Origin of the sequence: Aeromonas sp. FDAARGOS 1418 (assembly GCF_019048585.1) — a bacterium.
Lineage (GTDB): Bacteria > Pseudomonadota > Gammaproteobacteria > Enterobacterales > Aeromonadaceae > Aeromonas > Aeromonas caviae.
On record NZ_CP077387.1, the window covers coordinates 3,509,116 to 3,735,022 of the forward strand.

At 61.0% G+C, this 225,907-nt stretch carries 226 protein-coding genes, 1 tRNA gene, 2 other RNA genes, 2 pseudogenes and 1 riboswitch (2 of these 232 running past the window's edge); of the genes and pseudogenes, 83 read left to right on the forward strand and 148 right to left on the reverse strand.

Annotated features, from left to right (window positions below):
- Window positions 1-186 carry the end of a Bcr/CflA family multidrug efflux MFS transporter gene (locus I6L48_RS16245; RefSeq protein ID WP_182976525.1) on the forward strand. It extends 1,011 nt beyond the left edge of the window, so only the last 186 of its 1,197 coding nucleotides appear in the window; its start codon lies off the left edge, out of view; it ends in the stop codon at window positions 184-186.
- Window positions 187-245: 59 nt separating this feature from the next.
- Here the strand turns inward: I6L48_RS16245 and I6L48_RS16250 are convergent, their stop codons facing one another.
- From I6L48_RS16250 to I6L48_RS16260, 3 genes are all read right to left on the reverse strand, one after another.
- Complete coding sequence (locus tag I6L48_RS16250; RefSeq protein ID WP_128345226.1) at window positions 246-812, reverse strand: pyridoxamine 5'-phosphate oxidase family protein; 567 nt, start codon at window positions 810-812, stop codon at window positions 246-248.
- Between the two features lie 33 nt (window positions 813-845).
- The gene (gene nhaD, locus I6L48_RS16255) at window positions 846-2,270 is read right to left on the reverse strand and encodes a sodium:proton antiporter NhaD (protein WP_216987450.1); all 1,425 of its coding nucleotides are present in this window, start codon (window positions 2,268-2,270) and stop codon (window positions 846-848) included.
- Between the two features lie 134 nt (window positions 2,271-2,404).
- Entirely contained in the window at window positions 2,405-2,878 is a 474-nt protein-coding gene (locus I6L48_RS16260) for a DUF4357 domain-containing protein (protein ID WP_010674381.1), read from the reverse strand.
- 152 nt (window positions 2,879-3,030) lie between these two features.
- Here I6L48_RS16260 and I6L48_RS16265 point away from each other — a divergent pair, with 152 nt between their 5' ends.
- From I6L48_RS16265 to I6L48_RS16280, 4 genes are all read left to right on the forward strand, one after another.
- Window positions 3,031-3,711: an ABC transporter ATP-binding protein gene (locus I6L48_RS16265; RefSeq protein ID WP_171865742.1), complete on the forward strand. Its 681-nt coding sequence runs from the start codon at window positions 3,031-3,033 to the stop codon at window positions 3,709-3,711.
- Window positions 3,712-3,732: 21 nt separating this feature from the next.
- Window positions 3,733-6,159, forward strand: a complete 2,427-nt coding sequence (locus tag I6L48_RS16270; protein ID WP_216987451.1) for an FtsX-like permease family protein — start codon at window positions 3,733-3,735, stop codon at window positions 6,157-6,159.
- Between the two features lie 185 nt (window positions 6,160-6,344).
- The gene (locus I6L48_RS16275) at window positions 6,345-7,385 is read left to right on the forward strand and encodes a lipocalin-like domain-containing protein (RefSeq protein ID WP_042883081.1); all 1,041 of its coding nucleotides are present in this window, start codon (window positions 6,345-6,347) and stop codon (window positions 7,383-7,385) included.
- Between the two features lie 442 nt (window positions 7,386-7,827).
- Window positions 7,828-8,925 carry a hypothetical protein gene (locus I6L48_RS16280; protein ID WP_139739313.1) on the forward strand — a complete coding sequence of 366 codons (1,098 nt, stop codon included), beginning with the start codon at window positions 7,828-7,830 and terminating at the stop codon, window positions 8,923-8,925.
- A gap of 544 nt (window positions 8,926-9,469) precedes the next feature.
- Here the strand turns inward: I6L48_RS16280 and I6L48_RS16285 are convergent.
- From I6L48_RS16285 to I6L48_RS16310, 6 genes are all read right to left on the reverse strand, one after another.
- Entirely contained in the window at window positions 9,470-10,030 is a 561-nt protein-coding gene (locus I6L48_RS16285; protein ID WP_042883083.1) for a hypothetical protein, read from the reverse strand.
- A 133-nt stretch (window positions 10,031-10,163) separates the two neighbouring features.
- Window positions 10,164-12,971: an FAD-binding and (Fe-S)-binding domain-containing protein gene (locus tag I6L48_RS16290; RefSeq protein WP_216987452.1), complete on the reverse strand. Its 2,808-nt coding sequence runs from the start codon at window positions 12,969-12,971 to the stop codon at window positions 10,164-10,166.
- Window positions 12,971-13,615 carry an LUD domain-containing protein gene (locus I6L48_RS16295; RefSeq protein ID WP_216987453.1) on the reverse strand — a complete coding sequence of 215 codons (645 nt, stop codon included), beginning with the start codon at window positions 13,613-13,615 and terminating at the stop codon, window positions 12,971-12,973. The genes I6L48_RS16290 and I6L48_RS16295 overlap by 1 nt, the downstream gene beginning before the upstream one ends.
- 1 nt (window position 13,616) lies before the next feature.
- Window positions 13,617-15,053, reverse strand: a complete 1,437-nt coding sequence (locus I6L48_RS16300; RefSeq protein ID WP_216987454.1) for a LutB/LldF family L-lactate oxidation iron-sulfur protein — start codon at window positions 15,051-15,053, stop codon at window positions 13,617-13,619.
- Window positions 15,046-15,867 carry a (Fe-S)-binding protein gene (locus tag I6L48_RS16305; protein WP_216988085.1) on the reverse strand — a complete coding sequence of 274 codons (822 nt, stop codon included), beginning with the start codon at window positions 15,865-15,867 and terminating at the stop codon, window positions 15,046-15,048. The genes I6L48_RS16300 and I6L48_RS16305 overlap by 8 nt, the downstream gene beginning before the upstream one ends.
- Window positions 15,868-15,879: 12 nt before the next feature.
- The gene (locus I6L48_RS16310; protein WP_041215398.1) at window positions 15,880-17,577 is read right to left on the reverse strand and encodes an L-lactate permease; all 1,698 of its coding nucleotides are present in this window, start codon (window positions 17,575-17,577) and stop codon (window positions 15,880-15,882) included.
- Window positions 17,578-17,638: 61 nt separating this feature from the next.
- Between I6L48_RS16310 and I6L48_RS16315 the strand changes: the two genes are divergently transcribed.
- Window positions 17,639-18,616: a LysR family transcriptional regulator gene (locus I6L48_RS16315; protein ID WP_081000955.1), complete on the forward strand. Its 978-nt coding sequence runs from the start codon at window positions 17,639-17,641 to the stop codon at window positions 18,614-18,616.
- 15 nt (window positions 18,617-18,631) lie between these two features.
- On the opposite strand, the gene I6L48_RS16320 is transcribed toward I6L48_RS16315, so the two are convergent.
- Window positions 18,632-19,426, reverse strand: a complete 795-nt coding sequence (locus I6L48_RS16320; protein ID WP_010674369.1) for an alpha/beta fold hydrolase — start codon at window positions 19,424-19,426, stop codon at window positions 18,632-18,634.
- Window positions 19,427-19,532: 106 nt separating this feature from the next.
- On the opposite strand from I6L48_RS16320, the gene I6L48_RS16325 reads away from it, so the two are divergent.
- From I6L48_RS16325 to I6L48_RS16335, 3 genes are read left to right on the forward strand one after another with little or no spacing between them, the layout of a single operon-like run.
- Window positions 19,533-19,904, forward strand: a complete 372-nt coding sequence (locus tag I6L48_RS16325; protein ID WP_039038958.1) for an MmcQ/YjbR family DNA-binding protein — start codon at window positions 19,533-19,535, stop codon at window positions 19,902-19,904.
- Window positions 19,905-19,907: 3 nt separating this feature from the next.
- Window positions 19,908-20,387: a GNAT family N-acetyltransferase gene (locus I6L48_RS16330; protein WP_029314371.1), complete on the forward strand. Its 480-nt coding sequence runs from the start codon at window positions 19,908-19,910 to the stop codon at window positions 20,385-20,387.
- A 60-nt stretch (window positions 20,388-20,447) separates the two neighbouring features.
- On the forward strand, window positions 20,448-20,783 hold the full coding sequence (locus I6L48_RS16335; protein WP_010674366.1) for a DUF3802 family protein: 336 nt from the start codon (window positions 20,448-20,450) through the stop codon (window positions 20,781-20,783).
- 302 nt (window positions 20,784-21,085) lie between these two features.
- Here I6L48_RS16335 and msrA read toward each other — a convergent pair whose 3' ends face one another.
- On the reverse strand, window positions 21,086-21,718 hold the full coding sequence (gene msrA, locus I6L48_RS16340; protein WP_010674365.1) for a peptide-methionine (S)-S-oxide reductase MsrA: 633 nt from the start codon (window positions 21,716-21,718) through the stop codon (window positions 21,086-21,088).
- A gap of 252 nt (window positions 21,719-21,970) precedes the next feature.
- On the opposite strand from msrA, the gene argA reads away from it, so the two are divergent.
- Entirely contained in the window at window positions 21,971-23,299 is a 1,329-nt protein-coding gene (argA, locus tag I6L48_RS16345; protein ID WP_010674364.1) for an amino-acid N-acetyltransferase, read from the forward strand.
- 109 nt (window positions 23,300-23,408) lie between these two features.
- A riboswitch (Lysine riboswitch) is annotated at window positions 23,409-23,633 on the forward strand.
- Between the two features lie 87 nt (window positions 23,634-23,720).
- Window positions 23,721-25,073: a lysine-sensitive aspartokinase 3 gene (gene lysC / locus I6L48_RS16350; protein ID WP_010674363.1), complete on the forward strand. Its 1,353-nt coding sequence runs from the start codon at window positions 23,721-23,723 to the stop codon at window positions 25,071-25,073.
- Between the two features lie 116 nt (window positions 25,074-25,189).
- Here lysC and I6L48_RS16355 read toward each other — a convergent pair whose 3' ends face one another.
- Complete coding sequence (locus I6L48_RS16355) at window positions 25,190-26,284, reverse strand: hypothetical protein (RefSeq protein WP_041212861.1); 1,095 nt, start codon at window positions 26,282-26,284, stop codon at window positions 25,190-25,192.
- A 251-nt stretch (window positions 26,285-26,535) separates the two neighbouring features.
- Between I6L48_RS16355 and I6L48_RS16360 the strand changes: the two genes are divergently transcribed.
- Entirely contained in the window at window positions 26,536-28,806 is a 2,271-nt protein-coding gene (locus I6L48_RS16360) for an LTA synthase family protein (RefSeq protein WP_216987455.1), read from the forward strand.
- A gap of 481 nt (window positions 28,807-29,287) precedes the next feature.
- Here I6L48_RS16360 and I6L48_RS16365 read toward each other — a convergent pair whose 3' ends face one another.
- Window positions 29,288-29,605, reverse strand: a complete 318-nt coding sequence (locus tag I6L48_RS16365; protein WP_010674360.1) for a heavy metal-binding domain-containing protein — start codon at window positions 29,603-29,605, stop codon at window positions 29,288-29,290.
- Between the two features lie 230 nt (window positions 29,606-29,835).
- Here I6L48_RS16365 and I6L48_RS16370 point away from each other — a divergent pair, with 230 nt between their 5' ends.
- On the forward strand, window positions 29,836-31,026 hold the full coding sequence (locus tag I6L48_RS16370) for an OmpP1/FadL family transporter (RefSeq protein ID WP_216987456.1): 1,191 nt from the start codon (window positions 29,836-29,838) through the stop codon (window positions 31,024-31,026).
- 78 nt (window positions 31,027-31,104) lie between these two features.
- Here the strand turns inward: I6L48_RS16370 and I6L48_RS16375 are convergent, their stop codons facing one another.
- The 5 genes from I6L48_RS16375 to I6L48_RS16395 all read right to left on the reverse strand — a co-directional run bounded on the left by I6L48_RS16375 (window position 31,105) and on the right by I6L48_RS16395 (window position 37,954).
- Window positions 31,105-32,397, reverse strand: coding sequence for an NAD(P)/FAD-dependent oxidoreductase (locus I6L48_RS16375; protein WP_039038963.1), 1,293 nt, complete (start codon window positions 32,395-32,397; stop codon window positions 31,105-31,107).
- Between the two features lie 74 nt (window positions 32,398-32,471).
- On the reverse strand, window positions 32,472-33,011 hold the full coding sequence (gene ycfP, locus I6L48_RS16380; RefSeq protein WP_005331594.1) for an alpha/beta hydrolase YcfP: 540 nt from the start codon (window positions 33,009-33,011) through the stop codon (window positions 32,472-32,474).
- 184 nt (window positions 33,012-33,195) lie between these two features.
- Window positions 33,196-35,004, reverse strand: a complete 1,809-nt coding sequence (locus tag I6L48_RS16385; protein ID WP_216987457.1) for a M3 family oligoendopeptidase — start codon at window positions 35,002-35,004, stop codon at window positions 33,196-33,198.
- Window positions 35,005-35,082: 78 nt separating this feature from the next.
- Window positions 35,083-36,873: a M3 family oligoendopeptidase gene (locus tag I6L48_RS16390; RefSeq protein WP_216987458.1), complete on the reverse strand. Its 1,791-nt coding sequence runs from the start codon at window positions 36,871-36,873 to the stop codon at window positions 35,083-35,085.
- Between the two features lie 169 nt (window positions 36,874-37,042).
- On the reverse strand, window positions 37,043-37,954 hold the full coding sequence (locus I6L48_RS16395) for a DUF808 domain-containing protein (protein WP_039038966.1): 912 nt from the start codon (window positions 37,952-37,954) through the stop codon (window positions 37,043-37,045).
- A gap of 206 nt (window positions 37,955-38,160) precedes the next feature.
- Between I6L48_RS16395 and I6L48_RS16400 the strand changes: the two genes are divergently transcribed.
- Complete coding sequence (locus I6L48_RS16400; RefSeq protein WP_053288514.1) at window positions 38,161-38,763, forward strand: DUF924 family protein; 603 nt, start codon at window positions 38,161-38,163, stop codon at window positions 38,761-38,763.
- 54 nt (window positions 38,764-38,817) lie between these two features.
- Here the strand turns inward: I6L48_RS16400 and I6L48_RS16405 are convergent, their stop codons facing one another.
- From I6L48_RS16405 to hinT, 10 genes are all read right to left on the reverse strand, one after another.
- A complete protein-coding gene (locus I6L48_RS16405; RefSeq protein WP_041215411.1) occupies window positions 38,818-40,437 on the reverse strand; it encodes a methyl-accepting chemotaxis protein in 1,620 nt (539 codons plus the stop codon).
- A gap of 249 nt (window positions 40,438-40,686) precedes the next feature.
- Entirely contained in the window at window positions 40,687-41,601 is a 915-nt protein-coding gene (gene secF, locus I6L48_RS16410; protein ID WP_174213908.1) for a protein translocase subunit SecF, read from the reverse strand.
- Between the two features lie 103 nt (window positions 41,602-41,704).
- Window positions 41,705-43,507, reverse strand: coding sequence for a protein translocase subunit SecD (gene secD / locus I6L48_RS16415; RefSeq protein ID WP_216987459.1), 1,803 nt, complete (start codon window positions 43,505-43,507; stop codon window positions 41,705-41,707).
- A gap of 148 nt (window positions 43,508-43,655) precedes the next feature.
- Complete coding sequence (locus I6L48_RS16420; protein ID WP_103259905.1) at window positions 43,656-44,123, reverse strand: hypothetical protein; 468 nt, start codon at window positions 44,121-44,123, stop codon at window positions 43,656-43,658.
- 106 nt (window positions 44,124-44,229) lie between these two features.
- A complete protein-coding gene (locus tag I6L48_RS16425) occupies window positions 44,230-45,090 on the reverse strand; it encodes a DUF6279 family lipoprotein (RefSeq protein ID WP_041215412.1) in 861 nt (286 codons plus the stop codon).
- A gap of 51 nt (window positions 45,091-45,141) precedes the next feature.
- Window positions 45,142-46,005: a phosphotransferase gene (locus I6L48_RS16430; RefSeq protein WP_103261853.1), complete on the reverse strand. Its 864-nt coding sequence runs from the start codon at window positions 46,003-46,005 to the stop codon at window positions 45,142-45,144.
- The gene (lpoB, locus tag I6L48_RS16435) at window positions 45,995-46,591 is read right to left on the reverse strand and encodes a penicillin-binding protein activator LpoB (protein WP_010674346.1); all 597 of its coding nucleotides are present in this window, start codon (window positions 46,589-46,591) and stop codon (window positions 45,995-45,997) included. The genes I6L48_RS16430 and lpoB overlap by 11 nt, the downstream gene beginning before the upstream one ends.
- Complete coding sequence (locus I6L48_RS16440) at window positions 46,591-46,989, reverse strand: YcfL family protein (protein WP_010674345.1); 399 nt, start codon at window positions 46,987-46,989, stop codon at window positions 46,591-46,593. The genes lpoB and I6L48_RS16440 overlap by 1 nt, the downstream gene beginning before the upstream one ends.
- A gap of 68 nt (window positions 46,990-47,057) precedes the next feature.
- On the reverse strand, window positions 47,058-48,479 hold the full coding sequence (locus I6L48_RS16445; protein WP_216987460.1) for a COG3014 family protein: 1,422 nt from the start codon (window positions 48,477-48,479) through the stop codon (window positions 47,058-47,060).
- Complete coding sequence (hinT, locus tag I6L48_RS16450) at window positions 48,479-48,829, reverse strand: purine nucleoside phosphoramidase (protein WP_042883127.1); 351 nt, start codon at window positions 48,827-48,829, stop codon at window positions 48,479-48,481. Before hinT ends, I6L48_RS16445 begins: the two co-directional genes overlap by 1 nt.
- A gap of 256 nt (window positions 48,830-49,085) precedes the next feature.
- On the opposite strand from hinT, the gene I6L48_RS16455 reads away from it, so the two are divergent.
- Entirely contained in the window at window positions 49,086-51,098 is a 2,013-nt protein-coding gene (locus tag I6L48_RS16455) for a methyl-accepting chemotaxis protein (protein ID WP_042883130.1), read from the forward strand.
- 67 nt (window positions 51,099-51,165) lie between these two features.
- Here the strand turns inward: I6L48_RS16455 and I6L48_RS16460 are convergent, their stop codons facing one another.
- The 6 genes and pseudogenes from I6L48_RS16460 to I6L48_RS16475 all read right to left on the reverse strand — a co-directional run bounded on the left by I6L48_RS16460 (window position 51,166) and on the right by I6L48_RS16475 (window position 54,079).
- The gene (locus I6L48_RS16460; RefSeq protein ID WP_161469925.1) at window positions 51,166-52,050 is read right to left on the reverse strand and encodes a 6-carboxytetrahydropterin synthase; all 885 of its coding nucleotides are present in this window, start codon (window positions 52,048-52,050) and stop codon (window positions 51,166-51,168) included.
- Between the two features lie 281 nt (window positions 52,051-52,331).
- Complete coding sequence (locus I6L48_RS20905; protein WP_302055165.1) at window positions 52,332-52,454, reverse strand: hypothetical protein; 123 nt, start codon at window positions 52,452-52,454, stop codon at window positions 52,332-52,334.
- Between the two features lie 127 nt (window positions 52,455-52,581).
- A complete protein-coding gene (locus tag I6L48_RS20910; protein WP_302055166.1) occupies window positions 52,582-52,713 on the reverse strand; it encodes a hypothetical protein in 132 nt (43 codons plus the stop codon).
- Complete coding sequence (locus tag I6L48_RS16465) at window positions 52,710-52,985, reverse strand: hypothetical protein (RefSeq protein WP_216987461.1); 276 nt, start codon at window positions 52,983-52,985, stop codon at window positions 52,710-52,712. The genes I6L48_RS20910 and I6L48_RS16465 overlap by 4 nt, the downstream gene beginning before the upstream one ends.
- A gap of 482 nt (window positions 52,986-53,467) precedes the next feature.
- A pseudogene (locus I6L48_RS20985) lies at window positions 53,468-53,782 on the reverse strand (Bro-N domain-containing protein); the annotation flags it as partial.
- A gap of 147 nt (window positions 53,783-53,929) precedes the next feature.
- On the reverse strand, window positions 53,930-54,079 hold the full coding sequence (locus tag I6L48_RS16475) for an Arc family DNA-binding protein (RefSeq protein WP_200871070.1): 150 nt from the start codon (window positions 54,077-54,079) through the stop codon (window positions 53,930-53,932).
- A gap of 155 nt (window positions 54,080-54,234) precedes the next feature.
- On the opposite strand from I6L48_RS16475, the gene I6L48_RS16480 reads away from it, so the two are divergent.
- The 3 genes from I6L48_RS16480 (at window position 54,235) to I6L48_RS16490 (ending at window position 55,389) form a co-directional block, all read left to right on the forward strand.
- On the forward strand, window positions 54,235-54,618 hold the full coding sequence (locus tag I6L48_RS16480; RefSeq protein WP_216987463.1) for an Arc family DNA-binding protein: 384 nt from the start codon (window positions 54,235-54,237) through the stop codon (window positions 54,616-54,618).
- 75 nt (window positions 54,619-54,693) lie between these two features.
- Window positions 54,694-55,041 carry a hypothetical protein gene (locus tag I6L48_RS16485; RefSeq protein ID WP_216987464.1) on the forward strand — a complete coding sequence of 116 codons (348 nt, stop codon included), beginning with the start codon at window positions 54,694-54,696 and terminating at the stop codon, window positions 55,039-55,041.
- A complete protein-coding gene (locus tag I6L48_RS16490) occupies window positions 55,042-55,389 on the forward strand; it encodes a Rap1a/Tai family immunity protein (protein ID WP_216986992.1) in 348 nt (115 codons plus the stop codon).
- Here the strand turns inward: I6L48_RS16490 and I6L48_RS16495 are convergent, their stop codons facing one another.
- The 44 genes from I6L48_RS16495 to I6L48_RS16715 all read right to left on the reverse strand — a co-directional run bounded on the left by I6L48_RS16495 (window position 55,390) and on the right by I6L48_RS16715 (window position 97,503).
- Window positions 55,390-55,593: a hypothetical protein gene (locus I6L48_RS16495; protein WP_043133156.1), complete on the reverse strand. Its 204-nt coding sequence runs from the start codon at window positions 55,591-55,593 to the stop codon at window positions 55,390-55,392.
- 73 nt (window positions 55,594-55,666) lie between these two features.
- Entirely contained in the window at window positions 55,667-63,112 is a 7,446-nt protein-coding gene (locus I6L48_RS20820) for an LPD38 domain-containing protein (protein WP_254203218.1), read from the reverse strand.
- Window positions 63,113-64,615: a hypothetical protein gene (locus I6L48_RS16510; protein WP_216987465.1), complete on the reverse strand. Its 1,503-nt coding sequence runs from the start codon at window positions 64,613-64,615 to the stop codon at window positions 63,113-63,115.
- A gap of 9 nt (window positions 64,616-64,624) precedes the next feature.
- A complete protein-coding gene (locus tag I6L48_RS16515; protein WP_053288653.1) occupies window positions 64,625-64,882 on the reverse strand; it encodes a hypothetical protein in 258 nt (85 codons plus the stop codon).
- The gene (locus tag I6L48_RS16520) at window positions 64,882-65,262 is read right to left on the reverse strand and encodes a hypothetical protein (RefSeq protein WP_103858409.1); all 381 of its coding nucleotides are present in this window, start codon (window positions 65,260-65,262) and stop codon (window positions 64,882-64,884) included. The genes I6L48_RS16515 and I6L48_RS16520 overlap by 1 nt, the downstream gene beginning before the upstream one ends.
- 9 nt (window positions 65,263-65,271) lie before the next feature.
- Window positions 65,272-65,904: a hypothetical protein gene (locus tag I6L48_RS16525; protein WP_210600029.1), complete on the reverse strand. Its 633-nt coding sequence runs from the start codon at window positions 65,902-65,904 to the stop codon at window positions 65,272-65,274.
- A 10-nt stretch (window positions 65,905-65,914) separates the two neighbouring features.
- Window positions 65,915-66,190: a hypothetical protein gene (locus I6L48_RS16530; RefSeq protein ID WP_246875556.1), complete on the reverse strand. Its 276-nt coding sequence runs from the start codon at window positions 66,188-66,190 to the stop codon at window positions 65,915-65,917.
- Window positions 66,191-66,270: 80 nt separating this feature from the next.
- Complete coding sequence (locus I6L48_RS16535) at window positions 66,271-70,653, reverse strand: DUF1983 domain-containing protein (protein ID WP_216987466.1); 4,383 nt, start codon at window positions 70,651-70,653, stop codon at window positions 66,271-66,273.
- Window positions 70,653-72,314, reverse strand: coding sequence for a hypothetical protein (locus I6L48_RS16540; protein WP_216987467.1), 1,662 nt, complete (start codon window positions 72,312-72,314; stop codon window positions 70,653-70,655). Before I6L48_RS16540 ends, I6L48_RS16535 begins: the two co-directional genes overlap by 1 nt.
- 41 nt (window positions 72,315-72,355) lie before the next feature.
- Complete coding sequence (locus I6L48_RS16545; RefSeq protein ID WP_216987468.1) at window positions 72,356-72,688, reverse strand: hypothetical protein; 333 nt, start codon at window positions 72,686-72,688, stop codon at window positions 72,356-72,358.
- On the reverse strand, window positions 72,685-74,319 hold the full coding sequence (locus tag I6L48_RS16550) for a LamG domain-containing protein (protein ID WP_216987469.1): 1,635 nt from the start codon (window positions 74,317-74,319) through the stop codon (window positions 72,685-72,687). Before I6L48_RS16550 ends, I6L48_RS16545 begins: the two co-directional genes overlap by 4 nt.
- A gap of 9 nt (window positions 74,320-74,328) precedes the next feature.
- Entirely contained in the window at window positions 74,329-75,006 is a 678-nt protein-coding gene (locus I6L48_RS16555; protein ID WP_216987470.1) for a DUF6682 family protein, read from the reverse strand.
- 12 nt (window positions 75,007-75,018) lie between these two features.
- Window positions 75,019-75,600 carry a hypothetical protein gene (locus tag I6L48_RS16560; RefSeq protein WP_216987471.1) on the reverse strand — a complete coding sequence of 194 codons (582 nt, stop codon included), beginning with the start codon at window positions 75,598-75,600 and terminating at the stop codon, window positions 75,019-75,021.
- A gap of 1 nt (window position 75,601) precedes the next feature.
- Window positions 75,602-76,039, reverse strand: a complete 438-nt coding sequence (locus I6L48_RS16565; protein ID WP_216987472.1) for a hypothetical protein — start codon at window positions 76,037-76,039, stop codon at window positions 75,602-75,604.
- Between the two features lie 66 nt (window positions 76,040-76,105).
- Window positions 76,106-76,495 (reverse strand): hypothetical protein, encoded by a 390-nt coding sequence (locus tag I6L48_RS16570; RefSeq protein ID WP_043129234.1) that lies wholly within the window; start codon window positions 76,493-76,495, stop codon window positions 76,106-76,108.
- Window positions 76,496-76,560: 65 nt separating this feature from the next.
- Complete coding sequence (locus I6L48_RS16575) at window positions 76,561-77,778, reverse strand: DUF4043 family protein (RefSeq protein ID WP_216987473.1); 1,218 nt, start codon at window positions 77,776-77,778, stop codon at window positions 76,561-76,563.
- Window positions 77,779-77,849: 71 nt separating this feature from the next.
- Window positions 77,850-78,776 carry a hypothetical protein gene (locus I6L48_RS16580; protein ID WP_216987474.1) on the reverse strand — a complete coding sequence of 309 codons (927 nt, stop codon included), beginning with the start codon at window positions 78,774-78,776 and terminating at the stop codon, window positions 77,850-77,852.
- A gap of 300 nt (window positions 78,777-79,076) precedes the next feature.
- Entirely contained in the window at window positions 79,077-81,203 is a 2,127-nt protein-coding gene (locus I6L48_RS16585) for an OmpH family outer membrane protein (protein WP_216987475.1), read from the reverse strand.
- The gene (locus tag I6L48_RS16590; RefSeq protein ID WP_216987476.1) at window positions 81,203-82,900 is read right to left on the reverse strand and encodes a terminase; all 1,698 of its coding nucleotides are present in this window, start codon (window positions 82,898-82,900) and stop codon (window positions 81,203-81,205) included. The genes I6L48_RS16585 and I6L48_RS16590 overlap by 1 nt, the downstream gene beginning before the upstream one ends.
- Window positions 82,901-82,944: 44 nt before the next feature.
- A complete protein-coding gene (locus tag I6L48_RS16595; RefSeq protein ID WP_216987477.1) occupies window positions 82,945-83,589 on the reverse strand; it encodes a hypothetical protein in 645 nt (214 codons plus the stop codon).
- Between the two features lie 36 nt (window positions 83,590-83,625).
- A complete protein-coding gene (locus I6L48_RS16600; RefSeq protein WP_216987478.1) occupies window positions 83,626-84,495 on the reverse strand; it encodes a terminase in 870 nt (289 codons plus the stop codon).
- A gap of 233 nt (window positions 84,496-84,728) precedes the next feature.
- A complete protein-coding gene (locus I6L48_RS16605) occupies window positions 84,729-84,959 on the reverse strand; it encodes a hypothetical protein (protein ID WP_113736141.1) in 231 nt (76 codons plus the stop codon).
- A 1-nt stretch (window position 84,960) separates the two neighbouring features.
- Entirely contained in the window at window positions 84,961-85,185 is a 225-nt protein-coding gene (locus tag I6L48_RS16610; RefSeq protein ID WP_042880547.1) for a hypothetical protein, read from the reverse strand.
- A 53-nt stretch (window positions 85,186-85,238) separates the two neighbouring features.
- Window positions 85,239-85,721, reverse strand: a complete 483-nt coding sequence (locus tag I6L48_RS16615; RefSeq protein ID WP_042880549.1) for a TIGR02594 family protein — start codon at window positions 85,719-85,721, stop codon at window positions 85,239-85,241.
- Complete coding sequence (locus tag I6L48_RS16620; RefSeq protein ID WP_045789814.1) at window positions 85,721-86,035, reverse strand: phage holin family protein; 315 nt, start codon at window positions 86,033-86,035, stop codon at window positions 85,721-85,723. Before I6L48_RS16620 ends, I6L48_RS16615 begins: the two co-directional genes overlap by 1 nt.
- Window positions 86,036-86,155: 120 nt before the next feature.
- Window positions 86,156-86,563, reverse strand: coding sequence for a hypothetical protein (locus I6L48_RS16625; RefSeq protein WP_216987479.1), 408 nt, complete (start codon window positions 86,561-86,563; stop codon window positions 86,156-86,158).
- Window positions 86,560-86,754 (reverse strand): DUF3283 family protein, encoded by a 195-nt coding sequence (locus tag I6L48_RS16630; RefSeq protein ID WP_216987480.1) that lies wholly within the window; start codon window positions 86,752-86,754, stop codon window positions 86,560-86,562. Before I6L48_RS16630 ends, I6L48_RS16625 begins: the two co-directional genes overlap by 4 nt.
- Window positions 86,755-86,791: 37 nt before the next feature.
- Window positions 86,792-87,094: a hypothetical protein gene (locus tag I6L48_RS16635; protein ID WP_216987481.1), complete on the reverse strand. Its 303-nt coding sequence runs from the start codon at window positions 87,092-87,094 to the stop codon at window positions 86,792-86,794.
- A 943-nt stretch (window positions 87,095-88,037) separates the two neighbouring features.
- Window positions 88,038-88,736 carry a TIGR02642 family protein gene (locus I6L48_RS16640; RefSeq protein WP_216987482.1) on the reverse strand — a complete coding sequence of 233 codons (699 nt, stop codon included), beginning with the start codon at window positions 88,734-88,736 and terminating at the stop codon, window positions 88,038-88,040.
- Window positions 88,733-89,155, reverse strand: a complete 423-nt coding sequence (locus tag I6L48_RS16645; RefSeq protein WP_216987483.1) for a hypothetical protein — start codon at window positions 89,153-89,155, stop codon at window positions 88,733-88,735. Before I6L48_RS16645 ends, I6L48_RS16640 begins: the two co-directional genes overlap by 4 nt.
- Entirely contained in the window at window positions 89,152-89,469 is a 318-nt protein-coding gene (locus tag I6L48_RS16650) for a Ref family recombination enhancement nuclease (protein ID WP_216987484.1), read from the reverse strand. Before I6L48_RS16650 ends, I6L48_RS16645 begins: the two co-directional genes overlap by 4 nt.
- The gene (locus I6L48_RS16655; RefSeq protein WP_216987485.1) at window positions 89,466-89,906 is read right to left on the reverse strand and encodes a recombination protein NinB; all 441 of its coding nucleotides are present in this window, start codon (window positions 89,904-89,906) and stop codon (window positions 89,466-89,468) included. The genes I6L48_RS16650 and I6L48_RS16655 overlap by 4 nt, the downstream gene beginning before the upstream one ends.
- Before the next feature lie 2 nt (window positions 89,907-89,908).
- Window positions 89,909-90,088, reverse strand: a complete 180-nt coding sequence (locus tag I6L48_RS16660; RefSeq protein ID WP_143237284.1) for a hypothetical protein — start codon at window positions 90,086-90,088, stop codon at window positions 89,909-89,911.
- Window positions 90,085-90,378, reverse strand: a complete 294-nt coding sequence (locus tag I6L48_RS16665) for a hypothetical protein (protein WP_216987486.1) — start codon at window positions 90,376-90,378, stop codon at window positions 90,085-90,087. The genes I6L48_RS16660 and I6L48_RS16665 overlap by 4 nt, the downstream gene beginning before the upstream one ends.
- A 76-nt stretch (window positions 90,379-90,454) precedes the next feature.
- Window positions 90,455-90,757: a hypothetical protein gene (locus I6L48_RS16670; protein WP_216987487.1), complete on the reverse strand. Its 303-nt coding sequence runs from the start codon at window positions 90,755-90,757 to the stop codon at window positions 90,455-90,457.
- A gap of 2 nt (window positions 90,758-90,759) precedes the next feature.
- Window positions 90,760-91,248 carry a hypothetical protein gene (locus I6L48_RS16675; RefSeq protein ID WP_254203219.1) on the reverse strand — a complete coding sequence of 163 codons (489 nt, stop codon included), beginning with the start codon at window positions 91,246-91,248 and terminating at the stop codon, window positions 90,760-90,762.
- Window positions 91,226-92,260, reverse strand: a complete 1,035-nt coding sequence (locus I6L48_RS16680; protein ID WP_216987488.1) for a conserved phage C-terminal domain-containing protein — start codon at window positions 92,258-92,260, stop codon at window positions 91,226-91,228. The genes I6L48_RS16675 and I6L48_RS16680 overlap by 23 nt, the downstream gene beginning before the upstream one ends.
- Window positions 92,257-93,996, reverse strand: a complete 1,740-nt coding sequence (locus I6L48_RS16685; protein WP_216987489.1) for a phosphoadenosine phosphosulfate reductase family protein — start codon at window positions 93,994-93,996, stop codon at window positions 92,257-92,259. The genes I6L48_RS16680 and I6L48_RS16685 overlap by 4 nt, the downstream gene beginning before the upstream one ends.
- Window positions 93,993-95,690 (reverse strand): DNA cytosine methyltransferase, encoded by a 1,698-nt coding sequence (locus tag I6L48_RS16690; protein ID WP_216987490.1) that lies wholly within the window; start codon window positions 95,688-95,690, stop codon window positions 93,993-93,995. Before I6L48_RS16690 ends, I6L48_RS16685 begins: the two co-directional genes overlap by 4 nt.
- Window positions 95,683-95,850, reverse strand: coding sequence for a hypothetical protein (locus I6L48_RS16695; protein WP_216987491.1), 168 nt, complete (start codon window positions 95,848-95,850; stop codon window positions 95,683-95,685). Before I6L48_RS16695 ends, I6L48_RS16690 begins: the two co-directional genes overlap by 8 nt.
- A gap of 49 nt (window positions 95,851-95,899) precedes the next feature.
- Window positions 95,900-96,118 (reverse strand): hypothetical protein, encoded by a 219-nt coding sequence (locus I6L48_RS16700; protein WP_042027538.1) that lies wholly within the window; start codon window positions 96,116-96,118, stop codon window positions 95,900-95,902.
- A gap of 3 nt (window positions 96,119-96,121) precedes the next feature.
- Window positions 96,122-96,511 carry a hypothetical protein gene (locus I6L48_RS16705; protein WP_216987492.1) on the reverse strand — a complete coding sequence of 130 codons (390 nt, stop codon included), beginning with the start codon at window positions 96,509-96,511 and terminating at the stop codon, window positions 96,122-96,124.
- 41 nt (window positions 96,512-96,552) lie between these two features.
- Window positions 96,553-97,254: a Rha family transcriptional regulator gene (locus I6L48_RS16710; RefSeq protein ID WP_106887159.1), complete on the reverse strand. Its 702-nt coding sequence runs from the start codon at window positions 97,252-97,254 to the stop codon at window positions 96,553-96,555.
- A 33-nt stretch (window positions 97,255-97,287) separates the two neighbouring features.
- Window positions 97,288-97,503, reverse strand: coding sequence for a Cro/CI family transcriptional regulator (locus I6L48_RS16715; protein ID WP_005310214.1), 216 nt, complete (start codon window positions 97,501-97,503; stop codon window positions 97,288-97,290).
- 53 nt (window positions 97,504-97,556) lie between these two features.
- On the opposite strand from I6L48_RS16715, the gene I6L48_RS16720 reads away from it, so the two are divergent.
- From I6L48_RS16720 to I6L48_RS16820, 21 genes are all read left to right on the forward strand, one after another.
- Window positions 97,557-98,255: a helix-turn-helix domain-containing protein gene (locus I6L48_RS16720; protein WP_254203221.1), complete on the forward strand. Its 699-nt coding sequence runs from the start codon at window positions 97,557-97,559 to the stop codon at window positions 98,253-98,255.
- 508 nt (window positions 98,256-98,763) lie between these two features.
- Window positions 98,764-99,018, forward strand: coding sequence for a hypothetical protein (locus I6L48_RS16725; RefSeq protein ID WP_202040098.1), 255 nt, complete (start codon window positions 98,764-98,766; stop codon window positions 99,016-99,018).
- Between the two features lie 312 nt (window positions 99,019-99,330).
- Window positions 99,331-99,822, forward strand: coding sequence for a hypothetical protein (locus tag I6L48_RS16730; protein WP_113070520.1), 492 nt, complete (start codon window positions 99,331-99,333; stop codon window positions 99,820-99,822).
- A gap of 76 nt (window positions 99,823-99,898) precedes the next feature.
- Complete coding sequence (locus I6L48_RS16735) at window positions 99,899-100,090, forward strand: PA3496 family putative envelope integrity protein (RefSeq protein WP_216987493.1); 192 nt, start codon at window positions 99,899-99,901, stop codon at window positions 100,088-100,090.
- Window positions 100,091-100,092: 2 nt separating this feature from the next.
- Window positions 100,093-100,458: a hypothetical protein gene (locus tag I6L48_RS16740; RefSeq protein WP_216987494.1), complete on the forward strand. Its 366-nt coding sequence runs from the start codon at window positions 100,093-100,095 to the stop codon at window positions 100,456-100,458.
- On the forward strand, window positions 100,455-101,300 hold the full coding sequence (locus I6L48_RS16745; RefSeq protein WP_043163235.1) for a PD-(D/E)XK nuclease-like domain-containing protein: 846 nt from the start codon (window positions 100,455-100,457) through the stop codon (window positions 101,298-101,300). Before I6L48_RS16740 ends, I6L48_RS16745 begins: the two co-directional genes overlap by 4 nt.
- Window positions 101,297-102,319, forward strand: coding sequence for a recombinase RecT (locus tag I6L48_RS16750; RefSeq protein WP_216987495.1), 1,023 nt, complete (start codon window positions 101,297-101,299; stop codon window positions 102,317-102,319). The genes I6L48_RS16745 and I6L48_RS16750 overlap by 4 nt, the downstream gene beginning before the upstream one ends.
- 48 nt (window positions 102,320-102,367) lie before the next feature.
- Complete coding sequence (locus I6L48_RS16755) at window positions 102,368-103,471, forward strand: hypothetical protein (RefSeq protein ID WP_216987496.1); 1,104 nt, start codon at window positions 102,368-102,370, stop codon at window positions 103,469-103,471.
- 49 nt (window positions 103,472-103,520) lie between these two features.
- Window positions 103,521-104,738: a hypothetical protein gene (locus tag I6L48_RS16760; protein WP_216988093.1), complete on the forward strand. Its 1,218-nt coding sequence runs from the start codon at window positions 103,521-103,523 to the stop codon at window positions 104,736-104,738.
- Window positions 104,735-105,436, forward strand: coding sequence for a hypothetical protein (locus I6L48_RS16765; RefSeq protein WP_216987497.1), 702 nt, complete (start codon window positions 104,735-104,737; stop codon window positions 105,434-105,436). The genes I6L48_RS16760 and I6L48_RS16765 overlap by 4 nt, the downstream gene beginning before the upstream one ends.
- On the forward strand, window positions 105,433-106,017 hold the full coding sequence (locus I6L48_RS16770) for an MT-A70 family methyltransferase (protein WP_216987498.1): 585 nt from the start codon (window positions 105,433-105,435) through the stop codon (window positions 106,015-106,017). Before I6L48_RS16765 ends, I6L48_RS16770 begins: the two co-directional genes overlap by 4 nt.
- A gap of 58 nt (window positions 106,018-106,075) precedes the next feature.
- Window positions 106,076-106,255: a hypothetical protein gene (locus tag I6L48_RS16775; protein ID WP_043163230.1), complete on the forward strand. Its 180-nt coding sequence runs from the start codon at window positions 106,076-106,078 to the stop codon at window positions 106,253-106,255.
- A gap of 20 nt (window positions 106,256-106,275) precedes the next feature.
- Window positions 106,276-107,187 (forward strand): recombination-associated protein RdgC, encoded by a 912-nt coding sequence (gene rdgC, locus I6L48_RS16780; protein WP_216987499.1) that lies wholly within the window; start codon window positions 106,276-106,278, stop codon window positions 107,185-107,187.
- On the forward strand, window positions 107,184-107,528 hold the full coding sequence (locus I6L48_RS16785) for a hypothetical protein (protein ID WP_216987500.1): 345 nt from the start codon (window positions 107,184-107,186) through the stop codon (window positions 107,526-107,528). The genes rdgC and I6L48_RS16785 overlap by 4 nt, the downstream gene beginning before the upstream one ends.
- Window positions 107,525-108,157, forward strand: a complete 633-nt coding sequence (locus I6L48_RS16790) for a hypothetical protein (protein ID WP_216987501.1) — start codon at window positions 107,525-107,527, stop codon at window positions 108,155-108,157. The genes I6L48_RS16785 and I6L48_RS16790 overlap by 4 nt, the downstream gene beginning before the upstream one ends.
- Window positions 108,158-108,383: 226 nt before the next feature.
- Complete coding sequence (locus I6L48_RS16795; protein ID WP_216987502.1) at window positions 108,384-108,698, forward strand: DUF4406 domain-containing protein; 315 nt, start codon at window positions 108,384-108,386, stop codon at window positions 108,696-108,698.
- Window positions 108,695-109,294, forward strand: coding sequence for a hypothetical protein (locus I6L48_RS16800; protein ID WP_216987503.1), 600 nt, complete (start codon window positions 108,695-108,697; stop codon window positions 109,292-109,294). Before I6L48_RS16795 ends, I6L48_RS16800 begins: the two co-directional genes overlap by 4 nt.
- Window positions 109,295-109,303: 9 nt before the next feature.
- Window positions 109,304-109,495 (forward strand): hypothetical protein, encoded by a 192-nt coding sequence (locus I6L48_RS16805; RefSeq protein WP_216987504.1) that lies wholly within the window; start codon window positions 109,304-109,306, stop codon window positions 109,493-109,495.
- 74 nt (window positions 109,496-109,569) lie between these two features.
- Window positions 109,570-109,974: a hypothetical protein gene (locus tag I6L48_RS16810; protein ID WP_216987505.1), complete on the forward strand. Its 405-nt coding sequence runs from the start codon at window positions 109,570-109,572 to the stop codon at window positions 109,972-109,974.
- Window positions 109,975-110,143: 169 nt separating this feature from the next.
- A complete protein-coding gene (locus I6L48_RS16815; protein WP_216987506.1) occupies window positions 110,144-111,397 on the forward strand; it encodes a site-specific integrase in 1,254 nt (417 codons plus the stop codon).
- A gap of 64 nt (window positions 111,398-111,461) precedes the next feature.
- On the forward strand, window positions 111,462-112,805 hold the full coding sequence (locus tag I6L48_RS16820) for a dihydroorotase (RefSeq protein WP_039038976.1): 1,344 nt from the start codon (window positions 111,462-111,464) through the stop codon (window positions 112,803-112,805).
- Here I6L48_RS16820 and I6L48_RS16825 read toward each other — a convergent pair.
- Window positions 112,795-113,076 (reverse strand): hypothetical protein, encoded by a 282-nt coding sequence (locus I6L48_RS16825; RefSeq protein ID WP_216987507.1) that lies wholly within the window; start codon window positions 113,074-113,076, stop codon window positions 112,795-112,797. The two genes, I6L48_RS16820 and I6L48_RS16825, sit on opposite strands and share 11 nt — an antisense overlap.
- 33 nt (window positions 113,077-113,109) lie before the next feature.
- On the opposite strand from I6L48_RS16825, the gene I6L48_RS16830 reads away from it, so the two are divergent.
- From I6L48_RS16830 to I6L48_RS16840, 3 genes are all read left to right on the forward strand, one after another.
- A tRNA-Pro gene (locus I6L48_RS16830) sits at window positions 113,110-113,186 on the forward strand.
- Between the two features lie 120 nt (window positions 113,187-113,306).
- Window positions 113,307-113,783 (forward strand): hypothetical protein, encoded by a 477-nt coding sequence (locus I6L48_RS16835; RefSeq protein ID WP_223955526.1) that lies wholly within the window; start codon window positions 113,307-113,309, stop codon window positions 113,781-113,783.
- Window positions 113,784-113,986: 203 nt separating this feature from the next.
- Window positions 113,987-115,246: a dicarboxylate/amino acid:cation symporter gene (locus I6L48_RS16840; RefSeq protein ID WP_041215419.1), complete on the forward strand. Its 1,260-nt coding sequence runs from the start codon at window positions 113,987-113,989 to the stop codon at window positions 115,244-115,246.
- A gap of 71 nt (window positions 115,247-115,317) precedes the next feature.
- On the opposite strand, the gene I6L48_RS16845 is transcribed toward I6L48_RS16840, so the two are convergent.
- Window positions 115,318-115,764, reverse strand: a complete 447-nt coding sequence (locus I6L48_RS16845) for an isoprenylcysteine carboxylmethyltransferase family protein (RefSeq protein WP_234921155.1) — start codon at window positions 115,762-115,764, stop codon at window positions 115,318-115,320.
- 179 nt (window positions 115,765-115,943) lie between these two features.
- Between I6L48_RS16845 and alr the strand changes: the two genes are divergently transcribed.
- Entirely contained in the window at window positions 115,944-117,170 is a 1,227-nt protein-coding gene (gene alr, locus I6L48_RS16850; RefSeq protein WP_039038980.1) for an alanine racemase, read from the forward strand.
- A 54-nt stretch (window positions 117,171-117,224) separates the two neighbouring features.
- Here alr and I6L48_RS16855 read toward each other — a convergent pair whose 3' ends face one another.
- The 7 genes from I6L48_RS16855 to I6L48_RS16885 all read right to left on the reverse strand — a co-directional run bounded on the left by I6L48_RS16855 (window position 117,225) and on the right by I6L48_RS16885 (window position 125,169).
- Complete coding sequence (locus I6L48_RS16855) at window positions 117,225-118,169, reverse strand: TerC family protein (protein WP_029314355.1); 945 nt, start codon at window positions 118,167-118,169, stop codon at window positions 117,225-117,227.
- A gap of 435 nt (window positions 118,170-118,604) precedes the next feature.
- The gene (oppF, locus tag I6L48_RS16860) at window positions 118,605-119,600 is read right to left on the reverse strand and encodes a murein tripeptide/oligopeptide ABC transporter ATP binding protein OppF (RefSeq protein ID WP_010674333.1); all 996 of its coding nucleotides are present in this window, start codon (window positions 119,598-119,600) and stop codon (window positions 118,605-118,607) included.
- Window positions 119,601-120,581, reverse strand: coding sequence for an ABC transporter ATP-binding protein (locus I6L48_RS16865; RefSeq protein ID WP_042883149.1), 981 nt, complete (start codon window positions 120,579-120,581; stop codon window positions 119,601-119,603).
- Window positions 120,582-120,689: 108 nt separating this feature from the next.
- Window positions 120,690-121,601: an oligopeptide ABC transporter permease OppC gene (gene oppC / locus I6L48_RS16870; RefSeq protein WP_010674331.1), complete on the reverse strand. Its 912-nt coding sequence runs from the start codon at window positions 121,599-121,601 to the stop codon at window positions 120,690-120,692.
- A 14-nt stretch (window positions 121,602-121,615) separates the two neighbouring features.
- Window positions 121,616-122,536: an oligopeptide ABC transporter permease OppB gene (gene oppB, locus I6L48_RS16875; protein ID WP_010674330.1), complete on the reverse strand. Its 921-nt coding sequence runs from the start codon at window positions 122,534-122,536 to the stop codon at window positions 121,616-121,618.
- A 97-nt stretch (window positions 122,537-122,633) separates the two neighbouring features.
- Complete coding sequence (locus I6L48_RS16880; RefSeq protein ID WP_042883151.1) at window positions 122,634-124,253, reverse strand: ABC transporter substrate-binding protein; 1,620 nt, start codon at window positions 124,251-124,253, stop codon at window positions 122,634-122,636.
- A gap of 280 nt (window positions 124,254-124,533) precedes the next feature.
- Complete coding sequence (locus I6L48_RS16885) at window positions 124,534-125,169, reverse strand: YchE family NAAT transporter (RefSeq protein WP_010674328.1); 636 nt, start codon at window positions 125,167-125,169, stop codon at window positions 124,534-124,536.
- A gap of 842 nt (window positions 125,170-126,011) precedes the next feature.
- Between I6L48_RS16885 and adhE the strand changes: the two genes are divergently transcribed.
- From adhE to I6L48_RS16910, 5 genes are all read left to right on the forward strand, one after another.
- Window positions 126,012-128,687 carry a bifunctional acetaldehyde-CoA/alcohol dehydrogenase gene (adhE, locus tag I6L48_RS16890; protein WP_042017218.1) on the forward strand — a complete coding sequence of 892 codons (2,676 nt, stop codon included), beginning with the start codon at window positions 126,012-126,014 and terminating at the stop codon, window positions 128,685-128,687.
- Window positions 128,688-128,797: 110 nt separating this feature from the next.
- The gene (locus I6L48_RS16895; RefSeq protein ID WP_216987508.1) at window positions 128,798-130,033 is read left to right on the forward strand and encodes an HD-GYP domain-containing protein; all 1,236 of its coding nucleotides are present in this window, start codon (window positions 128,798-128,800) and stop codon (window positions 130,031-130,033) included.
- 352 nt (window positions 130,034-130,385) lie between these two features.
- Window positions 130,386-132,077 carry a sensor histidine kinase gene (locus I6L48_RS16900; protein WP_216987509.1) on the forward strand — a complete coding sequence of 564 codons (1,692 nt, stop codon included), beginning with the start codon at window positions 130,386-130,388 and terminating at the stop codon, window positions 132,075-132,077.
- A complete protein-coding gene (gene btsR, locus I6L48_RS16905) occupies window positions 132,074-132,778 on the forward strand; it encodes a two-component system response regulator BtsR (RefSeq protein WP_134996566.1) in 705 nt (234 codons plus the stop codon). Before I6L48_RS16900 ends, btsR begins: the two co-directional genes overlap by 4 nt.
- A gap of 144 nt (window positions 132,779-132,922) precedes the next feature.
- The gene (locus tag I6L48_RS16910; protein ID WP_010674323.1) at window positions 132,923-134,344 is read left to right on the forward strand and encodes a carbon starvation protein A; all 1,422 of its coding nucleotides are present in this window, start codon (window positions 132,923-132,925) and stop codon (window positions 134,342-134,344) included.
- Window positions 134,345-134,406: 62 nt separating this feature from the next.
- Here the strand turns inward: I6L48_RS16910 and I6L48_RS16915 are convergent, their stop codons facing one another.
- Window positions 134,407-136,050 (reverse strand): mechanosensitive ion channel family protein, encoded by a 1,644-nt coding sequence (locus I6L48_RS16915; RefSeq protein WP_042883166.1) that lies wholly within the window; start codon window positions 136,048-136,050, stop codon window positions 134,407-134,409.
- A 221-nt stretch (window positions 136,051-136,271) separates the two neighbouring features.
- Between I6L48_RS16915 and I6L48_RS16920 the strand changes: the two genes are divergently transcribed.
- From I6L48_RS16920 to I6L48_RS16940, 5 genes are all read left to right on the forward strand, one after another.
- Entirely contained in the window at window positions 136,272-136,604 is a 333-nt protein-coding gene (locus I6L48_RS16920; protein ID WP_042017210.1) for a DUF3302 domain-containing protein, read from the forward strand.
- A gap of 10 nt (window positions 136,605-136,614) precedes the next feature.
- Window positions 136,615-137,652 (forward strand): HlyD family secretion protein, encoded by a 1,038-nt coding sequence (locus I6L48_RS16925; RefSeq protein ID WP_039038992.1) that lies wholly within the window; start codon window positions 136,615-136,617, stop codon window positions 137,650-137,652.
- A 120-nt stretch (window positions 137,653-137,772) separates the two neighbouring features.
- Entirely contained in the window at window positions 137,773-139,533 is a 1,761-nt protein-coding gene (locus I6L48_RS16930) for a DEAD/DEAH box helicase (RefSeq protein ID WP_113070435.1), read from the forward strand.
- A gap of 87 nt (window positions 139,534-139,620) precedes the next feature.
- Window positions 139,621-141,054, forward strand: coding sequence for a D-alanyl-D-alanine carboxypeptidase/D-alanyl-D-alanine-endopeptidase (gene dacB, locus I6L48_RS16935; protein ID WP_216987510.1), 1,434 nt, complete (start codon window positions 139,621-139,623; stop codon window positions 141,052-141,054).
- A 202-nt stretch (window positions 141,055-141,256) separates the two neighbouring features.
- Window positions 141,257-141,514, forward strand: coding sequence for a GrxA family glutaredoxin (locus I6L48_RS16940; protein WP_010674029.1), 258 nt, complete (start codon window positions 141,257-141,259; stop codon window positions 141,512-141,514).
- A 59-nt stretch (window positions 141,515-141,573) separates the two neighbouring features.
- Here I6L48_RS16940 and I6L48_RS16945 read toward each other — a convergent pair whose 3' ends face one another.
- Window positions 141,574-141,783 carry a DUF1653 domain-containing protein gene (locus I6L48_RS16945; protein ID WP_010674028.1) on the reverse strand — a complete coding sequence of 70 codons (210 nt, stop codon included), beginning with the start codon at window positions 141,781-141,783 and terminating at the stop codon, window positions 141,574-141,576.
- 356 nt (window positions 141,784-142,139) lie between these two features.
- Between I6L48_RS16945 and I6L48_RS16950 the strand changes: the two genes are divergently transcribed.
- Window positions 142,140-143,354 (forward strand): pyridoxal phosphate-dependent aminotransferase, encoded by a 1,215-nt coding sequence (locus I6L48_RS16950; RefSeq protein ID WP_005302243.1) that lies wholly within the window; start codon window positions 142,140-142,142, stop codon window positions 143,352-143,354.
- Between the two features lie 65 nt (window positions 143,355-143,419).
- Here I6L48_RS16950 and I6L48_RS16955 read toward each other — a convergent pair whose 3' ends face one another.
- From I6L48_RS16955 to I6L48_RS17175, 45 genes are all read right to left on the reverse strand, one after another.
- Entirely contained in the window at window positions 143,420-144,895 is a 1,476-nt protein-coding gene (locus tag I6L48_RS16955) for a YfcC family protein (RefSeq protein ID WP_042883174.1), read from the reverse strand.
- Between the two features lie 162 nt (window positions 144,896-145,057).
- Window positions 145,058-146,251 carry an enoyl-ACP reductase FabV gene (fabV, locus tag I6L48_RS16960; RefSeq protein WP_041212832.1) on the reverse strand — a complete coding sequence of 398 codons (1,194 nt, stop codon included), beginning with the start codon at window positions 146,249-146,251 and terminating at the stop codon, window positions 145,058-145,060.
- Window positions 146,252-146,478: 227 nt separating this feature from the next.
- The gene (locus I6L48_RS16965; RefSeq protein ID WP_216987511.1) at window positions 146,479-146,703 is read right to left on the reverse strand and encodes a hypothetical protein; all 225 of its coding nucleotides are present in this window, start codon (window positions 146,701-146,703) and stop codon (window positions 146,479-146,481) included.
- A complete protein-coding gene (locus tag I6L48_RS16970) occupies window positions 146,700-148,649 on the reverse strand; it encodes a hypothetical protein (RefSeq protein WP_216987512.1) in 1,950 nt (649 codons plus the stop codon). The genes I6L48_RS16965 and I6L48_RS16970 overlap by 4 nt, the downstream gene beginning before the upstream one ends.
- A gap of 23 nt (window positions 148,650-148,672) precedes the next feature.
- A complete protein-coding gene (locus I6L48_RS16975) occupies window positions 148,673-149,077 on the reverse strand; it encodes a hypothetical protein (protein WP_216987513.1) in 405 nt (134 codons plus the stop codon).
- A gap of 9 nt (window positions 149,078-149,086) precedes the next feature.
- Window positions 149,087-149,497, reverse strand: a complete 411-nt coding sequence (locus I6L48_RS16980) for a hypothetical protein (protein ID WP_216987514.1) — start codon at window positions 149,495-149,497, stop codon at window positions 149,087-149,089.
- On the reverse strand, window positions 149,494-150,174 hold the full coding sequence (locus tag I6L48_RS16985; RefSeq protein ID WP_216987515.1) for a hypothetical protein: 681 nt from the start codon (window positions 150,172-150,174) through the stop codon (window positions 149,494-149,496). Before I6L48_RS16985 ends, I6L48_RS16980 begins: the two co-directional genes overlap by 4 nt.
- Entirely contained in the window at window positions 150,126-150,776 is a 651-nt protein-coding gene (locus I6L48_RS16990; protein ID WP_216987516.1) for a hypothetical protein, read from the reverse strand. Before I6L48_RS16990 ends, I6L48_RS16985 begins: the two co-directional genes overlap by 49 nt.
- Window positions 150,777-150,891: 115 nt before the next feature.
- Window positions 150,892-154,506, reverse strand: a complete 3,615-nt coding sequence (locus I6L48_RS16995; RefSeq protein ID WP_216987517.1) for a curculin (mannose-binding) lectin protein — start codon at window positions 154,504-154,506, stop codon at window positions 150,892-150,894.
- Complete coding sequence (locus I6L48_RS17000; protein WP_216987518.1) at window positions 154,503-154,871, reverse strand: hypothetical protein; 369 nt, start codon at window positions 154,869-154,871, stop codon at window positions 154,503-154,505. The genes I6L48_RS16995 and I6L48_RS17000 overlap by 4 nt, the downstream gene beginning before the upstream one ends.
- A complete protein-coding gene (locus I6L48_RS17005; RefSeq protein WP_216987519.1) occupies window positions 154,868-157,705 on the reverse strand; it encodes a tape measure protein in 2,838 nt (945 codons plus the stop codon). Before I6L48_RS17005 ends, I6L48_RS17000 begins: the two co-directional genes overlap by 4 nt.
- Window positions 157,706-157,814: 109 nt before the next feature.
- Window positions 157,815-159,296 carry a hypothetical protein gene (locus I6L48_RS17010; RefSeq protein WP_216987520.1) on the reverse strand — a complete coding sequence of 494 codons (1,482 nt, stop codon included), beginning with the start codon at window positions 159,294-159,296 and terminating at the stop codon, window positions 157,815-157,817.
- Between the two features lie 190 nt (window positions 159,297-159,486).
- A complete protein-coding gene (locus I6L48_RS17015; RefSeq protein ID WP_216987521.1) occupies window positions 159,487-160,236 on the reverse strand; it encodes a hypothetical protein in 750 nt (249 codons plus the stop codon).
- Entirely contained in the window at window positions 160,233-160,670 is a 438-nt protein-coding gene (locus tag I6L48_RS17020) for a hypothetical protein (RefSeq protein WP_216987522.1), read from the reverse strand. The genes I6L48_RS17015 and I6L48_RS17020 overlap by 4 nt, the downstream gene beginning before the upstream one ends.
- Complete coding sequence (locus I6L48_RS17025; protein ID WP_216987523.1) at window positions 160,667-161,080, reverse strand: gp436 family protein; 414 nt, start codon at window positions 161,078-161,080, stop codon at window positions 160,667-160,669. Before I6L48_RS17025 ends, I6L48_RS17020 begins: the two co-directional genes overlap by 4 nt.
- A gap of 1 nt (window position 161,081) precedes the next feature.
- Complete coding sequence (locus I6L48_RS17030) at window positions 161,082-161,456, reverse strand: Rho termination factor N-terminal domain-containing protein (RefSeq protein ID WP_254203222.1); 375 nt, start codon at window positions 161,454-161,456, stop codon at window positions 161,082-161,084.
- 203 nt (window positions 161,457-161,659) lie between these two features.
- The gene (locus tag I6L48_RS17035) at window positions 161,660-162,568 is read right to left on the reverse strand and encodes a Mu-like prophage major head subunit gpT family protein (protein ID WP_216987525.1); all 909 of its coding nucleotides are present in this window, start codon (window positions 162,566-162,568) and stop codon (window positions 161,660-161,662) included.
- A gap of 54 nt (window positions 162,569-162,622) precedes the next feature.
- Window positions 162,623-163,768, reverse strand: coding sequence for a phage protease (locus tag I6L48_RS17040; RefSeq protein ID WP_216987526.1), 1,146 nt, complete (start codon window positions 163,766-163,768; stop codon window positions 162,623-162,625).
- A 202-nt stretch (window positions 163,769-163,970) separates the two neighbouring features.
- Window positions 163,971-164,417, reverse strand: coding sequence for a phage virion morphogenesis protein (locus I6L48_RS17045; protein ID WP_216987527.1), 447 nt, complete (start codon window positions 164,415-164,417; stop codon window positions 163,971-163,973).
- Window positions 164,417-164,617, reverse strand: coding sequence for a hypothetical protein (locus I6L48_RS17050; protein ID WP_180898568.1), 201 nt, complete (start codon window positions 164,615-164,617; stop codon window positions 164,417-164,419). The genes I6L48_RS17045 and I6L48_RS17050 overlap by 1 nt, the downstream gene beginning before the upstream one ends.
- Window positions 164,614-166,089 carry a phage minor head protein gene (locus I6L48_RS17055; protein ID WP_216987528.1) on the reverse strand — a complete coding sequence of 492 codons (1,476 nt, stop codon included), beginning with the start codon at window positions 166,087-166,089 and terminating at the stop codon, window positions 164,614-164,616. Before I6L48_RS17055 ends, I6L48_RS17050 begins: the two co-directional genes overlap by 4 nt.
- The gene (locus I6L48_RS17060) at window positions 166,089-167,660 is read right to left on the reverse strand and encodes a DUF935 domain-containing protein (protein ID WP_216987529.1); all 1,572 of its coding nucleotides are present in this window, start codon (window positions 167,658-167,660) and stop codon (window positions 166,089-166,091) included. The genes I6L48_RS17055 and I6L48_RS17060 overlap by 1 nt, the downstream gene beginning before the upstream one ends.
- Window positions 167,660-169,231, reverse strand: coding sequence for a terminase family protein (locus I6L48_RS17065; protein WP_216987530.1), 1,572 nt, complete (start codon window positions 169,229-169,231; stop codon window positions 167,660-167,662). The genes I6L48_RS17060 and I6L48_RS17065 overlap by 1 nt, the downstream gene beginning before the upstream one ends.
- Window positions 169,231-169,806: a DUF3486 family protein gene (locus tag I6L48_RS17070; protein WP_216987531.1), complete on the reverse strand. Its 576-nt coding sequence runs from the start codon at window positions 169,804-169,806 to the stop codon at window positions 169,231-169,233. Before I6L48_RS17070 ends, I6L48_RS17065 begins: the two co-directional genes overlap by 1 nt.
- 12 nt (window positions 169,807-169,818) lie before the next feature.
- Window positions 169,819-170,115, reverse strand: a complete 297-nt coding sequence (locus tag I6L48_RS17075; RefSeq protein ID WP_010674005.1) for a hypothetical protein — start codon at window positions 170,113-170,115, stop codon at window positions 169,819-169,821.
- Complete coding sequence (locus I6L48_RS17080) at window positions 170,112-170,414, reverse strand: DUF2730 family protein (RefSeq protein ID WP_010674004.1); 303 nt, start codon at window positions 170,412-170,414, stop codon at window positions 170,112-170,114. The genes I6L48_RS17075 and I6L48_RS17080 overlap by 4 nt, the downstream gene beginning before the upstream one ends.
- 59 nt (window positions 170,415-170,473) lie before the next feature.
- Window positions 170,474-170,701 carry a TraR/DksA C4-type zinc finger protein gene (locus tag I6L48_RS17085; protein WP_010674003.1) on the reverse strand — a complete coding sequence of 76 codons (228 nt, stop codon included), beginning with the start codon at window positions 170,699-170,701 and terminating at the stop codon, window positions 170,474-170,476.
- A gap of 26 nt (window positions 170,702-170,727) precedes the next feature.
- On the reverse strand, window positions 170,728-170,949 hold the full coding sequence (locus tag I6L48_RS17090; protein WP_043133770.1) for a hypothetical protein: 222 nt from the start codon (window positions 170,947-170,949) through the stop codon (window positions 170,728-170,730).
- Entirely contained in the window at window positions 170,942-171,253 is a 312-nt protein-coding gene (locus I6L48_RS17095) for a hypothetical protein (protein ID WP_216987532.1), read from the reverse strand. Before I6L48_RS17095 ends, I6L48_RS17090 begins: the two co-directional genes overlap by 8 nt.
- Entirely contained in the window at window positions 171,250-171,837 is a 588-nt protein-coding gene (locus tag I6L48_RS17100; protein ID WP_216987533.1) for a glycoside hydrolase family 108 protein, read from the reverse strand. The genes I6L48_RS17095 and I6L48_RS17100 overlap by 4 nt, the downstream gene beginning before the upstream one ends.
- A 137-nt stretch (window positions 171,838-171,974) precedes the next feature.
- Window positions 171,975-172,916 carry an HNH endonuclease gene (locus tag I6L48_RS17105; RefSeq protein WP_216987534.1) on the reverse strand — a complete coding sequence of 314 codons (942 nt, stop codon included), beginning with the start codon at window positions 172,914-172,916 and terminating at the stop codon, window positions 171,975-171,977.
- Between the two features lie 25 nt (window positions 172,917-172,941).
- The gene (locus I6L48_RS17110) at window positions 172,942-174,024 is read right to left on the reverse strand and encodes a DNA cytosine methyltransferase (protein ID WP_216987535.1); all 1,083 of its coding nucleotides are present in this window, start codon (window positions 174,022-174,024) and stop codon (window positions 172,942-172,944) included.
- Window positions 174,025-174,101: 77 nt separating this feature from the next.
- On the reverse strand, window positions 174,102-174,539 hold the full coding sequence (locus I6L48_RS17115; protein WP_216987536.1) for a Mor transcription activator family protein: 438 nt from the start codon (window positions 174,537-174,539) through the stop codon (window positions 174,102-174,104).
- Window positions 174,532-175,125, reverse strand: a complete 594-nt coding sequence (locus I6L48_RS17120; protein ID WP_216987537.1) for a gp16 family protein — start codon at window positions 175,123-175,125, stop codon at window positions 174,532-174,534. Before I6L48_RS17120 ends, I6L48_RS17115 begins: the two co-directional genes overlap by 8 nt.
- Before the next feature lie 149 nt (window positions 175,126-175,274).
- On the reverse strand, window positions 175,275-175,505 hold the full coding sequence (locus tag I6L48_RS17125) for a hypothetical protein (protein ID WP_216987538.1): 231 nt from the start codon (window positions 175,503-175,505) through the stop codon (window positions 175,275-175,277).
- Window positions 175,506-175,545: 40 nt separating this feature from the next.
- An RNA gene (locus tag I6L48_RS17130) (hammerhead ribozyme type II) lies at window positions 175,546-175,611 on the reverse strand.
- The gene (locus I6L48_RS17135) at window positions 175,610-175,822 is read right to left on the reverse strand and encodes a hypothetical protein (protein ID WP_216987539.1); all 213 of its coding nucleotides are present in this window, start codon (window positions 175,820-175,822) and stop codon (window positions 175,610-175,612) included. The genes I6L48_RS17130 and I6L48_RS17135 overlap by 2 nt, the downstream gene beginning before the upstream one ends.
- A gap of 5 nt (window positions 175,823-175,827) precedes the next feature.
- Window positions 175,828-175,897: hammerhead ribozyme type II (locus I6L48_RS17140), an RNA gene on the reverse strand.
- A gap of 2 nt (window positions 175,898-175,899) precedes the next feature.
- Window positions 175,900-176,097, reverse strand: a complete 198-nt coding sequence (locus tag I6L48_RS17145; protein ID WP_043133138.1) for a hypothetical protein — start codon at window positions 176,095-176,097, stop codon at window positions 175,900-175,902.
- Between the two features lie 14 nt (window positions 176,098-176,111).
- Entirely contained in the window at window positions 176,112-176,732 is a 621-nt protein-coding gene (locus I6L48_RS17150) for a DUF3164 family protein (RefSeq protein WP_109421875.1), read from the reverse strand.
- A 41-nt stretch (window positions 176,733-176,773) separates the two neighbouring features.
- The gene (locus I6L48_RS17155; RefSeq protein ID WP_042074593.1) at window positions 176,774-177,004 is read right to left on the reverse strand and encodes a hypothetical protein; all 231 of its coding nucleotides are present in this window, start codon (window positions 177,002-177,004) and stop codon (window positions 176,774-176,776) included.
- Between the two features lie 55 nt (window positions 177,005-177,059).
- On the reverse strand, window positions 177,060-177,620 hold the full coding sequence (locus tag I6L48_RS17160; RefSeq protein WP_069652692.1) for a hypothetical protein: 561 nt from the start codon (window positions 177,618-177,620) through the stop codon (window positions 177,060-177,062).
- Window positions 177,604-178,221 (reverse strand): hypothetical protein, encoded by a 618-nt coding sequence (locus I6L48_RS17165; protein WP_128296939.1) that lies wholly within the window; start codon window positions 178,219-178,221, stop codon window positions 177,604-177,606. The genes I6L48_RS17160 and I6L48_RS17165 overlap by 17 nt, the downstream gene beginning before the upstream one ends.
- 45 nt (window positions 178,222-178,266) lie before the next feature.
- A complete protein-coding gene (locus tag I6L48_RS17170) occupies window positions 178,267-178,989 on the reverse strand; it encodes an AAA family ATPase (RefSeq protein ID WP_042008341.1) in 723 nt (240 codons plus the stop codon).
- A gap of 41 nt (window positions 178,990-179,030) precedes the next feature.
- Entirely contained in the window at window positions 179,031-181,244 is a 2,214-nt protein-coding gene (locus I6L48_RS17175) for a DNA-binding protein (protein ID WP_216987540.1), read from the reverse strand.
- Window positions 181,245-181,652: 408 nt separating this feature from the next.
- On the opposite strand from I6L48_RS17175, the gene I6L48_RS17180 reads away from it, so the two are divergent.
- From I6L48_RS17180 to I6L48_RS20915, 3 genes are all read left to right on the forward strand, one after another.
- Window positions 181,653-182,399, forward strand: coding sequence for a helix-turn-helix transcriptional regulator (locus I6L48_RS17180; RefSeq protein WP_180898599.1), 747 nt, complete (start codon window positions 181,653-181,655; stop codon window positions 182,397-182,399).
- 415 nt (window positions 182,400-182,814) lie between these two features.
- Window positions 182,815-183,240 carry a DUF4124 domain-containing protein gene (locus I6L48_RS17185; RefSeq protein WP_042883177.1) on the forward strand — a complete coding sequence of 142 codons (426 nt, stop codon included), beginning with the start codon at window positions 182,815-182,817 and terminating at the stop codon, window positions 183,238-183,240.
- Between the two features lie 479 nt (window positions 183,241-183,719).
- A complete protein-coding gene (locus tag I6L48_RS20915; protein ID WP_042883180.1) occupies window positions 183,720-185,018 on the forward strand; it encodes a PAS domain-containing methyl-accepting chemotaxis protein in 1,299 nt (432 codons plus the stop codon).
- 72 nt (window positions 185,019-185,090) lie between these two features.
- Here the strand turns inward: I6L48_RS20915 and I6L48_RS17195 are convergent, their stop codons facing one another.
- Window positions 185,091-185,288, reverse strand: a complete 198-nt coding sequence (locus tag I6L48_RS17195) for a hypothetical protein (RefSeq protein ID WP_039038678.1) — start codon at window positions 185,286-185,288, stop codon at window positions 185,091-185,093.
- Between the two features lie 61 nt (window positions 185,289-185,349).
- A complete protein-coding gene (locus I6L48_RS17200) occupies window positions 185,350-186,246 on the reverse strand; it encodes a DMT family transporter (protein ID WP_041212829.1) in 897 nt (298 codons plus the stop codon).
- Between the two features lie 111 nt (window positions 186,247-186,357).
- Here I6L48_RS17200 and rsxA point away from each other — a divergent pair, with 111 nt between their 5' ends.
- The 8 genes from rsxA (at window position 186,358) to gloA (ending at window position 193,806) form a co-directional block, all read left to right on the forward strand.
- The gene (rsxA, locus tag I6L48_RS17205) at window positions 186,358-186,939 is read left to right on the forward strand and encodes an electron transport complex subunit RsxA (protein WP_039038677.1); all 582 of its coding nucleotides are present in this window, start codon (window positions 186,358-186,360) and stop codon (window positions 186,937-186,939) included.
- A 4-nt stretch (window positions 186,940-186,943) separates the two neighbouring features.
- Window positions 186,944-187,510 (forward strand): electron transport complex subunit RsxB, encoded by a 567-nt coding sequence (rsxB, locus tag I6L48_RS17210; protein WP_042017194.1) that lies wholly within the window; start codon window positions 186,944-186,946, stop codon window positions 187,508-187,510.
- Between the two features lie 14 nt (window positions 187,511-187,524).
- Complete coding sequence (gene rsxC / locus I6L48_RS17215; protein WP_113070436.1) at window positions 187,525-190,158, forward strand: electron transport complex subunit RsxC; 2,634 nt, start codon at window positions 187,525-187,527, stop codon at window positions 190,156-190,158.
- A 3-nt stretch (window positions 190,159-190,161) separates the two neighbouring features.
- Window positions 190,162-191,214, forward strand: coding sequence for an electron transport complex subunit RsxD (gene rsxD / locus I6L48_RS17220; RefSeq protein ID WP_010674314.1), 1,053 nt, complete (start codon window positions 190,162-190,164; stop codon window positions 191,212-191,214).
- 43 nt (window positions 191,215-191,257) lie between these two features.
- On the forward strand, window positions 191,258-191,890 hold the full coding sequence (gene rsxG, locus I6L48_RS17225; RefSeq protein ID WP_041212825.1) for an electron transport complex subunit RsxG: 633 nt from the start codon (window positions 191,258-191,260) through the stop codon (window positions 191,888-191,890).
- A gap of 16 nt (window positions 191,891-191,906) precedes the next feature.
- Window positions 191,907-192,665 (forward strand): electron transport complex subunit E, encoded by a 759-nt coding sequence (locus I6L48_RS17230; protein WP_010674312.1) that lies wholly within the window; start codon window positions 191,907-191,909, stop codon window positions 192,663-192,665.
- Window positions 192,666-192,679: 14 nt separating this feature from the next.
- A complete protein-coding gene (gene nth, locus I6L48_RS17235; RefSeq protein ID WP_005302279.1) occupies window positions 192,680-193,321 on the forward strand; it encodes an endonuclease III in 642 nt (213 codons plus the stop codon).
- Window positions 193,322-193,398: 77 nt separating this feature from the next.
- Complete coding sequence (gene gloA / locus I6L48_RS17240; RefSeq protein WP_010674310.1) at window positions 193,399-193,806, forward strand: lactoylglutathione lyase; 408 nt, start codon at window positions 193,399-193,401, stop codon at window positions 193,804-193,806.
- Window positions 193,807-193,875: 69 nt separating this feature from the next.
- Here the strand turns inward: gloA and I6L48_RS17245 are convergent, their stop codons facing one another.
- Window positions 193,876-195,507, reverse strand: coding sequence for a methyl-accepting chemotaxis protein (locus I6L48_RS17245; RefSeq protein ID WP_042879119.1), 1,632 nt, complete (start codon window positions 195,505-195,507; stop codon window positions 193,876-193,878).
- 295 nt (window positions 195,508-195,802) lie between these two features.
- On the opposite strand from I6L48_RS17245, the gene I6L48_RS17250 reads away from it, so the two are divergent.
- The 15 genes and pseudogenes from I6L48_RS17250 (at window position 195,803) to I6L48_RS17320 (ending at window position 208,927) form a co-directional block, all read left to right on the forward strand.
- Complete coding sequence (locus I6L48_RS17250; RefSeq protein WP_113070437.1) at window positions 195,803-196,732, forward strand: ZIP family metal transporter; 930 nt, start codon at window positions 195,803-195,805, stop codon at window positions 196,730-196,732.
- Between the two features lie 23 nt (window positions 196,733-196,755).
- Window positions 196,756-196,872: pseudogene (locus I6L48_RS17255) on the forward strand (ZIP family metal transporter); the annotation flags it as partial.
- A gap of 142 nt (window positions 196,873-197,014) precedes the next feature.
- Window positions 197,015-197,773, forward strand: a complete 759-nt coding sequence (locus tag I6L48_RS17260) for an ABC transporter substrate-binding protein (protein WP_041215436.1) — start codon at window positions 197,015-197,017, stop codon at window positions 197,771-197,773.
- Between the two features lie 100 nt (window positions 197,774-197,873).
- On the forward strand, window positions 197,874-198,566 hold the full coding sequence (gene mtnN / locus I6L48_RS17265) for a 5'-methylthioadenosine/S-adenosylhomocysteine nucleosidase (RefSeq protein ID WP_010674306.1): 693 nt from the start codon (window positions 197,874-197,876) through the stop codon (window positions 198,564-198,566).
- Window positions 198,567-198,592: 26 nt separating this feature from the next.
- Window positions 198,593-199,525, forward strand: a complete 933-nt coding sequence (locus I6L48_RS17270) for a cobalamin biosynthesis protein (protein ID WP_113070665.1) — start codon at window positions 198,593-198,595, stop codon at window positions 199,523-199,525.
- Window positions 199,526-199,586: 61 nt separating this feature from the next.
- Window positions 199,587-200,357, forward strand: coding sequence for a cobalamin-binding protein (locus I6L48_RS17275; protein WP_162513477.1), 771 nt, complete (start codon window positions 199,587-199,589; stop codon window positions 200,355-200,357).
- Between the two features lie 101 nt (window positions 200,358-200,458).
- A complete protein-coding gene (pseB, locus tag I6L48_RS17280) occupies window positions 200,459-201,463 on the forward strand; it encodes a UDP-N-acetylglucosamine 4,6-dehydratase (inverting) (RefSeq protein WP_041215437.1) in 1,005 nt (334 codons plus the stop codon).
- Window positions 201,460-202,602, forward strand: coding sequence for a UDP-4-amino-4,6-dideoxy-N-acetyl-beta-L-altrosamine transaminase (pseC, locus tag I6L48_RS17285; RefSeq protein ID WP_041215438.1), 1,143 nt, complete (start codon window positions 201,460-201,462; stop codon window positions 202,600-202,602). Before pseB ends, pseC begins: the two co-directional genes overlap by 4 nt.
- A complete protein-coding gene (locus I6L48_RS17290; RefSeq protein WP_042879761.1) occupies window positions 202,593-203,438 on the forward strand; it encodes an aldo/keto reductase in 846 nt (281 codons plus the stop codon). Before pseC ends, I6L48_RS17290 begins: the two co-directional genes overlap by 10 nt.
- Window positions 203,435-204,190, forward strand: coding sequence for an NTP transferase domain-containing protein (locus I6L48_RS17295; RefSeq protein ID WP_042879759.1), 756 nt, complete (start codon window positions 203,435-203,437; stop codon window positions 204,188-204,190). Before I6L48_RS17290 ends, I6L48_RS17295 begins: the two co-directional genes overlap by 4 nt.
- Window positions 204,187-205,476: an aminotransferase class III-fold pyridoxal phosphate-dependent enzyme gene (locus I6L48_RS17300; protein ID WP_113070438.1), complete on the forward strand. Its 1,290-nt coding sequence runs from the start codon at window positions 204,187-204,189 to the stop codon at window positions 205,474-205,476. Before I6L48_RS17295 ends, I6L48_RS17300 begins: the two co-directional genes overlap by 4 nt.
- Entirely contained in the window at window positions 205,477-206,631 is a 1,155-nt protein-coding gene (pseG, locus tag I6L48_RS17305) for a UDP-2,4-diacetamido-2,4,6-trideoxy-beta-L-altropyranose hydrolase (protein WP_197055463.1), read from the forward strand.
- A 14-nt stretch (window positions 206,632-206,645) separates the two neighbouring features.
- Window positions 206,646-207,197 (forward strand): UDP-4-amino-4,6-dideoxy-N-acetyl-beta-L-altrosamine N-acetyltransferase, encoded by a 552-nt coding sequence (pseH, locus tag I6L48_RS17310; protein WP_113070439.1) that lies wholly within the window; start codon window positions 206,646-206,648, stop codon window positions 207,195-207,197.
- A gap of 3 nt (window positions 207,198-207,200) precedes the next feature.
- Window positions 207,201-208,250 (forward strand): pseudaminic acid synthase, encoded by a 1,050-nt coding sequence (gene pseI, locus I6L48_RS17315; RefSeq protein WP_081999268.1) that lies wholly within the window; start codon window positions 207,201-207,203, stop codon window positions 208,248-208,250.
- An 11-nt stretch (window positions 208,251-208,261) separates the two neighbouring features.
- Window positions 208,262-208,927: a trans-aconitate 2-methyltransferase gene (locus tag I6L48_RS17320; RefSeq protein ID WP_042877900.1), complete on the forward strand. Its 666-nt coding sequence runs from the start codon at window positions 208,262-208,264 to the stop codon at window positions 208,925-208,927.
- Between the two features lie 51 nt (window positions 208,928-208,978).
- Here the strand turns inward: I6L48_RS17320 and I6L48_RS17325 are convergent, their stop codons facing one another.
- The 8 genes from I6L48_RS17325 to I6L48_RS17360 all read right to left on the reverse strand — a co-directional run bounded on the left by I6L48_RS17325 (window position 208,979) and on the right by I6L48_RS17360 (window position 217,528).
- Window positions 208,979-211,066: a 6-hydroxymethylpterin diphosphokinase MptE-like protein gene (locus I6L48_RS17325; protein ID WP_042877902.1), complete on the reverse strand. Its 2,088-nt coding sequence runs from the start codon at window positions 211,064-211,066 to the stop codon at window positions 208,979-208,981.
- A complete protein-coding gene (locus I6L48_RS17330; RefSeq protein WP_042877909.1) occupies window positions 211,066-211,338 on the reverse strand; it encodes a hypothetical protein in 273 nt (90 codons plus the stop codon). Before I6L48_RS17330 ends, I6L48_RS17325 begins: the two co-directional genes overlap by 1 nt.
- A gap of 50 nt (window positions 211,339-211,388) precedes the next feature.
- Entirely contained in the window at window positions 211,389-211,811 is a 423-nt protein-coding gene (gene fliS, locus I6L48_RS17335; protein WP_042015966.1) for a flagellar export chaperone FliS, read from the reverse strand.
- 20 nt (window positions 211,812-211,831) lie between these two features.
- Entirely contained in the window at window positions 211,832-213,229 is a 1,398-nt protein-coding gene (gene fliD / locus I6L48_RS17340; protein ID WP_162513476.1) for a flagellar filament capping protein FliD, read from the reverse strand.
- A gap of 31 nt (window positions 213,230-213,260) precedes the next feature.
- Window positions 213,261-213,719: a flagellar protein FlaG gene (locus I6L48_RS17345; RefSeq protein WP_225159482.1), complete on the reverse strand. Its 459-nt coding sequence runs from the start codon at window positions 213,717-213,719 to the stop codon at window positions 213,261-213,263.
- A gap of 41 nt (window positions 213,720-213,760) precedes the next feature.
- A complete protein-coding gene (locus I6L48_RS17350; RefSeq protein WP_113070440.1) occupies window positions 213,761-214,624 on the reverse strand; it encodes a flagellin in 864 nt (287 codons plus the stop codon).
- Window positions 214,625-215,184: 560 nt separating this feature from the next.
- The gene (locus I6L48_RS17355; protein WP_113070441.1) at window positions 215,185-216,060 is read right to left on the reverse strand and encodes a flagellin; all 876 of its coding nucleotides are present in this window, start codon (window positions 216,058-216,060) and stop codon (window positions 215,185-215,187) included.
- A 598-nt stretch (window positions 216,061-216,658) separates the two neighbouring features.
- Entirely contained in the window at window positions 216,659-217,528 is an 870-nt protein-coding gene (locus I6L48_RS17360) for a flagellin (protein ID WP_042879706.1), read from the reverse strand.
- A 382-nt stretch (window positions 217,529-217,910) separates the two neighbouring features.
- Between I6L48_RS17360 and I6L48_RS17365 the strand changes: the two genes are divergently transcribed.
- Together I6L48_RS17365 and I6L48_RS17370 are read left to right on the forward strand one after the other, a co-directional pair.
- The gene (locus I6L48_RS17365; protein WP_010674287.1) at window positions 217,911-218,543 is read left to right on the forward strand and encodes a trimeric intracellular cation channel family protein; all 633 of its coding nucleotides are present in this window, start codon (window positions 217,911-217,913) and stop codon (window positions 218,541-218,543) included.
- 101 nt (window positions 218,544-218,644) lie between these two features.
- Window positions 218,645-219,037: a hypothetical protein gene (locus I6L48_RS17370; RefSeq protein WP_039038657.1), complete on the forward strand. Its 393-nt coding sequence runs from the start codon at window positions 218,645-218,647 to the stop codon at window positions 219,035-219,037.
- 75 nt (window positions 219,038-219,112) lie between these two features.
- Here I6L48_RS17370 and thiI read toward each other — a convergent pair whose 3' ends face one another.
- The gene (thiI, locus tag I6L48_RS17375; RefSeq protein ID WP_039038656.1) at window positions 219,113-220,561 is read right to left on the reverse strand and encodes a tRNA uracil 4-sulfurtransferase ThiI; all 1,449 of its coding nucleotides are present in this window, start codon (window positions 220,559-220,561) and stop codon (window positions 219,113-219,115) included.
- A gap of 164 nt (window positions 220,562-220,725) precedes the next feature.
- Here thiI and I6L48_RS17380 point away from each other — a divergent pair, with 164 nt between their 5' ends.
- Window positions 220,726-221,685 (forward strand): hypothetical protein, encoded by a 960-nt coding sequence (locus tag I6L48_RS17380; RefSeq protein ID WP_041212808.1) that lies wholly within the window; start codon window positions 220,726-220,728, stop codon window positions 221,683-221,685.
- Window positions 221,686-221,773: 88 nt separating this feature from the next.
- Here the strand turns inward: I6L48_RS17380 and pbpC are convergent, their stop codons facing one another.
- Both pbpC and I6L48_RS17390 read right to left on the reverse strand, forming a co-directional pair.
- Window positions 221,774-224,095: a penicillin-binding protein 1C gene (pbpC, locus tag I6L48_RS17385; RefSeq protein ID WP_225160047.1), complete on the reverse strand. Its 2,322-nt coding sequence runs from the start codon at window positions 224,093-224,095 to the stop codon at window positions 221,774-221,776.
- 52 nt (window positions 224,096-224,147) lie between these two features.
- Window positions 224,148-225,907, reverse strand: partial view of an alpha-2-macroglobulin gene (locus I6L48_RS17390; RefSeq protein ID WP_225159484.1) — the 3' end only. Its footprint extends 3,085 nt past the window's final position; 1,760 of the gene's 4,845 nt are visible here — the last part of the coding sequence; its start codon lies beyond the right edge, outside the window — the gene reads right to left on this strand; it ends in the stop codon at window positions 224,148-224,150.

Sequence of the window (225,907 nt, forward strand, 5' to 3'; positions counted from 1 at the left end):
CCCCAGTCCGCAGGCACCGCCTCGGCGCTGGCGGGCACCCTGCGCTTTGGTCTTGGGGCCCTGGTGGGGGTGCTGGTCAACCTCAATCCCCCCGAATCGCCGCTCCCCATGGCCATCGCCATCGCCGGTTGCGGCCTGGGGTCGGCCCTCAGTTACTGGCTGCTGAGCGGCAAGCACGTCCCCTGATGCCCTGCAATGAAAAAGCCCTGTCCATGGACAGGGCTTTTTGCATCGGGGCGCAGGCCTCAGTCATCGGCCTGCAACCCGCTGCGCGCCAGGATCTCGCTCTCCAGCCCGTCCAGGCTTAGCTGGTTCTTCTTGCGCCAGTAGGCCTCAATCCCCTCCTGCCCCTGGCGTGCCGACCAGTTGGCAAGATCCTCCCTGTCCCCCTGATAGTCAAACAGGGGCACCGACATGCCGCACGACGTCTGGACCCGTTCAATGTCCAGCAGGAAGATCTGGCGAGCCGCGACGCTTGGGGGGAACAGCGCCAGCAACGACGGCCACTGCGGATCAGTGCGGTGCAGCACCCGTGCCTGGCCATAGGCTCGCAGAATAAGCGGCGCCCCCTCGAAGGCGCAGAACATCACCGTCATGCGCGGCTGTTGCAGCACCTGGGCTGCGGACTCGTTGCCGCTGCCGGTCAGGTTGAGCCAGGCCAGGGTGTGGGCATCGAGGACGCGCAGCGAATCCCCGCCCTTGGGGGAGAGATTGACCGATCCCTTCGCGGCCGCCGTACCGACGAAGAAGATCTTCTGCCCCTCGATAAAGGTGACATGGCGCGGCAAAAGCGCCTCGAACAGTTGTCCCATCCTGCCTCTCCCTGGTGCCTGGAACCGGGTTGCCTAAAACAGGGCGCTGTTGAGCCACAGGTGCGCCCCTATGCCGACCATATAACCAAGCAAAATGGCAGGCAACCACTTGAGGTGCCCGACGAAGGTATACATGCCCCTGGCCTGCCCCATCAGAGCCACTCCGGCGGCGGAGCCGACCGAGAGCAGACTGCCCCCCACCCCGGTGGTCAATGTCACCAGCAGCCACTGCCCCGTGCTCATCTGCGGCTCCATGGAGAGCACGGCGAACATCACCGGAATGTTGTCGATCAGGGCGGAGAGCAGGCCGATGGCGACGTTGGCCAGGGTCGGATCGCCACCGTCATAGAGGAAATGGGAGGCAAGCGCCAGATACCCCATAAACCCGAGGCCACCGACGCACATCACCACCCCGTAGAAGAAGAGCAGGGTGTCCCACTCCGCCTTGGCAATCTTGTTGAACACATCGAACGGCACCACCGAGCCCAGACGCAGCAGCCTGGCCTCGTCCCCGGTGCGCTCATACAGCGCCCGTGCCCGGGCCAGGGTAACGGGCTGGGTCTTTCGCAGATAGAAACTGAAAAATTGCAGGTAGCCCAGCCCCATCATCATGCCGAGCACGGGGGGCAACCCCAGGAAGTGATGGCAGGCGACGGCGGTCACTATGGTGAGCACAAAGAGCAGCACGATGACAATGGCGCCGCGCCTTGGCACCACCATCTCGCCCGGCATGGCGGGCACCAGACGGGGCACCATCAGGCTCATCAGGGTGGCTGGCACCAGGAAGTTGAGCAGGGCGGGGATGAAGAGCAGCAAGAACTGCTGGAACGGCACCTTGCCCGCCTGCCACACCATCAGGGTGGTGATGTCGCCAAAGGGGCTGAAGGCGCCGCCCGCATTGGCCGCCACGACAATGTTGATGCAGGCCAGGTTGATGAAACGGCGCTCTCCATTGGCCACGTTGAGCACCACTGAACACATCAGCAGCGCCGTGGTGAGGTTGTCCACCACGGGGGAGATGAAAAAGGCGAGAAAACCGGTGAGCCAGAAGAGCGTGCGCAGGCTGAAGCCCGCCTGCACCAGGCGTACCCGCAGCACGGCGAACAGCAGCCTGTCCTCCATGGCGTTTACATAGGTCATGGCCACCAGCAAGAAGAGCATCAGCTCGGCATACTCCAGCAGGTTGTGGCGAAAACCGGCCTGAACCAGCTCGCTTTGCCCCTGCCCCGTATAGACCAGGCCGATGGCTATCCAGATGATGCTGGCGGCCACCAGCACCGGCTTGGATTTTCGCAGCTTCAGGTACTCCTCGGCCATCACCAGGGCATAAGCCAGGGCGAAGATGGCGAGGGCGAAGAGCCCGACCCCGCTGTGGGTCAGATCGAGGGGGCCGTTGCCCGCAGCGGCGGGGGCACTGAGCAGGGCCGCCCCGGGCACGAGGCGAAGGAGTCCAGACATGGCGGCATCTCCTGGCAGGCGCCTGGCATTGAGGCTAGCAGCGCAAAGGGAAGCCGCCTCTTTGTCATCCTGATGAGCGGCCCGCCGCGGGCTCTCAGGCAAACATGAGCGAGGCCCGTTGCCGGGCCCCGTCATCAGGAGGTCTTCTTGCCAAAACCCGATTGCTTGAGGGTGTAGCCTGCGCTGTTTTGCCAGGCATCCAGCCCGCTTCGGTTGTTGCCCGCCACCAGGCTCGCGGCCAGGCTCGGGCTGTTGAAGAGCTGATCGGCGGTAAAGATGAAGCCCCCTTCGGGGTGGGGAACGAGCACCCCCTTGCCCAGCAGCTCCTGGCGCAGCTCGATCACCGCCTCGCGCAGGGAGGCCGCATCCTCGCCGTTGGCGGTGGAGCCCGCCTGGACCATGAAACCGGGGTTTTGCCGCTTGCCCACCGGATAACCATGGGCCTCTGCCCCCTTGCCGTTGAAGTGATAGAGCTCGCGCTCCCCCGGCTTGTTGTCGGAGAGGGCCTTTTGCAGGGTCATCAGCTCGTTGTAGATATCGATGGGGACCACGGCAGCCTGCTTGACGCCCTTGCTGTCGACGATAAAACTGACTTGCTTGTGTAACATCCTTGCTCATCCTGTGACCCATGGAAGGCCCTATTCTAACCACCTCAGGCGAGCGGGATCCAGCGAGGATCCCCATCCCTTTTGCAGGCGCGATCACTAACTGGCATAGTGACGGACATTGTGAAAGCCATTGACCATCAAACGGTTATCCCATGCTTAGCCTGCGCAACCTCAGTAAACGCTTCGCCAACGGCGGCGAGACGCTCCCCCTGTTTGAGGGGCTGGATCTCGCCCTCACCCCGGGGGAAACCTGCCTGCTGCTGGGGCAAAGCGGCTGTGGCAAGTCCACCCTGCTCAACCTCATCGCCGGTCTCATCGCCCCGGACGAGGGGGAGATCTGGCTGGAAGAGACCCGTCTCGACACCCTGCCGGCAGACGAGCGGGCCCGCCTGCGTGGCCGCCATTTCGGCATCGTCTATCAGGATTTCAACCTGCTGCCGACCCTGACCGTGGCCGAGAACCTCGCCCTGCCCCTTCAGATAAACAACCTGCCCCAGGACGATGGGCGCCTCGATGCCCTGCTCGCGCGCCTTGGCATGAGCCACAAACGCCACGCCTGGCCGGAACAGCTCTCCGGCGGCCAGCGCCAGCGGGTGGCGCTGGCCCGTGCCCTCATTCATCAGCCCCGTTGGCTGCTCGCCGACGAACCCACCGGGAGTCTCGACGAGCACAACGCCGAGCAGGTGATGGCCCTGATGATGAGCGCGGTGCGCGATACCGGCGCCGGTCTCTTGCTGGTGAGCCACAACCCGGGCTATGGCGACCTGGCGGATCGGGTGCTGCGCCTTGAAGGGGGGCAGCTGGTCGAGCTCAAGGGGCGCCGCCATGGCTGACGTCTGCCGGGGGGCCTGCTGATGTTGCCGCTCAAGGCGCTGCTGCGCCTCTATCGCGCTCACCCCTGGCTGCTCTTGATGAGCCTGGCCGGGCTCACCCTCGGGGTCACCCTGGTGGTGGCCATCGAGCTCTTGAACCACAGCGCCCGCACCAACTTCGTCGCCGCCCGCAGCCAGCTCGCCGGGGAGGCCAACTACCGCCTGGCCCCCCAGGGTGGCCTGGATGAGCAAGTTTACGTGAGGCTGGTGCGAAGCCAGCCGAACCTTGACGCCATGCCAGAGCTTCACGCCTGGCTCAAAGACGCCCAGGGGCGCAGCTTCCAGTTGCTGGGGATGGATCTCTTCAACCCCGGCCCCCTGCGCCGCCTCTTTGGCGATGCGCCAGACAGCCAACCCGATGTCTCGTTGAATCGCGCCGACAGCGTCTGGCTGGCCGCCCCCGAGGCGAGGCGCCTTGACTGGCAACCGGGCCAGTCGCGAACCTTTGTGCTGGGGGATGAGGGGCAACGCCCCCTGACCCTGACCCTGGCGGGCACCTTCGAGCCCGGCGCCGTCCCCATGGAGCGGCTGCTGGTGACCGACATCGGCCTCGCCCAGCCCCTGCTTGGCAAGGAAGGCAGACTGGATCGCATCGTCTTCAAGCTGAGCGATGCGCAGGCCAATACCTTGCAAAGAGCCTTGCAGGCAGCCCTGCAATCCTATGCCCCCCATCAGCCCCTCTGGCTTGAGCCCATCAGCCCGGCGCTCGATGCCAGCCAGCTCGGGGATGCGCTGGCCCTGAACCTCACCGCCCTCTCCCTGCTCGCCATGGCGGTGGGATTGTTTTTGGTGTTCAACGCCCAGCGCTTCGTGCAGAGCGTGCGCCGCCCCCTGCTCGCCCAGCTCATCATCCTCGGGATGCCGCCGCGCCGGGTGCTGCGCTGGCTGACCCTGGAGATCCTGATCCTCGCCACCTTCGGCACTCTGCTCGGGCTGCTGCTGGGGAGCCTGCTGGCCCTCGCCCTGATGGGGCAGCTCACCCAGGCGCTGGCCGATCTCTATGGCCCCAACCCCATCGACCTGCTGCGCCTCTCCCCCGCCAGCCTTGGCAAGGCGATGGTGATCGGCCTTCTGGGGATGCTTGCCGCCAACCTGCCCGGCTGGTGGCAACTGCTGCGCCAATCCCCCCTTGCGCTGCGAGAGGGCAACAGTCGCCCACCGGCTCACCCCTGGCAACGCCGGGGGCTTGCCATCGCCATCCTGCTGCTGTGCGCCCTGTGTCTATGGCGGCCAGAAACCGGCCTTGGCGGCGCCCTCTTCGTGGCCGGAGGCTGGCTGCTCGCCATGGCCCTCCTGCTGCCCGATGCCCTTCGCTCCTTGCTGGGGCGGCTGCGTGCACGCGGCCCCCTCACCGCCCGGCTCGGGGTGGCCGAAACCCTCTATCACCTGGATCGCACCGCCATTGCGGTGATGGCGCTGCAACTGGCCATCGCCGCAGCCATCGGCATCGGGGTCATGGTGTCGAGCTTTCGCTCGAGCGTGGAGATCTGGCTCGGCCAGCGTCTGGCCGCCGATCTCTACGTCACCGCCCCCAAGGGGGTGGCCGGCAGCAGGGGCGCCCTGGGCGAGCAGACCCTCAACACCATCCTCGCCTCGCCGGATGTGCGCGCCGCCTCCCGCCGCGCCGTGCTCCCCGCCCGCTGGCAGGGGCAGCCCATCGAGTGGGCGCAGATGGACTTTATCCCCGAGCTCAAAGCCGCCTACCCCTTGCTCGCCGGGCGCTGGCCCGCCGCTCCCGACGAGGTGCTGGCGAGCGAACCGCTGACGGTACGCCTCGGGGTCAGGGTGGGTCAGCGCCTCGAGGTAACCAGCGAAGGGGGGCCGAGGGCTTTCACCGTCACCGGCGTCTATCAGGATTACGGCAGCGACAAGGGGCAGATACTGCACGCCTTCGAAGGGGGCAAGGTGCAATCCCTGGCCCTCTTCAGCCCGGATCCCGAGCACCTTGGCGACAGGCTCAGGAGCCAGTTTGGCGAGCGGGTGAACCTGTTGCCCGCCCCCGCCATCCACGCCGCCGCCCTCAGGGTGTTCGATCAGACCTTTGTGGTGACCGAGCTATTGAAGTTGCTGATCCTGGGGATCGCCTTTGTCGGCATCGGCTCGGCCTTTATGGTGCTGGGGCTCGCCCGGCGCGGCGAGTTGCAAACCCTGCAAAGCCTTGGCCTGAGCCCGCGCCACTGCCGCCAGCTGCTGGTGTGGCAAGGGGCGGGCCTCGGGCTGCTCACCGCGCTCCTGGCACTGCCGGTGGGCTATGGCCTCGCCTGGGTGCTGATTGAGGTGGTCAACCCCCGCGCCTTCGGCTGGCGGCTGGCCTTCGAGGCCGCCCCCCTGCACGCCGTCACGGCGCTTCTGCTGGCGCCGGTGTGCGGGGCGCTGGCCTCCTGGTACGCCGCAAGGAGAGTGGTATGACATATTGGTTGGCGCTCTGGCTCGGCCATGGCTTGACGTTCCCATTGACCAGATCTCTGTCACCGCACTTGATTCAGCGCAGAGAAGCGCACAGAGCTGCCGCGAACCATCCCCTCTCCCTTCGGGAGAGGGCCAGGGTGAGGGGAATCTTGTCCTCTTTACGGTCCCTGTGGCTTGCAGCCCGCTTGATCCCGCTTGTTGCCATAAGCGGCCACGCGCAGGCCAGCGATCTGGGGACCATCCTGGGTGGCGGTAGCGATCACTTCAAAAAGGCTCTGCCGGGTCAATCCATCCTCCTGCCCGCAGATCACGGTGCCCACCCCGACTACCGCTCCGAATGGTGGTATCTCACCGGCAACCTCAAAGACGAGCAAGGGCGCGGCTACGGCATGCAGTGGACCCTGTTTCGCCAAGGCATCGAGCAGGAGATAACATCCGACAACCCCTGGCTCACCCCCCAGCTCTGGTTGGCCCAGTTCGCCATCACGGATGTGAGCAAAGGCCGCCACCAGCAGGACGAGCGCACCAGCCGCCAGGGGCCAGGGCTCGCCGGTGCCAGCGGCGGTGAGTATTGGCTGAAAGAGTGGGTCTTGGCCTCTCAAGGAGAAGCGCTCTTTCCCGCCACCCTCAAGGTGCAGAGCAAGGCGGGGGATCTTGATGTGAAGGTGAGCGCCGCCAAGCCCGCGGTGCTGCAAGGCAAAGCGGGTTACAGCGAGAAGAGCCCGGGCAATGCCTCCTTCTACTACTCCTACCCGCGCCTGACCATCAGCGGCACCCTGACCCTGGATGGGGAGATCCGCAACATCAGCGGTGAGGGCTGGTTCGATCACGAGTGGAGCAGCTCGGTATTGGCCGAGTGGCAATCGGGCTGGGACTGGTTTTCGCTGCAATTTGACGATGGGCGCGAGTTGATGCTGTTTCGCCTGCGCACCAAAGCGGGCCACACTGAGCCTGAAAACCGCTACGGCATCCTGATTGAACGGGATGGCAGCAGCCGGGTGCTGAGCCCAGATCACATCCACCTCACCCCCGGCAAGACCTGGCGTGGCCCCAAGGGGCAGCCCTACCCCGTCGAGTGGCAGCTTAAGGCCGCTGATTTGAATCTCGTTATTAAAGCGCGTCAACCCAATCAGGCCATGACGGGACGTTTTGACTACTGGGAGGGGGCGGTATCCGTCTCGGGGGATGCCAAGGGCGTCGGCTATCTGGAAATGACGGGGTATTGACCGCCTTGAAAATCTGATCGGCTTCAAAAAATCATTTAAATGCTATGCCTTATATAATATTTACCTCCACAACGCTGTCGCCATTTGATACCTTACGTCTGCCCCTTACAGCCCCAAAAGTGCCCATGGAACACTCGTATCAGTGCTGGCTAACCGTTGCATTCAGGGAACTGTGGCTCCTGATTGTAGCCACTTTAATTATTCCTAATACAAACTTATGGCCGTGGCAAGTTGCTACAATAGTGCTACTTGAAAAACCCTTTTTTATATTAAAGGGGCAATTCAACCTCCTATTTTATGGCTTTTCAATGAAATTGAAATAAATAATGTTCAAGTCACGCAGTACATTTATATTGGAATGACATAAAAATACTTTATTTAATATAGAGATATTCAATAGGATTAATTATTAGATAATTTAGCCAACAAGGAACTACTGCTAATGTCAGCAACAGACATTCGACGTGAGATAGATGAATACTACATATACCTAAATTTTGTACATGATTTGATGGGAATAAAAGGGAAAGACAACAGGGTAGATTACGGACTAAAAATAGTATCTGAATTTATAAAAACTGCGACATCTCGAGAACTAAGAATTCAGGGAAAACAAATAGCATCTCAATTAAAGGACGCAGTAAAAAACCATGCCACGCTTTTACCTAGACGCAAACCATCACGACAGATCGCTCGTGACTTTAAAGTACTTTCAGAGGAAATAGATGTAAAAAGATTTGGTATCCCTTACGGATGGTTAGCTGAAAGATTTGAGTCTGCTGGATTAAAACAACCAACAGATTTACCTCCTCATGCAAGAATAGGCATCGGGGTACATGCTGGTTTTGCGAGCGTTGAAGAGGCTTTCCTTCTTGAAGATACATATTTATTACTCGCACATGCTGAAGCTGCAAATGAACGAATGAAACAATCTGCAAAGAAACTCAATGAAATGCAAATTAGGGCATTAAGCAAAGATGAATATAAAAATATATCAGCGATAAATGGGAATGTCTGCACCTTCTCTAGATTATGTGTTGTGAGCGCTGCCGCATTCATCGAGTCTTTCGTTAATAGTGTCGGATATGCAGAATCAGTAAGACGCAATGATCTTGATGATAATATCAAAGAAGAACTTAGAGGCATGAAAAAAAACAGATACCTGAGTCTAGATGTAAAGTTAGAAAAATATCCAAGGATACTTCGCCCTGATGGAAGATCTCCTATCGTATTATCAGACATTCATCAAAGAGAAGAGCCATTCACATCCTTTATATTAGACACCAAAGCACTCAGAGATTCCAGTATGCACTACGCACCAAACAAAGTTGATATTTGGCGCACCCCCCAAGAATGGCTTGCATCAGCTAATCGAGCAACAGAAAATGCCATTCAAGTCGCTGAGAAATTTTGGACCGCTTGTTTCCCAGATAGAGCTTCCCCAGAGTATCTTGATCACCTTTGCCATGAACGATTTCTAATGCGGGCAATTGACAAAGTTCGGTATTCTGATGGCAATGAATCAGCCAATACAGGTTAATCTCGCCTGATCGTTCATGCAAGGCCGTAGGTTCGCTTAGCGAAGCGTAATAGGACGTTCGCGAAACGCCCCTTGATATTTAAGTTAAGGGGCAAGAGCTATATTAAAATATCTAAAACTGGATAATCTCATTTCCACCTAAAATTATTTTACCTTCCCGTTCACTTGATTACGCTGCGCTAATCTAACCTACGTTAAATGCTCCAAACCGACGTTCAATGGGATAAAAATAATATTACCGTGTTGGGTTTCGCTTCGCTCAACCCAACCTACGTCAAACCTTATCTATTGAATGGTTTATATCTCAGCCGTCTGGTTGGAGATAAACGCCAACGACTGCCGGTTAAAGTGATCCGGCTGCTCCACGTTGCGGCTTGGCCACATTTTTCGATGTTTTCTTGCGGGCTACAGGGGTCACTGGCTACCGACTCGAGCACTAAAGAAATATTCAGAAGAACGCTTGAACCATCACCTTGTTGAGCCACTACTCCTTATCTCCTGCTTGCGCCAAAAATTGAAGGTCAAAGTGGGTGCTCCGGCACAGCTATAACAACCCCCCTTCACTCTCGGCCTTGATGGCGCCCAGTATCCGGCGCCGGATCAGGCCGCTGACGGGGCGGATCAGATACCAGTAAGGTGCGAACTTGAGGCGGCAGGCCAGATCCGGGCAGAACACCCTTGTCTGGGTGGTCAACCGGGTGGTGCCGTTTGGCTGGCGGCTGGCCGAAAACCCCAGGGTGAGCTTGGCGACGCCTGGCGCCGCAAAGTCCAGATACGCCTGACTGTCCACCATGGTCACCAGACCAAAGTCCGGCCGCCAGAACCGGCCGACAAGGCCGTAGAGCAGCGTGTTGTCGTCCTGGCTGTCGAGCGGCACGAATCTGTCCAAGCCAAAGGGAGGCGGGCTGGCGCTCTGTTGGCGGCCAAGAAGATGCCCAAGGCGCATCGGCACTTCCCGCAAGCCGATCAGGTGGCGAAAGGCCGGATCCGCTTCCGGTCGATAGTTGGCCGCCGCCTGGATGACGGTGTGCGGGTCGGCGGCAATGTCGCGAGCGTGCTCTTCACAGAAGTGATAGGCAGGCAGATAGTGGTTCAGCGGCGTCATCAATCCTTCCTTGCCATCGTTCGTATCAGCATCGGCCCCTTTCATAGCACGTAGCACCAGACAAGTCCCGCTTTAAAGCCACCTTGTTCACCCCATTGAAAACGGCAGGATAGTTATCCTGCCGTTTTTTTCCCTATCTCGCCGCCTGATCCACCAGATAGAGGATGCTGTGATAGGGAATGCCGGCGTGCTGGCTAAGCCCCATTTCACAGGTGCGGCTGTTGCTGAATCCCTGACGGCAATCGCTGGGGACCTGGGCGGGCAGGCTTGCCAAGGCGGCTGCGTTGAGCTCCGGGGTCATCAGCCCCTTGTCACCGGCAAAGCCGCAGCACTGGATATGCTCAGGGACTATCACCTCGCGGGCACAGGCGCGGGCCACCGCCAGCATCTTATCCCCCAGCCCCATGCGCCGGCTGCTGCAGGTGATATGGAGCATCACGGTCTCATCGATGGGGGTCAGCTCAAGGTGGGGCAGCAGGTGTTCCAGCACAAAAGCGGAGGGCTCGAACACCCGAAGGCTCTTGCCGAGTGCCCCCGAGAGCAGTCGCTGCACGCAGGGGCTGGTATCGAGCAGCACGGGCCAGCGCCCCTGCTCGCTTGCCTGCCACAGCGCCGCCGCCAGCTCACTGCGCTTGGCCGCAGCCACCTCGCTCATACCCTTGCTGTCATAGGGCATGCCGCAGCAGAGCCCCTCAACTCTCTCCGGCACGATGACCCGGCAGCCCGCTTTATTGAGCAGAGATAACACCACGTCCGGCAGTGACGGGGCCTCCTCCTGCTGGCCGAATACCCGGCTGGCGCACGACGGCAGATAGACCACGGCGCGATCCTCTCCAATGTCCTCGCTGGATCCGCCATGGCTCCCCTCCCCTTGCGGCCACCGGTAGCGGCTCGGCCCCGGCAGGGTGGGCAGCCAGGCGGGTGTGCGCTGGCCGCTCAGATGGCGAACCCCGTTCACCAATCGCGCCAGCGCTTTGTCTCCCAGAAGCTTGCCGGCAATGGATTTGAGGCCCAACGCACTGCGGGCGGTGCGGGTCACGCCAGCGAAGTGATCGGCGCTCCATCGGGCGATGGGCACGAAGCGCTGGTACTTTTCGCTGCGCAGCTTCTTGATCAGGCTGCCGGTGTTGATGCCCACCGGGCAGCGATCGGCGCACAGCCCGGTGGCGGCACAGGTCTCAATCCCCTGATAGTCAAACAGCCGGGCAAGATCCCCTGCCACTTCACCGCTGCGACCACGGCGTGACAACTCCCGATAGAGCACGATGCGCTGGCGCGGCGACAGTGACAGGGTGCGCGAGGGGCAGACCGCCTCGCAAAAGCCGCACTCGATGCACGGATCCACGATGGCATCGCTCGCCGGCATGGGCTTGAGATGGGCCAGGTGGGCCTTGGGGTCGTCGTTGATGATGACGCCGGGATTGAGCAAGCCATCGGGGTCCAGCAACGCCTTGATGCGCCGCATCAGCGCCATCCCCTCCGGCCCCCATTCCAGCTCCACATAGGGGGCCATGTTGCGGCCGGTGCCGTGCTCGGCCTTGAGCGACCCGCCAAAGCGCACGGCGACCAGCTCCGCCACCGCATCCATAAAGGCGCCGTAGCGGGCCACCTGGGCCGGCTCGTCGAACCCCTGGGTAAAGACGAAGTGCAGGTTCCCCTCCAGCGCGTGGCCGAAGATGATGGCTTCACCGTATTCGAAGCGATCGAACAGGGCTTGCAGCCCCGCCACCCCTTCCGCCAGACGTTCGATGGGAAAGGCGACATCCTCGATGATGACGGTGGTGCCGGTGGTGCGCACCGCCCCCACCGCCGGGAAGAGCCCCTTGCGAATGGCCCAGAGGCCGGCGCTGTCGACGGTAAAAGGCACCGAGGCGACCTGAGCGAACTCGGCCGCCATGGCCGTCACCTGCTCGCAGCGATCCACCAACTCCTCTTTCGATTCCCCATGCACCTCCACAAGCAGGGCGCAGGCGGCCAGATCCAGCGTCTTGATAAAGTCCGGCAGGCCGGGTTTGCCCGCCACCGAGCGCAGGGATCGCCCATCCATCAGCTCCACCGCCGCCACCGGCGCACTTTTCAGGCGCGAGGTGGCCAGACACGCCTGCTCGGCGTCTCGAAACACCAGCAGGGCCGAGGCCTTGTGGGGGTATTCGGGCACGGTATCGAGCACCACCTCGGCGATAAAGCCGAGGGTCCCCTCCGAGCCAATCATCAGGTGGGTGAGGATATCGACAGGGTCCTCATGGTCGAGCAGGGCGTTGATGGCGTAGCCGGTGGTGTTCTTGAGCCGGTACTTGTGGCGGATCTTGGCGGCAAGCTCGGCATTCGACAGCACCTCGGCGCGCAGGGCGGCGAGCCCCGAGAGCAGCTCCGGGCGCCTGGCCGCCAAGGCAGCGCGGCTCTGGGGATCGCCGCTCTCCAGCACGGTGCCATCGGCCAGCAGCAGGGTCATGGCGTGCAGGGTGTGATAGCTGTTGTGGGCTGTGCCACAGCACATGCCGCTCGCGTTGTTGGCGGCGATGCCGCCGAGCTTGCAGGCGTTGATGGAGGCGGGATCCGGCCCAATCTTGCGCCCCAGGGGCGCCAGATAACGGTTGGCATCGGCGCCGATCACCCCGGGTTGCAGTGCGATGCGCGCCCCCTCATCCAGAATGCGGTGGCCGCGCCAGCTGTCGGTCAGGGTGATGAGCACCGAATCGCTCAGGGCCTGGCCCGAGAGGCTGGTGCCGGCGGCGCGAAAGGTGCACGGCAGGCCCAATTCGCGGCACACCCCGAGCACGAAGCGCACTTCATCCAAAGAATCGAGGCGCACGATGCGCTCGGGCACCAGGCGGTAGAAGCTCGCGTCCGTGCCGTGGGCCAATCGCAAGTCCGGGTCGCTCACCAGCCGCTCCTGCGGGATGCGCGAGAGCACGGCGGCGTCAAATTCATTCCAGCGCATCAGCAATCCTCCACCAGCACCACCAAGAGGCGGCTCGGGCCGTGGGCGCCGTAGGCCAGAGTCTGCTGGATGTCGGCGGTCTTGGAGGGGCCGGAGACCAGCAACAGGTTGGTGGGCATGGCCTGTTGCCAGCGCCCGGCCGCCACCAGCCCCGCTAGGTTGTCGGCGATGGTGGAGGCCGCCAGCAGGGCGATATGGCAGGGTGGCACAAGCGAGAGGGTGCGCGGCTCGCCGCCATCCGGCAGCAACACGAGCGTGCCGGTATCGGCGATGGCCCCCGCGCAGTGGGTGATGCCCGCCTGACAGACGTCGAACAGATCGTCCTTCCAGCTCGCGAACTCGCCAGAGGGGGTCAACACAGATCGCCCGGCGCAAGCCGCCGCGATTTCGACTTGCCAGCGACCGCTCTGGCCACAGGCCAGATGCGTCATGCCTTCTTCATTCAGCCAGGCGGCCAGATCCCGGACAAGGTTTGCCTGTTGGACGGTGAGGATCTCGGCGTGGCTGGCGCTGATCCCGGCAACAAAGCGCTCACGCCGCGCGCCGTCATCTGCCCCGCGCCAAGGCTGCCAGCCATGGGGGGCGTGGGCCATGGGGGTGGCGGCGCCGCGCAGGCGGCTTAATATGGCCTCTTTGCTCGACATCTCAGGACTCCTTCTTCTTCTGGCGCAGCAGGGCGTGCAGGCTCTGGGGGGCGGGTTTGGGGGCTTCGCGGCACAGGGTCCAGGGGCCCAGGTGTTTGGGCATCAGCCCCCGCAGGCGACCGGCCACCCCGGTTGCGGCGTGATAGAGGCGCGGGTGGGTGGCGGCAAAGGCAAAGCCCTGCATGGCGAGGGTCTCGAGCCGGCTCCTGGCTGCCCCCTGCCCCGCCAGCGGTTCGTGGCCGGGCTGTGCGTCGTGCTTGGCCTCCCGGCGCAGGCGCTGCAACATGTCGGGAATGGGGATGCGCACCGGGCACACCTCGCCGCAGGCACCGCACAGGCTGGAGGCCGTCACCAGATCGCTCGTGCTTTCCAGCCCCAGCAGGTGGGGGGAGATGATTTTGCCGATGGGGCCCGGGTAGATGGTGCCGTAGGCGTGGCCGCCGATGCGGGTGTAGACCGGGCAGTGGTTCATGCAGGCGCCGCAGCGGATGCACTGCAGGGTCTTGCGCAGCTCCTCGTCCCGGTAAGCCTGGCTGCGGCCGTTGTCCAGCAGCACCAGGTGCACCTCGTCCGGGCCGTCCAGCTCCCCTGCCCGGCGCGGGCCGCTGATGACGTTGAAGTAGGTGGTGATGGCCTGTCCGGTGGCCGAGCGGGTCAGGGCGCTGTAGAGGGGCGGCACGTCGGATAGGCACTCCACCACCTTCTCGATGCCGGTGATGGCCACGTGCACTTTCGGCACCGTGGTGCACATGCGCCCGTTGCCCTCGTTCTCCACCAGACACAGGCTGCCGGTCTCGGCCACCGCGAAGTTGACGCCGGAGAGCCCCATGCCGGCGCGGCGAAACTCTTCGCGCAGGGCCCGCCGTCCGGTCTGGATCAGTTCGTCCACGTCCGTGGTGGGGGTGAAGCCTTCCAGGTTGCCGGCGAAGGTGTCGCTCACCTCCTGCTTGTTCTTGTGGATGGCGGGCATGATGATGTGGGACGGGGTGTCGCCGTCGAGCTGGACGATAAACTCCCCCATGTCGCTCTCAAGGCAGCGGATGCCGTGGCGCGCCATCTCGTGGTTGAACCCCACCTCCTCGCTCACCATGGACTTGCCCTTGACGATGCTGCTCACCCCGTGTTGCTGGGCGATGCGAAGGATGATGGCGTTGGCCTCGGCCGGCGTCTGGGCCCAGTGCACCCGGATGCCGTTGCGCTCGCAGTTGGCTTCGAGCTGCACCAGCAGGTCCGGCAGGCGCGAGAGACAGCGCTGGCGAATTTGCTCCGCCGCATCGCGCACCGCCGCTTCTTCGGCGGGGTCGGCGAAGGCATCCCGGCGCTTGGCGCGCAGGTAATCCATGGCGCCGCGAAAATTCTGGCGCAGCACAGGGTCGGCCAGGGCCGCCTCGGCTTGGGGATGGAAGCGGCGCGGCGAATACTTGGCGTGATCAGACATGGGGCTGGGCCTCTTTGGTATGAGCCAAATCGCTAACAGCGGCACCGTTATGAGCTATTTCGTCACTGTCGGGGCGGCTGTGGGCGAGCAGGAAGCTGGCCAGGTGCATGGCGGGCAGTGTCTTGCCCTGATAGGCCAGGGATCCCTTGATGTTCAAGAGGCACCCCCAGTCGGCGCTCACCAGGGTGTCGGCGCCGGTGGCCAGCAGGTGGCGGGTCTTGTCTTCGACCATGGCCTGGCTGATGTGGGGGTGGCGCACCGAGAAGGTGCCGCCAAAGCCGCAGCACTCGCTCTCGTAGGCCTGTTCATGCAAGGTGACGCCATCAAGCTGCCCCAGCAGGCTGCGGGCCGTGGTGTGTACCTGCATCTCGCGCCGGGCCGAGCAGGAGGTGTGCATGACGATGCTCGCCTCCCCCACCCCGTGCCAGCGCACCCGGCAGATCCGGGCCAGAAACTCGGTGAGCTCGAACACCCGATCGCAAAAATCCGCCACCTCGGGGCTCTCGGGGAAGAGGCGGCGGTAGTGGTGGTGCATCATGCCGCCGCAGGAGCCCGACAGCACCACCACCGGCCAGGGCTCGGGGAAGAGCGCCATCTGGCTTTGCGCCACCTTGCGCGCCTCCTCCTCGTGACCCGAGGTGTAGGCCGGCTGCCCGCAGCAGGTCTGTTTCTCGACAAAGTGCACCCTTATCCCTTCCCGCTCGATCAGGGCGATGGCATCGAGCCCCGCCACCGGGTCGAACAGGTCCACCAGACAGGTGGCGTAGAGATAGACATCGGCCGGCTTGGCCGGGTAGACCCGCATTACCTTCATCACTTGCTCTCCTTACTTGAGCTGCAGCAGTGCGTCCGAGATGTGGAAGCTGTACATGAGCGCCAGCCCGATAAGGCCGGTGACCAGCAGGTAGTAGAGGGTCGGCAGCGCCGTCTTGCGCAGCGTCGCCCCCTCACGACCGAGCAGCCCCACGGTGGCCGAGGCCGCCACCACGTTGTGAATGGCAATCATGTTGCCGGCCGCCGCACCGACTGCCTGCAGGGCCAGCATGGCGGCGGTGGAGACCCCAAGGGTCTGGGCCACCTCGAACTGGAACTGGCTGAACATCATGTTCGATACCGTGTTGGAGCCGGCGATAAAGGCCCCCAGCGCGCCGATGGTGGCGCTGAGGGCTGGGAAGAACTCCCCCACCAGCCCGGCGGCAAAGTTGGCGGTGGTCACCGGCATGCTGGCGAGATCCGCCCCGTTGACGCCGGAGTTGATGAAGATACGCACCATGGGCACGGTGAAAATCAGCACGAAGCCGGCGCCGATCAGGGTGCGGCTGGACTCCCCCAGCGCCCGCCCGAAGGGGGCGAGGGAGCGCGATTGCAGCCAGGTGGCGAGCAGGGCGCAGAGCACCAGCAGGCCCCCCGGCAGATAGAGCGGCTCAATGGAGGCGCTGACCCCCTTCTCCCCCAAAAGGTCCGTGAAGGCGAGGCTCACCGACAACAGGCTTGCCTTGAACTCCGGGCTCACCCGGCTCGCCACCAGCAGGAGCGCCAGTGCCACATAGGGGAGCCAGGCCAGCATGAGCGACATGGGGCGACCAGCGGCCTCTTTGAGATCGAGCTTCAAGGAGCCCAGCCACTCGGCGGGCCACTCGTTCTCGGGGGCGAAATCCCAGGAGTTCTTGGGCACCAGAAAACCGGCTCGCGCCGCCGTCACCACCAGGGCCAGCCCCACCAGACCGCCGATGAGGGACGGGAACTCGGGGCCGAGCAGCATGCCGGTGAGGGCATAGGGGACGGTGAAGGCGAGCCCGGCGAAAATCGCAAACGGCAGGATGGAGAGCCCCTCGGTCCAGCTGCGGTTGCGGCCGAAGAAGCGGGTCAGCATCATCACCATCAGCACCGGCATCAGGGTGCCGACGGTGGCGTGAATGAGGGCCACGTTGGTGGTCACCTGTTGCAGGTAGATGTCCCAGCTGCTGCCACCGGCGCTCAGGGTCTGGCCGATGGCCTGGTTATCCAGCCCCTTGTTGATGCCCACCAGGATGGGGGTGCCCACCGCGCCGAACGACACCGGGGTGGACTGGATCATCATGCCGAGCAGCACGGCGGCGAGCGCCGGAAAGCCGATGGCCACCAGCAGCGGCGCGGCGATGGCGGCCGGGGTGCCAAAACCCGAGGCCCCTTCGATAAAGGCGCCGAAGCACCAGGCGATGATGATGGCCTGGATGCGCCTGTCCGGCGAGATGTTGGTGAAACCGCCGCGAATGGCGGTGATGGCACCGGTGTGTTTGAGGGTGTTGAGCATCAGGATGGCGCCGAACACGATCCAGAGCACGGTCACCGTGATCACCAGCCCCTGCAGGGTGGAGGCGAAGACCCGGGTCGGGCTCATCTGCCAGCCCCAGAGGGCGATGAACACGGTCAACAGGAAGGCGACGGGCATGGCGCGCTTGGCGGGCCAGTTGAGGCCGACCAGCAGCACGGCGGCCACCAGGATCGGCGAGAAGGCCACCAGGGCCAGCAGGGTGTCTGTCATCATTGCGTCCTTGTCCAGAGGGGTGCAGAGGCGCACCTTGTTGTTGTTTTGTTAAGCGGACGTGACCTTACCCTGTTCCTTTTTCGCGATATATGGAAATAATGAACAACATTCGTTCCAAAAGTTGATCAATATGGCCAGTACCGACGACCTCATCCTCTTCGCCCAGGTGGTGGAGGCCGGATCCTTCAGCAAGGTAGCTGAACAAAATTCCCTGACAAATTCAGTGGTTAGCAAGCGGATCGGGCGTCTTGAGGAGGAGCTCGGGGTGCAGCTGCTCTATCGCACCACCCGCCGGCTCACCCTGAGCGAGGCGGGCAAGGCGCTCTATCAGGGTGCCAAAAATGTGAAGGCCGCCGCACTGGATGCCTTCGACGCGGTGGCGGGATTTGGTGAAAAGGTGAGCGGTCATGTGCGGATGTCGGTGCCCACCATCTCCGGCGAGCTCTTGCTCGCCGATGCGGTGGCCGATTTTTGCCAGCAGCACCCCGGGCTCACGGTGGAGATGTCGCTGGACAACCGCTTCGTCAACCTGGTGGAAGAGGGGTTCGATCTGGTCATTCGCACCGGCTATCTGGATGACTCGAGCCTGATTGCCCGCCACATTCTCGACTCCCAGTGGGTCATCTGCGCCGCCCCCGCCTATGTGCGCCGCTTCGGGGCGCCGCGGGTGCCGTCAGACTTGCTCACCCACAACTGCCTGCGCTACGCCTACCAGAGCACAGGGGCCTCGGAGTGGGCCTTCAAGGGGGAAGAGGGCAACTATCTGGTGTCGGTGTCGGGGAGCTTTTCAACCGACAACGCTGGTGCCCTGCGCAAGGCGGCGCTGGGGGGGCGCGGCATTGTCTATGTGCCACGCTGTCTGGTCTATCACGATCTGATGAACGGCGAGCTGGTGGACTTGTTTCCCGACCGGGTGGGCAAGAAGCTCGGCATCTACGCCGTCTACCCCTTCACCCGCCAGCCGCCGCGCAAGATAAGGCTGCTCATCGAACACATCCGCCAGCGCTATCTGGAGATTGGCCACTACTTCATCTGAGGCCCTTGTCGGGCTTCAAAGGGCGGACGACGCCGCCTGACGGGAGAGAAACGCCAGGGACTGGCGGTTGAAGTGATCCGGCTGCTCCACGTTGCAGACGTGGCCGCACTTTTCGATGATTTCGAGGCGGCTGTAAGGGTCGCGGGCCACCTGCTCGCGCACCGGGGCGAGGAACATGTGATCCTCCTCCCCCATCACGTAGAGGGTGGGAATGGGCAGGGCCCGCTCGCGAAAGTAGCGCATCAGGGGGTTCACCTCGGTGGCGAGACGGAACCAGCGCTTGAACTCCTTCTGGCACAGCTTTCTGGCCTCGCGCACGAAGAGGTTGCGGGACTCCTGATGGTGCTGGCGCGGCATGATGATGAAGGCGAACAGGCGGTAGAGCCACATGTAGGGCAGGAAGTGCTGGCCGAGGCGACCAAGCTGCACCAGCACCCGGGAGCGGATGTCGAGACGCAGGATGGCGCCGCCGAGCACCATGCTCTTGACCCGCTCGGGGCGAAGCTCCGCCAGGTGGCGGATGAGGATGGTGCCAAGAGAGATGCCGACAAAATGGGCGTGGGGGATGCGCAGGTGATCCAGCAGGCGCAGGATATCCTCGGTCACGGCCCGAAAGCTGTAGTGCCCCTTTACCACCTGCTGCAGCTGGTTGGACTGGCCGTGACCGCGAAGGTCCAGCAGCAGCACGTTGAAGTGCTCCCGGTAGGCCCGCAACTGCTTGAACCAGATGGAGGAGCTGCCGCCCGCACCGTGCACGAACACCACCCAATCCCGATCGGGACCCAGTTCAAAGGTCTTGTGGTACAACATCTCATGGGCTCCCGGGGTGATGGGGGGTATACTCGGCGCGCATATTAACAGAAGGCTCACCCCGGTGAACATGCTTCCACCATGATCGGACCAGCCTGGAGTCCCCATGACCCTCGTTCAATTGCGTGAATTTTTGCTCAGCCAGCCCGGCGCCACCGAGGACACCCCCTTCGGCCCGGAGATCCTGGTCTACCGCATCGCCGGCAAGATGTTTGCCCTGGTGGACTGGCAGGCGGAGCCCCTCTCCATCAACCTGAAGTGCGAACCCGAGCTCGCCCTGCTGCTGCGGGAGATCCACCCCGAGGTGAAACCGGGCTGGCACATGAACAAGCAGCACTGGAACACGGTGACCCTGAGTGAAGGCCTGTCTGACGATCTCTGGCAGGGCTGGATAGTCCACTCCTATGAGCGGGTGGTGGCGGGTCTGCCCAGGGCGAAGCGGCCCCAGGCCCCCCGCGCGACCATCAGGGAGGGTTGATCCATGCCGTCTCTTTCTTCTCCTCGCATCGTCCCCCTCGAGGAGGCGCACATACCAAGGCTTTTGGATCTGTTCGAGCAGTCGGTACGCCGCCTGGGGCCTGCACACTATAGCCCGGAGCAGGTGGAGCAGTGGGCCAGGGGCGCCCATCACCCGGGGCTTGCCAGCCAGTTGCGCGAGCACCATGGCTGGGTCATCGAGCAAGACGATGTGCCCCTTGGCTTTGCCACCCTGAGCGATGACGGTCATCTCAGCCTGCTCTACGTGAGCGCGGATCATCCGCGCCAGGGGCTCGGCACCCTGCTGCTGGAGCGGGTGCTGGCAGCCGCCAGCCAGATGGGACTTGGCAGCCTCACCACGGAGGCGAGCGCCTTCAGCCTCGCTCTCTTCCTGCGTCACGGCTTCCTGCTGACCGGATTGGAGACGGTGGAGCGCGGCGGTGTCCAATTTATCCGCCATCGGCTCCACTGCCGCTTGCCATGACGGGTTCAGCCACTAAAATACGCACCATTTCCCCAAGGCAATGAAGAAAGGGCAGCCATCATGGTGGTAGAGAGCGACGGTTACATTGCGCTGATCGAGTATCTGGTAGAGAGTCTGGGTCTGTTCGAGAGCCAGCAACAAGGCGGCGGCGCCCAGACCATCGAGGATCTGGTGAGCAGCCGGGTGGCCGACAACCTGATGGCCATCTGCGAGCAGAACCCCCAGCTCGACCCCAAGGTGCGCTTCCTGATCATGCAGGAGGCCGATGCCGTGGTCGCCGACCTGGAAGAGGTGCTCTCCGCCGTCTGGTTGTCCGCCCCCAGCGAAGCCCAGCAAGCCTTCCTCATCGAGTTCATCGACCTCATCAAGAACCTGTTCGACAGCACCATCAGCTGACCCCCCCCTGCCGTGACGGCAAGGGGACGAGATGCAATGAGGCGAGGAGTGAGGCGGGACGCCCAATGAAAAGGGCCGCCTCATCGGGCAGCCCTGCTTGCTAGCATTGTCAATTCATCGCGCTTGTCAGAGTAATGAATTTCGGGGCAAAAAAATGTGTCTGGTCTTGGCAACCATCCGTGGTCGCTACCCTGTTGGTCAGCCAGGGTTCAGTTTAGTTCCCCACCTGACGCATTTTTTTCAATTATTTTTCATCACAATGACACGGGGGCCTGATGGCCCCCGTGGTATGCAATGACGCCTCAGCGATTCAGGCTGGGAGGCAGGCAGACGCCGATGCCCCCCAGGCCGCAATACCCCTCGGGATTCTTCTCCAGATATTGCTGGTGATAATCCTCGGCGTAATAGAAGGGGGCCAGCGGCAGGATGCGGGTGGTGATGGTGCGCCCGTCACCGCTCGCCGTCATGGCCTGCTGGTAGGCGGCCAGGCTCTGCTGGGCAATCGCCTCCTGGGTGTCGTCCCCGACGAAGATGACGGAGCGATACTGGGTGCCGATGTCGCCACCCTGGCGCATCCCCTGGGCCGGATCATGGTGTTCCCAGAACAGCTTCACGAGATCCCCATAGCTGATGACCTTGGGATCGAACACCACCTGCACCGTCTCGGCGTGGCCGGTCAGGCCGCTGCACACCTCCTTGTAGGTGGGATTGGGGGTCAGCCCCCCCTGATACCCGGCGGCGGTGGAATAGACCCCGGGCTGCTGCCAGAACAGACGCTCCACACCCCAGAAACAGCCCATGCCGAACCAGGCAAGCTCCATCCCCTCGGGCCAGGGCCCCTGGGTCGGGTGGCCGTTTACTGCGTGCACCTGGCCAATCTCCAGCGCTTCCCGCCGTCCCGGCAGCGCCTCTGCCGGTGAAATAATCTGCTCCATATGCCCTGTCCTTGTATAAAACCCCGCGCAATGCGGCTGACGAAAAGGAACACCGAAGATATCAGGTTATTAGCCCGGATCAACCAGGGAGCGGCCCCCGGGGCGACCCTCCCGCCCTCGCCTGCGTCTTCCCCTCCCCGCCCGCACTGGTCAAAATGGCGACAAAAAAACACCAAGTCGATATTTAGTCTTGATTTGTGAATTTATTTTCATATATTGGGCAAATTGCTGCTTTTTTATGGAATGAAACACGTGCGTGAACGCGAACCCAGCTTGGTCCATGCCTTTCGGCAATCCACCCCTTATGTCAATGTGCACCGGGGTGCCACCTTCGTCCTGATGATCGGCGGGGAAGCCATTTGTCACCCCAATTTCGCCAACATCGTCAGCGACATCGCCCTGCTGCAGACCTTGGGGATCCGCCTGGTACTGGTGTTTGGTTCGCGTCCGCAAAATGACGAGGCCCTGGCCCGCGCCGGCATCCAGGCCCAGTATCACAAGCGGATCCGGGTCACCGACGATGCCAGTTTCGCCATCATCAAGCAGGTGTGCGGCGGTCTGCAATACGACATCACCGCCCAGCTCTCCATGGGGCTCGCCAACACACCCATGCAGGGGGCCCGCATCAGCGTGGTGAGCGGCAACTTCGTCACCGCCCAGCCGCTGGGTGTGGATGACGGCATCGACTTCTGCCACAGCGGCCGGGTGCGTCGCATCGATGTGGAGGGGATCACCCGCCAGCTGGATCAGCACGGCCTGGTGCTCATCTCCCCCATTGGCTGCTCGGTCACCGGCGAGAGCTTCAACCTGAGCTCGGAAGAGGTAGCCCGCCGGGTGGCGGTGGATCTCAAAGCCGACAAGCTCATCTGCTTCAGCAGCACCCAGGGGGTAATGGACAGGCACGGGGAGGCCATCTCCGAGCTCTTCCCCGAGCAGGCCGAAGAGCTGCTGGTGGCGCTGGAGCAGGCGGGGGAAGAGATGTCAGGCACCGCCCGCTACCTGCGCGCGGCCATCGCCTCCTGCCGGGGTGGCGTACCCCGCTCCCACCTGGTGAGCTATCAGGACGACGGCGCCATGCTGCAGGAGCTGTTCAGCCGCGAGGGGCTGGGTACCCAGATCGTGCGCGAAAGCGCCGAGCGGGCCCGGGCCGCCACCATTGAGGACATCGGCGGCATCCTGGATCTCATCCGTCCGCTGGAAGAGGAAGGGATCCTGGTGCGCCGCTCCCGGGAGCAGCTGGAGATGGAGATAGACAAGTTCACCATCATCGAGCGGGACGGCCTCATCATCGGCTGCGCCGCGCTCTATTGCTTCATGGAAGAAGCCATGGCCGAGATGGCCTGCGTCGCCATCCACCCGGAGTATCGCAACTCCAACCGGGGAGACACCCTGATCGCCAAGGTGGCCGAACGGGCCAGGCGGCTCGGCATCCGTCGCCTGTTCGTGCTCACCACCCGCTCCATCCACTGGTTCCGGGAGCGGGGCTTCGATCCCCTGGAAGTCGAAGATCTGCCGGTGGAGCGCCAGCGCTTCTACAACTGGCAGCGTCGCTCCAAGGTTTTGTCCAAGACCATTTCGTAACTGATTGATCTTGTGCCTGGTTACCGTCAATTTTGTTCTTTTTTACGAACTCGATTGACAGTGCAATCCAGACCAAGGTATTTGTACATGCACGCCACCTGTCACAGGTGGCACCAGAAGAGGAGCGCTGCCCAGGCAGCCCAGGGGAGGACACCAGTGTCCGGTGAACTTGGGTCAGGGGGAGCAGCGCCGAGACGAGGCGAGTGACTGGACACCGCCACGTCGGCTGCGGGGGCTGAATCCCCCGGGTTGTCATCGGTAGTGGTCATCCCACACCGCGCCCCACTTAGGGCGGGTACGGGATGGGCTCTGCAGGTGGAGTGCTTCTGGCCGGGATCCTCGCGTTTTCCTGCCATTTTTTGCCTCCTCCTCTCTATTTGCCCGATGAAACCGGATTTTCACCTTGAGACAGGAGTATGCAATGAACCCGATCAATGTCGCCAAGTTTGGCGGAACCAGCGTCGCCAATGCCGCGGCCATGAACCACTGCGCCGACGTGGTGCTGGCCAATCCGGCGACCCGGGTGGTGGTGCTGAGCGCCAGCGCCGGCGTCACCAACCTGCTGGTGAGCCTGGCTCAGGGTGAACTGGACGAAGCCGGACAGGATGCCCAGCTTGCCAGGCTTGCCGACATCCAGCTGGCCATTCTGGCCGCCCTTGGCAACCCGAGCGACGTGAGCGCCCTCATCCATGCCCAGCTCGGCGACATTCGCACCATGGCCCGTCAGGCCAGTCAGCACACCGACGCCGAACTCGCCGATCGCCTCATCGCCTGCGGCGAGCTGATGTCCACCCGTCTCTTCACCGAACTCCTGCACCAGCGCGGGGTCAAGGCCCAGTGGCAGGATGCGCGCCAACTGCTGCGCACCGACAGCCGCTTTGGCAAGGCCACCGTGGATCTCGCGGCGACCCGCGCCCTCTGCCAGCAGGCGGTGGGCCCGTTGCTGGGTGACAGCCTGGTCATCACCCAGGGCTTCATCGGTGCCGACGGCGATGGTCGCACCACCACCCTCGGCCGTGGCGGCTCCGACTACAGCGCGGCCCTCCTGGCCGAGGCACTGGACGCAGGCAGTATCGAGATCTGGACCGACGTGCCCGGCATCTACACCACGGATCCCCGCCTGGTTACCCGCGCCCGCCCCATCCCCGAAATCAGCTTCGTGGAGGCGGCGGAGATGGCCACCTTCGGCGCCAAGGTGCTGCACCCGGCCACCCTGCAACCCGCGCTGCGCCAGGACATCCCGGTGTTCGTGGGCTCCGCCAAGGACCCCGCCGCCGGTGGCACCTGGATCCGCGCCACCACCCGCAGCAACCCGCTGTTCCGGGCCGTGGCCCTGCGCCGCCAGCAGGTGCTGGTGACCCTGCACAGCCTCAACATGTTCCACGCCTACGGCTTCCTGGCCGAGGTGTTCGGCATCCTGGCCCGTCACCGCATCTCGGTGGATCTCATCACCACCTCCGAGGTGAGCGTCTCCCTGACCCTGGATCACACCGGCAGCCAGAGCAACGGCGAACCCATCCTGAACGACAAGGTGCTGGCGGAGCTCGGCCAGCTGTGCAAGGTGGAAGTGGAGACCGGCTTCGCCCTGGTGGCGCTCATCGGCAACCGCATGAGCGAGGCGGCCGGGGTGGGCAGCCAGGTGTTCGACGCCATCCGCGAGCACAACATCCGGATGATCTGCTACGGCGCCAGCGCCCACAACCTCTGCTTCCTGGTCAAAGAGGACGAGGCGGGCCACATCGTCAACTGCCTGCACCGGGAACTGCTCGACTGAGTCGCCCCAGCGCTGGCACACAACGAGCCTCCTCCGCCCCATCACACCCGGGGCGGCCTTCCCCACTCAGCAAAGAGGGGCGCCGCGGCGCCCCTCTTGTCACTCTTCTTCCACCATCAGCTGGTGACCAGGGTAGCCCGGGTGGGCAGCAGATTGGCCCGGATCTGCTCGCGCAGCCCTCCCAGCCGTTGCAGCAACCCGGCCTGACCGAGCCCCGCTTCGTCAGGGGCCAGATTGTCCACCAGGGCCGGGAAGTGCTCCTGTACCGCCTGCTCCAGCCAGTCGAGGCGGCGCAGGGTGAGCGGGCCGCAGCTCTTGCCGCTGAGGTCGTCCAGGATGTCGAGCCGATGGCTGCGGTACATGTCGCGCCACCAGTTGGCCGCCAGCGCCTCGTCGCTTGCCAGCGCCGCACTCCACTCCCCCACCAGTCCCTGCATCCGCGCCAGCACGGGGGCGCTCGCCCCCTCCCGCGACAGGTATTGCAGCTCTCCCCTGGCCCAGGCGAGGCAGAGCTCGCGCCAGCGGCGAAACAGCGGCAAGGGATCCGCCTCGTCCAGCCAGAGCCCGGAGAGGGTGCGGGTTTCCAGCCGCTCAGGCACGTGGAAGTCGGGATCGGTGAGGCCGTTGGAATTGAACTCGTGCAGGGGATCGAAGGGCCACATGTAGCCAAAATCGAACACCGAGATATGCTGGCCGTCATCCAGCAGGTTGCCCGGGCTCGGATCCCAGTCAAACCAGCCCCAGCGGGCCAGCTCCGCCTCCACCGCCAGCATCTGCGCCAGGTTGCGCTCGCAGAGCGTGCGCACCGGCTCCCCCCGCAGCCAGGGGGAGACCAGCACCCCGGCCCGGGCGGAGCCGAAACTGGTGCAGACCACGTTGGAGAGGATGGTGGGGTGCAGCTCCCGCAGGCTCTCTATCTCCCGACGCCGCTCCAGCTCGGTGAGAAAGGCGGTCTTGCCGTCCACATTGGCCACCAGAGAGTCCTGGCGGCAGCGTTTCAGGCACCAGTGGTGCCCCTCCACCTTGAGATGGAACACCTCGGCGGTGAGCCCGTGACCGTAGACCTTGACGACGTCCGGGTGATCCTCGGTCAGCCGGACGAGCTGGGGCAGCGGCAGGGGGCAGTCCCGCTCCCGCCCGATCCGGATCTCTTCTTTGCTCTCCAGCATCTGGAGCAATCTGGCCTGACGCGCCGCAACTTTGGGATTCATACATGTACCTCCAACCGTTACTGAGAGACTAAACAGCGCCCCCCTCCCAGACCAGCAGCAAAGGCTCATGATGACGCTTTCATCACAGAATGAGTGCCCCTGGCGGATCGGGATCACAAATTGCTTCACTGTGCTCATCACGGAATATTCATCTTGTTGTCATTAAATTGACATCAAGGAACAAGCCACGCACCATCGGGTCAAAATAGAGGCAGTCGTCGCTGCCATGACCGCTCCAAGGATGAGCCCTTATGAATGCCCCCGTCACCGGCCACCGCCCCGCCTCCCAGCCCCTGGCCGGGCTGTTGCTGGGTCTGCTGACCGCCCTGCTGCTGCTGACCCTCGCCCTGCCGCTGCTCAACCCCGTCAGCTGGCTCGGGCGTGCCGCCCCCCTCATTCTGGGCCCGGCGGATCAGCCCATCGCGACCCTCAATCGCTACAGCCTGCTCTACAAAAGTGACAACCGGGGCTTCTATCTGGTGGTGCGCAGCCAGTGGCAACTGCTCAAACCCCTGCAGGAGGGGGACAAGGTACGGGTGGAGCTGCTCAACGACAAAGGGGTACGCATCGATCAGCTGAGCCAGGCGGTGGACAAGCGCCAGAAGTGCCGCAAGGAGCGCTGCACCCTGAGCCTCAACAGCGCCCTGCGCGCCCCCGACGACGCCCTGGACAGCCGCTACCAGCTGCGCATCGGGCTGCTGCTGGCAGACAGGCCGGAGAGCGTCGAATACAGCCAGATCCTCCAGACCCTGCCGGAGCGCGGTTTCAACCTCCTCTACCTGATGACCAGCCTGCTGCTGGTGCTGCTGGTGAGCGCCGCCGTGCTCAAGGCCCTGCTGCCGCGGCTGCGCCGAAGCTACCGCGCCCGGGTGGCAGGCAGCCTGCTGCTTGGCAACCTCACCTTCGTGCTGCTCCACGGCTTCGTGGTGTTCAAGCTGGGGGAATTCCTGTTCTGGTCGGGCTTTCGGCCAGAGCACTACTACCTCGCCTGGGGCAGCATGGTGCTGGGCTGGAGCCTCTGCGCCCTCGCGGGCTTCAGCCTCTATATGGGGCTGCTCTTCACCGCCCTCTCGGGCATCGGGCTACTCGCCAACTTCATGAAGATCGCCATCTACGGGGTGCCGCTGGGGGGGGACGATCTGGGCAACCTGCTGGCCCTGCTGCACATCCTGCTCGATCAGCACCCTGTGGTGCCGGTGCTCGTCGTGCTGGGGCTCCTCTTTCTGGTGTGGCGCTTCGCCCTCTCTCGCTGGATCCTGCGGGGCTTGCTGCGCACCGCCGCCGCCACCGCCGCCTTCTTCGCCCTCTGCGTGTTCGCCACCCAGACCGGCAACAAGCTGCTCGGGGCCAACATCCGCTACGTGGACAGGGCGGTGAACTACCACAGGGACATCATCCGCGCCGGCCCCGGCCTCTACCTGTTCAACCTGGTGGACGAGATGCTGCAAAGCGGCAACGTGTTTCGCTACCCCTTGCAGATCAACGAGCGCACCCCGGAGCTGAGCCTGCCCGCCCAGCCCAGGGCTCCCCGCTTCGATCTGGTGATCGTGCTGCAATACGAGTCACTCTGGCTTGACTGGCAGGGCCGTCTCTGCGCCCCCGCCCCCACCTTGAGCCTGCCCGCCAGCGTGGCCCAATGGCGCAAGACCATCCACTCCCCCACCACGGGGGGCATGACGGTACTGGCGGAGTTCGAGATGAACACCGGCCTGCCGGTGGGCCTGCTCAAACAGGGGGTGGTGCCCTACTACTACCTCTCGGACAAGGTGCCCGGCCTTGCGCGCAGCGCAGCCCAGAGCGGCTACCAGACCCTGTTCGCCCACCCCTATGTGGAGAAGTTCTGGGGCCGCGCCAAGGCGATCCCGGCCCTCGGCTACCAGGAGCGCTGGTTCGATACCCGCTTCACCGCCCTCGAGCACAAGGGGCTCTACATCTCCGACGATGCCCTCATCGATCACCTGCTCAAACGCAGCAACCAGGACGATCAGCCCCTGTTCGCCTACGCGGTCACCATGCAGGGGCACGGCCCCTTCGACGGGGATCGCTACCGGGCCCAGCAGCGCAGCGGCGCCTGCCCGGATCAGAGCCCGGCGGATACCCAGTTGCTCAACACCTACTACACCGGGGTGGTGGATGCCATGGCCTCCCTGGAGCGGCTGCTCAAGACCCTGGACAACTCCGGCAAGCGCTACCTGGTGGTGGCCTTCGGGGACCACCAGCCCTTCCTGATGTCGGCCGGCAAGGGCATCCACGGCGCCAAACCGCCACGGGATGCCAGCTACCAGATCCCCATGATGGCCTTCACCCGGGCCGGGGACGGGCTGGATCTCGCCCGCCAGTTCGACCCGGTGCGCCAGCTCTACCAGATGGGCCAGGCCACAAGGCAACTGCTGGCGGGGGACCTCACCCCCATCCGTGACCAACCCCTGCTCCACCCGGTTCTCGGGGAGGAGAAAGGCTTCGACCCCTCTCCCCTGGTGCCGCAGATCCGCGCCAGCTTCCGGCCCGATGCATTGCCCTGATCGATTGAGACACGAGGGACACAGATCCTTGCAACACCTTCCGGCCCGATGCCCTGCCCTGATCCGCAGCGAACTAGCAGACGACAAAGAGGTCGCCCGGGCGGCCTCTTTTTATGGGCGGGATGCGAGAACAGTGCCGCCTGCACCTCGCCATGTTCGTCCCAACCTGGGCTCTACGACCCATGACAGGTCATTTTTTGTTTAGACATATCAAACGATAACTCATTATCGAATAGTAAAATTGAACAACTTTGCCGACCTTCAGGCCCTGTGCCCCCCCCCATGTTCCCGCACCTTCTCCGGGCCGGGCCGCTTTTTCTCTCATTCCCGACCAGCCCAGAACCATCGGGGCATTCGATACGTTCAGGCCTTGAGCCCCACTCACTTGCACCCACCTTTGCGCGCCACACCCAACAAAAAGCCGACCTAGGGGTCGGCTTGTGACGGGGCGTTTGGCCATGCAGGGCCGGACGCTGGCGGGCTAGATCACCACGGCGGTGCCGCTGATGCTGACCATCAGCATGCTGCCGTTCTGGCCCACCACCTCGTAGTCGATGTCGATGCCCACCACGGCGTTGGCCCCCAGCGCCTGGGCACGCTCCTTGAGCTCCTCGAAGGCGATCTCCCGGGCCCGGGCCAGCTCTTTTTCGTAGGCGCCGGAGCGACCGCCGATGATGTCGCGGATGCCGGCGAACAGATCCTTGAAGATGTTGGCGCCGAGGATGGCTTCGCCCACGACAATGCCGCGGTACTCGCGAATGGTCTTGCCTTCCAGGGTGGGGGTGGTTGAGAGGATCATGAGGTCTCCTGTGAGTTGAGCTGGGTGCGCGAAGCACCGTTGCCGTCATGGTAGCAAGGTGTTGGCCAAAGCATAAGCCCGGCGTGGCGGGGCGCCCCGTGCATCGTGCCCGCCACGCTCATCAAGGTGCCATCTATACTGCCTGTGTCGTGCCACTTTCCCCGGGAATGCAAGGATGGGCACCGACGCTGGGGAGAGGGCTTCTCAGCCACGATGAAAGAGGGACCTTGATGAAACGGACACTGCTGCTGTTGCCCCTGACCGCCATGTTGAACGCCCCCGCCGAGGGGGCCGGTCTCTACCTGTACGAAACCGGCACCAATGATCTCGGCCTGGCCGCCGCCGGCATGGCCGCCAGGGCCCAGGATGCCACCGTGCAACTGGTGAACCCCGCCGGCCTGACCCGGCTGGAGGGGCGCCACCTCACCCTCGGCGGGCAACTGCTCTACGGGGACCTGCCCTACGATCTGGACGATCCCGCGAAGGGGGATGTCGATACCGTCGTCGGCTGGTTCCCCGCGGCCTCCGCCTACTACAGCCAGCAGCTCGATGATCGCTGGTCGGCGGGCCTGGCGCTCTATGGCAACTTCGGGCTGGGGCTCGATTTTGGCGACTGGGCTGGCAAGCAGCTCATCAAGAAGGCCACCCTGATCGGCCTCACCCTGCAACCATCCATCGCCTATCGCCTCGACGAGCACTGGTCGCTCGGGGCCGGGGTCGGCATCAACTACGGCCTGTTCTCCCTCACCCGGGAGGGCAGTGGCGGGGAGCAGAAGCAGGACGACGGAGACTGGGCCCTCAATGCCAAGCTGGGGCTCCTCTATGAGCGCAATCCAGAGACCCGATTCGGGCTCGGCTATGCCAGCGAGGTGACCTACCACTTCGCCATCGACCGCACCATCACCTTCTCGCGCCCCAACCTGCCCGGCATCAGCGCCACCCTGCCCCTGTCCGGCATGGTCAACAGCCCCCAGCAGCTGATGGTGAGCGCCTTTCATACTCTGGCCCACGACTGGGCCATCATGGGCAATCTGGGCTGGCAGGACTGGAGCCGCTACAACGACAACGAAGTCACCATCTTTGACCGCACCGCCCCGCAGAAGGGGCTCTATCAGGGCAGTTACCACCTGGCGCTCGGGCTCCAGCACGCGCTGACGCCCCAATGGACCCTCAATGGCGGCGTAGCGTACGACACCAGTGCCTACCGGGATCAAGATCACACCTCCCTCACGGCGCCAAGCGGCAGCGCGTTGCGGCTCGGCACCGGTGTCACCTATGCGCTCACCCCTCAGGAGACCCTGGGAGCCGGGTTTGAGTACATCCACATGGAGAGCGCCAGCGTCGATGAGCGGGATCTCTCGGGCCGCTACCCCACCCCGGCCCTCTACTTCTTCGCCCTCAACTACGGCAGACGTTTCTAGCGTCGGCCCGCGTCGGCCATAAAAAAAGGAGAGGCAAGCCTCTCCTTTTTGATGTTCGCAGCGGCAGCCGCCATGCACTCAGTGCAGCTTCATGCTCGGGCGCAGCACCCGGTTGATGCGGCCCACCAGCATGATGAGGCCGGTCTTGATGTAGCCGTGCAGGGCGACCTGGTGCATCCGGTAGAGGGAGATGTAGACGATGCGCGCGATGTAGCCTTCTACCATCATGGAGCCGCGCATCAGGTTACCCATCAGGCTGCCCACGGTGGAGAAGCGGCTCAAGGAGACCAGGGAGCCATGATCGTGATAGCGGTAGGGCTTCATCTCGCCGCCGTTCATCTTGGCCAGGATGTTCTTGAACGCCTGGGTCGCCATCTGGTGGGCGGACTGGGCGCGGGGCGGCACGAACTTGCCGTCCGGCTGCGGGCAAGCGGCGCAGTCGCCGATGACGAAGATGTTCTCGTCCCGGGTAGTCTGCAGGGTCTCGTGGACCACCAGCTGGTTGATGCGGTTGGTTTCCAGGCCCGCGATCTCCTTCATGAAGTCCGGCGCCTTGATGCCCGCGGCCCACACCATGAGGTCTGCTTCAATCAGCTCCCCATCCTTGGTGTGCAGACCATCGCTGGTCGCTTCGGTGATCATGGTGGCGGTGCGCACGTCCACGCCCAGCTTCACCAGCTCCTGATGGGCGGAGCCGCTGATGCGCTCCGGCAGGGCCGGCAGGATGCGGGGGCCCGCTTCCACCAGGGTCACCTTGAGACTGTCGGTGGTGAGGTTCTTGAAGCCGTAGGCGTAGAGCTGCTCCACCGCGTTGTAGAGCTCGGCAGAGAGTTCGACGCCGGTGGCGCCGCCGCCGACGATGGCGATCTTCACCTTGTCACCGGGCTGGTATTCGGTGGCGAACTGCAGGAAGCGGTTCATCATGCTGTTGTAGAAGCGGTGCGCCTGGGAGGGGCTGTCCAGGAAGATGCAGTGATCCTTGATGCCCTTGGTGTTGAAGTCGTTGGAGACGGAGCCGATGGCCATCACCAGGATGTCGTAAGCCACTTCCCGCTCGTTGACCACCAGGGCGCCGCTCTCGTCGTGGATCGGCGCCAGCACGATGCGTTTCTCGTCGCGCTTGATGTCGGTCAGGCTGCCGAGCTGGAATTCAAAGCCGTGGTTCTTGGCGTGGGACTGGTAGCTCAGGGCGTCGATGCCCGCATCCATGGAGCCGGTGGCCACTTCGTGCAGCAGGGGTTTCCACAGGTGGGTGCGATTGCGATCCACCAGGGTGATCCTGGCCTTGTTCTTCTTGCCCAGCTTGCGGCCCAGGCTGGTCGCAAGCTCGAGACCACCGGCGCCACCGCCTACAACGACAATATTCATCATGATGATTTTCCTTGGTTCCTCAAAACGAAAGGGAGCCATTGGCTCCCTAAAACGAAATCGGTTGACGTGATGGCTCAGGCTTCTTTGAAGGCCTTCATCCGTTGCAGATGGTGCGAGATGTTCTTGAACTTATGGGTCTCGCGCTCATCCCATACGATGTCGTAATAGTTCTTCAATTCACGTTCAGTGTCCCGATTATCGCGGATTTCATCCTGAACGGAAAGGATGCACAGGCAGTTTCCTGAATTTTTATTACGAAATTCGGTTACACACTTGGTGCCGATGTCCTCGTACTCCTCCGGCCTGTCGATCTTGCCCTGCATGTTCTCTTCCGGGTGCAGATTGGGGTTGAAGACCACCTGCTTGATGCCGCACAGAAACCCGATCCGCTCGCTCCAGTAGCCACCCAGGCCCACGCCGCAGATGAGGGGTTTGGGATCGGTGCTCATGTCGAGCTGCTTCTTCACTTCCTTGAGCAGATGGCTCATGTCGTGGCGGGGGTGAACCGTGCTGTAGTGCACGAAACGCACATCATCATCGATAAACTGCAACTGCAGCACTTTTTCATGATTGCCGGGGCTGGTGGCATCAAAGCCATGCAGATAGATGATCATGGACAAGACCTCAAAAACTGTGTCGGTTCTATCGAAACTACCCCAGCGACAGGGCCTTGCGCCACCAAAACATCCCACTTTCTTGCTTTGGATCACGCCCCTTCGGGCCACCAAACAGCGCGCCGGGGCCGCTGTGGCAGCGCCATGCCCCGGCGGGACATGGCGCAAACCGGGTCTGGCGAGGTTAACTGCCGCACTGGGCGAAGCGCGCCACCGCCGCTTCCACCAGGGCCAGGCTCCCCTGCCAGAAGGCGGGTTTTCGAATGTCCTGCCCCAAATGCCGTTCGACCAGTTCTTCGGCGCTCATGCGACCTGTGTCTCGCAGCAGGGCGCGGTAGGCCTTCGCCACCCCCGCCTCCCCTGCGGCCTGGCGGCTCATCAGCTGCTGATAGACCCCGAGGCTGAACAGATAGCCAAAGAGGTAGGGGTAGTTGTAAAAACCGAAGCCCGCGATGGAGAAGTGCGCCTTGGCGGCCCAGAACAGGGGGTGATAACGGTCGAGGCTCTGCTCGTACCAGCGCCCCCAGGCCTCGTCGGTGAGCCCCTTGAGCCGGGCCGACAACACATAGCCCTGCTCGCGCTCGGCCACCAGGGCCCGCTCGAAGTCGAAACGGGCCGGGATGTTGACCAGGAAGGTGGCGGCGCCATCGGCATCCGCCCAGGCGATGGCCAGACGCTCCTCGGCGCTTCGGGCCTGCTCGTAGAGGGCGCTGCGCACCAGGGTCTCGGCGAAGATGGAGGCGGTCTCCGCGAGCGTCATGGGGTAGCTGCGCTGGCTCATGGGCAAGTCGCGGATGAGCCAGTTGTGCCAGGCGTGACCGAGCTCGTGGGCCAGCGTGATGACGTTGTCCATGGTGCCCGCATAGGTGATGAAGACCCGCGGCTCCACCGGCTCGGCAAACTTGGTGCAATAGGCCCCGGTGCGCCGGTTGGGGGTGGGGGCGGCATCAATCCAGCCGCGCTCGGCCATCATGCGGGCAAAGTCCCCCATCTCGGGGTCAAAGCGCGCGAAGGCCTGGGCGATGATGTCGACCGCCTCCTCGAAGGGGATCTCCCGGCGGCTGGCGGCAGGGGGCGGCGCAAAGAGATCCTCCGGCCCCAGCACCTCGAGGCCGAGGTGACCGGCCATCAGCCCCAGGGCTCGCTGGCCCAGATGGCGGGCCTGCCAGGTCTCCGCCATCAGGGTATCCAGGGTCGCCCGCTCGATGTGGCTCTGGTGGCAGGAGAGATCCAGGGCATCGAGGCGCCGGTGTTTGCCGCGCTGGCGCGAGAGCTCCAGGCGCCAGCCGTTGAGGGCGTTGAGGATGGCCGCCACCGTCTCCTGCTCCCCTTCCCAGCCGGCGCTGATGGCATCGAAGGCCTCTTTGCGCAGGGCCCGATCCGGGCTGGAGAGCAGGTTGCTCGCCTCCGCCAGCCCCATCTCGCTACCCGCGATCACCAGCCTTATCTTGCCCACCAGATCGTTGTAGAGGTTGCCCCAGGCGTGCAGGCCGTCGGTGCCAAGGCCGATGACCAGCTGCTCCGCCTCCACCGGCAGCCGCTGATCCTGCAGGCGGCGCTCGTGGCGCAGCCGGTACTCCTCCTCCCCGAGCAGGGGGTCGGCCATCAGTTGCTCAAACTCGGGCGCAGGCAGCCCCAGCATCAGATCTTCGATGGGGGCAAGCGTCTTGAACAGATCCGCATTGAGGGCACGGGCCCGGGAGGCAACCTGCTTGGCGAGGGGATCCCGGGCGTCCTGGCTCCCCTTGCAGGCGGCCAGCACGGCGATGTTCCAGCCGATGTCGCGAATGCGCCGGGCCCGCAGGCGTACCTCCCTGAGGAAGTCCTGCAAGGCGCCTGGGGTGCGCGGAACCTGGGCCAGTCCCTCGATAAAACCGCTCAGCTCGGCCAGGCTGGCGCGGGCCAGGCTCATGTCCGCCTCGAGGACACAGCTGTCGAGGGAGGGGTAGATGTGATCATTTTGCCACTGCTGTGGATAGACTCGTTGTTGCATCGAACGCTCATCGTCAGGGACGGGCCTGGCCCGTCGTGAAATCCAGGTGGCCAGAGCCACCACCTTCGCGGGCAGGCATCATACCAGCCGCTCGAGGCGCACCACCGCCTCTTCCACATAGCGCAGGCTCTCCTGCCAGAACCCGGGTTCGCGGATGTCGACCCCCAGGTGCTTCTCCACCAGCGCCTCGGCGCTCATGCGGCCGGTATCTCGCAGCAGGGCGCGATAGGCGGGCACAAACTCGCCCCCGGCCCGCGCATGCTGGGCATAGAGCCCCAGGCTGAAGAGATAGCCAAACAGATAGGGGTAGTTGTAGAACCCGGACTCGGCGATGGAGAAGTGACCCTTGCTGGCCCAGAACAGCTCGTCATACTGGCTGAGGGCGTCACCATAGCACTGCTGCTGCGCCGATTTCATCATCTCCCGCATCTGGCTCGCCCCCACGTAACCCGCCTCCCGCGCCGTCACCAGGGCGTGCTCGAAGGCAAAGCGGGCGGGGATGTCGAGCAGCAGGCTCACGGCCCGCTCCCCGTCCAGCCAGGCGATGGCCCGGCGCTGCTCAACCTTGTCGGTGGCGGCCAGCAGGGCATCGCGCACCAGGATCTCGGCAAAGAGGGAGGCGGTCTCCGCCAGCGTCTTGGGGTAGCCCCGCTGTTCGAAGGGAAGATCCCGCAGCAACCAGCTGTGCCAGGCGTGGCCGAGCTCATGGGCCAGGGTGATGACGTTGTCCATGGTCCCCTCGAAGGTGAGGAAGACCCTTGGCTCGGGCGGATCGGCATACTCGGTGCAATAGGCGCCGCTTCGCCTGTGCTCGCTCGGGGCCGCATCGATCCACCCCTTGTCGGCCATCATGCGGACAAACGCCCCCATCTCGGGGTCGAAGGCAGCAAAGGCCTCCATCACCAGATTAAGCGCCTGCTCGACGCCGAACTTGCCGTGCACGGCCTGAGGCGCCGGGGCAAAGAGATCCCAGGGGGCGAAGTCGGTGATCTGCTGGGCACAGGCCATGGCCCGCAAGGCGCGGCGCCCGAGCTCCCTGTGCTCCCCGGCCGCCGCCATCAGGGTCTCCAGGGTCGCGCCCGTGATGTGCTCCTGATGGCAGGTGACCTCAAGGGCATCCAGCCTGCGCCCCTTGCCGCGCTGGCGGCCGAGCTCGTTGCGCCAGCCGTTGATGGCGTTGAGAATGGCGGCCACCGTCTCCTGCTCCGCCTCCCAGGCGCCCTGGATGGCGTGCCAGGCGCTGGCGCGCCGCGCCCTGTCCGGGTGGGCGAGCAGGTTGTCCGCCTGGGCAAGCCCCATGGGCACCCCCTCCACCACCGGCAGCAGCCGCCCCACCAGGTTGTCGTAGAGATCCCCCCACCCCTGCAGGCCGTCTACCGCCAACCCCTCGATGAGCTGCTCGCTCTCGAGCGAAAGCCACTGATCCTGCAGCGCTCTGTCGTGATGGATGTGGTAGGCCAGCTCGAAGAGCTCGGGATCTTGCAGCAGGGTGCGCACCAGTGACTCGGGGGCGCGAACCCAGAACAGGTCCACCGGCTTGCTGCGCTGGGCCAGGGTCGCCTCCAGCTGCTGGCCCCGGGAGAGCAGTACCCGGGCCTCCTCGTCGCGCCCGTGCTGGCTCAGCCGGTTGTAACCATAGACCTGGCTGTTCCAGGCCAGGGTCTTCACCCCGTTGGCCTCGCGGCGGATGGCCCGCAACAGGTGGCGCAGGGCATTGGCATCCGCAACGGGATGGGCGGGATCCGGCAGGTCCGCCAGGAGGGCGTCAAGCCGGGTAAGGGCGCGGGCAGCCTCCTGGAAGGCGGCCTCGATGGCAGGATCGTCGGGGGCGGCATAGATGTGATCATCTCGCCAAACGGGTGGTTTCATGGTTGTCCTTGTCTGTTTGCGTCCATATCGGGTCACCCCGCCTCTGCGGGCGGGTGAAACCGGATAGTACGAAGGGGGCCAGGCACTTGCCTAGCCCCCATTCGAGGCAACCAGCAGAAGAGCGCCCCCGGGTGCGACGGCCCCTGTCGGCCCTCCCCCGACAAGCGACCTATTTGGCGGGCTGAAGCTTGCTCACCAGGGTCATGGCCACCACCAGCACCAGCCCTGCCACCACGCCTGCCAGAGCGCTCAGCAGGGTGGGCGTCACCACGGCCAGTACCCCGCCGACCCCGGGCAGGGCGGCCACCGTGCCCGCCGTCCCTTCGATGAGATGATGGAGGAAGGGCCAGCCATGGACCAGAATGCCGCCGCCGACCATGAACATGGCGATGGTGCCCACCAGGGCAAGCAGGTGCATCAGACGGGGCGCCGTCACCAGCAGCCCCTGCCCCACCGCCCGGCGCACGGCGCCGCCATCGGGCTTTTGCAGCAGGTGCAGACCGATGTCGTCGAGCTTGACGATGAGCCCCACCAGGCCATAGACCCCGACGGTCATCAGCAGGGCGATGCCCGCTACCACGGCGATCTGCAGGCCCAGGCTCGACCCCTGCACGGTTCCGAGGGCGATGACGATGATCTCCGCCGAGAGGATGAAATCGGTGCGAATGGCCCCCTTCACCTTCTGGCGCTCATAGGCCGCCAGATCCTCGGGCACCGGCGCCGCCTGATGCGCCTCCTCCTCGTGGGGCAGGAACTTGTGGACCAGCTTCTCCGCCCCCTCGAAACAGAGGTAGGCCCCCCCCAGCATCAGGAGCGGGGTGATGAGCCAGGGGATAAGAGCGCTGATGGCGATGGCGGCAGGCACCAGGATGAGCTTGTTGCGAAACGACCCCTTGGCCACCGCCCACACCACCGGCAGCTCACGCTCGGCCCGCACCCCGGAGACCTGTTCTGCATTGAGGGCGAGATCGTCCCCCAGCACCCCAGCCGTCTTCTTCGCCGCCACCTTGGTCATCAGGGCGACATCATCGAGCACGCTGGCAATATCATCGAGCAGGGTCAACAAACTGGCTCCGGCCATATCTGGCATTCCTTCTATTGAGTGGGACACATCCGGGCTGCCCCGGTCAGGGTGATGAGGGGGTCAGGGGACCACGGGCCCATCCGGGGATCACCCTTTGGGGCAAAAGATGGCACAGTGTAACGGGAAGCCGCCACGGCGGCAGCCCCCCATGGCAGATCCCCTGCTCCGTTTTCACCTCACGGCCACCGGCCCAAGGAGTTCCCATGCAACCCTGGCAACCTCTGCTCGATTTCTGGTTTGGCGATGACGCAGACGACGCTCCCCGTGCCGCCCGTCAGGCCCCCCTCTGGTGGGGCAAGAGCAGCGAGACCGATGCCCTGCTGGCCTCACGCTTCGGCGAACTGGCGGCCCGTGCCGCAGCGGGCGAGCTCGCCCGTTGGGAGGACGATCCCGCAGGGCGCCTGGCCCTCATCCTGCTGCTGGACCAGCTGCCGCGAAACCTTCACCGCCACACCCCCGCCGCCTTCGCCCAGGACGACAAGGCCAGGGCGCTGTGCCTCAAGGGGCTCACCCTCGGGGTCGACAAGGGGCTCTCGCCGCTGGCCCGGGTCTTCTTCTATCTGCCCCTCGAGCACGCGGAGTCCAAAGAGCAGCAGGCCAGAAGCGTCGCCCTGTTCGAGGCCCTGGCCGACGAGCAGGCCACAGACCCGGCCCGGACCACCTTCGAAGGCTTTGCCGACTTTGCCCGCCGCCACCAGGTGATCGTCGATCGCTTTGGCCGCTTCCCCCACCGCAACGCCATCCTGGGCAGGGCGAGCACGGAGGAAGAAGCCGCCTTCCTGCAACAGCCCGGTTCGGGGTTCTGACATAAAAAAATCCCCGCCATGGGCATGGCGGGGAGAGAACAACCGATCCGCACCTCACTGGATGCGATAGCGGGAGATCTGCTGGTGGATATTCTCCGTGGTCACGTTCAGCTCCTCTGCGGCGGCGGAGGTCTCCTCCGCCGTGCTGCTGGTCTGCTGCACCACCTGGGCTATCTGCTCGACCTGGAGGGCGATGGATTCCGCCGCCGAGGTCTGCTCGCGGATGGCCAGGGTGATCTCGCCGACCTGATCCATGACGCGATGGGAGGCCTGGCGGATCTGGGTGATGATGGCCCCGCTTTCCGTCGCCATGGCCACCCCTTGCGCCACCTTCTCCTCCACCAGGACCATTCTGGCCACCGTGGCCTCGGACCCTTGCTGGATAGCCTCCACCGTCCTTGAGATCTCCTGGGTCGACTGGGCCGTCCGCTCCGCCAGCTTGCGCACCTCGTCGGCGACCACCGCAAAGCCGCGTCCCTGCTCACCGGCCCGCGCCGCCTCGATGGCGGCGTTGAGCGCCAGCAGGTTGGTCTGCCCCGCCACATCGTTGATGACGTTCACCACCCCACCGATGCGGGAGATCCCCTCCCCCAACGCCGTCACATCGCGGGAGGCCTGACGAATGGCGTCGGCGATGTCGTTGATGGCGAGCACAGTGCGCTCTATGGTGGCCCCGCCGTCACTGGCGAGCTTGCCGGATTCATTGGTGATGCGGCTGGTCTCCTGGGTGCGCTGGGAGATGTCCGTGATGCTCACGCTCATCTCCTCCACCCCGGCGGCGATAAGGCTGGTGGCGTCATTGGCCTGACTCGCCGACTCCGCCATGTGCTGGGCCGCCTGGGAGAGGGACTCTGCCGTGCTCTTGATCTGCAGGCTGCCCACCGAGAACTCGGTGAAGGTCTGCTGCAAGGTGTCCAGCAGGCGGTTGACCGCCGTCAGCGTCTGGCCGATCTCGTCCTGCTGGCTCACATTGGCCCGCAGGGTGAAGTTCAGGTCGCGCTGGATCTCGGACAGGGTCGCCATGGCCAGACGAAGGGGATTGGCGACCTGCCTGAACAGCCAGAGAAAGAGCACCAGCGTGAGGGCACCCGTGCCCACCGAGATGAACAACAGGGCCTGCATGCTGCTATCGGCATTCTGCTCGCCTCGCAGCTTGACGGCGTCACCTTGCTGGATGTTGAAGTGGACGTGCTTGTCGATGGCCTGGGAAAGCTGCTCAAACAAGGGGGCAAGCTCCGTGTCGATCGCCTCTCTGGCCTCCACATTCTTGTTCTCGCGGGACAGGCGCAGGACGTCTTCAGAGGCCTTGCCGTACTGGGCAACCAGGCGCCGATCATCGGCGACGAGCTGCCTGTCCTCCTCATTGGAGATCATCCCGCTTTCATACTGGCTCAGCAGGGCGTCCATCTTGGTGTGAAGGGATGCAATGCTCTGCTCTATCTGACTCATCTTGCCGTCGTCGGTGTTGAGCACGTGCGCCTGGATCAATGAATGCAGGGCGTAGAAGTCTGTTTGTATCTCCTTGATCGTGGAAATGCTGGGGACTGTGTTGTCTGTTACATAGCTGAGATCCGCATTGGCGGAGGAGAGTCTGCTGATACTGAACCAGCTGAGACACCCCAGGGCCAGCATGACCAGCAGGGCAATGAGTTGAAGCCGACGAGCGATATTCATGAGTGCTTACTCCATCCATAGACTCCCTGCCAGGGTAGCCGATGCGGGCCCCGAAAATAGCGCCTAAAACATGCATTTCATTACACTTTTCAACTTCTGCTCGGCCGCGTCACACCCGCCGCCCCAACCCGGCCTTCGGGACCGCCGCCCCCCTCTGGCAGAATGGAAAAAGGAAGGCATTCGCCTTCCTTTTTTGCCCGGGGCGGCCGCACTGGCCGCCCATGAGCCCCGTGACAGGGCGCTCGCCGGTCACGCCGCCTCGGCCAGCTCCTCCTCTTTTTTCTGGTAGGCCTGGGGGGAGAGCCCCAGCAGCTCCTGCACGGTGGAGGCCACCGTGATGGAGGAGAGCGTCCCCACCAGGATGCCGGCGAACAGGGTGAAGGAGAAGCCGTAGAGGGCGTCGCCGCCGAACAGGAGCAGGGCCCCCACGGTGAAGAGGGTGGTGCCCGAGGTGATCATGGTGCGGCTGAAGGTGGCCTTGATGGCCACGTCCGAGCACTCGTGGATCCCCATGCGGGTACGAGACCCCAGCAAGTCCCGCAACCGGTCCGAGATGACGATGCTGTCGTTGAGGGAGTAGCCTATCACCGCCATCAGGCCCGCGATGACGTTGAGGTCGAACTCGATGTCAAAGAGCGCGAGCAGCCCGATGGCCACCAGACCGTCGTGCAGTACCGACACCAGGATGCCGATGGCTTGGCGCCACTCGAAGCGCACCGCCAGGTAGGCGGAGATGGCGAGCGAGGCCACCAGCACCGCCAGCATCCCCTGCTGGAACAGCTCTGCGCCCACCTGGGGCCCGACGATGGTGGTGCGCAAGAGCTCCACCGGCAAGGCGAGTTGCTGCCCCAGCATGGTCGCCAGATCCTCCGCCGCCCAGGGCAGCGCGTGGGGGGGCAGCTTGATGAGCCACTCGCCGGGCACACCGGCGCCGTGCAGCTCCACCACCCCCGCCAGGGGCGCCGTCAGCAGAGCATTGAGCTCATGGGCCTCTTTCAGGGTCTGGATGCGAAACTCCAGCAGGATCCCGCCGGTGAAATCGAGCCCGAGGGCGAGCCCTTTTGTCGCAAGGATGGCCACGCAGGCCAGGGTCAGCAGCACGGAGGCCCACAGCCCGATATAGCGCCAGCGGGTCAGCCCCATGGCCAGGATCATTCTCAGCATTGTTCTTCCCTCGACGGCAGATGGCTCGGGCTTCCCAGGGGGAAGCGGATGGCGCGGAGCAGGCTCGGACGCGCGGCAACGTGGTACAAACGATGACTCATGCTTATACCCTCAGCAGCTTGGCGCTGCTCTTGCCCCACAGGGGGTTGATGATGGCGCGGGTGCCCCAGATGCCGGTCACCATGCTGGAGATGAGCCCCAGGATCAGGGTGATGGAGAAGCCCTGCAGCGGCCCGGAACCGATGGCATAGAGCACCACGGCGCAGATGAGGGTGGTGATGTTGGCATCGAAGATGGTGCGAAACGCCGAGCGATAACCAAAGTCGATGGCGTTGGCCAACGAACCCCCTTCCCGCAGCCGGTCCTTGATCCGCTCAAAAATCAGCACATGGGTATCCACCGCCATGCCGACGGTGAGCACCAGACCGGCGATCCCCGGCAGGGTCAGCACGGCCCCCGGCAATACCGCCAGCATGCCCACCTGCATCAGCAGGTTGGCAACCAGCGCCGTGATGGCGACCCAGCCGAACTTGCGATACCAGGCCATCATGAACAGCATCATGCCCGCCATGCCGAACGCCAGGGCGGTGAAGCCCGCCTCGATGTTCTGCAGACCCAGGGTCGGGCCTATGCTGCGCTCCTCCAGGATCTTCAGCGGCGCGGTGAGGGCCCCGGCCCGCAGCAGCATGGCAAGCTCCTGGGCCTCGGGCAGGCTGCCAATCCCGGTGATGCGGAACTGGTTGCCAAGGGCGGTCTGGATGGTGGCGACGTTGATCACCTCGCTTCGGGCGCGCAGCTTGCCTTCGGCGTTGGTCTTGTACTCGGTGAAGACGGTGGCCATGGGCTTGCCCACGTGCTGGCGGCTGAACTGGTTCATCTTGCTCCCCCCCAGGGTGTCGAGCACGATGTTGACCTGGGGCTGCCCCATCTCCCCCATGTTGGCGCGGGCATCGACGATGTGCTCGCCGCTCAGCACCGGCTGGCGGGCCAGCCCCACTGCCTGGCCGCTGCGATCCGCCATGAAGAAGCGGCTGTCGGCCTTGGCTTCATAGAAGGCCAGGGACGCGGTGGCGCCGATCACCTCTTTCGCCTGCTTGGGGTTGTGCACCCCCGGCAGCTCGATGCGGATGCCGTCCTGCCCCTGACGCACCACCGAGGCCTCGACGATGCCGAGCTCGTTGATCCGCTTTTTCAGGATCGACAGGTTCTGGGTCACGGCGTTGTTCACCAGCAAGGTGCGCTCGGCGTCGCTCAGCACCAGGGTCAGTGCATTGCCGGAGCGGCTCAGTGTCCACTGATCCTGGCGGGTACCGGCGCTCTCCTTGATGATGGAGAGCCAGGCCTCCTGCCCCGCCACGTCGGGCAGGGTGACGGCCACGCTCCCCTGGGCGGTGCGCATCACGCTGGCGCCGCGCAGGTTGGCCTCGCGAAAACGGGTGCGCAGGGTATCCACCAGGTTCTTGGTCTGGTTGTCGATGACAAAATCCACGTCCACCCCGATCAGCAGCTGGGAGCCACCGCGCAGGTCCAGCCCGAGCTTGATGGGATCGGCGCCGAGCCGGCTGATCCAGGCCGGGGCGTTGGAGTAGAACTCCAGGGTCAGGGCGGCGCTGTCCAGCCCCTGCTGCTCCAGCAACTGCTTGGCCAGTTGCTGCTCCCCCTGGCTGGCGAACACCAGCGCCATCCGGCCACCCTGGGCGATCTGCTTGAGGGGGTCGATGTGGTTCTCGGCCAGCAGGGTGCGCTGCGCGTCGCTCAGGCGCGACTGGCCGTGCAGCCCGAGGGAGGGCTGCTCACCGAAGAAGGTGGGCAGGGAATAGAACGCGAACGTGACCAGCATCAGCAGCAACAGGGCGTACTGCCACAGGCTCATGCGGTTCAACACGGTATGACTCTTTTTTCTCATGAAATCGGCCTCTGTCAGGCGATGGCAAGGGGCGACACCGGGGTCGCACCGTGCAAAAAAATGAAACAAGACAGCCTAGCCGTTCACTAAAAGTGAACAGCAACAGAGAGAAGATGAGGCAACAGGTGGCAAGCTGACCCCATCGGGATCAGGCGAGGAAGCTCTGGGCGAAGCGGTACTGCAGATGCCGGCGCTGCAGGCGGCGCCTGTGAATGCCGGCGAAGTGATCGCGAAAGCTCGTCCCCGGGTAGAAGAGGGCGGCATAGAACAGCAGGCCGCACAGCAGCAGCAGGATCGCCTGCTGGGACCAGCTCATCACCAGCTCGTAGACCACGCTGCCGGGCTGATGATCGCGGCTCAGGGAGTGCTCGAGGCGCAGCAGGTGATTCTGGTGGGAGCCGACGAACTTGACGATGCCATCGTCACCGCCGCTGACGCCGTGGGCCGCCGGGCTTGCGTCGGCAGGCGCCGCCCCCTCCGCCAGCGAGTGGGCCTGCTGGGCCGAGGGCTGGAACGCGGGTACCTTGACCCCCTCCACCGAGAGAGTAGAGAACAACAATGCGAGGGTGATGAGCAGGGTCATCGCCGCCAGTTTCACGTTGTCGGTCAGGTTCAAAAGTTAATTCCCACACAATAGAAAGGGCAAGCTACCACAGCCTGCCCCACAAGAACAAGGGCGGCAGGCCCCGGGCCCGCCGCCCTTGTGTTGTCTCACCGCACCCTCAGCGGCTGCGGGTCATGCCCTCGAAGTCCTCGGCATAGTCCTTGAGCAGGGTGTAGAGGTGGGCCCGCTGGGAGAGATCCATGGAGTGGCTGAGATCGCTCAGCCACTGGATGGTGCGCTGGCGGGACTGGTCCGTGTAGCCGGTGAAGCGGCCATCCATCAGGCCGTCCCCCTGCTGGAGCAAGCGGGTCAGCTCCTGGCCGAAATCCGGGCTCTGGCGCTGTTTCATCAGCCGATCCAGCTCCTTGGTCCAGGCCTCCTGAAAGTCGAGCCAGGGGGCCATCATCTCGTATTGCCACTCGGCCCACTGCGTGATGAGGGGCTCCTGGGCCGGCTTCACCTTGCCAATCCAGAACACCAGGCGCTCGTTCATCTTCTCCCGAAAGCCCTTGATCATCTCGGCCTTCGACTGGGTGGCAAAATCGTGCTGGCGCTCCTGCTGGCGCTTCACCCGATCGGCCATGAAGCGAGCCACCTGCTCGTCGGTCAGGGTCTTGGCGAGGCGCACCGTGCGGGGAATGGCATTCTCCAGAGTACGGGTCAGGCTCGCCTGGGTTCTGTCCAGATGCAGGGTCACCTGGGCCGGGCTCATGGGGCTGGCCACCGCCTTGGCCAGGGCGTCGAGATCCCGGGCATAGATGGGCAGCTCATGCTGCCGGTGCCAGGCCATCAGCCCCTTCACCTCCTGGTCCAGCAGCTTCTTCTGGCTGCGGTCCAGGGAGAAGTAGTCGTCCAGTTGCCAGACGATGGCCGAGTCGAGCCAGTAGTAGATCACCCGGGTGGCGCAACCCGTCAGCAGCAGGCAGAGCAGCAGCAGGCTCCAGCTACGCGGTTGACGCCATGAGAATGTGGTCACCATGCATGCCTCCCATTCATTGAATACACGCGTCGCGCGGGCCGTTGCCTGGCATCACTCCAGGCGCTGGCGGTTGATATCGATCAGGGCCTGATACTCGGGCCCGGGTTGCTGTTCGGCCATCAGCAGCGCCCACAGCAGGCCGATGTAATCGACCCAGGGCAGGAAGGCATCGGCCTGAAATCCCCGGTGCCCCAGCCCCGTCGGTGCCCCGTCCATGGCTTCAAGATAGCAGCTCTCCAACTGGCACCGCTGCTCTTCGCTCCAGCCGTGGGTGCGCTGGATGCTGGCGACCTCGAACCCAGGATGACCGGCGGCGCCGTACTCCCAGTCGATGACCCAGGGCCGCGACCCCAACAAGTTAGCCGGATTGAGATCGTGATGGCAAGGGAGCCAGCAGTCGTCCGGCTCCCGGCTCGCGAGCAGGGCCCGCTCCAGCGCGGGCAGCCAGGGAGGGATATGGGCCAGACGCTGCCGATAACCGCCGCTGTGGGCCCGCACCGCCATCACCACGGTCGGCACCGGCAGGCGGTGCAGCCGTACCAGCACCTCCGCCATCAGGCGGGGTTGCGCGGCGAGAGGCGGCGCCTGCTCGGCCCAGTTGGGTTCGTCGCACCACGCCAGCAGCATCAGGCCGGTGGCGGGATCGCCGTGATGACAGGGCAACGCCAGCCCCTGCCCCACCGCCCCCTGGTAGAGCTGCCACTCGGTGGCCCGGTCGATGCCAAGGCGCACCGGATCCGGATGACCGCGGCGCAGGAAGGCCTGCTCGCCAGTGGGGAGGCAAAGCCGGTAGTTGCCGTTGGTCAGGCCCTGACCCAGCGGCTCAAGGCGCCCCTGATCCCAAGGCGCCGGCAGGCTGGCGAGGAGCGCCAGCTCCGCCAGATCCCCCTGCCCCCGCGGGTCCTCACCAGCCAAAGGTGGACTTCTTGGCCTGTTTGCGGATCTCTTTCTGATCGGCCCACAGCAGTTCGCCGTTCTCCACATCCATCAGGTTCATGGTCATCTGGTAGTAGACGTCCTTCACCTTGCCGTTGTCCTTGACGATGCTGGCGAGGTTGCCATAGACCATGTAGCGGGCACCGGTCTGCTTGCCGAGCCGCACCATGGTGGCGGGATCCACCATGCCGCTGCCCTGCTGGTATTCGAGCTGCTGCTTGACCGCCGCCACCTTGCTCATGTCCACGAAGCGGAACTTGCCCGAGCGCAGCAGCTTGGTGCGGATAGTGTCGGTGATGGCCTCGGTATCGATGTGCTCCGAGGTCTTGTTGCGGATGGAGTCCATGAACATCACCGGGCGGCCCCCGGCGGTGATCTCGCTGGTGGCCGGGGACGCCAGCATGGAATCCGCCATCTTGTCGGCGATGGCCTGCAAGTCGGAGGAGCCGTAATCGACGGTCACCGTCTCGGTCTCGGTGGGATCGCCATAGCTGACGGTGGTGCTGGAGCAGCCGCCCAGCAGCAGGGCGCCGGTCAGGATCAGCAGGGCATGATTCATTTTCATCAGTAGGATTCCTCCATCACTTCGCGAACGTAAATCCGGTAACCCCGTGCAGCCGGGCTCGGCGCCAGGGCGGACAGGGTGCGGGTCTGGTAGCCATGCAGCTTGAGTGGGGTCCAGCCGCGGCCATCGCTGGCCACCTCCTGCCCCGCGTCGTCATACCAGTAGAAGAGATATTGCAGCGTGTTGTCACCACGCTGGGTGCTGGCCGCCGCCACGTTGACCTGCAACAGGCCGTTCTGCTGGCGCCGGCTGAGTTCGGTCAGGGTGACGTTGACGTTTTGATGCTGCTCGGCCACCGCCGCCGCACCGGCCGCGCCATAGAGCGCCACGCCGGAAGTATTGGTGGCACAGCCCGTCAGCAGCAGAACCAGGCCCAGGGCCAACCCTTGTGCTTTCATCTTGTTCTCCTTGCCGGTGGCCGTCGGCCCGACCGGTCATTCATCTGAGTTGCCATATCCGGTTCCCCCTAGAGGGGCATCACCCGGGTCGTGAGACCGCTCCCCAGGCGCTGTACCCACACCAGGGTGGTGCGCCCGGCGTGGACGCTGAGTGGCAGGGTGCGCATGGCGCTGCCCGCCCCCAGGGTCAGGGTGACGTTCCCGGCCGGGACCATCCCCTGCCAGCTCGAGGCCTTGGCGGGCAGCGTCAGCCAGCTGCGGGTATCCGCCCGCTCCGAGAGGGTGTTGAAGATCCCCACCAGGATGTTGCCCACATTCCCTCCTTCCTTAGCGGCAGTGCGCCGCACCTGCTCCTTGGCCACCAGCCGCAGGGCCTGCCGGGTCAGCATGCCAGGCAGCCGCTCCTGCAGATCCTTGGCCGCCAGCGCCTCCAGCCTCACCAGCTCGCTGGTCTGCGCCACCCCCTTGCCCACCGACAGGGTGAGCGGGGCGCCGTCGCTGGCCCGATTGTCGTAATAGGGCACCGCCACGGTAAAGGTACGAAAATCGCCGCTGGAGGTGGAGATGGGCAGCGGCAGGAAGAGCTCCCGGCGCGCCGGGATCAGGCCATCTTCAAACAGCACCACCAGCTGGCCCTGATCCTTGGCCAAGGGCGGCGCCTTGCGGCCCATCCGTTGCTCGGTCTCCTTGAGCTCCTCGGGAGAGCCGCGAAGCCGGGCCAGGCGCAGCAGGGCATCCTGCAGGCTCTGGTTGTCCGGCGCTATCTGGTAGCCGCGCTGGTAATCGACCCAGGCGTCGTTGAGATCCCCGGCCGCCTCGTAGAGCACGCCGGAGAAATAGAAGGTGTAGGCGTTCTGGAAACCGTTTTTCACCTGGCCTATCAGACGATCGAGCTCGGGGGCGCCGCGCGACATCAGCTGGCGCATCTCCCCGGCTTCGTCCTCCTGCTCCCCCTCCTGCGCGGCCTTGCGCACCTCGTCGGCCCGCCGTTTAAGGGCCTGCTCCTGCACCTGGTTGGCACGGCGCACCTCTACCAGGGCGCCGTCGGCATCCCCGCGCTGCAAGTAGTTGAGCGCCAGATAGTGGTGCAGCATGGTGCGCTCGTAATCGGGCGCCTGGTAAGCCAGGGTCTGATCGTTGGTGAGCAGGCTGCCCGCCTGGGCCAGTCCCTGGCTCAGGCGGTACTCGGCCTGATTGTCTTCCCACGCAAGCCGGCTGTCGGCGGCGGCAAAGGCCTGCTTGCTGGGGCCGTCCTGACCCGCCAGCCAGGCGATGCGCCCCTTCTCCAGCTGGTCGAGCACGAAGGTGTCGTCCCCCGGGGTCGATTCGCGCACCTCGGGCAGGGCTTCGGCGGCATGGCCCAGCAGCAGCTGGTTGCGCAGAGGCACCATCTGATCCGAGTAGGAGACGAACATGTCTTTCCACTGGGAGGCACAGCCTCCCAGCAGCAGACCGGCCAACAGCAGGCCGGTCGACGGGACGAGGCGCATCACAGGCTCAGCAGGGGTCCCAGGGGCTGGCCACCGACCAGGTGCAGGTGGATGTGATAGACCTCCTGCCCGCCGTGGCGGTTGCAATTCATGATGAGGCGGTAGCCGTCCTCGGCGATGCCCGCGTCGCTGGCGAGCTTGCGGGCCACGGTGAACATCCGGCCCAGCGCCAGCTCGTGATCCGGCTCCACGTCGTTGACGGTGGGGATGAGCACGTTGGGAATAATCAGGATATGGGTCTTGGCTTTGGGCTGGATGTCGCGAAACGCGGTCACCAGATCGTCTTGATAAAGGATGTCGGCGGGGATCTCCTTGCGGATGATTTTGCTGAAAATGGTTTCTTGCGCCATGGGTAACTCCTTTATAGGAAAAAGAAAATTCAATACAAAGCTCAAGCGGCTCCCAAACAGGCCGCCGCAACGCGCCAAGTGTGACACAAGCCGACATTTGGCACAGCCGTTGTCCCAATCGCTTCAGTTATTGTGAAGAATACCGATAGCGAGGAGACGTCCCGCGAACCACAACGGCATCCCCTTCGGGGCATGCAGGGTATCAAAGGGACGGGGTACTCAGGCAAGGGACTTTTGCACAGACAGCGGGACAATAATGAAACAAACAATGTCAGACCTCTCGATCCTACAGAGAGTCTATCTGGGCTTTGCCATCCTGGTCACCGTCATGGTCGCCAGTGCGGTACTGACCTTTCGCGGCCAGAGCGAACTCAGCGGCGCCCTGGATCAGGTGACCCAGGAGTCCATGCCGCTGGTACTCGCCAGCAGCCAGACCCAGATAAGCCTGCTCAGTGCCAACAAATGGCTCACCGACGTGCTGACCGAGCAGGATCTCAAGCAACTGCCGGCGGAAGTGGCCGAGTTGCAACAGGCCAAGGGCCAGGTCGACAAGATGGTCGCCAGCCTCAAGCAGCAGGTGGCGGTTCATCCCCAGTTGCAGGCGGACATGACTGCCCTCGTCAAGCTGGTGGATGACTACCTGCAACTGACCCAGACCCTGCCCGGCGAACACGAGGCCCTGCTCACCCGGCTGCACAAGGTCAATCAGGCCAAGGGCCAATTCCAGGTCAGCCTGCCCCAGTTCAAGAAGAACCTGGGGGACATGATGGTCACCATCGACGACAGCTTTATCAAGATGCTCTCCGAGACCCTGACCACCAAGCTCTCCGCCATCGAGCTCTCCACCATGGATGCCCTCAACCAGAGCATCCCCGCCCCCATCGAGGCGGCGCTCAAGCGCAACAAGATGCAGATCGAGGGCTTCAACAGCACCATCAAGGATCTCCAGGGAGAGCTCAAGGATTTCGACAACAACATGGGCCACTACGTCCATGGCTTCGTGCGTGACACCACGGGCAATGACGGCGTGCTCTCCCAATACCTGGCCCTGATGAAGCAGCAGCAGGCCATGCGCGAGCAGAGCAAGCAGGCGAGCCAGCTCATCCTCAGCATCCAGAACAAGCTGGAGGGGATCACCGCCCAGAGCCAGCAGCTGATGAACGCCAGCATCCAGGCCTCCGATCGGGTGCAGACCCAGAGTACCCTGACCCAGGGGATCAGCATCGCCATCGCCATCTTCGTCGCCATCCTGGTGGCCTTCACCCTGGGCAAGGCCATCCGCCGCCCCTTGAAAGAGCTGCTGCGGGTGCTGACCGAGGTGACCCAGGGTGACATGACCCAGCGCGTCGGCTTCAAGAGCCAGAACGAATTCGGCCAGCTCGCCAGCCAGATCAACCTGTTGATCCACCAGATGGGGGATGTGCTCAAGCAGCTCTCCCAGGCTTCGACCCAGCTCAACAGCGCCGCCCACGACAACCGCCACACCACCGAATCGGTGCGGGCGGATCTGGAGAAACAGCGTCAGGAGACCGCCTCGGTCGCCGCCGCCATGACCCAGATGGAGGCCTCGGTGCGGGAGGTGGCCCAGGCCGCCAACCAGACCCTGGAGCGGGTGCAGGATGTGGAGAAAGCCTCCGAGATGGGGCGCAAGGTGATGGCAGGCAACATCACCACCACCCACCAGCTGGCGGGCAAGCTGCAGCAGACCGGCAAGGTGATTGGCGACGTGAGCGCCATGAGCGGCCAGATTGGCAACATCCTCGACGTCATCCGCGGCATCGCCGAGCAGACCAACCTGCTGGCCCTCAACGCCGCCATCGAGGCGGCCCGTGCCGGCGAGCAGGGACGCGGGTTTGCGGTGGTGGCCGACGAGGTGCGCAACCTGGCTGGCCGCACCGCCCAGTCCACCAGCGAAATCCAGACCATGATCGAGAACCTGCAGCAAGGCGTCGCCCGGGCAGTCAACGTGATGCAGGAGTGCTCCCGCGAGATGGACAGCTGCGTGGATCAGAGCTCCCAGGCCAACAACGCCATGGAAGAGGTGCAGGGCATAGTGGTGCTCATCAGCGACATGTCCAGCCAGATAGCCTCCGCCGCCGAGCAGCAGCAGGCCACCAGCGCCGACATCGCCACCAACCTCAACCGCATCTCCGACATCTCGGATCTCAACTATCAGGGCATAGAGCGGGTCGCCGAGACCAGCCAGCAGCTCGACTCCCTTGCCGAGCAGCAGGAGGGGCTGGTCCAGCGCTTCCGCCTCAGTGCCTGATGGCCACGACCCGATACGACAAGGCCCCGCATTAGCGGGGCCTTTTCATGGCAGCGAAGAACCTGGATCAGGCGTAGGCGATGGCGCCCTTGCCGACCCCTTCATAGGCGACAATCTTGACGAACTTGTCCCCTACCTGCTTCTTCACCTCTCGGGCGATGTAGTGGGCCAGCAACTCGATGGTGGTGTCGGTGTCGATCATCTCCACCTCCGCCGCCGGCATGGCGAGCTGGAACAGCCCCTGGGGCGCCACGTACTTGAAGCCGATGTAGTGAGCGTCCCCTTCTTTCAGTGACGCCTCGGCCCGCTCGCTCAGGGCGAGTTCGCCAAGGGCCACCCTGTCCTCTTCGGTGCCCAGGTAGATGTCGGCCCAGCGCTCGGCCCAGTTGAACTCCAGCTCCTCGTCACGCTCCCCGTCCACCAGGATCTCGACGGGAGAGCGGTGGCCGTGGGCGATGCGCTGGCAGTTGCCGTCGTGCTTCTTGAGGCCGTGGCTGTAGTGGTAGAAGGCGCCCTCGATACGCTCCGAGCGCAACGTCAGGGAGAGATCCTTGATGTTGCCCGGCAGCCGCTTGGCCAGTACCCCCAGCAGATAGCGGGTCACCGACTCCTTGTCCACCTGGGGGGCGGGAATGAAGGCGAAGCCCTGGGTCGGGCAACGCAGGTGAATGGCGCGACCCGGACGCAGCAGATCCACGGTGCTCTCGTCGTTCTCCAGCGCGTGGACATGGACCAGGGAACATTCCGTCGGCACCAGCAGCTTGTGATCCACCTCTTCATCGATGATCGACTTGATGAGCTTCTTCACCCGACCGAAGTCCAGCAACATGCTCATCTCGTTGAGCTCGCCACTCATCTCGATGTCCACCAGCCAGCTCTCGCCCACCATGCCGCGGCGCTCGCATAAATAGCTGGAATCGATCACAGTCAAATCTCTAACAAATAACTTCATTACTCAGGCCTTGCTACAGAGAAAGTGCAGTTTGCGATATTATGACCCCGGATTATCGGCAAAGGAATGATTGATTTCTATCAGGATCCATTGCCAAGCCGCTTGGCATAAGGCTTGAGGCCAGTTTTATTGCCTCGGATGTATCCCATCAAACACCGCATTTCCCCGTATTTTACCCCTCTTTTTGCCCCAAAAATGCCCCAAGAAATTACCTAAGAATCTCGTATCACGCAGGCATAGAAAAGCCCGCGCAGTGGCGGGCCAATCCGAATCCTTCCGCATCACGCTGACGCGGTGGCTTCATCGCGAAGTTTTTTTAGAATGCGCGCGATCTTGCTTTCCTCCTCAGGCGCCAGGTCCAGCGTCTCAACAAAGTCTTCCAGTTCGCTTAGCAGTGATTCCATCCGATTTCCTCCTAGCTCTCCCAGTCTCTCGACTGTGAAATACTGTATACCCATACAGTGCATTTCTTGAATTTATCATTTTCGGACTGATTTGGGTATTAAAAATGGGGCCGCAGCCCCATCAGTATCAGTCAACTTTGTCAGGCATCATGCGCTGGATCCTGTCAACAAGCGCCCTGCGCTCCTGGGGACAGAGATCGATAACCTCCAACTCTCCCAGCAGTGCATTCAATTCATCCTGTAGTTGGGCGGCGCTCATTGCAGACCTCCCGGCGCTTCATGTGAGTTGATGAGTGGGTGTTCCTGTTTCATCACCTTGAGCATGTCGCAGGCGTGCTCATAGGTCAGGCTTACCCGCTCCATAGCGATATCTTTCAGGCCGTTGCTATTGTCGTCGTAGACCTTGATACCGCTGATGATCAATTCAACCTCGGCGAGATACCAGGCAGCCCATTGCAGATCGGTCCACTCAGCGCCATCACCGATCGGTTCCTGCAAAGCAGGGAACGGTACAACCTTGTTGTCGCTCATGCGGCCCCCTTGATCACTTTGTCCTGGGTGAACAGCCCATCCCAGTCCTTCTTCATGGGCAGTTCGCCTTTCAGGTAGAGTTGGTAGATGCGCACCGCCCCCTTCTGCAGCAACACGGGCGTGAATCGAACAAAGGGTTCGTGCCCATGCCCCCTGATTTCCAACTGCTCTTCAGTGAGATAGCGATCGCGCTTCTGGGACTTGACGCGCCAACGATTACTTTTCCCGGAACGGCTCTCATTGAACAGCCAGCCGCGATCTTCAAAATAGGCGCACACCTGATGTACATTCACGCCGTTGAGCATCTTGCAGAACTGCGGGATGGTCATACCCTGGCGGAACAAGCTTTCCAGTGAGTGAATCTGCTCCTGCTGCTGCTTGTTCTCGATGGCCAGCACCTGACCGCGCTCATATTCCTCCGCCCAAGCGCGAGCTGCTGCAGCTGGATTGCTGAAATCAGGCAGGTTGGCGGCCGGTGCGCCATAGCTGCCTGTCTTGCGAATGCTCGGCAGCACTTCGGAGGTGACCCAGCGCTTCATCCGCTTGGCGTTCTCCAGCTTGGAGCTAAGGATCAGCGAGTACAGGCCAGACTCGTTGATGCAACTGACCGCTTGAACGCCACCTTTGGTAAGGGTGTCACGTTTCGTTACGTCCTCTTCATCAACGTGGTCAGCCAAGGCTTTTCGGCTATTGGTGTAACCAAGAGCCTCGCACACATCCTTGGCAACAAACCAAGGCTCGCCCTGCTCATCGGTGATGATGCGGATCTGGTAGTTCTCGAAAGACTTCATGATCAGGCTGCCGCCGTCATTCTGCGGCCCTGCCAAAACTTTGGTTTGCGGATACTGTTGTTGTATAGTCATACCGTAATCCTTACTTGGTTGTTGGGTTTACATTCCTCGGCCTTGACGGCTCCACCCGTCTTGGCCGAATTCTTTCTGGCATCAAGCCAACTTACCTTCATTTTTCAGCGCCTCCTTCAATCGCTGCACGATCTCGGCATTCATCGAACGGCCATTCTCTTTTGCCAGCTCCTTAACTCTCTCCCGAAAGCCGGGTGGCAGCCGCACCATAAACTTGTCCCAATCCCTCACTCTGCATCTCCTCTATGGATGATGGCCCTGTGCCACCATCGTGAGATTATGTCAGCTATCTAGCACTGTCAATACAAAAGATGGCTCTGTGCCACCATTGATGTATGTCACCGTGCCTGTATGCTTCTCTTATATGTTTAAGCAAACGTAAGTAGATGATGAGTAAGAAAAGTACCGTTCCAACCAGCCGGGAATCAGACAAGTTTGTACTCAGGCTGCCTGACGGCATGAGGGACACTATCTCTGAGTTGGCAAAGGCAAGTGGCAGATCCATGAACGCCGAGTTGGTTCATCGCATCCAGCGAACCATAGACGAAGATACCGCGCTTGCTGAAAGTGGTGTGAAAATCATTGAAGGAATGAAGATCATTGAAGGTCTCAACCTCGATCGCTCCGCACTTACACTGCCACCCGGCACCGTCCTCACGCCTCACGAGATCGACAAGGATGATCCTCGCTATACCCCTTACGTTCGGCGCGAGGAAATACAGGAAGTGCTGGACTACATCAGGCAGGAAATGAAAAACAAGAAGAGCTGATGTGATCGCAGTCACTGACGCACAGCCTCAAACGATGCAGCATTTGATTTTTGCAGATAGAAAAGGAGAATCTTGATGCGTGTAGCATTCATCGCTGCGCTGGTGCTTTTGTCTGGTTCAGTATCAGCAGACTGCATTGGAACTGGTAATTTTAAGACCTGCTATGACGATAACGGGAATACATATACCGTTCAGAAATTTGGCAACTCTACTTACGTCAACGGACAGAACCCCAGCACGGGATCAAGCTGGAATCAGCAGAGTCAGCGACTTGGCAATAGTACCTATACCACCGGCCAGGATGCTGATGGTAATTCGTGGGATAGCACCGCAACCAAAATGGGCGACTCTACTATAATTAATGGCTCAGATAGTGATGGCGATTCCTTCTCCGTTATTTGCAATGAGTATGGGTGCTACTAAATGATGTTTCGATTAATTCCACTAGCCATTGTTTTCTCATTGCTAAGTTTTAGTTCACACGCAGTATTTTACTCAGGAAATGATATTCTTGACCGCTGCTCTAGTGATGAGAGGAGTGATAATCACTTTCAAAAAAATGCTTTTTGCATGGGGTATCTAGTTGGGGTTTATGATAGCTATGAAGGCATAACAATTTGCCCGGAGAATAACGCCAAAAATATAACAATAGGTCAGTTGCAGCTAATATCAGTTAAATATATGCGAGAGCACCCAGAAAAATTAAATGGGCCGGCGATAGATTTAATTGAGCAAGGCCTTAATCAAGCATTCCCATGCAAAAATAAATAATTAAAAGAGCTGAACAAGCGCTACAACGGCAAATCCAACCAGGGCAATGAAAAAGCTGAATGCCATAAAGGTCTCCAAGCTCTCCCGGTTGGATTTGCTGAAACACCAACACCCGGCAGCAAAGGGTATCAGCGCCAGGGTGAAGCTAAAGCTGAACGCCTTGAGCGCCACCACCATCATTATCAACGCAAACAGTATCCACATGGTCAGGTCCTCACTGGTCAGGGCCCAGCTTACCCCCTGTTGTCCGGGGCAAGCCAGGGCCGCTATTCCCCCCTTACTCCCAGTTCGCCTTGTTCTTGTTGACCGCCAGATACACCAGGTCATTACGGCGGACCAGCATCTCATCGATGCGCCGGCGCTTCTCTTCTGCGGTCAGTGTGCGGTCGCGCTGGATCAGCTCGATCTTGTTGCGCACCACCCGGACCTGCTGCTGAGTGCGGCTCAAGCTGCGGCGCGACTTCAAGATCCCACCCTGCTCCTCCAGCAGCTCGCGGGCCTTATCTGTGAGCCCCTCACTGCGGTACTGGTCAACGGTGCGCTTGAGCTGATTCACCTCGTTCAGCATCCGGTAGAACTCCTCCATGTGCTGGGTGGACTTTGCAGGGCCAGTGCCGCGATACACCGCTTTCACAAGCGGGATCTCGTCTGCCCGCCAACTTGCCGACTCCCCAGGTCGGGCAGCCCGGATCACACCGTCGGCGGCAGCCATCACATAGCTTCCCATTGTGCCGGTGTAACCTACCACCAGGTGCTCAAGCTGCTTTGGTGAGAAGCCAGTGAGCTCCCCCAGCTCGCGCATCAACAGGCTGGTTTGCTCGTTGTAGCGAGCCTCTGCCATCACAGCCAGATCCTGCGGGCCGTCGATAGGACCTCCCCGGAAGCTGTCATAGTTGAAGGCGGCCTCCACCATCGGCTTGACGATCTGGGGGGTCGGGTTGAGGGCGAAGGTGTCGCCAATCGCCCTGGCCACGGCCTTGCCGAACTGAGCCCCGGTATCCTTGTCACCCAGGGCCCGCACCATGCGCTCGGGAATGGTGCCGAACAGCACACCAATCTCGAACGGCTTGGGGATCCGCCAATGGTGCTCGCCAAGCCAAAAGTGCCAGTTGGCGTCCTTGTCCCAGTCCGGCAGCTCCTCATAGCGCTCGTCGTCCCAGTTGTGGGCCAGCAGCGCCAGGCTCGCTGCCGTGATCAAGCCTGCACGCTTGGCAATGGCTCGCGGGTTGTCTCGCAGTTCGCGGGTCAGCTTGCCGAGACCCTGTACCCGGGCATTGAAGAACGGCAGTACCTGGGTCATGACTTGCATGGTGCGAGCCGCCCCCAGCATCGAGAAATCCATCAAGTCCTTCGATTCGAATGCTGCCTGCGCGTGGCTCTTGCCGGCCTTGATGGCGGCATCATAAACGGCCTCACGGTTACCGTTTTCAACCGCCTCACCCACCCTGCTGTATTTCTCCCATGCGTCAGCCACCACACCCTTGGCATGCGCCGCATTGCGGATGATGCTCTTCTCGTAGCGGGCGATTTGCTCCGGGGTCATCCCCTTGCGGCGCAGCGACTTACGCACGGTATCGGCCATGGCCTCCGGGTCATTGCCATTCACGTAGCCGCCCAGGAAGGAGGCTCCGCTGAACATCACGTCAATGGTGCTTCCATCCATGGTCAGGGTCTTTTTCACCCCCTTGATGGAGTCAATCATCGGCTTGAAGCCGTCCTTGCTGATGGCCCAACTGGAGAGGGAGTCGCGCAAGAAGTTGCGCAGCATGAACTCCGGTGAGGCTGTCACCCCGGCGGTGAGCAGGCGCTTGGCTTTGGCGGCCATATTGACCATGGTGCCGAACGGCTTGCGGTCGAAGAAGGTCATGGCGCGATAGAGGTCCGGATCCTCAACCCGGATCATGTAGTCCTCCCCCTCCAGCTTCACGGTGATCAGGTCTTTCCCATTCTTAAGGGCACGCCAATCCATCATGTTGGGTTTGGCAACCACCTCGATGATGCCGGTGTCAGCCAGGTTCCAAACGGTCTTTTGGGCTGCCATGTTCTTCATGGAGGCATCGATCAGCTTGGATGTGGAGGTGAAGATGTTCTCGAGCAGATCGGCGGTGTTGGCCTCTCCGCCCTTGAGCTTCTTGATGCCGGCATTCTGGTTTGCAATCCCCTTTGGCTTGAAGGGGGCCAACACGTCGCCATCCTCCGACTCACGGAAGAAGGGGATATACCACTCGCTTTCGAACTCGGCCCTGGCCTCCTTGGTAAAGAGGCCCGCCTCTTGCGCCAGGTCCAGAGTGGCGGCATTGAGCCGGTTCCAGCGCGCCTTGGCCTCAAGGAAGACCTTCTCCTTACCCTTGCTCAGCCCTTTGAGGGAAGCAATGTCCTGTTCGCTCAGCAGGTTCTCGCGGCCCTGCCCCATCAGGAGCTCGGCCCGGTGGCCAGCCATCCACCCCAGCCAGTTGTGCAGGTCCTTGCCCAGGTCGGAAAAGATACCCAGCAGCGCATCCTTCTCGTCAGTACCCGCCTTGCGCTGGATCACTCCATCCCGCCACTCCGGCAGACCATAGAGCATGGTCGCCTGCATCGTAGAGGCTGCGCCCGTCGCCATCCGTGCGGCCACATAGCCGGAGTCTGCCGCCTCCGTAATGCCGGCAGCATCCTCTGCATACTTGATGGGAGCCAGAGCGTCGAGTACCTCTGTGTTCGCTTTCTTGATGGCGCGATCAACCCATGAGCCGACCACGCCGCGGTCAACTTGACGGAGCTTATTCAGGTTGGTTTTGGTCGTGTCGATGATGTCGGGCTTGGGTCCCAGGTTGAGCTTCTCCATGGCCGCATCAGCTGCGGTACTGGCCTGGCTCATCTTGATTCCGCCTTTCTGGGCTGGCTGCTCGGCTTCCTGGCTGAACTTCTTGCCGCCATCCGGCCCGCTGTCGTCTGGGCCGCTGCGCTGCAGCTTCTTGCCCAGCCCCTCGATCAGGGAGCGCGTCTCCGCGGCGGTGATGCCATCTGGCACAAAGCCAACCGCACGCAGCGCCCGGGTGACCATGGCCACGACCCGATCCCAGGCACGGCCCCAAGCCCCCTGCTCCAGCTCGGCGAGGTGGGCCACCACTTCTTCGGCTTGGGTGCCGATGTCCTCATCGGCGTAATGGGTGTTCACCCAGTCCCACACCGGCTTCATGCTGGGGTCCTTCTGGGATTGGATGAGGCGGCTCATCAGCTTGGTGTATTCCCCGTCACCCAGGACGTTGGCCAGGCCGTAGTGGGCCAGCACCTCATGGCGCAGAATCTCGCGCATCCGCTTGGGGTCGGAGATGGTATCTGCCGCCACGTGGAGAGTGCCGGCATCGTCGTCGAATGCAGCGCGGCGGATCAGCCCCTCCTTGGCTTCCAGCCCCAGGGCCCCTTCAAGCTCCCCCTGGGTGGCGTGGATCTGTACCTTGATGCCGCTCGCCCCCCGGTACTGCTTGAACCAACCATGGGAAACCAGCTCAGCCTCTTTACGGGTCAGGTGCTTGGCCGGCTTGTTCCCTTGTGCCATTGCCTGCTTTGAGAAGCGGATTATGCGTTCAGGCTTGTCATCCTTGGCTGGCTCATCGGCTTGCTTGCCGATCACCTCTTCGCCCGTGCGGATGTTCTGGCGGGTGCGCTTTCCGCTGCGAATGCCTTCACCAACAGCCCGGATCAGGCTATCGAGCTCGTGCTCCTTGATGGGGCCCTTTGCCAAACCGGCCTTGCGCAACATGCGGGAGAACTCGGTCTTGATACCGTTCCATGCCTGGATGGTGCGCGACGGCAACTCGTTTTCAGTAAGGTGGGCAAACACCTCTTCCGCCTGGTGCTGCTCACTTTTATCGCCATACATCTCCGGGCGGGAGATTTCTGACCAGGCAGGAGCAAGCCATTTCTCACTTTTGGCATCACTCAGCTTTTGGAGGAGAGCTCGCTTATTTTCAGGCGTAAACGTGTCCAGGCCATAGTGACCCAGGACCTCATGACGTAACGTAGAGACGACTTCCGCTTTTGCTCTTTCAACTCCTCCCATACCCTGTTCATTTCGTGGCGCAGGTCTGTTCTGCTGTAAAAGACGGGGATCTCCAGATACCCCTCTTTCTCCCCCTGCGCCTTCGTGAACACCCTGACGCCCGGCTCTGCGGGTGATGCTGTCTGCGATGAGGTGGACTTGCTGCTTGCCGGGGAGGTATCCCCCATCCCGCCATCCAATTTGCTCGGGGCTGCCTTCTGGTCCATAAAGGTCCTCTTGAGTTTGACCAACAATAAAGTCGAGTGACTGAGCCCCTTTATACTCACGTCTAAAGTCAGAAACAATCTGAGCCACATCGTCAGCGGACAGCCCCTCTCGCTGCTGAGACATGCGGACTTTCTTGGCGACTGGCTTGGTGGTATCCCCCTCCTTCACCCAACGCTTGAAGTCCTCCACTGGCATCGCCTTGATGGCACCCAGGCCTTGCCAGCCCTCCTCGTAATTGCCAAGGTAGCCAGCCCTGGCGGCCTGCTCGTCGGCAAAGCCCATCATCACCTTGTGCTCGTCAAACTTCCCGGTTTTGGGGTCCACCTGGTCCACCACATAGACCGTCTCACTATCCGGCTTATCGCCGATGAACACATCGACATGATCGCCGTCCGCCCCCAGGGTACGCTTGATATAGCCATAGTCATGGGTCATGGTTGACTGCCACGCTTTGCCATCCTGAGCGGTACCGGATCTGGTGGAGCCTTTGGGGTTCTCGAGCGCAATATCCAGCCCCTGCAGCTTGATGTGCCCCTTCTTGTAGTTCCCCGCTTCCTTCTGTGCTTCGGTGGGCTCCGGCGCTATCTCGGCGCGGGCCGCTTCAATCTGCCGCACCGGTTCACTGGTGGCAGGCGTGGTGAGCTGTCGCACCTTCGCTACCGAAGTCGTGGACACTACCAGGCCACCCTTGCCCGGGATCGCCTTCACGCCGTTATCCTTCGCCCACGACTTGAGGGCCGCCACTTCCCCTTCCAGGGTGATGGTGCCGTCAGGGTTATCGATCATCCCCGACCAGGGTGTCGGCACTGCCGCTGGCCCAGCAGTCGCGCGGGCTTGCTCAGGTTGCCCCCCTTCAGATACAGCAACCCCGGCAGGTGCCGGGGCTGTCAGTGCATTTTCCTCTCCTGGTTGGGTGACAGGTAAAGGTGTAAGAGGAGCACCATCTGCCGGATCTCCGGGTCCAGCTCGCTCCGCGAGTTCGGCAGTGGTTTGTCCAACACCTGTTGCAACCGGATCGCCTGCGCCAGGCTGATCACCTGATCGCTCATTGCTGATTTCAGGTATCGGGGTAGGCTGGCCATGGGTCACCTCGGATTGTTCGCTGGAAGGGATAACATCGCGGTAGCCGGTATCGACGGCCGGTGCGAGTTGTTGGGGCTGGCTGGGGGTGGGCTGTTCGGTCCTCACCTGCTCCACTTCGGCTATCTCGGCCACGCCAAAGCCACCGCCATTGAGGGGGACCGGGATTTCCTTGCCCTTGCGGCTGGCCATGGCAGCCTCTTTCTCGCTGGCGAACGGCTTGCCTTTGCGGGTAATGCGAAGGGTCTTGAGCGGGCCCAAAATGGAGTCGGGCTCAGCACTGGCGGGCGCATCATCCTTGATATGGGTTGCATCCGGCTGACGGTTATCGGCGCCGTATATCACATCGCGGTGCGGGAGCTCTGTGCCCACCTCGCGGGACTCGCCATCGATCACGGCTCCCGGCAGCTCGCCGGCAGGGTGGGCGGTGGCAGCCTCAGGCGGGAGCAGATCCCCCTCCTGCCCGTTCTGCCAACGGGTCCGCTCACCACCTCGAAACTGCGGGCCAGGGCCTGCCTGTTGGTCATCATGATCCCCTGGGGCTGCCACAGCCTCCCCCACTGGTTTGGCATTCGCATCGCCGGCGAAGATCACATCCTTGAGCGGCAGGGCTGGGCGCTGGTTCTCCATGGCTACCTGCTGGGCGCTCTTGTTTCCTGTGAACGGGTCAACCCCGAGATCCCCAGCCTGGGCGAGTTCATAAAGGCTCTTGCCCTGGTCGCCAGCCTGCATCTGGGCCGTGACCAGATCCTGCACCGACCGCCCGTACTCACCGGCCAAGGCTCGCTGAACGTCGCTATCCTGCGCCATCCCCTTGAAACGATCGGCGGTATCGTCTTGACGCAGATAGGCGGGAACATCACGCAGCTCGTCAAACTGGCTGCCGCTGGGACCGAGCGGGTTCAGATCTCCCTCGGCCTGCGAGGCGGAGGGCGCCTGCTCGCCACCCTCCTGTGGACCGAATGCAGAGACCGGATCCACTGCTAGGTCAGCAGCGTCCTCCGTCACCGGCGCGGAAGGCTCTGCAACCAGATCGGTCCCAACGCCATCTTCCTGGCTGGCATGCTTACCGCCTCGCGCCCCACCGACAGCACCTACCGCACCACCTGTCCCCATCCCTATCAAGCCGCCCTCGATCGCGCTCGACATGACCCCCTTCATCGGGTCGATATCAGCGGCGGCCACCTCGTTGAGGGATTCGTTGACGGCGTATTGCTGCACCCCCTCCTCCAGGGTTTCGCTGATACCCTCACCTGCCGCACCCTTGGCAGCACCTTTCAGCACTCCACCGGTGGCTGCCTTGCCAGCCAGCATCTTGAACAGCATGGCGTCGCCCATCATGGAGCCCATGGCGGCAGCTACCCACACCTTGGCGTCGCTCATAGTGGCTCGGCTGGCCAAGTTGGCCGTTTCCTCACGGGCCAGCCCCAGCTTTTCCTCATCAGAGAGATGGGCGGTCTGTTGATCCTGGTCGATGCGAGTAAACGACTGGCGGAAGGTATCGCTGCCCGCCAGCTCGTCAAAGCTCATTCCCAGCACAGTGTCGCGGGTGTTCACCCCGGCACTGCCCACCGATCCGGTCGCCCCGGTGGTCACAGCGGCGCCGGTGGCAATTTTGGATACTGCCTTGGCGGCGACCGCTTCGGCTACCTCCTGGGTCGCGCCACGCTTGACCATGGATGCAGTGACAGCCCGGCCGATAGAGGCTTTGGCGGCCACCCCAGTCACCCCGCCAGCGGCGAGTGTCGGTAGCAAAGAGCCAACGCCCTGCGCCATTTTCATCGCCCAGACATCGATATCCCCTGCGCCATCCCCCAGGGTCAACCGGCCTTCTGGCGTTTCATCGACCAGTCGGCGTCCCAGTGCCTCCTTGGCGTCAGCACTCATCCCATCATTCAGAGACTCTGCCCCAGATGCGGCCAGATCGCCTGCACCTGCGACCACATCCAGCAACGGGCTCAGCTTATTGGCCATATTGGCACGAGCCTGTTCCAGGTAGTCGCCCCCCTGCTTCCCGGCATTCTCTTTGCCGAAGTTGCTTGCCTGCCGTGCCAGTTCACCAATGCCGCCCACGAGATCCAGTGCGCCAGCGCCCACCGCCTTAGGATAATCACTCCATTCTGTTTCGAGGTCTCGCTTTGGGGCCGCAGCTGCGGGCGGTGATGAAAGCTGACTGTTGATGCCATCCCAGAACTGCTTTCCTCGAGAGTCAGATTGCAGCGGTTGTGGCAGGGATGCGTCACGGAGACTGTGCTTGTCCATTCGAGTGGCCTCGGCTTTATGCAAAAGAAAAGCCCCGAGCGGCGAACCGTTCGGGGCTTTTGAGATGGGGCGATCAGCATGCAGACTGATCGACGATGGAGAGATGCTAACGCTGGGGTAGGTGAAAGGCAACTATCGGCGAGCCTGGGCCAGGCTCATCGCCTGATAGGCCGCCGCACCATCTGGTGCCTTGTTGAGCGTCGGCTGTCCATTAGTAAATGGTGCAATAACCGTATTCACGGCCGCCTCTTCTGCTGCGCGGTAGTTGTGCGGTTTATTTTTACCCCCTTCCATATTGCGCACCTTCTCAGCAGACACCGCCGCTTGCTTGGCTGCCTCCTCTTTCGCAACAGCTTGGCGCCATAACTCAAAGGCACCGTCCATTTTTTCCGGGCTTTCAAGATAGCTGCCAAGCCACCCCCCCTGCTCAGCCTCCCTCATAAACTGCTGGCGTTCAGGGTTGCTCTGGCTCCACTGCTCAGGATTGACACCAGAGGGTGCCGCACCAGGTGTCCCGCCAGTATTCACCCCGTAGACAGACGGCAAGCTTTCTCTGGCCTCATCAAATGCCGCTTTGACCGTGGCCGGATCCCCGCCATCGGCCAGCGCCTTGGCTTCTTGCTTGTGGAGATCAGCCAGAGCAGCCTTCAGCCCTTTATAGTCAGCCGGTGGATTAACACCTGTCTGTACAAGAAAGTTCTCCCATTGTTCTGGGTTTTGCTGGATCTGCTGGCTGACCTGGCGCGCCTTGCCGAAGTATTGAATTAACCTCTGGGGGGTGAGCTCCTTGACGGGGTCGCCCGGGTCACCAGTTCGGCCCTCAGTTATAGGGGCATCTTTGACAGTTTCTTCACCAGTCTTTGGGTTGATGTAGGTCACAGGGGCCTGAAGGAAGAATGTCCCGCGGCCTGTTGGAACAACCTCCACCTCTCCATATGACTTAATTACTCCTGTGGGGGTGACGGTCCCAATACCTTTTTCGAGATCGCCCTTGACCATATAGGTCAGAGCTTGCGTCACCTCGGAAGTATTAATTGCCTTATGCAATTTCCCCATATCCCAGACCTTGGCGTCCGGGTTGTTAATGATTGCTTTCATCCCTTGATAAACAGTGTCAGAACTCCGGTGCCATTGCGGGTCACCAAACACGCGGTATGGATTTCGCCCGGCGGCATATTCATGGTTCAACAAAGCATCTTGCTCTGGTGTAATTTGCTCTCCTCGCCCCAGCGCTGCTGTCGCCATATTGAACGGCACCTCATTGTCAAGCCACCACTGGTCCCGTTTGTTCTTTGCCACGGCCAGTGCGTGAGACTCTTGGGCCCTTTTATTTTGCTCCACGTTTAGGCTCAGCATCGCGTTGGCGCGCTTATTATCCAACTCCAGTTGTTTTTGCCGTCCTGCGTATTCTAAGTTCCATCTGTCGTCATCAACCTTATGGCGACCTCGGTTATATTTGGTTTCGTCCTCATACCGAACATCATCCTTTTTCTGCCGCTCCTGCTCGTTCTGCCACATGGCATCACGCAGGCTCATGGCCTTATCCATCCGCTCATCTTCTTTCTGGCCCCGCTGATAGCGATCCATGGTGTTGAAGCCAGCCAGAAACCCTTCTGCCAATCCCGATACGCTCATCATGCCTCCTTAAAACAAGCTGTCTGCCAGAAAACCAACCCCAGCACCTGCCAGTGCGCCCAGAGGGCCACCGAGTGAACCCGCCATGCCCAACATGGCGCCCATCGATGCGCCAGTGCCGATGGTGCTCAGGGTTTGCCCCTTGCGAGCGGTCTTGAGACTCTTGTTGGCAGCCTCCATCTCCGACTCTCGGTTGGCAGCATCGCGCAACCCCGCCAGACCTTGCTGGCGTGTCTGGCCGCCGATATCCAAAATGCCGTACCCCATCACACACCCCCTCCGGTTTTGATTGCCTCACGCAGCCCCGCATCCGCGCCGGTCAGGATCCCCATTTGTCGGGTCTGCTCCTGTTCACGAAGGCCGTTCTCGGTACCCGCCGTCATCAGCGCCATGCGCAGCCCTTGGCTGTTATCGTTGGCATTGCTACTGGTACCCAGCCCCATTCGTGCATTGCGGTTGGCCGTGGCCTGCTGAGCAGAGCGGAGCGCGTTGGCGTTGTTCTCATCCACCCGTCCAAGTTGCTCCCGCAAAAGCTGGCCGTTGGTGGCCAACTCCATCAGCTCCTGCTGCTTGGGGTAGAAGCGCGTCTTCCAGTCCTGGTACTGCTCTCGGGTGATTTTGGCGTAAGTGTCTGCGGCGTAACCCATGGAACCCCCTTAGTAACCCTTGCCCTGCAGCACGGATGCTGTCGGGCTGATTTTCTTTATCTCCGTTGCAGCCGGCGCTTTCAGGCTGGCCAGCCCATACGAGGTGGCGGCTCCTGCCAGGGTTCCCACCAAACCAGCCGTCGCCTGCTGGCTTTGGTAAGAGCTCTGTGCATCACTGGTTGCCTTGCGCAAGCTGGTTGTGGCCACATCGCCCATACCAGCCAGCGATTCAGCCTTCTGCCCTGCGCCAATGCTCACCACATCCTTGAGCCCAGCAACATACTTGTCCTGCTGGCTGGACTGTGCGCGGTTAGTGGTATCGGTCTGACTCAGGGCTTGGTCCGTTGCCAGTCCTTCCATCGCCTCCTGGTACCTGCCGCTGGTTGGATCTACTCCACTGGCAGCCATGGAGTCAGCCAGCCCTGCGCGCGATTCACCAAAGGATTGAGCAGTGCCAAGCGCTGCCGTGCCTGCCAGTTTGTCGAACTCCCCCTCACTGTTGAGGTCATCCACCTTCTCGATGAAATAGTCCTCGTACTTCTGCAGGTCGTTCTTGTAGAGATCCCACTGCTCCATGGCCACACCGGCTGCAGCCTTCTGAGCCTCGGTCTCCTGAATTTCGTTCGAGCCACCCTTCCCCATCACCTACACCTCATAGGTTGATCTGAAACACATAGAGCCCATCAGCATCATCCGGCTGACGGGCCCATCCCATTCTTGGCGCAACCTTGAGCCACCCCTTACGCGCCGAGTGGAAGCGCAGCCAGCGTGCCCCAATCAGGCGTGCCAGGCGTTTCACTTCCGGCAGGTGCCGCTCAGGTGCCCCGCCATCCCCCCACCCCACCCAGACCAGGACACCGATCACGCCATCTTCTGCCTGTGGCTTGAGCACAAACCCGTCATCACCACGCAAGAACAAAAACGCCATCCGGTTTCGGATGGCGTCTTGCAGTTTGAGAGGGAGATTAGGATTCCCGGTATCCCTGACTATGCGGTTCAAAGCAGCCCTCACCATAGACCCATCAGCCATAGGCTCTCCCCGATAAGGCGCTGGTTCTGGATAGATGACCCAGGATAGGCCACCACTTCGAAGGTGATGTTGACGGTCGCAGTCCCAGCGGGGATCACGAAAGCATCTTGGAAGGTCACACTCATTGGCGCTCTATTCGTACCCACAGGGAACGAGGCTGTGGACGTAGCCCTAGCTACTTCAGTGCCGTTGAGCTTGCACAACAATATGAGCCCTATCGTGCCGGCTCCGGAAACCTCTGCTAGACCTGTGAGTGGTTTGATGCAGACCATGTTTCTGGCTCGCTTGTAACCTGCCAAAGAGAAGTTACCTGACGCCCTGATCATCCTTGTGATATCACCCACAATCCGATCCGCTTCCAACGTCCCCAGGACCACGCAATCGGCAGCAATCGTGCAGTTGTTCATGGTCATGTTCTTCACATAACCGCCTTCTGCACGAAGTCGATTGGTATAGATGCTGCCGTCCGCATAGATCATCGTGTACCAGCCGAATCCCCAACTGGCATAAGGCCCGCCTTTACCGAACCCTGCTGCCCCACCAGACAGGAAGGCATTGCCCATATCGATGGAACCGCCCGAGATCGCAGGCGCCGACATGCTGACCCCTGCTTTGATGTAGTCCGCCGTGATTTTCTCGGACGTCAGGATCTGGATAGTGGCCTTGCGGATGATGGCCTCTGCAATGACCGCCTGGCCATTGTCGATGGCAAACAGCGGCGCCATGGGCGTTGAGCTATTCGGGTTGAATACGAACACCTGGGAAGCAGAGATAGCCACCTGACTCGTGCCGTCAGAGTTTGCAATCAACCCTATCCCGGCAGTGATCTGGCCCGCGCTGGCTTTCGCTGTCCACATGGCCTGGGCACCATTTTGCAAGTCGGCAATAGCTTGGCTCTGGAGTTGAACGGCGGCGGCATTGGCTGCAATCCTCGGGTCGTCAGTGGCAACCCAAGCAGTACCACTGTAACGATACGGCCTGTTGTTGTTGGCTGTGTCAAACCACAGATCACCGGTGCCCATCGCTGACCCTGGGGCAGTGGCTTGGAAGAACGTTTTATTCTTGCTACCTGCAACAGCAGACACCGTATCAATCTGGCTGCCGAGGGCTTGCATCGCATCGGCACGGGCGACTGACTCTGCCGTGATCTGGCCTTGGAGTTGCTGATCTCCCTGCTGATAGTTTGCCGTTACCTGCTGGATCTGCTGTGCCATGGCCGAATCTGCATCAGCCCGCGCCTTCACTTCGTCATTGATGGCAGCAGTATTTCTCGCAACACCCTGTGCGACTTGATCAGCGCTTGCCTGAGCTGCGGCGGCGGCTTGAGCTGCATCGATCGCGACCTTGTCTGTTACTGCAACCCAGGCTGACCCACTCCACCGCTTCGGAGTGTTGATGCCGCTGGTCGTATCAATCCAGAGATTCTGAGCAAGCCGATCTGCTACTGCTGGAGCTGCTGACTGAATGAGCACCTTGCCCTTTCCATTGGCTATCCCCGCAGCAGCCGCTGAATCCTCTTTTGCCTGGTTTGCACTAATCTGGGCTCCTGCCGCAGCGGTGCCCGCCGATTCTGCTGTGGCCTTCACCTGACTCAATTGCTCAGAAAGGGACTGGTTTGCTTCAGCACTAACACGGGACACTTCATCGATGCTGGCCGCCAGGGCCTGCTCCGCCCCCTTGAACTCTGCATCCAAGGTGGACAACTGTTCAGCCAGCGCGCTATCAGCATCGCTCCGCGCCCGCACTTCAGCTGCAACAGCAGCATTCGTCGCGGCGTCCGCCGCTTTGAACTCGCTATCAACAACACTGATCCGCTGTGACAGCGCCTCATCAGCCGTCGCCCTGGTCAACTGCTCATTGGTGATCTGCGCCCTGATCTCCCCATTCTCAGCATCAAACTCAGCGGTCAGTTGCTCAACAGTCCTGGCTTGCGCCTCCTGTTGATTCGCCAGCGTGCTCTGCTGTTGGAGAATGACGCCGCGAGCCTTTCGGTTCTCTCGGTCACGTTCATCCCCGGCCAAGGCACCTTCAACCTGGCTGACGGCACCGACAACGATCTCCGACTCCATCTTGTCCTGGCGTTGGCTGAGCGAGACCTCATTGCTCACCACGGCCTGCTGGAGTTCTGTGATGCTGGCTGAGTTCTCTCCAACCGTCACATCAAGGGTACTGATCCGCTCACCAAGCGCTCGGTCGGAATCTGCCAGGGCCTTGCTCGACTCGGAGAGGGAGGCAGACAGCGCCGTATCGGCGGCCTTGAACGCAGCATCTACAGTGCTGATCTGCTGGGCAAGCGCCTCATCTTTTGTTGCCCGAGCCAGCTCCTCGGCCGCAACCCTCGCATTCGTATCCGCGAGGTCGCTACTGAACTGCGCCTCCACTTCGACAACTCGCCTCGAAATGGCCTCATCGGCGGTGACCCTGGACAACGCCTCCTGAGTGATGTTTGCCCCAAGTTCTGCCGTCGAGTTCGTTAACTCGGCGGCCAACTGGTCTTGACGCAAGGACAGGGCCTCGTCCACGGCGGCGCTCGACTGTGCCAGCGACCGGATATCGGCATTGGCCTGAGCATCAGCCGCCTTGAACTCCGTTGCGACGTTATCAATCCGCTTCGCCAGTGCCGAATCAGCATCAGAGGCCACCTTCTCAACCGACGAAATCCTGGCCTGAGTGGCGGCATCCTTCGCTTCAAACTTCACTTCCATGTCTGCTGTGCGCTGAGCCTGGGCCTGCTGCTCCGTCAGGATTACCCTCTGCTCTGTACGGATGGCCCCGAACGCCTTCCGCGTCTCCCGATCCCGCTCATCCACGGCCAGGGCACCATCGATCGCAGCAGATGCATTGTCATCGTCTTGCCCACGCTGCAGCTCAAGCTCCGCAGTGATGACGTCGAGGCGGCCAGCAGTGATACCACCGTCATCTTCGATGATTTCCTCGAGCGCCTGGATCTTGGCTTCGGAAGTCCCTGCCCTCACTTCGAGCCCGCTGACCCGCTGCGCTGTCACCTGATCGCTTTCCGCCGAGACCCGCGCCAGCTCAGTGATACTGGCCTGAAGAGTCTCGTCACCCTGGGTGATCTGGGCCGCAAGCCCATCAAGGCGCTGCGCCTGGGAACTCAGCTCATCGGTATGCACCGTCAGTTTGCTTTCTGCATTGGCAAGTCGCACACCCTGGGCATCCACCTCCTGCTTGGTCGCTTTCTGAGTCAGCTCCCCTTTTGTCGCATCAAGCTCCTGACCGATCTGGGTAACCCGCTGCTGTTCGCCTGTGAACTCCCCCCGGGTGACGGTTTGGCTCAGGCTGGCGTCCAAGCCGTTGATGCGCTGCTCTGCCTCAGTAATCCGCGACCCCTGACTGTCAACGGTGACATTGTCTGCCTTGCTGGTGATCTGGCCAGTGACGGCATCAAGCTCCTGCTGAACTTCAGTAATGGAAGTGTGAAGCTCCTCTCGCACCGCATTGACCGCATCCATCGTGATGCTGCCGTTTTCTGGATCCACGACAAACACAGCATCGCGGAACGAGTCGAAATCACCCTTGTACTTATCGAGCTTCGCATTCAAGCGATCCTGCACTAGGCCGATCTCAATGCTCGACATCCCCAGTTGCTGCTGGGCATCATCCAGCAGCTCTTGAGCTACCTTCTGGCGCTCATCCAGCCCGGCCAACTCCTGCTCAATACTGGGGATCTTGTCCTCGATGGCAGCGACCTTGGGACGAATAACCTCGATCTCATCAACCTTTGGCTTCAGGATCGTAATATCCAGCTGTAGTTGGGGGACTTGTTCTATGGGCCCCAGCAGCGCCTGGGCCAGGTGGCTCTCCTCTATCTTCCCCTGCAGTTCGTCGAGAATGTCCTGCACATCCCGGCTGGTTTCAGCCTTAACGCCCTGCATACCCTGGAAGGGACCCTTGTCATCCTTGCCGTTGACGAAGCGCACCCAGTAGTAAAACGTGGCACCCTTGCCAATGGCGTCAGAGAAGAGATTGGCCGAAGAGGTCCCCACCAGGGTGGCCTCGGCTTGGTTGTCACTCTCAGCTCGCCAGATCTCGGCGTGAGCATGCCCCCGGTACTGCGGCGGATCCCACTCAACAAGGACCGTGTGAAATGCGCCATTGGCGATCACATTGACCGGGGCGTGGGGAAACTCCATCTGGCCCGGAGGGAAAAGGTCTGGGTTCTTGCCGGGGACATAAACGCCGCCAGCACCAGGGCGCAGCGTAGACAACCCCAATGCCGCCAGCTCCCGGAACGTGACTGCCTTATCAAGGCGATCGCCACGCTGCCCAGTGAGCAGCTCTACGTTCTCGGCTGTTGCGGCCTGGTCACGGCCGGCGCGATATGCGGGTTTCTTGGCCATCAGTTCACCATCTCCGCCATGCTGCTCGCGAGAGTGATGCGGCTCACCACCGAGGTACCGAAGACCTCTATCTGCCAGAACTGGCCACGCACAGGGGGCAACCTGAACGCCCCGGGCACCAGGTTGCCAGGGGACAGCTCCATCACCTGCTCCCCGTCAACGAACAACTTGATCCCGACCAAGCCAACATCCTGAGCCAACACCCGGCAGCAATTGAAAGACGTTCCCTCTGGCACCATAAAGCGCTTAGATCGCCAGACAAGCTGGCCATTGCTGGCGCTCCCGCCGCGCCAAATCTGCAAGCTTCGGCCCTTGGCAACGTAGAGGGAGTCGCTCTCCATATCGGAGACAGCCGCATCCCACCGGTTCGTCAGCTCACGCAAGTCGCCACTTTTCGGGTCAAAGATGAATGCGTGAGTGTCAGTCATGCCCACATATTTGCCCTCGTGGTGCCATGCCCGCATAGTTTCAGGCTTCATGGTGCGCCACTGCTTGCGGGTGATGATCTGCTCGGTCACTACCTGCCCACCGTTGGCGCCGATGCCTACCAGCCCGTCCGGGGAGGCATAGAGCACCACCCCATCCATGGCGACCATTGAGCGCCCGCTGATGCAGGCTTGCGGCAGTTGGCTCAGCTTCTGGGTGGTCACGGATGCCGGGCTCACGCCCTGGGCAAGATAGGGGTATCCCTTGGTCCCGATCACCAAGGTGGTATCGATGGCAGCGATCGCCACGATGTCGTGCTCAGTGGTCAGCCGGTACTTCTCCGGCCAGGCGTAGGGAAGGTAGGGTTCGCACAGGTAGAGGGAGTTGCCAGCAAACCCCGCACACATACCATTCGCCATTTGACACATGCCGCGCATGCCATCCGGCGGCATGGTGTAGTCGTAGGTCTCCAGCGCGGCGCCCAGCTCCCCATCCTCCCGGGTATCGACAAACGAAGCTTGGGCAATGGGCAGCTCGGCGACCAGCAGGTAATCAGCCAAGCCGCCACCGGAAACTGACCGGTATATCCGGCGCTTGGTGATGTTACTGTTCTGGGTTGTTGGTGGGCTCAGCATCAAGGTGACGGATGACCCTGGGATCCCGATGTTCACCTTTCCACTGGCCGGGCCCGGGGGACCTTCCTCCCCCATCGCAGTGACGAAGGTGTCCACATAGAAGCGGGTTTCGTCATCGGTGAGATCATCATCTACCCCTCCGGCAGGCGGGGTGATGGCGCCAATCCCGACCGGAACACCTGGTGCTGGAATGCCTAGCCGATACCATGCCGTCGGCTTGTTGCTGCCGCCTGTGGCGATCTGGGCATGAGTCACCTTGGGGTATTCGCCATCCGTGTAGTAAACCCGGCCATACTGGTCCTGGGCAATCGGGGAGCGAATGGCCTCCACCACCTTGTTCCAGGCGAACCAGTGCTGACCATAATGAAAGAGCGTGGTAGGCACGATAGGTAATTCCACGCCCGCGCTGGCGTCATCTTCCAGCGGAGAGATAACGCCATGGTCGAAATGGCAGTCACGCGCAATCACCGCGACTTCATCAGACAAAAGGTGTGGCTCCACGCGCGGCATAGTCCCTCGCATGGTGACGATATCGAGTATGGGCATGGGGATCTCAGAGAGGCAGAAACGAAAAAGCCCCACTCGGGAGAGCAGGGCCATGATGGGTAAATCCTAACGCCGGGAGCGCCAGGAGGCAAGACTCACGCGCCTACAGAACTCGAGGCCCAGATATACTGCGGGGTTTCTACTGCGATCGTCACCGGCGCCAGGGCGGCGGCCATCGCGGGGTCTTCGGTGCGCACATTGGCGTGATAGCCGGGTACGGGCTCACGCACCTCCAGCTCGATGCCATCGACGGTCTGCACCGTGCCAGTGGGGCGGGTGACCATGCCAGGCGGCAGCAGTTGCAGCGAGGCGGTAGGGTGATAGAGAGCCCCTGTCTCGCCGTCTTTGAGAAAGCCGGCGGCCAGCAGGGCTTTGGTCATGGCGGCCTTGTCGGCCGCCTTGAGGTTGAGGTCGATGAAATCGGTCATGCTACCGCCTTGAGTTGATCGTCCGTGAGTGCCCGGTGCCAGATGCGCAGATTGCGGATGTGGCCATACATGGGTGAACCTCCGTTGGCGGCGGCCCCTATGTCGATATTTGAGGTTGCGCCCAGCGGCCCTGTCGCCACATAAGAGGTAATGGGTTTGCCCGTGATTTTCAGGGCGTGCCGGGTAGGTGTTGTCGCTGCTACAGCAGTGGCACCATAGGCTGTGCTGGGGTTTGCGACTTTCAGCGCATTTGTACCTGCCATTGTGTGGAACTCCCCCCCGTTATCAGAGACAACCTGGAAGAGGTATCGCGGTATTACCGGGGAGGAATACTCAATCAGCCGTTGTTGCGGCAGCAAAATGCTCAACACATCGTAATTGAGGGCCACAGTGATCTCTCGTTCCGAGACATTCCGAGCCCACGGCAGCCTTACAACGTCTCTCCCTCGCGTGACTGCCGCCCCATTTGTTGGGATGTAGGAGCTGGCGAAAGGAAGGGCTTCAATCTGAGCCCCCCACAGCCAGATCTCCACGTTCTTGGTATTAACATACCAACGCAAGGAGCGATCCCCTTCCTTGTAGGTTTGCGTCACCTGATAACGACGCCATGGAGTGTTACCTGGAACCTGGAATACAACCGACCCAGTAGACCCGCCAATTCGAATAAGAAACTCAACGGCGGTGGCATTTTCGTTCTTGGCGTAGAAACTGAATGTGTATGTCACGCCATCGGTCAGCTCAGGAATACCCCGATTTAAACCGTCACCGGCAAATGCCACTTTCATTGCGGCATTCGACCCATCAGGGGCCAATCCGTACGCATGGGTGTTACCAGATGAATTAGGTGCAATCCATCCAGCCAAGTTCTGCGGGAAATTACTCGTCGGGATGAGGTTCGTGCTCTGCCCTTCAATCAGCAGCCCCTCTTTCTCGAACCTCGGTTCGTTTACTGCTGCCGTTTTCAGGAGGCCATCCTTGCCGATATAGGTGGCCGTGGTGCTGCGGGAGAAATCCACCATTCTCGCCACCACATCCGATCCGACCAGCACATCACGCCCAAACCCCGTGAGCAGGCGCAGGCTGTCAGAGAGCGGCGCCCACACATCCGGCAGTGGGAGGGCAGACGCTGCGACAATATCGCCAGCCAGGGCCGCGCTTGCTGCTGCCTTGTCCGCCTCCGTCTTGGCGCGAGCCGCCTGCCCCTCCCCCTCGCTGGTCACACGCTTCCACGGGATCAGTGTTTGCTTGGTACCATCCGGTGCAGTCACCTCAACAGTGGCGGCAGTGCTCGTCAGCAGCGCCTGGAAGGCATCGCTCTGTTGCTGATAGGCACTCAGTGTGGCGGTCAGTCGGCGGGCGAACTCAGGGACGGAATCTGAGAAAGTCGTGATGATCTCGTAGGCCTTGCCCGTGGCAGTAACGCCACGGTAGGCCTGTACCAGATAGATCTCGGTGTTGGACACCACGTAGTCCACCTCGTAGACATCCACCGAGGTACCACTGGTGATACAAAAAAGGTGGCCCTTGGCCACCCCGTTCTTGGTGTCTGCGAAGGTGGTCCCGGTACCGGTCACCTTCTTGTTGCCATTGGTGACGGCCACCGTACCGTCACGCTTCCACACTCCAGCCATGACGCCCCCTTATTGCCCGGTCACGCGGGAGAAGCCTTCGGTCTTGCGCTGCTCTAAGTTGGCGTCAACCTGGGTCTTTTCACCCAACTGCTGCAGGTAGGCGTTGTAGTGGCCGACAGCCCGATTGGAGTTGGCGCTGTATTCGGAGTCCTTCGAGAAGGCCCGGTACATGATGAAGTCGATAAGCGGGTTGATGTAGATGTCATCCAGATCGGCCAGCGCCGGAGTGCCCACGTTTTCCACGTCCGCCAGCACCTTAGATTGCGGCGCCACGGAGTAGATCACATCCACCTTCACTGCGGCGGCGGGGCCCGGGTAGAGATAGAAGTTCTTGGGGTCCCGATCGTCATAGGTGTAGGCGGCCACGCTGGTGCCATCCTTACCTGCATGCCAGTCCGGGTAACTGTCATCGAGAGCGCGCCGCGGCACAAAGCGAATCACTTTGCCGTCGGCGTTTCGCAGCACCTCGATCAGCCGCAGGGCATCTGCTGGCAGAGTCTGCTTGGTACCAGCGGCGCAGTTGAACTGAACGTTCTTGGTGTGGGCGTCAGGACGCATCAACACGATCGCCTTTGCGGCATCGTTGTAGTAGTCCAACAGCTCCTGCTTGGGCCAGCGAACCCAGGTGCGATCATTGAGCAGGGTATTTACCCGCTTCAAGATCGAGTCAACGTTAACGGTTGCCATGTGTGGAGTCCTTTAGAAAAAAGTGTGTTTGCGGGGCGGGTTGTGGAATTCGACCTGGGTCGGGGCGCTGTGCTCTTTGCGGAACCGGCCAGCGCGACGCCAACCTTCGACAAACTCAGTCCGGTGGTATTCTGCCCGCTTAGGGTCAGACCAGGGGCGGTCTGGCTGGGCGTAGAGCAAAGCAGCGACGCCATGGGCAATGGCATCGGCGTGATCGTGGTAGAGCTGGGCTGGGAGCTCGGTGGCGTTCTTGGCCGGGGCAGCCACATACCAGATCCGCACATTGCAGAGATCTGTCAGGATGCTCAGCTCATTGGCCGACATGGCGAAGAAGTCTTGCCCGCTGACAAATGGCGCGCCCCCTTCTCCGGTCAGGTGCAGCACATTGCACGATGTCATCCCGCTGATGTTGCAGACCTCCACCAGGCTGCCGGCTGACGCGCTGGGCAGCAGTCGGTCAAGGGTCAGCAAGGCCGACTCCCGGCAGAACGTGATGGCCGCCTCTGTGACGGCCTCACTCAGCATGACTTCGAGCGGGCCGGTGATGTGCAGCCTGACAGTGGGCAGGAACTGCTCACGCGACACCATCTGCATGCTATTCCCCCTGCTCTGCCAGCTTGGCCTTCAGGGCATCACGCACGCGCACCCGGTATTCGGACACCTTCTCTTGCGGGCCCTGCGGCTCGATATCCAGTTCTTCCCCCTCCACCAAGGTGGCCAGTTGGGCAGAGGTCATCTTGGCCAGATCGCGCTCACCGACCACCATGCTCTGCTCTTCGGCCAGGCGGGCAGCTTCAGCGGCGAGGCGCTCCAGTTCCTGGGCTTCCATCTCGGCGGCAGTCTCCTGACGCGCCAACTCGCCAGCCAGTGCCTCATGGCGGATCCAGACTGTCGGGAACTCGAGCAGTTGCATGGCGATGTGACTCTCCACATCCACCGCGATATGGCGCGGGAAGACCAGGCGGCTGCCGGTGACCGTGTCTTTCTTGCTCGGCTTGTCGCCGATGTAAACCACGGCAATCTTGTCGCTCATGGCGATGACTCCTATTTAGAAACGAAAAAGCCCGGCACGGGGCCGGGCGGACAGTGATCGGCAGCCTTACAGGTTGCCGACTACCTCGTAATGCAGTTTGAGCTTGACCGTGCCCGTCGCAGCGCCGCCGCCAACGGTGAGGGTGAGCTCCTGGTCAGGCTCGGTCATCAGGTCATCGACCGGGTAATACTTTGCCACCGCCCCCACCGTACTCTCGGCGTTGATGATGGTGGTCGTGCCGATCTTGGCTGTGATGGTGGTACTCGCGCCCAGCGCAGTGCTGAACATCGTCACCCCCACCACTTTCAGGTTGGGCTCCACATTGTCGCCGTATGCGACAACATCGCCAGCGGGTACCGCAGCCAGCTTGGCCACCAGGGTCGGGGAGATAGAGAGGTTGCCGAATGCGCCGACAAACCAGCGGTACGCTCGGGCGATCAGGGTAATCTTGGCCATGATATGGCTCCTTGTCTGGTCAGATAGTGATGTGATGGGGCCGTGAAGCCCCATGGGTCAGCGGCTTAGCGGGCGATGGCGCTCACCGCGGTATCCAGCACCATGCAGCCATGGTCCTGAATGTTGCCGTTGCGCTGCTTGAAGCGGATCTTCTGCAGACCGGACACCCAGCTGATGGAGATCTCGGTGCTGTTGCCGTGGTCGGTCTTCTCTTCGTGCATGCCGAAAGAGCCCCCCTGCTCGCCAGAGCCAAAGGCATTGGCCAGCGCCTGGCCGCCCAGCAGCACGGCGCGGTCGATCAGGGTGCCCGCAACCTTGTTCACTTCCGCCCCTGTCGCGGAGTTGGCGGCACACACCTTGACGATGCTGCCCTGGTTGAAGCGGATCGGCATGCCCTTGTAGGGCTTGACCAGGATGCCGCGCCACATGGCGCCTTCCCCGCGGAAGATGGGGTGATTCCAGCCCTTGCTACGCTCCGTCGCGGAAGCCAGCATTGCCTGCCAGTCCTTGCCGGAGCTGGAGGTGTAGAAGTCGTGCCACTGGCGCGGGGTCACGTAGAGCACGTAGAGCGGCTCACCACCGGACGGGTCAGCCACCATGCGGATCGGCTGGATGGGGTTGGCCATCTCGGCCAGGTAGAGCGCCATGTTGTCCACACAGCCGAGGTTGAAGCGATCCGCCGCATCAAGGGCTTCGAAGCTGGTCGCATCACCACCGAAGAAGTGGCGCTCGTAGGTCGGCGCGGTCAGCTCGTTGATCATGATGTCGGCAAACTCGGGATCATCGGCCAGCGGCAGGATGATATCGGTGGCCGAGTAATCCCCGCGAGCACCGGCCAGCTGTGCAAAGCCACGCTGGTCAACCAGGCGACCGTAGTAGCCATCGCCCAGCAGCACGCGAGCCGTCTTGATCAGGTCGTGCTTGGTGCGCTTCTGGCTCATCTTGCCGCCTGCGTCCACACCGTGGCGGGTCTGGTTGATCTTGAGCGAGAAGTCCGCGAAGGACATGCTCTCGAGGCGCCCTGCCAGCTTCTTGTCACCCATGGTCGGGCGGCCAGACAGTTGGTGGAACAGCTGCATGTCCACTTCATCCCCGGCGCCTTTACCGAGGTCGGTGATGCGCACCACGGGGGCGCCGGCGCTGGTCTGTTTGCCGCCGTTGACCTTGGCACCCTTGGGGGCCTCTTCGGTCAGCATGTTCACCAGCGAGTGAGAACGGTTGGCCGCCGTAAACAGTGCGGCCTGCAAAATCTTGTTGGCTTGCGCCGAGGTGACTTGGGTCATGGTCCTCTCCTACATAAAAACAAAAACCCCGACACAGTGGTCGGGGTTGGCTTATTGAAATAGGTGGTAGGTTAGTACCCGGCCTGCTCCAGCAGCGCCTCCATCTGGGCGTCCGTCATGGCGCCCATCTCGCCGATAAGCTCGGTCTGAGACATGGCGCCAAAGCGCTCCACTCCAGTAGGGGCGGCATGATGGGTCTGGCCGAGTGCCGAAGGGCTGGACGGGATGAAATCGGCAGGCTTATCCGCCTCCTTGCCGGGTGCCTTGGTGGGAGGAATAACCTCATCACCAAAGGCCAGCTTGGTGCGGCGCGCCGCCTCTGCGAATCGCTCATCCAGCGACTTGCCTTGCCACGCGGGATCAGCCTGGAGCTTCTCATCGACGATGATGGCGAAGTCGAAACGGTCCTGGTCCTTTTCCCGCCAGCTCACCAGATCAGGTACCGCCTGCAGTGCGGCCTGTACCGGGTTGAGGGTGGGTTGAACCTGCTGCGGGGCGACCTGGGGCTCCAGCTTTTGGAGCTTGCGGGCAATGGCGGCGATGGACTTGCCGAGATCCGGGTAGTCCTGCGCCAACTGCTCGAGCTCCTCCTGGCTGATGTCGTCGGGGTCCACGTCGGGGTTGATCCCGTGCTTCTCCATCAGCGCCTGCAGCTTGTCCCGCTCGGCTTGGGCCTGCTGCGACTGAGCCAGCTGCTCACGCAGTTGCTTGGCTTCATTGCGCGCCTGCTCCAGCACTTCATACGGGATGGTGTGTTGACCGCTCTTGGCCAGGATCACCTTCTCAGGCTCCGCGACCCCTTCACCGCCCTGCTCGGTGCTGCCCTGTTCGTTACCGGCTGCCACCTCGCCCGCCGACGGCGCGGGTTGTACGTCCGTTTGCTCGGTGCCAGTGCCATCATCCAGCTCGCTATCGGGCTCACGCTCGATCGCTTCCAGCATGGCTTCCAGTTCGTCCAGGCTCTCAGTGCCGTTCAGGTCGTCGATGTTCATATCCATGGTTGTCCTCGTGGGTTTTCAGTGGGTGGTATCGCTGCCCAAGCGGGGGAAGGCTCTCGGTGAAAGCCCTCTCCGGCTGGAGCTGGGCACAAAAAAACCAGCTCGAGGCTGGTCCATAAAAAAAGCCCGCGGGAGGGCGGGCTTAAAACAAGTACGGGAGTCATTAGACTCACCACAAATCATACTCAAAGGGAGTCAGTTACGCTACTGATTGACAACTCAACCAAAGAAAAGGCCCAATCTCGACAGACTGGGCCATGTTGGGGAAATCGTAACGCTGGCAGGTCAGGAAAGCAACTATCAGAGCGCGATGGCGTCGATCTGCTGCTGGATGGTGTCCAACAGCTGAGCCTGCAGCACGGCCTGCTCCCCCTGGATGCTCTGCTGCTCAGCGGCAAGCCGCTCCATCTCCTGCAATGTCTTGCCTGTCTGGGCCTGCTTGAGGGCATCCTCGAACCGGATGGAGTCGGTCAGCTTGGCGATGCGCTGGGCCTCTGCCTGCCACTTGGCGGCCTTGCCCTCCAGCTCGGCCAGCTTGGCCTGCATCTCGCGCATGGCCAGCTCCTGCTGCATCTGGGCCTGCTGGGCTTGCTGCTCGGCGGCTGCGCGCTCCTCCTCGTTCATCTCGTCCGGGTCTTTCGGGATGTTCAGGGCATTGCGGATCCGCTCCACAAACTCGGCCTTGCGCGGCACATCCATCAGCTCAACCAGCAAATCGAAGCAGGCTGCGGCGGCCTCTGGCGGCAGCTGGGACATAGCCTGGGTCATTCGCTCGGCAAGTTGCTGCTTGTAAGCTGCGGTCTGCTGGATGGGCGCCAGGGCAATATGGGCTCGCAGCCGGGTCACATCATTGGTGAGTTTGCCATCCTCCTGCTCCACGTTGACCACCACGGCTTTGCGGCGGCGGGGGTCATCCCGGTTCACGGTCACCTTGTAGTTGCGCTTGCTGGCCATGTCTTCCAGCAGGTACGCCAGCGCCAACTGCCCCACTTGCTGGCAGCCCATCCGGTAGTTGTCGTTGATCTCGGAAAGCGTGGTTGCCCCCTGCTCCACCAGGTTGCTGATCGCCACGCCGGACTGCCCGGTGGAGCCCTGGCCCAGGAAGGCGGCATAAACCCCCATGGTGTCCTGGATCAGCTTCACCGAATCCTGCATCACTTGGAACTGCTGGGCCGCCACGTTGAAGTCCTGCTCCACCTTGAAGGCATCGGCCACAGTGGTCTTGTTGGCGCGGTCAGGATTGAGCTCGATATAGCCATCCGGGCGCTCGACCTGCTCCAGCACCTGACTCTGGCTCATGTTGGTGGCGTCCTTGTCCATGATGACGCGCTTGGCCTGCAGCAGGAAGGTCAGCTTGATGCGCCGCAGGTTCACCTCGTCCTGCGCCGGCATGGCTCGAACAATCAGCCCATAGGGTTCGCCGGTGCGGTCTTTGCGGTAACCCCAGAACGGCACCAGCGGATACATGTTGTGGGGCGCAGAGCAGGGTCGATCAACCAGATGATGGGGGCCGACAAACCAGGATTCCCGGATCACGGCCACTGGGCAGCGCTCCAGCTTGGCGCGCCCCATGGCCACAGCAGCTAGGTGCAGTTGATTGGTCTTGTCGTACTCCAGTGCCCGACCGGAGTCCAGCATCAGCACCTGACGCATGGTGTAGGTGCGGTAGTAGACCACCTGCAGAAGCACCCGATCCCGCTCCCGGCTGCACCACTCGATCTCCTTGCCGCTGAATTGGCTCCACTCGTCATAGGCGCTGACCAGATTGGGGTCCAGCCCCTCGATGGAGGTCAGGCTCACGACCCCCTCCCAGTCGTTGACTCCCCACTGCAGCGCCTGTGCCTTGCTCGGGAACATGGTCTTGGCCTCATCCAGATCAACCCAGCGGCGTCGCATCAGCCAGCGGCAGTCGCTCAGGTCCGGCTCCCTGCTGTGCCAGTCCCAATAAACCTCGTCACGGTGGACGTTGCTGAACTTATAACGTGGGCCGAACGGGTCATCGCGGCGACACACCTCAACCCAGCCCAGGCCGGTCTTGATTTGGCCGCCGTAGGCCTCGCCCCGGGCGCGGTCCAGTCCGCCAAGGCGGCACATATCGGCGTATTCAGCGTTGACGGCCTCGGCCAGTTGCTCCAGCTCGTCGTCGTGGTCATCGGCGATCACCATCAGATCGGTGCGGCTCTTGGCTTCCATCCCCAGCACGCCGTCAATGGTCGGCGCGATCAGGTTGTGAATGGTGATGGGCTGGCCCCGCGCCTTGAGCACACTCACCACCTCGGGCGGCAGTTGATCGCCGTCGTAGTAGGCACACGCCCGATTGGCGATAGAGCGCCAGTCCGGCTGGCCGTTGATATCGCTCATCAGTTTGAGCAGGCGCGGGGTATCGAGGCCGCCTTTTTCAGGGGCCTTGGGTTGGGCGTTGATCATCAGTTGGCCATCCAGTGCTTGGGTTTGCGGGAGGATTCAGGTTTGACGATGCGAGCCGGCATCCGGGCACGCATCTCTTGGGCAATCATGTAGCTCATGAGCTGGTCGTCGTAGCAGCCGTCCTGGGCGTTCATGCTGCCGCTCTTGTCGTAGACGTAGGTGGTGGCTTCGGAAATGGTCCCTATCCAGCGGATCCCAGACTGCCCGGCACGCAGCAGGTCCTTGAGGCCATCAACCAGGATCGGCTTGGACTGCCGAGTGGTGAGCCAGCCGAGGCGTGGCGTCTCGTCGTCGCGGTCCCGGTCGATGTGCTCCTGGGTGTAGATGCGCCGGGTCGGGTAGATTTCACGGAGCTTGAGCAGCACGGCGTGGCCGTGGTTGTTGCGCTCTGGCCCGATGTAGGCCGGGCCATGCTCTGCGCTGCCGTAGAACCTTCCAACGTGGGCAAGCAGTTGGGCAAACAGCCCCGGGTCGAGATGGCCGAACCAGTGGGCCACCTGACGGCCGTCGCTCTTGGCCGTGACATCCAGGCTTGAACGATCGCCGTGCTCCAGCCCTTCCGCCACGTCGGCGCCGATGGCGTAATCCTCGTCGGGGTCTGGCAACTCCCAGACCAGCAGCATGTTCTCGAGCGAGCGCTGTCCCTGCTCGTCCAGCTTCTCCGGCTTGCGGGCCTTCTCACGCCTGCCGGTGACCGGGTCGATGTCATAGACGATGAGCGGGGCCATGCAATCGCCCTCTGCTTCCATCGTAGCGATGGGGTCGAACACCCGGCGCCCGGAGGTGAGGAACGCCTCCAGCGGCGTGCTGGGATACTCCTGTTTCATCTCCCCACGCTGCGTGCCCTCTTTCAGCACGTACCACTGGCGCTGCTCGTCGCTGATGGTGCAGCTCATCGCCTTCTCCACTGCGGCGAAGTATTCCGCTTGGGCCTTGCTCATCACCACACCGGAAGCGGGGACGTCGGCGCGATACTTGGGATCCTGCCACCAGGCGAAGAAGTGGAACTTCCAGTCGAGCTTGGTCAGCTCACCAGCAGCCCTTGTCATCTCCAGCGACTTCATGCTCATGGCGTGGAAGTCACCGCCGACACCCTCTGCCGTGCTCTCGATAAATGCGATCGCTCCCTCATGAATAGCGTTGAGGGTACCGGTACGCACCTCCTTGGCCTTCTCCGGGTATTTGGCGCAGATCTTCCCGTGCTCGGAGACATGCAGGCGCTGGACGGTACCGGAGCGGAACGAGGTGGCCACCTGGATGCTGGAACCATGCCGGAACAGGATGTGCCCGCCATTCGCCCCGCCGCGACGGGTCACCACCTTGAACTGGGCCTTGAGCCATCCCGGCAGGTTATCGAACGGCACTTCAATCTTGGTGCGGTAGATCTCGCCGGCTGCCGTCAGGTCCTGGGCGATGATCCCGCACTTGAGGTTGTTGTTGAACAGCGCCTCGTCCAGCAGATAGATATCGATGGCCGTGGAGAATCCGAGCTGGCGTGCCTTGAGGATAATATTCAGGTACCACATGGTCCGGAACAGCAGCTCCTGCGCCGGGCGAAGCCGGAAGCGCACCAGCTTGCCCTGTTCGTTCTCGATCATGTAGAGGTTGTTCATCCGCCACCACTTATCGCTGAGCTTCGAGCGGATGTAGGCCATCTGCTCCTGCTCAGTCATGGCGGAGGTATCGAGTTCGGTCATGGGGACTCTCCGGGCAATAAAAAACCCGCCGAAGCGGGTGGTAGCTATCGAAATATGTTATGTGTCGCGTATAGAACAATTGCTATCACGGTCAATGAAACTGGTAAAACACCATCCCCAAAGTGGGTCTGAATAGCAATATTTTTGAGCCATGAAAGTCTATATTTAAGATTAAGAGTAACAAAGCATCCAAAGTAACTAAAGACGTCTAACTCTTCCTCTCCTTGTTCAGTCTTTCCTCCACGCCACGCATAATTGTATGATATTCGTAAAGAGCAAAACCCGATCCCGCAAAGTTTCCACCCTTTAAAATCAGGCTTAACTGCTTGCTCGTCACGAATACACTTCAGTTCCTCTCTTTTGCTTTCTGTTTTTTTCACCAAAGCTCTGATGACTCTTGGTGGTAAAGTAACACCATCAATGGCTCTATCCACCAGATAGAGCCTGATCACCTTACTCACAAGTAAGTGGCGCCAACAAAAATACAACAATGTCATTACCATTGAATATTCTATAACAGTGGGATTGTTAAATGTTATTTTTGCTATCCCTACGGAAACATCACTACCAATGTTGCCCTCCGCAAGTGAGTACACAGCTATTACACTGGCAAAAAATAGTGTATTTCTTCTATATAACCGCTCGACTTCATTACTATCGTCAACGTTATTTAGTGGTTTATCAGACATAACCATTAAACCTTTTATGAAACTATGCGCATTTTATCACGACATCAGCCCCCCAGTCCCCATCCCCTGCAGCTCGGTGACCATCTCGCTGACCGGGGTGGCCTCGCTGCCGCCATCCTTCTCGAGTCGGTCCGCTTCAGCAGTTAGCTTGCGGGCCGCAGCCCGGATGCGCCGAGTATCCTCCTCAATCTTGGGCACGCTCACCTCGTCGATGCGAAGGGCGCTCAGGGTGCGCTCGATGGACTCGATACGCTGAATGTTGCGGTCAAGGGCCTGCTCGGCTTTCAGGATCTTGTCGTAGAGCGCAATGCGGTCAGTCATCTCGCTGGCCGTGACCAGGTCCTGCTGCAGCCCCTTGAGCAGCTTGGTGACGGAGATGACGCGAGCCCGGGTGAAGTCCAGCTCGTCGCGCAGTTGCAACTCGCGGGCCTGGTCGAACAGCTCCTCGGCATCGAGGAACTTGGCATAGCCGCCGTGGGTCAGTGCCGGGCGGTCGCCGGGCTTCCATTTCGTGACAGGATTGGGGTTGCCAGGGTTGCCTTCGGTGAAGCGGCCGCTGCTGTCCCGGCCGTTTGTTTTCGGGTTCTGGGCTGAGTCTGCCGGGGTGCGAGTGGATGCGGAGGACTTCTCCCCTTCTCGCTCTCCCCCTTTGGCCTTGGCCTCATTCCCCTTGGTTTGCGCACTTTGCGCAGATTGCGCAGTTTTGCGCACTTCGGAATGCGCAGATTGCGCAGCTACGCGAGATTTGTCAGGTTGCGCAGGGGATTGCCCCCGAGATTTCAAATAGCGACGCGCCGAGTTGTAGTTCAGGCCGCGGCTGTCACACCAGTCTTTCGCACTGATGCCTGTCGCTTCATGCTCCTGCAGGAACTCTGCATTGAGCTGTGCCCAGTCGGTCTTTGCCATTTAGAGAGATAACTCGCCTTCGACGATGGCATCACCAGGTACAGGCTCATGGGTAGCCGGTACTACGACGGAGACGCCAGTATTCAGGGTGACCAGGGCCTGACTCCCGTCATACTCCCTCACCTGAGTAACAACCCCGGTCACGGTAATGCCATTAACCACCGCATCGCTCCAGTGCATCGAGATAGTCCAGTAGGTCGGCTGTGGATTCCCCAGAAAGACAAACCCCGCCATTAGCGGCGGGGTTCCATGTCAGCCTGGGTGTGGGTGGCGGGCAGTTCGCTGTGTGGCTTGGAGCTGTCTGACAACTGGCCAGAAGCAGCACCGAAACGCTCAGCAAAACGCCCCTGTGGGTCCGCATGATTCTTGTCATGGCTTTCCTGCACCTCCCTTGCCCTCTCCCGCTTAAGCCAACGGCCCAGAAGGGCCGTTAGAATGTCGAGCAGTTGGAGCAAGCTGTTCATGTTATTGCTTCCTGGCTTTCTCAGCCGGCAGGTTCATAGCCAGCTTGTCCAGCACCTTGGTCAGGCCAACCAAGAAGGCCTGCACCTTCCCGATCACCTCATCGTCCCGGGTGGACGGGGTGACAGCCGCGATCTTGGCCAGCCCCTGCACCACCATGGACGCGCCGCCCACTACAGCCATCAGGATGACAATCCAGTTGATGACCACCTCAACGATGTGTTCCATCGCACTCTCCTCTGCTGTTACCGGTTATCCGGCGATATTGGCAAGGCTTGCGCCTATGCCTCGGACTTCGAGAACTCTGCCGCAGCCATCACAGGCAATTCCCCCACAGGCTTCGGCTCACCGGCGGGCCAGCGGTATGCGGTTACCCGGGAGCGAGGGAACGCCTTCACGTTCACCGCATCAGCTTGGTTGCCGCCCAAAACCAGCAGATTGCCAGCCTTGTCCTGCCCCACTACGAACCCAACGTGTCCGCCACCATCCCTGGAGAACACCACTACGCAGCCTGCCACCGGCTTTTCCAGCTTCTCCCCCCAGGAGGCATAGGAACGCGCCCCCTCGAACCGGGTGGACTGAATACCGACCCGCTCCAGGCACGCTCCAACAAAGGCGGCACACCACGGGGTTTCATCATCACGGATGCCACCCCGCTTGATGGCCTTCCACATCGCCACGATCTCGGGGTTGTGTTGGGGCCCCTTAATCTCCGTCAACCCGATATGCCTACGGGCTTCATCTACCCAGCGCATTTTCACCATCACTCCCTCCCTCCCATCCAGCCGGTTGCCCGGCGTTCGTACAGCTCCAGTGCTTTCGACCCCATCAAGCCAGCCAGGCCAGCCATGAAGCCGCACAACGGGAGCGGGGCTGCGATGTACCAGCTCAGCAGCATGGTCAGCATCCCGGCGAACCCTGACACCACCACCTGCAGCAGCGCCTCGGCCCATCGGAACTGCCTTCCCTCGCGTTTCACCGTCTGTATGTAGGTCACAAGCCCTCCCCATACGCTCAGCCCGCCGAATGCCAGATAGGCGAGCACGCTGTAGTTCTGTGGATCCTTGTCAGGCGTCATCGCCCCTCCAGAAACGACAAAGCCCGCACGAGGCGGGCCAGAAATGAAAAAGGCCAGGGTCACGGGGACTCTGGCCATCTTTGAGCAATACTAACGCTGGGGCGCCGGGGATTCAACTTCTCACACTACGGTAAATCCCGCAGGCGACCCTCCAACTAGATACCCATTAGACTTCGCGATGATTGTCACCAACTGCCAATCCTCCTTGGCACTCGATTCTTCGGCTAAATCAATTCTACCAAGAGCCCATCCCAACAAGTTACCCACATCAATTCCCAATGCCCCGATGCACTCGGCTATATCGGCATACACAATTGTTTTAATTTCCACCTTCCCATCGGGACGCTCTCGCATCACCCCTGCACTCTTCAACCAGAGATAATCTGAGATACTGAACTCATGCATAGAGCCTTTATGAACGATGCGAACGGAGGGTGTAATTGACAGCCTGCCCCCATTAATCATCAAGCACAGCATTGCCTCCATCTCGGGAGTAATGTCGTAGTAGTCCTTAATTAATGGCGTCATTTCACCTTCCGGTACCGCTCGACCTGCTGCAGGAAGTAGGTCTGCATCTCCCCCTTGTAGTTCCCGGCCTCGCTCTCGGCTGGAGTCTTGATCTCAGGGTTTCGCTCCTTCCATACCGCGAACGCAGCGGCCTTCTCTACCTCAACACGCTCCTGCTCGTCCTTAGGCAGGGCACACAGATTGAATGACATAGACAACTCCACAAAAGCAGTTTTGCGGAATACTACCTCAATCGGCAACCGATCTCTCCACCACACCAAGGCAATTTTGCGCCATGTCAGGATCCCGGAGTATTGCCACCACCTTGAGGAATACTCGGCGGCCAGCAATTCGCCCTGGCTCTGGTTTACAACGCCTGGTTTCGGCCTCCGTTTCCACACATCGCAATGACCTCAGATAGATCACCAACTTGCTTGCATCGCTGGCCTGGATGCCAAGCAGATAGGACACATCGTAGAGATCGAAGAACTCACCATGTTTGAACGCCCACCTTGCAACCTTCAACGCCGGCCACTTCCATTTGCTGTCCATTGAGCCACTCCGTTGCCAACTGCATTCAATTTAGCGATCCGGCTGGCACTCTGCACACAGTAGAGGAACCGCAGGATGATGTTGATTGACGATAAGGCATCTGGCTGACGCCGTTGTAAAACAGCTTTATACAACGAGAGAAGCACGAAATCAGCTTGTCAGGATGTCACTATTGATATCAATGGCGGAGCGGAAATCCACCAAGAGGGTTTGGTTTTGTGATTATGTCAACCTAATTTGACCTGGTTTAGCCTAACAGGACAATTACTGTGCAAACAGACAGCATGATAGGTATGAATGGCGCGATCTGATTTGCCGTTGTGTCCAGCTTTCTGGTAGCTTCTGGCAATGGATTCAGCAGGGCCTATTTCTTGGCATAAATAGAAATAGGCTGACTGATAAACAGACCTTGTCCCTGCTGGCGAATGATCGGAAAATGCAGAGATTGGCCGCAAGGTCTCAACAAAACCAAACAGCGAGCGAGATGAATATGCCTTTACATGAACGACTTTATCAACCGCCGAATAGGGAGACACTACATGGCGCCACCAAGACGTCCGAAAGGGCGGAAAGACTCGGCTCATGCCGAAAAGACAAAGACCCCACAGCTTGCAACTGCAGGGCCTTCGAAGATAGCTGATAAGCTACTTGCAATAGCGAACTCAGCTGAATTGCTCCTCAAGCTAGCCAACTCTGTCGCAAAACTTGTCAGGCTTGCTTTCGATGCTTATAAGCATCTCGAGGATTTTCTCACCTAAACCCAAGGGCCTTCGGGCCCTTTTTTTACACGTGTCATGTAAAAATATTGGACTTAATCCAAGGATTTAAGTTGCTCAATAATGATCAATTCACTAGGAAAAATCAACCGTAGTTAATGTTTATATGCAGTAGAAAAGCACTAAAGCACCAACTACGAATGCACTTTAAACAGGTAAATCAACCACTAAGCCGCCCGCATCTGGCGCACCTGCCGGTCCATAATCTTGGCCAGGTCGGACGCTTGGTGGATCACCTCATCAACAGCACGCTCTACGGCCTGCCGCATCTCCTGCCCGAACCGGCGCGAGACCAGCTCGGCATCAGGCACCACTCGCCCGGTGCCGTGGCACTTCGGGCAGTCGTCACCCTTGCGAGGGCGGATCCCGGTTCCCTTGCAGTGAGGACAGCGCCCTGACTGCATCATCTCGGCGACGCAGTGGTCGCGAGCCAACTGCAGGATCTCGTTCCGCTCGGCCAGAAGGCGCTGGTACTCGTGGTCATTGCCACCGCGGTGAGCTCGCTTGGCCTTCTCCATCACCACGGCGGCCCGGCGGCGCTCCTTGTCATAGTGCGGGTGAGACAGCACCAAGTGCTCCAACTGCTCAGGCAGCGGGCGGCGCAGCAGGATTGCCATGGCCATACCACCGGCCTCGTCGCTGTCCAGCGTGGCGCTGAAGTGCGTCAGCAGCGACGCAAGGGCTTGTTCATCCCCCAGGTGGTCAGCCATGAGGAACTGGAGTCCTTGCGGGTTGCTCTTTGCGGCCACCTGCAGGGCTCCCAGAAACTCCCCTCTCCCCAGGGCGCTGGAGCGACCAGACGAGGGTTCATGTAGCGCACCTTTCGGCGAGAAAAGGCGCAGAGCCATTTCGATAGCGTGGGTCATGGTTTAGTCCTCTGGTCTGGGTCCTGATTGAAGGCGGCGAGCAGCCAGGCGCGCAACTGGCCGGATTTGATGTGTTCCGGGGTAACTTCCAACACGGTCCACCCGAGCAAGGTGGCCTCGTTCATCTTGGCCCGGTCCTCTACGAACCCCCTCCCCCGGGTGTGCCGGCCGCCGGAGTGGATCCCGCCGTGGACCTCAAGGGCGATCATGCGAGTGGGCCAGGCGTAGTCGAAGCGCCATTTGCGCTTGGGGTGAAACAACAGCTCGGTGGCGGGGTCAGGAAGGCCGACCAGTTGGATCAGCACCTTGTCGTGCAGGGAAGTGACCTGCTGGGCCTTGCGCACCTGCTTGGCTGCGCTCCTGACCTTCGGGCTGCTACCCAGCAACCGGGCCGCATCGAGGGCGGTGAGGTGGATCATGCAGCCCTCCCGATGGTGTTCTTGCGCAGTTCGGTGACTTCTCTGGCCACCTGCTCCAGCAGGGTCTCCTCGCTGCCGTGCTCTTGCTGCCAGGAACGCGGGGCGGCGTGGAACCCTGTGGGGTAGCAGGCACGATGATGTCGCGGGCAAAGCGGTAGCACCCGGGTGTGCTCGGCGCGCTGGGCCATGCCAGACCCAGAGCGCACGTGATGGATTTCCGCTGGCGTGGCGCCATACCCGGCATTGCGGCAGACAATGCAACCCAGGGAGGCGACGTCGGAGAGATGCTGCTTGTCAGCCTTGGTCTTGCTCATGCTGCTGCCCTCCCGTATGCCGCCACCCAGTCGAAGCCGCGGCGGGATTCATCCCCGAACTTCACGCCCTGCTCAGCGCCGAAGGCCTGGGCAAGCTCGATGAGGTCGCGCATCTCGCGCACCGTCATTTTGGAGGTGGACTTGCCCAGCACCACGAACCCATTGCCGTCGATATTCGGCACCACGTCCTGCTGGTACAGGGCGGCGGAGAGGACGTGCTTCCAGTCCTCCTTGGCGAGCTTGCGACCGTGCCAGACCACCTGCTCGGCGATGTCGGTCATGACAGCCCAGAACAGGGCATTCTGGGCCAGGGTCCGGGTCAGCTCCTTGATTTCGATGACCAGGGGCTTGTCCTGGTCAACCGGCAGGCTGGCGACCAGTTGGCTGGCGCGGACCCGGATATCTGGGCTGCGCAGAAAATACTTGGGGTAGCTCATGCTCACCCCCGCTTGGCTTTGTTGCGGCGCTTGGAGGCGGCACGCTGACGCTGTGCGGCCCGGTCATTGCGCGGGTTGGGGATGCAGAAGCCATGGCCAGGCTTGAAATCAAGCGGGTTGAACCAGGGCGATTGGGCAGCAGTGGCGGCCAGAACGGCTGCGATAGCGTGGGTGAATCTCATGCTGCCACCGCCTTAGCCGCTACGGCCTCGGTAGTGGGGAACGGGGTCAGGTGGTAATGCCACACCTGCTTGCCGTCGATGACCTGATTGCTGGAATGCTTCACCCAGCCGTAGCAGCAGACTTCGCGCAGTCTGGCGCTGATGGCGGCCTGGGTGTCAGCGTGGCCGTAGCGGCTCCAGCACTCGCGCTCGATGTCGCGCAGGGTGCGGGCCTTGCCGTCGCTCATGATGGATATCACGCGCCCCAACTGGGTCGCGATGGATAGATCTCGGGTATGCGGTTTGGTCATGGTCTGGGTCCTTTGGTCAAACTGTCGGGTGGTCTAGGTCCGGCACTGGCAATGGTACGGGGCGCTACCCCCTGTGTCACTGGTTGGCAAGGCCCTCCTCTTCGAAGTTATCCACAGCCCCAAACGAAGCATCACACCGCAACACCAGCACTGGCGCGGCTCTCAGCCGTGCGGCTTCCTCCGCCACTCGCTCCGGCGTCGTGCTCTGCACCAGCCAATGCCCTGCGCCACGCCGCTGGTCGGTGTATCCCAGCGCATCGATCTCGTCGGCCACCTCGAGCTGCACACGCTCCCCGCACCAACCCCGAACGGGCGGATAGATCACCACCCGGCAGAATTTCGCGGCCTTGACCGCGGCGATCACGTCTTGGTTGAACATCCCTAAATCCTCCCTGTGATGGTGTAACCGCGATGGCGGCGTTCGGTGAGTATCCTGTCCAGCTCAACCTGCACCGCCTCGCTCGTCACGTCGCCGTCACGCTGCAACACAATCACGGTCGCCTCCATCTCGCATGCCCTGATGGAGATCTCCAGCCGCGGTGCCCTGGTTGGTGCGGCCGTGGCTGGCTGCCGGCGCAGTATCTCTGCCCGCACTTCTGCCGGACGCGGGGCGAACTGGCGCTCCACATCGGCCGCCATGTCCTGCACCACCTCCCGGATCTGGGCTGGAGTGAACCCGCGCAGCACGCCACCCCAAGCCAACGCCACACCGCGGGCATTGGCATCCAGCTGGTTGGCGCTGGCAGGCCAACTCCCGGCCATCAGCGGCAGCAGCTCCTCAGCGATGAATGCGGCCATGCGGGCGCTCATGGCGGGTGCATCCTGGTTGGCTGGCAGTGCGGTCACGTTAGAGGGGAGTGTCGTCGTCATAGCTGACAGCTCCCGATTCGATGAGACTGCGCGCCTGCTGCTGGGCGGCGGCAATGTTGGACATCGGCTTGCGCTTACCCTCGAAGCCCTCCCACTCGCCGTTCAGGCAGCGCGGGCGACCGATCTGAACCCAGCGTTGGGCGCCAGCCAGGTATCCAGCAAACTTCTGCGGCGCAAACAGGGTCATTGGCCGCAGGTATTCGGCCATTTTCAGGTTTGCGGACCAGTGCTCGCGCTTGAAGTCGATCACCAGTTGCAGATCGGCCACGGAGTAGCCCTCCGCCAGTCTGGCGTTGATGTTCTGCAGGGTGGTTGGCTTGGCCTGATAGCGGCGATTGCATGCGGCGTTGAGGTGGTTCAGCACAGCCAGAGAATCCGCTGATGGCTCTGCCGTTTTTTTAGCCGGTTTTGTTTCGTCAGAAACAGAACAAGAGGTCTGTTTATTATCTTCAGAGTTTATATTGTTATTAATGATAAGATCTTCGGCATGATACTCCGCACCTAACTCCGCGCCGCTGAGTTGGCTATCACCCTCTAACCCCATATCTGGCGCGCCCTCAAACTCCGCACCATACTCCGCGCTAAAGTGTTGCGAAACTCCGCGCTGATAAGCGTCGAAATTCAGCAGGCTGATGATGGTGTAACCACTCTTTCCCTGCTTGGTCGTCCTGCTGATCGCTCCCTCCTCCTCGAAATAGTCCAGCGCCCGGCGAGCCTGATCCTCAGATACGCCACACGCTTTCCCGAGCGAACGAGCAGAGCAAGCCAGCTGACCACGATGAATGGTGAGGCGGTTGCCATTGAAGGTGACTTCACGGCACTCGTAGGCCGCATCCAGCAGCAAATGCAGCCACACGGACTTCTTGGCTACATCCTTGTACCAGGGGGCATTCAGCATCGACGAGTAAGCGAGGCGGAAGCCATTGCGGGCATTTTCGCTCACGTTGCTACCTCTGCTGATAGGTTTGGAAATGGGGGCGCCTGCCCCCGGGAATTGGATAACGGTGTTCATGCTGCGTACTCCCGAAACAGATCAAGCTGGAACTCAACAGGGAAATTGCCCTTGATGGCGTTGTGCTCGTCGTCAGTGATGGAGTGCTCAAGCGCATAGGCTTGGATATCCATTACCCCGAGCTTGCGCTGCAGGCGCTGCCAGAACTCGGCACGCTGGATGATTTCGTCCAGGCTGGCAGGCTGTCCTTTGCTGATGGTCACGATCCGGTTGTGCAGATAGAACTTGATTGCCTCTGCCGGGTCCTCACCCGTGCAGTCAATGGCGATAGGGTTGTTGATGAAGTGCTCGACCCATTCAAGCGCGGCGGTTTTGTCGATGGACATCTCCTGCGAGCTCTCGAACGACAAGATCGGCTTCTCCTTGCCGGTAAGGCGATCGGTGATGGTCGGCACCTCAATGCCAGCATGCTGCATGGCGTAGATGTGGGCAGGGTCTGTCAGGCCGCCAATGCCATGCGGCGGGGCAATCCCCTCTGGCGGCTTGAACCAGCGCCGGGATGGGATCTTCACCTGCTGGGTTGGCAGTGTGCATGGTGGGTAATAGCGGCGGCCGCAACGCATGATGTTGTGGTACTCATACAGCGCGCCGAATGCGTGGCGAGCATCCCGGTACACCGACCAGATGAAGTCGATGATGACCAGCTGCCAAGGCTTGATCAGCTGGAACCGTGGGAAGCCGTCGTTATGCTCATCAGCCCATGCGCACTCATCCGCATCGATAGTCAGCATGAAGCGCAGCAAGTCGCGGCGGGTGACGAAGTTGATGTAGTCAGGCTGCAGGACGATATATCCCGTCTCCTGATCAACTGAGCGACCAAGCCACTCACGGCGGGACATGTCCCAACGGATGCCAAACAGCCAGTCACGCAGCTTGGCAATGGGCTCCAGATAACCATAAGTGCCGCGGTCATTGGCAATCATGGCCTGCAACGACTTGTCACGGTCACCTGTAGCGACGCAGGCCCAGCACCCGAACCGCGCGCCACATGCTGAGCTGTTGAGCTGCTTGTCCGCCATGCCAGACACACATCCGCCGTTCGCGTCCTTGTAGAGCGACACCAGCAGGTCAAAATGCTTGGTGAATGAGGTAATCAGCTGGCGCCCCATACGCTGATCGCACTTCTGGAGCAGGGTCCAGACATCGACCTCATCCCAATCGGCGATCGGGGTAGCGTACAGGTCACCATCTTGGTTGGTGAGGATCTTGCCAGCCTCATCTCCGCGCTCGGTCATGCGCTGTTCGCGCTCCTCCGACTCGCTAAAGCGGGTGCCGACCAGACTGATTAGCGGGAGAGTGCCTGGCTCCTTGGCCAGAGCCTTCTTGGCCTTGATGATGGGATCAATCTTCCAGTCCACGCTGCAATCACGGCTCATCCCCGGGTAACGAGGCAGTTTGCCGCGTCCTACTGTGACATAGTGGAAGGTGGCGGCCAGCGGCGGGGATACCTGATGGTATTCCATCGGCAGTCCCTCTCTGGCGCAAAACATCTCCAGTTCGCCAGCCATATGCTCAAAGTACGCATCCAGCGCCGGATTCTCGATGGTGGTGTCACTGGTGATGGCGAAGCACTTCGGCAGAGTCACCCCTGCCGCCTTGGCTCGCTTCATGGCCTCCAGCATCAGCACCAACACGGCGGTGCTGTCTTTGCCCCACGACAGCGAGCAGCAAAGGCCACGCCCCTGCTTAAGCCACTCAACCATGGGGTTAACAGCGGTATCGATAATGGTTTTCATGCTGCCTCCCCCTGCGCATCTGCGCACATCTCTGGCAGGTTGGCGCGCACCAGGGCGGCAGCCAGTGGCGGGCACACGGCATTGCCGCAGCGGGCCACCTGAGCGGTTTTGGTGAACTTCTTGCCGGTGGCGTCGTGGTCGATCACGTAGTCGGCCGGGAAACCTTGGGCAGCGAACAGCTCGTGTGGCTCCAGCATGCGCATCCCGATATCGACGATCTGGTAATCCTCGCCGCGCACGGTAACCAGGCCAAAGCGGTCCCGGGTGGTCACGGTATGCAGTGGCTCAGAACAGGGGGTGGTTGAGTCGGTGCCGTAATACTTGAGCAGGAAGGCCCGCACCTCGCCGATGTGCAGCCCCCCGGCGGTGACTGTGGGCATGGGTTCGGTTACTGGCTGGCCGTGCTGGCAGGTGCCGCGCAGTTTCACCAGGTGGCTGGTGACCAGTGCATTGTGGTCAACGGTGGTGACGGTCGGCAGCGGCTGGGTCAGCTCCGCACCCACCACGCCGGTGTAGTGTTTGGCCAGGAACGCGGTCACCAACTGGCTCTTGTCGGCCTTTGCCATGACAGTCCCCAAGGGGTCTTCCACTGACTGGCCGACAGAGTTGCCGAACTGGCGGGCGATGACCGGCGCCACCAGGGCGAAGTGACCGCCCTTCACCTGGGCGCAGATGGTGCGAAGCGGCTCATCTGCCGGCATGTTGCGCTGATTGCTGGCGTTGGCGAACTCGGTGATGAAGGGGGCAAGGGTTGGTTGCACAACGGCAAACCCCGGTGATTGGGTGATGGTTTGCAGGGGCTCGTTGATTCCCTGACCCCGGAAGCAGTCGTACACAGTGCGCGTGCTGGTGTGGTTGCACTTCACAATGAACGGTTCGGCGGCGTTGATGACGAATCGCTCCAGCCCCTTGGCAATCCGGCGCAGGGTATTCTCAGCCAGTGGCCGCTTGCGCTCGAATATGGAGGGGCACGGGATCGACCAGTCGATGATGTCCGCAGCAGTCGGCCACGGCAGCAGCTTCCCGGCTTTTACCTCAGCACTGGCGGGATCGCCATGGGTCGGTTTGGGCCACACGATTGGGGCGCCATCCCGGCGAGCAATCAGGAACAGGCGCTTGCGGATAGTGGGGGTGCCATAGTCACAGGCCCGCAGCTCACGCCACTCCACCTTGTAGCCCTGGCGGCGCAAGGCGTTGATAAAGCTGTTGAAGGTGCGGCCCTTCTTGGCTGGATCCGGGCGGGCGTTTCCTTCAGCGTCGATCAGCAGCGGGCCCCAGGTCTGAAACTCTTCGACGTTCTCCAGCATGATCACCCTGGGGCGAACAGTCGCAGCCCAACGCAGTGTGACCCATGCCAGCCCCCGGATCTTCTTGCTGACCGGGGTCGAGCCCTTGGCCTTGGAGAAGTGTTTGCAGTCGGGAGACAACCAGACCAACCCCACAGGGCGGCCGGCAACCACATCACGCGGCACGATGTCCCACACCGATTCACAATAGTGCTCGGTGCCTGGGTGGTTGACGGTGTGCATGGAGATCGCGTCAGGGTCGTGGTTGATAGCGATCTCCGGGCTGCGACCCAGCGCCATCTCGATCCCCGTGCTGGCCCCGCCGCCCCCGGCGAAGTTGTCCACTACGATCTCGTCGAACAGGTTCAAGGTATTGCGACAGATGGAGGCGACCGGTGATTTACGCATGGCGCACCTCCCGCTCGGTGTAGGCACAGGCGGGGCACTCATAGGTGTAACCGTCAGTGCCGGATCGCAGCTCACTGCCGCACTGCGGGCAATGGTCGAGGTCATGCGGCAAAGAGTGCGGCAAGGGGTGGCCCCCATGGGCCATGGTTGAATTGGTCATTGGCTGGGTCCTGGTTTGTAAAGCCCGGTGGTGAGGCGGGCCAGGGAAGTTAGGCGCTAGGCTGGTTCTCGGCGCGTTCAAGGGTGCGAGCCTCAAGCTCGCGGGCCAGGCGCAGGGCCTGCCGGTCGGTACCGGCGGCATGCGCAGTCGAAATCAGCGGCTCATCGAGGGCCAGGGCCAGCTCATGCATGACCGATTTCAGGATGATGTTGTCCCGATCGCTGACGTGCTGGGATGCCGGGCGCGGCGGACGTAATTGCATGGTCATGGGTTACCTCCCGAGGACAAAGTTGATGAGTTTTTGCAGGGGGCGCAGCGGGCGCTCCTCGTTGTAGGCGGCCTCGTCTGCTTGGCTGAACTGGAGCAGGCCGCGCTCGGGCAGGCCGGAGCCCTCCAGGATCTCCTCGACGGTCACGGGCGGAAAACCCTGCTCCAGCAAGCTCCGATTGGCCCGTTTAACGGCCCTCGCCAATATGGTGGGCTCGTGCTGAGATATGGCCTGGAGCAGGATCAGCAGCGAGGTGCGGGCAAATGCGGTTTCAGTCATGCCACACTCGGCGCCTACTTCCTGCCATACCTGGCGCTGAGCTGGGGTGCCGCGCACTTTCAGCGGGGAGCGGGTGCTCATATTTTCATGATCGGGGAGCGATACTCTTCCCATGGGGTTGGTCCTCTATGTTGGGTGGAAAAGCTGGCCGGTGGTCAGGCGGCGATGGGCTTCAAATAGCCAAGGTCGATCAGGCGTCGGGTCAGCCACTGCTGACCTTTGCCGGTCACCATGGGTGTGAAGGTGGGGACGGTCTCATCATTGTGGGTGCGGGTGCCCTCCTTGACGGTGAAGTACCCACGCTCGATGTAGTCCTGAAACGGCAGGTTGTGCCGGTTCCCGCCGCTCATCAGGATGCGATGATCGCGCAACGCCCGAAACAGCACGTTCTGGCCGAGCCCGACAGCGCGGGCGTAGTTGCCGATATTGACGCCCTTGTCGTCACCGGCAACGCGATCGGCAAATGCCACCTTGGGCGCCTGAACCGCCAACAGATGGTTTTTCTGCTCCACTTCCAGCGCAAGGCGACCGGCCTCGAGCAGCGCGGCGGCATAGGTCTGCGGGATCTGCGGCCCCTGCTGGGATTCCAGCTCCTGCCAGCGCTTGATGATCGCCATGCGCAGGGCGGCACTGTAGCCAGCAACAAGGCAGAGGGTTTCTTCCTTGGTCAGCAAAAGGCACGGCTGGGTGCGACCTCTGCCGTCTTTGTAATCGGCTGGCTTTTCAGCCGATTGAATTTCGACCAGCATTTTGCGGATATCGGCCAGAACGTTCTTGTGCTCTTTCCCTGTCAGTTCAGCGATCTCAACGCTGCTCATGGTCTGGTCGTTGTTGTTGATAAGGCTCAGATTGGTCATGGTCTTGGGTCCTGTGGGTGGTTGGGCGGCTGGTTAGGCGGCCTGCTGGGTAGGATGGTCTTGCTCCTTGATCAGGGGGTAATCCTCCAGTCCCAGCCGCAGCTCGCCATTGCTGGCAATGACAAAGCTGACTGCATGCTGGGCTGGAATTACCTCCCCCCACTTCACGGCAAGGCTGCGGGAGATGCCAATCGCTTTCATGGCGCGGGCCATGTTGCCGAAATAGCCGATTACTTCATGTTTCTTCATTGGTCTGGGTCCTGTGTGTGGTGACATGCAAATGATGTCCTCTACAGAGAACGATGTCAATCATCGCCGTCTCCCAAAGTGATCGATGGCGGAATTACAATTTAGTCTCTAAAGAGAACAAGAGGTTATTGATGAAAACTTTCGGGCAACGCCTTGAGGAAAAGCTGCAAGAGCTGAATATCAGCATGTCTGAGCTTGCGCGCCGTACCGGCTTATCCAAGAGCGTGATTAGCAACACCATCAATAACCCGAATCGTGAAATGCGAGTGTCATCCCTGATTTCCATTGCCAGGGTGCTGAAGGTTGATCCCATATGGCTATACACCGGCCGCAGCAGCGGTGATCTGCTGAACGACATTCAGTTCAACTCCGATAAGGTGCCGGTCTGGACCCTAGCTGACGTGGGAAGCCTGGCAACTGATATGCTGCCGAACATGGATAGCGGGCGGTATGTAGTGGCAGAGAACCAAAGCCACAGCATTGCCATCGAGGCCACAAACGATCACCTCTCAAAATCAGGCATTGTGGCCGGAGATATCTGCATATTCAGCTTGGCCGATCGCACCCCAGAAGAAGGTGCCGTAATGCTGATCAGGCTGGAAAAGAGCGGCCAAGCGCGCCTGCTAAGAGCGATGTCCGGAATTGATGGGTGGGTTTACGGTGTAGATGATCCCAGGCTTGGTACGGTCACATCCAGTGAGGCTATCGTGCTTGGTAAGCTGTCAGAACTGAGGCGCAGCGAAATCAAGTAACACCCCTCTCCCCTCCCTCCCCTTAACCCGCTTCGGCGGGTTTTTTGTTGCTCAAAAAAAATGTCGTTTATTTTAGAGATCGATATTGACCGCTCGTTCACTAAAGATTACGATTCCCTCATCGTCCTCTTGAGAGAACGACCAAGACCAAAACAACAAGGGGCAGCGTGGAAGGCGGCCAATCGTGGTGAAGGTCTTGGGTAATGCCACACGAACGGTGAGAGCCCGGGCCGGAGACGTAACCGGCAAACCTCCTGATCTGGCGGAGTAAAAAGCCAGCAAAGAATTGAGTGCCACCCGGCAACAGGACCCGGCCCCTGACCAGGGCAGAAGTGAGGCGCCTGACCAGCGCGTAAGAACGACAAAGCCCGCACAAGGCGGGCTTTGAAGGACTGGGGTACCACCCCAATCGGATGTTGCCAGGGGACCAACCCTAGCAACAGGACCCAGCATGACGAATCACGTGGGAATTAGCGAGGACCAACTCGCCAACAGGAGTGAATGTACCATGACCAAGCGCATTTTTTCTAGGGCCGCGAAAAGCGCAGACCAGATCATCGCCGCCATCGCCGACCGCCTGAACGGCAACGCCGCCCGCCGCCGAACCATCAAGCAACGCTTGACGGTTGCCATGATGGCCACCGAGCGGCACCAGCTCGTCGCAGCCCGCACCGCCCAGTCTGCCAAGGTGCGCACCCTGACCGCCATGAAATGCCGCGCCCTCCTCCACTGGCGGGCCGAGTTCCACCGCAACGCCATCTGACCCGGGTCTGGCGCTTCCCTCATAGCGCCGTAGCCAAAGCCTCTTTCTCAAGCACCGCAAGGATGCTTTGGCTTCGCTCACGCCAAATTCGGCTGGGCCTGCTCTTTAACAACATGGAACCGGCTCACAACCACGAATCCCGATGCCGGTAGGGATGCGCCGATACCCCGTTCAATCCGGAAGGCGGTGCGTGAACGTGAACGGTGGCCACTGGCAACAGTGGCCAGCCTGGAGCCCCTTGCATCAGGGGGTTGCAGGCTGACAGCCGCCCCAAACAGATCCATAATACCCCCTTCGAAATAAGGAGGGGTTATGAATCGAGTGGGGGGTTGGTGGCATGCAATGCTGCTCAGTGGATCGTTGATGGCATTTGGTATATCCGCGAAGACTGATGAAGATAACTGGTTCGTTGTAGATACCTGCGATTGGGCTCATGGGTTCAATCTTGACCGAGATGGTGGCACCGATAGCCAGATAAGTTTGGTTCTATCAGATCAAGGGGTGTTGGCTTTGTCATTGCCGAGCCGGTTTGCCGCTGGTTTCAGAGGTACGGATGGGGCTGTAGATGACATGGTGATTACCATCAACGGTGTGAAGCTCAGGTCTGTAGCTGCTTATGTTAGCGGCAAGAATGAGGGCGTGTTGGTAAAGCCAGTATCAGATGATGGCCAGAACTTTTTATTGAATGCAGTGCATGCCTCAAAGAAAACCGACATTATTTTCCAAGGAAGAACGGCAAGCGCAAAGTTCCCAGAGCTTCAGATCGGCATCGATGCGCTTCGTAAGTGTAAAAAACCTATTTAGCGTATTCACGCAATAACGCTAACAGAGCCCAGCAACTGCTGGGCTTTTTCGTTTTTACAACCACAGGACCCAGACCATGAAACCACTGACCGAAGCCCAGCTGATGGGATTTCGCGGCGCGATGGTGCCACCCACCCGCCGCAAGTACCACGTAGACGCAGCCCCATCCGCCGAACAGGCGCGTATGGCCCGCAACAAAGCCTCTGCCCGCCGCGCCATCGAGGAATATCACGAAGCGCGAGCCCTTCGGCGTGAAATGGAGCTCTAGCCATGACCAATGAAACCACCCTGCTCGCCCTGCTGGAGAGCCAGGAGGCCGAGGCCAACGCCAAGGCCGAGTGGGTCGCCGAGTGGATCGCGGCCAACCGTCCCCTGCTACTGACCGGGGAACTCGATACCGACCTGTCCACCCTGCTGGCCGAGGTGAACCACGACCAGGGCCTGCAGCTCAACCAGGCGATGTTCCTGCTGATGACCGAGGGCGATCCTGCCCCGCTGATGCAGCTCACCAAGCAGCTGATGGACGCCGCCCTGGCCGCCCTGGCCAAGGAAGCATGGGGTTATCACCTCGCCGCCCTGCACGACGCCATGAGCGAGGAGCAGTTTGAGCGGTATCAGCACAGGAGCGCAGCATGAATGCCATCGCCGACACCTCCACCGCGCACCCGCTTGGCCGGGTGTTCGGCCTCTCCAACGAGGAGTACCACGCTGGCCCCGGGGTCAGCAAAAGCCAGCTCGACCAGATAGCCGAGAGTCCGGCCACCTATATCTGGGCCAAGAATGCCCCGGTAGATGAGGAGAAGCTCAAGGCCTTCGACATGGGCAGCGCCATCCACTGCCTGCTGCTGGAGCCCGACGAGTTCAAAGACCGCTTCATCATCGCCCCACCGTTCAACCGCCGCACCAATGCCGGCAAGGCAGAAGAGGCCGAGTTCCTGGCCAGCTGCGCAGAGCTGGGCAAGACGGTGATGGATGCCGAGGAGGGACGCAAGCTCTACCTAATGCGCGACAGCGTGATGGCCCACCCGGACGCCCGCTGGCTGCTGGAGCAGGAAGGACACAGCGAGGCCTCCTTCTACTGGATTGACCCCCAGACCCAGGAGCTGTGCCGGATCCGCCCCGACCGCCACCTGAGCAATCACCCCATCATGATCGACGTGAAGTCGGTGGACGATATGGGGCGCTTCGAGCGCCATGTCGAGGACTTCCGCTACCACGTGCAGGATGCCATGTACTCCGAAGGCTTCCACCGGGTGATGGGCGAGGAGCCGGAATTCGTCTTTCTGGCTGTCAGCACCAGCGTGAACTGTGGCCGCTACCCGGTGCGGGTGCGCCCCCTGACGGATGACTGGAAGGATGCGGGCAAGGACCTGTTCCGCCGCGACCTCCATCGCTTCCACGACTGCCGGGTCAACAACGACTGGCACGACTTCAAACCCCTCCAGCGCCCAGCCTGGGCGACAAGGAAAGCAGCATGAACGACGTATCAAACGTAGAGACTTTGGTGCCATTAGAGGGCAGCTCTGGCCACTTCTTCGCAATGATTGCACCCCAGCTTCGCAGCCAGGGCATTGAGGCCCTTCTGCCGTCAGGCGTGAGCTTTGAGGCTTTTGTGCGGGCCGCCGCCACTGCCATGGCACAGAACCCAGAGTTGGCAAACGCCGACCAAAAGTCAGTCATCCAGTCCCTTATCCGGTGTGCGACACACGGGCTTGTGCCGGACAACCGAGAGGCGGCACTGGTCACCTTCAAGGAGAAGCAAGGCACCAACTTCGTCCTCAAAGCGCAGTACATCCCCATGGTTGACGGCGTGCTAAAGCGCGCCCGCATGAGCGGTCAGATTGCCGTCATTGCCGCCAAAGCCGTGTTTGATGGCGACGCCTTCGATTACTGGATGGACGAGCAAGGTGAACACATCAACTACCGCCCCACCTTCAAAGGCCGGGGCGAGTTCTCACTGGCTTTCGCTTTTGCCAAGCTGCACTCAGGCGAATTGATTGTCGAGGTCATGCCAAAAGAAGATATCGAGCGCGTCAAAAGTGCCAGTAAGACCGGTAATAGCGAATACGGGGCTTGGGCCAAGTGGTACGACAGGATGGCGGTAAAAAGCGTCCTACATCGCCTCGCCCGACGTCTCCCGTCCGCATCAGAACTGGTTACCTTGCTGGAGTCTGGCGATGAGTTCGACTTCTCGCGGCAGCCAGAGAAACCCATCCCAAAGCAAGGCGGCAGCCGCGCCTTGGATGCCATCCGCGGCCAGAGCACCGAACCGATCACCCTGGAGCACGAGCAGGTGGCCGAACCCGCCCAGGCGGACCACGCCAGCGCCTACGCCGACCACTGCGCCGCCATCGAGGGGTCCTGTGATACCGCTGAGTGGCAGCAGGCCTACACAACCGCCTGGACCTGGGCCAACGAAACCGGCGACCAGAACATCATTGCCGGCATCAAGCAGATCGCCGGCGAGCGCAAGAAGCAGCTCAGCGCCCAGCAATAACCCACAAGGCCCGCTCACTGCGGGCTTTTCAATCCCAAGGACCCCACCATGACCGAACAAGCCACTGTCGAAAAAACCAAAGCAGACAACGCCCAAGCCCAGCTGGTTGTCATCGAACCCACCACCGCCGTCGCCCTGTTCACCGAGGGCCAGGGCGTGGCTGAGCTGCTGGCCGATATCCGCCAGAAGGCAACCAGCCTGGTGCCCGACATCACCACCCCCAAGGGCCGCAAGGAGATCGCCAGCATCGCCCATGCCGTTGCCCGCACCAAGACCTACCTGGACGGGCTCGGCAAAGAGCTGACCGACCAGTACAAGGAGATCCCCAAGCGCATCGACGCCAACCGCAAAACCCTGCGCGACACCCTGGACACCTTGAAAGACGAGGTGCGCGCCCCGCTCACCCAGTACGAAGAGGCAGAGGAGGCCCGGGTGGCAGCACTGCAATCCCGGCTGGCCCGCCTCAATGAACTGGGATCCTCCGCCAGCATCGAGAACGCCGCCGCCGACCTGCAGGCCATGCTGCAGGAGGTCGAGCAGAACGCCCTGGACGACTCCTGGCAAGAGCTGCTGCCCCAGGCGACCGTCGCCAAGGAGCTCGCAACCAAGCGCCTCGGCGAAGCGCTGGCAGCCCGCCAGAAATACGAATCAGAGCAGGCCGAGCTGGAGCAACTGCGCCAGAAGCAGGCCGAACAGGATCGCATCGACCGCGAGCGCCTGATAGCCGAGCAGGCGGCGGAGCAAGCTCGCCGGGAGGAAGAGGATCGCCAGCGCCTGGAGCGTGAAGCCGCCCAGCACCGCGAGCTGGAAGCCCAGCGCCAAGCCCAGGCTGCCCGTGAACGTGAAGAACAAGCCCGGCGCGATGCCGAAGCCGCCGAACTGGCCCGCCAGCAGGCCGAAGCCAACGCCGCACGCATGGCAGAGGAGGCTGCTGCCTGTGCCGCAGAGCAAGAGCGTCAGCGCATCGCCGACGAGCAGCGCCAGAAAGCCGCAGAGGATGCTGCGCGCTCCGCCGACATGGAGCACCGCCGCACCATCAACAACGCCATCCTGATGGACCTGATGGGCCTGGGGATCGAGGAGGGGAAAGCCATCAACCTCATCAAGCACATCGCCAGCAACAAGATCGACCACCTGACCATCAACTACTGATCACCCGCCCCGCCGCCAACGGGGCTTTTGCACTCCCAGAGGACCAACCATGACCACGCTGAACCCCAGCGAGGCGACCAGTCTCGCCCTGAACACCCTCACCAGCCAGATCCGCAACATCCTGCTGATGCCTGACGGCCCGGCCAAGGCCGCCATCGGCAGCTTCGAAACCCTGCTCAACGCCAACCTGACCATGATTAGCGAGGCCGCCAACGCCCACATCGACGAGTTCAACGAGCTGATTGACCAGCTGGAAGCCCGGGATGGCGAGCTGCTTACCCAGGCGGCCCTGGTCAGCGAGCTGCGCCAGCAGGTTGCCGAAGCCGAGCAGCGCATCGTTGCCGCACGACAAGAAGGCGCCACCTGGTTGGAAGACAAGGATTCCGAGCTCTACAAGCTGCAGCGCGCCCTGAACGATGTTCAGACCAAATATGGCGCTTTGCAGTACAACGCCCGCCAACTCGAGCGCCAGCTGGCCGACCTCAACGCCATGGATCCGGCCGGCATGAAGCGCCGCATCAAGGAGAAGAACGAGCTGCTGGAGGAGCAGCGCACGGCAATCGCCAAACACAAGAGCAACGAAGCCGCCTACCGCGCCGAAGTGTTGAAGCTGGGGCGCCGTATCAGTGAGCTGCTGGGCGTCATCAACGATCAGGACCGTGAGCTGGAGCGCCGCCACACCGTCATCATGGAGCTGGAGAGCGCCCGCGCTGCCAAGCTGGTCTGGCACAAACACCTTGGCGGCACCTACCAGGGCGAGGATGGCACGCTCTGGAACGTCTACCTGGTGGATCACGGCCTGAAATCCAACCTCCCCTACCTCATCAACGACCTCAACTGGAAGCTGCACGCCATGAAATCCGATGGCTCCGGCTGCTCAGTCATGCTGAGCCAGTGGATGAACCCCATCTACCCGACGCCCTATGGTGCCGGTGCCCCGGACGAGATGACCCGGGACATCTTCGCCTTCATGCAGGAGGCCCTGGAGCAGAGTCACCCCCACCTGCAGCCGCGCACCGAATGGGCCAAGACGGTCAGCATCCATGAATGCGGCCTGCCGCCGCGCACCATCAAGCCGCTGGAGGAGGCCGGGATCGACACCCTCTACAAGGTGATGAGCCACCAGGGGAACCAACTGAACAAGGTGAAGGGGATCGGCGAGAAGCTCGTCGGCCTGATCATCTACGCCTGCGAGCTCAAGGTGAAGCTGTGGGAGGAGCAGTTCGCAGCCGGCCTGCACGCTGAGCAACACAGGGAGGCGGCATGACCAGCTTCTACCTGCGCGACAGCCGCGGTAACACAGGCAGCTCCTGCATGTTCTGGGCTGAAAACGGCAACGGCTACACCACCAATCTCGACAGGGCGCACGTCTACACACAGGAAGAAGCCCAGCGCTACATCAATGCCCGCCACACCGATGTACCACTCAGCAAAGCGCTGGTCGATGAGCTCGTCACCGTGCGGGTGGACCACCAGTATCTTGATGAGAGCCAGGGCGGCTTGGGTGCGGATGGCGGTGAATACGTCATTCACGTCAACCGCGGTGACTACGATGGCAACGACGTTTACTGGAAGGCCGAACGCGGTTGCACGGTGAACCTTTCAGACGCCATGGTGCTGACCAAGGATGAAGCTGAGCAGGCCATGCGGTTTCTGGATGATGCTGTCATCTACCCGTTTCTGTATGCCGTCTCCATCAGCCGCCGCACATTCCAGGCGCACAACGTCAATGAGCGCCGCATGGTCACCGCTGCCGGGATCCGCAAGCCAAAGCGACCACGGAAGCGTCAGACCACGGGCCGCACCCGCGGCAACTGCTATCTCTGCGGCAAGGTTACCTGGGGGTTCAGCCGATACGAGGCGTACAGCTGCGCAGAGGCGGCCAGAGAGAAGTATGGCGCCAGCCACATTGATGACTGCGATGACGCGGCCAGATACAACAAAGCCAGAAAGGAGGGGGCATGAAAATCGACATCCACAGCACCAACCGCAAGTACCGGGTGATCTACGCGGACCCGGCCTGGCAATTCAAATCGAAGAAATCTGGCGGCTCAATGAAAAGCGGGGCCGCGCAGGTGTACAGCGTCACCTCGATAGAGGACATGAAGGCGCTGCCAGTGGCGAGGCTGGCAGACGATAACTGCATGCTGGTCATGTGGTGGGTAGGCAGCATGCCACAAGAGGCCATCGCCCTGTGCCAAGCCTGGGGATTCCGGATCATGACCATGACCGGCCTGGTGTGGGAGAAGCGCACCGTAAACGACAACCCCCACTTCGGTATGGGGTGGGCGACGCGGGCCGGTGCGGAGTGCGCCTTGATAGGCATCAAGGGCAAAGTCAGCAATCTGGTAGTGGACAAGGCTGTGCGCTCGGTCATTCGAGCCAAGGTGGGGCGCCACAGCGAAAAGCCGCACGAGTGCCGAGAGGCGATCGAGAAGCTGTGCGGTGATGTTCCACGCATCGAGCTCTTTGCCCGTTCGGCCGCCCCAGGCTGGGACTGCTGGGGCAACGAAGCCCCATCACTACCAGAGCAGTCCGCCGCCTGATACCCCCAACCCATCCACCGCCATCCCCACAGAAACGGTGGATAAGTCGAGGACCCCCATGAAAGCCACGGAAAACCCCTACTGCGGCGCAGTAGTCATCGGGTTGGGTGTCGTCATGCCCCATCCCAAGCAGCCCGGCAAGTTCGTCCTGCCAGGCGGCATCACCTGCGACCGGCAAACCGCCGAGGCCGCAGCCAAGAAGATCCACGACCTGCAGGCCAAGAAAGCCCGCAACTAACCGACCAAAGGACCCAGACCATGTGGTTTAAAAACCTTCAAGTTTACCGTTTCACCCGCCAGTTCGAGTTGACCGCCGAACAACTGGAAACCCAACTGGAGGCGTGCGCCTTCACCCCCTGCGGCAGCCAGGATATTTCCCGCTTCGGCTGGACCCGCCCACTCGGCAAATTCGGCAGCACCCTGACCCATGCCGCCGCCGGCCAGATCCTGCTGTGTGCCCGCCGCGAGGACAAGATCCTGCCTCCCGCCGTCGTCAAGGAAGCACTGGCCGAGAAGATCGAGGCTGTCGAGTTCGAGCAGGGCCGAGCCCTCAAGAAGAAAGAGAAGGAAGCGCTCAAGGAGGAGCTGCTGCACACCCTGCTGCCGCGGGCATTCAGCCGCACCAGCCAGACCTTCGCCTGGATCAACCCGGCAGACGGCCTGCTGATGGTCGATGCCTCCTCCGCCAAGAAGGCGGACGATGTGCTGGCCCTGCTGCGCAAGTCCATCGGTAGCCTGCCGGTGGTGCCGGTGGCGCTCAAGAACCCGCCCGAGATCACCATGACCGAGTGGCTGCAGAAGGGCAACCTGCCCGCCGCCTTCACGCTGGAGGATGAATCCGAGCTGCGCAGCGCCCAGCAGCATGGCGGCATCGCCCGCTTCAAACAGCAGGACCTGATGACCGACGAGGTGAAAAACCACCTCGCCAACGACAAGCTGGTCACCAAGCTGGCCCTGAGTTGGGGCGAGAGTATCAGCTTCGTGCTGGGCGACGACCTTTCCATCAAGCGCCTCAAGTTCAGCGAGGAGCTGCGCGAGCAGAACGACGATGTGACCAGTGAGGACCCGGCCGCCCGCCTGGACGCAGACTTTGCCCTGGTGACCGGCGAGCTCTCCCAGTTCATCCCGGCCCTGTTCAATGCCCTGGGTGGTGAGGAGGCGCCGCTATGACCGACATCACCATTACCGACACCAAAGAGGTCTGGGTGGTTTACACCAACACCGACCTCACCGAGGGGCGTGGGCATCAGTACCCGATCCACGTCTGCGGATCAGCATCCACCGCCGCACGCATGGCGACACGCAAGGGCGTCCAGGGGAGCGACGCCAACGTCAGCAAGGAGATCGCCGTGAAGGTGCGAGGCAGTTGGCTGGCGCCGGTGAGCATCATCGAGCCCAACGATGCAGATCGCCGCGCTGACGCGCTCAACGCCGAGCGCCTGCGGGTGATGGACAAGGCCCGGGCCGCTGGCCTGACGGACGACGAAATCAGAATGCTGGGGGATGTATGAGCGAACAGCAGCGCATAACAGATCTGCTGCGAGATCTACACGAATACATCGGTGCCTCGATACCGCAGACCATTTCCGAACACTACCTGGGTTGCGACCTGCTTGATCGCATCGATGCCGCGTTGGCTGGCACCCCACAAGCGCAACCAGATGCCGACTGGACCGAGGCCACTACCACCCCGAACGAGCAGGACTACCGTGAGCTGCAGGCCCAGCGCGACCAAGTGCAGAGCCGTATGAAGGCGGCGCTTGATTTCGTACGGGATTCTGAACCGGTACTTAGGGAGGCCATGGATGCGTTCAACTGGGAGTGCGGCGGTGTCGGCGAAGATGAAGCGCGAGCTTTGCATAATCGCATAGACGCGCTACTGGCTGACCAGCTGCCATCCCCTACCGTGACAATTACTGAAACCATCCGCACCGCTCCGGAGCGGATCTGGTTGCAGGTTGGAGACCAGAGCCACTACCACAGCGAGCCATTCCCGAGCGATACCAGCGAGGTGAGTTGGTGCGCTGATTCGGTGATTGCCTGCGAGGTGCCGTATGTGCGGGCGGATCTCGCCGCGCCTGCGGTGTTACAAGGAGGTGAGCCGTGCGATTCCGCGAGCCTATCATTCAGCCCGGCCTGACCCGCACCGAAGCAGAAGAGACCCGCGCCAGATACCTCCGCATCAACCCCGGCGCCCGGGTAACCATCGACAGCCAACCCGATAACCCCCAGCTCAAGACCCTGATAGCCCACCTCCCAGTCCTGCCGTTCAGGCAAGTCATGGATCCCGGCTTTATCGGGTACCGCGGCTGGCGAGCATAACCAGATCCCCGGCCTGCCCGGGGCTTCCAATTCAAGGACTCACCATGGCGAAAATCTACATAGCCGGGCCTATCTCAGGCCTGCCGAACTTCAACCGCGACGCCTTCAATGCCGAGGCGCACCGCCTGCTTGGCCTGGGCCATGTAGCCCTAAACCCGGCGATCCTGCCGGATGGGCTGGAGCAACACGAATACATGGCCATCTGCATCGAGATGGTCAAGATGGCCGATCAGTTGGTCATGCTGCCTGGCTGGGAGCGCAGCGCCGGCGCCAGAGCAGAGCACGCCCTGGCCATCAAGCTCGGCAAGCTCGGCAAGCCGGTGATCCTAACTTCAATCCCACACGAGGCGGCAGCATGAAACCACGCATCGAGAAGAAGCTGAGCAAGAAGATCCACGCCATTCTGGGCAACCTGCTGGGGGAGGTGTGGATCGACAACGAGCTGGAGCTGCACCAGCCGCACTGGCGTTGGCGTAACGGCGACGACCGCCCGCCTCTCACCGGCAACCAGGAGCGGCAGAACCGGCAAATGCGGGTGAGCGTCAACCACATGCCCAGCATCGGCGGAGGGCTGGACTACTGGGGGGAAGGCCAAGACTGGCACTCGCTCCTTTATGTCGCGCGAGAAGTCCTGATTTGGACTTTTGGTGAAGAGACCGACTCTGATGGCCCGTTCGGTGGCTATCCGCTGTTGAAAGCCAAGATGACCGGCGCCTGGGTCATCAAGCACGCCAAGCTCTACGCCCTGCAGGAGCAGGCCAAGGCAGCCAAGAAGGCGCGGGAAAAGGCCATCGTTGAGCAACTCAAGGATGATGGGGTGATCCAGTGGAGGGCTGGCGAAGGCTGGGTCGGCGAGTGCGTGTGCTGCAAACAGCTCAAGCCAATCTGGTGCAGCCCTGCCGAGTTCGACCCGAACCACCACTACTGCGGCGGCTCGCCGCGCTGCTGCCCATAGGAGGCTGACATGGCCAAGTATCGCTACGGGTTGTTCCAGACCCCAGCCAAGACGGACCCCTACGTTGACGACCTCCAGGCTGCCGAAGCGAAAGCGGAGGAGCTGTCGCGCAGCCTCAACGGTGAGCCTGTGGCCGTGTGGGGCGAGAACGATGAGACACTGACCCTGTTCGCCGGGTTCGAGCAGTTCAAGCCCGTTTGAACTTTCCGCCATGAATAACGGCCCTTCCTTCAACTCACCCGGCGCCCCATCCTCTGGGACAGGAGGGCCACGCCATGCAACAACTTCAACTGACCATCGACCAGGACAGCCAGCTACTCAACGACCTGGTCAGCACCGTGCGCTCCCCCACTCTTTCCCGATCGGCCAAGCTCGCCGAGATCGGCCGCATCCTGGCGCACTTCGATCTGCCCATCGAAACGCCCCGGGTTGCTGGCCAGCTCTGGAGCGCCACCGAACTGGGCAGGGAGCTGGGGGTGAGCGCCCAGGCCATTGGCCGACTGGCCAACCAGCATCAACTCAAACGCCCGGCGTTCGGGGAGTACCGCCTTGACCAAGCGGTCAGCAGCAGGAAGCAGGTGGAATGCTTCCTCTACAACCGAGCAGGCCGGGATGAAATAACCAGAATAATGAGGACCAACAAATGCAACAATTCGTCTACCCATGTGCCAGGTGGGTGAGGCCGAAGTTATTCGCCGAACTGACAGGCATGACAGAAAAAGCCGCCGAGGGACGGCGCTTAAAAGGAGAGTGGCCGGAAGGGCGGGTATGGTGCCGAGCCCCGGATAACCAGATTCGTTACAACGTTGCGGAGTATGACAAGTGGGTCGAGTCAAACATGATGATCTAGTGGCTGGAGTCACTGGATTGGAGGTTCATGGCAAAAAGCTGCGCATTACCTTCACCTATAAACGGGCGCGCTGCCGGGAGGTCCTCGACCTCCCCATCACCAAGGCGAACGTGAAGTTTGCCACCAACAAGCTCGCAACCATCAAGCATGAGATTGCGATCGGTACCTTCAGCTACGCACATCATTTCCCTGACAGCTCAGCACTGACTCGATTTGGAGGAAGCCGGCGAAACGTCACCATCTGGGAGGCCTATCAGGATTTCTGGCGGCTTCACAAACCTATGCTGAAGCCTACCTCTCGTCATGGCTACCCGTTCGCCATTGAAGCGTGCATCAATGTCCTGGGTAAGGACCGACAGGTCTCAACGCTGATGCCCAAGGACATAGAGCTGATCCGCAATGAGCTGCACATCTCACTCAAACCCAGCTCCATCGTCACCTACCTTGGGCGATTCAGGCAGTTGCTTCGCTGGTGTGAGAAGAACAACTTACTTGCGGATGCAGCAAGACTCACAGGAGGAGTGAGGCCCGTCACCACCAGAAAAACCTCACCGGCAGACCCTTTCGAATTTGATGAATACACCCGGCTGCTGGAAGCCTGCTCCCACGAGCAGCAGCGAAACATGATCACCCTTGCTATCTATACTGGCCTTAGAACAGGCGAGCTGAGAGCTCTTGCCTGGGAGGACATCGACCTCGAAAAAGGGGTCATGGTCATCAGCAGGAACATCAGTAACGAATCGGACTATTTCAAACTGCCCAAGACCAACGAGCCCCGGGAGGTTGATCTGCAGCCGCCCGTGATCGCAGCTCTCAGATCTCAGATGGCATTGTCGTTCATGCGTGCTGTGGTGTCAGTAGATGTGGACATGAATGGTCGTATCGAGCGCCAGAGCATCAGACCGGTATTCACGCCTAAGGTGACGGGCCCCCATGTTCCACACGCCAAGGAGTTCTTCACCGCTGCCGGAGTGTCTCATGCCTGGAGCAACATCATGAGGAGAGCCGGGGTAAGATACCGGCGCTTCTATCAACTTAGGCATACGTTTGCTAGTTGGAACCTGACGTCGCATGGAAATCTCGCGTATATTGCAGCGCAAATGGGTCACGCTGACCTTGAAATGTTACAATCCGTCTACGGAAAGTGGATCGCCTCGGCGAGCAAATCTGAGGCGGTCAGGATCTGGGAGCAGATGCAATCAAAAGGCCTTTTTGCCCCAATGACGCCCCAAGAAAAAAAGATCCAACAGTAAGCGATTGATTTATTAGATAAATAGTCAACCCCCACAATTCCCGGCAAAGGAACTGGAACCCCCCATGAACAAATTGCTTATCAAGAATGCCACCCTGGTCAACGAAGGCCGCATCTATGCCTCCGACGTCCTGATCGAGGGTGAGCGGATCGCCCGCGTCGCCCCGGACATCAGTGCCCCCGATGCCGTGGTGATCGATGCAACGGGCCGTCATCTCATCCCCGGGATGATCGATGATCAGGTCCACTTCCGGGAGCCCGGCCTGACCCACAAGGGAACCATCGCCAGTGAATCCCGGGCCGCCGTGGCCGGTGGCACCACCAGCTTCATGGAAATGCCCAACGTCAATCCCCAGACCACCACCATCGACGCCCTCGAAGCCAAATACCAGATCGCCGCCAACTCCGCCGCCGCCAACTACAGCTTCTACCTGGGTGCCACCAACGACAACCTGGAAGAGATCAAGAAACTCGATCCCAAGCAGTCCTGCGGCATCAAGATCTTCATGGGGGCCTCCACCGGCAACATGCTGGTGGACAACCAGGAGACCCTGGCAGCCATCTTCCGCGAAAGCCCGGTGATGATCGTCACCCACTGCGAGGACACCCCGTCCATCAAGGTGCTGGAAGACGAAGCTCGCGCCAAGTGGGGCGAAGACGTGCCCATGCGCGAGCACGGCCGCATCCGCAGCGCGGACGCCTGCTACAAATCCTCCAGCATGGCGGTCTCCCTGGCCAAGCAGTACGGCGCCAAGCTGCACGTGCTGCACCTGACCACGGCGAAAGAGCTCTCGCTCTTTACCGCCACCCCGGATCTGAAGGATCTCAAGGACAAGAACATCACCGCCGAAGTGTGCGTCCACCACCTCTTCTTCAACGAGGCGGACTACGACACCCTGGGCAGCCAGATCAAGTGCAACCCGGCGGTGAAGAGCGCTGCCGACCAGCACGCCCTGCTGGATGCGGTACGCAACGACGTACTCGACATCATCGCCACCGACCACGCCCCCCACACCTGGGAAGAGAAGCAGAACAGCTACTTCAAGGCGCCGTCCGGCGTGCCCCTGGTGCAGCACTCCCTGCAGGCGCTGCTGGAGCTCTACCACAACGGGGTCTTCAGCCTGGAAACCATCGTCAAGAAGACCTCCCACGCGGTGGCCGAACGCTTCCAGGTGCAGGATCGCGGCTACATCCGGGAAGGCTACTTCGCCGACCTGGTGCTGCTGGATCTCGGCAAGCCCTACGTGGTCACCGACAGCAACCTGCTCTATCTGTGCGGCTGGTCCCCGTTCAACGGCTACCGCTTCCAGAGCACCATCGAGATGACCCTGGTCAACGGGCAAATAGCCTGGCAGAACGGTCAGGTCACCGACAAGGTATTGGGCAAGCGGCTCACCTTCAACCGCTGATCTGGATGATGACCGCTTCCAGCGCGCCCTGCTTGAGATGACCCTGGTCACCGACAAGGTATTGGGCAAGCGTCTCACCTTCAACCGCTGATCTCGGCTTGAGAGCATCACGCCAAACGGCCACCTCCGGGTGGCCGTTTTTCCTGCAAGACAGCGGTGAGGTGCCGACAAAATGCACCACTGGTCGCACTTTGATCCGAAGTTGCTCGCAAAGCAGGCAAACGATCTCGAACCTGGATTTCCCCTGTTGACAGGGTCGGGGCATCTCCATAAACTCCCTCCCCGTCAGCCGAGCTGACTCCGTCGGTGTGTAGCGCAGCCAGGTAGCGCATCTGCATGGGGTGTAGAGGGTCGGAGGTTCGAATCCTCTCACACCGACCAAATTCCCCGAGAAAGGCCTTGTCAGAGGACAAGGCCTTTTCTTTTATGGTCTTCCGCCGCGATTGTCTCTCCAACCCCTTTATGCTGTAGTAAAACCCCCTTTGCCAAGCGGCCCGCATCATGTTGCCTTCCCTTCGTACTTTCTGCACCCTTGCCCTCAGCGCCCTGCTGGTCGGCCAGCTCGCGGGCTGCGCCACCGCCTATGACAGTGAAAAATCGTTCTGGAATGGCCAGACCGGTTTTTCACAGACCCAGCTTGGCCCGGCCCGCTGGCAACTGGAGTTTGTGGGCAACGATCTGGTGGACAGGGAAACGGCGCGCAAATACGTGCTCAAGCGGGCCGGTGAGGTGGCACTGGCAAAGGGATACCCCTGGATTCAGGTCGAGACGCTGACCCTGTCGCGGGATGCCGTCAGGGTCACCCCGACCCGCCCCCAATTCGGGTTCGACGAGTACGAGCCAGACACCTTCATGGACGACATGCAGGTGGAACACCGCACCTCGGCCCTGCTCGTCTTCACCCTGGAGGCCAGCCCCCGGGACGCGCAGAGCATGGAAGCCGTTTATCTCGCAAAAATTAAAATAAACAGCGATTAATACAAATAAATCACAAGATGCATATCAAATACAGCTAACAACAGCACAAAACCCCGAAACAAGTCACTGGATTTCCCCTTCGCGATTAGGCATGCTCCAGCACACCGGCTGTCTGGATTCCACCGCCCGGATCACAAAAAAGGACTGAGGCGGCCCCTCGCCGCCTGCACAGGCATTGCACCTATCGAAACCGGAACTCCCCCATGAAAATGAACAAGTTGACCGTTGCCATCCTCATTGCGATGTTGCTTGGCATCGTGACCGGGCAGGGTTATCGCCTGCTCGCGCCCGCACAGGCCGCAGGCTTTGCCGATGACATCACCCTGCTGACCGACATCTTCCTGCGCCTCATCAAGATGATCATCGCCCCCCTGGTGTTCACCACGCTCGTGGTCGGTATCGCCAAGATGGGCGACACCCGCACCGTGGGCCGCATCGGCGTCAAGACCCTGGGCTGGTTCATGCTCGCCTCCCTGATGTCCCTGACCCTGGGGCTGGTCATGGTCCACCTGATGCAACCCGGGGTGGGGCTCTCCCTCTCCCTGCCCGATGACGGCGCCAGCTCCGGCGTGGTTGCCACTGCCATCTCCCTCAAGGATTTCGTGACCCACGCCATCCCGAAAAGCGTGGTCGAGGCGATGGCCACCAACGAGATCCTGCAGATCGTGGTCTTCTCCCTCTTCTTCGGGCTGGCCGCCGCCGCCCTGGGGGACGACGCCAAGCCCGTGGTCAAGCTGATGGCCAGCGGCGCCGAGATCATGCTCAAGGTGACCGGCTACGTGATGAACTTCGCCCCGTTCGCGGTGTTTGGCGCCATCGCCGCCATGGTCGCCAAGGAGGGGCTCGGCATCCTCGCCACCTATGGCACCTTCATGGCCCAGTTCTATCTGGCGCTCGGCTGCCTCTGGCTGCTGCTCATCGCCATGGGCAGCCTCTTCATCCGCCGCCGCATCCTGACCCTGCTCGCCCTCATCCGCGAACCCATCCTGCTGGCCTTCTCCACCGCCAGCTCCGAGGCCGCCTACCCCAAGACCCTGGACAGGCTGGAGAAATTTGGCTGTGACAAGCGCATCGCCAGCTTCGTGCTCCCCATGGGCTATTCCTTCAACCTGGACGGCTCCATGATGTACTGCACCTTCGCGGTGATGTTCATCGCCCAGGCCTATGGCATCGAGCTCTCCACGGCCCAGCAGATCACCATGCTGCTGCTGCTGATGGTTACTTCCAAGGGAATGGCCGGGGTGCCCCGCGCCTCCCTGGTGGTGATTGCCGCCACCCTCAACCAGTTCCACATCCCGGAAGCGGGCATCCTGCTGCTGCTCGGTATCGACCACTTCCTCGACATGGGGCGCTCCGCCACTAACGTGCTGGGCAACGCCATCGCCGCGAGCGTGGTGGCCAAGAGCGAAGACAGCCTGGGTGAGACCGCCCCCCTCGGCGAGGTAGACACCGCCAAGGCGTGATCCCCTGACCCCCATGACAACGGCCCGCCTCTGCGGGCCGTTGTCATATGCCTGATGGGGCACGCCGCGCCTCAGCACCAGCGCCTGACCTGCCGGCAATAGTCGTCATAGGCATCGCCGAATTGCCGCCGCAGCGCCTGCTCCTCCGCCAGGATCTGGAAGCGGGTAAGCCAGACCCAGAGCAGCAGCGGCCCGAGCCACACTGCCATGCCTCCCAGATAGCACGCCAGCGCCAGGGTCCAGCAGAGCAGCCCCAGATACATGGGATTGCGGCTGATGCGATAGACGCCCCGGGTCACCAGCACCCGGCTGCTCTCCAGCCGCTGGGGGTGCACGGTGGTGCGCTGCTGCCAGAAATGCAGAAGCGCACCGCCTCCCAGCAGGGCTCCCGCCAGCCACAGCGTGGCGACCAGCACCAGCCACAGTGGCGCCGCCCTCCCCTCGCCCCGCCCCAGCCACATGGCGAGCACGATGACGACGAACAGCAGCAGCGGTGGAATCCGCAACGTCAGCTTCATATTTTCTTCCTGCAACACGTGCCACGATTGACGCCGTTGAGATACACTCCCAGAGTCGGCATCTGGATAAAAAGTGAAATATATCATTAGCATAGCAACATGCCATGACCAGACCTGCCGCAGCTCGCCTCAGCGATGAGCCCAGCCTCAACTCAAGACAATAAGAAAGGACTTGCCCCATGCACAAGAAAACACTGCTCGCGACCCTGATCTTTGGCCTGCTGGCCGGCCAGGCGGTCGCCGCCCCCTACCTGCCGCTCGCCGACGACCACCGCAACGGTCAGGAACAGACCGCCGCCAACGCCTGGCTGGAAGTGGATCTCGGTGCCTTCGAGCACAACATCCAGACCCTGAAGAATCGCCTCGGTGACAAGGGCCCGCAGATCTGCGCCATCATGAAGGCGGACGCCTACGGTCACGGCATCGACCTGCTGGTCCCTTCCGTGGTCAAGGCAGGCATCCCCTGCATCGGCATCGCCAGCAACGAAGAAGCACGTGTTGCCCGCGAGAAGGGCTTCGAAGGTCGCCTGATGCGGGTGCGTGCCGCCACCCCGGATGAAGTGGAGCAGGCCCTGCCCTACAAGCTGGAAGAGCTCATCGGCAGCCTGGAGAGCGCCAAGGGGATCGCCGACATCGCCCAGCGTCATCACACCAACATCCCGGTGCACATCGGCCTGAACTCCGCCGGCATGAGCCGCAACGGCATCGATCTGCGCCAGGACGATGCCAAGGCCGATGCCCTGGCCATGCTCAAGCTCAAGGGGATCACCCCGGTCGGCATCATGACCCACTTCCCGGTGGAGGAGAAAGAGGACGTCAAGCTGGGGCTGGCCCAGTTCAAGCTGGACTACCAGTGGCTCATCGACGCCGGCAAGCTGGATCGCAGCAAGCTCACCATCCACGCCGCCAACTCCTTCGCTACCCTGGAAGTGCCGGAAGCCTACTTTGACATGGTGCGCCCGGGCGGCATCATCTATGGCGACACCATTCCCTCCTACACCGAGTACAAGAAGGTGATGGCGTTCAAGACCCAGGTCGCCTCCGTCAACCACTACCCGGCGGGCAACACCGTCGGCTATGACCGCACCTTCACCCTCAAGCGCGACTCCCTGCTGGCCAACCTGCCGATGGGCTACTCCGACGGCTACCGCCGCGCCATGAGCAACAAGGCCTATGTGCTGATCCATGGCCAGAAGGCCCCCGTCGTGGGCAAGACCTCCATGAACACCACCATGGTGGACGTCACCGACATCAAGGGGATCAAACCCGGTGACGAGGTGGTCCTGTTCGGACGCCAGGGTGATGCTGAAGTGAAACAATCCGATCTGGAGGAGTACAACGGTGCCCTCTTGGCGGACATGTACACCGTCTGGGGCTACACCAACCCCAAGAAGATCAAGCGCTAAGCAAATTGCTGACATGAAAAAGGGCTCCCGAGGGAGCCCTTTTTATTGCACCGTTCACGCCGCCTTTTTGCGGGTCATCAGCAGACTCAGCCCCATGGAGGCCAGCAGGATCAGCGCCACCACGCCAAGGGCGATGCCGGTCGGTATCTTGAAGATATCGAGCAGCAACATCTTGACCCCGATGAACATCAGGATCAGCGCCAGGCCATATTTGAGCAGGGCGAAGCGATCGGCCACCCCGGCCAGCAGGAAGTACATGGCGCGCAGCCCCATGATGGCGAAGATGTTGGAGGTGAGCACGATGAAGGGATCCGTGGTCACCGCGAAGATGGCCGGGATACTGTCCACCGCGAAGATGAGGTCGCTCACCTCCACCAGCACCAGGATGAGCAGCAGCGGGGTCGCGTAGCGCACACCGTCACGCCAGACGAAGAACTTCTCTCCCTCCAGCGTCTCGGTCACCTTGAAGCGACGACGCATCCAGCCGAGCAGGGCATTGTTCTCGAGATCCGGCTCCTTGTCGGCCGCCCACAGCATCTTGGCACCGGTCAGCAGCAGGAAGGCCCCGAACAGGTAGAGGATCCAGTGGAACTGCTCGATGAGCCAGCTGCCCGCGAACACCATGCCGGCGCGCATCACGATGGCCCCCAGCACCCCGTAGAGCAGGACCCGACGCTGCAGCTCCGCCGGGATGGCGAAGTAGCCGAACAGCATCAACCAGACGAAGACGTTGTCCACCGCCAGTGCCTTTTCGATGAGGTAGCCGGTGAGAAACTCCAGCCCCTTCTGGTTCGCGATTTCGCGCCCGGCACTGTGATCCAGCCAGAGCCAGATGGCCAGGTTGAACAGAAGCGCCACGCTGACCCAGATGAGAGACCAGATGCCCGCCTCTTTCAGCGACACCTTGTGCGCCTTGCCGCCACCGACAAAGCGGATATCAATCCACAACAGGACCAGCACTATGCTGAAGAAACCGGTCCACATCCACCATTCACCCATTTTCACTTCTCCCAAAACGACAAAACCCACGGCCGGGAGGCAGTGGGTTCGCGTTTGGAGCAGATACACCTTGCCTCTCGGCAAGGTCTCACTTACAGCCGATTGACATCGACTGCCCGGCTGCCGGGTGCACTGCAGGATATGGGTGCACCGTAATGACGACAAACCGGCGAGAAGTTACTCCCCTTGTGCGGCGGATAGTAGCAGCGACAACCGCTGGCGCCAAGAGGCATCTTATCCCCCATGCAATAAAAAGGGCGCCAGCACGCGCCCTTCTCGATACGGTTCTCCTTAGAACCTGTTTACGAGCTGTCGCGAGAGGTCGTCAACAAGGTAAAGAGCAGCGCAGGAACCGGAATGTATATGAATACATGAGGATTCCGAGCAGCGCATGAGCCTTGATCACGGCCTCGCAGCAAGATCGTTAACAGGTTCTCAGAGCGGGTCCACCTTGAGACAGGAAACCGCGTGGTCGAAGTTGCCCTCGAGCTGGGGCCGGGTCTTGGCGCACTCCGGGCCTGCCACCGGGCAGCGGGTACGGAACACGCAACCGGAGGGCGGATTCATGGGGGATGGCAGGTCCCCTTCCAGGATCTGGATGACCTTGCTGCGCTCCAGATCCGGATCCGGGATGGGGACCGCCGACATCAGCGCCTTGGTATAGGGGTGCAGGGGATTGGCGAAGATCTCCTTGCCGGTCCCCAGCTCCACCGCGTTGCCCAGGTACATCACCAGCACCCGATCGGAGATGTGTTTGACCACGGAGAGGTCGTGGGCGATGAAGATGAGGGAGAGCCCCATCTCCTTTTGCAGGGATTTGAGCAGGTTCACCACCTGAGCCTGGATGGAGACATCCAGCGCCGAGACCGGCTCGTCACAGATGATCATCTTGGGCTCGAGGATGAGCGCCCGGGCGATGCCGATGCGCTGGCACTGGCCGCCGGAGAACTCATGGGGGTAACGGTTCACCAGGTTCGGCAACAGACCCACCTTGGTCATCATGGCGCGCACCTTCTCCTTCACCTCTTCCCTTGGCAGGGTCGGGTAGAAGGTGATGAGGGGCTCGGCGATGATGTCGCCTATGGTCATGCGGGGGTTCAGGGAGGCCAGCGGGTCCTGGAAGATCATCTGGATTTCCTTGCGCTTCTCCCGCAGGGCGTTCTGCTCGAGCTTGGTCAAGTCCTGCCCAAGCCACACCACCTTGCCGTCGGTGGCCGGTACCAGGCCGATGAGGGCACGGGCGAAGGTGGATTTGCCGCAACCGGACTCCCCCACTACGCCCAGGGTCTCCCCTTCGTAGAGGCGCAGGGTCACCCCGTCCACCGCCTTCAGGGCGGAGGGCTTGGCCCAGGGCCAGGCCTTGTCACTCTTGATATGGAAGTGAACCTTGAGGTCGGACACTTCCAGCAGCAGTTTCTTGTCAGTACCCATTTAGTTCACTCCCTTGATCATGGCATCCGATACCCAGTGGCACGCCCGCTCCCGGCCGTCGTTGAACGGTGTCAGGATCGGCGATTGCTGGCCACACATCTCGCTCACCCGGTGGCAACGCTCCTGGAAGGGACAGCCAGTGGGCAAACGCAGCAGGTTGGGCGGATTGCCCGGAATGGTGGGCAGCTCTTCCCCTTCGGTGTCGAGGCGGGGAATGGCGCGCAGCAAGCCTTCGGTATAGGGGTGGCTCGGGCGATAGAAGATATCGTTGACCCGGCCGTACTCCATGGTCCGGCCTGCATACATCACCAGCACCTTGTCGCAGATGCCGGCCACGACGCCAAGATCGTGGGTGATCATGATGATGGCGGTGTTGAACTCGCGCTTGAGCTCGTTCATCAGGGTCATGATCTGGGCCTGTACCGTCACGTCCAGCGCCGTGGTCGGCTCGTCGGCGATGAGCAGCTGCGGCCGGCACAGGAGCGCCATGGCGATCATCACCCGCTGGCGCATGCCGCCTGAGAACTCGTGGGGGTACATGTTCATCCGCTTGCGCGACTCGGGGATCTTCACCGCGTCCAGCATGCGCACCGACTCCTCGAAGGCGGCAGCCTTGGTCATCCCCTTGTGCAGCATCAGCACTTCCATCAGCTGATCCTTGACCTTCATGTAGGGGTTGAGCGACGTCATGGGGTCCTGGAAGATCATGGCGATCTTCTCGGAGCGGATCTTGTTGAGCTTGTGCTCCGGCAGATTCAGGATCTCGTCCCCCTGAAATTTGGCCGAGCCGGTGATGACGCCGTTCTTGGCCAGCAGCCCCATGATGGCAAAGGCAGTCTGGGACTTGCCTGAGCCCGACTCCCCGACGATCCCCAGGGTTTCGCCAGCAGAAAGAGAAAAGTTGAGGTCGTTGACGGCCACCACATTGCCGTCCGGGGTCTTGAACTCGACCCGCAGATCTTTCACATCCAGTAATTTCATCTCAGTACTCCTTATCGCGCTGTCGTGATGGGGGCCTGCCCGTGGTGAACGCGGTGCGTTCCCTGAACGGGTCTGATGGCCCCTTGGCGTCTTGCCGGTCCCTGGGTATCAGCGATCCTTGGGATCCAGGGCATCACGCAGACCATCCCCGAGGAAGTTGAAGCAGAACAGGGTCACCACCATGAAACCGGCGGGGAACAGGAGTTGCCAGATGGCCACTTCCATCGACTTGGAGCCTTCATCCAGCAGGGCGCCCCAGCTGGTCATGGGCTCTTGCACGCCCAGACCCAGGAAGCTCAGGAAGGATTCGAACATGATCATCCCCGGCACCAGCAGGGTGGCGTAAACCGCCACTATGCCGAGCACGTTGGGCACGATATGACGGGTGATGATCTTCCACTTGGAGACGCCGCAGACGTGGGCCGCCTCGATGAACTCCTTGCTCTTGAGACTCAGGGTCTGGCCCCGCACGATCCGCGCCATGTCGAGCCAGCTCACCGCCCCGATGGCGAGGAAAATGAGGGCCAGGTTGCGACCAAAGAAGGTCACCAGCATGATCACGAAGAACATGAAGGGGAAGGCGTTGAGGATCTCAAGCACCCGCATCATCAGGCTGTCGACGCGACCGCCGATGAAGCCGGACGCGGCGCCGTAGAGGGTGCCGATGATGACGGCGACCAGGGCCCCCATGATGCCGACCATCAGGGAGATGCGTCCGCCGAGCAGGGTACGCACGAACAGGTCGCGCCCCAGGCTGTCTGTGCCGAACCAGTGGCCGGTCTCCATGTCCGGGGCACTCTGCATGGCCCCCCAGTCCGGGTCATCGAACGTGTACTGGGACAGGTGGGGCCCCACGATCACCGCCAGACCGATGATGGTCAGAATGATGAGGCTGGTCAGGGCCGCCTTGTTGCGCAGGAAACGGCGACGGGCATCCTTCCACAGGGAGCGTCCTTCCACCACTTCCACTTTCTGGGCGAACGCCTCGACGGCTTCGCGCTTTTCAGTTGTGACTACCATGATGTACTCCCGGCTTAGTAACGGATCTTGGGATCGATGACGGCATAGAGAATATCGACCACGGCGTTAAAGGTGATAGTGAGGGCGCCGACCAGAATGGTCAGACCGAGCACCATGGAGTAATCACGGTTGAGGGCACCGTTGACGAACAGCTGGCCAATCCCCGGCAGGCCGAAGATGGTCTCGATGACCACGGAGCCGGTGATGATGCCCACGAAGGCCGGTCCCAGGTAGGAGACCACCGGCAGCATGGCCGGGCGCAGCGCGTGCTTGAGGATGATGTGGCGCAGGGGCAGCCCCTTGGCGCGGGCGGTACGGATGAAGTTGGAGTTCATGGTCTCGATCATGCTGCCGCGCATGATGCGGGAGATGGCCGAGATGTAGTACATCATCATGCCGAACACCGGCAGTACCATGAACTGGGCGCCGCCCCCCTGCCAGCCCCCCGCCGGGAACCAGCCCAGATAGATACTGAAGAAGAGCACCAGCAGCGGTGCCAGCACGAAGCCGGGTATCACCACCCCGGCCATGGCCGACGACATCAACAGGTAGTCGATGAGGGTGTTCTGTTTCAGGGCCGCAATGGTGCCGAAGGTGACCCCCAGGGTCACTGCCAGCAGGAAGGCGACCGAGCCTATCTTGGCGGAGACAGGCAGGGCCTGGCTCACCAGATCATTGACGGTGAAGTCCTTGTATTTGAAGGAAGGCCCCAGATCCCCCTGGACCAGGTTGCCGAGGTAAGTGAGGTATTGCATGCCGATGGGCTTGTCCAGGCCATATTTGGCTTCGATGTTGGCCAGGACTTCCGGCGGCAGGGCGCGTTCGCTGGTGAAGGGGTTACCCGGGGCGAAGCGCATCATGAAGAAGGAGACGGTGATCAAGACCAGCAGAGTCGGGATCGCTTCCAGTAGACGTTTAAGGATGAATTTCAACATAGACATTTCCTGTCCTGTACTGCTTCCAAAGGGTCGCGGTTGTAATAAAGGCCCGCCGTCTGGCGGGCCCTGCTTGTTATGCGACTTGTTTCTTTACTCAGTGAGCAACGATGTACATGTCTTTGCTGTAGATGTTGTCCAGCGGGTTGGCCGGGTAGCCGCCCACGTAGGGCTTGACCATGCGGGAGGTCACGTACTGATAGATGGGGGCGATCGGCATGTCCTTGGCCAGGATCTCTTCGGCCTGGACATAGAGCTTGTTGCGCGCCTCGGCATCCACCTGGTTGCGGGACTCGCTCATCAGCTTGTCGAACGTCGGGTTGGAGTATTTGCCGTCGTTGTTGCCGTGAGTGGTCTGCATCAGATCCAGCATGGAGGAGGCTTCGTTGTAGTCGGCAATCCAACCACGACGGGCCACATCAAACTGGCCTTGCTTGAGCGTCTCCAGATAGGTCTTCCACTCCTGGTTCACCAGGCTCACCTGCACGCCGAGCTTCTTCCACATGGAGGCGACGGCCACGGCCACCTTCTTGTGGTTGTCGTCGGTGTTATAGAGCAGCTCGAACTTGAGCGGGTTGCCCGGGCCGTAACCGGCTTCGGTCAGCAGCTCTTTCGCCTTGGTATCGCGCTCTGCCTGGGTCAGCTTGGACCAGGATGGTGCCACCGGCTTGAAGCCGTCCACGAAGTCGGGCACCAGGGCATAACCCGGGGTCTCACCCTTGCCCATCACCTTGTCGGCGATCACGTCGCGATCGATGGCGTAGGTGAGTGCAGTACGCACCCGCACGTCGTCATAAGGTTTGCGCTTGGTGTTGAAGGTGTAGTAGTAGGTGCCCACATAGCCGCTGACCTTCACTTCGTCCGGCAGCTCTTTCTTCATCTGCTTGAAGCGTTCGATGGGCATGTTGTAGGTCAGATCCACTTCGCCAGCCAGATAGCGGTTCAGCTCGGCGTTGGTGGACTGGATGGGCAGGTAGGTCACCTTGTTGATGACGGTCTTGCCGTTGTTCCAGTAGTTGGGGTTGCGCTCGACGTCGACACGCTCGTTGACCACCCAGTCCTTCAGCACGTAGGCGCCGTTGGATACCATGTTGCCGGGCTGGGTCCACTTGTCACCGAACTTCTCGATCACCTTCTTCGGGACCGGATAGGTGGTGGTGTGGGAGAGCATGCTGACGAAGTAAGGCACCGCCTTCTCCAGCTGCACCTCGAAGGTATGATCGTCCACCGCCTTCACACCCAGAGTGTCGGCCGGCTTCTTGCCCGCGATGATGTCGGAGGCATTGATGATGGTCGGGATCTCCATGTACCAGGAGTAGGGAGAGGCCGTCTTGGGATCCACCGCGCGCTGGAAGGCAAAGACGAAGTCATGCGCGGTGACGGGATCCCCGTTGGACCACTTGGCATCCTTGCGCAGGTGGAACACGTAGTGTTTGTTGTCCTTGGTTTCCCAGGACTCGGCGACGCCGGGCAGGGTTTCGCCCTTGGGGCCGGAGGAGACGAGACCTTCGAACAGGTCACGCAATACGTTGGATTCGGGGGTACCTTCCACTTTCTGGGGATCCAGGGTGGCGGGTTCGGAACCATTGCCTTTCACCAGGGTTTGCTCGGGAGCAAGCTTGGTACCGGCGGGGACATCGGCGGCGTGAGCCAGGGTGGCGCCACCGAAAAGTGCAGTCAATAAAAGGGTATTAATAATTGTTTTTCTATGAGTCATTTCCATACTCCAACAAGAACATTCCATGCATTTGTTATCCACGAGACAAACACCTCGCTGCCCGCATAATTCCCTGACAATTCTGATAATGCAATAGATATCATCAGGAACAGGCCGCTTTCATGGTCAAAAAAACAACTTAAAACCATTTATTCAGCATTTAAATATCCCGAGACGGTCATTTTTCGTACAGGGCCGCTCGATTCTAGGAAATGACCAACAAAAAAGAAACAATAAAAAGCCGGTCACAAGGACCGGCTCCGACAAAAACGGACCTGGCTCACACCAGACCGGGGAAGACTCCCTTGATGCCCGCCACGATGATCTCGATGCCAAGGGACATCATGATGAGACCCATGATACGAGTCACCACGTTGATGCCGGTGTTGCCCATCAGCTTGAACAGCAGGGGAGCGGCGCGGAAGATGAGCCAGGAGCAGCAGGCAAACGCCACCACCACCACGAACATGCCGGCCATCTGGGGCAGGGTCTTCTGGCTGGCATAGACGATGGAAGAGGAGATGGCACCGGGTCCGGCCATCAGCGGCAGTGCCAGGGGCACCACGGCAATAGATTCACGCGCAGCCAGTTCACCCTTCTCCTGCTTGTTGTGCTTCACCTCCCCCAGCTTGCCCTGCAGCATGGACCAGGCGATCAGGGTGATCAGCGAGCCACCGGCAATACGAAACGAGGCCAAGGAGATGCCGAAACTGTCGAGGATGAGCTGTCCCATGCACATGGAGACCATCAGGATGATCATCACGGCAATGTGGGCGGTGGTGTTGGTCTTGCGTCGCTCCTCCGGCGACATGTGGCCCGTCAGGCTCACAAAGACCGGCAACAGACCCAGCGGGTTGATGATCGCGAACAGGCCGACGAAAAATTTCAGGTATAAAGAGAAGTCTATTGCTGCCATAGGCGCCATCCAGAACCAATACGAGCCACAAGGGGCCAGCCCCCAAACTGCGCGTAAATTTACACCATGGCTTTTCCCTTCTCCAATCAAATAATCTCACCCTTACCGGGGCTTTTTAGTTAGTTCCGCTAATGTATCGACAAAATTCAACATATCGGGTTGTTAAGGGAGAGTGGCCGCCATTAACATCGCCGGGTGCCATGGCAGCGCGTTATATCAACCCTCAGCCAAGAAACGATATTTTCGGCAAATGGCCCCTTGCTTCTCACCACACCTGCTTGCCGCCCCCACCCGCTCCTGTGACCCCGATTTTTGGCCTTTCTCACCCTGGTGCGGCGCCAGTGGGGCCGGCTCTGAAGAGGTGACGCGCTCCCTGCCACCGCCAGATGTGCTGTTTCGCCAGGGCGACTGGATGAAAACAACAACCCCTTTCTCAACATAAATGAAACGTCAGGGGGCTGGGCGTTCTGCCACCATCACGGCGATACCGCCTCCCCCCATCCCGGTCAAGGCGAGAATTCATCGGATCCCCTTCCCTGAGCAGATATTCCAAGGGCGCGTGACAGCAGCTCGTGATGCCAAGAAAGGATGACACACTCCCGTAACATAGTGGTGCGACAAGGGGTGAAACAAAATTTCTTTTGTTCTTTTGTTACATATGATCCAGATCAATCTTTTCTGACACATCCCGACCCTATAATCGAGCCAGAAAACAGTTTACTAAGGCATGTAAATACCCCGTTATGGTGATTCTCACCTTGACAAGGTGGCTATAATTGCCGGGCATTGCCAAGGTCTTACTAAGTCTTACTAAACAGTTTTCAAATCATCAGGAGATAAACATGGCAGTAACCAATTTGGCTGAACTGGATGCACTGGTTGCCCGCGTCAAAGAAGCACAGCGTCAATTCGCCAGCTTCTCGCAAGAGCAGGTAGACAAGGTCTTCCGCGCCGCCGCTCTGGCCGCCAGCAACGCCCGTATCCCCCTGGCCCAGATGGCCGTGGCTGAATCCGGCATGGGTATCATCGAAGACAAGGTTATCAAGAACCACTTCGCCTCCGAATACATCTACAACGCCTACAAAGATGAGAAGACCTGCGGCATCCTCAGTGAAGATGACGAGATGGGCACCATCACCATCGCCGAGCCGGTAGGCATCATCTGCGGTATCGTACCGACCACCAACCCGACTTCCACCGCGATCTTCAAGGCCCTCATCTCCCTGAAGACCCGCAATGCCATCATCTTCTCCCCGCACCCCCGCGCCAAGAACTCCACCAATACCGCTGCCAAGCTGGTACTGGATGCTGCCGTGGCTGCCGGTGCGCCGAAAGACATCATCGGCTGGATTGATCAACCCTCCGTCGAACTCTCCAACGCCCTGATGCGTCACGACGACATCAACCTGATCCTGGCCACCGGTGGCCCGGGCATGGTGAAGGCCGCCTACTCCTCCGGCAAACCCGCCATCGGCGTGGGTGCGGGCAACGTGCCCATCGTCATCGACGAAACCGCCGACGTGAAGCGTGCCGTCGCCTCCATCCTGATGTCCAAGACCTTCGACAACGGCGTGGTCTGTGCCTCCGAGCAGGCTGTCATCGTGGTCGACTCCATCTACAACCAGGTCAAGGAGCGTTTCGCGACCCACGCCGGCTACATCCTCTCCAAGGACGAAGCGGACAAGGTGCGTAAAGTGCTGCTGATCAACGGCGCCCTGAACGCCGACATCGTGGGCCAGCCTGCTACCAAGATCGCCGCCATGGCCGGTGTGACCGTGCCTGCCACCACCAAGATCCTCATCGGTGAAGGTCTGGAACTCTGCGCAGAAGACGAGTTCGCTCACGAAAAACTCTCCCCGACGCTGGGTATGTTCCGTGCCAAGAACTTCGAAGAAGCCGTCGAAATGGCCTGCGACATGGTCAACATCGGTGGTATCGGCCACACCTCCGGTCTCTATACCGACCAGGATCGCAATGCCGACCGCATCAAGTACTTCGGCGACAAGATGAAGACCGCCCGTATCCTCATCAACACCCCCTCCACCCAGGGTGGTATCGGTGACCTGTACAACTTCGCGCTGGCCCCGTCCCTGACCCTGGGTTGCGGCTCCTGGAGTGGTAACTCCATCTCCGAGAACGTCGGTCCCAAGCACTTGATCAACAAGAAGACAGTCGCAAAACGGGCAGAAAATATGCTGTGGCACAAACTTCCGAAATCCATCTACTTCCGTCGTGGTTCCCTGCCGATCGCCCTGGGCGACCTGGAAGGCAAGAAGCGCGCCATGGTGGTGACCGACCGCTTCCTGTTCAACAACGGCTATGCCGATGAAGTTGTTCGCCTGCTCAAGAAGCTGAACATGGAAGTGGAGATCTTCTACGAAGTGGAAGCCGACCCCACCCTGTCCGTGGTCCGCAAGGGCGCCGAGATGGCCAACTCCTTCAAGCCGGACGTGATCGTCGCCCTGGGTGGTGGTTCACCCATGGATGCCGCCAAGATCATGTGGGTCATGTACGAGCACCCGGATACCGCGTTCGAAGACCTGGCCATGCGCTTCATGGACATCCGCAAGCGTATCTACAAGTTCCCGAAAATGGGCGTGAAGGCCGAACTGGTCTGTATCACCACCACGTCCGGTACCGGTTCTGAAGTGACCCCGTTTGCGGTCGTGACCGACGACGCCACCGGCATGAAGTACCCGCTGGCCGACTACGAGCTGACCCCGAACATGGCCATCGTGGATGCCAACCTGGTGATGGGCATGCCCAAATCCCTGTGTGCCTTCGGTGGTATCGACGCCGTGACCCACGCCATGGAAGCCTATGTCTCCGTGCTGGCCAACGAATACTCCGACGGTCAGGCGCTGCAAGCCCTGAAACTGCTGAAGGACTACCTGCCCTCCAGCTACATCAACGGCGCCAACGACCCGGTTGCCCGCGAGAAGGTGCACAACGCCGCCACCATCGCCGGTATCGCGTTTGCCAACGCCTTCCTGGGTGTGTGCCACTCCATGGCCCACAAACTGGGTGCGGAGTTCCACATCCCCCACGGTCTGGCCAACGCCCTGCTGATCAGCAACGTCATCCGCTACAACGCGAACGACAACCCGACCAAGCAGACCGCGTTCTCCCAGTACGACCGTCCGCAGGCTCGCCGTCGCTACGCCGAAGTGGCTGACCACCTGGGCCTGACCGCTGCCGGTGACCGTACCGCCGCCAAGATCGAGAAGCTGCTGACCTGGCTGGACGAGCTGAAGGCCACCCTGGGGATCCCGGCCTCCATCCGCGAAGCCGGCGTGAACGAAGCGGACTTCCTGGCCAAGGTAGACCAGCTGGCGCTGGAAGCCTTCGATGACCAGTGCACCGGCGCCAACCCGCGCTACCCGCTGATCACCGAGCTGAAAGCCATCCTGATGGACACCTACTACGGCCGTCCCTTCATCGAGGAAGCCCCTGCTGCCGCCCCGGTTGCAGCCAAGGTCGACGCCAAGGTGGACAACAAGAAAAAATCCAAGGCCTGATAAACGCCACGGATGACAAGAGCCCGCGCACATGCGCGGGCTTTTTTGTTTGTCTATCTGTTTAATTTTGCTAGCTTGTTGATAGGCAAATTCGACAGAAGAGCTAGTCCATGGCGCTGATACAGGCCTCCATCGAGCAGTTGAGAGTCGGCCACTACATCCATCTTCCCACGGGATGGACGAGCCACCCTTTCATGTTCAACGCCTTCAAAATCAAGGACCAGCAACAGCTCGACATCATCCGCCACCTCGACCTGACCCTGCTGATGGTGGATCCCGACAAGAGCGATCTGCCGGTCGAGCCCCTGCTGCGGGCCGAACCCGTCCCCTCTCTTGAGATGAGCGACACGGGGGATACCACCTCCTCTTCTGAGGGCCCCACCTTCGACGAAAAGGCGTTCAGGCGCTCCCTTCGCATCGCGGACAAGGCGTTCGGTCAATCCCTGTCAGATCTTCGCGACGCCCTTGGCGCCCTCAACCTCAAACCGGACGAAGGCCTGGCCAACACCGCGCAGATAGTGCGCTGCACCGCCGCCCGTCTGGCAGAACACCAGGGGCCGCTCGGTCTGCACCTCATCCGCAGCCAGAACACGGATACCCTGCTGCAACACAGCCTGAGCGTGGCCTTCATCGCCATGCTGATGGCACGGGAGCTTGGCATGAATCCCGTCGAGATCGAGGAGACCGGTCTGGCGGGCCTGCTCCACGACATCGGCGAGCTCAGGATCCCGAGCCAGATCATCCAGAAGCGGGGGGAGCTCAGCAAGGCGGAGCAGAATTTCCTCAACATGCACCCCCAGTACGGACTGGAGATGCTCAACCAGTTGCAGGCTTTCGAACCCAGGATCCGCGAGGTGGCCTACCTGCATCACGAACGCCTCGATGGCAGCGGTTTTCCCCTCGGGATCAAGGGCGACAAGATCCCCCCCCTCACCCGCCTCATCGGGCTGGTGGACCACTATGACGAGCTGCTTCACCCGCGCAGCGGCCTCAACCCACCGGGACCCAGCCAGGTGATCGGCCAGCTCTACAAGCTCTCCCAGAAGAAGTTCGAGCAAACCCAGGTCAGGTTGCTGATAAAGGTGCTGGGGGTCTATCCGCCGGGTTCCCTGGTGCGCCTGGATGACGATGCCCTGGCCCTCGTGCTCTCCACCGAGCCCAGCATGCCCCTCAGACCCAAGGTGCTGCCCTACCTCAAGGGACAGCGACCGGAAGGGGTGGTCATGATCGATCTGCGGGAAGATGCGCGAAGCATCGTCGCCACCCTCAGACAGGAAGAGCTGGACGACGCGCAACGCGCCTTTTTCGGTCTGGGTCGGCGGGTCTGTTACTATTTCGCCTTCTGAGTTATCCCCAGAAGCTGGGGATAACTCATTGGACAAACCTGAATAATTGCTCAGGTCCCCTCGAAATCGTCCACCATTGGAGCTGGATAAAAAACGCCCAGCCGATGGCCGGGCGGAGCATGCCACCTCCGTGTGGCGTATCCGGTGGATACCTTCATGCTCGCATCAGCAATATCAAGCGGGCGCAGGTTACACAAATATCAATTTAACATGCTGATTTTATATGGTTTTATTTTTCCATTCTGGCAAACTGCCGCAGCGTTCAGCCCGCAGCCCGCATCAAGACGGGCTCAGGCTCATCCTGCGTCATGACAACGCCCGGCTCCGGCGTGGTGTTTGAGGAAGCTTTTTTATGCAACTAGTCCTCTCTCTGCTCCAGCAGATGAGCGTCAGCCTGGTCATCGCCTACCTTTTTTCCAAAAGCCCCCTGTTGCGTCCCCTGGCCAACTACTCCGTCAGGCTGCCCCACAAGGTGCTCATCTATGTCATCTTCTCCTGCTTTTGCATACTGGGAACCTATGTGGGCCTCGACATCGATGACGCCATCGCCAACACCCGGGCGGTCGGTGCCGTACTGGGGGGACTGCTGGGTGGTCCTCTGGTTGGATTCCTGGTGGGGCTGACCGGCGGCCTGCACCGCTATACCCTGGGGGGGTTCACCGATCTCGCCTGCGCCATCTCCACCACCTGCGAAGGCTTGCTGGGGGGGCTGGTGCACTGGCGGCTGATGCGGGCAGGCAGGGTCAATGACCTCTTTGCGCCCAGGGTCGCCTTCTTTACCACCTTCGTGGCCGAGATCATGCAGATGGTGATCATCCTGCTGGTCGCCACCCCCTTCGACAAGTCCCTGCTGCTGGTGCGCACCATCGCCACCCCCATGATCCTCGCCAACTCCTGCGGGGCGGCGCTCTTCATCAGCATGATCCGCGACCAGCAGCGGATGTACGAAAAGTTCTCCCGGGTCTTCTCCGCCAAGGCGCTCACCATCGCCAACCGCACCGTCGGCATCATGAGCCAGGGGTTCACTCCGGAGGCCAGCGGCAAGATAGCCCATATCGTTCAGGAAGAGACCGGCGTCGGCGCCGTCGCCATCACGGACACCGACAAGATCCTCGCCTTCATCGGCACCGGAGAAGATCACCACAAGCCGGGCACCCCCATCACCTCGGCGATCACCCTGCAAGCCATCGCCCAGAACAAGGTGCTGTTCGCCGATGGCAACAGCCAGCCCTATCGTTGCAGCATCTCCCCCCAGTGCCAGCTCGGCTCCGTGCTGGTGATCCCCCTGCAGGGTGACGAGGGGGTGATCGGCACCATCAAACTCTATGAGCCCAAGAAGCGGCTCTTCCTCAAGATCAATCACACCCTGGGAGAAGGGATCGCCAACCTGTTGTCCCAGCAACTGCTGGCAGGCCGCCTGGAGCAGCAGCAGCGCCTGCTGGTGCAATCCGAGCTCAAGCTGGTGCAGGCACAGATAAACCCCCACTTCCTGTTCAACACCCTCAACACCATCAGCGCCATTACCCGCCGCGATCCGGGACGGGCACGGGAGCTGCTGCTGCACCTCTCCCGCTTCTTTCGCAACAACCTCAAGCGCCAGAGCGGCCTGACCACGCTGCGTGAGGAGCAGGAGCACTGCCTCTCCTACCTGGAGATAGAGCAGGCCCGCTTTGGCGAGCGGCTCACCGTCATCAACGAGATCCCGCTCCACCTTGCCGAGGTGCAACTGCCGAGCTTCACCCTGCAGCCCCTCATCGAGAATGCCATCAAACACGGCATCTGCTCCCTGCTGGGAGAAGGGCGACTTCGCCTCTTCGCGAGGGAGACCCCCGAGGTGATCACCCTTTGCGTCGAAGACAACGCCGGGGCCTGGCAACCATCCGGCCAGGGGGATGGTCTGGGGATGAGCCTGGTGGACAAGCGCCTCAAGAGCGCCTTTGGCGAGCGCTATGGCATTGACGTCCAGTGGGAGCCGGAGCAATGGACCCGGGTCTCCCTGACGCTCCCACGACAACCCCGCACCACCGCCAAGGAGATGACATGATCCGCACTCTGATCGTCGATGACGAGCCCTATGCCCGCGAGGAGCTGGCAGAGCTGCTGGCCAGCGATCCCGACATCGAGATCCTGGGCATGGCGGGCAACGCCATCGAGGCGCTCGGCCTCATCCAGCAACTCAAGCCGGATGTGGTGTTTCTCGATATCCAGATGCCCAAGCTCAGCGGCATGGAGCTGGTGGCCATGCTCGATCCCCTGCCCCGTATCGTCTTTGTCACCGCGTTCGACGACTACGCCATCCAGGCCTTCGAGGAGAACGCCTTCGACTACCTGCTCAAGCCAGTGGAGCCGGCGCGCCTCGCCAAGACCCTGGCGCGGCTCAGGCAGGACATCACCCCGCAACCGGTCGGGCCCCTGGCCCCGACCATCCACCATATCCCCGGATACCTGCACAACCGGGTGCGGCTGCTCCCAACCTCCCAGGTGGAGTACGCCTTCTCCGATCTCGGCGGCGTCCATGTCGCCTGCCAGGGCGAGCTGTTTCACACCCAGCTCACCCTCAAGTCCCTGGAGGAGAAGACCCCGCTGCTGCGCTGTCACCGCCAGTATCTGGTAGCCCCGGCCGCCATCTTCGAAATCCGGCTGCTGGAGAATCAACTGGCGGAGATCGTGACCCCAAGCGGGGCCCGGGTACCGGTCAGCCGCCGCTACCTCAAGGAGCTCAAAGACGAGCTGGGACTGGAATAAAACGGGGCGCGATGTGCGCCGGATCACAGCGGGCAACCGCTCGGGTCGCCATGTCGCCGCTCACCCTCTTTCACCTGCCGTTAACAGAAGTCCCCACCTACACTGGCTGCGCACACCAAAAAATAACAAAGCAGGAGCGTAGCAATGATCTGGTTCTTCCTCTGTGTCGGCTTGTTGATAGCCGGCTACTTCATATACGGCAAATTCATCGAACGGATATTCGGGCCCAAACCCGAGTTGAAGACCCCCGCCATCACCATGGCGGACGGGGTGGACTATGTCCCCATGTCGGACAAGAAGGTCTACCTGGTTCAACTGCTCAACATCGCCGGCGTCGGCCCCATCTTCGGCCCCATCCTGGGTGCCCTCTATGGTCCGGTCGCCATGCTCTGGATCGTCTTTGGCTGCATCTTCGCCGGTGCGGTCCACGACTACTTCTCCGGCATGCTGTCGGTACGCGCCAGGGGCGCCTCGGTGCCGACCGTGGTCGGTGAGCACCTGGGCACCGCCGCCAAGCACTTCATGAACCTCTTTGCCGTGGTGCTCCTGATGCTGGTGGGCGTGGTCTTCGTCCTGAGCCCGGCGGGCCTGCTCGCCAACCTCACCTCCACCGATCTGGTCTACTGGATTGCGGCCATCTTCGCCTACTACATCCTCGCGACCATCGTCCCCATCGACAAGATCATCGGTCGCTTCTACCCCATCTTCGGCGCGCTGCTGGTCTTCATGTCCGTCGGCCTCATCATCGGCCTCATCGTCTCCGGCAAGGGCTTCTACAACACAGGGATGGACTTCTCCAACCTGCACCCGACAGATCTGCCGCTCTGGCCGCTGCTGTTCATCACCATCGCCTGTGGTGCCGTCTCCGGTTTCCACGCCACCCAGTCTCCGCTGATGGCGCGCTGCATGCAGAACGAGAGCTCCGGTCGCTTCATCTTCTACGGAGCCATGATAGGGGAAGGGATCATCGCCCTCATCTGGTGCACCCTGGGTCTCTCCTTCTACGACAGCACCGAGGCACTCAACGCCACCCTGGCCAGCGGCGGTCCCTCTGCCGTGGTGCACGAAGTCTCCACCAGCCTGCTCGGTACCGTGGGCGGCATCCTGGCGATCCTCGGCGTGGTGATCCTGCCCATCACCTCCGGTGACACCGCGTTTCGCAGTGCCCGCCTCATCGTGGCGGACTTCCTGAACCTGACCCAGAAGCCCATGGCCAAGCGTCTGCTCATCGCCATCCCCATGTTCATCCTTGGTTTCATCATCTCCAAGGCCGAGTTCGGGGTGATCTGGCGCTACTTCGGCTGGGCCAACCAGACCACCGCCGTCATCATGCTGTGGGCTGCGGCCGCCTACCTCATCAAGGAAGGCAAGCTGCACTGGGTATGCACCATTCCCGCCATCTTCATGACCGCAGTGGTCATCACCTACCTGGCCAACGCCCCTATCGGTTTCGGCCTCGAGATGAATGTTTCCACCATCATCGGTCTGGTGAGCACCGCCCTCATCACCCTCGCCTTCCTGGTAAAATTCAGGCCCTCCCAACTGAGAGAGGCCAAAGAGAGCTGAGGCATCAGCTTCTCTTCATGACAAGAGGCCCGGCATTGCTGCCGGGCCTCTGCTTTTTGTGGTCACTCCCTGGCGGGGGGCTCGGCGGAATCGGGCGCCCGGGCCGGCGCCTGATACCACTGCTCCCTGGCCACCAGCACAGCCTGCTCCGGCTGGGCAATGAAGTTGGGGGACATGATCTGCACCCCGAACTCGTTGAAGACATCCTGAATATGGCCATGGAGCTCCGTCTTGACCACTGCAGGGAGTTCGCTTGCCTTCATTCTTACCTGCAACTCGTACTCCACATACCAATCCTGCAGATTCAACTGCCGCACCAAGGGAGCTTCATCCTGATTGAGCCGGGTGCAACGCCGCGCGGCCAGCTCCAGCATGGCATGTACCTGACGCCAGGGGGTGTCATAACCAATGGTCACCTTGGTCAGCAGGGCCACCCCCTTCTCGCCCGCCAGCCGTGTCAGGTTCACCACCTTGCCCCCCACCACCACTGCATTGGGCAGCGTGACCTCGTGATCCTGGCGCGTCACCAGCTTGGTCGAGAGGGCGTTGAGCTCGCTCACCATCCCCTCCACCTCGCCGATCTGCACCAGATCCCCTGGCCGCAGTGCGCGGGAGTAAATGAGCACCAGGCCGCTCATGGCATGGTTCATGATACCGGCCGATCCCAGTGTCACCATCAGACCGAAGAAGACGCTGATCCCCTTGAAGGCATCGGAATCCGCCCCCGGCAGATAGGGGTAGGCCACGGTCAGGGCAAACAGCCAGATCACCACTGACAGCAGTCGCCGGGTGGCGCCTATGGTTTCGGCGTGCAACCCCTGCACCCGAAACTGGCCACGCTCGATACGGTCGAAGAGGATGGCCAGCATCTTGATGAAGAAACGGGTGATGACCACGATAAGCAATACGGTCACCAGACCGGGCATGGCGGCAATCATGCCCTCCAGCATGTCGCCACACAGGGCAAACAGGGATTCCCCAAGCCGATCGCTCCAGGCCCGGGTCTGGGGGAACAGGCCGAGCACATAGGTCAGCCAGCCATAGGTGAGCATGAAGATGAGCAGCAGAGTGATAAGGCCGAGCAAGCGGACCTCGACATTCCCGGTGACCTGACGCCAGGAGTGGGGGATCAGCCCCTTCTGCAGCAGCAGGCGGTTGGCCAGCCACTTTCTGATTCGCCGATGCCCCCGCTGCAACAGCCAGATGAGGCCGAAGAAGATCAGGCTGGCCACCAACGCCAAACCGACGGCCTTGACCAAATAGGGGGTCGAGTGAAGCTCGACATACTTGATACGCACGCCGTCGAGCCGATGCCGGACGCGCTCGGCCGCCTGATCCAGGGTCAGCTCGTCGAATTCATCCAGATCCCCTTCCAGCAGCACCAGAATGCGCTTGCCATTGACCAGAAACTCCCGGCTCTCCTGGCCGTGCCGGGAGCCTTTCACCACGGCCACAGGCGTCATGAGGTCGCTTGGCTCCATCCGCTGAACTCGCTCATGGGCCAGCCGTACCCTGGCCGCCCCATCCAGGCTGCCATATTTAGCCGTCAACATGACGATGGGTTCATGAAGCAGGACCAGGGTCTGTGCCCGCTCCTGCACATTGGGCTCCATCCTGGGCTCGGCGGTCCAGCCGAGGCGGGACCACAACAGGCAGATCAGCAACAGACCAAGCCGCCATCCTTTGCCACTGCACCATTCGTTCATCAGGCTCACCTCTCACCTTGCTCCGCTCGGACATCCATTGCTGTTTGATTTTATCTAACCAAATCAATTTTGTGTGATAAACAAGCAACCGATGAACCATGCCTGTACCGGTATGCCAACTCTCCGATTGCAGACTTGCACCGACGGAATATGCTGTCATTATTGCCGAAGCCTCGACTCGATAATCGAAGCATTGTTTGCGACTCAGACGGGAGAAATCTATGGTACTTGACTACATTGCCCTGGGGATCCTGGTGTTTGTCGTCTTGGTCATGTTCTATGGCATTATCGTCATTCACGATATTCCATATGAAATTGCCAAGCACCGTAATCACCCACATCAGGACGCCATTCACGTGGCAGGCTGGGTCAGCCTGTTCACCCTGCACGTGCTCTGGCCCTTCCTCTGGATCTGGGCCACGATATATCGCCCCGATCGTGGCTGGGGCTTCACGCAACGACTGCAACATGACGAAACCGAGATCAGCGCGCTCAAAGAGGAGCTGGCCGCGCTGCAGGCTCGCATGACCACGCTCGAACAGACCGACAAATAGGTAACGCCCCATGGACCTGCTACTTATTCTCACCTATACGGCCCTCTGCATAGGTATTTTCAAGATCTTCAAGATCCCGCTCAACAAGTGGACCGTGCCGACCGCCGTGCTAGGTGGCGTCATCATCATCGGCACACTCATCATGCTGATGAACTACAACCACCCCTATTCCGAGCTGGCTCGCAACTATTATGTCTCCACACCGGTCGTGCCCCTGGTCAAGGGACGTGTCACCGACGTCCCGGTCAAGCCCAACCAGCCGGTCAAGAAAGGGGATGTACTGTTTCGCATCGACGCTGAGCCCTTCCAGGAGAAGGTCGCCAGCCTGACGGCGCGCCTCGCCTCCAACACCGATTTTCTGAAGGCTCTGGACGCCCGCCTGCGCTCCGCCAGCCTGGACAGGGATCGCGCCCAGGAGCTGATGCGACGGGGCATCGGCAAACAGCGCGACCTCGACGTCACCCAGGCCAACGTGGATGACATCGTCGCCCAGATAGATCAGCAGAAAGCGACCCTCAATGACCTGAGTGCCCAGCTCAACATCGCCAAGTACGATCTGGAGCAGACCGTGGTCTACGCCCCGAGTGACGGTCATGTCGTGCAACTGGCATTGCGCCCGGGCATGATTGCCGCCCCCTTCATGTTCCGCCCCGTGATGACCTTCATTCATGAAGATGCCAATGCCTATGTCGGCTGGTTCTGGCAGAACAGCATGCAGCGGCTCAAGGCGGGTGACGAGGCCGAAGTCGTGCTCGACGGCATTCCGGGTCGCATCTTCAAGGCCAAGGTGCAGTCCGTTATCCCGGCCATGGCTCCGGGCAACATCCAGGCACAGGCGGGTCTTATCGATCAGACTTCGGCCCAGGTACCGGGTCGCCTGCCCATCGTGCTCGAGATCACCGATCCCGAGTGGGCAAACTACCAGGTGATCGCGGGTTCCAGCGGTCAGGCCGCCATCTATACCGAGCACTTCCACCACGTGGCCATCATGCGCAAGATCCTGATGCGCATGGGTAGCTGGCTCAACTACCTGTTCCCCTTCCACTGAGGTCCCTGACCTGCACGGGCCGGCATCTTGCCGGCCCGCTTCCTGTCAGCACGCCCCCCTCGCTGCATTTTCCCCGCAAGATCCCTATAATGGCGCCACCTTGCGCCACAGCCGTTCCCCATGTTCGTTCTCAGACCCTATCAAACCGACGCGGTCAACGCTGTCATCAGCCACTTTCGCAAACACCCGGATCCCGCCGTGGTGGTGCTGCCCACCGGGGCCGGCAAGAGCCTGGTGATCGCCGAACTGGCCCGCAAGGCCCGTGGCCGGGTGCTGGTGCTGGCTCACGTCAAGGAGCTGGTGGAGCAGAACCACGCCAAGTACGAGGCCTGGGGACTCAAGGCCGACATCTTCGCCGCCGGGCTCGCACGCAAGGAGGCGAGCGCCCAGGTGGTGTTCGGCTCGGTGCAGTCGGTGGCGCGCAATCTGGAGGCCTTCGACGGCGCTTTTTCGCTGCTCATCATCGACGAGTGCCACCGGGTCTCGCTCGATGACGACAGCCAATACCATCAGGTGATCGAGCATCTCAAGGCCGCCAATCCGGCCCTCAAGATCCTCGGGCTCACCGCCACCCCCTATCGGCTGGGGCTGGGCTGGATCTACCGGCGCCACTACCACGGCATGGTCAAGAGCCACGGCGAGCGGCTGTTCGGTGACTGCGTGTTCGAACTGCCCCTGCGCTTCATGGTGAAAAACGGCTACCTGACCCCGCCGCGCCTGGTGGACGCCCCCATCGTCCACTACGACTTCAGCAAGCTGGTGCCGCGGGAGAACGGCCTGTTCAGCGAGGCGCAGCTCAACGGCGAGATCAAGCGCCAGGAGCGGGTCACCCCCCATATCCTGAGCCAGGTGCTGGAGTATGCGGCCGACCGGCAGGGGGTGATGATCTTCGCCGCCACCGTCGAGCATGCCCGGGAAATTCATGGCCTGCTCGGTGCCAGAGGCCAGCAGGCCGCCCTCGTCACCGGCGAGACGCCGGGACCGGAGCGCGACGCTCTAATCAGTGCCTTCAAGGCGCGCGAGCTCAAGTTTCTGGTCAACGTGGCGGTGCTCACCACCGGTTTTGATGCCCCCCACGTCGACCTCATCGTGATGCTGCGTCCCACCGAATCGGTGTCGCTCTATCAGCAGATTGTGGGACGGGGCCTGCGCCTCTCACCCGGCAAGAGCGATTGCCTGGTGCTCGACTACGCAGGCAACAACTTCAACCTGTTTGCCCCCGAAGTGGGGGAGCCCAGGCCCCACGCCGGTACCGAGCCGGTTCAGGTACCCTGCCCCGCCTGCGGCTTTGCCAACACCTTCTGGGGCAAGACCGACGAGGATGGCAAGGTGATCGAGCACTACGGCCGCCGCTGTCAGGGACTGTTTGAAGATGACGAGGGCAACCGCGAGGAGTGCGACTACCGCTTTCGCGCCAAGATCTGCCCTGGATGCGGCGCTGAAAACGACATCGCCGCCCGCCGCTGCCAACGCTGTGACCAGCTGCTGGTGGACCCTGACGACAAGCTCAAGGAGGCCCTCAATCTCAAGGACTGCATGGTGATCCGCTGCGCCGGTTTGACCCTGAGCCCTGGGCGCGGCAAGCAGGGGGAGCGGCTGGAGGTGACCTACCACGACGAGGATGGCCTGACCCTGACGGAGTACTTCCCCTTTCACTCCCGGGGTGCACAGCGCTTGTTTCAACAACGCTTTGTGCGTCATCATTGGCCCGCCCCGGGCCTGGAGCCCGAATTCACTACCCTGGCGAGCGTGATGCTCGCGGCAGACCAGTTCCGTCACCCGGATTTCGTCATCGCCCGCAAGTCGGGACGTTTCTGGCAGGTGAAGGAAAAAATATTCGATTACGAGGGGCGTTACCGGACTGCCAACGCCCCGGCCTGACCCCATGGCAGGCGATACCCGGCAGTCACCCGGTTTGATTATCGGGGCGGTTTCTGATGCCGCCCTTTCGTTCAGTTAGAGGATCCTATGCAGCGGCTGTTGATTGGTTTTTGTGCTCTCTTTTCTCTGGCGGTCCAGGCCGCCCCGCTGACCCCGCCCAAGGGGGGCCAGTACGCCGTCATCGTACAGGGCAACAATGGGGTGGAATTTGCCCGTCACGCCGATGACATGATAGCCCCCGCCTCCACCATGAAGGTGTTGACCGCGCTCGCTGCACGCCTCGAACTCGGTGCCGACTTCCGCTTCGCCACCGACATCCAGGCCCAGCCCGGCGCCAAACAGGGCACTACCATCAACGGCGACATCTGGATCAACTTCGTCGGCGACCCGACCCTGTCGCGCATGGATCTGGTTGCCCTGTTCAAACAGTTGGGCGTCACCCGCATTCAGGGCAACGTCTATGTCAACACCGGTGCCTACAACGGCTATGAGCGTGGCAACGGCTGGTCCTGGGGGGATCAGACCCTCTGCTTCGCCGCTCCCGTCTCCTCGGTCATCATCGACAAGAACTGCGCCTACGGCACCATCACCGCCACCCAGATTGGCAAGCCTGCGGTGGGCAACGTGGCCAGCGGCGTGCCCATCGGCATCGGCGCCGACAACGTGGAGGTGATGAGCTATGGCGACATGGCGCGTCAGTTCTGCGCTCTGGAAGTAGACATGGCCAAGGGCAACTTCTACGAGCTCAAGGGCTGCATCACCCCGAACAAGGAGCCACAAGGGCTGCGCTTTGCCATCCATGACGTGGAGGCCTGGGGCTGGGACAACATCCGCTGGGCCATGAACCGCGCCGGGATCAGCCACGACGGCCTGCTGCGGGTCACCCATCAGGCCCCTGTCGGTGCCCAGACCCTGGCGACCCACTACTCTGTCTCCCTGCCGGTGATGCTCGCCAAGATGTTGAAAAAGTCCGACAACCTCTACGCCGATACCTTCCTCAAAACCGTGGGGCGTCACTACTACAACAAGCCGGGCAGCTATCGCAGCGGCACCATGGCGGTGCGCGCCATCCTGACCAAGCACGGCATTGACCTTGGCAACGCCACCCTGGCCGACGGCTCCGGCCTCTCCGCCCACAATCTCATCAGCGCGCGCCAGATGTTGTCGGTGCTTAACTTCATCCAGAAGAACGATGCCGAGCTCGACTTCATCAAGCTGCTGCCAAGCTCCCAGGTAGACGGCACCCTGGCCTGGCGACGCAGCGTCACCGCTCCCATGATGAAGAACAAGGTACACGCCAAGACCGGTACCATCACAGGTACGTCGAACCTCGCCGGCTTCATCGACACCGCCGGTGGCCAGCGCAAGGCCTTCGTGATGTTCCAGCGCGGTCTCTCCCAGGATCCGGCGACCCACGAGCGCTACCGCGCCAGCAAGGCGCCCTGGCCCTGGACCGTCTTCGAAAAAGGCGTGCTGGAGAGCATCTACCAGCAACAACCCATCCAGATCGTCGAGCAGTGATAGACGGGCTGCCTTGCCGGCAAGGCGGCCCGATTCCCCGGCCTTGGGGGACGCTGGCGCCATCATCAGCAGTGGGCGCAATCGGAGATGGCGAACGTAAGCATCGCTATTTTCAGCTTTGACTGACAGGGCGCCACGGCTATGCTGTGCCCAGCCTCGTCTCAATGGCCTTCTTCAACGGCTTGTTTAATGGAGAGAAAAGATGTTTGTAGAGATTTTTGGTCGTCCCGGTTGCCCGTATTGCGTGCGTGCCAAGCAGATTGCCGAGCAACTGACCGAGGAGCGCGATGACTTCGAGTTCCGCTACGTGGATATCAACGTGGCCGGGCTGACCAAGGACGATCTCGCCGCCAAGGCGGGCAAGCCGGTCACCACTGTGCCGCAGATCTTCCTGGATGAGCAGCACATCGGCGGCTGCACCGATTTTGAGGCCTATGCCAGAGCCAATCTGGGTCTGTAAGCCCCGACACCATGAAAAAAGGCGCCTCTGGCGCCTTTTTTCATGTCGCCAAGCCTGCCTCAGGCCACCGGCGTGAAGCGGCTCACCACCTGTCCCTGATGTTCAATCCACTCCATGAACATGGCGACGGGGCGGGCATAGACCTGACCATCCTGTTCGGATTGATAGATCACCAGCTGCTCCTGGGTTTCGGTGTGCAAGGCCAGGGCCAGAACCTGGTAATAGCCCCCCTTGAAATGGCGGTAGCGACCGGTGGCGGGTGCCTGCATGAGTGAACCTCGAGAGCGGGAAGATGAGCCCCCGTGCCTGCGTGCTCCCCTGGCAGACCGACGGGTCGGGGCCTTTTTTACCCCAGCCAATCGTGCCAGATGGGGGAGATATTTCAATACACTCATGTTGCTTTATGAATCTGCCCCTCATCTTTCACTAATCTACCAAAGAGAGGCAAACGATCATGCTGAATTTAACATTTCAACAACCCTGTTTCAGGGGTAAATATCAGGGATTTATTCCATAAATTAGATTGTTCTAGCATTCAATTCTGTGAAGAATAGGGGCAGAGAAATTTGATACTAAAAACAGCTTTTCTGCCAACGCGCCCCACGGGGAAGGAATCACGCTCACCATGTTCACTATCGACAAGTCGCACAAGCTCGACGATGTCTGCTATGACATCCGCGGCCCGGTGCACAAAGAAGCTCGCCGTCTCGAAGACGAAGGTCACCGCATCATCAAGCTCAACATCGGCAATCCGGCCCCGTTTGGCTTCGAAGCACCGGAGGAGATCATCAAGGATGTGATCCTCAACATGCCCCAGAGCCAGGGCTACTGCGACTCCAAGGGGCTCTTCTCCGCCCGCAAGGCGGTGATGCAGTACTACCAGCAAAAAGGGATGCGCAAGGTCGACATCGACGACATCTACATCGGCAACGGTGCGAGCGAGCTCATCGTGATGGCGATGCAGGCGCTGCTCAACAATGGCGACGAGATGCTGGTGCCCTCCCCCGACTACCCGCTCTGGACTGCGGCCGTCACCCTCTCCGGCGGCCATGCGGTGCACTACCGCTGTGACGAAGGGGCTGACTGGTACCCGGATCTCGACGACATCCGCGCCCGCATCACCCCGCGTACCCGCGGCCTGGTGCTGATCAACCCCAACAACCCGACCGGCGCCGTCTACGGCAGCGAATTTTTGCTTGAAGTGATCGAGATCGCCCGTCAGCACAACCTCATCATCTTCGCCGACGAAATTTACGACAAGATCCTCTACGACGATATCTCCCACACCAGCGTCTGCACCCTGTGCGACGATGTGATGGTGGTGACCTTCAACGGCCTCTCCAAGGCCTACCGCGCCTGTGGCTTCCGCCAGGGCTGGATGGTCATCACCGGTCCCAAGGGTCGTGCCAAGGGCTATATCGAGGGGCTGGAGATGCTGGCCTCCATGCGGCTGTGTGCCAACGTGCCCATGCAGCACGCCATCCAGACCGCCCTTGGGGGCTACCAGAGCATCAACGAGCTGATCCTGCCGGGGGGCCGCCTGCGTCGCCAGCGGGACAAAGCCTGGGAGCTTTTGAACGAGATCCCCGGTGTCTCCTGCGTCAAGCCCAAGGGGGCGCTCTACATGTTCCCGCGCCTCGACCCCAAGGTGTACGACATCCGCGATGACCAGAAGATGGTGTTCGACCTGCTGCAGCAGGAGAAGCTCTTGCTGGTGCAGGGCACCGGCTTCAACTGGCCGGCGCCGGATCACTTCCGGCTGGTGTTCCTGCCCCGGGAAGAGGAGCTGGAAGAGGCTATCGGTCGCCTCGCCCGCTTCCTCAAGGGCTACAAGCAGTAAGCAAGGCTCATGAAAAAGGCTCCCGCGGGAGCCTTTTTGTTGTCTGTCGTTTTCTATCCGCGCCATCAGTCGTGGAGCAGGGCCCCGGCCACCAGCACCGCCATGGTGATGAGCCCCACCCCGATGATGAAGGGCAGCACCCAGCGCACGAAGCGATCGTAGGGGATCCTGGCGAGCGCCAGCCCCGCCACCAGGTGGGCGGCGGTGGGGGCAAACAGGTTGATCCAGCCGGAGGCGGACTGATAGGCGGTGATCACCAGATCCCGGGAGATGCCGGAGAAGTCCGCCAGCGGTCCCATCAGCGGCATGGAGACGGTCGCGAGCCCCGAGGTGGAGGGAATGAAGAAGCTCAGGATGATGTGCACCAGATAGGCCATCAGGATGAAGACCGACGACGACAGCCCGCTCACCAGCCCCTCGGCCCAGTGCAGTATGGTGTCGATGATGACGCCGTGCTCCATCACCACATAGATGCCGCGCGCCACCGCCACCACCAGGGCCACCCCGATGAGATCCCGCGCCCCGTTCAGGAAGGTCGCCACGTAGTTGGACTCCGGCATCCGGTTGATGAGGGCAATCAGGATGGAGGCGCTGAAGAAGAGGGTGGAGAGCTCGTCGAACCACCAGCCCAGGGTGGGCAGCAGATCGATGCCCAGATCGGACCAGGGCACCACCGCATAGATCATCAGCAGGAAGGTGCCGAAGAAGACCAGCATGGTGAGCTTCTGCTTGCCGCTGAAGGCGAGGTTGCTGCTCTTCATCTGGGAGAACTCGTCGTCATAAACGATGTCGGCCAGCACGGAGCGGGACTTGTCCTGCTGCACCTGCCTGGCGTAGCGCATCACGAACCAGGAGGCGAAGATCACCAGCAGCAGCCACTGGATGACCCGTAGCCCTATCCCCTCACCGATGGGGATACCCGCGAAACCGGAGGCGATGCCGGTGGCAAACGGATTGACGGTGGAGGCGAGCACCCCGACCCCGGAGCCGAGCAGGATGATCCCCGCCGCCACCATGCGATCGAAGCCCGCCGCCATCATCACCGGCACGATGAGTGCCCAGAAGGCCACCGTCTCCTCCGCCATGCCGAAGGTGGAGCCACCCAGGGCGAACAGGGCGATCAGCACCGGGATGAGCAGCCGCTCGCGCCCGGCGAAGGTACGCACTATGGCCCCGACCCCGGCATCCAGCGCACCGCTCTGCATGGTCACCGCCAGAAAGCCGCCGATGATGAGCACGAACAGTGCCACGTCCGCCGCCTTGTGAAAGCCCTGGATGGGCGCCTTGAGCACATCGAATACCCCCTGGGGTTGGGAAGGGAGCTCGGTGTAACTGCCGGGTACCGGCAGCAGTCGCTCGTCACCGCTGTAGTCGGCCACGGCCGCTGCCGCCACCGGCTGCTGGGTCTTGGCCGTCACATAGTTGTATTTGCCCGCCGGCAGCACCCAGGTGAGGGCCGCCATCAGGGCGATGATGATAAAAAGCAGGGTATAAACCGTGGGGAGCTGGCGCTTCTTGGGCGCCTCATGGGATGTGGTCATGACTTTCGTACCTCGGCGGTGCCGTCTGTGATCCGGACAGCGCAAGCCTAGCGGGTTTGTTCGGGGAAAAAGGTGATCGCGGATAATAAACCTGAGGCAACAGGTTGAGTCTGCTGCAAAAAAACAGGGCCCCGCAGGGCCCTGTCTGTGCTGGTGACCGACTTACAGCTCGACCACGTCGAATTGCACGTCCGGATTCACGTCCGCATCGTAGTCCACCTCGTCCAGACCGAAACCGAACAGGCGCAGGAACTCCTGCTTGTAGCCGGTGTAGTCGGTCAGTTCACTGAGGTTCTCGGTGGTGATGGAGGGCCAGAGATCACGGCAGGTCTGCTGCACGTCTTCACGCAGTTCCCAGTCATCCATGCGGATGCGTGCCTGCTCGTCCAGCGCCATGTCGGCGCCGTACAGGCGGGTGCGCATCATGCGGTCCACCTGCTCCATGCAACCCTCGTGGATGCCCTTCTCCTTCATGATCTTGAAGGCCATGGAGATGTAGAGCGGCATCACGGGAATGGCAGAGGAGGCCTGGGTCACAACGGATTTGAGCACGGCCACGTGGGCGGTCCCCCCCTTGGCAGCCAGATCGCCACGGATGGCGGTGGCGGCGCGGTCCAGATCTTCCTTGGCTCGGCCCAGGGTACCATGCCAGTAGATGGGCCAGGTCAGGTCGGTACCGATGTAGGAGTAGGCCACGGACTTGGCGCCGTCAGCCAGCACACCCGCATCGCGCAGAGCCGCCATCCACAGTTCCCAGTCCTGGCCGCCCATGACGGTGATGGTGCTCTGGATCTCTTCCTCATTCGCCGGCTCGACGGTGGCGGTGATGATCTGATCCTTGTTGGTGTCGATGGCGGTGGAGGTGTAGACCTCGCCGATGGGTTTGAGGGCTGAGCGCACCACTTCGCCGGTGTCCGGCAGCTTGCGCACCGGAGAGGCCAGGGAGTAGACCACCAGATCGATTTGACCCAGATCCTGCTTGATGAGCTCGATCACCTTGGCACGGCACTCGTGGGAGAAGGCATCGCCATTGATGCTCTTGGCGTAGAGGCCGGCCTCTTTGGCGGCCTTGTCGAAGGCGGCGGAGTTGTACCAGCCGGCGGAGCCCGTCTTGGTCTCGGAGCTCGGCTTTTCGAAGAAGACACCGATGGTGGCAGCTCCGCTGCCGAAGGCTGCGGCAATGCGAGAGGCCAGACCATAGCCGGTGGAAGCGCCGATCACCAGCACCTTCTTGGGGCCATTCTCGATGGCGCCCTTGGCTTGGGTGTAAGCGATCTGGCGACGAACATTGGCTTCACAACCGACCGGGTGGGTGGTGGTGCAGATAAAGCCGCGAACCTTGGGTTTGATGATCATGTGTTGTCTCTTATCCGTTTGATGGATGAAATCGGGGCATAAGATACCTCATTGCGGCCCGTTATGGTGCTCTGATGTGTTGAACTGCGGGGAAACAGGCAGGGATCCTGTAGCCCGCCGCGAAAAATGAAAAACACTTCTGGGTAAAACGATAAACAGAGCTCGGCCGCATTTATCAAACTCGGTGAATCAGAAGCCACCAAGTTTGAAAGACGCTTAACAGGGGTTTAAACCTCGACTTCATAGGTGGGTAAATCAGGGGCGGGCCCTATGATAGCACCACTCTGATAGAACGCCTTCTGGCCGATGGCCACCCCTCCCCCTCGCACGATCACCACGCCCCCGCCTGGGGTCTCCAGCGTGGTGCTGGTGCCCGTCGTTGCGGTGACGGTACCGACCAGCAACGGGTCGGCACCGGGGATCAGCTCCTGGAACCGCTTGAACAGGTTCATACAAATCGCTCCACACTCAGTTGCTGGCGCACCGTCATGGCTCGGCCCTGCATTCCAGCCGCGACCCTGACCCCTCGGTTAAAGCCCTTCCAGCCATCAACCGCGATCAGCGCCCCGGGCAGGATGAGTCCGGTGTCGCTCGAGAGCGGCAGTTCGATGGTCTGGGTGCGCCTCGGCATGGTCTTGGCCAGCCCCACCACACCCTGGGCGCGAGCTGCCACCACATCGCACACCAGCGGGTGGGTGATGGCCGGAGCCTGCCGATCCCCTGCCGTGCCTTGGCGCAACACCCGGGCATTGATGCCCTGATGGCCACCGCTCACATAGATGCCGTTCGCCGCCTGCCCCGGCTGGAAGTCGCTGCCCAGCGTCGTGATGATGGCGCGGGGGATGGCCACGTCTGCCAGCGCCCCGTCGAGCTGCCAGGGTATGGTCGGATAGCGCGGCTTGATGACCAGGTGCCGCTCGCGCTGGTGCGGCAGCACGAACCCACCCGCCGCCTCGGCCAGGTACTTGATCGCCTCGATGGGAGTCTGGCTGTCGAGGCTGAAGAAGCCGCCAGGTACCAGCCAATCCGGCGCCTGCCAGTCCAGGGTCCACCCGAACGGCAGCAGCGCCTCTGCGAGCTGGGCCATGGTCGCCGCCCCGATCTCGCTCACTGCCTGGGGTAAGACATGAGTCGGTGACAAATAGGCCGTGCGAGAGCGCCCAGTCAGGGTCGCCGACTCGCGGGCAAAGCTCTGGCTCGACTGCCAGCCATCGCACACGCAATCCCACTGCTGGCCGTTGACATGGATGCTTACCTCCTCCTCGTCAGTCATTTCGGCCGCCGCGATGCGCGGGATCTGGGCCGTGAACTGCCAGGCCCAGGAGTCGGTATCGAGTTCGATGCTCAGCGAGGTGGCGGGAATGTCGAGCCCGTCCCTGACTCGCACTATCTGTGCTGCGTTGCTCACCAGGTAAACCCTCCGGGTTGGAATAACGATGTGGGCCTGCCCAAACCAGACAAACTCCAGGGAGGCATCCCCCCTGGGTCGGCTGAATGCCAGTAGCCCACTGCGGTGGCCTGGCTCGGGGGGAATAGGTGGCTTGGGGGGGAGAGAGAGACCCCAAGGGGGCTGCATCGCCTCCTCCCACCTGTCCAGCCAGCCCTTGTGCAACGGCAGGCCGGGCTGCCAGCGCTGATCGCGCAGGGTGACGCCGAGCGGGGTGGCCTCCTGCCAGCTGCCTGGCTGCCATACCTTGTCCTGGCGCGGGGGGTTGCGAAACCCACTCACCTGCCAGCGCCCCACCGGGGCCCCCTCGACCCAGAGCGAACGGGTGACGACATGACCAGGCGGCAGGCTGTCGAACCCCTGGCCATGGCTCGTGCCCAGCGGCAGGGCCTCGTCAAACAGCCCCCGCACCGGCTCATCGTGGCGGGGCATCTGGTCGCTGAGATCCACCACCACCGCCATCAGCGGGCTGGCCTCCTGCCAGTCGGCCTGACAGGTCGCGGGGGTCATGGCAGGTCGTTGCCAGTCGTCGGCCACCGCCGTGGTCACCAGGGCGGCCCTGTCCCAATCCCCCGCGTTGGTGTGGCTAGGCCCCCTGAACACGTTGATGTCATGGCCAGCTTCGAAGTCGTGCAGCACCGCCTGGACGGTGCTGGCCAGGGTGGCCTCGATGACCACGGTGGCGCTGACGGTGGTCACCGGCGCCGCCGGTTCGGCGGTCAGGTGGCCGGGGTGAACCAGCCCGGCCGAAATGCCAGGTACCGGCGCGGCACTCTGCCCCTGCAGCGTGGCGGGCAATATCAGGCCAGGGGAGCAGGCGAGCGAGGGCGGCAGGCTGGCCCCCCGCAGCACCGCCAGCCAGCTCGTGACATAGGCCGCATTCAGTTCGAGGTGGCCGCCGCCCTTGCGAACTTTGCTTAGCTCCAGATTGCCGTCTGTGGGTCTGGCCATGGGTCGCTCCCCTCGGGCTTGGCTTAGGGTTCGGTGAAGGTGGCGGTATTGATGCGCACCAGGGCGCCGGTGAACAGCTCACTGGCGGGGATCTCGATGTCGGCGCTGCTGTCGGGTGGACCCACGTCGAGATCCGCCACAAAATCGCCGTCCCGGTTGGCTATCCGCCCCCAGGAGTGGACCCCGCTGGCGGTGACCAGCTGCTCGGCCAGGGGCTTGAGTGCCAGCACCCCACCCGACACGCTCTGGGCGCAGGGGTGGGGGAACTGCAGCGTCACCAGCAGCACCTGGTCGGTGATGGGGACCCCCGGGGCCGGGCGAGTGCCGGCATAGATCTTGAGGGTCGCGGGACCCGCGCTGCCCTCGTCGATGGCGGCGGCCAGTAGCTGGGCGCGGCTGGTGCGCAAGGGATCTGCAAAGGTAAACATGGCCGCTCCTTACTTGAAATACGGGGTGGGGGTGAGCAGGTCGGCCGCCACGGGGGCGTAGTAAAACTCGAACGTATCCTGTGCCATGACCAGATAGCGGTTGGTCAACAACAGGTGATCGAATCGGTAGTTTCCCTGCTCATCACTGAACGTGATGCCCTGGATGGCCAGATCGCGCCCCAGCAGCACCACCCGCCCGCCCGCCACCCCCTCGCCGTTGATCGTCACCTTGCTGGCGATATAGCCGAGCAAGAGGGGCGACTCGGCATGGCGAAGGGTGGTACGACAGCGACCAATGTCGAGGCGGGTTTTCCAGTCCACGGCGGGGGGCGAGGAGACCGCCCGCCCCTCCGGGTTGATATAGGTGGCCGTGACGGTCAGTACCCTGCCCACGGCGCTATCAGGCAGCACGGTGTTCATCGCCATGGCCCCGTAATGTCAAAGCCGATCAGCCGTTCGGTATTACGGTATTCGGTATAGGAAGTTCCACTACCCGATTCCGTAGATCCAGCCGTTGCCGACAGATCCATGGCGCCGGCAGCTTTGAGAATGCGTAACAACGATCCAGGTTTCGCCGGATCGTGGGCAATATTGTAACGCCACAGCCGCAGGTCGTTTTGCAGTGGCGACAGCACCCCCGGCAGGAACCCCCGGATGGACTGCGCGGTTTGCTCCACGATGGGGATCTTTCCGTCGTTGAAGTAGACCCCGCTATCCGTGGCATTGGGGTAGCCCACCCCCGCCTGATAGGGGCAACCGAAGGTGTAGCCGATGCCGAGCAGCAGGCAGTTGTCCGAGCCTGGCAACTGATGGTGCATCCTGGCAATCGCAAAGAGACTTCGCCGGTTGATGAAGGCGATATTGCTAGACGCCCCTACTGCCCCTACCAAGGACCCAAATTGCAACACATCGTTAAAAATTGGGTAGCCGGTGGTTGATGCCAGCCTAATCCCCCAAGCATAGGCAGTCGATTGAGCTGGGGTCAGGATCCCGGTCAACACGCAGTGATAGTTGTCGTTCGGGCGAATGCTGTTGATGTCACCAAACATCAGCGCGGCAGGAAGTAAAACAGCTTGTCGTCGGCCACCAAATCCCACTGCTGCTCGCCGGTGGCATAGGCATGGGAGGCGGGCCAGGCGAACTCCTTCACCAGGGTGTAGGTGTTCACATCGGTGACGTTCTCCACCATCTGCGCCTTGGCGTAGTAGTAGCGATAAGTCGCTGTGCCGTTCCAGCCGGAAAACGCCGAATTGTCGATGCGCAGCCGCAGGGCAGTGGCGTCGGATGCGATACGCTTGAACACCGCCACCGTGTTGGTGCCATCGACAAACTCCAGCTCCCAGCCTGCCGGAGCCACCTTCATGGTGCCGCCGGCCCCCACCGCAGACGGGGTGCCGACAGGGGCAAAGGTCACCGTGGTGGTGGTCACCGAGAGCACGCGATACTCGCCGTTCCAGTTCAGGTTGACGCCCTCTATCGCCACGATGCTGTCTGGCAGGAAGCCGTGGGCCAGGGCGAAGGTGGCGACCGCCAGGCCGCCGTTCAGGGTGATGGACTGGATGGGATTGATGTTGAACCCCGTGACCAGGCAGGCTTTCAGCACCGAGATCAGGGTGCCCGCCGTGCCGTTGCCGGTATCGGTTGACAGCAAGGGGGCCCCCCCCATTGCCTCGCTAAACCATTTGACGGGATGGGCCATGGTTGTCTCCTGTGAGGTGGCTCAGGGTGGGGCACTCTGCCCCACCCGGTTAAGTGGCTGGCGCGTCACATGGGTGCAGGCCCTCGGCGCCGTCACTTTCCTGCACTGCTACCTGTCAGCGGTTGACGTTGCCGCGCAGTTGCAGCTCGAACTTATCGGTCTCCTGCGCTGCCACCGACTGCAGGATGGTGCGGATCACCCAGAGCGGGTACGCCGCCGCCTGGGTGGTGAAGCGCAGCACGTTGCCATTCGCCCAGCCTGCCCCCCATCCCCGCCTGTCCAGCCTGAAATAGGGCTGGCCGTTGTTGGGGTTGATAGGGGCCAGGTCGGTGTTCACGTCCCTCGCCGCAATCTGGCCCACATGCTCGCCGACCAGCACAAAATTGGTACTGGAAGAGAAGATGATGGCCCAGCGCTCCTGCAGGGTGGCGCGGTTGGTGACCTGGATCGGGTAGTCGGTGTCGTTGTACTGCGCCGTGGACTCGTCGCCGTCCCGGTAGTCCTGCCATTTGTTGGTCCAGGTTTTCTGGTCGAACAAATTGGTGTAGCGCGCCCACAAGTCGCCGATGATGAGCGCGCTCGACACCAGGGTGTCGGCGGGTTCGTAGTCGTGGGACAGGGGCCTGGCCAACTGCAGGCGGCCCGAGATCTCCACGTCAGTGACCAGGCTCATGTCCTCGACGCGATGCACCACGTAGAGGGGTTCGGCGTAGCCGGTCAGGCTCAGCGGGTTGGCCAGCGTCACCACGCCGCTGTCGAGGTTGACGCTGTAGAGCGACGTGGCCAGCTGCTTGCCGTCCTTGTCCTCCACATGGGCGTAGGCCAGCCGCACCCGACCGGTGTTGAGCTGCTGCCCCGCCGACACCCCCATGGGGAACGCCGCCTTGCGGGTACTGTGGATCACCACGATGTAGCCCTTGCGGATGAAAGGCACCCGGCCGTCTGACGGCAGCCGCACCGGATCCAGCCCGATGAGATCGGCATTGAGCGGCAGATAGCTGAACACCACGCAGTTGAACCGGATGGTGTCGGCCACCACGCTGAGCGGCCGCCAGATCTTGCCGTCCTCCCCCACCAGTTCGGCGTCATACCAGGGCTCGGCCTCGTTGCCGGCGGCCGTGACCTTGCGGCCAAAGCGCGCCGTCACCACGCCGGTCTGGTAGTTCACCCGGCCATCCATGTCGGCGGTGGTGAAATAGCCGTCCCCATCTGCCGTCGCCTCGATGCGCCGGCCGGTGGCGGTGTTGGCGCTGATGTAGAGGCTGCCCGGGGCCACGGGGGCGCCCGGGGTGCGGAAGGTCACCATGTCCACCGACTGGACATTGAACGAGGTGGCCAGGGACTGCAGCGACGGCTGGGCCCCCTGCCCCGCCGCCCAGTCGGCCAGCACCGCCAGCCCGTTGCTGTAGTCGATGGTGCCCGCCTGGATGCCGGCGCCGGTCGCCGGATCCGGGTCCCGGTAGAGCAGCCCCTGCCGGTCCACGTAGGTGGACCCGCCCAGGGTGAAACGCATCGAGCCCTCCAGGATCGCCTCGGAAAACCCGGGGGTCACGTCGATGCGCAGTGCCTGGGCGGTCAGGGTGGCATTCTGGGCCAGGGCGCTGTTGTTGTTGCGGTAGGTCACATCGACCCAGCCCCCCTCGCCATCGGGGAAGGTGTACGCCGTGTTGTGGTACTCGATGCCGGTCATGGTCCAGCGCTGCACCGCCACCTGGTTGTTGCCTACCCATTTGGTGCCCACGGTCACCCAGGCATAGGTCGGCTTGGGCAAGGGGGCACTGCCATCCGGCATGAAATGCAAAGTGCCGGCAGCGTAGTTGATGGACCCCAGGGTGTTGCCGCTGGCGTCCTTGAGGTTGCCCTGGCCGTCATCCAGCAGGGTGATCACTGGGTCGCGGGTCTGGATCACCAGCTCCTGATCATCCACATCGAACTTGTGATAGAGCGCGTTGAATTTGACATGCACCGACCCGGGGGTCAGGTTGGTGGCCCCGCCGCCTGCCCCGTCCAGGGTGATGGAGAGGTGCCCCACCTGGCCGGGGGTACTCAGGCGCCCCGGTTCAACGTGGCGCTCGGTCACCGGCTCACCGTACTGGTACTGGGCGATGTACTCCTGGCCCAGCGCCGGCAGGGTGATGTGATCGAGGATGATCACCCCCTCGGCATAGTTGATGGTGCCGGTGATGTTGCCGCGCAGGCGCCCGTCCCCCACCGCATCGTTGGCCGTTTGGCCGCTGCCCCAGGTCAGGATCACGCTCTTGGGGGTGATGCCGGTGTGGGGCAGCTGCCAGGCGCTCTTGCTGATGCTGATGGCCTGGCCGCTGCGGTTGGTGTAGTTGACCGGGGTGGCCCAGCTGAACAGGATCGCCGTGTCCACGTCCGGCAGCGCCCCCAGGGTCAGCATGACCGAGCCGGTGGCGTGGTTGACGACGCCGGACCCGTAGGACCTATCCGCCCCGAACAGCTCGCCACGGCCGTTGTCTTTCAAGTCGTACCATTTGCCTTGCGCCATGTACGACACCGTCAGGGTGCCCGGTGCCGGGGTCGGCAGCAGGGTGATGGTGTAGGCATAGCCCCGGTTGTTGGCCTTGATGTCGATCCTGGCCGTGTCAGCGATACGGGACGGGCGAGACGCTGGCCAGAAGCTGATGGTTTTGCTGGCGGCCCCGTAGTTCGGGCACTGGGCGTTGAACTCCATCTGCCCCCGGCCATAGTCGATGGCACCCACCACGGACCCGGCCACAACCAGCTCGCCCCCCTTGTCGGTGATGACGGCTGCACCGATGGTGATGGTCAGGGTGCCGGGTTTCACGCCTGTGCCGAGGAACAGGCCCCGGCTGGGGGCAATGCTGACCACGGTCGAGAAGCTGACCAGGCCCTTGCCCGAATCCACCAGGCTGGCCATTTCGCCAGCCGCTGTAAGATCCACTGCTGGGGTCTCGGTGCGGGCAGAAGGCACGATCTGGGTAAAGATCGTCTTGGCCCGCACCTGCATGGCGCCCAGGTTCACCGCCTCCGCCAGCTTGGTGGTGGCGAAGTAGTTGGCGGCATCGGCCACCACGGTTTCCCGCAGGGCGGTTTTGACGTTGGTCACCACATCATAGGGGGTCGGCTGCTCCCCCTCGAAGGTGTAACGCAGCGGGTCCGCCAGCTTGCAGGTCACCACGTTGCGCGTGAACTCGGGCACGTTGGGCACCTGGAACTTGGCCAGCTGCTGGGTGACTTCCAGCACCCGCACGTACTGCTCGAACTCCCCCGCCTTGCCCTCGTTGCCGACCAGCACCAGAGTCTCCCCCACTTCCGGCAGGCGCACTTCGACGCGCTGGAAGAAGCGGATCGCCCGCTGGCCTTCGAGCTGGGTGTCGTACAGGAAGCCGCGCCACTTGGGACCACGGGCCAGATAGCGCTCCAGCACGTCTCGGGCATTGGCGCGGGTGTCGTGATGATCCCGGGTGTTGATGAGGCATAGCCCCACGTTCGGGTCAGCCGGGGGCACCTGCACGATGATATGGGCACCCCGATAGGTGTCCGTGTCATCCGTCTGCACCGCCAAAAAGGCCTTGCGCATGCTGACCACCCCATAAGTGCGGTCGAGATCGCTGATGTCCTGAAACAGGCCATTGTGCTCGCCGCTCACGATCTCATGACCGGTGATGCGGCCGCCGCCGTCCGTGGTGTCAGTCAACCGCTGACTGGCCATCAGTTTGATGTCGCCGGAATGAATGGTCATCGGATCACCTCGGTGAAGTTAAGAGTCAAGGCATAGGGCTCACCCGCCTCGGGGTCAGCCATCTCGATCACGGGGGTGGCCACGACACCAGGGCGCCGCCAGACCACCTCCCGCTGCTGCCCATCGAGAAAAGTGAGGGTCATCAGCTGGGCCACCTGCGCCTCCAACGCTTTAAGCAAGAGCACCGTGGCGCGGGGGGCATGGCCCACCAGGGTGATGGGGCGTCCCTCCGGCGTGGCCGTTTCCTCAACCAGGAGAGCGCCAGAGAGCGTCGGCGTGACAACCTGCTCGACGGGCGACCAATCGAACTCGTCGCGCCAAACGAGATCATCGGGCAGGAACAGCCCGTTTAAGGTGACGTTCATGAGCGCAATCCTTGCTGCTTAAGGAGGTTGATAAGGGCGGCAGCATTGGCCTCATCGGCCTGAACTTCGGCCCGGGCGGAGCCTGATCTCAGCTCGATGATGATCCGCTGGGGCTGCCCCTGGCTGAACGAGGTTTGGGAAGATGGCCCGGCTTGACTGGTGGCCAAGGTGGTGGTCTGCGCCTTCTCTGCTTCCTTGGCCTGGGCTTTGCTCAGTTCCTGCTGGAGCTTGGTGCGCATGGCCTCCATCTCCTTCTGGAACTTCTCTGCGTACCACTTGCTCCACTCGCTATAGGCAGGGATGTCCCTGACCTTCTGGCTGTAGCGGGCCAGCTCCTCTTCCACGCCTGCGAGGGTGTTGGCCAGGGCATCGGCATTGCCCCGCAAGTTGTTGATGTCCACGGTCTTGTAGAAGAACGAGCCGGCGCCCACGGTGCGGGTCACGTCCCCTCGGCCCCCACCGGCACCGCCCCCACCACCTGCAGAGGCCACAGCATTACCGGTCTGCTCTGCCTCTTTCTGTACGCCGCGAAGGCCGGAGCGCATGGCATCGGTGGCACTCTTGGCCTTGGCGGCGGCCGTGTCGAAGCCATCGCCGATCGCCGCCACGGCGGTCTTGGCATCGCCGCTGCCCCCCTTCACCTTGTCCATGGCAGCAGCGGCGATAGACATGGAGCGGGTGATACCGTCCCCGGTCAGTTGGCCCTGCTTGGTCATCGCCTGCATACGCTCGATCACCGCATTGATCTCGGCCTTGTTCTTCGCCTGGTTGAATGCGGCCGCCAGGTACTCCTCACAGGCCGCCGAACTGGAGCCACTGTGCTGCACCAGGGTATCCAGGGCGCTGAGTGTCTCCTTGAAGCTCTCACCGATACGGCCATTGGCCCGCTCGAAGTCCAGACCCAGGGTCTCGGCTGCCTTGCCAAGGGTGGCGGGGATCTCTGCCGCCGTTTTCCTGGCCACGGCATTGATTTCATCCAGGTAGTCGCGGGTCTGCTTGGCCTCGGTACCGAGCGCCTGGACGGCGGCGGCCCCTTGTCGCCAGCTGCCGGTGGCCTCGTCGTAATGGACCTTGCCCTCGGCCACGGCCCTGTCCATGTCTTCCACGCTGGTGATCGCGATCCCTAGCTGAGCCGAGAGCGCCGCCAGCTGGCCATTGAGCTGGGCCTGGGTCTGCGCACGCAGCGCCTGGGATTCTCGCAGCGCCAGCTCGGCCTGCATCCACTCCTTGAGGGCGGTGGCCAGACGGATGATCTGGAATATCGACTCGACAGTGACGGCGGCCAGTAACCCCTTGATCGCCATCCCAAGGGCTTGCATCCCGATAGAGGCGGCGGCCGCCGCCGTCCCTGCCGTGGTCATGCCACCCGCCGCCGTGGCCGTCGCTGCCGGCAGGGCGATGAACTGGCCGTAGAGGCCGCGCAGATCGGCAATCCAGCCCGCGATTTTCAGGCCATACCAGGCCTGTGCCATCACCAGCAGGGCATCGCGCCAGGCATAGACGGTCTGGATAAAGGCCTTGATGGATTCCCCAAGCCCGACGATGCCATCGGAGAGGCGCTGAGCCCACGCCTGCAGGCGGCCATCCTTGGCCATCGCGTCAAACTCGGCGTTGAGCTGGGCCAGCTGGTTCTTGAGCCAGGTCAGCGCCCCGTTCTCCGCCACCATGCGGTAGAACTTGGCCAGGTTATCCTGGGCATTGGAGATAAGCCCCGAGAGCAGGCTCATGTTGTTGGCGGCAGCCCCGCTCGACTGGGCTGCGATCTCGTTCATCAGCGCCTGGATGGTGTCCCGGCCGAGTTTTCCCGCTTCCGAGAGCTTCTGCAGTTCGGCGGTATTCTTGCCGGTGACCTGCTCCAGCAGTTGCCACACCGGCACACCGCGCTCGATCAGTTGCAGGATCTCCTCCCCCTGCAGCTTCTGCTTGGCCCAGGCCTGGCCCAGCGCCAGGGAGATGCCCTGCACCTCCTCGAAGCCGCCGCCGAGCTTGTAGGCCTGATCGACGATGCCCTGCATGGCGCCGTTCATGGGGTCGATGCCAAAGGCTTTGAGGCGAACGAAGACCTGGGTCACCTCGTCGAGCTGCAGCGGGGTGTTCTTGGCGAAGTCCAGGATCCAGGCGGAGGCCTCTTCGCCACCGGCAATCGACCCCATCACCGCCTTGAGCTGGACGCCAAGGCGTTCGGCCTGATCGCCGGTCTGGAACATGGCCATCAGCTGGGTGGTGAGGGTCTGGATGCCGAACCAGGTTCCGGCCAGGGCCACCAGGCGTCCGGTCAGGCTGCCGATGGTCCCCTGGAAGCCGCCAGCCCCTTGCGCTCCCTGCACCAGGGAGCGCCCCAGCCGCTCGGTCTGGGCCGCGCTGCCCCGCAGCTCCCGCTGCAGCCTGGCTTGCTCCTGTGCGAGGTTGCGGGTATCGAGCCCGGCTTGGGAGAGACCTGCATGCAGGCGACTATGGCTGGCCGCCTGGGCAATCAGCTGGCGCTCCAGCTGCTTGACCTCGGAGGCCAGCAACCGTTCCTGCTCGGTGAGCTGGCGGGCGCTCCCTGCCGCCCCCTGCTGCTCGCGGCGCAGTTCGGCCAACTTGTCCCGGGACAGTATGGTGGCCAGTTCGAGCTGGGTCAGGGCCTGGCCGCTGGCCTCGAACTGGGCGATCAGATCACGCTGCTGGGTCAATCCTTCCAAGGTTTGCGCCAGGCGCTCGGTCTCGGCGGCAGTCTCGGTCGAGAGGGGCCCCAGCTCCTCCACCTCACCCGCCAGCGCGGCCAGGTCCTCGCGGCCGGTGACCTTGGCCGCCAGCTCTAGCGCGAGTTTCAGGGTGGAAGAGGTGGACATAAGGGCATTCCGATCAGATTCAGACATGCCCCATGATAGAGATTGAAAAAAGCGTCTGTATTTATTACAGGTTACTGTTCATATTGGCAGAATATATATGTAAATATAACTAGACTGGTAAGCTGTATTTACGAAACACCAATACAATCTTAAACAACAAGGATGATGAAAATATCTTAAAAAACAGACTATGGATTGGGTTGATAATTACTCTTTCACCCAGAATAGTGACTTCTAATTTATGAGTAGGATCAATCACATATGCGCTCATAGCTAACAATTGATCTAGCGATTGATAATAACCAAATAAAACCAATAGTAATGGAACCCCACAAACTAGAATAGCAACAGGTCTAAACAAACTTGTTCCATGAACAGATACTAAAGATGATATTTTTAGAACCACCCAACTAGACAACACACTAATAAATCCAGATGATTTATTTTCATGACCCATTTTTTCTATTACAGGCAAAGATCGTTCTTTTCCTAATCCAACCAAGTCAAAGATGATTGTAATAAAATATGTTAAAAAAAGCGCTAGCTTACTACTTAAAATAGATAGTGTTACATCATACTCCTTCCTTCTAAAGAAATAGAAATTATCAACATCTTTATTTTTTTGACTAAGGCTTTTTAACTGTCTATAAACTGATTGCTTTTGTTCAGCTTCTAAAGAAGAATCTTTCCTATAATTAGCATGACTAACTTCGATATTGAATGGCCAGCTTACACCCTCAGTTAATAATTCATCTAGCTTGGTGTTTATAAAACTTACCTCAGTATTGGTGAGGTCACAATTTGAAATCACAAAGCAACTCATGAGCGATTGATAAAAAACCAAACTTTTTATCGATGAAAAGCCTGCATTTTTAATAAAAAACTGCGTAACTTTGTTGTCTGTCGCACCCGCTATTTGAAATTGTTGATATATTTTTGAATTTTGCAAATCAATATTTACACTTCGTAAACTATTGCTGCGTGCATCAAAGTATAGCGACCCTATATTACACTCTGAACTCAATGTTATTCCTTTGTAATCACCACTGAAATGCAATGCCTTACTATTTAACTGCCTAACTGTAACCGTACTTTGAGCACTTGATATAATGTTCACATCATCACGAACTGTGGCCCCATGTATGAACAGCTCATTTACAAAACCAAAACATTTGATAGCGGTTGAAATTAATGAAAAAAACTCTAATCGATTAGATTTTGTATCTTTCAAAAAAGATATAACATCAAACCTGCTAGGCTCAAAACCTTCAGGGTAAGGTACCCTCCCGAAAGTAGGAGACGAATTAAATATTACTCTATTGTAAACCCCAGAGACCGAGACTCCTTTAAATTCATTCCCGTACTCGAATCTCAGCTCGGTGCTTTCATTTTCTGAGTATATTGTCAAATCTGAGTCATTAGTACATGACACGAAACCAATGTCAGATATTTGTTTTGGGATTTCAATTTTATCAATTGAAAGATGGCAATTAAATATTATTATTTTTGTCTCAGATGTTACGTCTTCAAAAATTTCTTTTGATGTTTTTATCGACTTATAATCCAAAATAAATATATCATTCATTTTCATGTCTCATATTCACTCATGCTGGATATAATTCCATTTAGTGAAAATTAATTACGAATCAATTACTTGCAATTATGTACATAATTGCATTCAGTATGCCTTTTCTCAGTGATAAAGAAAACTAGAATTCATTCATCGCTCAATAAGGAACGGCGGGTCTCCCCGCCGCTCTTTATCCCCGTCCCCCGATAAATCACACCGCCTCCGGCCGATCCACATAGAAAGGCGCATCCTCGCCATCCAGGGCCAGCAGCTCCCCCTCCAGCTCGATCTCGATGGGCTTGTCGCTCAGGAAGTCCACCGCCTTCTTGGGAGCCAGGCTGGCGCGGGGCACCGTCAGCAGGATGGATTCCCCACTGATGACACTGCGCCCATCCAGGGTCAGCTTCGCCTTCACCTCCGGCTGCACGTTGCCGGCGATGCGGGTGCCGGTGATGGCGTTATAGCTGGCACTGACGGTCACGGGCCCACCGTCTGCCACCGCCCCCGCCTTGGTGGCCCGAAGCAGCCCCAGGGCATAGTTGATCTCAAAATCGGTACCGAGCACCAAAGAGGTGGTCCCCTCCTTCACCACCAGGCCGGTGGCCGCGAGGTTGGTCTTGCCCAGGCTCACCCATTTGGGGTGCGCCAACAGGGTCACCGGCACCTCGGTCAGCGTCCCCGCGCCCTGGTTGATGGGGCTCTCCAGCCCCATAAAGGCGGCGGCCAGCAGCACAGGCGTGATCTCGCTGGTCTTGATGTTGACCGTAGCAGGCTTGGGCACGAAGTAGCTCTCCCGCGCCTGGCCCAGCTTGTGCTTGCGCTTGCTCGGGATACTGATCTTCTCGCTGTCCGGTTTGACTTCCAGGCTGTTGACGTCCACCGGGCCGATCACCCCGTTTGAGACGTTGTTGGTGAAGGTCTCGATATAGAGATCCCCTTCCAGGTGCAGTGTTTCGCTCATGACCGTTCTCCCTTGAATTTCACTGTCGTCTTGAAGGCAAGGGGCAGATAGACCACCCCACCCTTGTAACTCGGCTTGACCGGTGCGCTTTCACGCCGAAAGGTACTGTCACCGCAGGCCCGACCGGCCACGGCCTGCAACATGCGTCCCAGCCACACCCCGGCGCTGGCTTCCTTGGGGGTGGCTCTATGCACCAACACCAGCAGCCAAACCTGATCGAACGCGCTTTGTCGCCCGCTTTGGCTGGTCTCGCTCTCTCGCTCTCCCTGGTAAATCACATGGATGGCCGGGGTGTGCTGCCCCAGGTTGGCCACCGCCTCCAGGTCGGTGGCCACAAACACCTCCTTGAGCCCCCGGGTCTTCAAAGGCAGCAGCAGCTCGCGCAGCCGCTCCCCCGCAGCCAGGTAGTCGAGTTCAGGCGTGGGGGCACTCATAGGAAGCCCCCAGTTCCCCGGCCAAAGACCCGGCCATCGGACTGCAACTGAGCCAGGTTCAGGCTCTCCACCTGCTCGCCGTCGGCCGCCAGCCCCAGCGCCAGCTCCCCCTTGCCCACCGACTTGAGGAAGGCCAGGGCCGCCTCATTGCGTTTGGCAATCTGCTCCGGCGCCTGCTCGCCATAGAGGCGGTGGCGGGCAATGTCGGCGCAGATGGGGACCAGGGCGCTCGGGACATGGGCCAGCGGCAGCGGGTAGCGTCCCGCCAGGTAGCCGTCGATCAGGGCGCCGGCGTCCTGCAGTGCGATGGTGATGGCCGCACTGTCCAGCTCGCCGGCCGGGGTCATGGCGAGGCGCAACAGCTCCGCCTCGCCAAAGCGGGTCACCATGTCGTTGACGCTGGCGTACATATCAGGCGTCCTCGGCCATGGGGTCGGTAGGCGGCTCAGTGGTGACGCCAGCCTCGTCCTTGACCGGGTATTGCACCTCAATCGCCGCAATGGCAGCCGCCAGCTCGGCCTTCTTCATGCTGGCGGCGCCCGGGATCGCCATCTCCACGGCCAGTTCGCGCAGCTCATCGACCTTCATCTCGGCCAACGGGGTGACCTTGCCATCCAGGGTGGCGACGCCCGCCAGATAGCCCGAGCCGATCAAGCCGCCCACTGCTGCGTCCAGATCCCCGTCCGTCTGCGGTGCATCAGCCGTCGCAGGGGCGACGTCTTGACCCAGGCGGGTGACCACCAGGCGCGGATCGGCCTCCAGGGTCTCGCATTGCACAGACGACACAGCCAGCTCAGACTTGCCAGGTGCAATCGCCAGGCCCGCGCGAAAATAGACCTGACGAACCGTTGATGTGATGCCAACTCGAATAGCCTGTTCCATCTCGTGTTCCATCTCATGTTTCCCTCTGTCTCGTTCAATCCAGGATCCGGTTTAAACGGGGGTTAAACGCCCACACTCGCTCGTTTAACCCCGCCGTTAAACAGCGCTTACAGGTAGTCCGCCACCACCAGTTCCAGCTTGCCCTTGAGCTCGTTGCTGGAGCTCTCGGAGAGCTCGCGCTCCAGCATCTGGGTCGCCAGCTTTTCCAGGGAAGCCGGCACCACCAGCAAGGTCGGCTTGATGCCGAGCTTGCGGCCACCGTCCGCCTGGAACTCCCGCATCCGGCTGAAGGCATCCCACAGGTTGTCGGGGGTCAGGGCCCGTTTGTTGGCGAACGCCAGTTGCCAGAAGCCAAAGCCGGCGGCATCGCGACAGTCCACCCCGTAACGGAACTCCTTGCGGGTGAACACCGCCTCGTCGTCAACCTTGGTCATGGCGATAAGCTCGGGGGACTTGCGATCCTGGAAGATGATCGGCTTGAGGGCGCGGCTGGTATCGAGCAGGAACCAGGGCTCGCCGGTATAGGCGCCATCCACCACCAGGTTGGCCACCAGCGCCGGGGTGCCGGTGCCATCGACCTTGGGATAGACCGGGTGATCGGTATCGAAGAAATACTGGGCGTCGTAGCAGGGTGTGGTGAAACCGGCTCCCAGCAGGCCGAAACAGAGCTCGTCGGGATGTACCCCGGCCGAGCGCCCCATCTCGGCGAACAGCGGGGCATAGATGCCCAGCTCATCGTCCGCGATATCGTTGCGATCGACGGCCACGGTGGCTTCGAAGTCTTCGTTGACGATCTGGTAACCGTGGGTCTTCATCGACTCGATCACCCGATCCCCGACCCACTTGCGCAAGCTCGGGAACTTGCCGAGCCAGCCATAGGTGTTGGACTTGGTGGTCGATTTGATCACGGTGGCGATCTTGGTGTACTGGGTCGGCGCCTCGCTCTTGGCGTCTTCAAAGTTCTTCTTGAAGCCGGTGAAGAGGGACTGCAGCAGCGCGGGTGTAATCATGGCCATGGTCTATTCCTTCTCTGGTTAAACGGAACTGCCTTCGCGTGAAACGGGGCTTGCTCAGGCCTTGGCCTTCGCAAAGTCCTCGTGGCTGATGCCGAGCTGGTCGGCGGCGTACTTGTCTTCGGCCGAGAGCACGGCCTCGCCCTTCTTCTCCGGCAGGGTGACGGCGGCGGTCTGGCTCGCCGTGAGCGCGGCGATGGCCGGGCGCGGCTCCAGCAGGGCCTTGAGGGCGGCCACCCCCTTCTGGGCGGCGTAGGCGGTCAGGTACTCCTCTTCGGCCGCCACCACCTTGCCTGCGGTGCGGGCCTCCTTGATGAGGGTCGCGGCATCGGTGGTGTCCACCAGGGCGGTCAATGCCGCCACCTGGGTGACCAGGGCGTTATAGGTCGCCACCGGCACGAATTGCGCCAGGTCAACCTGACCTCCTTGTTGTACTGACGTCGTCTGTGCCTTGAGGGCGGCCAGAGCGGTCTTCTCGGCCGAGAGCGCGGCCTCCAGCTCCGGCGCCTTCTTGGCGCTGGCCTGCAGGCTGTCGAGCTCGGTGAGCGCCTTCTGCAGTTGCTCGTCGGTCGGGTCACCGGTCAGCTCGATGCCGAGCTTGGCCAGCAGCTTTTTCAGCAGTTCATTCATGGAGTTCTCCTTGGTGAGGGTGGCCGGCTGGCCGGGTTGAATCAGTTGGGCACTCAAGGCCGCCAGCGCCTGCATACCCACCACCCCGGGATCGTTGGTGATGGCGGTCATGCGCAGCTCCAGGGGGCGGCCCTGGGCGTCATAGGGGAAGACGGCAGAGAGGAATCGATACTCTTTGGCAGCGACCAGGGCGGCGGCCCGCTCGGTCCAGCGGGGTTTGATAAAGAGTCCCTCCCCCTCGCGCCACTCGATTTCGTCGCCGTTGTACCAACCGGCCGCCGGGGCTTCCTTGCCCGTCTTTTCGACATTGAGGGTCTGGTGGTCGTAGTCGATGAGGATGTCTTGGCCGAGCGCCTTGGCCCGGTTGATCAGGGTAGTGGCGATGGTCTTGTCGAGCTGCCAGTGGCCACCAGGCACATCGAAGGGGCGGCCATCCCTGGCCTTGAACGGGCCGACCGGCAGCAGTTGATACCAACCGTCATCCTGCTGGTTAAGCTGCGCATCGAGCACGGCCAGCCCCAGGGTGGTGGGTCTGGCATTCAAGATGGCCACGGCAATCGCAGATGGGGGCATCACTCTCACTCCAGCTGGTCACAGCAAAAATCACTGGAGCCAGTGTCAGGGAGGTGAGCGAGGGGTGGGGTTTATGGTGGGTTACTGCAACAGCAGGGGGTGCCGGTACTGTTTAAGGGTGTTTAAACACCGTTTTGCTGGGCGAAGAGCGGACGGGCCATGCCATCGCACTGGCCCTGTCCCCGCAAACGCGCCCAGAGGCTTAGAGCGCGTCCGCTGTCAGATAGCCTTCCAGCGTCTCCAGCACGCTCTGCTGGTCTGCTTCCGACAACCCCAGATAGGGGCGCTCAGGCAGGTTGATCTCGGGGCGGCCGAACTGGTGGGCGGCGCCGTATGCCAGCGGGGTACCGAAGTAGAGGGCCAGGGGATCGGCCTGATAGTTGAGGGTGTCACGCAGATCGTCGTTGAGGCGCAGCACCTCGTCGGCATGGCGTGGCTTGCGGGCGCGGTACTTGTCCGAGAGGGGGGCCCAGGGCTCCCCTTCCGGGGTCTCCTGCACATCCCAGCGATCCCGGTGGGAGAGCGCCAACCCCTCGCCGATATCCGCCAGAGGCTCGCTTAAGTCGCCGGTGCGCTCATAGAGCCGGGCCAGCAACTCATGGGCATCGGCCACCCCGTGATGGCTGATGGCGATAAAGCTGCCCGCCATCAGACATCATCCTCGAAGGTGGTCATAAAGTGCAGGGCCTCCTCATCGGCAGACAACATAGCGGCCTCCCAGAGATCCCCCAACATATCCGCCTCTTCGCCACGGGCTTGTTCACACAAGGCATCCAGCGCCTTGGCCTGTGCCAGGGTAAAGGGGCCATCTTCTGCCAGCAGGGCGCTGGCTTGCTCCAACAGGGTCATCCTTTCTCTCCTTTGCGGCTGGCGGTCGTGGCCTCGGCCAGCATGGCCTCCACCCGTTTGGCCAGTTCGGGGAAGTGCGCCACCATGGCATCCCTCGCCAAGACCCAGGCGGCAAACGCCTCGGCGGCGGCTTCCATCCTGGTCTTGCCGGCATACTCCGTCAGCAACCCCACTCCCGTCAGGTCAGGCTCCCCGGCCCAGAAGTGAACCTGGTGGCCCAGCTCATGCAACCAGGTTGAGAGCCGCTGGGCTGATTCTCCCTGCTTGCCGCCGACGTTGGCAGAGATGCTCCAGTGACGGCGCAATGTCTCGCCACTGGTCCCCCTTTGCAACCAGTGACGGGGCCCGGTGTTGCCATGGGCATCGGTCACCACCTCGGTGGCCGCCGCTTGCACCGCCTGCATATCCACTGCTTTGAGTGTATCACCCGCCTTGACCTTGATAACCAGATGGCCCCAGCTTTTGGCCGTAAAGCCGTTGGTCGCGCTGGCCCGGCGCGTGTAATAGAGGGAGCGTACCAGGTAAGGGTCTGTGCCCAGGTACTCGGCAATAGCCGGCGCAACCTTGAGCCCTGCCGCCCCCTTGCCCATCTCGGTCTGCTTGATAAACAGGGTCTTGATTGGGTGGGCCTTGAGAAAGGCCGCCAAGGGCTCGCGCTGGGGGGCGGGTAGCTGGGCCAGCAAATCACTGACCCCCTGCGCCGTCACCCCCTTGGCCGTCGAGAAGGCGCTCTCTACCAGGCGTTCCGGCAGACGCTCGGCCAGCGCGGGTTTCGCCGCCTCCCGCTTGGCCATCGCCTCGGTCAGGGCGGCGGGCGTCTTTGGCCGGTAATCAAAACCGGGGTCGATGCCACGAGGGATCCGGTGTATCTCCCCGGTCGCCTTGTCCACCCACTCATAATTGCCGTCATCCGGTGCCTGGCCCACCGTCAACCCCCGACGCTTGAGATCCGCCTCGGAGAGCAGGAACTTCTTGCACTTGCAGCCATAGCCGTTGCTGGGGCTGTGGGTCTCCCACCAGGGATGGTCCACCGGCAGCACCAGGTTGTTCCACTTGAGGTGCAGCTCCCTGGGGTGCTCGGAATCGCCGTGGCGATAGAGGGCAAAGGGGCGCTTGTGCTTGATGCGCTCAATCTGGTCATCACGCCCGGCGTTGTAGCTCTGGCGCAGGTTGGTCTCGAAAATGACGCGAGAGCGCCAGGACGCCGGGCCGGTATGCTCCCAACCGTGGCGAGCCACGACCTCCTTGAACGCCTTCTGAAAGGCCCCGATGGATTGCCCTTCGCTTATCGCCTTGTCCACCGCCCCGCGCAGGTCCGCCAGCAGATCCGTCTTGGTCGCCCCCGCCACCATAAAGGCGCGGTTATGGGCATCCCGCCACACATCGGCCCAACGCTCGCTCGGCATATTCAGCTTCTGGCGAAAGAAGGCGATCGCCTCCTCGAACGGCAAACTGCCGTAACGAACGGGCATCAGTTGCCCTCCTCCATCTCCAGCATGCCGAGCAGTTCGCTGGCTGCAATGGCCTGGGCCAGCAGCGCCCCCAGCTCGTCATGACTGAGGTTGGGCTCCAGCGCCAGCAAGCCATCCCGGATCTCCTCCAGGGTGGTGGACTGCATCACCAGTGCCTGGACGGCGTCGGTCATGCCGGCGAGCAAAGGGGCCACCTCGGCCTGCAGGCGGGCAAGCTGGGCGTCATTGTTATCACCCTGGACAGGGGGCTTGGCCGCCAGCGCCGCCAATCCCTGCGCCCTGAGAGCCGCCTCCCCGGCCCCTGCCTGCTTATCGACGATGACCAGCACCTCTTCCCCTTCCTTGGGCGCCGGGATCTGCAGCTTGTCCCGCACCCACTGCGCCGGGATCTGCATCCCCATGCCCACCAGGGCCCGCAGTGGATAGGCCAGATCGCGCATGTCCTCGGGCTCGGTCACATCGAACTCCAGGCGCGGGCAGCGGCGCGGCCCCTGGAAGCTCTTGCCGTTCAAAGCAAACAGCGGATAGACCAGATCCCGGGTCAGGGTAGCGGCGAGCTGGCGAAGGTCTGCATCCCGCACCTCCTGACGCACCTCGTTGTGGACGTTGCCGAGCGCATTGGTCGAGCTCTTGCCGTCTGCCTGGCTGGTCAAGGTGCCGCCCAGGATGGCCTTGCTCATGGAGCGTTCGCACCAGTCCATCATCACCACAAAGGGATCGGCCTGACCGCTCGCCGCATTCTGGAACTCGATCTCCATCCCCCGGGGGATGATGCCGCCCGCATTGTGGCCGATGGAGAGCACCGCCTGCAGCAAGGTGGATTTCTCCTTCTCGGTGGCCCCTTCCGGGTATTTGCCCAGACGCACCGGCAGGCCGTAGATCTCCAGAAACTCGGCGAGATCCCGCACGCTGTAGTTCTTGAACAGAAAGGGCCAGACCAGGGTGCGGATAAGGCCGGTGCGGGCCAAGTAGCCGGATTTCGACTTGGCCTTGTGCATGATCCAGCCGAACGGATTGAGGGCCGCCCCCTCTTTGCTGCCGTCCCGCAGTCGCACCTGGTTCCAGTCATCCGGGTGGGTCTGGAACCAGGCGGGATCACGCCAGACGATGCCCTTGGGGAGCTGCAACCCCTCCACCATCTCCCAGCCGCTGAACTCCTGAGCACTGAATCCCTTGAGCACCGCATCGGTGGCATCGAAGATGGCGTCATCCAACCAGGTGAAGTCCTCCAAGAGTTCCCGGATCATCTCGCAGTCGCGCTGTTCGGCGGGGGTCGCATTGCGGGGCGGCTCTATGGTCCAGCTCACCCCGAGCAGGGACCGGCGCCGCTTGCCAAGCTCGCTCTGCAGATGGGCGTCCTTCTCTTCCATGTCTTCGGCCAGCTCGCACTGGGCGATGAGGCTCCCCTCCTCCGCCTCTTTGAGCGCAGCGGCCGCCTTGCCCGGGGTGAGCCCCACCGTGGGGTGTTCGCTGTAGTGGCGGCGCAGTTGGGCCAGCTTGGCGTCGTTTTCGGTTTGCGGCTCCTTCTGCAGGCGCAGCGAGTTGCCATGAATGTCGATGAGTCCGGTCATTACCAACCCCCTCTCTCACTTTTGATCAGATCCCTCGTCCCGAGGGATGGGTGATAGTCGTCGTTGCTGTCGCGTCCGTGTTTACCAGGCAAGGGGGTGAACTCGATGGCGCCCCCCTCCATCCAACTGGCCCGCACGGCCATGGCCAAGGCCACGGCAAAGTCGCCGTGGCGCTGCTGGCCGCCCTGGCCGGTGTTCTTGCCCTTGTCGATCTTGGGAATACCGTTGATGACCTGGATCTTGCCCAGATCGTCCTGCACGTCCGCATGGCGCGGGATGATGAGGTTGCCATCCTCGAATTCCGCCTTGAGCTTGGGCATCCACTCCCGGTACCAGGGGTCATTGAGCATCACGCACTCGATCATGCTGGCGCCCCAGCGCAGCCGAGCAGCTTCTGCCAGATAACCGCCGTTACCGGTGGCATCGAAGGCGGCTGCCGTGAAGCGGTGCAGCCCCTGCAGCAGGTAAAAGAGGATCTGGCGCTGGGTCTCATAGGGAGCGTTGACCAGTTCCACCACGAAGGGCACGGTCTTGCGCAGGCTGGTCGCGATGGATAGCGGAACAAACACCGAGAGATCCCCCTTGCGGGCGAAGTCCTCCCCCAGCACATGACGGCAATTGCGATCGAGCGCTTCCAGGCAGGGCTTGAGGTTCTCCTCACACCAGATCTCCGCCACCGCCTTGCGGGTCTCCTCGCTTGAGAGCTCGAAGTCTTTGGGGGCGGTAAAGCGCAGGATGGGGATATCCGGCTGCATGGCACGCTCGATCAGGGTTCGCTTGATATAGACGCCGCTGCTCTGCTTGGGCACGCAGAAGTACTCCTCCAGAGCATCCTCTTCGGTGGCGGTGTCTTTCAGCAGCCCCGCCTTCCAGGCATCTTCTGCCTCTTGGGACCAGGACATACCTTTGACCTGGCAAATGCGGCGATAGAGCCCTTGGCGGCAGGCGTCATCGAGTGTGATGGTGTGGATGGAGTAGCGTTTCTTGCCCGCCCGGCTGTCGTTGATGAGCTGGTTGAACAGGTTATCGACGCCGTTGTGAGTGCTGATAAGGCGTACCTTGGCCCCCCACATGGTCAGCGCCAGCGCCGCTTTCAGCACCTCGGCCAACCGGTCGTGGAACGCCGCCTCGTCGATGGTGACATTGCCCTGCATCCCCCGCAGGTTGGAGGGGTTGCTGGAGAGCGCCTGCACCTTGAAGCCCGAGGCGAAATAGACCACGAAGGTGAGGATCGCCTTGTCCTCGTCGTCCAGGAACACCTCCTCCTGGATCTCGCCGGCAGCCTTGTTGTACGCCTTGGCCCACATGGCCACGGCATCGATAAATTCACGGGCCATCTCCTTGTTGCTGCCCACATAGAAGTGGTGGCAACCCCCGGCCGTCTTGGTCTTGGAGGCCGTCAGGGCGGCGTCGGCCGCCTCCGCCCAGGTGATCCCGGTGCGGCGGCTCTTCTCGGCGATCTTGAGTGGGCTCTCGTCGGCAATCCAGATGCGCTGGTAGGGCAGCAACACCTCGTCGGGGTTGTATTCGGTACCGAGGGTCAGGGCCAACTGCTGGGCGATCGTGGTCATCAGACGATCCCCAGTATTTCGCGGCGAATGGCTGCGGCAGCCTCACCGCTCAGGCCCGCCTGGGTGACGATGGCCTCGGTCTTGGCAGCCACTTCCTCGGCAAAGGCCTGGCGGATCTCCTTCTCCCGCTTGTGGCTCTGCATGGCGGTGGATTCGAGTCGCTGGGCCGCCAACATGGCATTTTTCAGCATGTCGATATCCACCGCCTCCTCCGGGTTCTGCACCTGGGCCAGCATCGCCTTGAACAACTGGGAACGGCCGAGCTCCAGGATGAGCTTGGTTGTCTCCCCCATCGGCTTGTCGCCGAGCTGGGAGGTGAGCGCCGCCGTGGTCTCCCGTAAGTCGCGCAGGTGCTGGCCCACCTGCTCCACCTGACTGGCGTGGCGGCTGAGCCCTGAGCGGGAGAGCTTGAGATCATCGGGTAACCCTGCGCCCTCGATAAGACCGTTGATCTCGTCCAGGATGGCGGCCTGGCTGTTGCCCTTGTCGCGCAACATCTCGTTGAGGGCGTTGCGGATAGCTTCGGGCAGCAGCCACACCTTGCTGGCGCGGCCCCGGGTCGGTTTCTCGGCCATGGTCATCCTCCCTCAATCTTCGGCACGGGGCTTCTTCACGCCAGGCACGCTGGATCGCCCCTCGGCCACGTCCTGGCCCCGGCCGGTCAGGTGCGCCACCTGTACCTGGGCCAATTTCTCGATGCGCACCAGCCCCTGCTCATCCAGCCAGGCCAGCAGGGTCTTGACCCGATCCCGGGACACCCGGCCGGTACCCAGCTGGTCGAGGCAATCATTGAGGATCGACTCGTTGGCGGCCCCGCCGATATCGAGCAAGGATCGCAAGATCACCAGGCGTTGCTGGGCGTCCAATATTCCTTGAATGCTCATGGTCTCTCCTTGAGTTCATTTTCCAGCAGCAGGTCGGCGAGTCGGCGGGCCTGACGCAGTTCCGGCGCCAACGCCCGCAGCTCACCACGCAATTCGCTGATCTCCAGCTGCAGGGTGTGCAGCTCCTTCTCGGTCGGCAGATCCGAAAGTTGCTGCTCGACCCTGGCCACCCTGGCGGCCAGGCCGGTGACATCTTCACGCTTGGCGTAGGTCTTGGAGAGCAGGATGATGACGATCAACCCCACCAGACTGGCCAGGGCGTACAGGGGCCCCCAGTTCTTAACGATAAATTCCCACATCGGTGGCCCCCTTCGTCTGGTTCGGCAATATCGGGCCTAGCAGCGGCCTCCTATTCCCCTTAACGATGAATTCCCACACGGATTGCCTCCTTGCGCTCGAATAGGGTCTGGCACTCGATGCAGCGCGGCGCATCGGGTTCGGCATGCAGCCGCGCAATCGGGATGGGCTCATCACAATCGCAACAGATGCCATCGCCACGGGGTTTGGGCCTTGCCCGGTGGGCGTCAATAAGTCGCCCGGTCCGCTCGGCGTCGAGCTGCTGGGCGCGGTCTATGGGGTCGCTCAAGGGTGTCTCCTGCCCTGCTTGATGGCTTATTTGATGACGTGGGTCGCCTTGAGGCGCCCCCAGATGGCCAGCAGGCCGCCGATGGCACTGGCCAGATCCACGGCGGTGGAGACCAGGCTGGTTTGGGTACCGACATCGACCGGCACGCCGAACAGGCCGGCGATACCGGCCCCCACGGCGATGACGCCTCCGATGACGGCGCGGCTCCTGAGCGCAGGCTTTGCTTGGGGTAACAGGGAATCAGGCATGATGGGCTTCCTTAGGTTGGGTTGGGGTAAGACGGGCACGGGCCCGCAGGCGATCCAGCTCGCCCACCGACCGCCAGCCCTGGGCAAACAAGGACTGTCGAGTGGGGTGATGGCTGTAGAGCGGGATCGTCTCCAGGTCCATGGAGGCGGGTTCGCCCAGATAGGCCTTCAGATGGGCACGGCGCCCATCCTTGAAGCAGGCGAGGTAACGGGGGTTCTTGAGTTCGGGGATGCCGAAATAGCCGGCGGCCTGGATCCCCTGCAACGCCTGGCGGCGCTTGTTGGTGAGGCTGGGTTTGCTCATGCAGCCCCCTCACCGAACCGGGTCGAGAGCAGGTAGCTCTGCAGGCGAAGCAGGCGGTTGCTCCAGCCGTGGGCATTGGCCCACTGGCTCGGGTCTTTGCGCACGATGCCGAGCATGAAGCCGGCGCGGACCTCAAGCAGCGCGAGCAGCAGGGCCCGACCACCATCCCGCCCGGTCTTGGCGGCCAGCACCCGCAAGGTTTGCGAGCCCAGCACCCCATCGGCCAAGACGCCGAGCGCCTGCTGCAACTGGCGCACCGAGCGACCAGGGCCGTGATGCACGGCGCCGTCGAACAGGGCGATGGCAATCAGCGGGCTGACGCTATCAACCCGGTCGCAACGGGCGGGCAGCCAGTAGTTCGCTCGGTAAAACAACTGGGCATGGGCAGGGGTAGCATCACCGACGGCAATGTCTGGCCGGCCATCGCGATCAAGATCGAGCATGCCGTCTTTCTTGCCGTCAGCAGCATCGGCCATGCCGAACTTGGTATGGCCGCCACGGTCGGCCGGGTGGTTGACCTCCCCCCCTTCCACATCGGGACGGAGCAACCAGGCAAGCGCTATGGGATAGGTATCAGGCAACATAAAAGGCCCCTCGATTAACTGCGTTATCGCAGCGTACCGAGGGGCCTTAATGGGGCGGGTTTATGGTGGATTAGTACGAACGGCCAAGATATCTAACTGTTGACTATTTATGTATCCATCTTGGCCATATTGGGTACTTACATTTTTCTTTCATCACGGTGCACTTTATCGTGACATACGGTACAAAGAGTAATCAAATTTGACTCTGTGTTCGCCCCACCTTTTGCATGATGTTCAATATGATGTAATTCCAGATGGCGGGGGTCTGCCTTATTCCACATGCCATGGTTCCAATGACATTTTTGGCACGAGTATTTATCTCTTACCAAGACTGAGCGTCTAACCTCATCAGGTATTTTTCGGTCATGGGGCGGAGTTTGATGAGTGTTTTCTAACACATAAACTCCGTTCGGAAGATCAGGACGGCCTGTTGTACGTGTTGCAATGGCCCAACCCTCTTCTGTTCTTAGCTCCCTAACTCTACGAGCCCATTCTGTTTTGTCTTTAGCCACGTAGCGAAGCTCTTCGCCTGTGACAGGTTGCCCAACGTTTGCTTTCAGAAACTCCAGTAACTTATCTTGTACTGCAATTGATTTTTTTCGAATATCATTGGCAGTATGCCAACGATATGCAGCTTCTTTATCTTGACGCTCATCCAGCAGGACATAGTCATCAGGGCGGAGCTTTTTTCCACTAAATTCACTTAGTGAAAAATCACCTTCATCCAGCATCTCTTTTGCTGTGATGCCAGTGACAATACTCCATCCAAATTGAACCCGGAGTTCTCGGACTCTCCTAGCCCATTCGCCAATTCCTGAGACGACCATCAGTTCGTCTCCTTTGATAATCTGACGTGGGTAGCTAGTAAAGTATCGCTCAATTCTGTCCCGTGCCGATTTGGCATCTTCCCGCGGGATAAGAGAACTCCCAAGATCGCGAAAAACATGATGAGCAGGGACCAACGCTATCACTTTGCTTCTTAAGTCTCCATTTTGAAGCTCATCTTCAAAATTCTGAATAAGAATAAGTAGTCTTTTGCGTAAAACTTCTGGATCTTCTTGACGAGATCTTCTTGCCATACTTTCCCCGAGTTTCAGAACGACCTCAAGCCGCTTGGCTTGAGGTCTGATTAGCGAGTGCGCGATAAACTGCGTTCGCAATTGCACCAGCCAACGGTGGTGGCACAGCATTACCTATCTGACGTGCAATTTCGGTCTTAGAGCCCTTGAAAGGAAAATCATCAGGGAACCCCATCAGTCTGGCCGCTTCACGATGAGTAATGGGTCGATGTTTTTCAGGGTGTAGATAACGCCCTTTTTCAGGTTTGAAAAATTCAGTTCTAATCGTCACACTTGGGCGATCCCACCACAGCCGCCCAAACAAGTCTGTTCCACCAGAAGTTTTCTTTATCCAGCATGCGGGGGTGATTTCCGGTGCATTCTTTTGTAGATCAAATCGGTTTCCACCAGGAGGCACAACTTTATAACGCGCCAAGCTAACATCTGTCGGCTTGCGACCAAAGTGGAGATTCAGTGGAGGTTTACAATCGCGTATCTCTGTCCCTATTGGTTCGGGGAGATCTGCAATAGCATCTTTTACTGTTCGCCACGCCAGCAGGCCATTCTCGGGGTCTTTTGAATGTGTTGGGGCAGGAAGGCTTGGATCTTCAACGAATCCTTTTTTCCAACCAATGATGATTGCTCTTTTTCTCGTTTGAGGTGTCCCATAATCTGCCGCATTGAACACGTCAGATATTAGATGAAACCCCATATCACCAGCTCGTTTTGTTATGTCGAGGAACTCATCAGAACGCAGTAGTTCCGTTACATTCTCCATAACAAACATCTTCGCGCCACAGAGCTGCACCACATCCATATAGGGTTCCCATAGAGCACGCCTTCCATCTCCATCTCTGTTCTTATTGAGAAGGCTAAATCCTTGGCAAGGAGGACCACCGATCACAACATCTGCAGCAGGTATAACGGGATTCGTTTTAATCCACTCTTCGATGTTACCCACTATGCATGGTGCAGCATACGCGGCCTCATGGGTAGCCATAGCCGCTGCATTGTTATCAACCGACAGGACACACTCAAAGCCACCGCCAAAACGATGGTCTGTAAATCCAAGTGTCATCCCCCCAGCTCCGGAAAAAAGGTCAATGAGGCGGTATTTTTTCTGCTGCATGTGGAACTCGATATCGTCTTTAACCATAGGCATCGGAGTATACGTTTCTGGAAGAGAGAGTGCTAGAACACAGGACTTCATTGCTCATCAAACAATCTCAATTGGCTTCTTGATCTTTGTAACTGCCGCTGTTCCGCCACCACCGCATAGGTCTGGGGCACCGAGAGCCCGTGCTTGCGGGCAAGCTGGTCGATGTTGCGGCCATTGAACTCATCCCAGATGGCTCTGTCCCGCAGCGCGGCCTTGAGATGATCGCCGGTGGGGATGTAGTAGGCGCGGCCGCCCATATAGTGGGCCTGCACCAATGCCAGCTTGCGGGCCTGGGCCAAGGCCTTATCCGCCGCCATCCCGCCGCGCCCCAGCTCACAGGCGAACACATCGACCAGCTCGGCCAGCGCCTTGGGCCACTTGGCGGTCAGCTCGGCCGCCGGGATCTGATCCAGCCGGTCCACCAACTGTCCCAAGGATTCATGGTCATCGGCGAACAGGTCCAGATTCTCTTGACTGCTATCCATGTTGTACCTCCGCCTGCATCTGCTCGAAGGCCGCCACAACGGCCTGATAGCCTGCCACCCGCCCGGTCTTCTCATTGATGGGGACAGGTTTTTTGGCAGCCTGCAGGGCCTTGACCATCTCCCGCTTATGCCAGTGCTTGAGGGACTCCAGCACCGGATAAGCCAACGCCTCGCTGAGCCAGGCCACTTCGGCCACCCCAACCCCCTTGTTCAGCCACACCGTCTGACGCTCAACATAGTGATTGAGCGCCGTCTCGCTGCCATCGCGCAGCAGGCCGTGGCGGTGCATGGTGATCCAGATAGCCCGGATCACGCCTATCTCGGCGGTCCTGGTCGGGGCTCCGCGAGCAGGGCTTAAACGCTTTGGTTTGCCCCCGTTTACGGCACGTTTAACGGTCGGTTTAAACCCCACCCCCTTCATCGCCAGCAGCACTTTGTCCAACTCCTGGAGCGTCAGTTCTGCAGCCGAGCGCTTACCACTCTGCTGGGCCAGCAGCGCTCGATAGGTCTCTTCATCCAGCCCCAGTGAACGGCGGCCCACCTGCACCAGCCGGATCAAGCGGGTACGTTCATTGTTTGCTGTCATGACTTCTCCCCACTTTTGCCACCCAGATTTGACCGGCAGGCACATCGTTTCCATTGCGCCACTCAGGGCAATGACTATCGAGCCACTGCTCGGCACCTTGCTGGTTCAAGGGGCCAAACTTCATCACATAGGCCAGCAGGGCCTGCCAATTAGACGCTGCCATGGCTGACCTCTGCTGCTCTGGTCTGCTGCAGTTCTGCCACCAGTTGCCAGCGCATCTGGCTGGCCTCCCCTGCCAGGGCAAACAGCCCTTGGGCACGAGCCTCTCTATCAAACTGCTTGAGCTGTCTGCACACAGCCCGTTTATCAGGGGTCGCCTGTGCAATGACGGCCGCGCTGAATATCTTGGTAAGCCGAATATCCATCTCTGTTTTGGTCATCGCCGTGCTCCTTGTTCGAGGCGGTGAAGACCTGGGCCCAGGTCGGCTGCTCATCAGTGCCTGACCACCACGCCAGGCAGACGGGGGAACGCCCCCCGTTTCGCTTACTTGAGCAGGCGCTTTCGTGCCTTGCTCACAATGGTGGCCAGCATGGCCATCCTGGACTTCTGATTGATGGCCTGACCGTACTGATTGATGAAATCAACGGCCAGTTGCGCATCGTCCAGAGCCTGCTGCGGATTGCTCATCAGCAGGCACTCCAGGGAGCTTTTCGCATCGGCCACGCTGGTGTTCAGAAGTGCTTTCACGTTATCCATCCGTCCTCCGGCTGCTCATCAGTACCCGGCCACCACGCCGGGCAGACAGGGCGGCGCGGCCGCCCTGTTTCGCATCGTTACTGCTCGAACTGCAGCGGCATCAGATCCTGGTACTCCTCTTCGCTCAGCGGCGCCGGGCCCAGCCCCAGCACCCATAACAAAGCGGCCTTGATGCCATCCTCATAGGTGTCATCGGGATAGCAGGTGCCTTCGGTCTCGCTGATCTGTTCACAGAGCTGCAGTTGCTCTTCGGCCTGTTCTACGTTGATTTCCATCGCGCACGCCTCCCTTACAGCTTTGCCAGATCCAGGCTCATCTGAACGTAACGCCCCTGGGCGTCCCGCTCGTAGAGCCGCAGATATTGGCTGGTACCGGTCACCTGGATGGCGTCGGCGATCGCCTGCATGGCCTGCTCCCAGTCGGCGTCGTCGATATTGAGCTGACGCAGGGAGAGCACCTGGTTGACGTCGATATGGCCGGCCTTGGACACCCGAAAGGCGTGGTCCACCAGGGCGCGGATCTCGGGGCTGGCGCCATCACTCCAGCGGGCGATGCACTGGTCGATCAGTACCTTGGCCGCCTGGATCCGTTCATCAAATTTGCGGTGCTCACCCACGGCCCGGATCAGCTTGTAACGACCGTCGAAACTGAGCAGGGTCACATTGCCCTTGGTACCGCCCCAGGCCACCCCGTACCGCTCGGCCGAGAGGTCCACAAAGTCGGCGATCTGCTGCATGGCGCCGATCTTGAAAGCAGCTAAGCGTGAGCGCTCTTCCTTGGCAGCCGCGATGATGCCCATCACCACCTCATCGCGCAGCTTGTCAGCCGGGGCGATCAGGTTCTCCGGTACCCAGTGCCCCTGGGCGTTCTGCCGCATCGGGGTCGTGTCTTTGGTCTGTGCTTCTTGCATAAGGCTCTCCTTGATTTATCCCGTTGTTGTTCGGTGGTCGCTCACTGACGCCAGTGCAAGACACAGCCGCCAAAGCGCACCATGGCCACCTCGCTGACCACGCCAGCCAGGTACTCGCGCCCCCACACGGCCCGCCGGGTCATCTCCGGCGGCAAGGGGCCGGTCACCATCAGCAGCGGGGTATCGCGCACCTGGCCGGTACGGACCTTGCAACCGTTCGCCGTCAACCAGAGACGCAATTGGTCGGCCGTATTTTGCAGATTTCTGTTCATCCCGTTCTCCTTGTGATGTCTCACTGGGCCCACCGCACACCCCGAGCCCGCTGGTTTATTGGCCGTGCTTCTCAACTTTGTCGAGCAACCGGTTGTATTTGATACCCAAGATCTTGAGCTCTTCGGCAAGCAGCTCTGCCAGAATGCGCAGGCTGTTGCTGGCGTTCTCACCATCGCTTTTTGCCTGGCGGCGCAATCTGGAGAGGGTGGCGTCCGCGTCATAACGAACGCTCTTGTCCCCACCTCTGCCGCCCTGTTCGACGGCGAGACGCATCGGCCGGCGCAGTTGCTGATCCTCGCTGAGCTGGCTATGGGGGCAGCCGCTGTGGCACGCCTTCCAGAGCTTGATATCCATCGGTCTGGTTCCGACCTCATCCGCCCGTCGGCGCTGATGAGCCAGGCACTGATGCACCGGAATCTCCCCCAGAATGGGGCAGGTCACCTTGTGGCCCATCAGGTTCCCCTCCACCAGCTTCTGTACCCGCGCCAGATCGCCCGGGTACTTCTGGTTGCAGACCTGGCTGATGGTGGTGCGGGACAGACCGAGCTTGTCGGCCACCACGGCCAACGAGCTGGCCGCCACCTCGGCTTGCAGAACCTCAAGCCACGTGTCCATGAGGGGCCTCCTTCACATCGAACTGGTAAAAACGCTGTTCGTTTTGATCCCAGCATCCCCCCTGTGTGGCCCTGACCATGGGGGCGAATCGCCCTGTATCCCTGACCAACTGGTAGCGATTCTGGTCACCCTTCACTTTGAAACGCTCAATCTTGTCCACCAGCCGGACATAACCAGCCCGGACCAGGAAGGTGGTGAAGGTACTCGCGCCGCTGTCATCTACCCCAGACGTGATCGCGAGGTCATTCAGGGTGAAAAAACGGCTGATTTTCATGGTATTCCACATCTTTTGTTGAACCGTTTTGCGCCGTATCCGCCGCTTCTTGCGGTGCTTGGTGCTGCGGTTTCCTGACCCGAATTGAGGTGTTAGCGCTGCATCCACAACCTGATAACGACTGCCCCGGAACGATATACGGCGACCAAATGGTTTCTGGTAGACACAGCGCAGATGGCCACTTGCCAACCAGCGCCGAACAACCAGATAGACATTCCCCAGCTTTAATGGGCTGGCTGCCGCTAACTCCAAAAGATCAAAGGATTCTTGCTGGCACATCCACTGCCAAGCCGTCTCTGCATTGGTGTTTACACTTTTCCCGACCACTGGTATCCCTCCCGTGCTTTGTTGTTATTTGCTGGAATCCAGTGGCTACCGGCTGCGGCGCACGTCATGCAGCAGTTCGCTGGCGTCCACGTCCTCCAGCCGGATAATCCGGGCATCGGAGGCCATGGCCATCTTCTCGATCTTGTCCAGGGCCGAGACGATGGTGCGCACCACCCCGTTGGAGCGCTTGCGGATAAGGTCCAACAGGGCGTCGTCGATCTCCACGTCCACCTCCAGCATTTCGCTGGCAATCAGGGAGACGTCTTCCAGGTCGGCGGGCTTGAACTCGATCCACTGGGAGATGCGGTTGAACAGTTGCTTGCGTTGGCTGATGCGGCGGGCAATCTCTTCCATCCCCACCAGGATCAGCGGTTGCTCGGTGGCGTCGTAGATATCGCGCAGGGTCTCCATGATGCGGGCATTGCCGACCACGTAGTCCGCCTCGTCCACAAAGATGGCCAGCTCCTCGGCTCGCACCGCTTCGACGATGCTGTCCACCTGCCCCCGCAGGTTGTGGCGCTGGGGAATGCCGATCTCCTTGGCGATCTGCTCCAGCAGGCTGGTCACGGTGTCGGCCTTGTAGCAGCGCACGTAGATGCCGTTCACTTCGTCCTGGTTGAACAGCCACTCCACGGCCGTGGTCTTGCCAAAACCGGATGGCCCGTGGATAAGGCCAATGCCCGGCACGATACTGGAGCGGTTGAGCAGGTTGTCGAGCAGTTGCTCGGTCTTGATCATGTTTTTGACTTCGACGATCTTGTGTTTCATAGTGTTTTTGTCCTTATGAGGTTGTTTTACAGGGCCGCTCGTTAACCTTTTGCCTGGGTGTTGCGAGTGGCCCTGGTGCTTTCCAGATGGCGGTGGATCCGTTTCGCCATCAGCTTGTGGCTGTAGAGGTACTTGGTCAGCCATTCCTTCTCCCGCTCTGTCAGCGGTGCATCCAACTCCTTCTCGGCCAGATAGATGGCCTGCTCGTACTCGGTCTTGAGTGCCCTGGACTCCTGCCCGGCCGCCGCCTGGGCACGGGCCGCTTTCTCCTCACGGCGAGCTTCTATCGCAGCCAGTTCGGCGGCGCTGAATTGTGCCGGTTCGCGGGGAGCGGTAACGCCGGAGAGTGCGGCTAGTGCCGGGTTATCGAGCCCGAGATCGCCGCGCTGGAACTGGGCCACATCACGGGCCTGGTCAACGAAGTGACGCACCACATCCTGATGCAGCTCGTTGACGCCGAAGGTCTTGGCGAGACTGCGCATTTCGCGGCGAAAGCTGGCCAGCGCCTTGGCATCGGCACGTTTGGCGGCGCGGAAGGCATCCGGGCTGACGCCATTGCCCAGCAGGTCGAGGTTCACCGCCTCGATCCGCTCGTTCCAGTCGCCAGTGCGGTACAAGATGGCGCGACCCACGTCGCTCGGGTCGAGAAACACGCTGACCCGCTGGCTCTTCCAACTGTTCTCCAGCAGCTCCGGGGCGCTGTATTTGAGGCCGCCAGCCTTGATAAAGCCCTTGGAGACCGTGGCCTCTCCGATATGGTTGAGCAGCAGATCCAGCGCCGATTCATCGACGATCGCGCGGCGCTGGTAACGGGCGATCTGGTACTTCTCGTTGGGGGTCATCCCGAGCGAGCTGTGTTTGCGGTTGTGATAACGGGCATCCAGCCAGTCATCGAGCAGGGTCTGCAGCTCGGCTGCGGTCATGGCCAGCTCGTAGAGCTCCTTCTCCGCATTCGGCTTGCGCTTCTCCTCCAGCCGCTCGGCAAAACTCTTGCGAGCTTCGATCACCTGGCGGTCTCTCACACAGTGGCCAACAAAGGAGGGCAACAACTCGATCAGACCGTGGGAGAGAGTGCGGAAGAAGCGCTCGATGTACGGCTTCTCCCAACCCGAATAGGCGTTGGAACGGCTGACATTCATGCCGAGCAGAGTGCAGATGGACATGACCCGCTGGCTCACGTAATCGGAGCCGTTGTCGGTACGCATCACCCCGTTGTCGTTGAGGGTGCCCCAGGCCAGCAGGGTCTTGCGCAGTAGCAAGCAGATCCCCTCGCTCGACGAGGTTTTGGCCACCAGCAACCGCACCCGACGGGTGAACACATCGATCACCGCGATGATGCTGTGACGACCTTCCACCAACATGGCATCGACCGGGGTGCTGTCGAACTCCCACACGTCGTTGGGCTGCCCCATCCAGGGGTACATTTCCTCGATGGCGGTGCGGTACTTGTTGTTGTAGGCATCGGGGTTGGTGGCATAGGTAAAGGCCACCTTGTTCTCTGCCAGCCACTTGACCAGCCAGCGTCGCAGGGAGGACTGGCTCGGGATCTGCCAGCCAAGCTGGTTCATCTCGCTGTACTGGGTCGCCAGTTCATGCAGCGCCCCCCACTTGTTGGCCAAATGCGGTTTGGCAGTGATCAGTGCCGTGAGGAAACGGGCCAGATCCGGGCTTTGCTCGACGCTGGATGGACGCTCCCGCTGGTAGTTCCCAGCCAGCGCCGCCGGACCGGCATCCGTCAGGGTGGCTTGCCAACGTCGCAAGGTGATCAGGCTGAACGGCTTCTGTTGCTCATAGACACTTGCTGGCAGTTGCAGGGCTCGGGTGCGATATGCCTCGATAAAGGCACGGCGCCCCACCTCCCCTTGCTGACAGGCTTGATAAGGGGTCAGGAAGATATCGGCGGCCTGCAGGATCAGCAGCCGGGCATCCACCTTCTTGCGGGCGACTGCGCCCAGGGTCAGCAATTTACGCCCCGCATCCGGCTTCACCGGCACCTCGCGGGCAAGCAGCTTGGCCATCGCCTTGCCACCGGCCGCATGATCGGTCACCGCTTGCCCATGCTGGGCGACGGCCTGCTCCGCCAGATAACGCCGGGTTTCTGCGGGCAGCGAGCTGATGTGGTATTCAACGCCCTTGCCTTTCTCGCGCTTGCGACTTTGCCACTCTTCACGCTCCGCCTTTTTGCGCACACCATCGGGATAGGCTGGCATGCCAATCAATCCGGCCAACCCTTGGGCGGTGAACCAGGTACTCATTGGCCACCTCCCAGCAAGTCGATGCCCAGCGAGTCGGAAAGCTGCGCCATGATGGAACGGCTTTCCCTGCGCTTGGGGCTGACGCCCATGGATGGGGCATATTGTTTGATGCAGCGCTGCACTGCTCTGGGATGCAACCCTTTGGCGCGGGCCCAAGCAGCCTGGGAATATCCGCGTTTTATGAGCTCAGCCCTGATCCACTCTGGTGTTTTCCCTGACATACTCACCCCGTTTCGGTATCATCAAGTGTCGCGGCGCGTATCTTTATCATTCATAAAAGAATGATTTTATGTCGCAATGCGTCACATATGAATGATTGATCACCCCAAAAAGATTGACAAGTCTTTTTGTGCGGAATTTTTTGTCTATCGACTCACCAGCAATAGCCACTAGCCGAGAATTCCTTGTATGTCAGAGCGTTATGAAGAAAAACCACAATCAGCACAAAAAGACGGTGAGGTATCTTTTCTGACGGTTGGAATGGATACTCTGAGTGACCGCCTGGACGAGCTACGTGGGAGTCTGAGCTACAAGGCATTCGCCGAGTTGGTGGGGATGAGTGAGTCGGGGATGCGCAAATACTTCCCCCCGTTCAATTCGCTGCCCACCATCGACAAGGCGCTGCGAATTGCACGAACGTGCAATGTGAATCTGGAGTGGCTGGCCACGGGTCAGGGCCCGAAACATCCCGATGGAGTTGCCGAGCAGGCGGTGCGTCGTGATGAGTTTGATGAGGAGTACGCGCTGATCGATGGCTACCATGTCACCGTGAGTACCGGCCATGGCGCGTTTAATGATGATCATGAGGTTAAACGCAAGCTGGCATTTCGCCGCAAGTGGCTCACGTTTCGCAAGTTGAGCCCGGATAACTTGGTGGTGGTCTTCGCCAAAGGCGACAGCATGGAACCCACCATTCACTCTGGCGACTCCATCCTGGTCGATATCAGCAAGAATCAGATCGAAGACGGATCCATCTTCGTGTTGCGGCTTGGAGAGGAACTCTATGCCAAGCGCTTGCAGAAGAACTTCGATGGCGGGATCACCATCATCAGCGATAACCGTGTTGATTACCCCCTGCAGGTCGTTCCCGCCAACCAGCTGGAAAGCCTGGCCGTGATCGGCAAGGTTGTCTGGGCCGGGCACGACTTTTTTTAGTTTTGTGAGTCCGAAAATAGGACTTAAATAGCAATTTAAACTTGGAACACCATCTGAGTCGGCCCTCATCTAGGTTTTCATTTTTGCCGCATTCACCCCAAATGTCGTGCGCCGTCTTTCATTTTGGCGGCGCCCGCGACTAGAACCTCCCGATCCCCCTCTAAGCCTTATCAGCCTTGAGTTTGTCCCACGAGATCCCACTTACTTTCGGCTGCTCCCGGTTTTTTCATTCTCAGTGGTCGGTTACAGATCCGTCGCTTTATGCCGCCATGGCACACCCATTGCGCAGGAGATCTCCCCGCCATGGACCAGAGAGAGGCAACGTGAGGACCGGAATGTCACACCCGGAACGAGGCCGTTGTCTGACCTTGCGCCATGTACTAGTGTGCAAGGAAGAGGATTCAAGGAGGAGTCTATGTCACGCATGCTGGTCATCTCTCTCGCCTGCCTGGGACTTGCCACCGTCCCCGTTGTCCAGGCGGCTGTCTATCAATGCGCCCGCGATGGGCAGATCACCTTCAGCGACATCCCCTGCAGCAGCGACGCCAAACCCATGGCACTCAATGTCTATACCCCCTCCCCCGAGGCGGTGGAGCAGGCGGCCAGCCAGACCCGGGAGATAGAGCAGAGCCTGGCGAACGGCCAGAAACAACGCCAGGCCGAGGCGCTGCGCACCGAGATCGAGGCCAAAAAGCAGAAGATGAACAACGAGATGACCCAGATCACGGAGAACAAGGCAAGATCCCGCAATGTCTCGGCAGAGATGCAGTCGGTCACTACCCGATATCAGAAAGAGATTGAGTCCCTGAACCAGAAACTCTCCACCTTGCAGGCAAAATAAACACCCCTGTTTCGGGACAGGAAATATACCGAAGCGGCAATGTCGTCACGAGTTCACACATGCCGCATATCCAAAAACTCACACCCTTGGCCGTTTATTTCTCACACCAGAGAGTCAGATAGCGGCTATTTCCAGATCCCCGCCTCCACCTATTTCACCGTGCCCATATAAGACTCATTGAATCCCCATATAGGCCACATGGCGTGCCACTGGGTTCATATGAAGGCGATATATAGGGGCATCGTGACAATTGTCAGTGCCAAAAGAGGCGCCTTCATGCCAATATTCCCTGGGGCCAGGGCGGCCCAGGAGATAAATAACCCTTGTACGAGACCCCACAATTAAAAAACCATTTATCAACATTGAAAAATAAAAAGTTAATTTGAGTTCGATGACGACTCATCAGGACGCAATGCTATTGTTAATTTACTCAGATTTGGTCGTTATCTCATTCAAGGGTCTCATGGAGGAGCACTGTCATGTTCTGGAATCAAAAAGCAAGCAAGGAAGCCAGTGAACAAGCGGCAAGGGTGGTGGAGCTGGGGGCATTTGAACAGGCTATCCAGTTGCAGGTCCCCTTCGTCCAGTTCACCCCGGCGGGAGTGGTCACCTTCGCCAACGCGCTGTTTCTCAAGATCGTGGGATTTGAGCGTGACGAGGTGATCGGCAAGCATCACAGCACCCTCTGCTTCCCCGACGACGTCAATACCCGGGATTACGAGACCTTGTGGCAGGATCTGCGCCACGGCGTCTCCCGCAGCGGCCGCTTCATTCGCCAGTCGAAATCCGGCAAGGCCGTGTGGCTGGAGGCGACCTATTTCCCCATCGTGATCGACGGCAAGGTGGTGCGGATCGCCAAGGTCGCCTCCGACGTGACCCAGCAGCAATCCACTCTGGAGCGCACCCAGGCCCTGCTGGCAGCGCTGGACAAGTCCCTGGCGGTCATTGATTTCCAACCCGATGGCACCGTCATCACCGCCAACCAGAATTTCCTCAACTGCTTTGGCTACCGGCTGGAAGAGGTGGTCGGCAAGCATCATCGCCTCTTCTGTGACAGCGATTTCTACCAGAATAACCCCTATTTCTGGCAAGATCTCGGTTCGGGTGACATCAAGTCAGGGCTTTTCATGCGTCTGGGTCACCGGGGGGAGAAGATCTGGCTGGAGGCCACCTACAACCCCATCTTCAACCACGAGGGCAAGGTGGTCAAAATCATCAAGCTGGCGAGCGACATCACCGAACGGGTGGAGAAATCCATCTCCACCCGGGAAGCGGCCCAGAAGGCATGTGCCATCGCCAGCGAAACCGTCGCGAGCGCCGCCAGGGGACGGGAGGTCATCGACAGGGTGCTCGACACCTCCTCCCACATCAACACCTCGGTCAATGCGGTCAGCAAGCAGATAGAGCAGCTCAACCAGCAATCCAGGAGCATCGAATCCATCATCTCCACCATCAGCGGCATCGCGGATCAGACCAACCTCCTGGCCCTCAACGCCGCCATCGAGGCGGCCCGCGCCGGGGAACAGGGGCGGGGATTCGCGGTCGTGGCCGACGAGGTGAGGCAATTGGCGGCGCGCACTTCCAGCTCCACCAGCGAGATCGTCACCGTCATCAAGCACAACTCGGAGATCACCTCACAGATCACCCAGACCGTCTCCGTCGTCTCCGACAAGGCGGTGGCAGGTCAGGAGCAGGCCACCATCATCGCCGACGTCATCAAGGAGATCATCGAGGACGCCAACTCGGTGTCGGACACCGTCAAGAGCCTCTCCATCTGAGCGACAGCTGCCAATGACAACGGGGGGCCCAGGCCCCCCGTTGTCATTGCTGTCCGCCCACCCGAAACCCGCTCAGCCATCCCCCAGGAGATAGTGTCTGGCTTCCTCGTCCGCCAAAGCGAGGGCGATGTCCCATAGCGCGGCGATGCAGAGCCCCTCCTCCCCCACCGCTTCCTCTTCCAGCGCCTCCAGGGCTCTGGCATCGGCCAGGGTAAAGGGGGGATGGCTCAACAGGCTTTTGGCCGCGGCCAGCAAGTGCATGTCGCTCATCGGTCGGCTCCTTCTTAGACAGCGTGTTTCCCTGCCCAGACTGTAGCCCAATGACGGCGACTCATCCCCCGGTGGCGACGGCCTGCGCACGCTTCCTGCCGGACGGCAGCTGGCCCACCCCGATGCCGGCCAGCACGGCGGCACAGGCCACCCATTGCAGGGCCGTGAGCGTCTCTCCCAGCAGCAGATAGGCGAGCAGCAGGGTAAAGACCGGTATGAGGTTCACATAGGCAGCCGCCAGGGTCACTTTCACCTGGGTCACCGACCAGTTGTAGAGCAGGTAGGCACCAAGGGTCACGAAGGCGCCGAGGAAGAGGATGACCCCCATGTCCTGCCAGGCCCAGCTCGCGGGCCAGGGCGCACTGAAGGCAAAGGGCGCGAAGAAGAGCATGCCGACGAAGGCCTGCAACGCCGTCAGTGTCATCACCCCGTAGCGGCTGGAGAGCTTTTTGAATACCACGGAATAGGTGGCGGCGCAGAGCATGGCGCCCATCTCCAGGCTGTTGCCGAGCAGGGCGTTGGGGGCGAACTCGTCGGCGCCCTCCCCCAACCCCAGCAGGGCGATGCCAACGATGGCGATGGCAAAGCCCAGCAGCTGGCGGCGACTCACCCGCTCTCCAAGCAGCACGAAGGCCACCAGAGCCACCATCAGGGGAAGCAGGGCACAGACCATACCGGCCTGGCCGGCACTGGTGTAACGCAGGGCGTTGACTTCAAGAAGAAAGTAGAGGCAGGGCTCAAGCGCCCCCATCAGGGCCAACCAGCGCCAATCCCCCTTCTGGTAAGTGACGCGGCCAAGCTGGCGGTAGCAGAGCAGCCAGCAACAGGACGCCACCCCCATCCGCATGAAGAGCACCTGACCGAAGGACCAGATTTCCAGCACATGTTTGAGGGCGATGAAGGAGCTGGACCAGAGCAGCATGGCCAGGGTCAGCGTCAGGACGGGTAAAGGGCGCACAATGCCTCCATGAATTGGGCATTCGAATAATAACCATACGGCCTTGCGGTTGTCTAAAGGCACCTAACATCAGATAATACGGCCGCCTTCATACCGGATAACCCATCTTCAATGACTGAGTACCTGCTTTTACTGGTCGGCACCGTGCTGATCAACAACTTCGTGCTGGTGAAGTTCCTCGGCCTTTGCCCCTTCATGGGTGTCTCCGGCAAGCTGGAAACCGCCATCGGCATGGGTCTGGCCACCACCTTCGTCATGACGCTGGCCAGCGCCTGCTCCTATCTGATGGAGCACTACATCCTGATCCCGCTGGAGATCGCCTACCTGCGCACCCTGGGCTTCATTCTGGTGATCGCCGTGGTGGTCCAGTTCACCGAGATGGTGATCCGCAAGAGCAGCCCGACCCTCTATCGCCTGCTCGGCATCTTCCTGCCGCTCATCACCACCAACTGTGCCGTGCTCGGCGTGGCGCTGCTCAGCATCAACGAGCGCCACAACTTCATCCAGAGCATCATCTACGGCTTCGGGGCCGCCGTCGGCTTCTCCCTGGTGCTGATCCTTTTTGCCGCCATGCGTGAGCGGCTGGTGGCCGCCGACGTGCCGGCACCGTTTCGTGGCGTCTCCATCGCCATGGTCACCGCTGGCCTGATGTCGCTGGCCTTCATGGGCTTTACCGGCCTCATCAAGATATAACGCTATGATTCACATACTCTTTGCCATTCTGGTGCTGGCCCTGCTTGCCCTGGCCTTCGGCATCATTCTCGGCTTTGCCGCCGTCAAGTTTCATGTGCAGGCCGATCCCATCGTCGATCAGCTCGATGCCCTGTTGCCCCAGACCCAGTGCGGCCAGTGCGGTTACCCGGGCTGCAAACCCTACGCCGAAGCCCTGGCCAATGGCGACAAGATCAACAAGTGCGTGCCCGGTGGCGACGCCACCATGCGCAAGATTGCCGACCTGATGGGGGTCGAGCCCCAGTCTCTGGACGGCGGTGAAGACGCGGCAATCCCCGTCAAGAAGGTGGCCTTCATTCACGAAGACATGTGCATCGGTTGCACCAAGTGCATCCAGGCCTGTCCGGTCGACGCCATCCTGGGTGCCACCAAGGCGATGCATACCGTCATCGCGGCCGAGTGCACCGGGTGCGACCTCTGCGTCGACCCCTGCCCGACCGACTGTATCGAAATGATCCCGGTGCCGACCACGGTCGACAACTGGAAATGGGATCTGGCCAAGGTCGCCATTCCGGTCAAGATAGTGGAATAAACAGCGGAGTAACCATGCAGCATCTGCTCGAACGCATCAAAGCCGGCACTCTGTGGGATTTTCACGGCGGCATCCATCCCCCCGAGAACAAGCACCAGTCCAGCCTGACCCCCGTCGTTGACGCGGGCCTTCCCCCACAGCTCATCATTCCGGTGCGCCAGCACGCGGGTCCGGCCGGCGAACTGCTGGTGCGGGTGGGGGACAAGGTCAAGAAAGGGCAACCCCTCACCCGTTTTGACAAGGGACGCATCGTGCCGGTGCACGCTTCCACCTCGGGCACCATCACCGCCATCGAGCAGCACACGGTGGCGCACCCCTCCGGTCTTGACGATCTCTGCATCCTCCTCACCCCGGACGGAGACGATGCCTGGGGCGAGCGCACACCCCAGCCTGACTACTGGAACCTGGAGCGGGGGGCGTTGCTCGAGCGCATCCAGCAGGCCGGCATCGCCGGGCTCGGCGGCGCCGTCTTCCCGACCCACAGCAAGCTCGACGGCCGTGGCCAGCTCACCGAAATTCTCATCATCAACGGGCTGGAGTGCGAACCCTACATCACCACGGATGACAGGTTGATGCAGGAGTACGCCGACGAGATCATGGACGGCATCCGGGTACTCAAGCACCTGCTCAAGCCCAAGCTCACCCTGATCGGGGTGGAAGACAACAAACCGGCGGCCATCGAGGCCCTGACCCGCCATGCCAGCGACGCCGACGTGCTGGTCAAGTCGGTACCGACCAAGTACCCCTCCGGCGGCGCCAAACAGACCATAGAGCTGCTCACCGGACGCCAGGTGCCCAAGGGAGGCCGGGCGGTCGACATGGGCATCATGGTGCTCAACGTCGCCACCGTCTTTGCCATCAAGCGCGCCATCATCGATGGGGAGCCGCTCATCGAGCGCATCGTCACCCTCACCGGCGACGCTTTCAAGAAACCCGGCAATGCCTGGGTGCGTCTGGGCACGCCGGTACGCTGGCTGCTCCAGCGTTTCGAGCTGCAACCGGAGGCGGATCAGCGGGTCATCATGGGGGGCCCCATGATGGGCTTCACCCTGCCCCACGCCATGGTCCCCGTGGTCAAGGCCACCAACTGCCTGCTCTCCCCCACCCGCGCCGAGCTGCCGCCCCCCGGCCCGGAACAGGCCTGCATCCGTTGCAGTGCCTGCGCCGATGCCTGCCCCGCCACCCTGCTGCCCCAGGAGCTTTACTGGTACAGCCGGGTCAAGGAGTACGACAAGGCCGAGAAGCTCAACCTCTTTGACTGTATCGAGTGCGGCGCCTGTGCCTGGGTCTGCCCGAGCGAAATCCCCTTGGTGCAGTACTACAAGATCGCCAAGGATGACATCCGCGAGGCCCGTGCCGAGGCCGAGAAGGCCGAACGTGCCAAGCAGCGCTTCGAGGCCAAGCAGGCTCGCTTCGAGCGTGAGAAGGCGGCCCGCGAAGCCCGCCACGCCGAGGCCGCAGCCCAGCGTCGCCAGGCCATGACGACGGCCGGGGGCGAAGATCCGGTCGCCGCCGCCCTGGCCCGCATCAAGGCCAAACAGGAGACGGCCCAGGTGGCCGTGAGTGAACCCGCACCGGACAACGAGGCCATGATTGCCGCCCGTGAGGCGCGCAAGCAGGAGGCCATCGCCCGTCGTGCCGCCAAGGCCGCCAATGGCGAGGGCAATGGGCTGGCTGACACCCCGGCACCTGGGGAGCAACATCCCAAGGCAGAGCTGGATCCCAAGAAGGCCGCCATCGCCGCCGCCCTGGCACGGGCCAAGGCCAAGAAGGCCGCCCAGGCGCAAGGTGACGGGCCGGTGGTCGCGGATAAGACATCCGTGAATACAACCGAACACGCCGTTGAGGCCCCGGCCGCCGCATCCGAGCCCGCCGCCGAGGTGGACCCCAAGAAGGCGGCCATTGCCGCCGCCATCGCCCGGGCCAAGGCCAAGAAAGCCGCACAGGCGCAAGGTGATGGGCCGGTGGTCGCAGGTGAGACATCTGTGAACACAAGCGAACACGCCGCCGAGGCCCCGGCCGCCGCATCCGGGCCCGCCGCCGAGGTGGACCCCAAGAAGGCGGCCATTGCCGCCGCCATCGCCCGGGCCAAGGCCAAGAAGGCTGCTCAGGCGCAAGGTGATGGGCCGGTGGTCGCGGGTGAGACATCCGTGAACACAACCGATAACGCCGTTGAGGCCCCGGCCGCCGCATCCGAGCCCGCCGCCGAGGTGGACCCCAAGAAGGCGGCCATTGCCGCCGCCATCGCCCGGGCCAAGGCCAAGAAGGCTGCTCAGGCGCAAGGTGATGGGCCGGTGGTCGCGGGTGAGACATCCGTGAACACAACCGATAACGCCGTTGAGGCCCCGGCCGCCGCATCCGGACCCGCCGCAGAGGTGGATCCCAAGAAGGCGGCCATTGCCGCCGCCATCGCCCGGGCCAAGGCCAAGAAAGCCGCCCAGGCGCAAGGTGACGCACCGCTGGACGCAGGTGGCATCTCCGCAAACACAAGCGATACCGCCACCGCCGAGGCACCTGCCGCCGCATCCGAGCCCGCCGCCGAGGTAGACCCCAAGAAGGCGGCCATCGCCGCCGCCATCGCCCGGGCCAAAGCCAAGAAGCTGGCGGCCGAGGCCGCCTCCTCCCCTTCGACCGACAAGAGCCACTGATCCATGTTCAATATCGCGAGTGCGCCTTTTGCCCACAACCGCAAACAGACCCAGACCCTGATGGTGCTGGTGATCCTGGCCTGCCTGCCCGGCTTCCTGGCGCAGACCTGGTTCTTCGGCTGGGGGACCCTGATCCAGATCCTGCTGGCGCTGGTCACGGCCCTGGGTTCGGAGGCCCTGGTCCTTCGCCTGCGTGGCCGCCCCGTCAAACCGGCCCTGCTGGATGGCAGCGCGGCGCTCACCGCCGTGCTCATCGGTCTCTCCTTACCCCCCCTGCTGCCCTGGTGGATGCTGGTGCTGGGCACGGCGTTCGCCATCATCATCGCCAAGCATCTCTATGGCGGGCTCGGTCAGAACCTGTTCAATCCTGCCATGGTGGCCTATGTGCTGCTGCTGGTCTCCTTCCCGGTCCAGATGACCAGCTGGCTGCCCCCCTCCAGCATCGCCGCCTACGACATCGGCTTTGCCGATGCGGCCTCGGTGATCTTCACCGGCTTCAGCCTCGACGGCTACAGCATGCTGCAGCTCAAGCAGGGGGTGGATGGCCTGACCATGGCCACGCCGCTGGATACCTTAAAGACCGGGCTGACCCAGGGGCTGACCGCCACCGAAGTGATGACCCACAAGGTCTTCGAGGGCTGGGGTGGCATCGGCTGGAGCTGGGTCAACCTCGGCTACCTGCTGGGAGGCCTCTTCCTGCTCCAGCAGAAAGTGATCAACTGGCGCATTCCGACTGCCGTGCTGGGCGCATTGCTGCTCGCTGCCACCCTGGGCTATCTGGCCACCCCGGATGCCACTGCCACCCCCATGCTGCACCTGTTCAGCGGTGCCACCATGCTCGGAGCCTTCTTCATCGCCACCGATCCGGTGAGTGCCAGCACCACCGCAAAGGGGCGCCTCGTCTACGGTGTGCTCATCGGCGTGCTGGTCTATGTCATCCGCCGTTTTGGCGGCTATCCGGATGCCTTCGCCTTCGCCGTGTTGCTGGCCAACCTGTGCGTTCCCCTGATTGACAGTCTGACCCGCCCCAAGGTCTATGGAGCCCGTCGCAAATGAACCCCCATCTGAATTGCCGCAGACGCGAGACAGGGAGCCTCCCATGTTGAAAAGCATGCGCAAGAATGGCCTGACCCTGGCCCTCTTTGCCCTCGGCTGCACCGCCATGGTGGTGCTGACCAACGAACTGACCCGGGATCGCATCGCCCACCAGCAAGAGCTGGAGAAGCTGCGCACCCTGCAGGCCCTGCTGCCCGAGGGGAGTTATGACAACGATCTGGTGGCCAGTTGCAAGCTGGTCAGCAGCCGGGAATACCTGGGCAGCGATGAGCCCATGCCCCTCTATACCGCCACCCTCAAGGGGGTGCATACCGGCTACGCGCTGGAAACCGTGGCCCCCGATGGTTACAGTGGAGCCATTCGCATGGTGGTCGGCACCGATGCAAAGGGGGCCGTCAGCGCGGTCAGGGTGCTGGCCCACAAGGAAACCCCGGGGCTTGGTGACAAGATCGAGCTGAAGAAATCCAGCTGGATCGACAGCTTCACCGGCAAGTCCCTCACGGCCGACAACGACGCCACCTGGGCGGTGAAGAAGGATGGCGGCGAATTCGACGCCTTCACCGGAGCCACCATCACCCCGCGGGCCGTGGTCAAGGCAGTGAAAAATTTGCTGAGGCTGCAACAGGAGCACCCCGAACTGCTGCACGATGCCCCCTCCTGCCATACCAACCCCTAACGCCGGAGCACACGCTATGGAACAAGTCGACGTGATTGACACGGCCAGCCAACCCGCCGGGGAAAGTGGCCGCCGCGAAGAGCTCAAGGAGCTGATGTTGCAGGGACTGTGGAAGAACAACCCCTCCCTGGTGCAGGTGCTGGGACTCTGCCCCACCCTGGCGGTCTCCTCCACCTTTACCAATGCGTTGGGGCTAGGCCTTGCCACCATGGTGGTACTGGTCTGCTCCAACCTCGCCGTCTCCCTGGTGCGCAACTGGGTGCCCAAGGATATCCGCATCCCGGTCTACGTGATGATTATCGCGGCCCTGGTGACCAGCGTGCAGCTGTTGATGAACGCCTACACCTACGGCCTCTATCAGGCGCTCGGCATCTTCATCGCCCTCATCGTCACCAACTGCGTCATCATCGGCCGCGCCGAAGCCTATGCCTCCAAGAACCCGCCCCTGCTTGCCGCCCTCGACGGCTTCATGATGGGGCTGGGCTTTACCCTGGTGCTGCTGGTACTGGGGGGCCTTCGCGAGATCATCGGCATGGGCACCCTGTTTGACGGTGCCGAGCTGCTGCTGGGTGACTGGGCCAAGTCATTGCGCGTCGAGCTGTTCCACGCCGACGCCAGCCTGCTGCTGGCGATCCTGCCCCCCGGCGGCTTCATCGGCCTCGGTTTGATGATCGCCGGCAAAAACGCCATCAACGACTGGATGGGCCGCAAGCAGAGTGCCGAGAAGGCCCACTGCACCGTGCCGGCGGCGGGCGCCCGCACTACCCAGCTCTGAGACAAGAGAGAGCCATGAACAACCAGAAACGCAGGCTGATCCTGGAGCGGTTGCGCGATGACAACCCCCATCCCACCACAGAGCTCAACTTCACCACGCCCTTCGAGCTGCTCATCGCCGTGCTGCTCTCGGCCCAGGCCACCGACGTGAGCGTCAACAAGGCCACCGACAAGCTCTATCCGGTGGCCAACACCCCCCAGGCCATGCTGGATCTGGGGGTGGATGGGGTCAAGGAGTACATCAAGACCATCGGCCTGTTCAACACCAAGGCCGAGAACGTCATCAAGACCTGCGCCATTCTGCTGGAGCGCCACGGCGGCGAGGTGCCGGAGAATCGCGAGGCCCTCGAGGCCCTGCCCGGCGTCGGCCGCAAGACGGCCAACGTGGTGCTCAACACCGCCTTCGGCTGGCCCACCATCGCCGTCGACACCCATATCTTCCGGGTCTCCAACCGCACCGGCTTTGCAGTGGGCAAGAACGTCGATCAGGTGGAGGAGAAGCTGCTCAAGGTGGTCCCCGCCGAGTTCAAGCTGGACGTGCATCACTGGCTCATCCTGCACGGGCGTTACACCTGTCTCGCCCGCAAGCCCCGCTGCGGCTCCTGCATCATCGAAGATTTGTGCGAATACAAAGAGAAGGTCTATCCCGAGAGTTGATCTGCAGGCCTCTGCGGATCCGGTCTCGGGCCATGGATTCAAGGCAGTACCAATCCACCAACCCGGAGAATTGAGCAATGAGAATTCTGCATACCATGTTGCGCGTCGGCGATCTGCAACGTTCCATCGACTTCTACACCCGAGTGCTGGGCATGACACTGCTGCGCAAGAGCGAGAACAGCGAATACAAGTACACCCTGGCCTTCGTCGGCTACGGCGACGAGAAGGATGAAGCCGTCATCGAGCTCACCTACAACTGGGGGGTGAGCGAGTACGAGCTCGGTTCCGCCTATGGTCACATCGCCCTGGAAGCGGACGACATCTATGCCACCTGCGAGGCGCTGCGCGCCGCCGGCGCCAAGATCACCCGCGAACCGGGCCCGGTGAAGGGCGGCACCACCGTCATCGCCTTCGTGGAAGACCCGGACGGTTACAAGATTGAGCTGATTGCCAAGAAAGACGCCGGTACCGGCCTGGGCGCCTGAGCCCACGCCGCCTAGCGGTGAGAAAAACAACGGGGCCCAGGGCCCCGTTTTCATTGGCTGCGGCCACCGTCAGGCCAGGCGGAAGCGCCCCATGCTCTGGCGCAGACCCGCCGCCAGCTGGCTCAGCTCCAGACAGGCTTTGGCGGTGTGATCCGCGCCGGTCGCGACCTCGTTGGAGGAGTCGTTGATGCGCGCCACGTTGCGGCCCAGCTCATCGGAGACCGCATCCTGCTCGCCACAGGCACTGGCAATCTGGATCGCCATGTCGGCTATCTGGGCCACCGCCTCTTCAATCTGACGAATGCCCGCACTGGTGCGTTCGCTCTGGCTCACGCACTGGCGGATCATCTCGCAACTCTGGCCGGTCACCGACTTAGCCCGATTGGCACGGGCCTGCAGGGTCTCGATGATGGCGACGATTTCGCCGGTGGAGGCCTGGGTACGCCCCGCCAGGGTGCGCACCTCGTCGGCCACCACCGCAAAGCCGCGCCCCTGCTCACCGGCACGGGCCGCCTCGATGGCGGCATTGAGTGCCAGCAGGTTGGTCTGGTCGGCAATGCCGCGAATGACATCCACCACCAGGTTGATCTGGGCGGACTCTTTCTCCAGTTCACTCACCAGGTTGCCCGCCTGCTCCATCTCACCGGCCACCCGGGTGATGGCATCCAGGGCCCCCTGCACATCCTGACTGCCACGACGAGCCAGGGCATTGGCGGAGCTTGCCGACTCCGAGGCCACCTCGGTGTTGCCCGCCACATCCGCTACCGTCGCCTTCATCTGGGCCATGGCGGTGGCGACCTGGGCTATCTCCTGCTGCTGGCTCAGGATCCCCTGGGATGATTGCTCGGAGACCGCGCTCACCTCCTCGATGGCGGCCCCCAGCTGGGTCACGGCGGCGGCCACCTCCTCGATGAGCCCACGCAGGTTGTCCTGCATCTTGAGGGAGGCGCTGGCCAGCATCCCCAGTTCGTCCTGCCCGATGTGCTGGCGATCCAGCCGATGGGTCAGATCTCCCAGGGCGATGGCATTGGCCTGGGCCACCACGGCTTGCAAGGGCAGGCAGATCTGGCGGGTGAGGAACCAGGTCATGACCCCCATGAAGATCAGCAGGGTCGCGATGCTCACCACGGCAAAGGTCATCACCATGGTGACGCTGCCAAGCAGGCTGCCACGGTTCTCTTCCACAAAGCCAAGATTCACCTTCACAAGTGCACGCACCGCCAGCTCCAGCTCGGTGTAGAGCCCGTTCGAGCGAAACAGCGCCTCCCTGGCCTCATCCCTGCTGCCCTGGAACAACAGGGCATCCACCTGGTTGACGGCCCCCAGATATTGCAGCCACTGCTGCTTGACGCGGTTGAAGGCCTGGCGTTCATGCTCGGCCCCCACGGTTGCCTCGTAGGCATCCATGACCTGCTGCACCTTGCCCAGGCTCTCCTGGATGCGGGCGCGACGAACCTGCCTGTCGACGGCATCTTCCACCATCAGCAGGGCAAACTGGGCACGGCGCACATAGGAGACGTCATAGAGCAAGTTGTCCACCGAGAGAACGCTTGGCAGGGTGGAGTCGGTGAAGTTCAATACCCGATCCCGAATGTCCCGCAGTTCGGTGGCGAGAAACAGGCCGAAGACGGCGTTGATGACGGCAATGACCGCAAAGACGGCGGCAATCTTCTTGCCGATGGAGAGATGCTTGTAAGACATGTTGGCTGGTGATCCTCGACTGCAGATGTGCAGTGACACAATGATCACATCCGTGTAAGCGGTGACCCGAGACTCCTGACGGGAAATGACGATGGGAGCGAAGAGAGGGGATCCCTTGCTTCCCGCTCGCCCCACGCCGGGCCTTGTGCCCGCCACGAGGCTGCCAGCACAGGAGCGACCAGCTCGACGCAAAACTTGAGCCGATTGCCACAATCGGTCCGCCGTCATGGACAAAGCAGGGGCCAGGTTATGTAATGGCCGCTCGTCTCTCCCCATTCCTGTCTTCAGAGGCCCCATGGACAACGTATCGACCCTCTCCCCTTCCTGGTCTGTCCAACTGCGCGAGCAGATAGCGGATCGCCCCCTCATCGCCCTGGGGCTGCTGCTCGCCCTGGTCGCCGTGCTGCTGCTCCTGGTGCAGAGTCTCGTCATGCTGGCAGCAGGAGAGATCACGCCCGGGGTACGCTATGGCCTCATCGGCGGCGCTGCGGGTTTTGCCGCCACGGCGCTGGGCGCCCTGCCTGCCCTGTTCCTGCGCGCCGTTCCCCAACGGGTGGAAGATGCCATGCTGGGGTTCGCCGCCGGCATGATGCTGGCGGCGAGCGCCTTCTCCCTGCTGCTGCCGGGGCTCGAGGCCGCCGAGGGGATCACGGGTGACAGCTTCCTCGCCGCCGCCGTGGTGGTGGCCGGCATGACCCTCGGGGTGCTGCTGATGCTGGGACTGGATCAATTCACCCCTCACGAACACGACAAGACCGGCCCCTGTGGTCCCGGCCATGAGAGCTGCTCACGGGTCTGGCTGTTCGTCTTCGCCATCGCCCTGCACAACCTGCCCGAAGGCATGGCCATCGGGGTCAGCTTCTCCCAGGGGGACATGACGGTGGGACTGCCCCTCACGACCGCCATTGCCCTGCAGGACATTCCCGAAGGGCTGGCGGTGGCGCTGGCCATGTGCGCAGCCGGTTTTCGCCCGCCGGTGGCCGTGCTGGTCGCCATCGGCAGCGGCCTGCTGGAACCGCTTGGCGCCCTGCTCGGGGTCGGACTCGCCAGCGGCATGGCCATCGCCTACCCCATCGGCCTCGGGCTCGCGGCCGGTGCCATGCTGTTTGTTGTCTCCCACGAGGTGATCCCGGAAACCCATCGCAACGGCCACCAGACCCACGCCACCCTGGGCCTGATGGCAGGCTTCGCCCTGATGATGACGCTGGATACAGCCCTGGGATGAAACGCCGATGCCCCATGCAACCCGTGGTCTCCCACGAGGTGATCCAGGAAACCCATCGCAACGGCCACCAGACCCACGCCACCCTGGGTCTCATGGCGGGCTTCGCCCTGATGATGACCCTCGACACCGCACTCGGCTGATCACCCCCCTCAAGCCCCGTGCGCCCGGTGACGACAGCGCGAACCCCTTGAAATAAGAGGGGGAAATCGCCTAATGTTGAGCCCCCGGCGCCCTTTGACTGGTTGATGTACGGCGCCTGAATCCCATCGGAAGCCTGCCCGGATGACCCTCAGGATAATCCTGCTGCTGTGTCTGCTTGTCCTCACCGCCAGGGCCATTGGCGCCACCGAGGTCTTTCATACGGCCGCGCAGCAGGCGTCGTCCCCCAAGTACGTGACGCTCCCCGACGGGCATGTCGGCGGGATCTGCGTCGATCTCTTCCGGCTCATGGAAGCAAGGGAGCCAGCCCTTCGCATTGAGGGAGATCAGCGCTTCCTGCCGCTGCGACGGCTGGAAAAGAAGGTGCAGCACGGTCAGCTGGACTTCATCTGCGGCGTGGGGGAGAGCCCGGCCAGGCGGGATCACTTCATCGTCCTGACTCCCGCCATCTTCACGGTGCGCTACCACCTGGCGGTGCGCCGTGACGATCCCGTCGAGATACGCAGCTGGCAGGATGTCAGGGCCCTCGGCCAGGGGGGCATCATCCTCATCAACCATGGCAGCGGCGCCATCGCCCGGCTCCAGGATATCGGCGGCCTCATCATCGACAGCGGCGGGATCAGCAACCAGGCCAACTACGAGAAGTTGTTGATGAAGCGCGGCCGTTTCGTCTACTACCGCTCCCCGGGGTTTGAGTCCGACTTGCGCGAACAGGGGCTGGCCGACAAGATCCGCATCCTCCCCACCGTGATGGAAGAGACTCCCTTCTACATCCTGTTCCATCGCCACAGTGCCCCCGAGCGCCTGACCCTGTTCGCCAACACCCTGCAACGGCTCGCAGACAGTGGTGAACTGGCCGCCCTGGCCAGACGCTACCCCTGACCCCCCATCCGCGCCATCGCAATGCTCGGCGCCACCGCCAAGTTTTGCTATCATCCCCGCCAACTTTTTCGGCCCAGCGGCCATCGAGACGAGGTAGATGATGAAAGTAGGTATTATCGGCGCCATGGAGCAGGAAGTAGCCCTCCTGCGCAGCCAGCTGAGCGAGCCCACCACCCTGCAACTGGGCGGCTGCGAGTTCTATCAGGGCAAGCTGGCCGGTAAAGAGGTGATCCTGACCCGCTCCGGCATCGGCAAGGTCGCCGCCAGCGTCGCCACCAGCCTGCTGCTGGAGAAGTTCGCTCCCGATTGCGTCATCAACACCGGTTCCGCCGGCGGCTTCGCCCAGGATCTGCACATCGGTGACGTGGTCATCGCGAGCGAGATGCGCTTCCACGACGTGGACGTGACCGCCTTCGGTTACGAGATGGGCCAGATGGCCCAGCAGCCCGCCGCCTTCCCCTGCGACGAAAAACTCATCGCCCTGGCACAAGCCTGCATTGCCGAGCAAGGCAAGCACCAGACCAAGGTCGGGCTCATCTGCACCGGCGATCAGTTCATGTGCAAGCCGGACGCCATCGCGAAAGCCCGTGCCGACTTCCCGCAGATGCTGGCGGTGGAGATGGAAGGGGCCGCCATCGGCCAGGTGTGCCACATGTTCAAGGTGCCCTATTTGGTGGTACGGGCCATGTCGGACATCGCCGGCAAGGAGCAGGTGGAATCCTTCGATGCCTTCATCGAGGTGGCGGGTCAACACTCCGCCGAAGTGATCATCGCGCTGCTCGGCAAGCTGTGATCGACGCCCCCTCCTGGGATGTCCTGATGACCGCCCTCGCCTCCACGACGGCGGGCATCATGGTGGGGGCCGCCCTGCTGGAGGCCCTGCTGCCCTGGCCCGCACGCTTTCGACCCGGCGCAGCAGTGCCTCTGCTCACCCGCCTCGGCCAGAAGGTCTATCGCCCCGACGGCACGCCACGCCAGCAGAGCCAGGCCGGGCTCCTTGCCCTGCTGGTGGTCTGGGTGCCCTGCGCTGCCGGTCTCTGGGCGGTGCGCAATCTCTCCCTTTCCGAGCCCCTGTTCGACCTCCTGTTCCTGCTGCTGATGCTCGAATCCCGCCCCTTGCGGGAACTCGCCCGGGGGAGCCGCGCTCTGGCAACCCAGGAGACGCTGGTCGTGGCGAGGCTGCAGGTCGCCCCCTGGCTCAAGCGGGAGACCGGCAAGCTCTCGGTGATGGGGTTGAACAAGGCGGTGAGCGAGACCTGCGTACTGCGCCTCGTGGGTCAGTGGGCCGCCCCCCTGCTGGGTTTTGCTCTGGCCGGGGTACAGGGTGCCCTGCTGGTGCGGCTCGCCCAGTTGACCCATCTGGCGTGGAACCCCAAGCAAAGCGCGTTCGTCCACTTCGGCCGCCCGGCTGCGGCGCTCTATCAGGGTTTCTGCGCCCCTGCCATCCTGCTGCTGGCGCTCCCCCTGTGCCTGACCCAGGTGCGCGGACTGGGCAACAGAGTGCGACCTGCGCTGCATTGGCCCCATCCCGCCATGGGGGTCCTGCTCGCGCTGCTGGCCCGGGCGACGGGCCGCCGACTCGGCGGCCCCCGCTACTATCAGAGCCAGCTGGTGCGCTTTCCGGTATTTGATGAGGGGAGCGAACCCGATGCCAACCTGCCCCTGCGCCTGCTGCAGCGTCTGCAACTGACCGGCTGGGGCTGGCTCGGGCTCTCGCTGCTCCTGACATTGATGGCGCTCAATCATGGCTGATCGCGTTTCCCTTCGTGCCCTGGGCCTGTTTGTCTGCCTGCTGGGCACCTCACTGTGCGCCATGGCCACCCCGCCGCAGCGCATCGTGAGCCTCACTCCCCATCTGACGGAACTGCTGTTCGATATCGGCGCCGGGGATCGCGTGGTCGCCACCGACGATGCCTCCGATTACCCCGCCGAGGTGGCCAACCTCCCCAGGGTGGCCAACTATCGCAGCATCAACCTCGAGGCGCTGCTGGCCCAGAAGCCGGATCTGGTAGTGGCCTGGCGCTCCGCCCAGGCCCGCATGCTGGGCCCGGTCGAGCGCCTCGGCATTCCCGTCTTCTACTCGGAGCCCACCGACTTTGCCTCCCTGGCTACCGAGATGCGCAGCCTGGGGCACCTTCTCGGGCTCACGTCCAGGGCCGACGAGCAAGCCCGCGCCTATCTGACCCGGCTCGACGCCCTGGCTGCGCGCTACGGCGAGCCCAAGCCCCTGTCTGTCTTTTATCAGCTCTGGTACCCGCCGCTCACCAGCGTCAATAATTCGACCTGGCCGGGGCAGGCCATCACCCTCTGCGGCGGACGCAACATCATGGCGACGACGGGAGCAGCCTACCCCCAGGTCGGGCTGGAGCAGGTGATCAAGGCCAATCCCGGGCTTATCCTGGCTGGCGGCCGGGATCCTTCCGTGCTGGATCACTGGCGGCAGTGGCCCATGCTGGACGCCGTCAAACACCAGCGGCTCGCCCTTATCAACGCCGATGAACTGCACCGCTTCACCCCCCGCGCCCTCAACGCGGTGGAGCAGATATGCGAGGCGATAGCCGGGAGCAGCGCGTCAACCCCTTGATACCGCCTTCGTCACGGCGATGCTCTCTCCCATATCGCTGGTTATGGCATAAAATATGCTTTTGAATCTAACAGACACTCACTTCATAACGGGACCATGACATGTTCAACGGCAAAACGATCCTGATAACCGGGGGAACCGGCTCCTTTGGCAAGAAGTTCATCGAGGCTGTCCTCTCCCTCTACACGCCAAGCCGATTGATCGTCTACTCCCGTGATGAACTCAAGCAGTTCGAGATGCAGCAGCGTTTCAATCACCCTTGCATGCGCTATTTCATCGGTGACGTACGGGATGCCGAGCGCCTCGAGATGGCCATGCACGGCGTGGACTTCGTGGTGCATGCCGCCGCCCTCAAGCAGGTGCCTGCCGCCGAATACAACCCCATGGAGTGCATCAAGACCAACATCCATGGTGCGGAAAACGTCATCAAGGCGGCCCTCAACAACGGGGTCGAGAAGGTGATCGCCCTCTCCACCGACAAGGCGGCCAATCCGGTCAACCTGTATGGCGCCACCAAACTCTGCTCCGACAAGCTGTTCGTCGCCGCCAATAATATGGCGGGCAAGCACCCCACCATTTTCTCCGTGGTACGTTATGGCAACGTGGTCGGCTCCCGGGGCTCTGTGGTGCCCTTCTTCGATCGCCTGATCAAGGAAGGGGCCAGCAGCCTCCCCATTACCCATGCCGAGATGACCCGTTTCTGGCTCACCCTGCAACAGGGGGTCGAGTTCGTGCTGACCAACTTTGCCCGCATGAAAGGGGGGGAAGTGTTCGTTCCGAAGATCCCGTCGGTACGCATCACGGATCTCGCCAGCGCCATGGCGCCGGACTTGCCCCAGGAGATCATCGGTATCCGTCCGGGCGAAAAGTTGCACGAGGTGATGTGTCCGGCTGACGACTCCTACCACACCTATGAATTTGACGACTATTACGTCATCGCTCCCAGCATCACCTTCACCAGTCGAAATAATGACTTCGCCGTCAATGCCCTGGGTGACACCGCGGTGCGGGTCGAGCACGGCTTTGAATACAATTCCCTCAATAATCGCCACTTCCTGTCGATAGAGGAATTGAAAGTCATGAATCAGCAGGTGCTCGCCGAATGATCCCCTATGGACGCCAATCCATCACAGATGAAGATATCGAAGCCGTCGTCGCCGTGCTGAAGTCGGACTACCTCACCCAGGGTGAGGCGGTCCCCGCCTTCGAACAGGGATTGGCCGACTACTGCCAGGCTCCCCACGTGATCGCCTGCAGCAACGGCACCACGGCCCTGCACCTTGCCTGCGCCGCGCTGGCGCTGGGCGAACAGGATTGGGTCTGGGTCTCCGCCATCAGTTTCGTCGCCTCAGCCAACTGTGCCCGCTATTGTGGCGCCCAGGTGGATTTCGTCGACGTGGACTCCGCAACCGGCAACCTCTGCGTGACGGCGCTGCGCGAGAAGCTGCAACGGGTTCAGGGCAGCGCTCGTCAGCCGAAGGCCCTGGTCGCCGTGCATCTCGCGGGCCAGCCCTGCGATCTCGCCGAGATAGGCGCCCTGTGCCGAGAATATGGCGTGTCCCTCATCGAAGATGCCTGCCATGCCCTGGGAGCCCGTTATCAGGGAGAGCCCATCGGCAGTTGTGCCCACAGCGACATGACCGTCTTCAGCTTCCATCCGGTCAAGCCCATCACGACCGGGGAAGGGGGCGCCGTCACGACTCGCAGTGCCGAGCTGGCCGCGAGGCTTCGTCTCTATCGCAGCCATGGCATCACCCGGGATCCGGCGCAGTTGACCGTCGACACTCCGGGGGGCTGGTACTACGAGCAGCAGGTACTCGGCTTCAACTATCGCCTGACCGACATCCAGGCGGCGCTGGGAAGCAGCCAGCTCGCCCGCCTGCCGCAGTTCATTGACAGGCGCCGGTTGTTGGCTGCCCGCTACGACGAGCTGCTGACCCGACTGCCGGTCGAGCCCTTGCACCAGGGGCATGACAGACTCAGTGGCTACCACCTCTATGTGATCCGGGTGCAAGACCGGGATGAGGTGTTTGCCCGCCTGAGAGACGCCGGTATCGGCGTCAACGTGCACTACATGCCCATTCCGGCCCAACCCTATTACCGTGATCTCGGCCACGACCCCGCCAACTATCCCGGTGCCCAGGCCTATTATCGACAAGCCATCAGCCTCCCCCTGTTCCCCGGCCTCTCCCTGGCCGAGCAGGATCAGGTCGTTCAGACCCTGGAGTCGGTGCTATGCGCCTAGCACTGGGTACGGTCCAGTTCGGGCTCGATTACGGCATCAGCAACCGCGCAGGCGAAGTGCAGGATCAGGAGCTCGACGCCATTCTGGCTCTGGCCCGCAAACTGGGGGTGGATACCCTGGACACGGCCCAGGCCTACGGCAAGGCCGAGGCGAGGCTCGGGATGTACAATACCGCCGACTTCCAGCTGATCAACAAGCTGGCCCCCGGCATCCAGGCCGTAGAGATCGCCACCTCGGTGGCAGGCAGCCTGCAACGGCTGGCACGCACCAGGCTGGACGGCCTGTTGCTGCACCGCAGCCAGGATGCCAGCCCTGCCCTGTTCGAGCAGTTGGCAGAGCTGCAGCGACAGGGCAAGGTGGGCAAGGTGGGGGCCTCCGTCTACTCCCCCGAGGAGCTGGCACTCTGGCTCGAGCAGGGTTATCCGCTGGAGCTGGTGCAACTCCCCGCCAACCTGCTCGATCAACGCTTCCTGCGCTCAGGCTGGCTCGACCGGCTGCAGGCTCAGGGGTGTGAGATCCATGTGCGCACCCTCTTCTTGCAAGGCCTGCTGCTGATGCAACCGGAGCTTCGTCCCGCGTATTTCGACACCTTCGGTGAACCACTGGCGCGGCTGGATGAGTGGCATCCCCATCTCTCCCCGCTCCACAAGGCGCTCTCTCTGCTCCCGGCCCTGCCCCAGGTCAGCCGCTTCGTGGTGGGGGTCTGTCATGCCCATGAGCTGGCGGCCATCGCCTCGACCTATGCCCATCTGCATCCGTGCCATGACGACGAGCTGGCCGCCCTCGCCTGCGACGAGCCGGCCCTCATCAACCCTGCCATGTGGAGAACATCATGATCCTCGGGATCCTGCAGGCCAGAGCCAACTCCAGCCGACTGCCTGGCAAGGTGCTCAAGCCTCTGCTCGGCGAGCCCATGCTCGCCCGCCAGATAGAGCGACTCCAACGCTCGACCAGGCTGGATCAGCTGGTGGTTGCCACCAGTGACCAGGCCGACGATCTGGCCATAGCGGCGCTTTGCGCCGAGCTGGACGTGCCCTGTTTCCGTGGCCCGCTGGACGACGTGCTGCAACGCTTTCATCTGGCGGCGCAACCCTTTGGCCCCAGCCAGATTGTCAGGCTCACCGGCGACTGCCCCCTCGCGGATCCCGCCCTCATCGACGAGCTGATCGAGCTGCATCTGGCCGGCGGCTACGACTACAGCAGCAACTGCTGGGATCCCAGCTACCCTGATGGGCTGGACGCGGAGATCATGAGCGTCGCCACCCTGGCGCTGCTGGCCGAGTACGCCCACACCCCGACCCAGCGCGAGCACGTCACCTACTACATCCGCCAGCATGCGGATCAGTTCAAGATAGGGGCACTTAGCCGCACCCCCAGCCTAGCCCACCTGCGCTGGACGGTGGACGAACCCGCCGACTTCGCCCTGGTCGAGCAGATATATCAGCGCCTCTACCCGTCAAACCCGGCCTTTGCCACCGACGACATTCTCGCCCTGCTGGCTCGTGAGCCGCAGTTGGCGACCCTGAACACTCAACATCAACGCAATGAGGGGCTGGCGCGATCGCTGGCCAAGGAGAACCACTCATGACCTCACGGTATCAGCATTCACTGACCCTCTCAGCCCGGGCCGAGCAGAGCATTCCCTTAGGGTCCCAGACCTTCTCCAAGAGCCGGCTCTGCTTCCCCTACGGCGCCGCCCCGCTCTTTATCGAGCGCGGCCAGGGTGCCAGAGTGTGGGACGTGGATGGCAACGAGTATCTCGACTTTGCCAGCGGCCTGCTCGCCATCAGCCTGGGTTACTGCGATCCGGAGGTGAACCAGGCCGTGCTGGAGCAGCTCAACCTGGGCTCCATCTTCTCCCTTCCCCATCGGCTGGAAACCGAGGTGGCGGAACAGCTGATCGAGCTAATCCCTTGCGCCGAGATGGTGCGCTTTGGCAAGAACGGCACCGATGCCACCTCCGCCTGCATCCGCCTCTCTCGCGCCGTCACAGGGCAAGAGCGGGTCGCGGTCTGCGGCTACCACGGCTGGCAGGACTGGTACATAGGCTCCACCACCCGCCACCTGGGGGTGCCCGAGTGCGTACGCGAGCTGACCCATCGCTTCGACTACAACGATCTGGCCTCCCTCAAGGCCCAGCTGGAAGCCCATCCCGGCGAGTTTGCCGCCGTGATCCTGGAGCCCATGAACGTCGCCTGGCCCGCCCCGGACTTTCTGCCCGGTCTGCGCCAGCTGTGCGACAAGCACGGCGCCCTGCTCATCTTCGATGAGACCATCACAGGTTTTAGAAATCATTTAGGAGGCGCCCAGACCCTGTTCGGGGTGACCCCGGATCTGGCCGCCTTCGGCAAGGGGATGGCCAACGGCTTCCCCATCTCCGCCGTAGTGGGCCGCCGCCAGTACATGCGCCGCATGGAGGACATCTTCTTCTCCGGCACCTTTGGCGGCGATGCCATCGCCCTGGCGGCGGCCAACGCCGTGATCGGCAAGATGCGTCGGCTCGACGTGCCCACTCGCCTGGCCGAGCGGGGCCAGCAACTGCTCGATGGGCTCAACGCCCTGTTGCAAAAGCTGGATGCCCCAGGCTGGCTGCAAAGCGCCGGCCACCCCAGTTGGTGTTTCTTACTGACAGGTGATTCAACCAACCACACAAGCTGGCAGTTAAAGAGCTATTTAATGCAGGAGCTGTGCAAGCGTGGCATCCTTAGCCTTGGCAGCCACAACCTGAACCTTGCCCATAGTGAAGAGGACATTCGAACCCTGCTGGCCGTCTATGCAGAAGTCCTGCCGGAGCTTATCCGTCTGGACGCGAGCAAGGCCATCCATCAGGCCCTGGATGGCGAGCCTATCCAGCCGGTATTCAAGGTGCGCTGAGTGCAACCAGATATGCCGCAGACTCAACGCACAGCATCGGATAGCATGAGGCTAGACGGCCAGCGGATTGTTTTTCGTACCGATGCATCGCTGGAGATCGGTTCAGGCCATGTAATGCGCTGTCTGACCCTAGCCGATGCATTGAGTGAGAAAGGGGCTGAGTGCTGGTTTATCTGCCGTGCGCATCCAGGACACCTGGCTGAGCTTATCCGTACCCGTGGGCACCACTGCCATCTGCTTGACACAGTCGCCGAGCCAGAACAAGGCTCTGTGGACATATCCTCACCTGCACATGCGAGCTGGCTTGGATGCAGCAGGATGCTGGATGCTGCACAAACCCATGTAATTCTGGCCGAGATGTGTCCAGCATGGTTGATTGTCGACCACTACGCTCTCGACGCCCACTGGGAAAGCAGGCTCCGTAATTATGTCGGTCGAATCATGGTGATCGATGACCTTGCGGATCGTCATCACGATTGCGATCTGCTGCTCGACCAGAATCTGGGCCGCCAGCTCGATGACTACCGAAAGCATGTCCCACCCGGTTGCCAACTCCTGATCGGCCCACGCTATGCATTGCTTCGCCCAGAATTTGCTGAATTACGAGAATACTCTCTAAAGCGGCGCCAGCGTCCGGTGTTAAAACAGGTTCTGATCACTATGGGGGGTGTCGACAAGCTTAATGTAACTAGCCAAGTGTTGAATGCATTACGCTGTGCCCCCTTGCCTGACGATTGTCGGATCCTTGTAGTAATGGGACCAAAGGCCCCATGGCTAACACAGATTGAAGATCTCGCTGCAACTCTACACTGGCCAACCGAAGTACTGGTTAATGCTAACAATATGGCGCAACTTATGGCGAGTAGTGACTTGGCGATCGGTGCTGCGGGTAGTACATCTTGGGAGCGATGCTGTCTCGGTTTACCTACATTGATGATGATAATTGCAGACAACCAACAAGAAGCAGCACACAATTTAATGTCGGCTGGAGCGGCTGTGTGTATGCAAGAAAGAAATATGGAAAAAAACATTACACATTGGGTTAATGAATTTATTACAGCACCAGGAACTAGCACTGCAATGACAAGTTGTGCCAGTAGTATTACAGATGGTTTAGGAGTCTGGTTAGTTTCAGACAAAATAATATCTACTTAAATGGGAATTTTGCCATGGATTCTCTTGGTGTATTACGAAATGTTAGAGAAAATGAACTTGATATAATGCTCGCTTGGCGTAACGAGCAAAAAGTAAGAAGTAATATGTACACTCAGCATATTATATCGCGTGAAGAGCATTATTCTTGGTGGGAGAAAACTAAACTCCGTCAAGACCAAAGATATTATATGTATGAATACGAAGGGCAGCCATGTGGCATAACATCATTTAACAATATAGACTTGAGTAATAAAAATTCAGCCTGGGCATTTTACACAGCACCTTCAGCACCGAGAGGATCTGGAGCTAAGATGGAGTTTCTGATGCTCGACCTAGCATTCATTACGCTTGGCTTACACAAACTATACTGTGAGGTATTAGAGTTTAATCGCCCTGTAATTACTTTACACCACAAGTTTGGCTTTGAAACTGAGGGGGTTTTTAAGGATCAGCGCTTTACTAATGGAGAGTTTATCAACGTTCATAGACTGGCTATTTTAAAAACCCAATGGGAATCCAATAGAACTGCTCAATTAGAAAGAATAACAGCATTCAGGAGCAGATAGCATATGAAACCAAGAATATTTATTAATGATGTTGGCGTTGGTGTTGATTTTCCTCCATATGTGATAGCAGAAATGTCTGCTAACCATAATGGCAATCTAAATAATGCATTCCGCTTAATTACAGAGGCTAAGCATGCTGGTGCTAGCGCTATAAAATTACAGACTTATACAGCAGACACCATTACTCTTAACAGCAATTCCCCAGAATTTCAAATCCATGAAGGGCTTTGGCGTGGTAAGAGTCTTTATCAACTTTACCAAGAGGCTCAGCTACCTTGGGAATGGCATGCTCCCTTATTTCAGCATGCCCGTAAAATCGGTATCACAATTTTCAGCTCTCCTTTTGACACCACCGCGGTAGATCTCCTAGAAGAGCTCAATGCGCCTGCCTACAAGATTGCTTCTTTTGAAGCAATTGACCTACCATTGATCCGCTATGTCGCAAGCACAGGCAAACCCATGATCATATCGACGGGCATGGCAAACGCGGAAGAAATTGAAAATGCGATTGAGGCGGCGAGAACTGGTGGCTGCAAAGAATTAGCCATACTTCACTGTGTCAGTGGTTATCCTGCTCCGGCTGAAGATTACAACTTGCGCACCTTGCTAGATATGCAGCAGCGCTTCGGATTAGTGACTGGGTTATCCGATCATACGCTCGACAATACAACAGCTATTGCCAGTGTTGCCTTGGGAGCATCGGTCATTGAGAAACATTTTACTCTGGATCGCAATGGCGGTGGTCCTGACGATAGTTTTTCGCTGGAGCCGACAGAATTAAAGCAACTATGTATTAGTGCCAGAACAGCATGGTCTGCACTGGGTCAAGTGGATTACAGCCGAAAATCCAGCGAAGTGGGAAATGTAAAATTTCGGCGCTCTCTCTATTTTGTCAAAGACCTGCAGGTGGGAGAAACCATCACGGCAGATGCGGTGCGCAGTGTACGTCCTGGCTTTGGATTGGCGCCCAAATATCTTCCTGATGTGATAGGAAAAACTGTTACTCAACCTATATTGGCAAACACGCCGGTAAACAACGACGTTTTTAAATAATGGAAGGGCATATGCATCAGAAGAACGTCTTCATGGACCACGAAGGGGATGAGTGGTATAAGCGCAACAAGGCCGCCATCCTCGATAAATCTCTGGCAAATGATCCCATCTTCAAGGCGCTGGAATATCTGGGCAGCAGACCTGCCAGGATCCTGGAGATAGGCTGTGCCAACGGCTGGCGGCTGGCGCAGCTGGCCGAGCACTACGGCGCCCGCTGCTATGGGGTGGATCCGTCCGCCAGCGCCATCCAGGATGGGCTCTCCCGCTATCCAGGGTTGCAGCTCACCGTGGGGACGGCCGACTGCCTGCCCGAGATAGAGCCGGTCGACCTCATCATCTTCGGCTTCTGCCTCTATCTGTGCGACCCCCAGGATCTGTTCAAGATTGCCGCCGGCAGTGATGCCCTGCTGGCTGATCGGGGCCTCATGACCATACTGGATTTCAATCCGCCGGCCGGACACTATCGTAACGACTATCAGCATCACGCTAATATCTTCAGCTACAAGATGAACTATGGCGAGCTGTTTGGCTGGCATCCGGGCTACCATCGCCTGTTTGAACATGTGCAACATCACGATGGCGGCACCGAACTGGAGCCCGATGCGCTGATCTCGGTGCAGATCCTGCGAAAGGATGCGAGGCTACTCGCGGCACAGAATCCTTATCCCAAGGGATAGAAAAACACCGGCCCAAGGGCCGGTGTTTTTATTTGCTTAAACTTTTTTCCTTTATTTTCTGAACAGCGCCATCACTTCGTTATCTATCATATCCACGCTATCGAGAGCCCTCGGATACATGTCTCTGACTTTCGCCAAGAATTCCAACCAGAGTTCGATGGCCGGCTTCATCAGCACCAGTGTCTCCTCCTCCCCCTCGAAGGAGTAGAGAATGGAGCTCAGCAGGGTGAATACATAGTTCATCGAACCTATCATGGTCTGTGAAATATGCTGCTGGCGTGTGGCAGAAATCTGGGCAAGATAGCCAAAGTTGCGCAGCATCAACTGATTAATCTCATTGCGAGACGTGAAATCCTGTTGCCATTCGGCCACCATCTTGTCGATAAAAATGTTGAAGAACTCGACATCAAGCAGCGAAGAAAAGTCCTGCTTGAACAGTGGAATAGGGGCACTCAGCGCCGCAATTTCCCCGAGCAGATCAGACTTATCAACAAACTGGGAAAGACTTATTTCAGAGCTTGGTAAGGCCCTAGCCTGCATGATCCTAGCACCATCACTGCAGTTGAAACACTGCACATCGGGATTAGCAACCAGCACTTGTTCGATCACATGACGTGAAGCATCAAACATGGCGTTGCTGATGACCATACCGCCAAAATTCCCTTCGCGATGCCATTGGCTGTCGCCATACATCAGCGCCCCCAAGGCACCAGCACTCTCCTCGTTGTTATAGTAGGAGCTGAGCTTGGAATGATGGTGCCCCTTGTGCTTGTAGCCGTTATCCAGACCGAACAGATACAGGTTTTTAAAACCAAGGTGGATGGGGGCGCTGACACCGATATTACCCACTAAGGGATTAACCCCACCGAGAGCGGCGCAGGCGTTTAAATGAGGGAAGTAATTATGGTAGAGCGCCACCCCGGGCTCGCTGTGTTTGAATGCAAGTGCTGATTGGCTGAATAGCGAAGCACAATCAGGGTGGATCACATCAGTACTCAGGAACAGGATATCTCGCAGGTAATCGGGATCGTTCAGGTTGACCAAGAAGTCATAGACAATCTTGGTTCGCTCCGTCTCAACGTGAATATCCGGCTTGATGCCGACCTTGTGCAAGGCCGAAATGGCACTGCCACAGGAGATGATGATGGCCTTGTCTTTGTTTTTCTCAATGACAGAGATGGAATCATCCAGCGATGGGCCATTGGCAATCACAAAAATCGGGGTCCGTTGATATGTTGGCGAAATCCTTTTATCTTTTCCCAAGAATGGCACGGAACGCTCAATATTATTGATAGTGTGGGATAGAGCTATCAGATTGTCATCGAAAAAGCCCCACCCCATCACCAGCAAGAAATATTCTTGCTGCACCTTTTCGATCAGCTTTTTGATCTTTTCATTCTGATAGCCCCACATGATGAATGCATTGGCAATCAGGAAGGAACCACGGCTGTGAATGGCAGAGGCGAAATCCTTGACGATGCTCTCTTCATCCTGTCCCAGCAGGATCTGCATCCCCAGGTTCTCTTGATGCAGGTAATCGAGCAAAGGTGCCCAGTCGAAGCAGTACAAGGAGGCGTAAAAGAGATCCAGATCCGGCTCGAAGAGGAACAGAGTGCCGATCTTGCACCTTTCATAGAGATAGCCAAGGTGGTACCCGAGACCGACGCCAAACACCAGGGCACTGGGGACCTCATTGGGGACATGTTCGAGCTGTGTCTCCGTCTCAGAAATATCGTCAAGGTAAGCATTCAGCTTGTTGAGATACTCGACATGCATAAAGCCAAGGGGATTCGCCTCCTGGCTGAAGGAGAACTTGGACAGGCCCCCTTTCTCCATGAACTCGGTGACCAGGGTCTCACAGATGAGGTAGGGTTCGTTGCCGTAGACGGCAACGCCATCATCTAGCCACTCAAGATTGGGTTGACCATTCTCGTTGCAGAAAAACCTGAACGGGCGAGCGGGTTGGTAGCGCTCATAGGTATCGGCGATATGGGGAATATATCGACGGAAAGCCGCCATATTCTGTTCAAATCTCAGCGGCAACGCCACTGCCATGGCGGCTTCCTGTTCCGCCTGCTGCTGCAGTCGCAGTGCATCCTGCTCAGCTTGCATCAGGGCGGAATCGACATTGAGCGACATCAGAACTCCTTGCTGTTCACACGATAGGCCTGACCGGCCTTGCTGGCTCTTCCGAACAGGGTCAACTGTTCGAAAATGGCATGATGATGAGTGGCGGCCAGGTTTTTCATGGCCTCTTCCTGAACGGACAATCTGACGGCCAGAGCGGCTACCGCCTGTTGCTCTTCCGCTTCGCCGCTGGCCAGCGTGACCAGCTTATCGATCAAGACAAGCCTGTCATCCATGCATTGCAAGGCATCATCATATTGCTGCTGCCGCAACAGCGTCTCCATGAGGCGGGCATTCTCGTCCAGTGCCTCTTCGAGCACGGCAAGCCTGGAGCTCACAGCTCACCCAACTGCTGTCTCATCTGATAACCCTGGTGTTTTTCGGATTCAGGCAGTTGATCCCAGCCTGACTTGATGGTCAGCATCAGAGTCATCACTTCATCAAGAGGCGCCGTATCCCGGTTCAGACTGGCATCCCAAACCCGTTCATCCATATAGGCGTAAAGCCCATACAGATCCTCCGCCATGCGCCCCTGGCTCATGTCCAGCGCATCCTGCAACCCGTGAAGCAATCCTTGTGCCTTGGAGACGGCAGTGGCTTTGGCCTCCATGTCATTGCGCTCAATGGCTCCCTTGGCTTGAGCCAATCGCTCCAGGCAGCCCTGCATCATCAACTGGATGACACGGTGAGGGTCTGCAGTGGCCAGATCGGCCGCCAAATTACCCGCTGTATATGCTTTGATATTGCGCTTGTACATAATTCAACACTCTCGATCTATCAAGACTTCTGATAACTCGTCTGCAATGTTGCCAATGCAGAAGCAGAACTGTTCATCTTGACCAACAAGGCATCCAGACTGCCGTACTGGGCGCGCAATGCCGCTTCATACTTCGTCAACTGGGCATTGGCCGTCGCCGTTTTTTGGGTCAGCGCACGCAAATCCGAATTCAGGACATCTTCTCGTTGCGCAAGCATACCGCCGCTCTTGGTATATTCTTTCAGGCCGGAATTCAAGGTAGATGCCAGCCCCTTCTCTCCCCCAAACAGGGCCACCACCTGATCGAAGTTCTTGTCGACAGCTTCCCCGAACTTCGTCTTGTCGAGGGACAGTTTTCCCTTGTTGTCCATCTTGATGCCAATCTCAAAGACGGTCGAATAAGTACCGCTGTTCTGAGAAGGGCTGACCAGCAGGTTGCTCATGAAAGACTCGATCGCTCGGGTGGTGGAATCCCCGGCAAGGGCACCACCATCATCCTGCTTCACCCCTCCAACGAAGCTGTTGCGCTTGCCCAGGCCATTCATTTTGTCCTGAAGGGTGTTGTATCCATCGACAAACTGCTGGACAAGCTCCTGAATGGAGGTCTTATCGGTAGTGATATCGACCTTGTTTGCCTTGAGATCTCCCGCACTGTCTTTATCCGACACGCGAAGTACCGTCACCTTGAGGTCCTGAATGGAATCATCAAAGGTGTTGGTATCACTCTTGAGGACGTTGCCATCCACATTAATCTCGGCACTGCTGGCTGCCCGGGTCTGGATCATCACACCGCCACCGGCTTCGAAGACCCCTAGCTCGGCGTTATCGCCGGTGATGGTCAAATCCTTGCCGTCTCCCGAGATACCGGAGTCGATCACCAGCTTGGCCTTGCCATCAGCCGTGTTTACGATGTTGACACTCAGGCCGAAGTTATCGCCATTGCTGTTGATGCTTTTACGGATATCTTGCAGGGTGTCCCCAGCCTTCACATCAACCTTGAACGTCTTGTCACCCGCCTTGAAGGTCAGTTGCCCATCCTGAGTCGCCAGAGGGGTGGTCGAACTGTCGAAGATCCCCTCCTGGCGGCTCGTTTCCGCCAACTTATTGACGATGATGTTGTATTGACCGTTGGAAGCACCAGACTTGCTCTCCACCTTCAAAATGGGGTCATCTTTGCTCTGGGTGATGTTGATGGCACGTTTGTTGAACGCACCTGGCGCACTCAGTTTATCCAGAATGTCGGTAAAGGCAGAGATGGAGGATTTCAGCTGACCGATACCGGACAAGGAGATCTGGGTACTGTTTTGCTTGGTAATGATCGGCTGTTGCAATTGAGCTTTTTTCGCTGCAACACTCGCCGAGATCACACTTTCAAGATCGAGTCCAGACCCCGCCCCTGCTGAAGTAATTGCCATCACATCCTCCTGTCTATCGACTTAAAATATCAGGTCACACCTGGCCATCGAACAACAGCCCGGAGAGACTTGGCAGGGTGTTCCCTGCCGGCTCCATGGCCTGCAACCTCTTGTTCATCAAGAGCATTTCTTCACTCGGGATCTGTCGGATAACCTGTTTGGTATCCACATCAATGACCTTGATGACCGGCTGCTCCAGCTCGGGAACCAGACTGAAGTTGATTGTCCATCCCTTCATCTTGCTCAAGTTGTCCAAGCGCTCCTGCAATTCTTGGGCCTGTTTTTCTATATAGGCCTTGTCAATGCTCGGCTTGACTGTCTTGATGTGTGTCGGTGGCTCCTGCGATGCCTTGGCTGCCGACTCGACGCCTTTCTGTTCGGCCACATCATGTCCACCCGCAACGGATGAAGAAGCAGGCATGGCGGCCTGAGGGCCGCCATGTTGAGTTAGCGTCGAAGAAACAGAAGGCATGGCTATCGATTCATTGCCCATCTGCTGCTCCTCATATCAATGATGTTGACGTTACGGCCCGCTTAACCCAGCAGTTGCAGTGCAGACTGCGGACGCTGGTTGGCCTGGGCCAGGATACTGGAAGCCGCCTGTTGCAGAATGTTCTGCTTGGTCATGTTGGCGGTTTCTGTCGCAAAGTCTGCATCGCGGATACGGGAACGTGCTGCACTCACGTTTTCCGAGATATTGGCCTGGTTGCGAATGGTGGAGTCCAGACGGTTCTGCACCGCACCCAGCTCGGCACGCTTGCTGTCAACCACCCCCAGCATGGCATCAACAGTCGCAAGAACATCTTGAGCCTGAGACTGCGTGCCAATATTGATCCCACTCGCGGTCGCGAAAACGGTCGCAGCCGAACTACCTGCTGCTGCTGCAATACCAGAAATACTGAATCCATCAGCTTGGCTAAGACTGAAACCGATAGTCTGATTGGCATCCGCCCCAACCTGGAAGGTACCACCATAACTACCGTCCAGCAGCTTGGTGCCAGCAAAGGTAGTGTCTTTGGAGATACGGTTGATTTCCGATCCCAGCTGATCCACCTCCTTCTGCAGGGCTTCACGATCTTTGGCGGAGTTGGAGCCGTTGGCAGATTGCTGCGCCAGGGTACGCATGCGTTGCAGCATGCTGGTCACTTCGTCCATGGCCCCTTCAGCGGTCTGCGCCAGCGAGATGCCATCATTGGCGTTGCGGTTACCCTGGTCCAAGCCGTTTACCTGGGAGGTCAGACGGTTGGAGATCTGCAGACCCGCCGCATCATCCTTGGCGCTGTTGATGCGCAGGCCGGATGCCAGACGGGTGTAAGAGGTATCCAACGACTTGGTGGTGTTCATCAAGTTACGCTGGGCGTTCAGTGATGAAGTGTTGGTGTTGATAAACATGGCCATAAAAGATTTCTCCTGATGAACAAGAAACTGCGGGCCCTGCTTGCATCAAGCGAGTCAGAATCCCACCGTTCAGATGGACAGATTGAACGGTCTGTCTCATCTGGCGGATCCGCTGTTTGAACGGACATCGGACCCGCAGTTGCGCAAATGCTGGATTTCCGAACACCCCTCAATTTGCTTCATATCTTGTAACGGCAGCCTCATCGGAAGCTTTAGGAGATTTATTGCCGCTCTCGTCAATAAAGAGGCAAAACCCTTCCGCTGAGGAAGAGATGGCTAGGCAAGGGAGAGTAACGCCAACGCAGGGACCAGCTCATATGCCTTCCACCGAGTGGTGGCTTTTCGCGGCTGTGGGGTGAGTATGGGTAGCCACCCTTATGGCACCAATAAAAAAGCCGACAAGCGTCGGCCAATCAAGTATTCAGGCTAGAGGGTGGGTACCAGCACAGATGCTTCCTCTGGCTGCCCTACCGCCATTCCATTTCGATGGAACCAGGTCACGGTACTACCCTATTGCTCTGCTCGGGGGGCGACCTGAGCGACCGCCCCTGTCAGACCTATTAGCCCAGCAGTGACAGAGCTGACTGCGGACGCTGGTTGGCTTGAGCCAGTATGCTGGAAGCCGCCTGCTGCAGGATGTTCTGCTTGGTCATGTTGGCAGTCTCGGTCGCGAAGTCCGCATCGCGGATACGGGAACGCGCAGCGCTCACGTTCTCAGAGATGTTAGACTGATTGCGAATGGTCGAATCTAGCCGATTCTGCACTGCACCCAATTCAGCACGTTTGCCATCCACAACCCCCAACATGGCATCTGCTGCAGCCAGCACAGCTTGAGCCTTACTCTGAGAACTAATACTTATTCCACCGGCAGTTGAGCCACTTACGAACACACTGGCAACTGTTGCATCAGTCGCTGCTGCGGCAATCCCTGAAATACTAAATCCGCCAGCCTGGCTCAAGCTAAAGCCAATAGTCTGGTTCGCATCCGCCCCCACCTGGAAAGTACCACCATAACTACCGTCTAGCAGCTTAGTACCAGCGAAAGTAGTATCTTTGGAAATACGGTTGATTTCGGATCCCAGTTGATCCACTTCCTTCTGCAGAGCCTCACGATCCTTATCTGAGTTGGAGCCATTGGCAGATTGCTGGGCCAGGGTACGCATACGCTGCAGCATGCCGGTCACTTCGTCCATGGCCCCTTCAGCGGTCTGCGCCAGGGAGATGCCGTCGTTGGCGTTGCGGTTACCCTGATCCAGACCGTTGATCTGGGAAGTCAGACGGTTGGAAATCTGCAGACCGGCCGCATCGTCCTTGGCGCTGTTGATGCGCAGGCCGGAAGCCAGACGGGTGTAAGAGGTATCCAACGACTTGGTGGTGTTCATCAAGTTACGCTGGGCGTTCAATGATGAAGTGTTGGTATTGATAAACATGGCCATAAAAAATTTCTCCTGATGAACAAGAAACTGCGGGCCCTGCCGGTGCCAGTACACGATCAGGATCCCACCGTTCAGATGGACAGATTGAACGGTTCTGTCTCACCTGGCGGGCCCTCTGTTTGAACGGACATCGGACCCGCAGTTGCGCAAATGTTGGATTTCCGAACACCCCTCGATTTGCTTCACCTTCTGTAACGGCCATCTCGCCAGAAGCTTTAAGCAATTTATGCACGACCCTAATACTGTCCGAGTTTGGATATCACAAGAAAGGATCGGGAAGCCCGGCCATGTCGCCATGAGGCTCGGCATCAGCCCACGGAAGATATTAACTGGCACGGTTTGTGCTTTAGTTTTGGTGTCGCCATTTTTTCGGCGCCCATAAAAAAGGCCGACAATGTCGGCCAAAGAAGAGCTTACGCTCAGGAGAACAACCTCGGGGGTGACAGAGTGAACGATCTGCGCAACACTCGAGGGGTATACCAATAAGAGAACTTCTCTTTCGATAGAACAAGGCGTAAATCCGAACACCCCATTGTTCCATCTTGTTTACCAGGGCGGCCTGAACAACCGCCCTTTTCTTTTTCTCACTCTGAGCGTATTAGCCTTGCAGCAGGGAGAGCGCGGATTGTGGGCGCTGGTTGGCCTGTGCCAGAATGCTGGAGGCGGCCTGCTGCAGGATGTTCTGCTTGGTCATGTTAGCGGTTTCGGTCGCGAAGTCCGCGTCACGGATACGGGAGCGTGCAGCACTGACATTTTCCGAAATATTGGCCTGGTTGCGAATAGTGGAATCCAGGCGGTTTTGCACGGCACCCAGTTCGGCACGCTTTCCATCCACGATTTCCAGCATAGCATCCACAGCTCCCAGCACGCTCTGAGCATTGCTCTGACTACTGATGCTAATACCTCCAGCTGTTGAGCCACTGACAAAAACCGTGGTTACAGATGCTGCTGTCGCAATACCAGAAATACTGAACCCTCCACCCTGAGTCAGGCTGAAACTGATAGTCTGGTTGGCGTCCGCACCGACCTGGAAAGTACCGCTAAATGAACCATCAAGCAGCTTGGTACCTGCGAAGGTGGTTGCAGTGGAGATACGGTTGATCTCGGCACCCAGCTGATCCACTTCTTTTTGCAGGGCTTCACGATCCTTGGCGGAGTTGGAACCGTTGGCGGATTGTTGAGCCAGGGTACGCATGCGTTGCAGCATACCGGTCACTTCATCCATCGCCCCTTCAGCAGTCTGAGCAAGGGAGATGCCGTCGTTGGCGTTGCGGTTGCCCTGGTCCAGACCGTTGATCTGGGAGGTCAGACGGTTGGAGATCTGCAGACCTGCCGCATCGTCCTTGGCGCTGTTGATGCGCAGGCCAGAGGCAAGACGGGTGTAGGAGGTATCCAGGGATTTGGTGCTGTTCATCATGTTACGCTGAGCGTTGAGCGATGAAACGTTGGTATTGATATACAGACTCATGATTTTTCTCCTAAGCTATTAAAATTTAACTTTAATTCACTCAGGCTTTATTGTGTTTTGTGCCTGATATGTTTAGTTAACGGCGCCTTTTCACAAGACTTTAATTTCTTTTTTCTGCCTTTCTGGCAGTAATCGCCGCCTAACCTATATATCGGCCTCTATTCCTCACCCTTGAGAAAAAAATCGGGATTTTTTGTCACCTGACAGCCCGCCCCCCGGGCCATAGTGGCCACAGCCCGCATCAGACAAGGCGGGAGCGTGATATTCACCCAGCCTTCAGAAACCGGCGCTGGCTCCCACTTTTGCACGCCAGCATTTCTCATCCCCACACCTTGCCCCTAAAATCGCCGCCCCATCATCTATTGGACGTGAGTTGTTCTCCATGCAGACACTGGTTGAGCAGATTGTTTACATCAGCGACATGTTTGGTACTGCGGTATTCGCGTTTTCGGGCGTACTGGTGGCCGGCCGTCTCAGGATGGACGGTTTCGGTGTCATGGTGCTGGCGGCGGTCACCGCCATCGGGGGCGGCACCATCCGCGACATGATCCTGGGGGCAACCCCCGTCTTCTGGGTGCGCGACCCCCTCTATATCTGGGTGGTCATTACCACGGCGCTCATCGGCATGTGGATGGTCAAACTGCCCCGCCGCATGCCCTGGTATGTGCTGCCGGTGGCAGACGCCTTCGGGTTGGCGCTCTTTACCGTGATCGGGGCACAAAAAGCCCTCAACTTTGGTACATCGGGGCTTATCGCCGTATTGATGGGCACCATGACGGGGGTTGCGGGCGGCATGATCCGTGACGTGCTGGCCCGGGAAGTGCCCATGGTGCTGCAAAAGGAGATCTACGCCACCGCCTGCATTCTGGGCGGCATCCTCTATACCCTGTCGCTGGAGGTCGGGGTAGACAGGGTCAGCGCCATGCTCATCAGCATGCTCGGGGTGTTTGGTCTGCGGGTGGCGGCCATCTACTGGCACCTCTCCCTGCCCACCTTCTCGCTGCAGCGCAACTGAGAAGCCTCAGAGTGGGCGAGATCCCATCCCGGCAGGGACAAGATTGAACCAAGCCGGCTTTTCTGTTGTCATACAGGGGTCGTTTCAAGCCGGAAAACCTCATGCAAAAACTTGGGCTCATTACCACGCTTGTTCTGATGATGGTGGCAGCGGCTCATGCGGGGGCACAGGCCCTGTTCGGGCGTCTGGCATCCACCCCGGTGCAGCAGTTCAACCAGCAGATCCGTCAGGCGAGCAGCAGTCAGCAAGGCTGGGTCAACGACTATCGCGAAGTGGCTCGCCGCTTCGTCGGCCATAAAGATGTACCCACCCGTATCCATGCTCAACAGCTGGACAACGATCTGGTGCTCTCGGTGGCCCTTGATGGCCAGCGTAGCGACATGCTCTACATCCTGACCCTGTTTCGCAGCAACAACCTGTGGCAGATGCGTCAGGCCGAGATGGGCTGGCGCTGTCAGGGTCAGGAAACCTTCACCCCGGTCCCCTGCCCCTGAGCATCTACCTTCATCCGAGTGAAATAAAAAATCCGGCGCCTTGGCCGGATTTTTTATACGCGTCTTGCCGTCACATCACGGACGGTAGACCTTGACGTTGGCAAAGCCCTTCTCTTTCAGGTAAAGCGCCTGCAGCTTGCTCATCACGCCGCGATCGCAATAGAGCAGGTAGGTCTTCTCTTTCGGCAGATCACCAAAGGCGGTAGCCAGCTTGAAGAAGGGGATATGCATGATCTCGCGCCCTTCCACCACCAGCGGCTTGTCGTCATGCTCCTCCATGGAGCGAATGTCCAGGATCACCTCGTCGTCACCGCTCTCGGCGGTGGTCTCCACCTCCTGCACCTCGGCGGCGGTCTCTTCACCGATGCGACGAATGTCGAGGTAACGGGCCTCGGCCACCACCTTGTCCAGAATGGCAAAGTCGAAGTTCTCCTCTTCCGCCTCGATGCGGGAGAGCTCGGCCTTCACGGTCGGCTTCTTGGAAATCACGCCGCAATACTCCGGCATGGTCTCCGCGAACTCCAGGGTACCGATGCGGCGGGCTTCGCTGATGATGTCCGGCTTGTCCCAGGTGATGAGCGGGCGCAGGATCACCTTGTCGGTCACCCGGTCGATGACGTTCAGGTTGGTGAGGGTCTGGCTGGAAACCTGGCCAACGCACTCGCCGGTCACCAGGGCCGGGATCTGGAACTCGTCGGCAACCTTGGCAGCGGCACGCATCATCATCCGCTTGAGCACCACCCCCATCTGGCCGTTGTCGATCTTCTCGAGGATCTCGGCCACCACGGGCTCGAAGTCCACCGCGGTGAAGCGCACCCGGTGGGAGGAGCCGAAACGGTTCCACAGGTGATAGGCCACCTGCTTGACGCCGATCTCGTGAGCCGCCCCACCCAGATTGAAGAAGCAGTAGTGCACCCGGCAGCCGCGCTTGATGAACTGGAAGGAGGCGACCCCCGAGTCAAACCCGCCGGAGAGCAAGCTCAGCACATCTTCCTGGGTGGCGATGGGCATGCCGCTCAGCCCCTGGTGGATGGCGCTGACGATGAAAAGCTCCTCGCCATCGATCTCGAGGTTGATCTTCACATCCGGGTTCTTGAGGCGCACGCCGTTGCTCACGCAGTGCTGGTTCAGACCGCCGCCCACGTAACGTTCAATCTCCAGCGAGGAGAATTCGTGCTTGCCGTGGCGCTTGGCACGCACGCAGAAGGTCTTGCCCTCGAGCTGATCACCCCAGACGGCTTTCACCTGCTCGAAGATGTCGTGCAGGTCGGTAAACTTGCTGGCCTGCACCTCGAGGAAGGCCTGAATGCCGGGGATGCAGGCCAGGGCTTCGATGGCCTGCTCGCGGAACTGGTCATTGCGGGAGCTCACGATCAGCTTGTCCCAATCCATCCGCACCCGGGCATCGTCGTCGAAGCGGCGCAGGACATTGCGGATATTGCCCTGCAGGATCTTGATGAAGCGCTGGCGAACCGACTTGCTCTTGATGGTGATTTCAGGGAACAACTTGATAATGAACTTCATGGTAATGACTCGGGTGGCCTTGATTTAAGGGCGCGAATTATATCAGAACTTTGTGACCAGCGCCTACTGCATGAGCGGCCGCTCACATTCCCCCACGCAAAGTTTGCCGCATCCAGGCAATCATGCGTATATTCCCACCCCTGCATCCTGGCAACACAGCATCCATGAAAACCCATATCTACTACCCCGGCATGGAGGTACGCGACGAGCTCTGGCTCAAGTTTGCCTTGCTCTATCTGGAGCGGCTCGCCTTCGTCTTCACCGTCAGTGAGAAGAGCGGTCTCACCGCCCTGCTGGAGACCCTGCGCCAGCAAACCGACCTGCTGGCCGAGCCGCCACGACCCGCCTTCTTCGCCCATATCACGCCCCAGGTGGAGAGCCAGATTGCCGGCTTGGTCGCCCCCGATTTTGTCCGCCACAAGGTGTTTGGCAACAGGGAGCTCATCGCCCGCTGGCGTTCAGCCCCCAACCACGACTGCTTCTGCCCGGCTCAGGCGGGACTGGAGCGGCTACACGGGTTTTGTCTGACCCACGGCTTTGCGACGCAGGATGAAGGGGGGATCAGAATGGCGCGCCGCTTTGCCAACCTGCTCTCCATGCGCCTCGCCCGTGAGTGGGCACTCGCCAATGACGGGGCGCTGATTACCGATCACGACTATCTGGATCGGCTGCTCCATCTGCTCGAATCCCGCTACCACAACCGGGGCGGCCAGGACTGCTTCCACCTCGAGATCCCGCTGCAAGTGCCCACTCACCTGGCCGACATCCCGTTTGCAGAGCTCATTGCCCTGCGGGGGCGAAGCGGCTTTCGTCAGCAGCTCGCCGAGTTCCATCAGGCCCTCGATGCCCTGCTCGCCATGCTGGGCAGCGGCTACGCCGAACCCGCCGTGTTGACCCGCTTCGAGCAGGCCCAGCAGGGGTTCACACCCTTGCTGGGACCCGAGACCGTCACCCTGCCGCTCACCACGCTCGTCAGTACTGGCTTACCGGCCATGGCGATGATCCACCACCTCAAGGGGAGTCACCCACAGAGCGACCTGGTGTTTCATCCCATCAAGAAGAGCCACTTCCACCAGCGCAAGAGCCGGCATTTCTTCACCCGGCTGGGGCAGGTCAAGCCCTGACTCCCCGCCTCTGCCGGGGAATCGACAATCAACTGACGGCATCGGGACCATCACCGATGCCGTCAATATTCTGGCGCTCACCACGCCCTCAGGAGGGGTTTTCCAGCCGAAACTCGATGCGATCGCTGTTTCCCGCCTCATCCACCACCACCAGCTGATAGCGGCCCGCCTTGCTCACTACTTGATCCCCGTCCCAGCGCAGCCGCTGGCCGTTGAGAAACCAGGCCGGCTTGCCGACACCGCCGAGCACCCTGGGCTGCAACCGATAGCGCTGACTGCGGATAAGGTTGCCCTCCCCCAGTGCCAGGATGCGGATGGGGGCCTGCTGCTCGGCGCTCTGTCCCTCCCCTGCACAACCGCTGGCCAGCAGCGCCTGCCGTCGCTCACCCGGTGAGCGCCATGGCTCCAGCGACAATGGCCAGAGGGCCCGAAAACCGGATTGCGCCGCATCGTGGCAGCGGGCCAAGGTCGGCTTGCCCGCGGCGGTCAGTGCGACCTGGCGCAGCGGCGAGGGCCAGTCCATGGGATCCGGCAAGGTGGGAGGATCACGCTCTTCAAGCAGCCAGGCGCTCTGATGCTGCAAACAGGCCTCTGGCAGGGTCGCGCTCGTCTTGCGCCCCAGCGGCCAGCAAACTTCGGCCTCGCTCACCGTGTTGGGTTGTGCCGGCAGGGGGCTGTTGTCCGAGAGCCGCGAATAGACAGAGAGCAGCAGCGGCACTGCCGCGCTCTGTCCATAAAAGCCGGGCATGGGGGTGCCGTCGGGGCGCCCCAGCCAGACGCCGATGGTCCAGCGACCGGAGACCCCCATGGCCCAGCTGTCGCGATAGCCATAGCTGGTGCCGGTCTTCCAGGCCAGTCGGTTGACCCGGCCGGTCGCCTCACTGGCAAAAGGTTGATCTGCCCGTCCCTGGGCACTCAAAATTTGCCAGATGATCCAGGCGGCCCCCGGGCTCAGCAAGGGGCGCGACACCGCCTGCTGCCCCGCCAGCCAGACCGGCATCGCTACCTGCCCCTGCCGGGTCAGCGAGCTGTAGAGCGCCACCAGCTGCTCGAGCCGAATGCCCGCTGCCCCCAGCGCAATGGCCGGATTGGGCTTGTCGGAGAGGGCCAGCCTCACCCCGGCGTTGTCGAGACGGCTGACCAGTTTGTCCGGCCCCAGCGCCTCCAGCACCTGCACCGCCGGCACGTTGAGGGATTGCTGCAGCGCCTGAGCGAGGGTCACCGGCCCCTGAAAGGCGCCGGAAAAGTTGGCGGGGCGATACTCCGAGCCCAGTCTCGGTGCATCGGAGAGCAGGGAGGCCGAGTGCACCAACCCTTCGTCCATGGCCAGACCGTAGATGAAGGGCTTGAGGGTGGAGCCGGGAGAGCGGATCGCCTGCACCATGTCGAGATAACCGTGGCGACGCAGATTGCCATACTCGGCGCTGCCCACATAGGCGCGCACCGCCATGGTTCTGTTGTCGACCAGGAGCAACGCCGCTGAGGTCTGCTCGGGGAAGCGACGGATATAGCTCGCCACCCGCCCTTCCACCCAACGCTGCAGATCGCCGTCGATGGTGGTATGCACCAGGGCCCCGGCCTGATGGTCGGCGGCGAGGCGGGCAAAGAGCGGCGCCTCCATCGGCGTGAAGTGACCGCGGGCCAGCACAGGCTCGATGCGTCCCTCCAGCCAAACCTGTTCTGGCCAGACCCCCTGCGCCACCAGCCGCTGCATCACCTTGTCGCGGGCGGTGCGGGCCCGCTCGGGATGCCGGTCCGGCCGGTTGCGGCTGGGGGCCTGGGGCAGCACCGCCAAGAGCGCCGCCTCGGCATGGGTCAGCTTGGCGGCGCTCTTGCCGAGATAGGCAAAACTTGCCGCCTGCACCCCCTCCAGATTGCCGCCAAACGGCGCCCGATTCAGATAGACGGTAAGCAAGGTGCGCTTGTCGTAGTGCCACTCCAGTTGCAGCGCACGGGCCATCTGGCGCAGCTTGCCGGGCACGCTCCTGTGGTAGGGCTCGATGAGGCGCGCCACCTGCATGGTGAGGGTCGAGCCCCCCGACACAGCCCGCCCGTAACGCAGCCACTGACCGATGCCGCGCACCATGGCCACCGGATTGACCCCGGGATGGTGCCAAAAGTAGCGATCCTCGTAGCCCAGCAGCGCCTCGATATAGCGGGGGGAGACCTGCTCCAGCGTCACGGGGTAGCGCCACACGCCGCTGGTATCGGCAAAGGCACGCAGCGGTCGCCCCTTCATGTCGAGCACCACCCGCGCATAGGCAGGGTCGAGCGGCGGCGGCGGGAAGAGTCGATCCAGCGCCAGCAATGACAGGAGCAGTGCTACAACGCCCAGCACCGAAAAGCGCAGCCAGCGTGGCAGGCGACCAAGCCAGCGCCAGCCAGCGTGGCCAGTGCGACCCAATTTCAGCCAGCCACGCTGCCAGAAAGTGAGCGGGCGAACCCGCTCAAGGGAGGGTTTGTTACTCAGAGATGATCACCTCGTGGATATCCTCACCCACGGCCCGGATCTCGGGTCGGTACATATCCTCCACCTGGGTCGGCGGCACCTGATAGCGACCCGGCGTCACCGCCCGCATCAGGTAGACCAGTTGCTGGTTGCTCCCGGCGCTCAGATCCAGCGCCGCCGTGTAGCGGTCATCGCGAAACTCCTGATGCTTGAGGTAGTCGTTCCATTCGATCTGCCACGCCGGTTTCCCCTCGATGGAGAGATCTTCGAGCTTGATGCTGTTGCCAAGGGCCGGGTTCTCCAGCTCGAAGCCAGCGGGCACCATCTCCACCAGCAGGGCATCGGGCACCGCCGATTCACTGCTGACGTTGAGCCGCACCACCACCAGATCCCCCACCTTCACCTTGGTCGGGTCAAAACGCTGACCGTCGCTATTGAACCAGCTGCGGGTCACGCTTATCCCCTGACTCAACCGGGTAGGAGCCTGCTCGGGGTAACCGATCAAGGTGCGCTGCACATAGAGGGATCCCTTGCCCTCGTTGGTGACGGTGCTCGCGGCCAGTGCCTCTGGGGCACCCTGCTGCAGCGGAGCCGAACCGCTCAGGGATCCACTGCCAAGAGAGGAAGTTACCTTGGCCTGCCAGTCGGCGGCCGGATCGAAGCGGGCGAGTCGCAGCAGGGCGAGCCGCTCCTGGGTGCTGAGCCACTGACGGTGAGCCAGGGTATCGGCCACCTTGGCACTGAGGGCCGGCCAGATCTCCGCAGCCAGCTTGTGCTGGCGCAGCAGGGAGAGCTCAAGGGCCTGATCGCGCAGTGGCGAACCGTAATCCCCGAGATAGTCGTCCCCACGCTCGGTCGCCAATGCCCGGCTGAGGGCCTTGGCGGCGTTCTGCTCATCCCCCATGGCCGAGAGCGCCAGCGAGAGGTGCAAGAGCGGCAAACCCGAGCGGGCGTGATCGGCCTGCTGCTCCCAGACAAGGCGCAGGGTAGCGAGCGGCGCCTTGCCCACCCGGGCCAGCACATAGGCACTGTAGGCCTGATAGGCCAGCCGGCTGTGCTCGGGAGCACTGCTCCAGCGCTCGCCATACTGGCTGTCGGTAAGATAGCTCTGCAATCGGTTCAGCGCCTGATTGAGCATCGCCTCCGGCACTGCATCGCCGGCCTCCTTGCGCGCCAGCAGGTAGTCGGCGGCATAGGCGGTGAGCCACTGCTCCTCGTCGGAGCGACCATCCCAAAGGCCAAAGCCGCCGCTTGGCAATTGCAACCGCTGCAGCCGTTGCAGCAGGGCGCGTTGCACATCCGCCTCGCTCGCCGTTTTCTTGCCCTCTGCGGGTTTGCGCCAGGCGGCCCGCTCATCGGCCGTGGTCAGTAAGTAAGGCCAGGCACGGGACAAGGTCTGCTCCAGACAGGCATAGGGGTAGTCGGCCAGCGCCTGCCACTGGGCTGCCGGATCCCAGGGGGGAGTGCCGGAGAGGCTGAGCAGCCCCTGCAGGTTGGCGGGATCCAGTCCGGCCAGCTCAGCTGGCGCAAAGCTCATCTGCTGGCCGGGAGCCAGCATCTGGTAGCGCTGGCGAGTCTCGGCCGGCCAGGGGGATCGCAGCGGCAAAGTCCAGTCGCGGCTGATGGCAAAATCCTTGCCGCTGGCAGCCAACTGCAGGCGTGCCACGCCGCTCGCCCCAGTCACGGTGAGCGGCAGGGTCAGCCACTGCTCCTCGCCATTTTTAAGGGAAAGGGTGCCGGGCAGCTCGCCGTTTGCTTTCAGCCCGCCGTTGA

Excerpts from the sequence above, each read along its gene's own strand:
- I6L48_RS16840 (WP_041215419.1), top strand. The coding sequence starts at position 113,987 with ATGAAAATGAACAAGTTGACCGTTGCCATCCTCATTGCGATGTTGCTT.
- btsR (WP_134996566.1), top strand. The coding sequence starts at position 132,074 with ATGATCCGCACTCTGATCGTCGATGACGAGCCCTATGCCCGCGAGGAG.
- I6L48_RS16945 (WP_010674028.1), bottom strand. The coding sequence starts at position 141,783 with ATGCAGGCACCCGCCACCGGTCGCTACCGCCATTTCAAGGGGGGCTAT.
- I6L48_RS17365 (WP_010674287.1), top strand. The coding sequence starts at position 217,911 with ATGCAGACACTGGTTGAGCAGATTGTTTACATCAGCGACATGTTTGGT.
- I6L48_RS16555 (WP_216987470.1), bottom strand. The coding sequence starts at position 75,006 with ATGGCAACCGTTAACGTTGACTCGATCTTGAAGCGGGTAAATACCCTG.
- pseB (WP_041215437.1), top strand. The coding sequence starts at position 200,459 with ATGTTCAACGGCAAAACGATCCTGATAACCGGGGGAACCGGCTCCTTT.
- I6L48_RS17195 (WP_039038678.1), bottom strand. The coding sequence starts at position 185,288 with ATGAGCGACATGCACTTGCTGGCCGCGGCCAAAAGCCTGTTGAGCCAT.
- I6L48_RS16745 (WP_043163235.1), top strand. The coding sequence starts at position 100,455 with ATGAATGCCATCGCCGACACCTCCACCGCGCACCCGCTTGGCCGGGTG.
- I6L48_RS16325 (WP_039038958.1), top strand. The coding sequence starts at position 19,533 with ATGACCCTCGTTCAATTGCGTGAATTTTTGCTCAGCCAGCCCGGCGCC.
- I6L48_RS16465 (WP_216987461.1), bottom strand. The coding sequence starts at position 52,985 with ATGAGCGACAACAAGGTTGTACCGTTCCCTGCTTTGCAGGAACCGATC.
- I6L48_RS16690 (WP_216987490.1), bottom strand. The coding sequence starts at position 95,690 with ATGCGTAAATCACCGGTCGCCTCCATCTGTCGCAATACCTTGAACCTG.
- I6L48_RS16910 (WP_010674323.1), top strand. The coding sequence starts at position 132,923 with ATGATCTGGTTCTTCCTCTGTGTCGGCTTGTTGATAGCCGGCTACTTC.
- pseC (WP_041215438.1), top strand. The coding sequence starts at position 201,460 with ATGATCCCCTATGGACGCCAATCCATCACAGATGAAGATATCGAAGCC.
- I6L48_RS16540 (WP_216987467.1), bottom strand. The coding sequence starts at position 72,314 with ATGGCCCTGCTCTCCCGAGTGGGGCTTTTTCGTTTCTGCCTCTCTGAG.
- I6L48_RS17050 (WP_180898568.1), bottom strand. The coding sequence starts at position 164,617 with ATGACCCTGTTGGAGCAAGCCAGCGCCCTGCTGGCAGAAGATGGCCCC.
- I6L48_RS16700 (WP_042027538.1), bottom strand. The coding sequence starts at position 96,118 with ATGACCATGCAATTACGTCCGCCGCGCCCGGCATCCCAGCACGTCAGC.
- adhE (WP_042017218.1), top strand. The coding sequence starts at position 126,012 with ATGGCAGTAACCAATTTGGCTGAACTGGATGCACTGGTTGCCCGCGTC.
- I6L48_RS17230 (WP_010674312.1), top strand. The coding sequence starts at position 191,907 with ATGGAACAAGTCGACGTGATTGACACGGCCAGCCAACCCGCCGGGGAA.
- I6L48_RS16305 (WP_216988085.1), bottom strand. The coding sequence starts at position 15,867 with ATGAAGGTAATGCGGGTCTACCCGGCCAAGCCGGCCGATGTCTATCTC.
- I6L48_RS16425 (WP_041215412.1), bottom strand. The coding sequence starts at position 45,090 with ATGGTGACCACATTCTCATGGCGTCAACCGCGTAGCTGGAGCCTGCTG.
- I6L48_RS16750 (WP_216987495.1), top strand. The coding sequence starts at position 101,297 with ATGAACGACGTATCAAACGTAGAGACTTTGGTGCCATTAGAGGGCAGC.
- I6L48_RS16705 (WP_216987492.1), bottom strand. The coding sequence starts at position 96,511 with ATGGGAAGAGTATCGCTCCCCGATCATGAAAATATGAGCACCCGCTCC.
- I6L48_RS16580 (WP_216987474.1), bottom strand. The coding sequence starts at position 78,776 with ATGGATATGAACATCGACGACCTGAACGGCACTGAGAGCCTGGACGAA.
- I6L48_RS17075 (WP_010674005.1), bottom strand. The coding sequence starts at position 170,115 with ATGAGCATTCAAGGAATATTGGACGCCCAGCAACGCCTGGTGATCTTG.
- I6L48_RS17135 (WP_216987539.1), bottom strand. The coding sequence starts at position 175,822 with ATGGATAACGTGAAAGCACTTCTGAACACCAGCGTGGCCGATGCGAAA.
- I6L48_RS16265 (WP_171865742.1), top strand. The coding sequence starts at position 3,031 with ATGCTTAGCCTGCGCAACCTCAGTAAACGCTTCGCCAACGGCGGCGAG.
- I6L48_RS16895 (WP_216987508.1), top strand. The coding sequence starts at position 128,798 with ATGGCGCTGATACAGGCCTCCATCGAGCAGTTGAGAGTCGGCCACTAC.
- I6L48_RS16710 (WP_106887159.1), bottom strand. The coding sequence starts at position 97,254 with ATGACCAATCTGAGCCTTATCAACAACAACGACCAGACCATGAGCAGC.
- I6L48_RS16625 (WP_216987479.1), bottom strand. The coding sequence starts at position 86,563 with ATGACGCCATTAATTAAGGACTACTACGACATTACTCCCGAGATGGAG.
- I6L48_RS16375 (WP_039038963.1), bottom strand. The coding sequence starts at position 32,397 with ATGATGAATATTGTCGTTGTAGGCGGTGGCGCCGGTGGTCTCGAGCTT.
- I6L48_RS16950 (WP_005302243.1), top strand. The coding sequence starts at position 142,140 with ATGTTCACTATCGACAAGTCGCACAAGCTCGACGATGTCTGCTATGAC.
- I6L48_RS16695 (WP_216987491.1), bottom strand. The coding sequence starts at position 95,850 with ATGACCAATTCAACCATGGCCCATGGGGGCCACCCCTTGCCGCACTCT.
- I6L48_RS17150 (WP_109421875.1), bottom strand. The coding sequence starts at position 176,732 with ATGCAAGAAGCACAGACCAAAGACACGACCCCGATGCGGCAGAACGCC.
- I6L48_RS16970 (WP_216987512.1), bottom strand. The coding sequence starts at position 148,649 with ATGGCCAGACCCACAGACGGCAATCTGGAGCTAAGCAAAGTTCGCAAG.
- I6L48_RS16645 (WP_216987483.1), bottom strand. The coding sequence starts at position 89,155 with ATGATCCACCTCACCGCCCTCGATGCGGCCCGGTTGCTGGGTAGCAGC.
- ycfP (WP_005331594.1), bottom strand. The coding sequence starts at position 33,011 with ATGATCATCTATCTGCATGGCTTTGATGCCACCAGCCCCGGCAATCAT.
- I6L48_RS17170 (WP_042008341.1), bottom strand. The coding sequence starts at position 178,989 with ATGAAACACAAGATCGTCGAAGTCAAAAACATGATCAAGACCGAGCAA.
- I6L48_RS16560 (WP_216987471.1), bottom strand. The coding sequence starts at position 75,600 with ATGCAGATGGTGTCGCGTGAGCAGTTCCTGCCCACTGTCAGGCTGCAC.
- I6L48_RS17345 (WP_225159482.1), bottom strand. The coding sequence starts at position 213,719 with ATGGGCAATGAATCGATAGCCATGCCTTCTGTTTCTTCGACGCTAACT.
- I6L48_RS16290 (WP_216987452.1), bottom strand. The coding sequence starts at position 12,971 with ATGCGCTGGAATGAATTTGACGCCGCCGTGCTCTCGCGCATCCCGCAG.
- I6L48_RS16550 (WP_216987469.1), bottom strand. The coding sequence starts at position 74,319 with ATGGCTGGAGTGTGGAAGCGTGACGGTACGGTGGCCGTCACCAATGGC.
- alr (WP_039038980.1), top strand. The coding sequence starts at position 115,944 with ATGCACAAGAAAACACTGCTCGCGACCCTGATCTTTGGCCTGCTGGCC.
- I6L48_RS20915 (WP_042883180.1), top strand. The coding sequence starts at position 183,720 with ATGTTCTGGAATCAAAAAGCAAGCAAGGAAGCCAGTGAACAAGCGGCA.
- secD (WP_216987459.1), bottom strand. The coding sequence starts at position 43,507 with ATGAGAAAAAAGAGTCATACCGTGTTGAACCGCATGAGCCTGTGGCAG.
- pseI (WP_081999268.1), top strand. The coding sequence starts at position 207,201 with ATGAAACCAAGAATATTTATTAATGATGTTGGCGTTGGTGTTGATTTT.
- I6L48_RS16845 (WP_234921155.1), bottom strand. The coding sequence starts at position 115,764 with ATGAAGCTGACGTTGCGGATTCCACCGCTGCTGCTGTTCGTCGTCATC.
- I6L48_RS16990 (WP_216987516.1), bottom strand. The coding sequence starts at position 150,776 with ATGGCCCATCCCGTCAAATGGTTTAGCGAGGCAATGGGGGGGGCCCCC.
- I6L48_RS16360 (WP_216987455.1), top strand. The coding sequence starts at position 26,536 with ATGAATGCCCCCGTCACCGGCCACCGCCCCGCCTCCCAGCCCCTGGCC.
- I6L48_RS17110 (WP_216987535.1), bottom strand. The coding sequence starts at position 174,024 with ATGCAGCAGAAAAAATACCGCCTCATTGACCTTTTTTCCGGAGCTGGG.
- I6L48_RS17185 (WP_042883177.1), top strand. The coding sequence starts at position 182,815 with ATGTCACGCATGCTGGTCATCTCTCTCGCCTGCCTGGGACTTGCCACC.
- I6L48_RS17380 (WP_041212808.1), top strand. The coding sequence starts at position 220,726 with ATGAAAACCCATATCTACTACCCCGGCATGGAGGTACGCGACGAGCTC.
- lysC (WP_010674363.1), top strand. The coding sequence starts at position 23,721 with ATGAACCCGATCAATGTCGCCAAGTTTGGCGGAACCAGCGTCGCCAAT.
- I6L48_RS16660 (WP_143237284.1), bottom strand. The coding sequence starts at position 90,088 with ATGAGATTCACCCACGCTATCGCAGCCGTTCTGGCCGCCACTGCTGCC.
- I6L48_RS17055 (WP_216987528.1), bottom strand. The coding sequence starts at position 166,089 with ATGCCCGTTCGTTACGGCAGTTTGCCGTTCGAGGAGGCGATCGCCTTC.
- I6L48_RS16440 (WP_010674345.1), bottom strand. The coding sequence starts at position 46,989 with ATGAAAGCACAAGGGTTGGCCCTGGGCCTGGTTCTGCTGCTGACGGGC.
- I6L48_RS16295 (WP_216987453.1), bottom strand. The coding sequence starts at position 13,615 with ATGTCGAGCAAAGAGGCCATATTAAGCCGCCTGCGCGGCGCCGCCACC.
- I6L48_RS17270 (WP_113070665.1), top strand. The coding sequence starts at position 198,593 with ATGACCGCCCTCGCCTCCACGACGGCGGGCATCATGGTGGGGGCCGCC.
- I6L48_RS16595 (WP_216987477.1), bottom strand. The coding sequence starts at position 83,589 with ATGTCTGATAAACCACTAAATAACGTTGACGATAGTAATGAAGTCGAG.
- I6L48_RS16820 (WP_039038976.1), top strand. The coding sequence starts at position 111,462 with ATGAACAAATTGCTTATCAAGAATGCCACCCTGGTCAACGAAGGCCGC.
- I6L48_RS16915 (WP_042883166.1), bottom strand. The coding sequence starts at position 136,050 with ATGAACGAATGGTGCAGTGGCAAAGGATGGCGGCTTGGTCTGTTGCTG.
- I6L48_RS16800 (WP_216987503.1), top strand. The coding sequence starts at position 108,695 with ATGAAACCACGCATCGAGAAGAAGCTGAGCAAGAAGATCCACGCCATT.
- I6L48_RS16525 (WP_210600029.1), bottom strand. The coding sequence starts at position 65,904 with ATGGGGAAGGGTGGCTCGAACGAAATTCAGGAGACCGAGGCTCAGAAG.
- I6L48_RS17250 (WP_113070437.1), top strand. The coding sequence starts at position 195,803 with ATGGACAACGTATCGACCCTCTCCCCTTCCTGGTCTGTCCAACTGCGC.
- I6L48_RS17115 (WP_216987536.1), bottom strand. The coding sequence starts at position 174,539 with ATGGATAGCAGTCAAGAGAATCTGGACCTGTTCGCCGATGACCATGAA.
- I6L48_RS16485 (WP_216987464.1), top strand. The coding sequence starts at position 54,694 with ATGCGTGTAGCATTCATCGCTGCGCTGGTGCTTTTGTCTGGTTCAGTA.
- nth (WP_005302279.1), top strand. The coding sequence starts at position 192,680 with ATGAACAACCAGAAACGCAGGCTGATCCTGGAGCGGTTGCGCGATGAC.
- hinT (WP_042883127.1), bottom strand. The coding sequence starts at position 48,829 with ATGGCGCAAGAAACCATTTTCAGCAAAATCATCCGCAAGGAGATCCCC.
- I6L48_RS17070 (WP_216987531.1), bottom strand. The coding sequence starts at position 169,806 with ATGGCCGAGAAACCGACCCGGGGCCGCGCCAGCAAGGTGTGGCTGCTG.
- I6L48_RS16785 (WP_216987500.1), top strand. The coding sequence starts at position 107,184 with ATGACCGACATCACCATTACCGACACCAAAGAGGTCTGGGTGGTTTAC.
- I6L48_RS17000 (WP_216987518.1), bottom strand. The coding sequence starts at position 154,871 with ATGAACGTCACCTTAAACGGGCTGTTCCTGCCCGATGATCTCGTTTGG.
- rsxB (WP_042017194.1), top strand. The coding sequence starts at position 186,944 with ATGATTCACATACTCTTTGCCATTCTGGTGCTGGCCCTGCTTGCCCTG.
- I6L48_RS17330 (WP_042877909.1), bottom strand. The coding sequence starts at position 211,338 with ATGGAGACGCTGTTGCGGCAGCAGCAATATGATGATGCCTTGCAATGC.
- rsxD (WP_010674314.1), top strand. The coding sequence starts at position 190,162 with ATGTTCAATATCGCGAGTGCGCCTTTTGCCCACAACCGCAAACAGACC.
- I6L48_RS16300 (WP_216987454.1), bottom strand. The coding sequence starts at position 15,053 with ATGTCTGATCACGCCAAGTATTCGCCGCGCCGCTTCCATCCCCAAGCC.
- I6L48_RS16925 (WP_039038992.1), top strand. The coding sequence starts at position 136,615 with ATGGACCTGCTACTTATTCTCACCTATACGGCCCTCTGCATAGGTATT.
- I6L48_RS16680 (WP_216987488.1), bottom strand. The coding sequence starts at position 92,260 with ATGAACACCGTTATCCAATTCCCGGGGGCAGGCGCCCCCATTTCCAAA.
- oppF (WP_010674333.1), bottom strand. The coding sequence starts at position 119,600 with ATGGGTACTGACAAGAAACTGCTGCTGGAAGTGTCCGACCTCAAGGTT.
- I6L48_RS16665 (WP_216987486.1), bottom strand. The coding sequence starts at position 90,378 with ATGACCAAACCGCATACCCGAGATCTATCCATCGCGACCCAGTTGGGG.
- I6L48_RS16335 (WP_010674366.1), top strand. The coding sequence starts at position 20,448 with ATGGTGGTAGAGAGCGACGGTTACATTGCGCTGATCGAGTATCTGGTA.
- I6L48_RS17060 (WP_216987529.1), bottom strand. The coding sequence starts at position 167,660 with ATGACCGGACTCATCGACATTCATGGCAACTCGCTGCGCCTGCAGAAG.
- I6L48_RS17370 (WP_039038657.1), top strand. The coding sequence starts at position 218,645 with ATGCAAAAACTTGGGCTCATTACCACGCTTGTTCTGATGATGGTGGCA.
- I6L48_RS17005 (WP_216987519.1), bottom strand. The coding sequence starts at position 157,705 with ATGTCCACCTCTTCCACCCTGAAACTCGCGCTAGAGCTGGCGGCCAAG.
- I6L48_RS17350 (WP_113070440.1), bottom strand. The coding sequence starts at position 214,624 with ATGGCCATGTTTATCAACACCAACACTTCATCACTGAACGCCCAGCGT.
- I6L48_RS17015 (WP_216987521.1), bottom strand. The coding sequence starts at position 160,236 with ATGAGCGAAACACTGCACCTGGAAGGGGATCTCTATATCGAGACCTTC.
- I6L48_RS16535 (WP_216987466.1), bottom strand. The coding sequence starts at position 70,653 with ATGGCCAAGAAACCCGCATATCGCGCCGGCCGTGACCAGGCCGCAACA.
- I6L48_RS16755 (WP_216987496.1), top strand. The coding sequence starts at position 102,368 with ATGACCGAACAAGCCACTGTCGAAAAAACCAAAGCAGACAACGCCCAA.
- I6L48_RS16585 (WP_216987475.1), bottom strand. The coding sequence starts at position 81,203 with ATGATCAACGCCCAACCCAAGGCCCCTGAAAAAGGCGGCCTCGATACC.
- I6L48_RS16565 (WP_216987472.1), bottom strand. The coding sequence starts at position 76,039 with ATGAGCGACAAGATTGCCGTGGTTTACATCGGCGACAAGCCGAGCAAG.
- I6L48_RS16805 (WP_216987504.1), top strand. The coding sequence starts at position 109,304 with ATGGCCAAGTATCGCTACGGGTTGTTCCAGACCCCAGCCAAGACGGAC.
- I6L48_RS17245 (WP_042879119.1), bottom strand. The coding sequence starts at position 195,507 with ATGTCTTACAAGCATCTCTCCATCGGCAAGAAGATTGCCGCCGTCTTT.
- I6L48_RS16260 (WP_010674381.1), bottom strand. The coding sequence starts at position 2,878 with ATGTTACACAAGCAAGTCAGTTTTATCGTCGACAGCAAGGGCGTCAAG.
- I6L48_RS17125 (WP_216987538.1), bottom strand. The coding sequence starts at position 175,505 with ATGACCAAAACAGAGATGGATATTCGGCTTACCAAGATATTCAGCGCG.
- I6L48_RS16405 (WP_041215411.1), bottom strand. The coding sequence starts at position 40,437 with ATGAATATCGCTCGTCGGCTTCAACTCATTGCCCTGCTGGTCATGCTG.
- I6L48_RS17035 (WP_216987525.1), bottom strand. The coding sequence starts at position 162,568 with ATGGCCATGATTACACCCGCGCTGCTGCAGTCCCTCTTCACCGGCTTC.
- I6L48_RS16270 (WP_216987451.1), top strand. The coding sequence starts at position 3,733 with ATGTTGCCGCTCAAGGCGCTGCTGCGCCTCTATCGCGCTCACCCCTGG.
- I6L48_RS16330 (WP_029314371.1), top strand. The coding sequence starts at position 19,908 with ATGCCGTCTCTTTCTTCTCCTCGCATCGTCCCCCTCGAGGAGGCGCAC.
- I6L48_RS17260 (WP_041215436.1), top strand. The coding sequence starts at position 197,015 with ATGACCCTCAGGATAATCCTGCTGCTGTGTCTGCTTGTCCTCACCGCC.
- I6L48_RS16355 (WP_041212861.1), bottom strand. The coding sequence starts at position 26,284 with ATGAATCCCAAAGTTGCGGCGCGTCAGGCCAGATTGCTCCAGATGCTG.
- I6L48_RS17090 (WP_043133770.1), bottom strand. The coding sequence starts at position 170,949 with ATGCCTGATTCCCTGTTACCCCAAGCAAAGCCTGCGCTCAGGAGCCGC.
- I6L48_RS16825 (WP_216987507.1), bottom strand. The coding sequence starts at position 113,076 with ATGGAGATGCCCCGACCCTGTCAACAGGGGAAATCCAGGTTCGAGATC.
- I6L48_RS16520 (WP_103858409.1), bottom strand. The coding sequence starts at position 65,262 with ATGGGTTACGCCGCAGACACTTACGCCAAAATCACCCGAGAGCAGTAC.
- I6L48_RS16545 (WP_216987468.1), bottom strand. The coding sequence starts at position 72,688 with ATGACCGATTTCATCGACCTCAACCTCAAGGCGGCCGACAAGGCCGCC.
- I6L48_RS16995 (WP_216987517.1), bottom strand. The coding sequence starts at position 154,506 with ATGACCATTCATTCCGGCGACATCAAACTGATGGCCAGTCAGCGGTTG.
- I6L48_RS16510 (WP_216987465.1), bottom strand. The coding sequence starts at position 64,615 with ATGAGCGTATCGGGATTGGCAGAAGGGTTTCTGGCTGGCTTCAACACC.
- I6L48_RS16445 (WP_216987460.1), bottom strand. The coding sequence starts at position 48,479 with ATGCGCCTCGTCCCGTCGACCGGCCTGCTGTTGGCCGGTCTGCTGCTG.
- oppB (WP_010674330.1), bottom strand. The coding sequence starts at position 122,536 with ATGTTGAAATTCATCCTTAAACGTCTACTGGAAGCGATCCCGACTCTG.
- I6L48_RS17360 (WP_042879706.1), bottom strand. The coding sequence starts at position 217,528 with ATGAGTCTGTATATCAATACCAACGTTTCATCGCTCAACGCTCAGCGT.
- I6L48_RS17320 (WP_042877900.1), top strand. The coding sequence starts at position 208,262 with ATGCATCAGAAGAACGTCTTCATGGACCACGAAGGGGATGAGTGGTAT.
- rdgC (WP_216987499.1), top strand. The coding sequence starts at position 106,276 with ATGTGGTTTAAAAACCTTCAAGTTTACCGTTTCACCCGCCAGTTCGAG.
- lpoB (WP_010674346.1), bottom strand. The coding sequence starts at position 46,591 with ATGAAAATGAATCATGCCCTGCTGATCCTGACCGGCGCCCTGCTGCTG.
- I6L48_RS16610 (WP_042880547.1), bottom strand. The coding sequence starts at position 85,185 with ATGGAACACATCGTTGAGGTGGTCATCAACTGGATTGTCATCCTGATG.
- I6L48_RS17295 (WP_042879759.1), top strand. The coding sequence starts at position 203,435 with ATGATCCTCGGGATCCTGCAGGCCAGAGCCAACTCCAGCCGACTGCCT.
- secF (WP_174213908.1), bottom strand. The coding sequence starts at position 41,601 with ATGCTGAGAATGATCCTGGCCATGGGGCTGACCCGCTGGCGCTATATC.
- I6L48_RS16865 (WP_042883149.1), bottom strand. The coding sequence starts at position 120,581 with ATGAAATTACTGGATGTGAAAGATCTGCGGGTCGAGTTCAAGACCCCG.
- I6L48_RS16775 (WP_043163230.1), top strand. The coding sequence starts at position 106,076 with ATGAAAGCCACGGAAAACCCCTACTGCGGCGCAGTAGTCATCGGGTTG.
- I6L48_RS16635 (WP_216987481.1), bottom strand. The coding sequence starts at position 87,094 with ATGGACAGCAAATGGAAGTGGCCGGCGTTGAAGGTTGCAAGGTGGGCG.
- I6L48_RS17080 (WP_010674004.1), bottom strand. The coding sequence starts at position 170,414 with ATGTGGGAATTTATCGTTAAGAACTGGGGGCCCCTGTACGCCCTGGCC.
- I6L48_RS17025 (WP_216987523.1), bottom strand. The coding sequence starts at position 161,080 with ATGTACGCCAGCGTCAACGACATGGTGACCCGCTTTGGCGAGGCGGAG.
- I6L48_RS16285 (WP_042883083.1), bottom strand. The coding sequence starts at position 10,030 with ATGACGCCGCTGAACCACTATCTGCCTGCCTATCACTTCTGTGAAGAG.
- I6L48_RS16790 (WP_216987501.1), top strand. The coding sequence starts at position 107,525 with ATGAGCGAACAGCAGCGCATAACAGATCTGCTGCGAGATCTACACGAA.
- I6L48_RS16920 (WP_042017210.1), top strand. The coding sequence starts at position 136,272 with ATGGTACTTGACTACATTGCCCTGGGGATCCTGGTGTTTGTCGTCTTG.
- I6L48_RS17180 (WP_180898599.1), top strand. The coding sequence starts at position 181,653 with ATGTCAGAGCGTTATGAAGAAAAACCACAATCAGCACAAAAAGACGGT.
- I6L48_RS17120 (WP_216987537.1), bottom strand. The coding sequence starts at position 175,125 with ATGACAGCAAACAATGAACGTACCCGCTTGATCCGGCTGGTGCAGGTG.
- I6L48_RS16385 (WP_216987457.1), bottom strand. The coding sequence starts at position 35,004 with ATGCAACAACGAGTCTATCCACAGCAGTGGCAAAATGATCACATCTAC.
- I6L48_RS16675 (WP_254203219.1), bottom strand. The coding sequence starts at position 91,248 with ATGACGACGACACTCCCCTCTAACGTGACCGCACTGCCAGCCAACCAG.
- I6L48_RS16570 (WP_043129234.1), bottom strand. The coding sequence starts at position 76,495 with ATGGCCAAGATTACCCTGATCGCCCGAGCGTACCGCTGGTTTGTCGGC.
- nhaD (WP_216987450.1), bottom strand. The coding sequence starts at position 2,270 with ATGTCTGGACTCCTTCGCCTCGTGCCCGGGGCGGCCCTGCTCAGTGCC.
- I6L48_RS17045 (WP_216987527.1), bottom strand. The coding sequence starts at position 164,417 with ATGGCGGGCAGCTTTATCGCCATCAGCCATCACGGGGTGGCCGATGCC.
- I6L48_RS16715 (WP_005310214.1), bottom strand. The coding sequence starts at position 97,503 with ATGAAGAAACATGAAGTAATCGGCTATTTCGGCAACATGGCCCGCGCC.
- I6L48_RS16490 (WP_216986992.1), top strand. The coding sequence starts at position 55,042 with ATGATGTTTCGATTAATTCCACTAGCCATTGTTTTCTCATTGCTAAGT.
- I6L48_RS16480 (WP_216987463.1), top strand. The coding sequence starts at position 54,235 with ATGATGAGTAAGAAAAGTACCGTTCCAACCAGCCGGGAATCAGACAAG.
- I6L48_RS16795 (WP_216987502.1), top strand. The coding sequence starts at position 108,384 with ATGGCGAAAATCTACATAGCCGGGCCTATCTCAGGCCTGCCGAACTTC.
- I6L48_RS16900 (WP_216987509.1), top strand. The coding sequence starts at position 130,386 with ATGCAACTAGTCCTCTCTCTGCTCCAGCAGATGAGCGTCAGCCTGGTC.
- I6L48_RS16365 (WP_010674360.1), bottom strand. The coding sequence starts at position 29,605 with ATGATCCTCTCAACCACCCCCACCCTGGAAGGCAAGACCATTCGCGAG.
- I6L48_RS16975 (WP_216987513.1), bottom strand. The coding sequence starts at position 149,077 with ATGTTTACCTTTGCAGATCCCTTGCGCACCAGCCGCGCCCAGCTACTG.
- fabV (WP_041212832.1), bottom strand. The coding sequence starts at position 146,251 with ATGATCATCAAACCCAAGGTTCGCGGCTTTATCTGCACCACCACCCAC.
- I6L48_RS17355 (WP_113070441.1), bottom strand. The coding sequence starts at position 216,060 with ATGGCCATGTTTATCAATACCAACACTTCATCATTGAACGCCCAGCGT.
- I6L48_RS16615 (WP_042880549.1), bottom strand. The coding sequence starts at position 85,721 with ATGGTGAAAATGCGCTGGGTAGATGAAGCCCGTAGGCATATCGGGTTG.
- I6L48_RS16530 (WP_246875556.1), bottom strand. The coding sequence starts at position 66,190 with ATGGCGTTTTTGTTCTTGCGTGGTGATGACGGGTTTGTGCTCAAGCCA.
- I6L48_RS16515 (WP_053288653.1), bottom strand. The coding sequence starts at position 64,882 with ATGGGGTACGGCATTTTGGATATCGGCGGCCAGACACGCCAGCAAGGT.
- I6L48_RS16495 (WP_043133156.1), bottom strand. The coding sequence starts at position 55,593 with ATGTGGATACTGTTTGCGTTGATAATGATGGTGGTGGCGCTCAAGGCG.
- msrA (WP_010674365.1), bottom strand. The coding sequence starts at position 21,718 with ATGGAGCAGATTATTTCACCGGCAGAGGCGCTGCCGGGACGGCGGGAA.
- oppC (WP_010674331.1), bottom strand. The coding sequence starts at position 121,601 with ATGGTAGTCACAACTGAAAAGCGCGAAGCCGTCGAGGCGTTCGCCCAG.
- I6L48_RS17300 (WP_113070438.1), top strand. The coding sequence starts at position 204,187 with ATGACCTCACGGTATCAGCATTCACTGACCCTCTCAGCCCGGGCCGAG.
- I6L48_RS16655 (WP_216987485.1), bottom strand. The coding sequence starts at position 89,906 with ATGAGCTACCCCAAGTATTTTCTGCGCAGCCCAGATATCCGGGTCCGC.
- I6L48_RS16280 (WP_139739313.1), top strand. The coding sequence starts at position 7,828 with ATGTCAGCAACAGACATTCGACGTGAGATAGATGAATACTACATATAC.
- I6L48_RS17175 (WP_216987540.1), bottom strand. The coding sequence starts at position 181,244 with ATGAGTACCTGGTTCACCGCCCAAGGGTTGGCCGGATTGATTGGCATG.
- rsxC (WP_113070436.1), top strand. The coding sequence starts at position 187,525 with ATGCAGCATCTGCTCGAACGCATCAAAGCCGGCACTCTGTGGGATTTT.
- I6L48_RS16930 (WP_113070435.1), top strand. The coding sequence starts at position 137,773 with ATGTTCGTTCTCAGACCCTATCAAACCGACGCGGTCAACGCTGTCATC.
- I6L48_RS16765 (WP_216987497.1), top strand. The coding sequence starts at position 104,735 with ATGACCAGCTTCTACCTGCGCGACAGCCGCGGTAACACAGGCAGCTCC.
- I6L48_RS16855 (WP_029314355.1), bottom strand. The coding sequence starts at position 118,169 with ATGGGTGAATGGTGGATGTGGACCGGTTTCTTCAGCATAGTGCTGGTC.
- I6L48_RS16760 (WP_216988093.1), top strand. The coding sequence starts at position 103,521 with ATGACCACGCTGAACCCCAGCGAGGCGACCAGTCTCGCCCTGAACACC.
- I6L48_RS16590 (WP_216987476.1), bottom strand. The coding sequence starts at position 82,900 with ATGACCGAACTCGATACCTCCGCCATGACTGAGCAGGAGCAGATGGCC.
- I6L48_RS16455 (WP_042883130.1), top strand. The coding sequence starts at position 49,086 with ATGAAACAAACAATGTCAGACCTCTCGATCCTACAGAGAGTCTATCTG.
- I6L48_RS17160 (WP_069652692.1), bottom strand. The coding sequence starts at position 177,620 with ATGGACACGTGGCTTGAGGTTCTGCAAGCCGAGGTGGCGGCCAGCTCG.
- I6L48_RS16460 (WP_161469925.1), bottom strand. The coding sequence starts at position 52,050 with ATGAAGTTATTTGTTAGAGATTTGACTGTGATCGATTCCAGCTATTTA.
- I6L48_RS16810 (WP_216987505.1), top strand. The coding sequence starts at position 109,570 with ATGCAACAACTTCAACTGACCATCGACCAGGACAGCCAGCTACTCAAC.
- I6L48_RS17065 (WP_216987530.1), bottom strand. The coding sequence starts at position 169,231 with ATGACCACGATCGCCCAGCAGTTGGCCCTGACCCTCGGTACCGAATAC.
- pseH (WP_113070439.1), top strand. The coding sequence starts at position 206,646 with ATGGATTCTCTTGGTGTATTACGAAATGTTAGAGAAAATGAACTTGAT.
- I6L48_RS16395 (WP_039038966.1), bottom strand. The coding sequence starts at position 37,954 with ATGGCCGGAGCCAGTTTGTTGACCCTGCTCGATGATATTGCCAGCGTG.
- I6L48_RS17325 (WP_042877902.1), bottom strand. The coding sequence starts at position 211,066 with ATGTCGCTCAATGTCGATTCCGCCCTGATGCAAGCTGAGCAGGATGCA.
- I6L48_RS16735 (WP_216987493.1), top strand. The coding sequence starts at position 99,899 with ATGAAACCACTGACCGAAGCCCAGCTGATGGGATTTCGCGGCGCGATG.
- I6L48_RS16770 (WP_216987498.1), top strand. The coding sequence starts at position 105,433 with ATGAAAATCGACATCCACAGCACCAACCGCAAGTACCGGGTGATCTAC.
- I6L48_RS16605 (WP_113736141.1), bottom strand. The coding sequence starts at position 84,959 with ATGAACAGCTTGCTCCAACTGCTCGACATTCTAACGGCCCTTCTGGGC.
- I6L48_RS16250 (WP_128345226.1), bottom strand. The coding sequence starts at position 812 with ATGGGACAACTGTTCGAGGCGCTTTTGCCGCGCCATGTCACCTTTATC.
- I6L48_RS16400 (WP_053288514.1), top strand. The coding sequence starts at position 38,161 with ATGCAACCCTGGCAACCTCTGCTCGATTTCTGGTTTGGCGATGACGCA.
- I6L48_RS17095 (WP_216987532.1), bottom strand. The coding sequence starts at position 171,253 with ATGAGCAAACCCAGCCTCACCAACAAGCGCCGCCAGGCGTTGCAGGGG.
- I6L48_RS16390 (WP_216987458.1), bottom strand. The coding sequence starts at position 36,873 with ATGAAACCACCCGTTTGGCGAGATGATCACATCTATGCCGCCCCCGAC.
- I6L48_RS16965 (WP_216987511.1), bottom strand. The coding sequence starts at position 146,703 with ATGAACCTGTTCAAGCGGTTCCAGGAGCTGATCCCCGGTGCCGACCCG.
- I6L48_RS17105 (WP_216987534.1), bottom strand. The coding sequence starts at position 172,916 with ATGGCAAGAAGATCTCGTCAAGAAGATCCAGAAGTTTTACGCAAAAGA.
- I6L48_RS16940 (WP_010674029.1), top strand. The coding sequence starts at position 141,257 with ATGTTTGTAGAGATTTTTGGTCGTCCCGGTTGCCCGTATTGCGTGCGT.
- I6L48_RS16320 (WP_010674369.1), bottom strand. The coding sequence starts at position 19,426 with ATGTTGTACCACAAGACCTTTGAACTGGGTCCCGATCGGGATTGGGTG.
- dacB (WP_216987510.1), top strand. The coding sequence starts at position 139,621 with ATGCAGCGGCTGTTGATTGGTTTTTGTGCTCTCTTTTCTCTGGCGGTC.
- I6L48_RS16725 (WP_202040098.1), top strand. The coding sequence starts at position 98,764 with ATGACCAAGCGCATTTTTTCTAGGGCCGCGAAAAGCGCAGACCAGATC.
- I6L48_RS17010 (WP_216987520.1), bottom strand. The coding sequence starts at position 159,296 with ATGAAAATGAATGATATATTTATTTTGGATTATAAGTCGATAAAAACA.
- I6L48_RS16835 (WP_223955526.1), top strand. The coding sequence starts at position 113,307 with ATGTTGCCTTCCCTTCGTACTTTCTGCACCCTTGCCCTCAGCGCCCTG.
- rsxA (WP_039038677.1), top strand. The coding sequence starts at position 186,358 with ATGACTGAGTACCTGCTTTTACTGGTCGGCACCGTGCTGATCAACAAC.
- I6L48_RS16640 (WP_216987482.1), bottom strand. The coding sequence starts at position 88,736 with ATGACCCACGCTATCGAAATGGCTCTGCGCCTTTTCTCGCCGAAAGGT.
- I6L48_RS16310 (WP_041215398.1), bottom strand. The coding sequence starts at position 17,577 with ATGACAGACACCCTGCTGGCCCTGGTGGCCTTCTCGCCGATCCTGGTG.
- I6L48_RS17100 (WP_216987533.1), bottom strand. The coding sequence starts at position 171,837 with ATGTTGCCTGATACCTATCCCATAGCGCTTGCCTGGTTGCTCCGTCCC.
- mtnN (WP_010674306.1), top strand. The coding sequence starts at position 197,874 with ATGAAAGTAGGTATTATCGGCGCCATGGAGCAGGAAGTAGCCCTCCTG.
- I6L48_RS16650 (WP_216987484.1), bottom strand. The coding sequence starts at position 89,469 with ATGAGCAAGACCAAGGCTGACAAGCAGCATCTCTCCGACGTCGCCTCC.
- I6L48_RS16575 (WP_216987473.1), bottom strand. The coding sequence starts at position 77,778 with ATGACCCAAGTCACCTCGGCGCAAGCCAACAAGATTTTGCAGGCCGCA.
- I6L48_RS16740 (WP_216987494.1), top strand. The coding sequence starts at position 100,093 with ATGACCAATGAAACCACCCTGCTCGCCCTGCTGGAGAGCCAGGAGGCC.
- fliS (WP_042015966.1), bottom strand. The coding sequence starts at position 211,811 with ATGTACAAGCGCAATATCAAAGCATATACAGCGGGTAATTTGGCGGCC.
- I6L48_RS16730 (WP_113070520.1), top strand. The coding sequence starts at position 99,331 with ATGAATCGAGTGGGGGGTTGGTGGCATGCAATGCTGCTCAGTGGATCG.
- gloA (WP_010674310.1), top strand. The coding sequence starts at position 193,399 with ATGAGAATTCTGCATACCATGTTGCGCGTCGGCGATCTGCAACGTTCC.
- I6L48_RS16600 (WP_216987478.1), bottom strand. The coding sequence starts at position 84,495 with ATGGCAAAGACCGACTGGGCACAGCTCAATGCAGAGTTCCTGCAGGAG.
- I6L48_RS17290 (WP_042879761.1), top strand. The coding sequence starts at position 202,593 with ATGCGCCTAGCACTGGGTACGGTCCAGTTCGGGCTCGATTACGGCATC.
- I6L48_RS16685 (WP_216987489.1), bottom strand. The coding sequence starts at position 93,996 with ATGAAAACCATTATCGATACCGCTGTTAACCCCATGGTTGAGTGGCTT.
- I6L48_RS17155 (WP_042074593.1), bottom strand. The coding sequence starts at position 177,004 with ATGAACAGAAATCTGCAAAATACGGCCGACCAATTGCGTCTCTGGTTG.
- I6L48_RS17145 (WP_043133138.1), bottom strand. The coding sequence starts at position 176,097 with ATGGAAATCAACGTAGAACAGGCCGAAGAGCAACTGCAGCTCTGTGAA.
- I6L48_RS16670 (WP_216987487.1), bottom strand. The coding sequence starts at position 90,757 with ATGTTCAACCAAGACGTGATCGCCGCGGTCAAGGCCGCGAAATTCTGC.
- I6L48_RS16630 (WP_216987480.1), bottom strand. The coding sequence starts at position 86,754 with ATGTCATTCAATCTGTGTGCCCTGCCTAAGGACGAGCAGGAGCGTGTT.
- I6L48_RS16880 (WP_042883151.1), bottom strand. The coding sequence starts at position 124,253 with ATGACTCATAGAAAAACAATTATTAATACCCTTTTATTGACTGCACTT.
- rsxG (WP_041212825.1), top strand. The coding sequence starts at position 191,258 with ATGTTGAAAAGCATGCGCAAGAATGGCCTGACCCTGGCCCTCTTTGCC.
- I6L48_RS20905 (WP_302055165.1), bottom strand. The coding sequence starts at position 52,454 with ATGGAATCACTGCTAAGCGAACTGGAAGACTTTGTTGAGACGCTGGAC.
- I6L48_RS20910 (WP_302055166.1), bottom strand. The coding sequence starts at position 52,713 with ATGAGCGCCGCCCAACTACAGGATGAATTGAATGCACTGCTGGGAGAG.
- I6L48_RS16720 (WP_254203221.1), top strand. The coding sequence starts at position 97,557 with ATGTCAATCATCGCCGTCTCCCAAAGTGATCGATGGCGGAATTACAAT.
- I6L48_RS16980 (WP_216987514.1), bottom strand. The coding sequence starts at position 149,497 with ATGAACACCGTGCTGCCTGATAGCGCCGTGGGCAGGGTACTGACCGTC.
- I6L48_RS16370 (WP_216987456.1), top strand. The coding sequence starts at position 29,836 with ATGAAACGGACACTGCTGCTGTTGCCCCTGACCGCCATGTTGAACGCC.
- I6L48_RS16955 (WP_042883174.1), bottom strand. The coding sequence starts at position 144,895 with ATGACCACATCCCATGAGGCGCCCAAGAAGCGCCAGCTCCCCACGGTT.
- I6L48_RS17275 (WP_162513477.1), top strand. The coding sequence starts at position 199,587 with ATGGCCACCCCGCCGCAGCGCATCGTGAGCCTCACTCCCCATCTGACG.
- I6L48_RS16620 (WP_045789814.1), bottom strand. The coding sequence starts at position 86,035 with ATGACGCCTGACAAGGATCCACAGAACTACAGCGTGCTCGCCTATCTG.
- I6L48_RS17020 (WP_216987522.1), bottom strand. The coding sequence starts at position 160,670 with ATGAGTGCCCCCACGCCTGAACTCGACTACCTGGCTGCGGGGGAGCGG.
- I6L48_RS17040 (WP_216987526.1), bottom strand. The coding sequence starts at position 163,768 with ATGCCCCCATCTGCGATTGCCGTGGCCATCTTGAATGCCAGACCCACC.
- thiI (WP_039038656.1), bottom strand. The coding sequence starts at position 220,561 with ATGAAGTTCATTATCAAGTTGTTCCCTGAAATCACCATCAAGAGCAAG.
- I6L48_RS16885 (WP_010674328.1), bottom strand. The coding sequence starts at position 125,169 with ATGGCAGCAATAGACTTCTCTTTATACCTGAAATTTTTCGTCGGCCTG.